We start from the raw sequence: 162,526 nt of genomic DNA on the forward strand, positions 1-162,526 counted from the left end.
AGAACAACACCAGTTGCTCACTTACGGTGGCATCATCGGGATCAGTGGCATTATTATCGGTGTGATCCTGACGCTATTTTTATCTCGTAGAAAGCGTTACGACGGCTGGTAATGGGTTATATACCTATTGAGGTTAGATAACTTCGTCACTAACGGTTGATCTAAACTCTATTGTCAAAATTGATGGGGGGAATTGCTCAATTCGCCCCATTCTAAATATAGTTCTTGAAAATAACCTTTCTCTACTACGAATACCAGAGTATTAAAAATCCCAACCAAGTAACACGGATACATCGTGTAAATTATGTTCATATTGAACTACGCCTGTGTAGTCATATTCTTTTGATTCTTTAATATTCAAAAGAGAGTATTCCAAACCAACATAGAGATTATCTGTTAGTCGATACTCAACACCTATCGAGGTATAAATATCATTACCGCTATCACCTGATCGAGTTTTATCTGTAGGAACCAATTGTGCAGGGATCACATCTTTGTATTGCCAATGTGCCATTCCAACTCTTATATTTGCATTAATATTGGTAGACACCTCAATCTCTCCCTTAATCCCCAACCTCAGAGATTCAGTATCAATAGGAAACCTGACTTTATATGAGTGGTCATATGGGTTTTGATAGCTTCTAGGGAGTGTATTAGAAACGTGAACGGAATATTCAGCTAGTGACTCTCCATGAAAATGCTGTGCGATTTCAAGTGCTAAATGATCTGTAAGCCCAACACCGAGCCTCAGCCCCCATGAATCAGAATTAGCGGATGACACACGCTTATATCCTAAATCAGAATCTTGCTCGGCATAAAATTCATTATTGGCTTTACCAAGAAGTACTTCTGAAAATATGGCAATATCAGCCTTCGCGTACATAGGCAACGATAGTACTGCCAGTCCAAATAATTGTTTTTTCATTATCACATCAGTGTTTAAAGATTAAAAAGGAAGCAATATTTAGTTTGAAATATTGAAGTGAAAAGCGGGCGGAAGTATACACTGAATATAAAAAATTTAAACAAGGTGTATAATTGAAAATTTGGCGATACTTTTTAACTTAAAAATATCAAGAATAAATAAAGGCCGGAAAAATTCGGCCTTTATTTATTCCATCTAAAACATATTAGGCTGAATTCTTCGCATTAATATTACCCCAAATGCCAGACTCAGTAACTCCTTGCACTTTGACCTTATCGACTTCGAATACAGGTTCTTTCCCTTTTGCTCTTTGCAGATGATAATCAGCCGTAACCGCCAAGATAGTGGGAGTAAGACGCACGATGGCAATAACATTCACCACCGTCATTAAACCCAATGCGATGTCGGCAAGATCCCATACCTGTTTTAGCGTTGCCGAAGCGCCCCACAACATCATAGACAAGTAGCATGCGGTGTAAATTGAACGGCCAACTTTATTGTCCAAATGGAATAAGTGTAAGTTACTTTCAGCATAGGCGTAATTAGCCACTACAGAGGTGAAAGCAAATAAAGTGATCGCCGCCGCGACAAAGTAAACGCCCCCAGTTGCTAAATGCGCGGTCATCGCAGATTGCGTTAGCCGTATGCCTTCCATCTCACTGCCAATATCTATATCTGCCAATAAAATGATCACGGCCGTACAACTACACAAAACGATGGTATCAAAGAATACACCTAGCATTTGGATATAACCTTGGGTCACGGGGTGATTGGGAATTGGCGACGCACTTGCCGATGCGTGCGGCACACTACCCGCTCCTGCCTCGTTAGAATAGAGCCCGCGCTGAATACCATTTTTGATAGCTGCGCCAAGTGCGCCAGCGCCCGCTTCTTGCAAGCCAAAAGCCGAAAGCAAAATATCTTTGATCATGGCTGGGACTTGCGAGTAATTCATCACGGTAATAATAATGGCTGCAAGGACAAAGACTAATCCCATTACTGGCACTACCTTTTCAGCAAATCGCGCAATCGCTTTGAAGCCACCAAGAATAATAGAGCCTGCAAGGACTGTGATCACAATACCTGAATATAAGGTTGGAATATCAAACGCATTATTGAGCGCATCGGTGATGGTATTGGTTTGCATCGCGCTAAAGGTAAATCCATATCCCAAAAACAAGCAAAAGGCGAAGCATACTGCAAACGCCCGACTTCCCAATCCCATGTGAATATAATAAGCAGGACCACCTCTAAACTCACCTTGGCTATCTCGCACTTTATAGACTTGCCCAAGCACACTTTCGGCAAAGCCTGCCGCCATCCCCAAAATGGCTATCATCCACATCCAAAATATCGCACCACTGCCACCAAGAGAAATTGCAACCGCAACACCTGCTAGGTTACCGGTTCCAACTCGAGCTGATAACCCAGTACATAACGCTTGAAATGAACTGATTGTATTGTCATCACCCTGACTGCTGCCTCGTAACAGGCTAAACATATGGCGAAACTTTACAACTTGTATCCCTCGCAAAAGAATAGTGAACCAAAACCCTGCAAATAGCAGGATATAAATAAGTATCTGACCTTCTCCCCACAAGAGCCCATTGATACTCTTAACTGCACTTTCAAACATAGGCGGTTCCTGATTTATTATTATTTGCCGTTTATCTAGGGCCTGTTGACCTTCTTAAAAGATAAACAGGCCCTAGTATTATTTAACGGTTATTTAAATGGACTCCAGCAATCATACAACGCACCGAGCCACCTGCGGCTTCAATTGTCGGTATATCGATAGCAACTAGCTTAGCTGACTTTTCAATGACAGCAATTTGCTCGGGCAGCAACGCCTGATAAGCCGTTGTGGAAAGCGCGAGTATGCGTCCCATACTGCCTTGTAGCTCAATCGCGTTGCCGCAAAAATGTTGGGCCTGCTGATAAGATAGCGCAATCAGGGTGTGGCCGCTTCGCGTAAAACGATTAATAAGCTGTGCCCGCTGATATTCTGGCACCATATCTAGGCATATCATGGCGAAATCGGTGGCGACACACATTAAGACATTGGTGTGATAAACAGACACTTCATTCTTATCATAGGCATTAAATATCTCTGCCTGTAGTCCCAACTGCTCGCAAACTTGGTTAACTAACACGGCGTTGGTGCGCTTGGATTCTACCGCATAGGCCACTTTTGCTTGATGATCGATAACCATAGAGCCGGTGCCTTCAAGGAATATTTCTTCAGCAGTTAGATGACTATAATCATTGATGTTTGCCACCCGATAGTGGGCACTCAGAAAATCGATAATATCGCGACGGATCTCCAATCGTCGATTCAAGGCATACATAGGATAAATAGTTAATTGACCATCGCTATGAGTCGAAAACCAATTATTTGGAAAGACCGAGTCTGGCGTGTCTGTGGAGGTATCTTCAAATAAGTGCACTTTCACACCAGCCAATTCTAACGCTTGCACGGCGTTACTGACCTCAACATAGGCTCTGTTGTTAGGATTGTTTTCACTGCAAGCTTGCTGAAACGCGTTATCTTGCATGGTTTGCGGATTCGAAGTGAAATGGTGTGGGCGGATCATCACCACCGCTCGTGGTGCTTGAAATATTGTTGTCATACTGCACTCATTATTTGATTTGGGCGTTGTCTTACACAATATCAGTGTAACCACACCATAAGACGATTTAAATGCCAAAATCTTATACAATTCGTGTAATTTTCTATCAATTTTACCAAGTGAATTACACAAATAGAGCACGCCAAAATCAACCATAACACCTTTCAACACTTAACCTATTTTGCTGCTAAATAATATTGTCCCCTTCTTCTGGGCTTCGAGCGCGCTCTGCTTGTTCTCTGATCTCATCCGCATCGCTACTCACATCGTCAATATCCGCATCTACTGCACTTGTTGTGGTTTTATTCTTTTGTTTCACAGGCGTTCCACTACTACTACTACTCAAATTACTAGTCGCTTCTTTGGTTGTTCCTTGTGTTTCAGTATTTGCAGCTATGATTATCCGCTCTCTAGCATCGTCAGGCATGCTTATACCGTGTTCTGTAAAGCAATTAACGGTTTCTCGCATGAGTTGAGACGCCACTTTTATCGGGCTATGTTGTTCGCTATTGACCCAAAAATAAAAGGTAAGATTGATAGTCGCGGAACCTAATGCTTCAAGTAGAACCTGAGGTGGCGGGTCGTTTAAAACCGCGCTTTGTTCTTTAAGTAAGTCAATTGCAATTTGCTGCGTCAGGCGAATATCGTTGTCATAACCAATACCTATCTTAAAGTGTCCACGTGTTTTTGGATTGGCAGTAAAGTTTTTAATCACATTCTTGTAGACGGTAGCATTGGGTATTTGAATGTGATTGCCATCATAATCAACTAAGGTTGTTGCGCGGGCGGTGACCTTTTTAACGATACCTAAACGGTTATCCACTTCAATAACGTCATCAATTCTAAACGGGCGTTGGACACTAAGTAACATACTCGAAATAAAGTTCTCGGCGATATCACGAAACGCAAACCCAAGAATAAGACCGACAAGTCCGGTGCCACTCATTACTGCGATGGCAAACTCACTCAACCCTGCCAAACGCAAAAAGATATAAATACCAAAGAATATGACTAACACGCTGATAAAACGGCGAGTGACTAAATGCAATAATCGACTTTTACTGACATAACCTATGGGTTTAATCAAAAGATAAGAGATTGGCCGTGCTAAATAATAACAAAGCACAATAACCACAACCCCCAACGCCAGAGCAGGTAATAATTGCCATGCGGTTTGTAAAAAGTGCACAACCTGTGCGCTTAAACTTAGCGTATCTGATGTGCTCACGGCTTCAGTCGCTTCGCGAGAAGCTGCCGTCTGAATCATATTAATCATTTGATTTTTAATAAGATTATTGATTTCCATATTGCACTCTTCAGTTTTTTATTGACAAGATCACGAGTTGATTAGTAGCAAATATAACGCCAAGCAAGATTGGCAGACCTTTTGCTGTATATCACTTTAGCTCAACAGGCTCAGAATTGATTTAGGAAAAACCAATGGCAGCTCATAAACATGGCTTTAATGCAGACAGACCAAGTGATATTCCAGCACTCGGTTGGTGGGATGTCAGTAAACGGCTATATCACAGCTTATCCCAAGATAATTTATCCTTGGTTGCCGCTGGGGTGGCATTTTATGCCCTGTTGGCAATATTTCCCGCGTTAGCGGCCGTTGTTTCTATCTATGCCTATTTTTCTTCTCCTGCAGAAATGGTTGATCAGCTACTGCCGCTCATTGATCTCTTACCACCATCCAGTCAAGAAATTATGTTACAACAACTCAAAGCGCTCACTCAAAAATCGCAGGCAAGCCTAAGTCTAGGTGCTATTTTTACCCTCTTTTTAACAATATGGAGCAGCAGTAAAGGCTGCCAAGCACTTATTACAGCCTGTAACATTACTTATCATGAGCACAATAAAAGGCAGTTTTTGCAAGCGCTAGTGGTACGCTTTTTGTTTTCTATGGGGGCGATTTTCGTCGCGATTGTGGCGTTGTCTATTATCGGAATTTTACCGATTGTGCTTAACCTCGTAGGATTTACCACAGCACTCGATTCGATAATCCAGCTAATCACTTGGTCTATTTTAGCAACGCTATTTCACTTTTCTTTGGCGTTTGTTTATCGTTATGCACCTCACCGCAGAGCCGCAAAATGGCGCTGGATAACACTCGGTTCGTTTACCGCAACCAGTTTATGGATCTTGGCGTCATTGGGATTTTCATATTATGTCGCGCAATTCGCTTCTTACAATGAAACTTATGGCTCATTGGGAGGCGTTGTCATTATGATGATGTGGTTATACTTAAGCGCATACATCATTATTTTTGGTGCCGCACTAAATGCCAGTACTGAACTACAAACTTTAAAAGATAGTACCGTTGGCCCTGAGAAAGAGAGAGGACAACGAGGCGCATTTGTGGCTGATAATTTAACGACAAGACAACGTCAAGAAAAGCAATAACGATGCGTGGAATGGATTGTAGACATAAAAAAGGAAGCAAATTCGCTCCCTTTTAAACACCTATCTAGATAGCTTAGATGCAATACCGAGCAAACAAGCTTGCAACGGTTGCAGCGGTTGGTTTGCCATGCTGCCAGTCGCCACCTTCAACGCCGCTACCTGCAATATCCATATGTACATATGGAATTGGCAATTCTGCATTACAACCGTGCTTGTCTAAACCACCAACAATTGCCAAAAATGCCATTGGGAATTGGTGACCACGAGCGGTAACCGCCGATGGTGCGTTGTTGCTCGATAGCACATCATCCGCAAGGGTGCGTGGTTTTACAAAGTCATAGTCTTCGCGTCGGCTACGCGATACTTCCGCGCAGTCTGCCCATAGGTCGCCTATATCTGCAATCTTGCGAGATACTTGTGCAGCTCGCGCAGGACCATTCTCAACATAGGCACTGTAAGGACCCATGGCGCGCGCCGCATGACCAGTCAGTGTTGCAACCGTAAAGATCTCAGGGTTTTTCTCACCCAGTGCTAAGTCTTTCGCTTCGCTGAGTAAGTCACCCATCGCCAAGCGACCTTCCGCATCGGTGTTACCAATACGAACGCGAACGCCTTCTCTGCTCTCAATGATTTCATCTGGCACGAAACAGTCAGAACCAATCGAGTTACGAACCACTGCAAGGTAAGCAATTACCTTAATACCTTTTGGCTTGTACTTAGCAACCGCTTCCATAAAACCAACCACTGACGCCGCACCGCCTTTATCACGGCTCATGCCCGCCATAAAACCGCCTACTTTGAGGTCTGCACCGCCGGTATCGTATACAAGACCTTTACCAACAAAGATAAGGGTACGTTCAACGTCACCTTCAGGCTCGTATGCCATTTTTACAACACGAGGATGGTGACGCTCAACGGCGTAAGAGGCACGCGCTACCGTGCTTAAGAGTGGATATTGCTCATCCATAACTTTACGATCAGCGATAACCTCAACATTTACCGCTGAACCTTGAAATAGCTCAACACAGTAGTCAGCAAAACGAGGTGGTGCCATACGCTCAGGTTCTGTACCACACAGATCGCGCGCAGCGTATTGGCCTGCAGCGATTGCGCTCAGTTGATCGCAGCATTGTGCTGACGCTTCAAAAACATAAATCGCTTCGATTGGTTCAATCGCTTCGCCACGGTACTCACGTGCTTCTAATGGCTGCCATAAGCCTTGGCAAGCACCTAAAAAGCTGACTGCACGCGCATTTTCGTAACGAGCATCGGCAGGCACATTTACAACAGCAAGCACAGGTTTTACCGCACCAGCCGCTTTCGCTTCTAAAATACCAGCCTTTGCCGCTTCAAAATAACGACGAACGTCATCGTAATCTCTGTCTAGTGGTCCGGTTGGCGCAATCACCAAACGCTTGCCTGGTACTTTTTCTGAAACAAGCAGGCTTGCCTTTTGTGCAATGCGCGCATCCACAGCTAAAAATGGTGCAGCAACGTCGTCAAGCTCTGCACTGCCAAGGTTTTGAATATCATGAGTAACAACAACGATAGCATCTGCATCGCTTTCAAATAGGGTGTTACAAGGTAATGCGATTGGAAAAGACATAAAAACGGCCCTTTTCTATATTAGAATTAGGGCCGACTATAGGTGATTTGTGGTCAAGTTCCAAGGGAACTACGACATATCACGGGCTTCATCTGGTTTCGCTTTGGTTTTGCTGATCACAGACCAAGCTTCTAACATCACCAAAATACTGACCACCAGCACGATAACGTCAAGCACAACCAACAGCCAATTGCCTTTTTGATAGTATTCACCTAGCTTGATCACTCCGGCAAAAAACGCCATCACCAGCACAAATACCATAGGGATCAAGGTGTACTTAGCGGGACGCCCTAGTTTAATAAGATACACAGAGATAACCAACAAGGTTAAGCTTGCCAAGATTTGGTTGGTTGAACCAAACAGCGGCCAAATCACCATACCACCACTACCCGATGCACCACCAGCGCCGAAAGCAAGTAGCAAACAACATGCAACGGCCAATAAAGTCGCGATGATACCGTTGTTCAGGAACTTAATGTTATAGATCTCGCCCCACTCTTGAATAATATAACGCTGAAGTCTAACGCCAGAATCCATAGTAGTACCAGCAAAAAGTACAACCATAACGGCAAGTAGGGTTGATGCGATTTCGACTGGTAATCCCCAACCTGTACTAATCAGATTAGAGCCACCGTTAATAAAGGCTGATACACTGCCAGCACCAAGATGACTATAAATTTCGTGCCACTCTTCAGGTGATACTGCGAGCATCACACCACTGACGGCGACCAAGGTGATAAGTGCAAGAGAGCCTTCACCAACTGCACCTAAGTAGCCGACAAAACGACCGTCTTTTTCTTTGTCTAGTTGTTTTGAACTCGTTCCCGACGAAACAATACCGTGGAAACCAGATACCGCACCACAAGCTATGGTCACGAATAACAGGGGTATGATACTTGGAGTATTCTCCACCGTTTGGGTATTAAACGCAGGCGCGGTGATATCTGGCATCACCACAAATACTGCACCATAAAGCAGGATCAATCCCACTAACAGCTGCATACCATTAATAAAGTCACGAGGTTGTAACAGCATCCAAACCGGTAACAATGACGCCACGGCGGCATAGATAAACAAAATGATGATCCAGTTGGCTTTGTCGCTTAGACCAAACATTTCGGTTGGTAAGGTAATCGGCATACTACTGCCCATATAAATGGTCGCGTAGAGCACAATAACCCCGATAATACAGAGTGGTACTAGTGGCACTTTTCGTTTCAGCAACTGGCCGATGATAAGCGCCACGACGATAGCAGACCAAGCGGGGAATACCGCATTTGGGTTACCTACGAAGGAATTTGCTATCACCACGCCGAACACGGCATTTACCATGAGCAGTACAAGGAAGACCACTATCATAAACAATGAACGCGTGCGCTTGCCAATTACGCTTTCAGACAACGCGCCCATCGACTTGCCTTTATGGCGAGCACTTGCCCACAGCGCGCCCATATCATGGACACCCGCAAAGAATATGGTACCGAATACAACCCAAAGCACTGCAGGCACCCAGCCCCAATAAACAGCGATAGCTGGACCTACAATTGGTGCAGCGCCTGCGACTGAAGTAAAGTGATGCCCCCACAATACCACTTTGTTGGTGGGAACATAATCTACGCCATCCTCAAGCTCATGAGCCGGCGTGACAAAGTTGTCATCCATTTTAAATATTTTTTCAGCAATAAATTTGGAATAGACAAACCATCCAAATAACATCCCTATGATGCCGAAGAGTACGATCATTATGGATTGCATAATGCTTACCTCTTGTTGTTGTTTTAATTACACGCAGTTGGCGTGGTTAGTTTGTTGCACGACAACTTCGAAGCTAGCACAAATTAAACTTATTGCAGTTATCTTTTAGTCTAGGTAGGTCAGAATTAGCCATCAAAAAGTCCCAGTTGAGCTTGTGTGTTAGACTTTTCATTTAGCCCTAAGTGCAAGCCCACGAGGCGCACAGGTTTAAACTTTTGTCGTGACATTGCTTCAATCAATAATTCCTCGAAAATGGGCAAATCAATATGCTGGTATTGGCATTCTTTGGTAGTTTGGGTGAAATCGTAAAACTTCACTTTAACACCAAGCTTATTAAAGCCACGTTGCAAATAAGGCTGTGCTCGGCGAGTCAATTCAGGTAACAACTTTTCTTTTATGACTTGCTTTAAGGTATCAAGGTCAAGCGTGTCTTCTGCAAATGTGGTTTCAACGCCTATCGATTTACGCACTCTGTCGGTCTCAACTCGGCGCTCATCAATACCTTGGCAACGCCGCCATAATACAGCGCCAAACTTGCCAAATGACTGGCGTAACTGAGTTTCAGACAGTGCCTTAATATCTCGGCCATACTCAAGTCCCATGGCTAGCAAACGCTGTTGAGTCACTTTACCTACACCTGGAATTTTTTTAAGGGGTAACGCATCAATAAAAGCGCTCACTTGGTGAGGCGGGATCACACACTGACCATTAGGCTTGTTTTCATCGCTGGCAATTTTGGCTAAAAACTTGATTGGCGCAATTCCCGCTGAAGCCGTAAGGCCCGTTTCTGCAAATATATCCGCTCGTATCTGCTCGGCGATAAGCGTTGCACTGCCATTACATTGCTGACACTCAGTGACATCTAGATAGGCTTCATCCAGAGACAGTGGCTCAATTAGCTCAGTATAGCGGGCAAAAATAGTTCTAATTTGTTGCGATATTGCCTTATAGACCTCCATTCTCCCCGGTACAATCACCAGCTGAGGGCAGAGTTTTTTCGCTTGATAATTCGACATGGCCGAGCGCACCCCATATTGCCGAGCAATATAGTTTGCCGTGGATAGCACCCCGCGATGGCTACGACCACCAATCGCCATCGGCACCTTTGCAAGCTCGGGGTTATCGCGCATTTCTACCGATGCATAGAACGCGTCCATATCAATATGAATAAATTTACGCACGTTAAAACACTGTCTATATAAACAGTGTTTATTATGTGCTAATTTTCCAACTGTTGCAATCTTGAACATAGGCCTTAGTGTTCTGGGCTATACTTGTGTGGATGTCTGTTGCAAGTTGCACTGCAAAACAGAGATAATGCTAACAATATCAATACAGTTCAAAGTACTAAATCCGTTACTTTGGCTATATTTAATCATTCAGCAATCAATCAGGAGCCTGCATGAAGTACTCACGACTTGGTAGTAGCCCATTAGAAGTTTCGCGCATTTGTTTAGGAAGCATGACTTGGGGCGTACAAAACAACCAGCATGATGCCGACGAGCAAATCAATTATGCACTAAGCCGTGGTATTAACTTCATTGATACCGCTGAAATGTACGCGGTCCCTCCCTCACCTGAAACCTATGGTAAAACCGAAGCCATCATTGGCAATTGGCTAAAGCGCCACCAAGAAAAGCGCGAAAAGCTAGTGCTTGCAACCAAGATTGCGGGAAGCGGTTTGCCTTGGATCCGTGAAGGCAGCGCTATTACGGGACAATCAGTGATCCAAGCGGTGGACGATTCTTTAGCGCGCCTGAATACCGACTATATCGACCTCTACCAACTACATTGGCCAAACCGTACTTCACCGCACTTTGGTAAACAATGGCCAGGCATGGTTCCTTTAAGTGCGCTTGACCGCGACGAAGAACGCGCTGGCATGCTAGATATTTTAGAAGGCTTAGCGAGCTGTATTCAAGCAGGTAAAATTCGCCATTGGGGTCTTTCTGATGATACGCCTTGGGGCATTCACACTTACCTTAATTTGGCGATGCAGCACAACCTACCGAAGCCGGTTTCAATTCAAAATGAGTTTAGCTTGCTACATGCCAAAGATTGGCCTTACTTAATTGAGAGCTGCGTAAACGAAGATATTGCCTATTTACCTTGGTCGCCACTGGCTGGTGGGATGCTGAGCGGTAAATATTTAGGGGGCGCAAGACCTGAAGGCAGCCGCTTTACCTTAGTGCAAAGACAAGGCCTATTTAGGGACACACAACTAGCACAAGAAGCCGTTGCAAAATATTTAGAAATCGCCAAAGAATTTAATATGACTGCAGCACAACTGGCGCTAGCTTGGTGCAATCAAGTCGATGGCGTGACTTCAACTATTATCGGCGCGACAACCATGGCACAGCTTAAAGAAAATATTCAAGCGTTTGAACAGCCGCTATGTGCAGAATCTTTAGCCGAGATTGATACTGTATTTAAAGCGTACCCAGCTCCGTTTTAATATCTTCATTCGCGATACGCCGCTTTTATTCAGGCGTATCACCTTGTAAACCCATCTTTGTTACCTAGACTGAAGTTAAAACCCCCATGCAAAGCTTAAATAACACCCCAGTCATTCCGCTTCAAGGCAGCTGCTTTACCAGAAAAACCACTCGCGCCATTGTCCTCAGAGGCAACGACATTCTTATGCTTTACACCAAACGTTATGACGATTACACCTTGCCAGGTGGCGGCGTCGACGAGGGTGAAAGCTTAGAAGCAGCATTGGAGCGAGAGCTAAAAGAAGAAACTGGTGCAGTATCCATCACAGGTTTGACGCCTTTTGGCCGCTATGAAGAGTACCGCCCTTGGTATAAACCCGATCATGACAATGTGCATATTATTTCTTATTGCTACGTTTGTGAGATCTGTGGCGAATTTGATGCGCCAGCTATGGAGGATTATGAACACGCCAATGGTATGAAGCCAGTGTGGATCAACATAAACCAAGCCATCGCGCATAACGAAGCAAAACTCAATGATGCAAATAACAAAGGGATGTCCGTTTTACGTGAACTCACTTTACTAAAACATATTTCCGCGCAATTAGTCACAGATTAATTTGCCTATTGAGGGAACAATTAAGTCTTTATTAAGCTCTAACTCCGCATGACTCAAGGATTTAATAAGAATAATGCGGCTGCTCCAACACAACCTGATTAGTTTCACCATTATCGGCTCTATTGTGCTGCATCTACTGCTTGGTTGGTATCTGCAGCAAAGTATTTATATCCCCTTAAAGCCTTTAGAAATTAAGGCAATGAAAACCTATTTGGTTATTGAGCCCGCCAAGCCCAAGATGGAGCGTAGTGAGACACCGACGATAACTGAAGATAAGCCAGTAAAAGAGTTAAAACCGACGCAGCGGCGGGACGATACGGTTGAAGTAATAAAAACTATGCAAACGGAACCAAAAAAGCCTGCGGTTGAAAGTACAACTAAGCAAATAACCAAAGCTGCAGTCATCACGCAACCTAAAAAGTTAGACCATCGCAAAGCAATCTCTCAATTTCGTCAGCAACTTTTAGAGCGCTCTCCGAGTGACGTTGTACTCAGCCAAGGTCAAGAAAAGCCGCAGCGGCTCACTGTGCCTAAAACGCATCAAACCAGTGCTGCGAGCATGCAAAGAGAGCAACTCGAGTCTACGTCTCAATATACAGTCTACCGTGAAAATGGCCTGTGCTACGCTGAAGTTAGGCCCGATCCGAGTATTCCTACACCGGAGGGATTAAATAAGAATTGGCGTACTGCACCTCGCCCTTGCGATGGCGGTGCCATTAAAAAAGCCTATGATGCCGCGATGAGTAAATGGCTAAACAAACGCTAATCTTGCTATCATAAAGCAAATCTATTGCTAAGAGTCCATTATGGAAAAAGTCACCATTTTAGTTGACGCTCAAAATGTTTATTACACCACCAAGCAAGCCTACCAAACAGGCTTTGACTATAATGCGTTTTGGCGCAAAGCAACGGCTAATCGCGAGGTATATCAAGCCATTGCCTATTCCAGCGAACGGGGCGATGATAAACAAAGGCAGTTCCAAAATATCCTGCGGGCAATTGGCTTTGAAGTGAAGTTAAAGCCTTATATTCAACGTGCCGATGGCTCCGCGAAATGTGATTGGGATGTTGGCATTACCATTGATGCCATGGAATGCGCGTCAGGATCCGATGTGATAATTCTAGTTACTGGCGATGGTGATTTTGATTTACTCGCGAATAAGCTCAGAGATAAATACCATACCCGAGTCGAAGTTTACGGCGTGCCGCAGCTTACCGCCGCTTCACTGATCCGTGCAGCCAGTGAGTTTATACCAATCGAAAACGAGTTGTTGATTAGCAAGAAATAAAAAAGCAAAGCACCTTGATAGAAGATGCTTTGCTTTTTTGACGAATTCGTCACTCGTCACTTTTGATTGCTTGGTCGCGCAATAAACGCGTTTTAATCTGATAAGTAATATTCCACGCTCGTCACAACACGCACGATTTTGATCTGCGGCGTATTACTGTCTCTATCGCGAATACTAAATTGTCCTTGCCTTGCTGATTTTATTTTGCCAAGCACAGAGTCGGAATCTTTAGCAAATTTTACCGCCACTTCTCGTGCTTTTTGTGTGGCTTCTTGCACCATTTCAGGCTTAATATCATTAAGACCAGTAAACAAATATTCAACCCGATTTTGATAGTCGTCTTTGGTGATAGCAATACCTTGTTTGGCCAGCTCACTTAACTGCCCTAGTGCTTGCGATACTTTATCTGGATTATTGGAGTACACAGTCACACCGGCTTTTGCCACATAGCGAAATCCTTGATTGTTTTGACCGTACTCTTGGGCGTATTTATCCGTAATGGAAGGCGCTGATATCGACAGCTCTGAAGCATCAAAGCCATGCAAGGTTAAGAACGCGCGGATCGCCGCATTTTTCTTTTCCGTGCGCTCCACCAAGGCTTCCAGATCGTTATCTGCATCACGATAAAATACGGGCCAAATCACCGTGTCTGCCGTTACTTCCTTTTCCGATAACCCTTTTACACTTACCGTTCGCTCCATTCCTTTCACTTCTAGAATGGTCGATTTTACCATCCAACCGCTCACTACCACCGCTAGTGATAGCAAAGCTGCAGGAGCTAAATATTTACTCATAGTAGACATATCTCTGTCCTCAACGTTACGCCTCAGTCATGGTTTTCAAACAATAATTATGGGGATAGATCAAAGTCTACCTTAATTGCACTCGAAAACCGCGAACAAAATGGTAGAGTGGTGCTTATGAGCTGTGGCTGAACTAGGAAACAGTATGAGCGTAAAGCGTATTAGCCAATTTTTTAACCCCCAATCCATCGCGGTGATTGGCGCTTCTAACAATCCTGATCGCGCCGGCTTTATCGTAATGCGTAACTTGCTACAAGGCGGCTTTAAAGGGCCCATTATGCCCGTCAGTCCAAAGCATACCGCCGTGCATGGGGTGCTTGCCTACAGCACCATCAAACAGCTCCCCAAAGTCCCTGATCTCGCTGTTATTTGTACCAACAAACAAACCCTAGTGCAAATCATCAATGAGCTTGGTGATATTGGCTGTCAACATGCGATCATCATCGCGGCGGGTCTTGATAATCAGCACAAACAACAATTAAAAGAAGCTGCCAAAATAGCGAAGGTCACTTTGCTTGGTCCTAATTGTCTCGGTTTACTCATTCCTCACTTGGGTATTAATGCCAGTTTCTCTCATACGGTTGCCGCGCCCGGTAAGCTTGCTTTTATTTCACAATCGGCGGCGGTATGCTCAACCATACTGGACTGGGCACAACATAAAAAAATCGGCTTTTCTTACTTTGTTTCCGTTGGGGATTGCCTTGATATCGATTTCGACGAGCTACTCGACTTTCTCGGGCGGGATCCAAAAACCCAAGCTATTTTGCTTTACATCGATAATATCGATGATGTTAGGCGCTTTATTTCCGCAGCTCGAGCCGCTGCATTTAGCAAACCCGTCATTGCGATAAAAACCGGAAAAACCAAGGCTGGCGCAATCGCAGCACTGAACCACACCGGTGGCAATACCTCCGATGACGCGGTTTATGATGCCATGTTCCAACGTGCAGGTATGCTGAGGGTAAACGATCTTAGGGAGCTATTTGCTGCCACTCAAACCCTTGCTTTACATCCCAAATTGCTGCAAGTAGAGCAGCTGACCATTTTAACCAATGGCGGGGGTCCTGGGATCATGGCGGTAGATACCTTACTACAGAACTCTGGCAAACTGGCGGTGCTAAGCGAGCAGACCAAACAAGCGCTCAGTGACCTGATCCCGCAAACGGACCATGCTTGTAATCCCATAGATATTTTTGGCGATTCCTCACCAAAGCGTTACCAACAAGCACTAGAGATCTTATTAAAAGCCGATGAAGTCAAAAACCTATTGATAATCCATACTCCATCAGCGCTTGCGCCAAGTACCGCTTATGCGGAGATCATTGCACAGACCTTAGCCAAAATTCCAAAAATGGCACGCCCTTATGTGATGACAAACTTTATGGGTGAAGAAGCGGCCTACGCTGCAAGGCTCGTGTGCGCGAACGCTAAGATCCCAACTTATCGCACACCAGAAGGTGCAGTTGGTGCCTTTATGCACTTAGTTAGCTACCGCCGAAACCAAAAACACCTCACGCAAACACCTGAGTCCTACAGTGATGAAGGTCAGCTGCAACATGTGCAAAGCAAACGTTTAATCAATGACTTTTTAAACTCAGGCGCCAATAAACTCGCGACTCATTTGGCCTCTCAAGTGCTGGCGAATTACGATATAGAATGTATAGAGACGCAAATCGCCCTCACCCCCTCAGAAGCAAAAGAGCAAGCTCAGCAGCTTGGTTTTCCCGTTGCACTCAAACTGATAAGCCATGATATTCCCTCTAAATCGGAAGTGGGTGGGGTTGTACTCAACCTCAACGATGCCGAAGAAGTAGAACAAACTGCATTTTCTATGTTACTACGGATCCGTGAGGCAGCCCCCGATGCTGAAATAGAGGGCTTCTCTTTGCAACGCATGGCAAAACGCGCTGGTGGACAAGAATTACGGATAGCAGTAAAAACCGAACCCGGTGTTGGCCCTGTTATTTTACTGGGTGAAGCGGGCACCGGGCTTAATTTCTCGCAAGCTGCGGTGGCATTGCCGCCACTGAATATGAACCTTGCAAAGTACCTGATTGCAGCCGCCCATGATAAAGGCTTTATCAAAGAACGAGCGCTACCTGAAAAAGTCGATAAATACCGTTTATGCGCCCTACTCACTCGCGTCTCTCAAATGGTAGTCGACCAGCCTGAGATCATTGATATGGAGCTCAATCCCATTTTGGCCTGCTCGGGTCAGTTCCAAGTACTCGACGCCAGTATTACGCTAAGGCGATACGAGCCGGTATCTGGCCGTAAACGCTTGGCCATCCGACCTTACCCTCGAGAGTTGGTAAGAACCGTGACATTAAAAGATGGCCGCCCCGCAACCTTGAGACCTATTCGTCCTGAAGATGAAAGAGCGCACCAAGAGTTTGACCAGTCTTTAAGTAAAGAAGATAGATACCGCCGCTTTTTTGGTGAACTGCCGCAATTTAATCATGAGCAGCTCGCCAAAATGACGCAAATTGACTACGACCGAGAAATGGCGTTTATCGTCACTGTGCCTAATAAATCTAGCTACCAAACGCTTGGGGTATCACGCGTATTGATGGACCCAGATAACCAAGTGGCTGAATTTGCCGTAGTTGTACGCTCAGATTGCCAAGGACTTGGGCTTGGACGCATACTCATGGAAGCGGCAATAAAGCACTGTCGAAAACAAGGCGTGCAATGCATAGAAGGGATCACCCTGCCAGAAAACAGCGGTATGATAGGACTTGCCAAAAAGCTTGGATTTACCGTATCTCGAGATTTTGAGGAAGGCACCATTCAGATGGTGTTACACTTAAACTAAACACAAAAAAGATAACGGATGCTGGCAACTTGATGCAACTTCACATCAGAGAAAAAACGGCTGCGGTGCTCGAGGCTACAGGACAATATCGCCGACTCGGGCGCGCAGTTGATATCTTCCTCATCACCCTGATTTTAACCAATGTCGTTGCTATCGTGTTGGAATCTGAGCGCGACTTAGCAACGCTGTACCATCACTACTTTCTAACTCTAGAGTTAGTCAGTGTGACCATCTTCGCCATCGAATACTTACTGAGATTTTGGTGTTGTGTCGATAAACTTGATTATCGCCATTTGGATATACCAAATTGGAAAAAGCGCCTAAAATATCTGATATCACCGCTGGCGGTGATTGATCTCATCGCTATTTTACCAACCATATTAATGGCATTTATCACCTTTGATCTGCGCTTTTTACGTGTTATTCGATTACTCAGGATCTTTAAGCTGACGCGCTACTCTCGGGCCATGCAGTTGCTACTCGCGGCATTTAAAGAAGAGTCGAGCTCATTACTTGCTGCCTTTTTTATTATGAGTGTGGTGCTTATCATGGCCTCTTGCGGGATTTATCTTATTGAGCACGATGTGCAACCGGATAAGTTTGGCTCCATTCCCAAGGCCATGTGGTGGGCGATGGCCACTCTAACCACCGTGGGTTACGGCGATGTAGTGCCTATCACCCCGCTCGGGCAATTTTTTGGGGGCCTTATCACTTTACTCAGTATGGGCATGGTCGCGATCCCCACCGGCCTTCTGGCTTCAAGCTTTGCGGACCAAATGCGCAAACGTCGAGATGCGTTCAATGAGGCTGTGCTGCATGCATTAGTCGATGGCGACGTCGACAAAAGTGAAAGAGCCCATTTAGAAGCCCTTCGTATTGAACTTGGCTTAAGTCAATTGGAAGCAAACCAAGCGATTAAACTAATGAGCAGTCAACGCGTCCATAACATGTACTGTCGTCACTGTGGTAAAAAGCTGTAGCCAAAGAGGCTACAGTGATGTTTCAGAGAGTAGTTGCGCGACTTGTTCGCCACTAATCGCCGAGCTGAAACGGTAACCTTGATAATAATCGACTTGCTCAGCTTTAATTCGCTGATACTGCAGGTCGTTTTCCACCCCTTCTGCGACACATTTTAATCCCAATCCATGCGCTAAGTTTACACATGAGCGAATGATTAAATAGCTTTCAGGATCCTCAGCAATTTGTTGTACAAAGCTTTTATCTATCTTGATGACGTCAATAGGCAATTGTTGCAGATAGGTCAAAGAGGCGTACCCCGTCCCAAAGTCATCCATGTAGATCTGGCAACCCAGTGCTTTTATTTCTTTCATCACTTTCACCGCGCTATCAACGTTAGAAAGCAAAGCGGTTTCCGTTATCTCAAAAGCCACTGAGTGACCAGACACTTTACTGCGACTCAGAGCTTGTTGAATATTATCGACCAAGCTTGAGGATTCAAAATCAATGGCTGATAGATTAATCGAAATATATAAATCGCGCTCAATGGTTTGCCAATGCCTCAATTCAACCAATGCTCGGGAAAGGGTTTGTAAGGTAAGCTCGGTAACTACGCCAGCATGTTCAGCTGCGAGCGCATACTCCTGAGCGCAAAACTCACTATTTTCAGGCCAACGTAATAGCGCTTCAAAGCCAAGCAAGGTATCGCTTTGTACATCAACAATTGGCTGATAATGATTACTAAATTCACCATTTTTGAGTGCTCGCATAAGCGCTTGTTCGACTTCACGAGAACGCCTGACCTTGCCATTCATCTCTTCGCGGAAAAACTGATAACTAGAAGTTTGTTGTACATTGACATGCTCAAGAGCCGCCTTTGCCGCTCGATTGAGCTCAAAAGCGTCAGACGCATCATTCGGGTACATTGCAATTCCTATCGTAGGTTGCATCTGCACAGTATGTCCAGCAGCCTCCAAAGGTGTGCTAAATGAGTGAACTAAACACTCTACATATTGATGCACCTTTTCAGGGTTATCGAGATGCTCCATCAACACATAAAACGACTTATCATGCCCCGTTGCTAAACTGTCTAATTCTCGGAAGCAACAGCGTAGCTTTGTTGCAAGCAGTGGAAGCAGCTCGGCCACAAAGTCTGCACCATAAATATCGTATAGATTCTGTAAGCGATTAAATTTGATTACCAACAACGCAAAATACGTCTCTTGAGCCTGCGACTGCTTGATTGCATGCTGCACTCTATCCATCAATAACGCTTTATTCGGCAACTTCGTCTGTAAATCGTAGTTAGCGAGCTGATATAGCTCTTTTTCAGTACGCTTTTGTTGGCTAATATCGGTTAGCACCACGACATAACTGTATAGTTCGCCATCACCATTTGCGACGGCACTAATCTTAATCAATACGTCTCTTTCATCACCATTAGGCAGACTAACGACTTCCTCTGAACTTAAGTGCTGATGCACTGCCAACGCCAACGTTTGGCGTAGATACATCATCCGCTTTTGTCTCGACATCCCAAGTTTCACCGCAGTGCTTGATGACGGGATAGAGTCAAGATTAAAGGCATTTTGCATCGCCCGATTACAAGCCTGGATACGTAGTCTTTTGTCTAAGATCATAACCCAGTCACGGGTCTGCTCAAACGCAGCCCCAAATAATGCGGCACGCTCTTCAAATAAACGTTCACGCGTTAAGTTGGTATAGGTGCCTGCCACTTGTGTTGGATTGCCTTCATCCCACTCGAGTACCTTGCCAAAATCCTTATACCAACGCCACTGACCTTTGCTGTCTTTTAATCGATAAGTACAGTCGATAAACCCTTTGTTCGTTGTGACGAACTCAAGCCACTGTAAGCGGAACATGGCTCTATCCGAGGGATGTATCTTTTGCAGGTAATCGTCCAAGCCGACACTCTCAAGCTCGTAATCGAGCTCAGTAACTAATCGAGGCTGATAGATTAACGTACTACCCGCATGCCACTCCCATACACCGGAGTTACTTCCCTCTAGCGCCATTTTCAACCTAGCTTCGCGGTCTTGTGTTTCCTTATGAGCGGCAAGAATAAGTTGCTCAACACGATACTTTCGATAGCTCCAAATAGACAGTAGTAAGAGCGTAAGAAACACATATCCAGCAATCGCAACGGGTGAACGCCACGCGGGATAGTTAACACTAATAGTTAATTTTGCAGGCGGTGTGTAATCTCCCGTTAATGGGTCTTTGGCCCACACTTTTAACGCATATTCACCGGGATTCAGTTTAGGAAATACCACACGATTTTGATTGCGGCTCAAGATCTTCTGACCACCGGATATTTGATACTCATAAATGATCCGATCCTGATAGCTAAATGCCATCGCAGAGAATGACACTTCGAGTCCAATATCGTCATGTTCAAGTTCAATGTGATCAAATTGCTTTAATCCGGCTTTTTGATTTGGGCGAGAAATTAAATCCACGCTGGTGATATTTACATGATCAAGTAAAGGCTTTTTAGGCCGATTGTCATCAGGAGAAAACACCACAAACCCTTTCAACATACCATACGCAATGCGACCGTCCTCCAACATCACTGACGCGCCACCGTTAAACTCGTTAGAAAGTATGCCGTCTTCGGTCGTGAATTGTTGTAAATGCAAATTATCCGGGTCTAGACGCCAAATTCCTTTGTGAGATGACATCCAAATCATTCCTTCTTTGTCTTGGCGCATTTCATACATCAAAGTATCTATTTTGTGGGCTTTTAAATCGATATTATAAATTGGCTCATAACCGTCTAGCGTCAGACCAATCAAACCAAACGATGATAACGACAACCACAAGATATTATTTTTATCTATGGTATAGGTGGTGATATCGACCGCTAAATGCTTATTTGCTTTTGGCGCTTTATAGATCTCAGTTAGCGTTTCTAACTGCGGATCATATTGCAGCAATACTCCTGCGTAGTAGTAAAGAGGTTTCAGCGGTTCGTTTGGAAGTGGTGGGTAGAAGCCATAAGTAAGAAACGGATCGACATTTTCAAATGACTTCGTAAGGTGTGTCAGCTCTGCTGTATTAATATCATAAACAAACATCCCCACGTCACTATTGACGAAATAAAACTTACCGTCAGCTAACAACTCCCCCCCTTTCACAAAGGATGTCAGTATCTCGTGGTCTTCAGGACTATTAGCCTTGGGTCTTGTCACCTCATGAGTAATAGGGTCAAAGACAAACAGTCCTTTTACAGTCGTTAGCCAAAGCTTATTGTTATACTCTGTTATCTTCCAGATAATAAACTCTGAAAGAATTTCGTCACCCAAGTAACCCTTTAGAAACTGTTTGGTCTCTCTGGTTTTTGGATTGTATCGCGTAAGGCCGTCATTCGTTGCCAGCCACAAAAACTGATTAGATTCATGCATCGCCCAGACATTACTGTGAGAAAAACCCTCACCTTCAACGGTAAGGTCGCTAACGTTGTCAAACGCCAGCGTACTGTCTGGTAAGTAAAATGCGCCATCTTCTTTTGTGGCAACCCAAAGTCCGCTATAGTTGTCTTTGACGATATCGATAATACTGGTATTTGATGGCAAAAAGACGCTTGTAGACAAGCGTTTATCGCGAACTGCATTGCCATCTTCAATAGTATAGTAGACGAGACCTTTATCAGTACCAAGCAGCAAAGTCTGCTCATCATGTCTGAGCATTTTCCATATGTTTAGCTCAGGAAGCAGCGTTTTAAATGATACCTCTGCGTCAAAATCTTTTAGTAATTGAGAAATGTCTAGCTCGTACATCCCCTGAACGGCACCCACGAGCAAGGTATCTTGGTCTAAAATAAATAGCGATTTAGTATTTGTTTGGTAAGGATGTTCAATAGCAGCGAGGTGATCGAGCGTTCTTAGTTTTTTCGTTGTTAAATGATATGCAAACAAGCGCTCAGAAGTGGCGATAAACAAGATATCTTGATGCTGATAGACTGCGCGTATAAAACCACTTTCTTCATCTAGCGGCAAAGTCACTTCACTCTCAAGTTTGCCGGTATGGATATTGAGAATAGCAACATCATTGGTGCGTACAACCCACATGTGGTCGTCATCTTTGGTCAAAACAATATTAACCAAATTGGAATAAAACTCGTCCTCTGTGGAAGGTGGCTCTATGTACTTTCTATATTCATCTTTCATGGGATCGTATCGCAACAATCCCGCGATACCTGTCGTGATCCAAATGCCACCAAGGTTATCCTGGTAAATATAATTCACTTGCACTTTATCAAGCACGCCATCAGGCCCATTCACGTCCAGCACTTGATAACCGTCGTAGCGGTTGAGCCCACCTTCGGTAGAAAGCCACAAGTAACCTTGCTCATCTATAAGCAAAGTATTTACGTAACTTTGTGATAATCCTTCCGCAGGTGAGAGTCGGGAAATTTGTGCGGCACTCACCAACCCAGAAAACAGGCAAATGCAAAATATAAAACACAGGCGAAACATAAAAAGCCGAGGTTGTTAACTAGACGTAATACATTGCCACGAGTTGACGATTTTGTCCAAGATAACTAGATAAGCGAGAAGCAAGTTCAGGTGGTAGCTCTCGTGAATTGCTTTGAAACCCAAGTGCGCTGTAAAAGTCATGAAGATGACAGTAAGCAAAAGTATAAATTATCTGCTGTGGCTGCTGACTACGAAATTGTGCAATTACGGTTTCAATTAGTTTCTTCGCAATGCCTTGTTTTCTATGTTGTGATGCAACATAAACGCCCACCAGCAACCAATATCCGTCTACAGGTTGCAAACGACAAGCCGCGATAATTTCATTGCTATTTTTTGCAACCCACACTTTGTCGTGTTTTGCTGCTCGTCCCCGCGCCTTATGTGCAGCATAAAACTTATTTACAAGCGGCGTCATTACGGCTGGGAGCAATCCAATTGTCAGCATCAAGCAAGCATTAGACTCAAGTAATACTCAAACTTTTGTTTTAGCGTGTCCTGTTCAGACAACGGCCTTTGATTGATGGTGTCATAAATCGCTTCTCTACTTTTTTTGCCTCGTTTTATTTGGTAGGCCCAAAACGACGCCTCATACTCAAGTTGAATTTGGTATTTTTCTTGTCTAGATAGCAAACACAGGTTATAGCTCATTACGCATCATTCAATTTTAAGCAAAGGAAAGCTCAAGTGTATCACAAGGCAGTCTGTCTATTGCAGCAAAATCTAGTTTTGATTAAAGCGCGATAGCGTGCCCTTTATTGTAAAAATTATGTATACTTAAATGCATAAAAATCGCTGAATGACCCACCGAAGGAGTTGGATTGAAAGCCTTATTACTGTGTTTACTAATGATTATTTCAACTGTTGCACACGCCGCGAATGAACTGCCGAAAGTTATGCGCTTCAATAAACCACCGCAAACTCCACAAGCGCTCTATGTGATAGAGCTGATGGAAATGGTTTATCAATCTCTCGGAATAGAGTTACGCCTTGAGGAGTTTAATCATAAAGGTTCTTTAATTGCAGCCAACGCAGGAAACTTAGACGGACAGCTAGCTCGAGTTGCCAGTGTGGAGAATGAGTATCCAAACCTGCGCCGTATTGACTATCCCTTATTTCAGTTTAATTTACAGTTATTCACCCTATGTGCTCACTGCGAACTTAACGAAATCAAATCCTTAACGGTCCGCAGCGGCTACCCCGTCGCAACTACTTATTTGGCTGAACACCATACCACAGCCTATGTTATTGGCGTTAAAAGCGCGGTGGCACAGCTTAACTTAGTCATGCAGAAACAGGTTGAAGGCGCATTGATACTCGACTTTCACTTAAAGCCACATCTAAAGAACATAAATGAAGAAACATTGCAGATAAAAAATTTAGCCGTCGTTGAAAGTTTCCACTTTGTACATAAGCGTAACGAACAACTAGTTCCACTTATCAAAGCAAAGTTAGAGGAGTTTGAGCAACAGGGAATAATAAAAATGCTTAAAGCTAAATATCAAATTTGAAGTTTTCCCCTTTTTGATCATCCATATGCTCTGATTTTGACTTTCGTTGCAGGTACCTTTTATAACGTTGCTGGCACAACGAGATAACTTTACGCTTTTGCTCGTTATTCAAATTATTCCACTCAAAGCGCTCCTCGCGACTGCGATAGCAACCTTTACAATAACCGCGATTATTTACCTGACAGATCCCCTTACACGGACTTGGGATCTCGAATATCTCAATTTGTTCCATGTATGCGCTACACCATTAACCCTAACCTAAGCATACTGGCTAGGGTAAACTCTGCCAAGGTGTAATTCTAATTAGCTTACTTGCATTCAACTGCAATCAATCAACGTTTGAAGGCGATTTTTGCAGCTTAATTAAGAATAAAGTTTGCTTGGGAATTGGCGAAATTGAAGCGGGAATTGACTTGTCTTGAAAAAGAGCGATAACCACTCTTTTTATATCTCAAATTAAAAAGGCTAGTCACTCGGTAGCCTAGCCTTTTTAAGTAATGAGATGTAGGCAAACTAATTTAGTTTACCGTTACTTTCGCAAACTTACGCTTACCTACTTGGTAGATTTCGCAAGAACCTTTAGTAACTTCTAATTTGGTATCCGTTACTTTGTCTTCGCCGTTAAGTTTTACTGCACCTTGCTTGATCATGCGCATCGCCTCTGAAGTACTAGCAACTAAACCAGCTTCTTTTAGCAAATTAGTGATAAACGTGCTTTCACCCTCAATAGTTACCGTGACTTCAGGGATCTCATCAGGTAAGGCATTTTTTTGGAAACGCTTGATAAAGTCTTGATGTGCCGCTTCAGCATCAGCTTCACTGTGGAATCGAGCAATCATTTCTTTTGCAAATTCAATCTTAATGTCACGAGGGTTACGGCCGCCCGCAACTTCTTCTTTAAGTGCAGCGATATCATCCAGTGTTTTCGCACTTAGTAATTCGTAGTAACGCCACATTAAATCATCAGAAATCGACATCACTTTACCAAACATATCGTTTGGTGCGTCAGTAATACCGATGTAATTACCTAATGACTTAGACATTTTCTGTACGCCGTCGGTGCCTTCAAGTAACGGCATCATCAGTACTGTTTGCGGCTTTTGCCCTTCGTCTTTTTGTAGCTCACGACCCATTAATAGGTTAAAGCGCTGATCGGTACCACCAAGCTCAACATCCGCCTCTAATGCAACCGAGTCCCAACCTTGAACCAGTGGATATAAGAATTCGTGGATTGCGATTGCTTGTCCATTTGCATAACGCTTTTTAAAGTCGTCGCGCTCAAGCATACGTGCCACGGTTTGACGTGCAGCAAGCTTGATCATACCGGCGGTGCCTAGCTTTTCCATCCACTCAGAATTGAATGCAACTGTGGTTTTGGCAGGATCAAGGATTTTGAAAACCTGTTCTTTGTATGTTTCTGCATTTGCCAGTACATCTTCACGAGTAAGTGGCTTACGAGTTACATTTTTGCCCGTTGGGTCGCCAATCATACCGGTGAAATCACCAATCAAGAAAATCACCTCATGACCTAAGTCTTGAAAGGTTTTCATTTTATTGATTAGCACTGTGTGGCCTAAATGCAAATCAGGTGCTGTTGGATCGAAACCCGCTTTAATACGTAGTTTTTTACCTGACTTCAGCTTTTCTTTTAATTCATCTTGCAACAGAATTTCTTCTGCACCACGGCTAATCTCTGCAAATGCAGTTTCTAAATCCACTATTCTCACTCCAACAGCTATAACTTGTAATCGCTCGATTCTAGCCTATATTTATCCGAGTTTAAATGCACAAAACGCTGGTATTACGGGTTTATTACGTATATCCTGCAATATTATCTACAATAATTCTTGACAGCAGAAAAGGCGCATTATGGTTCATGTGGTTCATAAGCTCCCCAAAAAGCACAAAGTGCTCATCATCGGCTTCCTATCTGCGATGGTCGGAATTGCCCTGATCCCCTCTGAAAAAGCAACCGCTTCAAAAGACAATGACGGAAAAGCTTTAGAAGTTGGGAAACGTTACGAGTTGCCAGTAAAAATATCAGAAAAAACAGAGCAACTTACTGAATTAGATGCAGCGCCAGTCATCACGCCTGAATCTGCCCCTAAACAACCTGTATTTGAATTTAAAGACCACGAAGTGAAGTCTGGCGACAGCCTAGCCGTGATTTTTAAACGCGCAGGTTATTCTGCCAAAACGTTACACAATCTGGTCAATACCAACGCAGAAACCCGCAAGCTGACTAAAATCCACCCGGGAGAAGTGCTTAGCTTTGCTAGCAATGATGGTGGTGAATTAGCTCAATTAAAATACATCTTGTCAAAAACGGATACCTTATTGGTCACCCTAAACGACGAGGGTAGTTACGAAACCAAAATCGAAAGCAAAGAAATCGAAACTCGCGAAAAATCAGCGGGTGGCGAGATCAGTTCCAGCTTCTGGAGTGCTGGTATTTCAGCGGGTCTTAGCGAACGTCAAATAATGAACTTCGCCGATATTTTTGGCTGGGATGTCGACTTTGCAAACGATATTCGTAAGGGCGACTCTTTCGCATTAGTGTTTGAAAAGCACTATGTAGACGGTGAAGAAATCGGTAATGGTAAAATTATTGCCGCAGAATTTATCAATCAGGGCGAGCGTTACAGCGCGGTTCGTCATACTGATGACGAGTTCTATACCCCTGAAGGCCGTAGCATGAAAAAAGCCTTCTTAAGAGCACCGGTTAACTTCAAATATATCAGCTCAAGCTTTAATCCGCGTCGCCTTCACCCTGTGACTGGCCGAGTATCGTCTCACAATGGTATAGACTATGCGGCACGCGTAGGCACGCCGGTGGTTTCCTCTGGTAACGGTAAAGTACTCAAGTCAGGTTACAATAAACTCAATGGTAACTATGTGTTTATTCAGCACGGTAGCAAGTATGTGACTAAGTACTTACACTTGAATAAACGTGCAGTGAAGACAGGTCAAAAAGTGAAGCAAGGACAGAAAATTGGTACTGTCGGCTCAACTGGCCGCGTGACAGGTCCTCACCTTCATTATGAGTTTTTGGTGAACGGTGTACACCGAAATCCTAAAACGGTAAAACTGCCAAAGTCTGAGCCATTACCTCAGTCTGAGCTCGCTAAGTTCAAACCCATTGCTGATGCGATGCTGGTAAAACTAGAGCGCAATAGAGAGTTAATGCTTGCAGCAGCAAATAAAGACTAAAAACTAAAAAGGTAGCCGAGGCTACCTTTTTACTATGTTAGATAAAAATGCTAGATAAAGCTTATTTTTGATTAAACAAAGCAAGTGCACTATTAGTCATCGCTCTTACTCCTGTTGCAATGGCGATAGGATAATCTGGCGCAAATTTACTAGAATGCAATGAAGGTAAAGGCTCACCGCTTTTTTGTGCCGCATCGAATATCGCTTGATTAACACCACCTAGCCAAAAAATTGTAATTGGTACATTGTCATCAGTACGGCCATATAAGCCGAAATCTTCACCAGCCATCACCGGCTGAGATTGTTCAACATTTTCTGCACCAATTTCCTGCTTAATGGCGCTAGTTAAAAACTCAGCCAACTCTGGATTATTATACGTAGATGGAATGCTTTCGCTTTCATGAACGATAACCTCTGGCACAAGACTGTCTTCCAATCCTGCACTTTGTGCTATGCCTGCTGTCAGGCGTTTGATCGCCGCAATTTGTTGCTCACGCACATCCGGATTATAAGAGCGTAGCGTCAATTGTAGCTTCACTTCGTTTGAAATAATGTTGTGCTTAGAACCACCGTGAATGGAGCCTACTGTGATCACAGACGGTTCTAACGGAGAAATCTCTCGTGATGTAATGGTCTGTAGCCCTAGTACAATCCGAGATGCCAGTACCACAGGGTCGATGGTAGTATGTGGATAGGCCCCATGTCCCCCTTTCCCCTTAACTATGATGTCAACTGAATCAACATTAGCCAGTGCATAACCTGGGGCAATCGCCACTTTACCAGCTGGAACGGATGCACTTACATGCAAACCAATAACATGATCGGGTTTAGCAAATTGAGTATACAGCCCTTCCTTTAACATGGCTTTTGCGCCGCCACCCACTTCTTCAGCGGGTTGAGCAACTAACATCAATGTACCTTGCCACTTTTCCTTGTTAGCCATTAGCTGTTTTGCTGTACCGATTAAACTGGTCATATGGATGTCGTGACCACAACCGTGCATCACACCAACCACATTCCCCGCATCATCTTTCACCTTTACTTTTGACGCGTACGACTTTCCTGTTTCTTCAATAATTGGCAAACCATCGGTATCGGCTCGGATCATCACCGTTGGACCATCACCATTTTTCAGCATGCCAACAACACCAAAGCCACCCACATTTTCAGTCACGTCATAACCAAGTCTGCGCATTTCATCCGCCAAACGCCCTGCTGTTTTTTCTTCTTTATAAGAAAGCTCAGGGTTTTGATGTAAATGTAGGTACAAAGATTCAAGTTCAGGCATAGACTCTGCAACTTGTTGTTTCAAATCGGCATTTGCATGCCAAGACAAAGTGGCAATGAGGCCTAATGCCAATGGAGATAAGCGCATAAGATAGACTCCTTTTTGTTTCTTTCAGGATGCGGGTTTATTGGGGGAAAATCAATCATATTTATATTTTAATCCTTTCTATTTTATCAAGCTTTGCTACGCTTAAAGACACAACTAAAGGAATCCTCATGCCAGAGATTAATATTAATATCAGTGATTTAGAGCCAGGTATGTTTGTTGTCGGTGTGACAAAGCAAAGAGGCTCAGTGGCGATTAAAACCAAGGGCTGGGTGAGGACTAAAACAAGCATTACAAAGCTACAAAAGAGTGGTGTTTTAGAGGTAACGGTCGATCCCAGTAAGCGCCTTTCAGAACACGACCCTCACGATGAACCTCCTCATGATGAAAACATAGAAGAGCCGCATAAACCAGAGCATGATCCTTGGCAGACCAAGTGTAGTGTTGAAGCAGAAATGCAACACGCAGTGACACTTTACGACGAAGCAAAAGCAATTCAAAGCAAAGCGTTCGCGGATATTAAAGCGGGTAAAGCGATAGAAATAGAGGCTTTTAAAGCAACAGCAAGCGGCTTTATTGACTCCGTATTTCGCAATCAAGATGCGCTTTCCTGTATTGCTCGGATCAGAGAAAAAGACGCCTATTTATTGGAGCACTCTATTAATGTTTCTATCTTAATGGCCATTTTCTGTAAACATCTTGGTTACTCAAGGGAATTAACTGAAGAGATGACCACAGGAGCGCTGCTTCACGACATTGGTAAGATAGAAATTCCTGACGATATTTTACATAAGCCAGGGAAACTGAGCTTCGATGAGTACCACATCATGAAGTCTCATGCTAAATACAGCTTTGATATTTTGCTCAATGCAGGTCTTGGACGAGTTGCTTGCGAAATAGCAGGCTATCACCACGAGCGTTTAGATGGCACAGGGTATCCTTATGGCAAAACTGCGGATGAACTACCACAGCATGTCAGAATGGCCGCTATTGTGGATGTTTATGACGCATTGACCGCCGAGCGCGTCTATAAAGAAGGCATGACACCAATTAAAGCCTTTAAGTTAATGCGTGAAGGCTGCCCTCACCATTTTGACGAACAACTACTAAGCCGGTTTATTGCTTGCATTGGCGTATACCCTGTGGGCACTTTAGTAAAACTCACTAGTGGTAAGGTCGGTGTTATTGCCCAAAGCAATCCCAAAACGCCGCTAAAACCCGTAGTTAAAGTGTTTTATCACGCTAAGCACATGCATTACATTGAAGTTCAAGATATCGATTTAAGTGCGAAAAAAGCAAACGATGAACTAGAGTCAGCGATCAAGCCTGAAGAATTCAAGCTTGATCTTATCCGGTTTTTTAAACACTCAATGCTGCCTTGAGATTAAGGCAGCCAGTCCTCCATTGCCTCAAGGCTGAATTCAATACCGTCGAAATCAAAACGTGTTTGTTCTGGTGTAATTTCTACAACGGTCAAAGCTCCTAAGCTATCACCCTCGTATAAAGGTCTATTGTTTATTTTTATCCACCGCTCATGAGAGTCGGTAGCATAAATATGCGCTTGATAACGTAAGCTTGGAATACTATTTTGCAATTGGGCGGGCAGCAGCGCGATGGGCGTAGCTGAAGCAGAGTCCTTAGTCGTAGAAAGCACCTCAGGCTCTTCATGCGGTGCCGTTTCTTTTACCGCCTCAGCAAAGGCCTTTTTAAGTTCTTCTGATACCCCGGCAAGTTCATCATTTTGTGGTTTTGGCTTAGCACCAAATACGCGATAACCCGCATATTCACCAGCCGTTTGGATTTCTCCAGGAGATGAGTCTTGAGTAACCTGATTAGGTTGAATGGCATCCGATTTAGGGGCTGGAACAGCAGGTACAGCTTTAACAGAGTCTACCGGTACCAATTGTTGTTGATATAAAGGCTTGCCTTGGTTATCAACACCAATTTGCACAGACACCCACTGGAAATGCTGCTCAGGCTCAGCAGTTTGCGCCACTAGATTAGGATTAACAGTGTTGTTTGTCGCTGAAGTAGTCGCTGGTGTACTCACTTCTTGACTAGCAACATTAGCCTTTTTCACCTGCTGATTATTCTCCACCGCAAGATCTGTAGAAAGCTCAGCTTGCTCTTCTTTTTTCGGCTCCACTATAGACGTTACTGCAGGTTGCACTTCCGCGGGGGTCGTTATCTTACCGATATAATACCCTGCCCCAAGTGAAGACAAAGACAAGAGGCCCGCACCGACATAGGTAACGAGTCTTTTATAGAAAATGAGTTGGGCGTCTTGGCGTTGACTCAAATAATCCTGCTCTGCATCTGCGCCTTGTTGTGACTGTTTCATTGCACTTGTTAAATACGACATGTTTCCCTCTACACCAATTTTGCCAAGCCAAAGCCTGCAACAAATAACACACCAAGCCAAGCCGTAAACAATAAAGGCACGCGATTTTTTTCTTGGCTTGCGACTGGCACTAAATTAGTGGGTAGCGCCTCTTTTGCAGCTTGAACAGCGATTGCTTTCGTTACCTGAGTTTGCGATGCCGAGTAAGCACCTAATAAACATCTGTCGGCCAACAAGTTTATTAATCTTGGGATCCCAGCTGTCACTTGATGTACATAGGCTACCGCATCGTGGTGGAACAACGCTTGCTGACAACCTGCTTTTTGCAGACGATGCTGTATATAAGCAAACACTTGCGATTCGCTAAGTGGTAGCAAGTGATAACGCGCCGTGATCCTTTGTGCCAATTGACGTAGCTCGTTGCGCTGTAACAAATGCTGTAGCTCTGGCTGACCTACCAATACAATTTGTAGCAATTTTTTATGATCTGTTTCCAGATTAGTCAGTAGCCTAAGCTGTTCAAGTACCTCTGGTGCTAAATGCTGAGCTTCATCAATGATCAACATAGTATGACCACCACTATGATGGTTCTCTAACAATCTATGCTTAATCACATCTGTAAGCGATTTTAACGTGGCGTTGTCGCTGTCATAGTTAATTTCCAGCTCATCACAAATCGTCGCAAGCAGTTCAAGTTCTGATAGTGATGGATTAAGTATAAAAGCAACCTTCGTTGATTCAGGTAATTGAGCCAACATGCTGCGTGTTACTGTGGTTTTCCCCGTTCCCACCTCACCTGTCAGTAGCACAAAACCGCCCGCGTCACCCAACCCATAGGTTAAGTGTGCAAGTGCTTCCTTGTGACGTTCGCTAAGGAATAAAAATTCAGGATTTGGAGCAATCGAGAAGGGTTTTTCAGTTAACCCAAAATAGCGTAAATACACGACTTGTCTCTTTATTGTTATGATGCGCTCTATAATGGCAAAATCCGGGTCAAGATAAAACCTCGAATCGCAGAAAATGGAACATAGAAAATGAAAATCTACCTCGTCGGCGGTGCAGTTAGAGACGAACTGCTAGGACGCCCAATAAAAGAAAGAGATTATGTCGTCGTTGGCAGCACACTTGAGCAAATGAGCAAACTTGGTTATCAGCAGGTTGGTAATGATTTTCCCGTGTTTTTACATCCAACGACCAAAGATGAGCACGCACTTGCGCGCACTGAGCGTAAGAGTGGTCAAGGATATACCGGATTTATTTGCGACTTCGGCCCAGAAATCACACTGGAAGAAGATTTACTTCGCCGAGATCTTACCGTTAATGCAATTGCTAAAGATGATGATGGTTCACTTATCGACCCTTATGGCGGTCAAAAAGATTTAGAAAGCAGAATTTTACGCCATGTCAGCAGTGCTTTTAGTGAAGATCCACTCCGGGTGCTGCGAGTAGCTCGGTTTGCAGCTCGTTATAAAGAATACAACTTCACCATTGCTGCTGAAACTTGGCACCTTATGCAAACCATGGTTGCTAACGGTGAATTAAAAAACTTAACCAAAGAGCGTATTTGGCTAGAAATAGAAAAGACAATCCAAGATAAAGGTTTGGGGCATTTTCTACATACCGTTTGGAGGCTCAGTGCGCTTGATGATGTCGCTCCATATATCCCAACATGGGATGAAGCAGCCTATGACAAATTCCAAAATGCACTCTCTAGACTTGAAAAAAATGATGAGTTAGATGGGTTAGCACAATTCAGCCTTGCCTGTTACTTTTCGGGTACTAGCTTGATTCAGTTAGCGCAAGCAAAACGATTCAAAGTACCTAATAGTTACGTAGAAAGCAGCAAAGAGCTCATCACAAACCTCGATTTATTGAGCAAGGAAAATAAAACGCCGGATGATTGGCTTATTATATTACAAAATATTGACGCATGGCGCAGACCTGAGAAATTAGCGCGTTTTTGTTATATTTGTAGCAAGGTAAGTGATAATTTCCGCGTGCTTTGTGACAAACTTACACAGAACTTTTTAGCAACTCGCAACATAGACGTTCAAGAGGTCATTGCAATGGGCTATCAAGGAAAGGCTATTCAAGAACAGCTCAAACTCAGACGCCTAAAAGCTATACAAAACTAGCCATCTACCGTGAAAAGATAGGTTAATTTTCAGCCTATCTTTAAAAGTTCCCACAAAAATGATCTCCAAAACATCAAACGCTCATTTTTAGAACAGCAAACACTACATAAAAATTACAAATATAGCTACAAACACGCTCAAAATTACCGCTAAAACTTATACCATTTCTATCAAATATAAATTTATTGTTTTCAAAACAATAACAGCACTTGTAAACACTCACTAACCGTAAACAAAAGATGACACAAAGGTGCACCATAAACACATGATTAATAAGAGTAAAACCAAAACAGGAACAGTAAAATCACACATTACACCTTTTATAAACATCATACACATTTAGACAAAAGCCATATTTAACAATTGTTTATGGTAAAAACGCTGCACCTATATTGCGATATCTCCTCTTTCAAATGTATGGAAAGAGTTGACCGTCGTTATAAACAAAGTAAATAAGGGTCAAAATGTTGAAGAAGTTAAATCTAGTTACCGCGGGTATCCAAGTTGCTTTAGTGGCCGGTGCCGTAAGTAGTTCAGTAGCTGTTGCAAACGAACAGACAGAAGCAAAATCAGTAGAGCGTATTCAAGTTACAGGTTCTCGAATTAAACGTGTAAACCTAACTTCGCCGACTCCAGTTACCGTTATCGGTGGTGTGGAGCTTGAAAACCAAGGCATCACAAACGTAAATGACCTTTTAGCTGAAATGCCTCAAGCAACAGTTGGCCTATCTCCAGAGAATACTACTAGCTATATCTATGCTTCAGGCTTAAATACAACTGACCTACGTGGTTTAGGTTCAGAGCGTACGTTAGTACTAGTTAATGGTCGTCGTTTTGTGCCTGGTTCTGTTGGTGACACTGCTGTAGATTTAAACAACATCCCTACCTCTATCATTGAGCGCGTAGAAATCGCAACGGGTGGTGCAGCAGCAGTATACGGTGCTGACGCTGTAGCTGGTGTTGTAAACATCATCACTAAAAAGTCATTCGATGGTGTAGAAGTTGATGTGTCTACGGTAAAGCCTGAGCAAAGCGGTGGTGAGGAATATTTCTTCTCTATTACAGGTGGTCAAGAACTAGAAAAGCTCTCTTTCATTACCTCTTTAAACTACACCAAAAATGAAAGCTACGCGAAACTAGACCGTGACTTCTTCAAGCGCGGCATGAGATCAATCTCTAACCCTGCAAATACAGGTGGTAGTGACGGTATTCCTGCTGATATCGAGTTTAATCACCCAACAGCGCTTGGCTATTACTCAGAGCGTGGTGACTTCTTTGCTTGGGAAGGAACAAAGACACGTGAAGCGTTTGAGAACCACCACTTCACTTTCGATGAAGATGGCACAATGCGCCCATTCGATTACGGTCTTGGTCTAATCGACGATCCTAACCCAGCTATTTCAAAGCGTGCTGCTGGCCGTTACACATATGACGAAGCAAACCCTGGTGATGCTATCTTCAGACACGGTTATAAAGATTATTTCCGCACACCACTTGAGCGAATGATCGGTACTCTTTACGGTACATATGAGCTGAATGATGAACATGCGCTAACGTTTGATGCGACTTATTCTAAGACAGAAGCAACGACTGAAAGTAGCCCTGCATTCTTCTCACACACAATCCGTCGCGATAGCGCATTTGTAAATGATGCCATGGGTAAAGTGATGGATGACGCAGGTCTAGGCTCTGTAACACTTTATCAAGCAAATGAAAACTTATGGGGTGACCGTAAGTATAACCAAGAGCGTGAAGTGTTCCGTTCATCAATTGGTGCAGAAGGCATCATTAACGATGACTGGAGCTACAGCACATACTTCCAATTCGGCCGCATCGAACAAGACACGCTGTGGACTGGTGAAGTTTACAAAAACAATCTAGCTAATGCGATTGACTCTGTACTAATCAATGGTCAAGTTGTGTGTGCTACCCGTGATGCGGACGGTAACGTGACTGGTGCACGTGAAGGTTGTGTACCATTCAACCCAATGGGTGCGACAAGCGCAACTCAGGAACAACTAGGTTATATTTCAACGACTGCAACTCGTTTTGCAAGACACGACCAAGCAGTATTTGGTGCAACGGTTGATGGTGTATTATTTGAATTACCTGCAGGTTACGTAAGTGCAGCGTTTACAGCTGAGCATCGCCGTGAAGTTGCTAAGATCCGTCCATCTGAAAACATGGAGCAGGGCCTTATTAAAGGTAACTCAAGCCTACCTATGGATGGCGAAATCGAAGTTAAAGAATTCTCAGCAGAGGTTTCTGTACCGCTACTGATGGATGAGTTCCTAGCTACTGACCTTACTTTTGAAGGTGCATACCGCTACATGGATTACTCTGTAACAGGTGGTGACGATGCTTGGAAACTAGCACTAAACTGGGGCGTGACTGACGAACTACGTGTACGTGTAAACCGTTCTAAATCGGTACGTGCGCCAAACCTAGGTGACCTGTTTACTCCAAACTCTAAAACTTACAGCTCAGGCCGTGCAGACATTTGTCGCGCAGATTCAATTGCAGAATTAAGCAGTGACTACAAGTACAGAGATAACATCATCAACAACTGTCAAGCTGCTGGTCTAGCTGCTGGTTGGATGCCTTCTGATGAATGGTTATCTGGTGGTAGCTTACCTGGTTACATTCAAGGTAATACTGAGCTGAAAAACGAAGTATCTAATGACTACACTATCGGTGTCATTTACACGCCTGAATTTGCTGAAGGCCTAGACTTAACGGTTGACTACTGGTCATTTGAAATTGATGGTGCAATTGAATACTTTGGTCGTGACAGCATTAAGCTATGTTACGAAGCGTCTTCTTTAGACAATCCTTTCTGTGGTAACTTTGTCCGTAATAAAGAAACTGGTGAAATTGAAAACTACTACTCGCGTCCAATTAACGCTGCACAAATCACCAAAAAAGGCATGGACTTTGAATCTGCATACAAATTTGACGCATTAAACGGTGAGTTTGCACTTAAACTAACCGCGACTTATTTGATTGAAGATAACCAAAACTCAACAGGCCGTGCGGAAGACTTCCGTAACTACATGGGTGAAACGGATGACGCACCACGCTGGAAAGGCCGTTTCAGCGCGCTATACACGCATGATGATTCTGCATACGTAGTAACAGTAAACTATCGCCACAGCACTGTTGAAGATAACGAGTGGACACCTGAAGATAACAACTTCAATGAGGTTTCTTCTTACACTACTGTAGATTTCATGTATAAAACTAACTTGGTTGAAGATCTACAACTACGTGTTGGTGTAAATAACGTATTTGATAGAGAGCCGCCTCGTACACCTTATACATACGATGACGGTGAATTCTTCGATGTTAAAGGTCGTCGTCTATCACTAGGTATGAAGTATAACTTCTAATCTGCTGTAAAGTTATGATTCGAAAGCCTCCTTTTTGGAGGCTTTTTTATTTAGTCCCCACCTTTTATCGTATTTTCGACGCAATTGGACAAACTTGAGTATTCACCTCTCCCCGCTTATGATTTAATACCCATGTTAATTTTTTTGTCATCAGTATTTCGTGTAGCAAGGCAGCTAGTTATCCATGAAAACAAGCAAGTTAAGTATTCGACTCCTTTGGTATATCACCCCGCTTGTGATATTACCCTTGCTGTTTCTTGGCGGATTTACGCTCACGAATGTAACTAGCTCAACGCAAAAACAAGCCAAGCTCATTGTTAGTCGTTTCGTTGAACAACAACAGCAGAAGATGTTCAATTATATTGAGATCTACCAGTCAACAACAAAACTGCTCTCAACCTCTCCAGTATTAAGTGACTTTCTTAATTCGGCCAACCTTGAAAGAATGGAAAAAACCAAGCGTTTAGGTGCGCTGATGGATGTTTTTGCCAGCTACAGTGAAGCGTATCCTGATATTATCAGCATCAATCTTTTATCTCCTAATGGCAGAAGCTCCGCATTTTATTCCAGCAACTTAGGTGAAGCACCAAACCTTTATCCCTTTGCCAAACAAATTATGCAAAGTAACTTGCGCCAACATCAATTTATGGTTGCCTCTAGTGCAGGTACACAGCTGTATTTTGTCCAGCAGATCTACAGCGTAGATTACGAGCTCAAGCAACCTAGACAACAAGGTTATATCGTCGTACAAGTCTCTCCTTCTCTTTTAAGTACCAGTATTCTCGAAGCACCATACGATAATACACTAAACCTATTAGTGAGCATTGATGGTGAAGTGTTATTCAGCTCAGATACGAACCTCATTGGCCACTACTTAAGCGCCAGTGAAATAGAAGAAATTGGCTATATTGCTGACCTTGGCCAATTAGACTCTACCGTTATTCACAGTATTGATAATGTGGAAAGGATGACCTACAGCGCGCAACTAAGCGGAGGCTACTTTTATATTTCAACGATCCCTAAGTCGCTACTTTACCGCTCAGGTAAAACCATTAGTCTGATCACAGCATTGATCGTTATTCTATCTGTCGTTACATTGCCAATTTTGATTTTTATCGTGGTCCGCAACCTGTTGCTCAACCCCATAGAATTACTGGGGGAAGCGAGCCATAGAGTTGGAGATGGCGACCTAATGGTGGCGCTACCAGAGCATAACAGTGACGAAGTTGGCATCCTCTTCCGAGATTTCAACCATATGATCGGCCAAATTCGTACCTTTCAGCGAGAGCTTGAGGATTACAAAGAGCACTTGGAAGAAAAAGTTGAAGACAGAACCAAAGAATTAGAAGAGACCAATAGCAAGCTAGAAGTTGCTATTGTAGAAGCCGAGCAGGCAAACCAGCTTAAAAGTCGCTTTTTAGCTAACATGAGTCATGAGATACGTACCCCGCTGACCGCTATTATGGGGTTTACCGAGCAGCTTATACAGCATCCTAATTCTCCAACCTCAAAACAGCACCTAGACACAATTTTAAGAAACTCTAAACACCTTTTAGAACTTATCAATAATATCTTAGACCTCTCTAAAATTGAGGCCGAAAAACTGGATGTTGAGGAATCAGAGGTCTTGGTGATGCCACTCATCAATGATATTGAATCCATCATTGAGCCGATGACGAATGAAAAACTACTGAACTTTTCCACAGAATTTATTCTACCTTTGCCTGACAAGCTTTACACCGACATTACTCGCTTAAAACAAATCTTGCTTAACATCGCAACAAATGCGGTGAAATTTACTGAGTACGGCGGCGTTCATTTAAAGGTGGAGTTTAGGCCTGAATCCGAAAAGTTTATCTTTAGCATTAAAGATACCGGAATTGGCATGTCTCAAAATGAGCTAGAGCGCGCATTTAAGCCTTTTGAGCAAGCTGACACAACAACAACTCGACGATTCGGTGGCACAGGGCTTGGACTCTGTATTTCAAAGAATTTAGCACAACTGCTTGGTGGTGACGTGCATGTTCAAAGCCAACAAGGCACAGGAAGCTTATTTTCTATTGAGGTCTCTGGTAATTTCAAAGAGCGCTCTTACTCTTGGCTAAACGCACTTGAGCGACCAAGACAACCGGATAACAGTAAAACCCATATTGCGGCGGTAAAAGAGCTTGATGCTAAAGTGCTTGTTGCGGAAGACAACCCCGATAACCAAGAGCTTATTACGCTGCTACTGTCTAACTGGGGCATAGTTCCTGATATTGCTAATAACGGTGCTGAAGCGGTTGAGATGGCGCTGGTTGAAGACTATCAACTGATATTAATGGATATGCAAATGCCAGTCATGGGTGGTGAAGAAGCAACGCAAATGCTCAGACATGCCGCCTATGATGGACCAATCATCGCGCTTACCGCCAACGTAATGAAACACGACATAGACAACCATATTAAAGCAGGGTGTGATGCCACTCTAGGCAAGCCGATAGATAAAGAATTGCTAGGTAAATTGCTACTAGAGTACCTTGAACTTCAAAATGACAAGTCCTCTTCATGGGATGCCTTATTAAAAACCGAAAAGTTCTTACAAATAAGTCGTAATTATGTCGAAAAGCTACCGTCACAGCTAGTTGAGCTGCAAAAGCTTTACGATAAACAAGAATGGGAATCTTTGAGGGCACTAGCACATAGTATCAAAGGCAGCGCGGGTTGCTTTGGCTTTATGAATATTCATGAAGCCGCAGGGGAACTAGAAACAAGTTTGCAAAAAACACAAAACAGTAACCGCCATTACTATTTGCTTAAGCTCACTGAGGCTATGCGCTATACCCTATCAATAGACCAGCCAACGGATAATAGTCACTTAGGCTAATGGTAAAGCCATTAGCATTGCATCTTCATGGCCATGAGTGCTCGGGTAGTAGTTTTTTCTCAAGCCCATTTCGACAAAACCATAGCGATGATATAACGCGATTGCTGCAGTGTTTGACGCTCTAACTTCAAGGAAGATATTTTCTGCTTGCAAGCTCTCCGCTTGCGCTAACAAATCTTCCATTAATGGCTTCGCGTAGCCCTTACCTTGATAATTAGGACAAATACAAATATCCATCAAGGTTAAGTCTGGTCCCGCACGCTCTGCAACGTAGAAGCCCACCAGCGTATTACCATCAACAATAGCCGTATTAAAGTAACGACCGTGAAGGCAAGACTGCATGGTTTTCTCACTCCAAGGAAAAGCATGACAGGCTTGTTCTACTTGCATAATCTCATTAAGTGGAAATTGTAGTAAACCACCTTGCTTAACTTGCATCTTGTTGACTCCAGATTAATTGCCACAACTCACGCTTTTGAGCCGTACTTAGTTGAGCACTCGGTAAACTTAATTGATTATTCTCAAGTGCAATCGTGTTGCCCATGACAACCTCAATTTTTTTACCCATGACCAATTCAAAGTCCTGCAACAAAACAGTCGGTAAATCTACTTGCTGAAGCTCATTCGCAGCGGTAGCAACAACAGCGTTAGGGTCAAGATGTGCAAATGTAGAATTTAGCTTTAGAGGTACAATATCAAGAATATCTGCGTAAATCGGATTCATGGCTAAGCAGTTTAATTTTTTAAGGGAGTTTACTTTGAAAAAATGCGAAGTGCAAAATAAGAAGTGGCAGGGGCGGCAGGACTCGAACCCGCAACCATCGGTTTTGGAGACCGCTGTTCTACCAATTGGAACTACGCCCCTGCAATGTCGACGCATTATAAAGCGCTTTTTTGAAAGGTAAAGTGAAAAAATCACTTTTTTGATTCAACTGCTTCTAAAACAAGCAAAATGGCGAATATTTATCATATTCGCCCTTTTCTTAAGCGGATGCTAACTCATTTTAGAGCCATTATTCCCACTCGAAGATCAACAAGAAGAAAATATATCGACATAGCAGCTAGTTAGAAAGCTAGCTATTCTCGATACCATCACCTATACCATGCGCAGAATTTTTTGATTTTTTGCTGATCGTCGGCGTTTTAGTTCAGCTTTGGCCTAGGCCGAAGATTCTTGTATATCACGACGAAGCTCTTGTATCTCTTCGGTAGTAAACATTCTCGGACCCGAGGTAATTCTATCCATCTTGTGCCTCCAACTGGTCACCATACATTTTAAGTGGTTTGTCAAAACGTGAGTTACCAGCAGAGAACTTAGAGGATATTTTCTTATTGTTTTTCATACACACCTTGAAAACCATCAATACTGCTCAAAGATCACACAACGAGGAATAACCTCGTTAAATAAAAGGATCAAATCATGGGTTTGAAACCAGGACCAAAACCAATTGCCAAATCAACAGGCAAGCCAGATCAACGTCGACGTGACAACAAAAAAACTCCTGGAAACACTCCAGGCCTAAAGCCGAGTAAATCCTCGAGCAAGTAACTCTACCTCAATATCGGGTCAGTGTAAGCGGTACTGACTCTTGTTGCTAAAACCCAAAATACGCTTTTGCCCCAAAATGAGTTAGAGTTAAGGTCTCAATCGAGCGAAAAGCAGATCTTCTCCTTATCTATTTTCGGCTGTCCATTTACAAGTTTCTCGTATAGTCAGGAAAACGAGCGATTGGGTTCTTTTCGTCCTCAAGTAACTTTAGCTGCAAAGGCAGAAAGCTATTTGTAGCAATAAGTTATCCATTATGATAAAAATTTCTTAGGTAGAAACTCGAGACGGTTCACGGCAGAAAAACGACCCAATCGCTCGTAGATTAAGATTGTTATGTTCAAAGTCGAGGTTTATAGTGCAGTTTGTAAAAAGATATGAAAAAGATACTGGTTTAGATTTAGGTGGGGCTATCACTTTATTTATCGTGTTTCTTGTATCGTTATTATTACTCGCCTACGTAACTAGCTTTTATGACTTAAAAGAAACGATATTTGGTGCAAGCATAACTAAACATGTTAGTGACATAATGACAGAACATGAAGCTGGTAAGAGTATTTTTTTATTATCATTTGTAGTGCTAGTTTTAGGGTTAATTAAATCAACACAAATAAAAGAAGGGGTAAATCAGTTTTTTGAAAATCGTATCGTGATCCCAACTACGAATTTCTTGATAGGATTGATTTCTGTCATGTTGGCTGTTTCAACCTCTGTATCTGTTAGTTTAGTTGCTACTTATGGGGTTACTGACCAAGTTATAATGATTTTATTCTATGCTTATTTGAAAAATATTTTATTAAGCTTATTTCTTTTGTATCCATTAATTATTTTAAACTTCAATTCCTCAGGAATAATGCCTAATTCTAAAAAATACATTTTAGCTTTAGTCTCTGTTGTTATGTATATAGTTACCCTTTCTTTCTATCACGAAATAGACATATTTTAATAAATTGAACATAACACATATGAACCTTATCCGGTCAAGTAAGCATAACGATTCTTTTTAGCTGCTTTTAAGCAGCTAATTTGTATTGGCAACGCTTAAACCTGTTCAACTTCGTTATGTCGGTTAGCCGTTAAATCGTTTACGGCAAACACATATTGAGGATCTCTTATTGCGACTCATAAAGAAAAATAAGAAGAAAAATAAGTGACATATATGGACGCTTTGCTAGCGCGCGTAAAAAATATAATTGCTTATTAAGGCAGATTTAGGTGTAATGAAGACATAATAAGCGCTGAGCGATGCAGGGAAAGCTTACATAACACTAGCTAAGCTGATTACACTAGCTAGGAAAATGAGAGCCTCCAAAAAGCAAATTCCCTTAGCATAAATAACACCAACTCTGACAACATCGAGCGGGTAGCGGCTCAGTCCAACAAGCGATTATGCAACACAAACTGCGTGTCGCATAAATACTAAATTGTTAGGGAATATGGAAGTTAGACCTGTGGTAAAAATCATCCTTGGTATTTGGTGCGCGTGTTTAATTGTTGGTGGTGCTACACACGTTTTCGATAATGTTTATTTTGGTTTACTACCATACAAATTTGCGCCGTTATGGCTAAATATCTACTGGTCCGCGTTAGGCGTTTTGGATTTACTAGCTGTTTTTTTACTACTCAAGTATCGGTTGCAAGGGATTTTGCTTACGCTAGCAATTATGTTTAGCAATGTCGTGGTTAATTCTATCGCCTATTACTCGCTAGGCGTTATTTTGGATGCTTGGTCATTGCAGCTTCAGACATTGTTTTTCGGTTTTTGTTTAGGCTCAGCATTTTTGCTGTGGCGTACGGGTATTCTTAAGCATGCGTAGTAACATATTCCCTAATCGGGTAGCCGAGGGTATCTAGCCCTCAGCCCCCACAACACCCTGCATGCGGGTCCGCAAAGGGCGTTTCATCTAACAGATTACCCGTTTGGGTAATGCATTTTTATCCATCCGTCTTTGAGTGAATATAGTCCCTCGTTTTTCAGATAATTTAAGCTTAAAGCCTGTTGAAAAGGAAAACAAGAAAAAGGAAAACAAGTGACACCCACTTCTATTAATATCCAAGCTGAGGAAGTACAGTTAAAAAGTTTGAAAACACTTCAATCACTGGGTACAAAAACGTTTTTCGGTAGGCCAATTCTTATCGCCTAGGCATATCTCTACACCAAAACCGAATTATCGCGCACGACAACGCGCTGTAAATACAGCAGTAAGAAATTCTAGCGTTGAGAGTGTGAGTTTTGCTAAGCCAACAAACGCTCGCAGTTTGTTAGGTTTGTCCGTCGTCGTTTTTGCAGTGTTTCACAGTAAACGGTTATTGTTCGCTCTCGACCAACAGCACCATAGAATACCCGTGAAAATTGCGTCGTGAGTTTTATCCAGTTCTCAGGCTCTATATTGAGTCGAGTGAGTATGGGTTGTGACTCAAAGATATAGCTTCGCTTGTCGGCTCGAATACTCTGGCCTGTGAGTTCAACCAACTCAATATAGGATTTGAGTTCAAAAGGTAGGCCTTTTGGCATATGTTTTCGTGGGCTGCCAGCAAAGCGTAGTAGGCTTTTTGGTTGTTTTCCCAGCTTTGCATGGTCGATGCGCTTTTTGATGCTGGTGTAGTCTGAAGTTTCAGGCGTTGCTGTGATTTTGGCTCTAATGGGGTTTAAGTCTACGTAAGCGAGACAAGCAGCCAGTGCTGCTTCATCCAGTAATGCTTGGGATTTAAATCGTCCTTCCCAAAAACGGCCCGTACAATTATCTTCTTTATTTGCTCGACGGGCGATATCTTCGTTGAGTACTCGCATAAACCAGCTAATATCTGCGAGCCTTTCTCTGTACTTATCAACCAGCTCATCGAGTATCAATTACTCCGACTCATTGAGTGGCTCACCTTCAGTAAATTTACGGCTTATCCAATTACCTTTAAACAACTTGTGCCACCGCATCACAATCGCTTCATCCGACAGACGCTTAGCCTTTTTATCATCAACATATAAAACAATATGAGTGTGATTACTCATCACGGCGTAAGTACAGACATCAATACAAAACACAGACCCCAACATCAAGAGCTTTTCTTCAACCCAATCACGGCGGTGTTCATATGATTTACCAGTAAATTTATCTTCACCGCACAGAAACGCGCGCCTTACGCAGCGGGAGATACAGTGATAATATTTGGTGTCGGTTAAACTGATTTGTTTTTTACGGGCAGTAGCCATAGCTTGGTTTCCTCAATCCTTTGAGTTTAGATTTAAAGCTTAGGCGGTATCTTTGGAAGGTGCAAATTAGTGGTGGGTGTCAGCGATTTGTTCAAGCGATTTGTTCAGCGATTTGTTCTTAGGTAGAAACTAGAGACGGTTCACGGCAGAAAAACGACCCAATCGCTCGTAGATTAAGATTGTTAGGCGAAATCTATATTAAGGCATACCTGTGATGATAAAGGTTTTCTATTCTTGGCAAAGTGATATCAATGCAAAATACAATAGGTATTTTCAATTAGATTGCCTTAAAGCGGCAATAAAAAAAATAAACCAAGAGTTCGACCTTAAAGAATCTATACGAGAAGATCACGACACAAAAGGTGTTCCAGGATCTCCCGATATAGCTATAACTATTCTATCTAAAATAGAAAGCAGTGATATTTTTGTTGGTGATATTACTTTCGTGTCATTTTCTGAAAGTGGCAGAGCATTATCCAACCCAAATGTTCTAATAGAGTTAGGCTATGCAATGCACGCTTTAGGCGATGAAAGAGTGATTAACGTAATTAATACTTCTTTTGGTGAGGCAAATGGCAATATTCCTTTCGATTTAGCTCACAAGCGTTGGCCTATTAGCTATGAATTAAGTGATAAAAATATATCTAACAAAGCTGAAGTTAAGAAAAAACTAATTGATTCATTTGTTAGCGCATTAAAGCCCTATGCTAAACAGACTAAAGTTGTAGGTCCTAAATTTTCCAGTAATGGTGAAAAAGTAAAACACCAAGAAGCCGTGAGACAGCAGTTATCTGAATATATTCAAAAAATAAATCACGAGAAGTTAAGGCGTAGAGTTATTCTCCGCGACTTAGATCGCGTTGATAATTACCCAGAAGTATCAGATGATGATGGAATATCTCCTTGGTTTAAGGTTGAGTTAGCTCAACTTTATCATCGTGGAGTTCAAGTTTTTTTACAAGCTGGTGCGCTTTCACTCTGTGAAGATGGAAGCTTTAGATTCAGAGATACCAAAAGTGGAGAACAAGGTGACGAAAGGGTTTTTCTTGTAGGTGAAATCCCCTTTGTTAATATTGAAACTATCAATTTTGACGGAGATGAGTATGACTATTTCCCACATATTTTCTGTCACTTCTCTGAAAAGAACCAAGAACCTTATGAGCGTTTAATCTTCTGTAAAGAAATTGATATGGGGCATGGTTTTAAGCATTACTCAGAAATTGAAACATTAGCTAATGTTCAAGAAAACAGTAAAAAGTATGGGCTACAATATTTCGCCTAACTATTTGCTTAAACGGACAAAAAACAGTTAGCTTTCATCAACCATCGCTCAAGGATTCAGGTAATAAATGTTTATAAAAATAGTTAAGACGTTTTTGATCGCACTGTCTTGCATAATCACACTAGGAGTTGTTAACGCTTATATGTTCGTTCCTGACCTTCAGCGACATGGCGAGATCGTGGCCTATCGAGGAGGCGGAAGTGCAGTTAATTATGAAAAACTAAATAAAACTGGCTGTACCGCACTTTCAATAAAAGCATCAAACATCAATTCTGTTGAAAACACACTAGAAGCTGTGGCTTCTTCCGTTGCAGCCGGAGCTAACGTAATTCATCTAAATGTTCACAGAACTCGTGATGATCAACTGGTTGTTTTTCATGACTGGACGTTAGATTGTGCTACAAACGGGTCTGGGCCGATACATAAAACATCATTTGAGCAGTTGAAAAGTATTGATGCAGGATATGGATATACGTTTGATGATGGTGCGACTTTCCCATTTAGAGGAAAAGGTTTTGGGATTGCCAAGTTAGAGGCGTTTTACAAACGGTATCCAAAGCATGAGTTTTGGTTAAATCTAAAGAATAACGACATACGTTCATTCGAAACTCTATATGAGTATCTAGCTGGAAAAAAATCTAACCACATTGTAATTACTTCTTCAAAAGGTATGGAGTGGTTTCGAAACAAGGATTCGTCTATACGGTTAGCAAGCGTTGGTAGTGTAAAAAGTTGCGGAATAGGTTATCTTTTAGTTGGATGGGCGGGGTTAGTTCCTGAGTCCTGTAGGAACACCATTCTTTTTATACCTCCCTCGATGACAAAGTATTTTTGGGGCTATCCTGAACGCCTCGCATCAAGATTGCAGAGCTATGGTTCGGATGTTTACCTTTGGTCTCGACATGAATCGATTACACAATCCTACGATGACGTTGTCGCATCAGGTATTGGAGTTATAACTAGTGATCTTGATTTTATTCGTGCAACACAAGCTAACAAACGCGTCAATCAGGACGCTCGCTAACTCGCGCTACGCGAGCGTTATACGTATAGGGTGGACTCATAGTATGGGAAAGAGTGAAAGGCTAGAATTATTTAGAATCAAACTACAAGAGAGTGAAGGAGAATCTACTGTAACTCCTCCAAAAAATAGCAGGCCAGCATCACTATAAACATCAGTGCGAAGAAACCAAATACCTCCGCAAGGCTTTTTAAGAAAGTAAAAATTCATAAAAAAGGCCAGTCAGAAATACTGGCTGGCCTTTTATTAATCTAACAAAAGCTAGGTTAGGTTTTTACAACCAAGCCTATTCCCACTCGATTGTCGCTGGCGGCTTACCTGATACATCGTAAACCACGCGAGAAATACCATCGATTTCATTGATGATACGATTTGAAACGTGGCCTAATAGCTCGTATGGTAAGTGTGACCAACGTGCTGTCATAAAGTCGATAGTTTCAACACAACGTAGTGAGATCACCCAGTCGTATTTACGTGCATCGCCCATCACGCCGACAGAGCGTACTGGTAGGAATACGGCGAATGCCTGAGACACTTTGTGATATAGATCCGCTTTATGTAGCTCTTCAATGAAGATAGCGTCAGCACGGCGCAGTAAATCACAGTATTCTTTCTTGATTTCGCCAAGTACACGAACACCAAGACCTGGACCTGGGAACGGGTGACGATAAAGCATGTCATATGGTAGGCCAAGCTCTAGACCAATCTTGCGAACTTCGTCTTTAAATAGTTCACGTAGTGGCTCAACCAGTCCTAGCTCCATATCTTCAGGTAATCCACCCACGTTGTGGTGAGATTTGATCACATGCGCTTTACCGGTTTTTGATGCTGCCGATTCGATAACATCAGGGTAAATTGTACCTTGCGCTAGCCATTTCGCATTCACACGTTGACTTGCTTGCTCATCAAACACATCAATAAAGGTGTGACCGATTGCTTTACGTTTGTCTTCAGGGTCGTTTAAGCCGTTAAGTGCATTAAGGAAACGATCTTCAGCTTCTACTTTGATGATGTTCAGACCAAACTTATCACCGAACATATCCATTACTTGCTGGCCTTCATTCAAGCGCAGCAGGCCATTATCAACAAATACACAGGTTAGCTTGTCGCCAATCGCACGGTGAATAAGCATTGCAACCACTGATGAATCAACACCACCAGATAAGCCAAGGATAACTTCGTCATCCCCTACTTTCTCTTTGATACGCTCAATTGCATCTTCAATGATTTGCTCAGGCGTCCATAGTTTTTCACAACCACAGATATCAATTGCAAAGCGCTCTAGTAAACGCAAACCTTGCTGAGTGTGCGTTACTTCTGGGTGGAACTGTACACCGTAAAAACGCTTTTCTTCCCAAGACATTGCCGCATGAGGGCAAGTATCCGTTTTCGCTGAAGTTTTGAACGTGTCTGGAATTTTAGCAACTTTGTCACCGTGACTCATCCACACGTCTAGGTAACCTGCACCATCTTCGATGTGATCTTCAATCGCTTCAAATAGCTTACAGTCACCTACTTTCTCTACTTTTGCGTAGCCGAATTCTTTTTTATCTGAGCTATGTACCTGACCACCAAGCTGCATTGCCATTGTCTGCATACCGTAACAGATACCCAGTACAGGCACACCGGCTTCGAATACGTAATCTGGTGCTTTTGGGCTACCTTCAAGCGTCGTTGACTCTGGGCCACCTGATAGAATGATACCTTGAGGATTGAACTCACGGATTTGCTCTTCTGTCACATCCCAAGCCCAAAGTTCACAGTAAACACCAATTTCACGTACACGACGTGCAATTAACTGAGTGTATTGCGAACCAAAGTCTAAGATCAAAATTCGGGAATCGTGGATATCTTTGCTCATTGATAATCTCGTTAGTTAGGAACTAAACAGGATAAAGCCGCCTTGCGCCTCTATCAAAAGTAATAAGGGCTAGCAACTTGCTAGCCCAGAAACACGCCTTGAGGCTTAACCCATACGGTAGTTAGGCGCCTCTTTGGTGATCTGCACGTCATGTACGTGAGACTCACCCATACCCGCAGAAGTCACACGTACAAACTGCGGTTTAGTATTTAATTCAGTAATGGTTGCACAACCTGTTAGACCCATTGCACTGCGAATACCACCGATTTGCTGATGGATAATCGTTGCGATTGGTCCTTTGTATGCTACGCGCCCTTCGATACCTTCAGGTACTAGTTTGTCAGCAGCATCGCTCTTCTGGAAGTAACGGTCAGACGAACCTTCTTTTTGGTTCATCGCACCAAGTGAACCCATACCACGGTAAGACTTGTAGTAACGGCCTTGATATAGTTCAACTTCACCAGGAGACTCTTCTGTACCCGCTAGCATTGAACCTACCATTACGCATGAAGCACCAGCAACTAGCGCTTTTACGATATCGCCAGAGAAACGGATACCACCGTCAGCAATCACTGGAATATCACGACCTTTTAGGCCTTCCACTGCGTCTGAAATCGCAGTAATTTGAGGTACACCACAACCCGTAACGATACGAGTAGTACAGATAGAGCCTGGGCCGATACCCACTTTGACGGCGTCTGCACCAGCATCAGCCAATGCAATTGCACCTTCGGCTGTTGCTACGTTACCCGCAACGATTTGTAGTTCTGGATACACTTCACGTGTCGCTTTAACACGGTCAATAACACCTTGAGAATGGCCGTGAGAAGTATCGATTAGTAGTACATCAACACCCGCTTCAACCAAAGCAGCAATACGCTCATCAGTACCAGCACCAACACCAACAGCAGCACCAACACGAAGACGGCCTTGCTCATCTTTACATGCGTTTGGTTTATCTTGCGCTTTTTGGTAATCCTTAACAGTGATCATGCCTTTTAGTGCAAATGCATCATCAACCACTAAGATTTTTTCGATACGATGCTCGTGCATTAGGCCAAGGATCTCTTCACGAGATGCGCCTTCTTTTACTGTCACTAAATCATCTTTCTTGGTCATGACCGTTGAAACTGCTTTTTCTAGCTTAGTTTCGAAACGCATATCACGGCTAGTCACGATCCCTTCAAGTTGGTTGTTTGCACCAACAACCGGGAAACCTGAGAACCCTTTGTCCTGTGCAAGTTCCATTGCTTCTGCAATCGTAAGATCAGAAGTAACCGTCACAGGGAAAGAGATAATACCCGCTTCATACGTCTTAACTTTACGTACGTTGCGAGCTTGCTCTTCGATAGTCATGTTTTTGTGGATAAAACCAATACCACCTTCTTGTGCCAGAGCGATCGCTAAGCGCGCTTCTGTCACTGTATCCATTGAAGCGGAAACAAGCGGTAAGTTTAATTCAATCCCACGAGTCAAACGCGTTTTCAGGTTTGCTGTGTGAGGAAGAACAGTTGAATGAGCTGGTACTAAAAGTACGTCGTCAAAGGTAAGGGCTTCTTTTGCAATTCTTAGCATGTTCGCGGCTTCTCTCAAGTGAACTGAGTATAAGGAATTGCGTGCGAATTTTATCAGCGTTCCTTATGGGAGTAAATAAAATTTAGCAAAAAATGTGATAAAGTGACTGTGAATTTTTTATGGAGGCCAACATGGGATACCCCAATAATAATAAAACCTATTCTGTATCAAGACTTAACAGAGAAATACGCTCGCTCTTAGAACAAGGTTTTGCCTCTGTACAACTCACCGGAGAAATTTCAAACTTTGTTGCTCCGGCCTCAGGGCATTGGTATTTTTCTCTAAAAGATGACAAAGCACAGATAAAAGCGGCCATGTGGCGAGGTAATAATCGTTACTGTAACCATCGGCCTGCCAATGGTCAGCAGGTGATGGTACAAGCTAGAGTGTCAGTGTATGAACCGCGAGGCGACTATCAATTGATAGTCGAGCAAATGGCCCCTGCCGGTGAAGGTTTGCTCAAGCAACAGTTTGACGCCCTTAAAATGCAGCTAGCCGCAGAAGGCCTGTTTTCGGCTAGTCACAAAAAGCCTTTGCCAAGTGTCATCAATCGCGTGGGGGTCGTCACCTCAGCGACAGGCGCTGCCATCAAGGATATTTTGACTGTACTCAAACGCCGTGCCCCACAGTTACAAGTCGTTATTTATCCAGCCCTAGTGCAAGGCGATGAAGCCAAACAGCAGATTTGCAAACAAATCGCTCAGGCGAATGCTAGACGCGAGGTAGACGTATTGATTGTTGGCAGAGGTGGTGGATCATTAGAAGACTTATGGAGCTTTAACGAGGAATCAGTCGCAAGGGCTATTTTTGCCAGTTCAATTCCGGTGATAAGCGCAGTAGGCCATGAAATAGATACTACCATTTCCGACTATGTTGCAGATGTCAGAGCGCCAACCCCATCGGCGGCCGCAGAATTAGTGAGCCCAGACTCAGAAGCGCTAAAATTGCGTACTTCACAGTTACTACAATATCTCCATCAGGCTTTTAAACGTCGCCTTGAAGGTGCATCACAGCGTTTAGTAAACTTTGAAGCCCGACTGCAGTTACAACACCCTAAGAATCAACTTATGCAGCAAACACAGAGAGTTGATGAGTTAGAACAGCGATTAATTCGGGCTCAAGCCCATCATTTACGTCAAAAGCAATCGCAATTCCATCTGCTGCAGCATAGATTTGATCGATTACATCCAGAACAAAAGATCGCTCAGTTCAAGCTATTGGTCGCACAACTCGGTAATAAGTTGCAGTATGCGATGGAGCAAAAGCTTAACACGCAAAGACACCAACTCGCGGTATCAAGCGCAAAACTAGACAGCGTCAGTCCACTGGCGGTATTAGCTCGGGGCTATAGTATCGCAAAGCAAGAAGATAAAGTGATTAAGTCAGTAGCGGATGTCGACCCAGAAAAGCCGATAATTACGCAACTTGCCGATGGTGAGGTGGTGTCTATGGTAAAATCAACCCAATAAGTGGATATAAAAATGGGGAAGTGATTTCCCCATTTTTAATCTAATAACCTTACAACATCGCTGAAGTGATAGACTCATTTTCAAGCTTATCATCATCTTCGAGGAAGTTTTGGTTCATACTCTCTGCAGGGCATGGACAAGACGGCTTACCGACAACCTTAGCAGGGATCCCCACTACCGTAGTGTGCGGTGCAACAGGGCTGAGTACAACGGAACCTGCCCCAATTCGAGCGCCCTCTCCTACTTCAATGTTGCCAAGTACTTTGGCACCAGCACCAATCAATACACCGGCGCGGATTTTCGGGTGACGATCACCCTGCTCGTTACCCGTACCACCAAGTGTAACTGATTGCAGAATAGAAACATTATCTTCAATAACCGCGGTTTCACCAATGACTATACCAGTCGCATGGTCAAACATAATACCATGACCGACTTTACAAGCAGGATGGATGTCAACACCGAATACTTCAGAGGTTCTGCTCTGTATAAAGCGAGCCAGCTCTTTTCTGTCTTGACGCCATAAGCAGTATGCCAATCGATGTGCTTGGATTGCATGAAAACCTTTTAGATTTAAAATTACGTTGAGATAACTATCGGCAGCCGGGTCGCGATCTTTAACGGCTTTTATGTCATGTGCAACATGAGTCAGCATGGTATCGCAGTGCACAAAGGCCTGATCAAACAGTTCGCGAATTGTAAATGCTGACACCACGGCATCCGCCAACTTATTTGCAACGATAAAGCTTAATGCAGAACCAAGACACTCGTGATTTAAAATACTCGAGTAAACGTGACTAGCAAGCAATGGTTCGCGAGCAACCAACTCATTGGCTTCTTCGCGTAACTTATTCCAAATCTCATGTCTCATGTGACGAACTTCCGATAATACTGATACTTCTCATAGTGTAACGCTTAGAGTCATTGAGTGTCATGTATTATAAAAAATCGAGCTTCAAACACTTGGTTATATCTAATAACCAACCAACATATTTTAGTCCGGTGTTAAATCCCCTCTGCTGGACCAAAGATTCTTACAATTTAGCACTGTCGAACTGAGTAGATCTTCGTATAATAACGCCCCATTGAATACTACCAACGCGGGATCGCTAATATGTCGATAAAGATCAAGACAACAGATACCAACAAACCAAATGGCACAGGGCTTGCGCGGATAATCAAAGCAACGCATTGCTCGGCGAAAGGAATGAAAGCGGCTTATAAAGAAGAATCGGCATTTAGACAAGAAACGTGGTTACTGGTGGCAAGTCTTCCTTTATCAATCATATTGGCGCAAAGTATTGCTCAGTGGGCCTTATTGGTCGGTAGTGTACTGTTGATATTGGTCATAGAACTTATCAACTCAGCAATCGAAGCGCTGACAGATCGAGTGAGTACCGAACACCATTTACTATCTGGTCGTGCAAAAGATATGGCGTCAGCGGCCGTTACGCTGACATTATTAATTAGCTCATTAATTTGGATAGCTGCCGCAGTGGAGTGGTTCAACACCATAACCTAAAACTACGCGTGGTTTTGACACAAAAAATGGCGGCTAAATTTTTAGCCGCCATTTTTTATTAAGCTGAATAATAGCTATTCAAACACTTTTTCTACATCTAACGTTTTAATATTCTTACTTGGAATATTGAGCGGGTATGTAGCAATTTCAGCATCTTCTGCCAGTAATACATCAGGCTTTTTCGTGTTATAAGTCATAGGAGATGGCTGCTCAGCACTTAAACGCTGCGCCATATCTTTTGCATCACCAGTGATAAACACATAGTGAATATCTTCGGTCTGCAAATTCTCTTTGATAACACGATTGATGTCTTCAACAGACAGCGAGGCTAGCTGCTTTGTCACATAGGCAACAAATTCCTCGGTGTTGTAGAACTGGCTATCAAGTGCATAACCTAGCTGTCTATCTTGGCTCGCCACCATTTGCGGCACAAAGTTGATTAAGAAGTTACGTGTTGCTTCAAAGTCTGCTTTGCTCATCCCTTCTTTGATCAGCTTATCAAGTTCAAACAACGCGGTACGCGTTGCAAAATGGGCATCGTTATTAGAACGAAGTGGGCGTAACCACACCTGGAAAATTTGCTCACTACGACCTAAGTTTGCATCTGGCTTAGTTTGGAACATACCTCGTGGGAAGTATTCGATATAAGCGTAGTCACCATAGTTCATACCACGTACCTGACGGATACGCTGGTACAAGTGGCTGTTTGAACTACGGTGCTCACCAAAGTATGAACGCACTAACCAAAGCGCGGCCCAGTCTTTGCTGCTACGAACCGTGTCGATTGGGAAACCAAAAGACACCGCTGTTGATTTTGCATTCTTTTCTACGATGGTTGCGTGATGGCCAAATAGCTTAGGGGCATCTGGTACTTGTAAACGCGCTTCTTCACCTTTAGGTAAAGCCGCAAGGTCGTTAAACATCGCTTCTTTTAGCTGTTTATCGAGTGCACCAGTAATACCCACGTTAAGTTTAGCTTGAGTAAATTGCTGAGCGTAAAAAGCCTTAACGTCATCTAAAGTGATTGCTTCTAAGTCTGATAAATCACCAAAGTTATAGCTTTCGTATGGGTGGCCTTTGTACAGCTCGTGATAAAGTACTTCTTTACCTAGCTCTTCATCATTTGACGCTTTCAAACCAGCCTTAATGCCGTCGATTAGCTCTTTTTTCAGACGTTTAAAATCATCTTCTCTGAACCCTGGGTTCAAAAGCTGCTGACTCACAATGCCATACCATTGATCAGCATTGTCTTTATGAATACGACCACGTAAAGAAATCATTTCTTTATCGATTTGATAACCAAAGCTACCAGCAATCGGGTACAGCGCCTTTTGAATTTCTTTGTATGATTGCGACTCACTTCCACCATTGGCAATCATAGCCGCAGTAAGCGCAGCAAGACCTTTTTTATCTGCAGGATCGGCAGCAGCACCTGTGTAAAAAAGAAAGTTCACATCCACCAGCGGTGAGTTATTGGTCTTGTCTAGTACATTGAAATGGCGCGTTACCGGCTTGTCCATTTTTGCCACTAACTTATCTAAGTTAACTTCCTTATCAAAACCAGGCACAGATTCAAGGGCAGACATAGTTACCGTGGTTCTGCTGCTATCAACAAAGTATTTATTGGCAATATCACGAATGTCTTTTGCCGTTACTTTGTCGGCACTTGCATACAAAGCGTTGATCACTTCAGGGTCACGCTCAAAGTGCATGTAGCTTGCAAGTGTCGAAGCAATAGACTGTGATGAGTCAAGGCCGTTAATAAAACTGTACTTTAGATTTGATTTAAGTGCAGCAAGTTTATTTTCATCTACCAGCTCTGTGCGTGCTTTTGCGTAAGTGTTATTGATTGCATCACGCACTGTCGCCAAATCTTTTTCATCTTCAACTTTAACGAAAACATGCAGAAGACCTGGGTCTTTGGTTTCAGGGTTGTAGGTAAACATTTGGCTTGCAAGCTGTTTGTCTACCACCAGCTCTTGATACAGCGCTGAGTTTTCAGAGAAATAAAGCTGTGATATCAGATCAAGTGCCGCTCGGTCTTTTTTCTTCGGCTCCCATGCAGTGCCTTTATATGAAACAAGCAACCAGTGACCAGGTAAGCCATCGTACTTTTCATGGACGTAACGTGCTTTCTCTTGTTTAGGCTCAACTGGAATATCAGCTTGATAGTCACCTTTTTTCCAGTTACCCCAGTGCTTCTTCACCATAGCCATGGTTTCTTTTGGATCTACGTCACCCACAATGACAAGCGATACGTATTCTGGCTTGTAAAAACGTTCAAAGAAGGTTTTACCATAGGCCATTTGATCAGGCATTGCTTCGATGTCTTCAAAAAAGCCCATCGTTGTGTGTTTATAGGTATGCTTATCAAATGCCTCTTTTCTTACCGCAGAAAGCAGTTTTCGAACTGGACTGGCATTATTTTTAAGGTATTCACCTTTCACAGTTAGTGCTTCAGTACGAAACTGCTCTTCACTGTAAGTTAGGTTTTGAAAGATATCCGCTTCGATTTCTAATACTTTATCTAAATGCTGCTTCGAGAAATTTAGGTGGTAGTTAGTGTAGTCATTGGTAGTGTAGGCGCGATTATCAACACCTGAATTTTTCAAAATGTCCGAATAAACGTCTTGTGGATACTTTTCTGAGCCTTTGAACATCATATGCTCAAAGAAGTGAGCAAAGCCGGTTTTACCCGCTTCTACTTCATTACGCGAACCAACAGAAACCGGAATTTGTAGCGATACCACATCAGGATAGTTAGTTTTAACTACCATGACGCGAAGGCCATTTTCTAGCTCTTCCAAAACATAATCTTGGGCGAATACTTTATTGGATTGGGCAGCTTGAGTACTTTCAGCTGACTGTTGAGCTTGGTCTGAATTCGTCGCTGCGCAGCCACTAAGCGCTAAGCTTACGGCAAAGCTGGTTGCTAGTAATTTGAATTTCATGAATTTGGTCCTAATCATATTTTTTATTCTAAGTAAGTCGTGTTCACTTACGTTAGCAAACCTCCTGATTATGCCCCAAAGTCATACTAATTCGCTAATTTCCAAGGTGATTTACCATCCTAATGTGTAAACAAATATGAAATTTTGGTTTGAGCGCTTGAGATAAATTCATAATTATTGAAATTCTTTCATTAAAAAAATCTATCTAGACGTCTAAATGGCTGCTATATTAGTAAAGAGATACAGAAATGCTTTTGTGGAATGAGGATTATGGCTTTAACGCTTCAAGAGAAAATCATTGACCCTAACCAAGGGGTATATTTAATTGGTACCACACCACCAAAGATTGGCACCGACCCAGAGCAGCTAAAATCAATTGCCGCTAAGCTTTTGGGGCGTTTACATGAGATTGAATACGACGGCGTGATCATCTATGACATTCAAGATGAAAGCAGCCGTACTCAAGTACCACGTCCATTTCCTTTTAAGCACACCGTTGATCCGTGTGAATATAGTCAGTTGATCCGCGAATTGTCACACCTTGATGTAATTACGTATAAAAGTGTGGCACAGCGCGATAGTGAAGCTTTTGGCAATTGGTTAAGCAGCACCAAACAGCAATATGGGTTAAACAATCTAGTTTTAGTGGGCAGCCCGTCTTCACAAGGCGATATTAAGTTACCGCTTTCTGAAGCCTATAAGGTACTGAAGCATCATCAAGATGACTTTTTCTTAGGTGGTGTAACGATTGCAGAGCGCCATGCCAGTAAGCGTAATGAACACGAAAGATTAATTGATAAGACAGAGCAAGGCTGCCAATTCTTTGTTTCCCAAGCAGTGTATGACGCTCAAGCAACCATAGATCTTATCACAAGCTATGCTCGCACCTGTAAACAGCAAGGGCAAACACCAAAACGCATTATTCTTACCTTTACTCCATGTGGTGGAGAAAAGACCTTGCAGTTTATGGAGTGGCTGGGGATCTCAGTACCAGAAGCAACCAAATGGCGCATGTTAGATTCAGAAAACACACTAAGTGAGTCAATTCGTATTTGTAGAGAAAATCTAGATCAAATCTTAAAAAGCTGCTCACATCTAGATATCTCTCTTGGCTTAAATATTGAGAGCTTAACAAACCGAAAAGAAGAAATTGATGCGTCGATAAACCTTTATAGGCTATTGAAGGCGACCATGGAATTATGCCTTGCGGAAAAGCAAATTGCTTAATGCAGTCTAGGGCCTGTTGATCTTCCAAGTTTGTTTTTGCAGCAGTTTGATTGGTATTTATACAAGGCAGAGCCTGCGTAGCATAGTCATTCTATGTAAGTCTGGCGATAACACAGTAGAAATGCCAATCAAGCGCTGCCCTTTGGGTTCACCTGAGTGCGCTTTGTTCATTGTTGCTCAACTTTTGCCTAGATTACTAGGCGGCAAGTCGAGCGTCGCGACCAAAACACACTCAGGAGAACAAAAATCAAACAGCGAAGGCCAACAGGTCCTGGTAAATTGAAAAAGCCAGCTTCATCAAGCTGGCTTTTCTGTTTACCTTGCTGAATTATCCAAAGCTCAGATTAACTTAGGCTCAAGAAAGCGATTAACCCCACCCCAAGTAACAAGCGGTAAATGACAAATGGCATCATGCCCATGCGCTCTATGATTTTCAGGAAAAAGAAGATACAGGCATAAGCAGAGATAAACGACAGTGCCGCACCACTTAATAGCGCATTCCAATCAACCACTTCATCGCCCGTAGCAAGCTCTAAACTGTAATACAACCCCATCATAGAAATGACCGGAATAGACATTAAAAACGAAAAGCGCGCCGCACTTTTCTTATCAAGCCCGAGTAATAAACCTGCGGTGATGGTAATACCTGAACGCGATGTGCCGGGAATAACAGCGGTAATTTGCGCAAGCCCCAGTATCAATGCGCTTTTCCAGTTTAAGGCAAATTCGTCTTTGATCTGTTTTGCTTTCACGTCGGCATACCAAAGCAATAAACCAAATACAATCGTCGATGTTGCAATCACCCAAGCGCTACGTAAATAAACTTCTACGATATCTTTAAGTAGTGGAGCTAAGATCACGAATGGTATGGTGGCAACCACAATACACCAAGTCAGCCGGCTTTCTTTCGAGTGCGTACCTGAGAATGACTTGAACCATCCTGCCAGAAGGCTGACAATGTCTTGTCGAAAATAAATAACGACAGCCAGCAAAGTACCAACATGAACAGCAACATCAAAGGCAAGACCCTGATCTTGCCAACCTAGTACCTGAGAAGGTAGCAGTAAGTGGGCTGAACTCGAAATAGGTAAAAATTCAGTGAGACCTTGAATAATTGCAAGGACGACAATCTCAATAAAGCTCATTGCTTGGGAAACTCCACTTTCCATAATTTTTGAGTTGGGTTGTGATACTCCTGCCATAACTGAGCGATGGTTTTACCCTCAACAGGATGGATAAAATCAGGAGCTAGTTCAGCTAATGGCTGAAGCACGAAGGCATTTTTGGTTATTTCATCCCGAGGCAACTGAGCGGGTGATGAACAAATAAGGTGGTCATAAAAGAGAATATCGAGATCTAATGTGCGTGGACTAAACTTCTTTTCACTACAGCGACGACCATGATCGTATTCTATCGATTTGAGCAGCTTATACACTTCCTCTAAAGACAGCTGTGTTTGTGCAGCAAAGACCGAATTATAAAAGTTATTTCCTGCAAACCCGACGGCTTCACTCTCAAACACACTTGAATGTTGAAAATCCGGAAAGTGTTCTATCAATACCCTCAAGCCACTCAGCAAATTTTTTTCTTTTTCTATGTTTGAGCCGAGACTGATAAAAATTTGTGCCATGATAATTCTACTTCTTACGCACAATTTCTACACCAACCGTTTGTGCTTGTGGCACGGCAGCAGGTTTACTCACTTTTATAAGCACTTGTTGTACATTAAATTCATTTAGGATCATCGCAGCAAGTTGTTCGACTAGAGTTTCCAAAAGCTCAACCGGTTTTGCTTGGGTATGCGCAATAATACGCTCACTCACTTTGGCGTAATCAACCGCCAAATTAATATCGTCATGGCGAGCGGCAGCGCTAATATCGGTCAACATCTCAACATCAAAGTAAAGGCTTTGTTTACTTTCTTTTTCAAAGTCGTACACTCCTATTATGGCTTCGACGTGTAGCTGTGAGATATAGACTTTATCCATGTAAACTCCAAACATGTTTATCGCTGTAATTCACCCGCATTTTCTAATCGCAATTCGCGATCTGTGCAGGACTTAAGACCGCCGATCATAGCCCAAAACAACGCAATAAAAAATAAGGAAGACAGTGTTAATCAGTTTAATGTGCGTATGTGCTTATTTATTGGGATCGATTTCCTCAGCGATTCTGGTGTGTCGGTTATTCAACCTGCCAGATCCACGCTTTAATGGTTCTAATAATCCAGGCGCAACCAATGTATTAAGATTGGGAGGAAAGATCCCAGCTGCGCTGGTGCTCGTCTTCGATATTTTAAAGGGAACCATCCCAGTGTGGGGGGCCTACTTTCTGAAAATAGAACCTGTGTGGTTAGGTGCTATAGCCGTAAGCGCATGCCTTGGTCACATTTATCCTATTTTCTTCCACTTTAACGGTGGTAAAGCGGTAGCAACAGCATTTGGTGCGCTATTACCCATTGGCTTGTCATTAGGTGGGCTATTGATTAGTACGTGGCTCGTGGTGCTTGCGCTAACACGCTACTCTTCACTCGCAGCAATTGTCGCGGTCGCAGCTGCTCCACTTTACACATGGTGGATAAAACCGCTTTATACGGTGCCGGTGAGCTTTTTAACTGTGGTGATTATTATTCGTCATAGGGCAAATATTAAAAGGCTCTTAAGTGGTAAAGAGCCTAAGGTGGGGAAAAAGTCTAAAGACTAGACTTTTTCTAGACTATCCAGTGGCCAACGCGGTTTAGTCTTCATATCAAGTGGCGCATGCTGACCTGATTTTAGGCGCTGCATTCCTGCATAAGCTATCATCGCCCCATTGTCTGTACAAAATTCAGTGCGCGGGTAATAAACTCGCCCTTTCATGCCAAGCATCATGCGCTCAAGCTTTTGCCTAAGTTCAGTATTGGCGCTGACGCCACCTGCAATCACAAGGCTTTTAATGCCTGTTTCTTTCAGTGCCCGCTTACATTTAATCGCTAGCGTTTCTACGACCGCAGTTTGAAAGGCATGAGCGATATCTGCTTTCGTTTGCTCATCATCGCCTTCATTACGAATCGTGTTTGCCGCTGCGGTTTTTAATCCACTGAAGCTAAAATCAAGACCAGGTCTGTCTGTCATCGGTTTTGGAAAAGTAAATCGCCCTGCTTGACCCTGTGTCGCCATTTTCGCAAGCATTGGGCCGCCTGGATAATCAAGACCGAGCAGCTTGGCGGTTTTATCAAATGCTTCCCCAGCGGCATCATCCACTGATTCACCAAGTACCTCATATTCACCGATACCTGAGACTTTGACCATCATGGTATGGCCACCAGAGACTAGCAGCGCGACGAATGGGAACTCTGGTTTATCGTCTTCAAGCATAGGAGCAAGCAAATGGCCTTCCATATGATGTACGGCAACGGCTGGGATCCCCCAACCAAACGCTAACGAGCGACCAATTGAGGTGCCTACCAACAAAGCACCGACCAAACCCGGCCCTGCGGTATAAGCAATGCCGTCAAGGTCTTCAGGACCACAACCCGCTTCCGCGAAAGCAGCTTCAATCAGAGGAATTGTTTTGCGTACATGATCACGAGAAGCAAGTTCAGGCACTACCCCACCATAATCGGCGTGTACTTTTACCTGAGAATATAATTGATGTGCCAACAGGCCTTGCTCATCATCATAAATAGCAATACCCGTCTCATCACATGAGGATTCTATACCCAAAATACGCAAGTTACTTTCTCCAAACTCTTGACTGCAGCCACTGATTATACGAAATCAACTACTCAAGTTCCAAACCAATATTTGTTTGGCCGTCAGCTAGTGCCAAGGCTTTCAGCGACTTCACCGATTCGCTGCTAATACGCCCCATATTTTCCACATGTTCAATAAGCTCAGCGAGGATTTCAATTTCATACTGCATCTGCGGATGTTCGCGGACTAGATCATTCGTTGGAGATATATCTTCCGCCATCAACATAAACTCGATGTACTTAGCCACCGTTGCCTGAGAAATTTTGGCAACGCTAACAAACTCATGTTCATCTTTTGTCATTAGACCTTGCAACATGCCTAACAGCGCTGTAGCTACGTCGATTGCGGGATAGGTACCAAACATATCAAAATCACTTAGCTCAGGTACATTTGGTTCTACCTTTTCAACCAGCTTTTCTAAGCTAATTTTGCTCTTTGGCAGTAATATTTTCTCCCAGATTAAATTCAGCGCATTTCTGAGCACTTGCTCGTCGCCAAAACCCGTTGCCTCACTAAATAGTGAATAATTTGGCAACATACGCTCAATAATAGCAGCGCCTAAGACTGCCTTTTGAAGATAATTTAACTCTCTAATTCTTTGAAAGTTATTTGCTTTGCTCATGCTTATTTCCACATTGCCAGCAATATTCAAACGCTGGTCCATTTAATTCTGCACAGTGGTTACATAGCCAATCCGACAGCTCGGCGGCACTGCGATGACGTGATTTGTTATAGTTTACCAATATTTCCTGAGCCTCGGGTAACTTTATTGCATAAACAAAGAGCTTGATGGCAGCTTGCTCTGCTGGAATTTCACCAATTGCGCCTGACAAATGCTCACCTTGTAAGCGAACCTGAATATTCGCTTGCTCTAGTTGACCTTTGAGTAAATGTGCTTCAACAAAGCCACTGATAGCGCACAATTGCACCCAATGAAAAGACTGTTCACTCATTGCATTATCTTCACTATTGAATTAGCACTCAATGTGCTCATTTGTTTCTTGATAAAATCATTCATTATCATCACACTTAAACATCAAGCTATTCCATTAAAATACGACTATGACTCTAACAACACCGGGCTTATTATTCCCAGCAATTTCTTTATTGCTACTCGCTTACACCAATCGCTTTTTGGTACTCGCACAATTGATCCGTGAATTAAACGCCCGAGAAGGCGACACCATAAGATCTTTGGTTAAAGCACAAATCGAAAACTTAAGAAAACGAATTAGATTGATCAGACGAATGCAAGTATGGGGCGTAATCGCTTTTTTACTATGTACTTCTTCAATGTTTGCTTTGTTCCTTGAAATATCCTTACTTGGCGTCACATTGTTTGGTGCTAGCCTCTGTAGCCTAACGTTGTCATTGCTACTTTCACTTTATGAAATCCACATTTCTTGCGATGCAATCGAACTAGAATTGCAAAATATCGAGAAAAAACCTCAACAAGATTAGCGGCCTTGTTACTGCCGACTATACTAACGTTGAGTCAGCATAAAAAGAGGAGCAATCTGTGAGCGGATTTTTGTTCTCAGATGAAGTGCTAGAAAGCCCTACAAATAAAATGGCCGATACCTACTGGGATATTCTGGTTGTAGATGATGAAGAAGATATTCACCAAGTGACTAAATTGGTGTTGTCTGGCTTTAAATTCGAGAATAAAGCACTGAGATTTCATCACGCCTACTCAGCACAAGAAGCAAAAGCCATCTTGGACACGGAGCAGAATATCTCTGTAGGCCTCATTGATGTCGTAATGGAAAGTAATCATGCAGGGCTTGATTTAGTGCGATATATCCGCGATGACTTAGAAAACTTTGATATTCGTCTTGTACTGCGCACAGGGCAGCCTGGTGAAGCTCCAGAAGAATCAGTCATTCGCGATTACGATATTAATGACTATAAGAACAAAACAGAGCTTACAGCCGTCAAGCTAAAAACACTACTCTATTCTGCTTTGCGCGCTCATCGGGATATTCAAACTATCGAAAAGCACAAAATGGGACTTGAACGCATTATTGATGCATCTTCTAATTTTTTGAAGTGTAGCAATATTCAGGATTTTGCATCAACTATATTATCCCATGTATCCGCTGTAATGGGATTATCTGACTCAGAAATATATTGTGCGGCAGCGGTAAATCACCAAGCAAATGAACCGACAAAATTTAAACTCCTTGCGGCCTCAGGAGCTGGCGTAGAACCAAGTAATGTTACTTTGCCAGAGAATGTACAAAAACTGTTCATTGAAACACACAATAAAAAATCATCGATCAAAACCCGTAACGAATATATTGGCTATTTCCCTTCACAAGAAGGGAGTGAAACGATGATTTACGTGAGCAAAGATAGCGAACTTCATAGTATGGACTTCCAGCTACTTGAATTTTTTGCAAACAACATTGCACTAGCCTATGACAACTTGAAGCTACGTGAAACCGTCAAAGATTCTCAAAAAGAGCTTTCTTATATCCTTGGTGAAGCTGTCGAAAAACGCTCAAAAGAGACGGGCTCACACGTAAAACGTGTGGCACATTATAGTATGCTTTTGGCTCAGCTTTATGGACTCTCTCATTACCAAGCAGAAATTATCAAACTCGCCTCACCGCTCCATGACATTGGCAAAATCAGTATTCCAGATCAAATCCTAAATAAGCCTGGAAAACTCACTGATGAAGAATGGATAATTATGCAGACCCATGCGCAGCAAGGGTTTGAAATCTTAAAAAATTCAACAAATGAGATTTTGCAATGTGGCGCATTAATCGCTCATCAACATCACGAAAAGTGGGATGGTTCAGGGTATCCTAGAGGTTTAAAGGGAGAGCAAATAAACATCGTTGGCAGGATCACTGCACTGGCGGATGTCTTTGATGCACTCGGGAGTGAGCGCTGTTACAAGCCCGCTTGGCCACTAGATAAAGTAATAGATTTGCTAAATTCTCAGAGCGGTAAACAGTTTGAACCCAAATTGGTTGACCTTTTTCTAAAAAATCTGGAACAATTTATTGAGATACGTGACAGGTATCCTGACTAACTTTGTAATCAGAATGTAAAAACTTCACTTTCTTTTTCCCGTTTGGTGTATTATTATTGGGAAAAGACGTAATAAATGTGTTTTAGTTGAAATTAAAAGGAATTTCACATGAGATTTGAACAACTCGAGCAGTTCGTAGCATTAGGTAATCTAAGACATTTTAGACAGGCCGCAGAACAAACCCAGATCAGTACTTCAGCGCTTACTCGAAGCATCCAAACCCTTGAAGATGAAATAGGTTGTGAACTCGTTAAACGCTCAACACGTTCAGTAAAACTGACTGAACAAGGTGAGCTGTTCTTAAAGTATTGCAAAACAACCTTATCAGAACTTGATCTAACCAAGAAAACCATTAAGCAAAGTTTGTTTGGCCGTGATAACCAAAAGTTAATTATTGGTTATACGACTCAAGCTAGCAGCATCGTGCCAGTTTCTTGCGGTCAGTTTTTAGCTCAGTACCCGAATGTAAAGATCGAAATGCAGTTGCAAGATGAGTTGGAGCTTACTCGTAAGCTGCAACTTGGTGAGATTGATATCAGCGTATATTTACAAAGTGCAAATAGCATAGTGAGTGATATTCACCTGCCTGATCAGTTAGTTTTATTTGTTTCGAGAAATCATCCTCTAGCAAATCAAGACAGCATCAGAAAAGCCGAATTAACGCAATACCCTATGTATGGCTGCTTCTCACAGTCGAAGCAAGTACAAAGTATGCTTAATGAAGCCGTTGACTCGTTAAACAAATCAACCAGCGTTAAAATTGGTAATATTGAACAAGTAATTGATGGTTTGAAGAATAGCAATAGCTTTGCAATTGCGAGTATCGAACATTCAAAAACTATCGCACAAGATCCTAACTTAGTTTTCTTAAAAACCAATAAGGCATTGGACAGAGAGCAATTGATTGTACAAACTAATCACCAAGTTGGTTCGAATGCGCATATAAATCACTTGCTTGAGCTAATTGAGGATGCAGCATCTTCATCTAGCAAGCAAACAGTAACTTATTAGTTGCTAAAAAACGGGCAAATAATCTGTATTACTTGCCCGTTTTTAATAACCTGCTTTAGAGCGGTACAAACCCCAGCACGACACCGACAAAAATCGCCAAACCAACATAGTTATTGTTTAAAAAAGCCCAAAAACATCTGTCTCTATCTCTGTAGCGTATGGCATATTGTTGCCTAATAAGCAGCGCAGAGGCTGCAAGTAAGCCGCACCAAAAAACGAGATTCAACTCAAACGTTACACCAACTGCCGCCATCATCGCGATAAATGTGATGTTGAGCAACGCAATAATATGGAGATCCCATTTACCGAATAAAATCGCAGTAGACTTTACCCCTATCTTCAAATCATCATCCCTATCTACCATAGCGTACATAGTGTCATAAGCGACCGTCCATATTAAATTCGCAACAAACAATACCCAAGCAAGCACTGGCACATTTTGATTTACTGCCATAAAAGCCATCGGTATTGCCCAGCTAAAGGCAGCCCCAAGTACGATTTGAGGTAAGTTTGTATAACGTTTCATGAAAGGATAAACAGAGGCTAACGCTAGTGCTCCAAAGGATAATGCAATGGTTTGCCAGTTTAAAAAAAGCACCAGAATAAAAGCGATTACAACCAAAAAGGCAAATAGTCCTAGCGCTTCTTTACTCGTCACGGCCCCCCTTGCAAGCGGTCTTGTCGCCGTACGCTTTACAGCCCCATCAACCTTGCGATCGGCAAAATCATTGATAACACAGCCCGCACTGCGCATTACAAACACACCGAGTGCAAAAATAACAATAAGCCAAATACTTGGAACACCTTCAGCTGCAAACCACAGTGACCAAAGCGTTGGCCACAATAATAGTAAAGTCCCGATTGGCTTATCTAATCGCATAAGTTGGCTGTAAGCCTGCCATTTCTGGTGGTCAATCATAAAAGCTTTCCGATATAAAGACTTCACAAACTAAAATCTTTGCTTTGCCGTTTTTAAACCAGCTTCTTCTAGCAAATAAACTCTCTGGGGCGACGCCAGTTGTGGGTGCCATAAGTTCAATCAGCGCCGGATAGTCGGAAGTAGATAAGCGAAGATACTCAAGGGTTCCGCGCTGCCAATTTGAATCAGTAAACAGTAACTCACCCAAAGGTGTCTCACCAATTGCATCCATTCCGACAATACATGCTTCCTCATTGAGCCAACTCTGTCCAAATACAGCCACTTTACCATTACAATTCAACGTTACTTCTCGGCACCAAACCTGTTCAGAAAGCTCCATACGTAACGCATTTGGTACACAGCTAAACCCATTGGCAAGCACAGTCACTGAAAACTTATCACAAGCTTCTTTTAGTTTTGCGGTTAGAGATTGGGTCTCTAGTAAGTAAGGAGAAAGTGCTGGCTCAACATCCACCAACTGTGTGTTCTTCAGCCAAGGGAGCTCTAAGGGTAATTGCAAAGGCAACGTTCTATTTCCGTTTTAAAAATCCGCGGTCATAATAGCAGAGCAGAGGCTTTCTAAAAAGTTTATGTTTGTATTGAAGCTACCTGTAAAATCAACGCAATTATGTATAAACTAAGTAAAAAGTAATTTGTATTAGGATACCTAATTAAACATGAGACTGTTGGCTGTTGTACTCACATTATGCATTGCATTAACCACGGCTTCCCCTGTAAAAGCGGACTCAACTATTGGGTATTACGGATTTGAGCCAGATATCATCACAAACTACATAGGTCAATCCAACAAAAAGCTCGGTTATGTCCGTGTTACCGTTGACCTAATGTTGAATGACGTTGCAAATATTGCCGTAGTTGAACACCATACACCTTTACTAAGAGATGCAATCGTACAGATCCTGAGTAAAGAAAACGAAGAAACCATTAAGTCATTGACTGGCAGAGAAGAAATCAGAAAACGCTGTGCTGAAAAGCTAAAAACACTGTTAAAAGAAGAAACTGGGCAGGAAATTGTTCGAGATGTGCTTTTTACTAAATATTTATATCACTAACTGAATCAACTCACACAAGAACTCGGAAGCGCTTGCTCCCGAGTTAGGATACATAATTAATTGTTTTCTTTGAGCAGCCTGTTGATAGGCCAAAATACCGCAACCAACATACCTGATAGCAATCCGAACAAATGCGCCCAGTTAGCCATGTTGATGAAAAACATATCCGTAAATCCAAACAGCATCCAAAGCAGCATAAAACCAATAACAGGCTTAGAGACCAAAGCGGCTCCCGCAGGATTTCGATGACCAATTACCCAGCAAAAGCCTAGTAGTCCGTAGACCACGCCACTTAGTCCACCAAAATTAGCGTCAACAAATAGGAACTGCATAAAATTACTGGTTAAGCCAGTTACAAAGTAGATGCAAACTAACGCCCAGAGTCCTAGTTTCTCTGAAATCTGCGCTCCAAGGTGAAGCCACCAGCTTAAATTAAAAATCAAATGTATGGCGCTAAAATGTATGAGTGTAGGTGCTATCCAAGTCCAAGGTTTATCTAGGGAGAAGCGTAGTGCAGAAAAGATGCCATTGGCGTCACCAAATAACATGGCGACAAAAATAATAATACTGACACCAAAAACGCTCTGTAATAACCAGTTTAATCCCAAAAAGCGCCGTGCTAAGTTTAAGTTTTGGCCTTGGTAGCTAAATAACCCCTGTGTACTTCCTGTTTGCCAAGAAGCCGCTTGATATAACTCTGCCTCGGGTTGCTCCAAAAACGTTTGCCAAAGACGCATAGCAAGCGCTTCATCACCACGCTCTAGCCAAACTTCAACTTGTTGCCCATCGTGACTTTGCAAAACACAATAAATCCCTTGCGTCTTAAAATAATCGACTGCACCTTGTGCTAGTCGTGCATTGTGATAATGGGCTATTAACTTCACTTTTCAATCTCGTTTGGCAACTCACTTGCCCACTGCGTAAAACCGCCATCCATACTGTAAACATCTTCAAAGCCTTGCTCTACTAGATAGTTGGCCGCGCCTTGTGAAGAGATACCGTGATAACACACCACAACAATGGGTTGGTCAAACTCTTTCTCCTGCATAAAATGCGCAAGATTAGCATTAGATAAATGTTCAGCCCCCGGAATATGCCCTTGTACAAAAGTATTTTCATCACGGATGTCTGCTATCACAACATCATCATTGCCTAAAAGCGCTTGTGTGTCTGCTACTGAAATATGTTTAAAAGACATGTGTTATCCATTTAAAACTAAAAAAATAAAAGACGGCTTAAGCCTTATCGACCTAGCCGTCTTTCTATTATAACTACTCATTCATGCACTAAGCAAAGTTGAGCATTAATCCCAATTCAGAATAACTTTACCTGATTGCCCTGAAATCATCGTATCAAAGCCAGTCTGGAAGTCATCAACATGGAACTGATGTGTAATGATTGGATCAAGATTTAAGCCTGACTGGATCAAACTTGCCATTTTGTACCAAGTTTCAAACATTTCACGGCCGTAAATTCCCTTGATCACTAGACCCTTGAAGATCACTTGGTTCCAATCCACCGCCATATCAGAAGGAGGAATGCCCAGCATTGCAATCTTACCACCATGGTTCATGCTGTTTAACATGCCTTTAAATGCAGAAGGAACACCTGACATTTCAAGTCCAACATCGAACCCTTCTGTCATACCAAGGTCTTTCATGACAGTTTCTAGGCTTTCGCTCGCAACATTTACTGCTCGTGTAGCACCCATTTTAGTGGCAAGTTCAAGGCGATATTCGTTTACATCTGTGATCACCACATGACGCGCACCAACGTGTTTGGCCACCGCCGCAGCCATAATACCAATTGGGCCAGCACCAGTAATGAGTACGTCTTCACCAACTAAGTCAAACGACAATGCGGTGTGCACTGCATTACCGAATGGGTCGAAGATAGAAGCGAGTTCGTCAGAGATGTTATCAGGGATCTTAAACGCATTATAAGCAGGAATAACCAGATATTCTGCAAATGAACCTTCGCGGTTAACGCCTACCCCAATGGTGTTACGGCATAGATGGACACGACCTGCACGACAATTACGACAATGACCACATGTGATATGACCTTCACCAGACACTCGGTCGCCAATGCTAAAACCACGCACTTCTTGGCCCATATCGACCACTTCACCTACGTATTCGTGTCCCACAACCATTGGAGTTGGGATCGTGTTTTGTGCCCACTCATCCCATTTGTAGATGTGTACGTCGGTACCACAAATTGCTGTTTTACGGATTTTGATCAATAGATCGTTGTGCCCTACTTCCGGTTTTGGCACATCCGCCATCCAAATTCCTTCTTCAGCTTTCAACTTGGATAATGCTTTCATAGTATTCGCTCGTTAGCTGCACCAGCTTAATGCCGGTGGCAAAATTAAATGACGCCTAGGTCTTTACCAATACGGGTAAAGGCTTCGATTGCTTTGTCTAGCTGCTCAGTCGTATGCGCAGCTGATATTTGTGTTCTGATCCTAGCTTGACCTTTTGGCACGACAGGATAAGAGAAACCGATCACATAGATCCCTTCAGCTAGCAGTCTGTCAGCCATTTCTGAGGCTACTTTAGCATCGCCTAACATAACCGGAATAATAGCGTGATCTTTACCCGCACAAGTAAAGCCAACAGCTTCCATCTTAGTACGGAAGTACGCTGCGTTATCCCATAGTTTAGCACGTAGGGCATCGCCTTCTTTCATCATGTCTAGTACTTTGATTGAAGCAGTAACAATTGAAGGCGCTAGCGAGTTTGAGAATAAATAAGGGCGTGAACGCTGACGTAACCACTCTACGATTTCTTTCTTACCAGAGGTATAACCGCCCGACGCACCGCCAAGCGCCTTACCAAGCGTTCCTGTAATAATATCCACTCGGTCTAATACACCACAGTATTCCGGTGTTCCGCGGCCATTTTCACCAACAAAGCCCACCGCGTGTGAATCATCAACCATCACTAATGCATCGTACTTATCCGCTAAGTCACAAACCGCTTTTAAGTTACAAATAACGCCATCCATTGAGAATACGCCATCGGTGGCGATAAGCTTGGTTTTCACACCGGCTTCATCAGCTGCTATTAACTGCTGCTCAAGATCAGCCATATCGTTGTTAGCGTAGCGGAAACGCTTAGCTTTACATAAACGCACACCATCAATGATAGAAGCGTGATTTAATGAGTCCGAGATAATTGCATCTTCAGGGCCTAAGATAGTTTCGAATAAACCAGCATTGGCATCAAAGCATGAAGAGTAAAGGATAGTATCTTCTGTTTCTAGAAATTCACTGATCTTTGCTTCAAGCGTTTTGTGAATATCTTGCGTACCACAGATAAAGCGCACTGACGCGACACCAAAACCATGGTCATCAAGGCCGCCCTGCGCCGCTTTAATTAGCTCTGGGTGATTCGCCAAACCTAGATAGTTGTTTGCACAGAAGTTAATTACACTTTCGCCAGTCGATACTGCAATTTCAGCTTGCTGCTGAGAAGTGATAATACGCTCTTTTTTATATAATCCTTCAGCTTTTACTTCTTCAATTTGTTGCTGAAGCTGGCTGTAGAAGGCCGATGCTCTCATCTGGGAGTCTCCATTTTTTGCACGGTGATAGTAAGCTACGTATCGCCATAGGCGGTTGTCATTCTCACTATCAGAAGTTAACGCTTGTGCTAATTAGCTCAAGTTAATTGGAACGTACCAATTCAATCATACCTGGTACATTAAAAGATATCTTTATTTTAAAAGGTTCACACAATAAATGCACGATTTGCGACAACTGGCAGCAAACTTTATTTTACTCAGACACACATAGTACGGCTGGTACCTCCGCCAACGAAGCACATACTTTATCCGCGAGCTGTTGTTGCTCTTGACTAAAACTCTGCCCAGACTCAACTAAAATGGCTGTTTTTACGCCAGCGGCGCGGGCAGCCTTGATGTCTGAGACTTTATCACCAATCATAATACTTTGCGCAGGATCCAAGTCATGCTCAGCTATCGCTTGCAGCAGCATCCCGGGTTTTGGTTTACGACAGTCACACTCTACTTTATATGGGCCTTGTGCCTTTTCAGGGTGGTGAGGACAAAAATAAACACCAGCGATGTCAACACCATGCGCCATAAACTGCGCGCACATCCACTCGCTTAACGCGTGAAATTGTGCTTCATTATAGTAACCTCGGCCAATGCCCGACTGATTCGTCACGACCACAATTTTATAACCGGCTTTGCTAAATGCTTGGCAGGCACTGAATACCCCATCGATAAACTCAAAATCCGCGATTTTATGAACATAGGCGTGATCTTTATTAACAACGCCGTCTCTGTCTAAAAATACAGCCTTATGCATTAGTCACGATCCCCTGCTCTTTTGTTACCCGCTCAAACATCGCAATTACGGCTTCAACGGAAATTTGAGACATGAGTTCGCTACCTTTTACCCGTGTTCCCCAGGGCAATTGCTCAGCAGTTTTACCCTTTTGCGCAATGAGGTTTTGATGATAAACCTCAACTACATAGTCTTGATACAGATATGGCCCTGTGCGAGTTGGGTTGGAGTGAGCATATAAACCGATCACCGGCGTTCCAACTGTCACAGCCATATGAGCAGGCCCGGTATCAGGTGCTAACACCAATTCGGCTTGCTCCAGTACACAAAGTAGAGTTTTCAAATCAGTTTTTCCCACTAAGTTTAATAACTCAGCTTGGCTGTGTTGTTGAATTTCGGCTGCTAAGTTTTGCTCAAGTTCCGTTGGGCCACCCGTTATCACCACCTGAAACCCCAATGCAGCAGCATGATCTGCAACCCTCGCATAACGCTCAGGAAGCCAATTGCGCTCGGCTTTACTTGCCGCAGGCGATATCACAAAAACCTTGCCTTCAGGTAATAGCGATTTTGCCGCAGCTCGATGAGCTGCCGTCACTGGCATCTGCCATGTTGGCTCACCGCACTCAGCACCAATTGCACGGGCAAAGTTTTGGAAACCCTCGAGCACATGTGGCGACTGTTGAGGTGCGATCCGCTTATTAATAAACAAACTGTGTAACTCTTTAGAGCGCCCTTTATCAAAGCCTATTTTTTGCTTTGCAGGAATAACTCGCGCAACAAGGTTGGCTCTTAACGCAACCTGCATATGTAGTAATACGTCAAACTTTTGCCCTTTGAACTTTGCCTTTAACGCCTTGAGCGCGGCTTTACCCTGCTTTTTGTCAAATACGACGAGCTCAACACCGGGTAGGTCAGCCAGCAACATGGCTTCCACTTTACCTATCACCCACGTTATTTTCGCTTGCGGATGTGCGCGTTGGATCGCCTGTACAGCACTCACTGCATGGCACACGTCGCCAATCGCAGAAAGTCGCAAAATACAAATAGAGGTCAAGGATTTGCTCAAAACAATAGTTCTCATGGAAAGTAACAAGCGCTTGATCTTAAATTAATCAAACAAGTTTGCAAGTTTCACTGAGGGTGAAAAATCGTTAGAATGTCACAATTGACTCTTAAGAATCCTATATTGTGCAAATCACCAAACAGCCGCAGTGCTATTTACTAACGCCTTCAACCCTAGATTATGATGTTTCAGAAGAAATGTTTGACCCTGAATATTGGCAGAAAAATAATGCGATTGTCGGCTCGAAAGAAGGCCGAGCAACGGCGTGGTTCGTGCGCTTTAATCAAGGCATCGCGGTACTCAAGCACTATTATCGTGGTGGCTTAATCGGCAAGCTGTTAAGTGATCAGTATATTTTTACCAAACTAGAAAATACTCGCGTATATCAAGAGTTTGCTTTGCTAGAGCAACTACAACTACAAGGTTTACCAGTCCCAACACCACTTGGCGCAAGAATATCGCTTCATTTTGGTATTTATCGTGCAGATATTTTGACCGAAGCAGTGTCTGATGCCACCAGTGTTTGCGAAATTTTGCAAGCAAGAGCGCTTGGTACAAATGAACTAGAAAGTATCGGCCACACCATTGCTCAGTTTCATCAAGCCGGCGCCTATCATGATGATTTGAACATCAACAATATTTTGTTTGATGCCAACGGCAAAGTATTTCTAATTGATTTTGATAAGGGCAAAATCATGCAGCCAAACTCAAGTTGGCAGCACGCAAACATGGAGCGTTTGCAACGTTCATTTAAAAAAGAGGCCGGCAAATGGCCGACCTTTTATTTTGATGAAAATCAGTGGCAAGTATTAATGCAAGCCTATCGCAGCGCACGTTAACTTTTTTGTAGCTGTGCCTTTTTAATCACATTGGAAGTCGAGCAGCCATCCAAAAATGCTAACACCTCGACTTTTCCACCTTGATTAAGCACATGCTCTGCACCTGCAATATCTTCTACTTTATAGTCACCACCTTTGACCAAAATGTCAGGGCTGACCATTTCTATCAGCTTAGCTGGTGTGTCATTTTCTTCAACACTGCCAAACGGAATAACCCAATCCACAGAAGCGAGTGCAGATAACACCATAGCCCGCTCTTTCAATGGATTGATTGGGCGTTCAGGTCCTTTGAGACGCGAGATCGATTCATCATTATTTAACCCAACGACGAGTCTGTCGCCCATCGCTTTAGCTTGCGCTAAATAACGTACATGGCCTGCATGGAGAATATCAAAGCAGCCGTTGGTAAACACAATGGTTTCGCCATTTTGCTTGGCAAAAGTAATGTGCTTAAGCACTTCTTCAAATGGCGTTTGGTAGTGTTCACCCGTTTCTCTAAGATATTGACCCAGCTTGCGACTCAATTCTTCCGGTGACACCGTTGCAGCGCCTAGTTTACTCACTGCAATGCCAGCGGCAATATTTGCTACTTCCACCGCGTCTTTAGCGGACATTCCTGCGCCTAACATCGTCGTAAGTGTGGCGATCACGGTATCGCCCGCCCCCGTAACATCGCTGACTTCCTGTACTTGAGCTGGGAAATCAAACTTTTCAGTACTGGTTATCAAAGACATGCCTTGCTCGGAGCGAGTCAGCAACATAGCCCCGATCCCTGATGTTTTCAGTAGTTCGCGCGCACTAGAGGTGAGTGCTTCTTCGCAGCTTGTATCTCCACCAGCGAGTTTAAATTCGTTTAAGTTAGGCGTGATAAAATCAGCACCTTGATAGAGGCTCAAGTCACTATTTTTAGGGTCAATAAGTACCGTTTTACCAGCGGCTTTAGCAACCGCAATCATTTCTGAAATGGCGCACAGAGCTCCCTTGTTGTAGTCGCTAAATAACACAAAGTCATACTTATCAACTACTTGCTTAAGACGCTCAAGTAGTAGTTGACTGTGAGATAACTGAAAGGGCTCTTCTAAATCGAGTCTGACCACTTGCTGATGACGGCTGATCACACGCATTTTCGCGATAGTCGGCAGCTCAACAACGTTAACTAAGCTAGATTCAATGTTTTCTTTGGTAAGGATAGCCTCAAGCGTTTTACCATTATCATCTTCGCCGATAAGTCCAAGCAAACCCACCTTGCCATCTAGGTGAGCGATGTTTTTGGCAACGTTCGCTGCACCACCAGCCTTATCTTCCAACGCGCTGACTTTAACCACAGGTACAGGAGCCTCTGGAGAAATACGCCCGGTATCTCCATGCCAGTATCTATCCAACATAACATCACCAACTACCAATACTTTGGCTTGATTTAGCTGTTGGAGTGCTGCTAAATTCATGCCTTTTGCTCCGCCGCAACGAGCATATCGACCGCTTCGCATAACCAGTGACCAATAAACATATGCGCTTCTTGAATACGCGCGGTCTCGTCGTTTGCGATAATAATCGGTAATTTAGCAATGTCCTTCACTTTGCCACCGGTTCTACCAGTCAGCGCAACAGTAAACGCGCCAATTTCATTTGCGGCTTGAAGTGCCAAATTGATATTAGGGCTCGTGCCTGATGTGGTTAAACCAATCACCATATCTTCCGGTTTACAAAGTGCCTGAACCTGACGTTCAAATACGGAGTCAAAGTGATAGTCATTGCTGTGCGCGGTCAAAATTGAGGTGTCGGTAGTTAATGCAATCGAAGCCAAAGGACCACGCTCTAATTTGTAACGCACCACAAATTCTGCAGCTAGATGCTGCGCATCTGCCGCGCTGCCACCATTACCAAACCAAATGACCTTACCACCGGCTGCTAATGTGCTTTGGCATGCTTCAAGTAGCTCAACACATTCTTGGTGATAGTTTGCCATTGTTTCAAAAACATCAACATGGCGCTGTAAGCTTGCTAAGTAGCTTTGTGCTACTTGTTCATTCAATGACATATTTGTTCCTAAACTATTCTATGCTTGTCCCGCGTGATACCTACCAGTATACATGGACTGATAACCAAGTGTAATTCTCACCGAAGACATCTTTACCCAAGGTTAATTTAGTTTCTACTTGCTTGCTATAAGCTTCGCCAATATGTGCCAGCTCAAACTCGTAGCCACGTTCGTACTCTGCGCCAAGCTCACCAAGTTCATTCAAATAATTACTTTCATTATCGATAACTGAAAGCTTAGCTCTCCATAATGAACGATAATCTGATTGGTAAGTACCTTCTAAAACGTGAATTTGCGTCGGTGCACCATCATCAAACTGGCGATGGTTTGCAGCAAAATGCCCAACGCCAAATCCGTCGATCGTATTGCCATAAGTATCGTAAATTTCGTTTACATACCATAAGCTTTCCATATCAGTAAACTCATAGCGTAATGAAGTCGTTGAAGTCAATTGAGGGAGAAAAACACCAACATTCACAACCGTATTACCAAACAAATAATTTTTATGGTTATCGCTATCCTCGCCACCATATTCTAAATACCATTGTGCTTGAGTGCCGTAATTTGTGGTAAAGCTGGTCGTGATCGTTGCCCACTGATCGCCTAGTTCATCATCTTGGGTGAGATCACCTATCTTATTATCGTTTCCAACAGGGTCAAAATAAGCCTTAATGAAGTCCTTAAAATCTACTTTTCTGGGCCCGCCTCCGAATTGCATGACTCTGTTTAGACCGATTTTCCATCCAGCTAATGGCTCTACACTAAAATGACTACCCGCTATTTTAGGCGTTCCATCGTGAAGCGTGCCTTGAAAACGAATCCCGTCATGGACTTTCTCAAGTTCAGAGTAAAACAGTTCAAAATCGAAGTTCCACCAATTTCTAATAGGCACAACTAAACCCAAAGAAGCTGATAATGAGGGTCTAGCATTATTGGAATATACTTGAGCCGAATGCTTAAATGGTGAAAACCAATGTTCCTTATATCCTAAATTAAGCTGCAAATTACCGTAGGACATACCATAAAAAGTATTGTATGGAACAAGCTTGTTTGCATCTACTCGATACTCAGCACCGATTTGTAAAATGCTTGATTCGCTTCCACGCCAAACACCACCGAGTCCCAATTCAGCATATTCACCACTGTAATTTCCTCTGTCGTTGGCTATTTGCTTTTCTTCACCGCTATCAACACGTAGTGTTATCGACCTTTGCGTCAACGCATCATTCTGCAGATAAGGCGCTATCCCCTGACTAATACTCTGCTGTAATGTGGCATCAATATGCCTAAGCTTCATCAAATGCATCTTGATTTCACTGATACGGTAAGGCTTTGCCATAGGCATACCAACGGTCAACGCAAACATCTTATCGATTTGATATTCCAACAGCGGATCTTGTCCAATGGGTAAATAAGCTGTGGGGCTCGCAAAAGCGAGATTCGAAGCTAATAAACTACAGCAAGCGAGTACTCGAGCTAAATTCATTTTGTTATTCCATTACTTTTAATGCGCTAAATACTACCAAACCAAAAGCCCATAGGCATCTATTGAACTGTGTAAAATTGTGTTGTTCATTCAATTTCGCCTTGGAACAAGGTAAAATACTGATTTTTGAGCTTAAGCGACTCCTATGGCGCGCCGACTATATTCCTTATTGTTGCTAGTATTAGCACCTATTTTATTGAGTTATCTGTATTTTATTCGAGGTAGGAAAAGCCCTGACTATCGAACTCACTTTACAGAGCGCTTCGGCTTTAGCCTAAACAAGCTGCCACCACATGCTGTTGTGATCCATTGCGCCTCCGTTGGGGAAGTGCTTGCAGCCACCCCCCTCATAAAATCAGTACTTACAGAACAAGCTGCGGCTCCAATCATTGTCACTTGTAACACCCCGACAGGTAGAGAAGAGATAACAAAAGCTTTTCACAACAATGTTCAGGTACATGTCTGTTATTTACCCATAGATTTTGCTTTTGCGGTCAGAAAATTCTTCACTACCTTGAAGCCTAAATTCCTTATTGTGATGGAAACTGAGCTATGGCCTAATCTTTTTCATTACGCCAAACAAAACCAATGTAAAACTTTGGTAGTCAATGCCCGACTCTCTGAAAAATCATACCAAGGTTATAAAAAGCATGCTTGGTTAACGAAAGGCCTGATCAGCAACATAGACCTACTTGCAGCCCATAATGAAGAAGACGGCAATCGCTTCATCAAGCTTGGGCTCGTTCAATCTAAGCTTCACATTACCGGTTCAATCAAGTTTGATATCTCTGTCACTGAAGAAGAAATTGCAAAGGCAAGACAATTCCGAATAGGTTACCCCGAGCGGTTAATTTGGCTTGCAGGATCTACGCATCCTAAGGAGCATGAGCAAATCATTGCTGCACATCAGCGAGTATTAAAGCAAGTAAGTAATGCGTTACTCATTATCGCGCCTCGCCATCCCGAGCAGTTTCAAGCGGTTGCTGACTACCTCAATGAACAAGAGATCGCTTTTACCAGAAAGAGTAGTAACGGTATAAACGCAGAAGCTTCGGTCTTGTTAGCGGATACTTTAGGGGAATTAAAGTGGCTATTTGGCAGTGCCGATATCGCCTATATTGGTGGTAGCTTGATTGAACGCGGCGGTCATAACCCACTAGAAGCGGCGGCTCATGGTGTACCAATTTTAACCGGCCCACATACCTATAATTTTGCGCATATATACCCTCAACTATTAGCGCAACAAGGTGCCATCATCGTCGATAATGCGGACAAGCTTGCCGCTCAAATTGTTACGCTATTTGAAGATAAATCGCTTCGAACGCAAATCGGTGCTAACGCTCAATCGGTACTAGTTGAAAATACCGGAGCTATTGCTAAAACCATGAAACTAATCAATAAGAGCTTGGAATAATTCATGAATACAGTCATCTCTACAATGCAAAACTGGGTTAGCCAAGTCATTGTGAAATACAACTTTTGCCCGTTTGCTCGACAGGAAGTTGAAAATAACAGTATCCATTATTTCGTGTCTCAAGCAATAAGCCACGACGATGCCGTGATGGATATGTTGGAGCAGTGCTCAGAGTTAAACCATGAGTCAGAGCGAGAAACAACACTAGTTATATTTGATAAGGGTTTTAGCAATTTTGACGACTTTTTGGATCTCGTCGACCTAGCAAACGCTTTATTAGTAGCGCAAGGGTTTGAAGGCACTTATCAAATTGCTACTTTTCACCCAGATTATGTTTTCGCTGATAGTGATGAGCATGACGCAGCAAACTACACTAACCGCGCGCCCTACCCAACGCTCCACTTGATCCGCGAAGAAAGTATGGCTCAAGCGTTAGAAGACTATAACGATCCTGAACAGATCCCAGAAAATAATATTCGCCTCGCAAGACGTAAAGGGGAAGCGTTTTGGCAGCATTTGCTTCAGCAGTGCCACAAGCTTAAATAGTCAAAAGGCTGGTTTAGCCAGCCTTTTCTTGTAATATTTTGGAAGTATTACTTTTTCACCCAGCTGCCATTGACTTGAATATAATGGCCTGAATGCGTTTTGTTATACGCTTTTTTAGCAGCTAAGGCTTCCACTTGCTCAAGGGTAATACCGTTCTTTTTCGCTAATTGCTGGTATTTTTCTTTGCGCTTTTCATTCACTTCATCAACTAGCTGCTGTACACCTTGGCCATTTTTAACCACACCAAGATAGCCCGATGTAGTTTCGCCAACTAAACCCTGTGATTTAGCATCGTCAATGGAAATTGCGAATGCGGCGAAACTCATACTGAGCCCAATAATTAGGGTAGAGATTGCTTTTAGCTTCATAAATCCTCCTTAGAATAGCTCGCTGTCTTCGCTGAATAAATTGTCGAGTTCTTTATCCACCTTCACGCGGATCTCATGATCTACTTTTACATTTAAGTTAATCGTAATAGGCTCTTTGGTTTCTACTTGCACCTTATGAGTACAAGCGCTCAATACCAATAAAGCTGATATCACTAGCATCCATTTCATTCACTAACGCTCCTCTTTATTTAACGCATTTTCCACTTCGCGCGTAATCTCGTCGCTCAAGCGTAGGGCTCGTAATAAGGTAAACACATTTTCTGAGTGTGTATAGTTAAAGTTTACTGGTTGTTGTTGGCGTTTGTTAATTCCTGTAATTTTAACATCTAAGTCCAACCAGCCGTCTTCACTTAAATTTACGCCACTACTCAATTGCTCAATGGTCAACTCGTCAAGTACACCGATCACCGTTTGTAAGCTAGGTTGCTGCTCTTTTAGCGCATTAATTGATGCATTGTTTTCAACCTTTAACAGTCCTTCACCAACACTGTGTATTTGACCAGAGTCAATTCGCACACCCGATGAAGAGAGTTGCACTGGTAATATCCCTGAGATTAGCCCTTTCAGCTCAACGCCTGCATCATGCCCAGAGGCGGCAATAAGGTCCAAACTCAGTTTATCTAGCGATACCTGAACGACCTGCGGCGTTGAGACCAAACTAACTTCATCAATCCCCACGTTACCGGCAAAAACCTGTGCGTTAATATCTTTCAGTTTAGCCACGCCTGCTTCGCTGAGTAGTTGGCCTGTTATTGCTTGAACGATAACACCAGCTCTCAACTCTTCAACACTCAGTGTGGTTGGCTTGAGTTGAATATTAGCTGAACTTAATAGACCAAAGACATCAATCGTTGCATTTTGAATAAGCCGTTCATTAAATAACGCAGAGCCGTTTTGAATGCCCCCATCTAAGGTAAATATGCGCGTGGATAAATCCCCTTCGAGTACTGCATAGAAGTTACCATGGGTAATTTTTAAGTTCGGTAAAAGCGCGTCAATATATGGCTGAAGTTGAGTGAGCTGCTGTGTGGGCACATGTAATTGTGCTGGATGTTTTAAGCTTGAATATTGATGCTCAAGCAACGCCTTTACACCATCAATATTAATCACATGTGACGCCATCAATCCGCGGCTTTGCTGCCCTTTGCTGTCAATGCTCACGTTTTTCATACTGAGATCAGCTAAGTTAACTTCTGCTACCTTAGTATTGCCCGACAAGGTTGAAAAGATTTCTCCGGTCGCGACTGAGCCTTGCCAGTGCAGTGTCTGCGCAAACTCATTCAGTTTATAACTCTGCTGTTGTATCTGTGCACTGGTTAAGGTGAGGTTGATATCAAAATCATGTGTAGGCTCAAGCACAACTCGCCCGCTCAATGCACTCTGTTTTGCTGTTACATTCTCAACACTCAGGTTTTGCAGTTTTGAATCAAGCGTTATCGCAAAACTCATTCCTTCAGGTAAGACTCTGTGTAGTAGATGTCCACTTTTGAGTTTTGGCACATCTAGCTGCGCATGTAAATCAAGCGTCAAAGATGGATTATCAATCACTAAGCCTGATGTCGACAACTGGGTTGAGAATATGCTCGGCTGAGCCTCAACTGTAATTAGCTCGGTTGGATCACCCAATATTTTGAAGCGGCTATTGAGCTCGAGATTCTCAGCAATAACATCTTGCAGTGTAAGCTTTTGAAGGTCACTTGTGATTTCCCCGCTCATATTAACAAAATTTGGCCGCGCACTAAGCGCTCCAGCCAGTGTATGCGCGCCCCACTTATCATCGGAAAGTTCAAGGCGAATATCACCATTGACGAAAGGCTCAGTTAAGTCGACTGCCAACTCGTTAACTTCAAGCTGTAACGGTTTATCTTTACCTGTCACTTCAAGTAAATCTGTCGCGATTGAATCCGCAGAAATAGTAATTTCACTCGGTATACGAAGCTGCCAAGTGGTCGGTAACAGTTTGCTATATTCAAAAGTAAGACAATCAAGCGTTGATTTCGCTGAAATCGGCTCGGCAAGTGCTATCTTCCCCTGCTGCGTGGCTAAATCATACCGCCCTGACACAGCGCCTATATACGCAACGGTACCTTTACACTCAGCCTGTTCAAGCGCCACTAAAGTTTCAAGTTCTAGCTCTGTGTCCATAGCTAGACCATCGAATTCAAGTTGGCTAGTTCCTGAAAGGGCTTGGATCTGAGGAGGTAACAAAGCGCTGAGGTACTCGCCACTAAGGTCAATATTTGCAGCAATACGCTCTGGCTGCAACGTGACTTCTGCAGCGATGTCACCTGCTACTACAAATTGATTCAGCTCGGATTCCGAAATCGACACAACTAGAGGTTTTGGTAATGGCTCGCCAGATATGGAAAGCTCGGCAATACGCACTTGGGGTCTGGTGATGTCGAGTGGCAATGCAAGGCGCTGTGGCTTAGTTGCATCTGACTTTTTGGGCGGAAGAAGTTGCATGTCCGCTTTTTCAATATTGACTTGTTGCATGCTTAGTTGCGCATCATAAAGCTGGGCATTAAACGCATCTGTTCGCACACATGCTTTTGTAATATGGATACGATTGAAGCCCGACAAGCGCCAGTCAAGACAACTGACCTGAAGTTCATTAACGGGTATAAAATGTTTAATGGCCCAGAGCGACAAAGGAACTCTGGCAAGGTAAACACCCACTAAAACACTGAGTATCAACACTAAGCTCCAAAGCCATTTTTTCATTCGTATCCCTAAAATATGATTGGTATTTCCCTCTCAGTGTACCCGATAGATAATTATCGAGCCATGAATAAAAAAGGCCACCGAAGTGACCTTTTTCAAATATATGTCGCGTTAGCCTACTAGCTTGCGCGCATTGCGGAACATACGCATCCAAGGGCTATCTTCTTGCCACTCATCTGGGTGCCAAGAGTTTGCTACAGCTCTGAATACACGCTCAGGGTGCGGCATCATCACCGTTGCACGACCGTCTGTTGACGTCATGCCCGTAATACCAGCAGGAGAGCCATTCGGGTTAGCTGGGTACTGAGTGGTTGGATTACCGTAGTTATCAACAAACTTCACAGCAACTGAACCAGAATTCAGTGCCGTTTGTACCGCCGCTTCGCTTGCAAACTCAGCATGGCCTTCACCATGTGATACCGCGATTGGCATACGAGAGCCAGCCATGCCATCAAAGAAGATTGACGGGCTTTGCTGTACTTCAACTAAGCTGAAACGCGCTTCAAAACGCTCTGACTTGTTGGTGACAAAACGTGGCCAGTTTTCCGTGCCAGGGATCAGCTCTTTCAATGTAGAAAGCATCTGACAACCATTACATACACCTAAGCTGAAGGTATCTTGGCGTTGGAAAAAGCCTTGGAATTGCTCGCGTGCTGAGTCATGGAATAGGATTGATTTAGCCCAGCCTTCACCAGCACCTAAAACGTCACCGTATGAGAAGCCACCACATGCCACTAGGCCTTTGAATTGCTCTAGCGTTAAGCGACCTTCAAGGATATCGCTCATGTGTACGTCGATTGCCGCAAAGCCAGCACGGTTAAATGCTGCCGCCATTTCGATATGTGAGTTAACGCCTTGCTCACGCAAGATGGCAACTTGAGGCTTCACCCCTTTTGCAATGTAAGGCGCTGCGATATCTTCGTTTAGATCAAAGCTTAGTTTAACGTTAAGGCCCGGATCTTTGTCATCGAACTTAGCGTCAAACTCTTGCTTCGCGCAATCTGGGTTATCACGTAGTGCTTGCATCTGGTAAGTTGTCTCAGCCCAGATAGTGCGAAGCTCTGTGCGAGTATTTTCAAGTACTGCCTGACCGCCACGAGTAAAGATAACCTTGTCTTCACCGTTTAGCGTACCGATGCGATGTGCAATATCAGCAATACCGTGCTCGGCAAATACCGCTTCAACCGCAGCGATGTCGTCATTGCGAACTTGTAATACTGCGCCAAGCTCTTCATTGAATAGCACTTCTAAGTCTGTACCTTGCAGCGCATCTAATTCAATGCTCACACCCGTGTGGCCTGCGAACGCCATTTCCGCAGCAGTGGTGAATAGACCACCGTCAGAGCGGTCGTGGTAAGCGATAAGCTTGCCTGACTCAACTAATGCTTGTACCGCATTGTAGAAGCCTTTTAACAGCTCTGGGCTGTCAACATCAGGTGTCTTGTCGCCAAGTTGCTTGTACACTTGCGCTAAGCTTGAGGCACCAAGACGGTTTTGACCAGCACCTAAGTCAAGTAGGAATAGGCTGGTTTCACCCTTATCAGTACGAAGCTCAGGCGTTACTGTTTTGCGAATATCCTCAACACGACCAAATGCAGTGATGATAAGTGATAATGGCGCAGTCACAGACTTTTCTTCGCCATTCTCATCCCACTGAGTCTTCATCGACATTGAGTCTTTACCAACTGGGATTGTAAGGCCTAATGCAGGACATAATTCTTCACCAACCGCTTTAACCGCTTCGTAAAGACCCGCATCTTCGCCTGGGTGACCCGCAGCCGCCATCCAGTTTGCCGAAAGCTTAATGTTGTTTAGGCTACCGATATTAGCACCAGCGATATTGGTTAACGCTTCAGCCACCGCTAGACGAGCCGATGCACCATAGTTAAGTAGTGCCGCAGGGGTGCGCTCACCCATCGACATCGCTTCACCGTGGTAAGTATCGTAAGTTGCCGCCGTTACCGCACAGTTAGCGACTGGTACCTGCCAAGGGCCAACCATTTGGTCACGTGCAACCAAACCCGTTACGGTTCTGTCACCAATCGTGATAAGGAATGTTTTCTCAGCAATCGTTGGTAGGCGAAGTAAACGCTTAGCTGCATCTTCAAGCTCAATACCAGCTGTATCTAATGCTGTACCCACTACACGCTTTGACTCAACGTCACGATGCATTTTAGGTGGCTTGCCAAGTAATACGTCTAGTGGCAGGTCCACAGGATTATTATCAAAGTGGCTATCCGCTACTGTTAGATGACGCTCTTCTGTCGCTTCACCAATTACCGCATATTGTGCGCGCTCACGCTTACAAATTGCTTCAAAGCGAGCAAAGTCTTCAGCTGCAACCGCCAATACATAACGCTCTTGCGACTCGTTACACCAGATTTCGTGTGGTGCCATGCCAGGTTCATCGTTCGGGATGTTACGCAACTGGAACTTACCACCACGGCCGCCGTCGTCGACAAGCTCAGGAAATGCATTTGATAAACCACCCGCGCCCACATCGTGAATAAACGCAATTGGGTTATCATCACCAAGCTGCCAACATTTGTCGATCACTTCCTGACAACGGCGTTCCATCTCAGGGTTTTCACGCTGAACAGAAGCAAAGTCTAAATCTTCGTTTGATTGGCCAGATGCCATTGATGAAGCAGCCCCGCCGCCAAGACCAATGTTCATTGCAGGACCACCAAGTGCGATTAGCTTAGCACCTACAGGGATTGAGCCTTTTTGCACGTGATCTTCACGGATGTTACCTAAACCACCAGCGATCATGATTGGCTTGTGATAACCACGTACTTCCGCGCCATTGTGGCTTTCTACTTTTTCTTCGTAAGTACGGAAGTAACCCAATAGGTTTGGACGACCAAATTCGTTGTTAAATGCAGCGCCACCAAGTGGGCCATCAAGCATGATGTCTAATGCATTAACAATGCGTCCTGGTTTACCAAAGTTAGTTTCCCAAGGTTGCTCGAAACCCGGAATACGAAGGTTAGAAACCGTGAAGCCAACTAAACCTGCTTTTGGCTTAGAACCACGACCGGTTGCACCTTCATCGCGGATCTCACCACCAGAACCTGTTGATGCGCCAGAAAATGGTGCAATAGCCGTTGGGTGGTTGTGTGTTTCCACTTTCATCAGAATGTGGATATCTTCCTCGTGGTAAGCATATTCGCCGTCTGTATTTGGAAAGAAACGACCAGCTTTAGAGCCAACCATTACCGCTGCGTTATCTTTATACGCCGACAGTACGTTGTCGCTATTGGTTTCGTAGGTGTTTTTAATCATTTTAAACAGCGACTTAGGCTGCTCTACACCATCGATAGTCCAATCAGCGTTGAAAATTTTGTGACGACAGTGTTCAGAGTTTGCTTGAGCGAACATGAACAGTTCGATGTCATTAGGGTTACGGCCAAGCTTTTCAAAGCTTTCTACTAAGTAGTCAATTTCATCATCGGCAAGTGCAAAGCCTTGCTCAACGTTCGCAACCGCGAGTGCTTCACGGCCGCCGCCAAGAATATCCACTGAAGACATTGGGCGAGGCGTTTCCGTGCGGAATAATTTAGCTGCATCATCAAGCTCTGCATGAACAGATTCGGTCATGCGGTCATGAAGTAACTGTGCAACTTCTTCGAACTGAGCCTGTGTAAGTTCACCCTCAACATAATAAGCAATACCACGCTCAACACGGTGTACTTGCGTAAGACCACAGTTGTTTGCAATATCTGTCGCTTTAGAAGCCCAAGGAGAGATAGTTCCGATCCTTGGTGTTACCAAGATCAGTTTGCCCTCTGGCGTGTGCTCCGTAATAGTCGGTCCATACTTTAACAGGCTGTTTAGCTTAGTTAACTCAGCCTCTGAAAGCTCAGCCGTTAGATCAGCAAAATGCATGTACTCGGCATAAACATTGGTAACTGGTAATTGAGCTGCAGCGCAGGTTTTAAGGATCTTTTGGACTTTGAAATCTGAAAGTGCAGGTGCACCACGTAGGATTAACATAGGTATTTTCATCCGGGGTTAAGGATTGAACGATATCTTTGGGCGCTCATTATAGTGGAAATAGCGCGCGGAATTAACACTAATTTGTCAAAACTAGAAAATATCATGCAAATCTATCATTACCTTAAGTTAATTCGGCTTTTGCAATTATGATTTTGCTGCGGTAAGTTGAGATTTCGAGCACAAAAGAGAGCCTGGTTCATGTTTAAATACGTCTTTATGTGCTTTGTTGCCATCTGTTTAGTTGGGTGCGACAAAGCCCCTCTTAATCAGTTGCAACATATAAAACAAAATAAGGTATTACGTGTTGGCACGCTCGCGGGTCCGGGAAACTACTACCAAGGCACCACTGGAGAACAAGGGTTTGAGTATGAACTGGCCAGTGAATTTGCCAATGAGCTTGGCGTTGAATTACACATCGTTCCTTACTTTAACTTAGATGAGTTATTTGCAAGGCTAGATGCCGGAGACTTAGACATCGTCGCCTCCGCCGTGAGCTTTCATCCATCAAGAACAGCGCAATATCGTTTTGGTCCAACGTATAGAATGATCAGTCAAAAACTCGTGTACAAACAAGGGAGAGAGTGGCCTAGGGACTTTGATGATATTAAAGTGCCAATTACCGTACTTGCGCACAGCAATCATGTTATTGCTCTTGAAGAGGCTAAAACAAGCCATCCTCATTTGAGTTGGGAGGTTGTCTCAGATAAAGGTGAGGAAGAACTGCTTCAGGCCATCATTGATGGAGAGATTGACTACACCATTACAGACTCACATTCACTGGCCCTATTTAGACGCTACCACCCGACGGTCAGTATTGCGTTTTCAGTTACTAAAGATGAACATGTGGCGTGGATGATGCGTAACGAAAAAGACGATTCGTTATATGCGTTGCTGCCTGCATTTTTCGCTCGGGTACAACAAAACAACTTTTTGGCCACGCTCGAAGAGAAGTATTTTGGTCATATCGAAGAGTTTAACTATGTAAACACCTTAGCCTTTGTCGAAGCTGTACATAGTACCTTACCAACCTATCTCAAGTGGTTTAAAAGTTATTCGAAACAGCACAATATCGATTGGCGTTTGCTGGCTGCGGTCAGCTATCAAGAATCGATGTGGGATCCCAGAGCTAAGTCTCCAACTGGGGTTCGTGGCATCATGATGCTAACACAACCTACGGCTAAAAAAGTTGGCGTGACAAACCGCCTCAATGCCCAACAAAATATTGAAGGTGGTGCCAAATATCTACGTATTTTATTTGACCGTATGCCTGAAGAAATACAGCAGCCCGATAGTACCTGGCTTGCCCTTGCTTCTTACAATGTGGGCTGGGGACATGTACGAGATGCGCGTAACATTACTGCAGATCAAGGAGGCGATCCGAATAACTGGGCAGACGTTAAAAAACGACTACCACTACTTACTAAAAAGCGCTACTATCGAAATACAAGATATGGATATGCTCGTGGTGATGTCGCGGTAACGTATGTAGATAATATTCGCCGCTATTATGATGCACTAGTGTGGTTGGAAGACAACGGTGCACTCCTACCTGACAGCAGTAAAGCCTCTTCGCAAACGACTCCGGTTGATAATCCAGACAAAGCCAGTGAAGTCGAGAAGCAACAGTAATTTATATTTACTAAACTGGCTTGATAAATGCCTCAAAAGGTCATAAATCTGTCATAGGCATAGCGTATTTATACTAAATTAATATTTGGGGGCGTTACCCCCACCTAATCTCTCACATTCGGAGGTTCTATGTTGAGAAGACGTCGGAATCATCAATTTAAACGTAACACCAAATACACGTCGCCAAATCGCCGCCGTGTAATGATGAAAAATGCACACCGCAAAATGCTCTTGCGCCATCGTATTTTTGCGCTAATTCAAATGGAAGAGCAAAGGGACGCGAAAACAGCCACAGCGGTAGTACAGCCCTAAGTACTACCGTTTTTCAACTTTTTTGCTGCTTTAATCTCTTGCCGTCTGCGCTTAAAAAATGCAGACAGCTTTTCGCCACATGCCTCACCCAGTACGCCCGATGTAACTTCTAGTTGGTGATTGAGCTTTTCATGCTGTAGCAAATTCATTATCGAACCAGCCGCGCCCGTTTTTGCATCAGAGGCACCAAACACCACTCGGCTCAAGCGGCTATGGACCAGTAAACCGGCACACATTGGACATGGCTCAAGCGTCACATATAAAGTGCAATCAATCAGCCGATAATTTTCAACGACTTTGCCAGCTTCTCTAATAGCCATCATTTCAGCGTGAGCCGAAGGATCATGACAGGTAATTGAACGGTTCCAACCCGCAGCTATCATTTCACCATCTTTCACTACAACAGCACCGACAGGAATTTCGTTTTCGGCTTCAGCTTTGTCAGCAAAGGCTAGCGCCACTTTCATCCAATATTGATCATCTTTTACTTCTGACATGGTAATTTTATTGTCGTCTTCACCTAAAATGGAGTATATCACCTCCAGCAGAGCTCTGGTTAAGCTGCTATTCTTAAATAATCATAGTCACCAATACAGCAGCTTTTATAAGCAAACTCAGGATGTTACCTACATCTTTTTAATATTTTGCGGACATTATTGATAATTTTCGCAATTTTGCCGTGGCTCACAGGGTTGGATTTACGCTATAATTCGCCGCTTTTTTTATTTCGTAAGCTCAAAAACACACGGGTAGAATATGAAATTTCCGGGACGCCGTAGGCATAAACACTATTTTCCGGTGGAAGATAAAGATCCGCTTATTAACCAGTTACACGCTGATGATCGGCTAAAAAGGAGCTATATCTGTGGTATAGATCAAATCGTCGTTGATATCGAAGCGAAAGTGGATCAAGCTTTTCTTGATGAATTCCACTTACAGCGTGGTATGTCACAAGTGATAGACAATGATGTCACCAACGCCCTTTATGATAGGCTAAAACGTGATGACATGATCGACTATGAATTTGCCGGCGGTACCATAGGTAACACCATGCACAACTATTCGGTGCTAGCAGATGACCGTTCAGTTCTGCTTGGGGTGATGAGTGAAAACATAAAAATCGGCAGCTACGCCTATAAATTTTTATGTAACACTTCAAGCCGAGTTGATCTGGACTACTTGCAGCCAGTTGATGGCCCAATAGGTCGTTGCTTTACACTTATTGATGACAGTGGTGAGCGAACTTTTGCTATCAGTGCAGGATTAATGAACCACCTACGTCCTGAGTCTATTTGCCAAACGCTTATCGAAGAATCATCGGCGTTAGTGATCAGTGCTTATTTGATGCGTACGAGTGGCGACGAAACCATGACACAAGCAACGATGCAGGCGGTTGAGTATGCCAATAATGCTGGCATCCCCGTAGTATTAACACTTGGCACTAAGTTCTTAATTGAACAAGATCCAAAATGGTGGGCTGACTTCGTTGCTAAACATGTTGATATCCTGGCGATGAACGAAGAAGAAGGTGAGGCGATCACAGGCTTTAGCGATCCGCTTCTCGCCGCGGATAAAGCGCTGGATTGGGTTGATCTAGTCATTTGTACTGCAGGTCCTAAAGGGCTATTTATGGCGGGTTATGTTGATGACAGCTGCAAGCGTGTTACTGAATACCCGTTGCTACCTGGCGCTATTCCTGAATTTAATCGCTACGAATTCTCACGCGCCATGAAAAAAGCCCAATGTGAGCAGCCGATCAGAGCATACAGCCATACCGCTCCTTATATGGGTGGACCGGATATCATCAAGAATACTAATGGTGCCGGTGACTGCGCCCTTGCCGCTGTTCTGCATGATATTTGCGCCAATGAATACCATAAGCTGAATGTACCAAACTCGGCAAAGCATGAGCAAAGTGCAATTACATACTCATCTTTGGCACAGATAAGCAAATATGCAAACCGTGCAAGCTACGAGGTACTCGTTCAGCACTCTCCAAGGCTATCTCGAGGCCTACCTGAGCGTGAAGACTCACTAGAGCAATCATACTGGGAACAATAACGGTCCTTAGCCTGTTTAGGATTGGTAAAAATAGCGACTACGGTCGCTATTTTTATATTATGTAGTTTGTATATAACGTTGCATCAAAAAATAGCAGTACCAAGTTCATTGGATAGATATTCTAATGCCGCGATCCCAGCCAAAGAGTTACCAACTTTATCAAGCCCTGGCGACCATACCGAAATCGTAAAACGATTCGGCACGATAGCGATTATTGCCCCCCCGACACCCGACTTGCCAGGCATTCCTACTCGATAACCAAAGTCACCTGCAGCATCGTAAAGACCACTCGTAAACAACAGCGAGTTCATTTGCTTGGTTTGTTTTTTGGTAAGTATCCGCTGTTTTGATAAGTTGCAGTAACCTTGACTAGAAAGATACGAAAATGACTTTGCCAACTCAGTGGTATTCATTTCAATTGCGCAAAAATTGAAATATGACCACAACACATCCTCGACTTCATTGTTGAAATTACCAAATGACTTCATCAAATAAGCCATCGCTGCATTTCTATATCTGTGATCATATTCAGACTGTGCCACAACCTTATTGATACACAGCTTGTCGTTACCAGACATCGCTCTATAGCTTTCTAGCATGGTATGAATTGGAGCGGATAAACGAGAGTAAAGCGCATCACAAGTTACAATGGCACCTGCATTTATAAATGGGTTTCTTGGAATACCATTTTCGAACTCAAGCTGAGTTAAGGAGTTAAAAGCAGTGCCCGACGGTTCTTTTCCTACTCTACTCCAAAGTTCGTCACCATATCGCTGCAGCGCTAGCGTCAATGTCATTACTTTGGACACTGATTGAATTGTAAATCTAGCTTCAGTATCTCCGGCACAATAAGTTTCGCCATCTACCGTATGCAATGAAACAGAAAACTGCTCTAATGGCTGCTCAGCTAAAGCGGGAATATAGTTAGCAACTTTGCCTTGGCGTAACAACGGTTGAACTCGCTGCGCAGCCTGTTCTAAAATTTCTTGGTAATTTGGCATATGCTCGTAATTAAGGCTAGCTAGGATGATTGGAGAAGTGTATCAAAAAAGGCCCCGTAGGGCCTGATGTTTATCTGAAACTAAGGTTATTTCAGTTCCATTTCTTGAATAATCTCGTGCGCAATTGGTGGCGTTGTACTCACCGGCTTCTGATGTTTATTAGCTTTTAATTGACCTTTACGATGCTTCAAGGCTGCATCCAGCTTTTTAGACGCTTTAGCAATAGCAGGATACATCACTTCGTCTTCACCTTTTACCGATATTCGACTACCAGCGTAGTTTGTACTTATCTCCGTGTAAAATTGTTTGTGTTCTTTGCTGACGATGATGTCTAGGGATAACAACGACGGAAAATGGTTAGCGATCTTGGCAAACTTTTCATGAACGTGGTTTTTAACAGCATCGGTTACATCTACGTGATGGCCAGATAAATTAATCTTCATATGCAATCCTTCTTTTGCGTTTACCCTTAACAATAGTATTGGCACGATTGCTGGATTTCTCAAGAGCCCTAGCAGAAATTTATTACAAAAATTGGAAAGAAGCTGATTCTAATCAAAAAAACAGTTCTGGAAAAATTACGCGGTAATTAATCTCAAGTTTAGGTTTATTAGAAAATTCAGGCATAAAAAAAGCCCTAGGTAAGGGCTCTTTTCATATTGCGTAAACTTTAGAATTAAAGGCCTGCACGCTCTTTGATTACAGCAATCAATGCTGAACCACCGTGGTTTGACTCTGCCCATGCTAAATCTTTACCGTCTTCTAACGCGCTTTTTGGGATACTTTTAATAATGTATTCACCTGCATCGTTTGCGTTGCTAGCAATTGCATGTCTTAGTAAGTTATTACCGTTGCACTGGATTGCATCGTAAACATTACGCATTTTAAGGCGCGATGTTTTCAAAGCGTTACGAATGCGGTTTTTATCGTCCGCAGCGATATATTCACATATAGAAAGCGCCAACTGATCGTTTGCACTTACTGGTTTGCTGAAAGAAAAAGCTGCAACAGCGATAGAAGCTGACAGTAGCACGGTAGTTAATTTCATTACACAGACCCTTTAATACTTTATTCGTAGCATATAACTGGCTATATTTTAGCAACCTAAACAATTGTTAGCAAGAAACTCATAGTTTTTTGTTCAGAGTTACGAATTTATAACTATGGTTATTTCTTTCATCAGGTTCGTTACACTCAGTTTCAAGCACTTCCCATTCAGCAACTTGCTCGTAGTCAGGAAATTGAGTATCCCCTTCAACTTCTAAATCGATGAAGGTCAAATAGAGCCGCTGAGCATAAGGCAGAAATATGTCATATATATGACCACCACCAATTATCATAATTTCGTCACAACCCCTAACAGCACTAAGTGCGGCTTCAGGTGAAGCGAGGACTTCAATACCTTCTTGAGTATAGTCAAGATTTCTGGATATCACTATGTTTCTACGACCAGGAAGAGGCCTACCAATAGACTCAAATGTCTTTCGGCCCATAATCACAGGTTTACCTAGCGTAACCTTTTTGAAATGTTGAAGATCTGCAGGTAAGTGCCACGGCATATCGTTATCTTTTCCGATAACACGCTTATTTGCCATCGCAGCTATCATTGAAATTACCACAACGCACCTTTATAGTATTTTAGTATTAGTTTATACACACAATTAGCATGCAAGATGTTTGATTAGTATATCATCTTCAACGGAACTACGGCGAGAATACTGAGTTGAAGTGATACACCATTCAATATGCATGAAAAAGGCCCATATAATAGGCCTCTTAGAGTAAACTCAATGTAACTTAACGCTCGTAAATAACTTCAACATCGTAGTCGTCGTCATCCCAGTCATCCCAGTCATCATCGTCGTTCTTATCATTTTTAGTTGCATGTCTGTGGTATGTATCCCACTTAAATTCAACTTCTTCTTGCTGTTCTTCTTCGAACTTATCTTTTGGCATGCTTTCAAGAAGGTTCATGATATCAAAGCAAAGAGGTTGCGTGTTTAGCTTGTTTGCAGCAGAGATCATATAAAAGTTTTCTGCGTCTAGCTCTTCAGCAATACGGGCGCATACTTCTTCTCTTTCTTCTTCAAGCAATAAATCCACTTTATTTAGCACTAGCCAACGAGGCTTTTCCGCTAATTTAGGGCTGTATTGATGCAGTTCGTTAATAATAGCGAAGCCATTCTCAACAGGATCACTACCGTCAACCGGCATCACATCAATAATGTGCAATAACACTCGACAGCGCTCTAAGTGCTTTAAGAAACGAATGCCAAGGCCTGCACCGTCCGCAGCACCTTCAATTAGACCTGGGATATCGGCAATTACAAATGACTTGCTCGCTTCAGGTCTCACAACGCCTAAATTAGGCACTAGCGTGGTAAATGGATAGTCAGCGACTTTTGGTTTGGCAGCGGATACACTGCGGATAAACGTAGATTTACCAGCATTTGGCAGACCTAACAAACCGACGTCTGCAAGCAGCATCAATTCTAAGCGAAGGTTACGAACTTCACCTTGAGTACCTAGCGTTTTCTGTCTTGGTGCGCGATTAGTACTTGACTTAAAACGCGTATTACCAAGACCGTGATACCCACCTTTCGCTACGATCAGCTTTTGTCCGTTTTTGGTCAAATCACCTAAACATTCTTCAGTATCGACATCTGTAACTCTTGTACCAACTGGTACCTTAAGTACTAAGTCCTGACCCTTTTTACCGGTACAATTACGGCCTTGACCATTGGTACCACGCTCAGCCCTGTGAAAGCGTTCAAACTGATAGTCGATAAGCGTATTTAAATTTTCATCAGCCTGCAGGAATACACTACCGCCATCGCCACCATCACCACCGTCTGGGCCACCATCAGGCACAAACTTTTCGCGGCGGAATGAAACGACACCACTGCCCCCATCTCCGGCTTCCGCTCTAATCTCTACTTCATCGACAAACTTCATGGTTTAAACTCTTTAACTCTGTCTGAATTCACTACACCATTATAGCAGCAGCGACAAATCGCTCCTAATACCAATTGTATTAATACGCCTTGATATAGCTAATTTGGTAATTGATGTGCTGAAAACAAAAAACCCCGCCTAAGCGGGGTTTTTTAGTATTTAATACCGATTACTCAGCAACGATGCTAACGTATTTACGGTTTAAAGGACCTTTCTGCTCAAAAACAACTTTACCGTCTGCTTTTGCGAAGATTGTGTGGTCTTTACCGATACCTGCGTTAGAACCAGCGTGGAACTTAGTACCACGTTGACGAACGATGATGCTACCCGCTAAAACTGATTCGCCACCAAAACGTTTAACACCTAAGCGTTTACTTTCTGAATCGCGACCGTTACGAGTACTACCAGCTGCCTTCTTATGTGCCATCTTTCTGTACCTCTAAAAATTAAGCGCTAATGCCAGTGATTTTAACTTCAGTGAACCACTGACGGTGGCCCATCTGCTTACGAGAATGCTTACGACGTCTAAACTTAACAATCTTAATCTTCTCGCCACGACCGTGAGATACAACTTCAGCTGTAATTTTACCACCGTTAACAAACGGTGCACCGATCTCGATCTTTTCACCATCAGCAATTAGAAGTACTGAATCAAATTCAACTGCTGCACCAGTTTCAACGTTTAGCTTTTCTAAACGAATTGTTTGACCTTCAGTCACACGGTGCTGTTTACCACCACTTTGGAAAACCGCGTACATAATTAACTCCGTCTGTGCGCCCTCAAATCGACGCAACTTAATATTCTTCAATAGGGCGCGAAGTTTACGCTAATGCGTATCTTGGCGCAAGAGTAAATTTGAAGAAAGTGAATAAAATTTAGCTCGTAAGAGGGCAATCAAATATTTTCCCCTATTCTAGTCAAAAAAATGTCAAAGCCAAGCTCTTTTTTCTCTCAATTCATCAGACAAAAGGCGAATCTATGGTTTACCTAATACAGTACCAAATGAGATTTCACTGTACCTATTTCACCCATTACGCGACCATTAAAAGCACAAAAAGTAAGCATAAAAACGTTTTTTTATAAGCAACTACGACAATTTATCGAGTCGATGATTTTTTTGTAGTACAATCGCCGAGTTTATTCATTTTCGGTTAATAGATTGGCTCGGAGCGCAATGGATATAAAAACTATCCAAAATTTGGTTGAGCAAGATATGCTTGACGTCAACCAACTTATACATCAACAAATGCAATCTGATGTTGCACTTGTAAAACAGCTAGGTTTATACATTGTAAATAGCGGAGGAAAACGCATCCGCCCGATGTTAGCCCTTTTGGCCGCCCGAGCATTAGGTTACGAAGGTGATAAACACATCACACTAGCGACAATTGTAGAGTTTATTCACACTGCAACTTTACTCCATGATGACGTGGTTGATGAGTCATTACTGCGCCGTGGAGAACCGACTGCAAATGCAGAGTTTGGAAATGCGGCAAGCGTATTGGTTGGTGACTTTATCTACACTCGCTCATTCCAGTTGATGGTTGGCCTTGGCAATATGGAAGTCATGCAGATCTTAGCGGATGCGACTAATATTATCGCTGAGGGCGAAGTGTTACAGCTAATGAACTGTAATGACCCAGATACAACTGAAAAGAGCTATATGCAGGTTATCTACAGCAAAACGGCAAAACTATTTGAAGCTGCAACTTTACTACCTGCTGTAGTGTTAGAGCAATCAGACGAAATTAAAACTGCGCTTAAGCTTTACGGTATGCATTTAGGCACAGCCTTCCAACTTGTAGACGATATTCTTGACTACAGTGCTAACGCAGAATTGCTGGGCAAGAATATTGGCGATGATCTCGCCGAGGGTAAACCTACGCTTCCGCTTATTTATGCAATGCAGCATGCAAATGCTCAGCAAACAGCTCAAATCAGAAAAGCAATAGAAAGTGGTAATGGGCTTGATTATCTTGAAGATATATTAGCAACACTAGCCGAGACTAAAGCACTTGACTTCACGATGGCTAAAGCCCAAGAAGAAGCCCAAAAAGCGATTGCACAATTGAGCGTTTTACCTGACTCAGTGCATAAAGAAGCACTTATAGGACTTGCTAAACTTTCTGTGGATAGAGAGTATTAATCGTCCCCTAGCCAGTTTATGAGCTATAAAAAGGTCGCTGATGCGACCTTTATTTTTCTGGTGGCCTGTAGCCTTCAATTTCGACTTCTTTATCTTCAAACAAAAAGCCGACCATCTGCTCTTCAAGCATTTGCCTATGCTCAGGATCCATCATATTAAGATGCTTTTCGTTAATTAGCATAGTTTGCTTATGCTGCCATTGCTGCCAAGCTTCTTTGGAGATGTTATTAAATATACGTTCACCAACTTCTCCTGGATACAGTTGAAAATCCAGTCCAGGCGCTTCCTTTTGTAACTTTTGACAAAATACCGTACGTGCCATGAGTATCTACCTCTTCAATTTTAATCGTGCACTCAATGAGAGTCAGCACCAGTGATGGTGTCAGTTTACCCTATTGCGGTTAATACTTTAACCAACTTTTTAGTCGGCGCAGCGAGCCCAACCTCTGGCGGGTTATGAGTATCGAACCACAGCAATTGCTGATCATGCACACAATCTGGCATACTTTTTACTTCTACAACCACGGGGGTAATAGTTAACTCAAAATGCGTAAAAATATGCACAAAGGGTTCAAGTGTATTTGTACATTCAAGTTTAAGTTCTTGCTGCTTAATAAACGCGTCTAACTCATCTTGCTCTGCAAACTCAAAAAAGCCGAATAACCCACCCCATATTCCACTCGAAGGGCGCTTCTCCATCAAAACTTTATCATCACATTTAATTATTAAGTGGTGAGTACGCTTTTTTGGTTTCTCTTTTTTGGGTTTAGGGTTTGGAAACTCTTTAACCCGATTATTTTTGAACGCCGAACATTCCTCAACAAGTGGGCAAACATCACAGTTTGGCTTACTTCTGGTACATACGCCTGAACCTAAATCCATCATAGCCTGATTAAACGCTCTTACATCACCGCTTGGCGTGACGGCATCACTCAAAGACCATAACTGATTTTCGACCTTTTTTACTCCGTACCAACCCTCAACCATATAAAACCTAGCTAGGACTCGCTTAACATTACCATCGAGTATTGGATGATGCTGACCAAGCGCAAGAGAGAGTATCGCACCTGCGGTAGAGCGACCAATGCCCGGTAAGTCCATCACCGCTTCTAATGTTTGTGGGAATTCACCTTTATAGCTATCTCTGATCACTTTTGCAGCTTTATGAAGGTTTCTTGCTCTGGCGTAATAACCAAGCCCAGTCCAATGGTGTAACACTTCATCTTCCGGTGCATCGGCCAACGCAATTACTGTTGGGAAGCGCGCCATAAAGCGCTCGAAATAAGGAATAACTGTGGTTACTTGAGTCTGCTGTAACATCACCTCAGAAATCCATACTTTATACGGTGTTTTTCCGAGTTGCCACGGCAGTGTTTTTCTACCATGAAGGTGATACCAAGACACAACTTGCTCACCAAACCACTTAGCTTGTTGCTGGCTAACTTTCATAAACTTGTCTAGTACTTGCTACAAAAGCCGCCAGTGTAATCACAATTGCTTTAATAGTCACCACGTAAAATTTCACTCTATACTTGTTTATTGCCAACTGAATGACGATAATGTGCGACCATTTTCACGAGCATAGAAATGACCATGAACGAATCAAGCAAAAGTGCGCTCGAACAGGCGCAGGAAGAAGGCAAGTACATCAGAAAAGTGCGTAGCTTTGTTAAGCGTGAAGGACGTCTTACTAAAGGCCAAGCAGCATCGCTAGAAAAATGCTGGCCAACAATGGGACTGGAGCACCAACAAGGTTTGCTGGACTTTACAGAAGTATTTGGTAACAGCAATGAAGTCGTTCTTGAGATTGGATTTGGGATGGGTAAGTCTCTCGTTGAGATGGCAAAAAATAACCCTCAACAAAACTTTATTGGCATAGAAGTACACCGTCCAGGTGTAGGTGCTTGCTTGATGGATGCAGATGAACAAGGCATCACTAACTTACGTGTTTTTGAACACGATGCAGTTGAAATCTTAGCGGATTGTATCGCTGATGGCAGCCTTGCTAAATTACAACTATTCTTCCCTGATCCATGGCATAAAAAGCGTCACCACAAACGTCGCATTGTACAACTTGAATTTGCTGAGAAAATACGCCAAAAGCTTAAAGTAGGTGGCGTGCTCCATATGGCAACTGACTGGGAAAACTATGCCGAGCATATGCTTGAAGTGATGAGCGCAGCACCTGGTTATAAAAACCAGTCGCAAAGCAATGACTATGTTCCTCGCCCAGACTTTAGACCGCTTACTAAGTTTGAACAACGAGGCCATCGTTTAGGACATGGCGTTTGGGATTTAATGTTCGAGCGTATTAGCTAAACAGCCCCTCTTTATAATGGAGCGGCTCAACAGGCTGCTTCATCGCCCATCTATTTGAGTACATTCACTAGGAGTTAGCGTTGCAGTTTACCAACCCGAGTTTATTACTACTTCGTAATGAAGAAGAGCTTATTGCCAACAATATTCTGGTTATTAACCATCAGCGCGACGGCTTCCTACGTGAATTAAAAGCGCTCAATCCAAGTTCGGCAATTCATGCATTTAGTTTCGATTTTGCAGACCACCTTCACGCCGATAAAATCGCCGACGTTAAGAGCTATGTAGACCATCAACTACCGCAGTTGCAAAATATTGATTTAGTTATTTATTATTACCCTAAATCAAAACCTGAAGCGCAAATGGTATTTGATAACATCCGCCACTTGAGCACGGCTGAAACTAGGTTACTCGTTGTTGGCGAAAACAAAAGTGGGGTGAAAAGTGCAGAAAAGCAACTTAAAGAGCACGCTGCACACTGTTATAAATTAGAAAGCGCAAAACACTGCATTTTGTATGAGTTTGATCAGCTTACTACCAACCCAAATTTTGATTTAAGCCATTATGTACAGACATTTTCAGTGCGTATCGCCAAGACCGAGTTTACTGCCGCAAGTTTGCCTGGTGTATTTAATCATGGGAAGCTCGACGCAGGTACTCAACTATTACTAGAAAATGTCACCCTTCCCTATAAAGGTAAAGTGTTAGATTTTGGCTGTGGTGCTGGGCTTATTGCCTGCTACGCCTTATTGAACAACCCAACACTTAAATTCACCTGTTTAGATGTCAATGCACTTGCGCTGTTTGCCACGCAGCAGACTTTAGCTTTAAACAACCTCAGTGCAACTTTGTTACTTAGTGACGGTTTAAGTGAATTGAATGGTAAATTCAACCTTATTTTAAGCAATCCACCATTTCATACAGGCCTTTCAACAGACTATGATATCGCTGAGCAATTTCTACATAACATTAAGCGTCATATGGATACCAAGTCTAATATTCAGTTAGTTGCAAATAGCTTCTTAAAATACCCACCTATTTTAGAAGCTCAGTTTGAACAGTTTGAAGTTGTCACTAAAAACACTAAATTCGCCATCTATAAAGCGCAGTAGTTTACTAACTCTAAGGTTTACTTGCTTATATCAAGTAAACCTTAACTCAAACCCACCTTTTATCTTTTCATTTTCAAAGATTTGCTCTACTTTATTATAATGAGTTATTGGATCTCAAAAGCTCTGTAGCCGCAGCTAAGGCTGATCATACAGCTGGAATAAGAATGAGTAAGCAATTAACCAAAACAAGCATAAGAAAAGTATTGATCAGCGCAGTGATGCTTGTAACCGCGCTGTGCCTCTCTTTATCCATATCTATTTCCACTTACCTTGATGTAAAAGAGCAAAAGCAACTGATCATCAACAAAATAGAGATGATAGCCGACATCGTTGCGTTCAATTCTCAGATCACAATTTTATTCGATGATCGAAAAACAGAAGATGCACGTCTAAAGTCTTTTCAACAAGTGGATATCATCAAAAACATCCATATCTATGCCATGGATGACGTAACCAACAGCCCTGTGTTTTTTACCAGCTACAACGCCAGTCGAACACCACCTGTACCACTAAAGGTTAATCAAATTGAAGAGTTAAAAACCCCCAAGGTCTCAGAAGACTACATTGAATTGATTAAACCTGTAATTTATGAGGGGAATATTGAAGGTTATGTTTATGTCCGCGGCGGTTTAGAAAGGCTCTCAAACTATATAAATAAAAAAATCTTGGTAGATATCGCGCTCACCTTATTCGTACTTCTCCTCGTATTGCTAGTTTCAAGGGGGATCCAAAAGCGTATAGCTACGCCAATTGAAGGACTCTCAGCTCTATTGCAGGACGTTTCAAAAAATCATAATTACAGTGCTAGAGCTCCTGGTAGCAATATTGCAGAACTAAACGTACTAGCAAATAACTTAAATATCATGTTAGCTCGCACCGAGAATCAACTAGAGCGTCATAAAGCTGACAAGCAAGAAATAAAACAACTCAACCAGAGCTTGGAGGAAAAAGTTAATCAACGCACAATTGCGCTAAGAGAGGCTAACCAAGAATTGCTGAATGCTTTAGAGCGTATGCATCAATACCAAAACCAAATCATCGAGAACGAAAAAATGGCTTCGCTGGGGCAAATGGTGGCAGGTGTTGCCCACGAGGTAAATACCCCTATCGGTTTGGGGATCACAGGTTCTACGTTGTTAAGAGACAAATTATCCGATATTCGCGAAGCGTTTCAAACAAAGTCTCTGACCTCCAAACAGTTAGAGCGCTTTGTTAACGATGGAATTGAAAATCTTGATCTCATCTACCGCAACCTAAACCGAGCGGCTGAGCTGGTTTCTAGCTTTAAGCGCCTTGCCGTAAGCCAGGATCTAGAAGTGAACTCACGAATAGATTTGTCAAACCTACTTACTGAAGTCGTAGCATCTATGCGAGCTGAACTCTCCACAAAACAACCTGAAGTGACTATTGACTGTGACTCTGGACTTGCAATCGAAAGTAAAGCGGGACCATTACAACAAGTGTTAGAGCAGCTTATATCCAACTCCTTACTCCATGGTTTTAAAGATCAACAAAACAATAGCATTTCAATTACTGTGAAACCATCAATGGGACAACTTGCTATTGAATATGCAGACAACGGAATGGGTGTACCCAAAGCAATTAAAAAGCGCATCTTCGATCCGTTTGTCACAACTCGTAGAGGTGAGGGAGGAAGCGGCCTAGGTATGCATTTGGTTTATAACCTGGTAACCCAAGCACTTGGAGGCTCGATCACTTTAGATGAAGAATTTAGCCAAGGTGCTAAGTTTATTATATCTCTTCCTCTGTCGGGTAATCTAAAATGAGGTTGATTAATCTAGTTGTTTTGCTTTTATTTGTCTCCTTAAATACAACTGCAAAATCACCAGATCAGGTTCGTTCTGCTTTTCTCTATCAGATGGCAAAATTCGTCGAGTTTCCCGACGAAAACACAAAAAACAGTATTCAATTTTGCTTCTATTCACTTGAATCCGGGCCGGCTGCTGAACTAAAAAGTGCAACAAAGCTAAATGTGCGAGGCAAACCCATTGAGCTCGTAGAAGCAAAAAAAACGTGGAGCTATAGGGAACTTTCCAGTGCTTGCGATATCACATACATTGATGAAACTAGCGAAAATGATATACTGTCCGCTTGGACCGATACAATAGAGTCAAACATGTTGACCGTGGGCGAAAGTATTGAGTTTTTAGAAAGAGGCGGGATTGCTTCTTTGGTCCAAGAAGGGAGCAAAATTCGACTGTATATAAATAAGCAAGCACTAGAAAAACAGTACTTCATCGTACGCTCAAGGCTGCTTGCCGTATCCAAGTTTCATCCCAACTGATTTTACTTGTTAACAATTGGATAAGCTCCTATAATCGTAAATATTCGGATTTATTATATAAGTCCGGACACATTGTAAATTATATATTCCGAAAAGGTTAATTAATAATGCAAACGCCAGTCATTCTAATTGTAGAGGATGAAGACGTAACTCGACTGAACCTCGTTAGTTTATTTGAAGCGGAAGGTTACAAAGTAATCGAAGCCATTGATGGCGATGACATGCATGACAAGTTGACATCAAATGATGATGTAAACCTTGTAATCATGGATATCAACCTTCCTGGTAAAAATGGTTTAATTTTGGCGCGTGAATTACGCCAGAAGAAAAATATCGGCCTTATTTTCCTAACAGGTCGTGACAATGATGTTGACCGCATTCTTGGTCTTGAGATTGGTGCTGATGATTACATCACAAAACCATTTAACCCGCGTGAACTAACGATTCGTGCTCGTAACCTAATCTCTCGTACTGGCACGTCTGCAGAAGAGTCAACAATTGATAGCAACGGCGTTATTACTTTTAATGGTTGGGAGTTAGATGAAAACAGTCGCTGTTTAACATCTCCAACAGGCGATTCAAAGCGTCTACCAAAAGGTGAATACCGTGCACTTCGTCTAATGCTAGATTCGCCTGGCCGCATCTTTAGCCGTGAGCAGCTTATCAAGCACATGACTGGTCGTGAACTTCGCGCAAATGACCGTACTGTTGACGTTACTATTCGTCGTATTCGTAAGCATTTCGAAACTGATAACAATACGCCTGAATTAATTAGTACAATTCACGGTGAAGGTTACCGTTTCATTGGTAAACTCGACGCTCAATAATCGTTTTTACTGATCTTCAGCGAGTTTTGCAATTAATGGATGAAGGGCTTCTTGCCCTTCTTCTATTTTTGCCTCTAACTCAGAAACCCAACTCAATAGCGTCTCTTCCTCTTTGCCTTCTGATTCTAATTCCATTTTCTTCGCTTGTAATTGGGCAAGTTGCAGCCCTACCGAGCCAGCAGCACCTTTAACTTTATGTGCAACCGCACCATATTCCTCGATATCATTCTGTGCAACAGCCTCTCTGAGCTCTTGACAGTACTTAGGATTGAGCTTAGTAAATAGGTCACAGCTTCTTTGGAATGCAGCTGCCCCCATAGACTCAACAAAGTCGCAAATGGTCTCTATATCTAAATCTGAGTATTCAGGTTGTGATAATGCTTCTCGAATATCGATACTTTGTTTGTTTTTCTGTGCCTCAATTCCAAATAACTCAGCGAGCATTTTGTCGAGCTTAGTAGTATTTATTGGTTTGGCCAAAGCTCCCTGAACATTAATCCCCTCAAGCTCTTGCTCGGCGCTTCTGACGTTTGCGGTTAAGGCAACAATTGGTAAGTGATCAAAGTGGCTGTCTTCTCTTATTTGACGCGCGACAACATCACCATTGATATCTGGTAGCTGCATATCCAAGAGAATGAGATCTAGGTCATCCTCAGTTTCAACAAACGAGAGAGCGTCCTCGCCAGTTTCAGCCCAAATAACTTCATGCCCTCGCTGTTCTAATAGATTTGTTGCAATTTCAGCGTTTAACGGCACATCCTCAACAAGTAAAATGTACAAGCTCCTACCAGCATAACTCTGTTCTTTCGGTGCATTACATAGCTGTAACGGGATCTCAACATCAAAACGACTACCCTTACCTTCTTGGCTAGTAACCGCTATCGTTCCTTTCATAGCCTGAACTAGGGCTTTAGTAACCGCAAGACCAATGCCCGAGCCAATCGCATTGCTGCCCGATGCATCTGGAGCCTTGTAATACATCTCAAAGATCCGCTCAAGCTGATCTTCGGATATTCCCATACCTGTATCTATAACGCTAATTGTCAGCCATGGCCCATCATCTCGATTCTCGCGGCGGCATTCCAGCGTCACATTACCCTTGTGGGTAAACTTCACTGCATTATTAATTAGATTCCAGAGTACCTGACGTAGACGTGTCGGATCGAGTAACGCATAAACGTCTAAGATTCCAGAACGATTGATAGTAAATTCTAAGCCCTTTTGGTCAGCAATTAGACCTGCAAAGTTGACTACATCGTTTATAAAATCAGAGACATTGATACTGTCCGTTGCTATATCTAGCTGCTCCCTATCAATTTTATCTAAATCAATGATGTCATTAAAAATATTGCCAAGCGTCTCCGCGCTTGAAAACACGGTATTACACCAGCTTTTTTGTTGCGCAGTCAGATCGGTGTCTAACATCATGCGCGTCAGACCAACAATACCATTAAGCGGAGTTCTTAATTCATGACTTAGCGTAGCAATAAACTTACCTTTATCCTTATACGCAGTTTCTAACGCCTGCTCGGCTTCTTTACGACTAGTAATATCACGACCAAAGGCCAACAAGCCTATATATTCGCCTTTATCATTGATAAATGGCAGCTTGCGCATTTCAAACCAACGAGGTTCGCCTTCAACAGGATACTCTACGTCAAGTGTTAATGGTTGCTGTGTTTCTGATACCTGGCTATCTGTTTCAAGTACTTTTGGAAGATATTGCTCTGAATATATTTGTTCGACTGATTTACCAATTAGTTCTTCACTGCTTTTGCCCATCACTAATTCGAACATCTTGTTACAGCCTGCGAATACACCGTTTTCATCGCGGTAATAGAACAGATCAGGAGATGAATCAACAATGCTTCGCAGTAACATACCTTGCTGCGCAAGTTCTTGTTGGGTCTTTTTACGTTCTGCAATTTCTTTTCTTAATTCATCTATCGCGCGGTGTTTAGCATGCAGAGCAATTTTACGCTCGTCAATCTCACTATTTAAACGATTAATATTGTCCTTTAGCGTTTGGTTCAGCATCTTTTCTTGTTGTGTTGCCGACTCCAAATAGGCCTTGGACGAGTGTACCTCCCGCATTGCCGCAACGGACATCATGATGAGAGCGGGCGCAATAACAGCGGTTAAGAAAAAGAGTGCCGATATATCGACAATTTCAACTACACCTAAAGCAACATAGTAAAACATGCAAGATAGAATAACTGCAACGAAGAGCGTAAAAGCATACGCGATGGCAAACGCCCGCTTGTTACCGTATTTTTCTACCAAGTTTGATAAAATTCGAGCCCATGAGCCAAACGAATTTTCTGTCATATTATTACTTCACCATTGTTAAACACTTGTCAGGCAAGTTTATATTCTACCGCTTGAGCCTGACTGAATTGCTTTTCAAGCCCTCAAAGTAAATATTATACAAAAGCCCTAGTAATAAGCGAGTATAGAAATTGCAAGGTCAGATCATTCAGTCAATTTCATGCACACAAAGCAGAATGATAGATAACGGAAATGAGACTCTGTATCACTAAATGCACAAATCATCTAATTTAGTGCGGATAGATTTAAGCTCACCATCCCAACTTAATCTGATTTCGTGTAATATGCCCGTTTTTTAAGTCGTGAGAAAAGAGAGCGTCGATGCAAAATAACATGCCAGACATTGCACACAGTGCTAGTGCGTTACAAACAGGAACTTTAGACTGGGTAGGCATGGGTAACATAGAGTTGCCTTTAGTATTAGAAAGCAAAGGCCTAAATCAAGTTACTGTTACAGCCAAAGCCGATGCCTTTGTTAATTTGCAAAAAGAAAACGCAAAAGGCATTCACATGTCACGCCTCTTTCTTGCCCTTGACACTCTTTCTTGTGAACAAGTACTTACACCGAAAACTCTAAAGCAGTTGTTAGATAACTTTTTGAGTACGCATAGTGACTTAAGTACAGGTGCAAAAGTAACACTGCAGTTTGAGTTGCCTATCAGACGCCCTTCGCTTTTAAGTAAAAAAATGGGATGGAAATCATACCCAATTACCCTTGATGCAACTTTGATAAAAGGTATTTACAAACTAGAGCTGGCGCTTGACGTTACGTACTCGTCGACTTGTCCCTGTTCAGCTGCACTGTCTCGTCAGCTGATCCAAAATGCTTTCCAGCAAGCCTTTGATGGTAAACAATTAGATTTCCATAGTGTACATGATTGGCTAGGCAGCACAGAAGGTATCGTTGCAACGCCTCACTCTCAACGCTCAATTGCAAATATAAAAGTTAAGCTTACGAATAATAGTACTGAGTTTGAAATTTTGGATCTGATCGAGTTGGTTGAAAATGAGTTGAAAACTCCTGTTCAAGCTGCAGTTAAACGAGAAGATGAACAAGAATTTGCGCGCCTCAACGGCCAAAACCTAATGTTTTGTGAAGATGCAGCAAGGAAGTTAAAAGCATTGCTAAACCAGCAAACTTATTTAGATTTCTATGTGAAGATAAACCATTACGAATCTCTTCATGCTCATGACGCAGTGGCATATGCCGTGAAAGGGGCTGAAGACGGTTACAGCATTTAATTTATTCCGCTCCGTTTGCTACTAATCAGAGCTAGTTCATAGCTCTGATTAGTAGCAAACCCATATTCAATCAATTCAGCGCGGTATTACTTTCAGTTACCTACTCAACGGTTAGCACTGTTTAATTTTCGAATAAACTGCTCGACTAACACCTCTTGATTTTCTAAAGCCTTCTCTGTGTTTTTCATCGTTTCATGCGTCTTACGCGCACTTTCCATAGACTCATCCGCAAGACCTGAAATTGTCACAGCATTTGCGTTGAGCTCATTAGAAACACTCGACATTTCTTCTGTCGATGTGGCAATTTGATAGTTCAACCCTGAAATTTCATTCACTATCGTATTGATCGTTTCTAGACTCACTTTTGTGCCTTCAGCCTTTAGTACACACTCCGAAGAGCGCTCTACTCCACTTTGAATTGCAGTAACCGCCCTTTCTGCACGTTGCCTCAGATCGGCAATAATACCATTAATTTCGGCTGTTGAATCTTGAGTCCTTTGCGCAAGCGCCCTTACCTCATCAGCAACAACCGCAAATCCTCTGCCTTGCTCACCAGCCCGTGCAGCCTCAATGGCAGCATTTAAAGCGAGCAAGTTGGTTTGCTCTGAGATCCCACGGATCACATCAACAACCCCTTCAATATTAACCGTTTGCGCATTGAGATCTTCTATATCTTTTTGCGTACGAGATAACTCTTCCGATAAGGCATAATTATTCTCCATATTGTCATCAACGGCTTTGTTACCTTTAACAACGGATTCAAGCGCCGCTTCTGATTGCTGCGCTGCATTATTAGTATTAGAGGCTATTTCACCAATCGACACTGACATCTGATTAATTGCTGTTGCTAAGGAGCCGGTTTGCGCTTGCTGTCGATTTAAAATATCAGAGCTCGTGTTACATTCTTGCATCGTTTTGGTTGCGTACTCTGAAACCGTGGCACTAGCATCTTTAACACGTCCAAGCACGGCTCTTAGCTCGGATTCTCTAGCGAGTAAAGCAAGCTCTATAGATGCGACATCATTGACCTTGTTCAGATATACCTTTTGCATTAATGGGTTATCGTATACTTTTTTAGCTTTTTCGCTGAGCGATCGCACTGGAGCGAGGCGAGAATAAGTAATAAATAAAACAGCAACAGCTAGAACCGTTTCAGCAACAAAAGTCCAAGGTGATGTCGAAAGGCTTGAAATCAGCACGGTTAAAATATAAAAAGCAGCGATTATTGTCATCATTTGCGCCGAGAGCGACCAAGACGCTCTGGTGAATTTATTCGGCGACACACCATTATTTAAATCAGCATAAATACTTTCTGCACGATTAACGACTTCTCTACTTGGTTTTGTCCTAACCGATTGATATTCTACAGTCTTACCGGATGCATCTTTAATAGGAGTGACAAAAGCATTAACCCAATAGTGATCTCCATTCTTGCAACGGTTTTTAACCATTCCCATCCAAGGTTTGCCCGCTTCGATATAATCCCATAAGTTCTTGAAAGCGGCTTTAGGCATTGTTGGGTGCCTAACGATATTATGGGGCTTCCCCTCTAACTCGCTAAGTGAAAACCCAGCAACTTCACAAAACTGTGAATTCGCATACTTTATCTGACCTTTTACATTTGTCGTTGAAAGTAGATTGTAAGAACTTGGATAATCGTTCTCTTTTCCTGTGTAATTGGCTCTACCTTTTGTCATAACTCGCTCTCGATCAAAAAGGGCAATAAGTAATAGATTATTACTTTCTTAGAAGTCGTAAAGAATTTCACCGAAAGACTGATTGAGATCATAGTGAAATATGATTTGATACTAATTTGCTTAATTAAGTGATCTATTTTGAGGCGATAAAATCTTGTCGATAACAAGGCAAAAATTTTGTTATTTAGTTGTTCTAAATAAGAAATTTTTAACGCCGTTAGCGTCAGATTTGCTCCTTCAAATTGAGCAAGTATTAAGACAAATTGGTATGAATACTTAACAAACAACAGAAAGTTAATATAAAAGCTAGCAGAGTTCTGAACTTAAACAACTAAGAATGGCGAATATGATGAGAAATAGAATATTGAAGGTAAGTGGCGTCCCCTAGGGGATTCGAACCCCTGTTACCGCCGTGAAAGGGCGGTGTCCTAGGCCTCTAGACGAAGGGGACGCAGAATTTCTTGCAAATCGCTGATTTGCTATTTCTGTGTCACTAGGACTTTATTTAACTGTTTATCCTCTTGCTAACCGAGTTACTTACCAAAGTAAGTGGCGTCCCCTAGGGGATTCGAACCCCTGTTACCGCCGTGAAAGGGCGGTGTCCTAGGCCTCTAGACGAAGGGGACGCAGAATTTCTTGCAAATCGCTGATTTGCTATTTCTGTGTCACTAGGACTTTATTTAGCTGTTTATTCTCTCGCTAACCGAGTTACTTACCAAAGTAAGTGGCGTCCCCTAGGGGATTCGAACCCCTGTTACCGCCGTGAAAGGGCGGTGTCCTAGGCCTCTAGACGAAGGGGACACAGATGTGTCACTAGGACTTTATTTAGCTGTTTATTCTCTTACTAACCGAGTTACTTACCAAAGTAAGTGGCGTCCCCTAGGGGATTCGAACCCCTGTTACCGCCGTGAAAGGGCGGTGTCCTAGGCCTCTAGACGAAGGGGACGCAGAATCTTTTTGCAAATCGCTGATTTGCTATTTCTGTGTCACTAGGACTTTATTTAGCTGTTTATTCTCTTGCTAACCGAGTTACTTACCAAAGTAAGTGGCGTCCCCTAGGGGATTCGAACCCCTGTTACCGCCGTGAAAGGGCGGTGTCCTAGGCCTCTAGACGAAGGGGACGCAGAATTTCTTGCAAATCGCTGATTTGCTATTTCTGTGTCACTAGGACTTTATTTAGCTGTTTATTCTCTTTGCTAACCGAGTTACTTACCAAAGTAAGTGGCGTCCCCTAGGGGATTCGAACCCCTGTTACCGCCGTGAAAGGGCGGTGTCCTAGGCCTCTAGACGAAGGGGACACAATAACAAACAACTTCGCACTCGAGGCGTTGCCATTTGAATTATGTACTAGGACATATGCACTAACGATAAATTGGTGGAGCTAGACGGGATCGAACCGTCGACCTCTTGCATGCCATGCAAGCGCTCTCCCAGCTGAGCTATAGCCCCATAATAGTCAGACTTGAACTGCTAGCCTGTATCGCTGAGTGCGGGGCGCATTCTATGCAGGAGCAAAAATAAAGTCAACTACTTTTATGAAAGTTTTTTCTAACTGATTCATTTTAAATCAAGAAGCGTAGAATATAACCAAACAACTCCTTTTTGCAAGCCTAACACCTTGAATTGGATTATTTATTACACACTTTAATACGCATATTAAAACGCATAGTTACCGGCATCTTTGTCTTTTTGTTTTAAATCCAATTAGGCCAAAATGCGGCTCTTTTCTTTTTTCGTGTGATATCCAACCCTGCTTAATCCCGCACCATAACATGTTAAGCTCAGAAACTCATTTTACTCAGAATAAGATGATTCTTGGACTAAAAATATAAGCTCCCTCACCTCTTCTATAATGAAGAGCTTAGAGCATTGAGCATAAAATCATCACACAGTATAGTTTTTTAAAGTTAAGTGTTGACTCTTCTCAAACTAAACCTATAATACCGCCCCACAACGGCAGACGTTGTAATACAATTTGGGTTGTTAGCTCAGTTGGGAGAGCATCGCCCTTACAAGGCGAGGGTCACTGGTTCAAGTCCAGTACAACCCACCACTTTATTCTTTAAATAGAGTGGTCGATGCAAAGCATCGCACTAAGCCTGAACAAGGCAAGGGTCACTACTTCAAATGCAGTACAACCCACCATTTCTACTCTTAGATTAGAATTGGACATTGAACTCGATTCAAGAGTATAAATTGAAACACAATTTGGGTTGTTAGCTCAGTTGGGAGAGCATCGCCCTTACAAGGCGAGGGTCACTGGTTCAAGTCCAGTACAACCCACCACTTTATTATTTAAATAGAGTGGTCGATGCAAAGCATCGCACTAAGCCTGAACAAGGCAAGGGTCACCGCTTAAAATGCAGTACAACCCACCATAACTCTATTCAAGAGTATAAATTGAAACACAATTTGGGTTGTTAGCTCAGTTGGGAGAGCATCGCCCTTACAAGGCGAGGGTCACTGGTTCAAGTCCAGTACAACCCACCACTTTATTATTTAAATAGAGTGGTCGATGCAAAGCATCGCACTAAGCCTGAACAAGGCAAGGGTCACCGCTTAAAATGCAGTACAACCCATCATAACTCTATTCAAGAGTATAAATTGAAACACAATTTGGGTTGTTAGCTCAGTTGGGAGAGCATCGCCCTTACAAGGCGAGGGTCACTGGTTCAAGTCCAGTACAACCCACCACTTTATTCTTAAAATAGAGTGGTCGATGCAAAGCATCGCACTAAGCCTGAACAAGGCAAGGGTCACCGCTTAAAACGCAGTACAACCCACCATAACTCTATTCAAGAGTATAAATTGAAACATAATTTGGGTTGTTAGCTCAGTTGGGAGAGCATCGCCCTTACAAGGCGAGGGTCACTGGTTCAAGTCCAGTACAACCCACCACTTTATTCTTTAAATAGAGTGGTCGATGCAAAGCATCGCACTAAGTCTGAACAAGGCTAGGGTCACTGGTTCAAGTCCAGTACAACCCACCATAACTCTATTCAAGAGTATAAATTGAAACACAATTCGGGTTGTTAGCTCAGTTGGGAGAGCATCGCCCTTACAAGGCGAGGGTCACTGGTTCAAGTCCAGTACAACCCACCACTTTATTCTTTAAATAGAGTGGTCGATGCAAAGCATCGCACTAAGCCTGAACAAGGCTAGGGTCACTGGTTCAAGTCCAGTACAACCCACCACTTTATTCTTCAAGTAGAGTGGTCAATGCCTAAACAAGACTACAACTTCAAATTCAGTACAATCCAGCACTCCAGTTTCTGTATAGTCGTCATTACTTTTTACATACTCAAACAGCACATCAAACTGAATAAACTTAAACCTCTTGATTAAGTTCACAGAGAAATCTAGTTTTTCTCATTTATTAACTAATTAGTTACTCTACTAAGCCTCCCAAATTTTTGTTATACCCTTAACTATTTTGCCACTAACCTCAGTAAATAGTTGGGATAAGCTAAATAGACTAACCTACTAAAAATGAGTTAATTTTTGTTTTCAAAACTACACCTGAGTACTAGACTAGAAGCAAAGCCATTGTCTAAAAATTGTTTCTATGTCAGCTCCATCTATTCAAAATGCCAAAATGTTAATCGTTGAAGATCAACCATTAGCATTGAGCTATATGAAACAATCTTTAGAACAGTTAGATTTCAGAAATTTAAAATTTGCAGAAAGTGCAGACAGTGCAAAAGAGCTTTGTACCATCAATAAGTTCGATCTCATCGTATGCTCTTTTGGTTTAGCAAAAAAGCAAAATGGCTATCAATTTTATGAAGAGTTACGCTCCAAACAGTTAATTCGCTCAAGTACAGCTTTTATTTTTATTTCTTCTGAAACTAGCCCCGAGTTAGTCCATAGTATTATCGAACTCCAACCCGATGACTTTTTAGTTAAGCCCTTTTCAATAAAAGAACTACAAAACCGTATAGAACGAGTTTTAAAGCGAAAACAGGCTTTAAGGCATATAAACTTGCTTGTAGACGATAAGAACTACTCAAAGGCCTTGAAAGCGCTAGATCTAGAACTAGACAACAAAGATCATAACTACACTTCCCTACTCCTAAAGCTAAAAGGAGAACTTTTACTCAGGCTCAATCAATTAGAAGAAGCTAAGTCTTTTTATAAGTCAGTTCTGGCTCTGCAAAAGTTTACATGGGCAAAGCTAGGCTTGGTCGAGGCGCTCATTACCAACAATGAAGATGTTATCGCTCAAAAGATGTTGAAAACCTTAATAGAGCGACCGGAAACTCGTCTTCCTGCGCTCGATTTATTGAGCAAACTCGAAATAAAGCTAAACCAATATGAGAATGCCCAACAATTGTTAGAACAAGCAATTGAGATGGCGCCCAGAAATATAAATAGGCAACAGTCACTTGGTCGAGTAGCTCAAATCAATCACGACTATGAAGCCAGCTATAAAGCACATAAAGATATAGCAAGTTTCGCGCGTTACTCGATCCATGACAAACCAGAGGTGTATTTGAATGCCGCACGAGCTGGAATAGACTTTGCCTTGAGTACCGACCAATCAGACCAAGTCACTCGTCTAACAAGGCAAACGCAACAATATCTGAGTGATTTAAAGCAGCAATTTCCAAATGCACAAACCCAAGCACAAATCGATGTTCTCAACGCCCGCGTCCATTATCTAAAAGATGAGCATAAAAAAGCGAAACAACTGCTAGAACAATTAGAAGATGAGCCCGTTATTCGCTCGGTAGATTCCACTTTAGACAAAGCAAAAGCACTACATGAGGTGGGACTAAACCACAAAGCTCAGGAGCTATTTAGTCAAGTTATTGCACACTGTGAGCGCCATAGCTCAAGCGCAGATCCCGTCACAATGCATTATCTTTATCAGCAGCAACAAGAGAAAAAAGAGATCACCATGGGCCCAAGAGAGCTCAATAACCATGCGGTCACACAGTTTAATAAAGGACAATATGAAACCGCTTTGGAGGCATTCACTCAAGCATTTAGAATTATGCCTAAAAACTCAGGAATAGCGCTAAATTTACTGCAATGCATGAGTGATAGTTGTGCTAAGTCAGGAAGTACTTTTAATTCCAATTTAGCAAAGCGTTGTACTACCTTGCTAAATCAGTCTGAGTTGGATAGTGAACAGCAGATCCGCTACGGTAAACTCAAAGCTAAACTAAATGAAATGAAACTCGACTTTGAGTAATTGATTGTATTATCACAATTGAGCTATTTCTTTTCCATTGAAAGAGCATTAACACAATAACGCAGTCCGCTTGGCTCAGGGCCATCAGGGAATACGTGACCTAAGTGGCTATCACACACGTTACAAGTGATTTCGACGCGCGTCATTCCATGGCTCTTATCGCCATGATACGCCACCGCTTCCACTGCTGCAGGCTGTGTAAACGAGGGCCAACCAGAGCCACTATCAAACTTTTCTTCGGCATCGAATAACAACTCACCACAGCATACGCAGTAGTATTTACCAGGTTCAAAAAGCTGACAACTTTGTGAGCTAAACGGTCGCTCAGTCCCCTTTCTCCTGGTGATCATGTAAGTTTCTGGAGCAAGCTCTGATTGCCATTGCTCGTCCGATTTTTCAACTCTGCGAGGAGCAACAGGATTACCATTTCTAGCAAAGTTTAGTATATCTAACCACTTTAACATCTCAATTCTCTCTCTTGTTTACTTCTGTCTTTTGCTCTTCAACAGGAAGGGGCCAGTCGCCAAAAAAGCAACTTAGATAGCGGCTTTTAATTAAATATAATAGTACCCAACTCACCAACACAATTTGTACGGCAATATAAGGAGAAAAACTATAATGAGTTTTCCCAGCTTGCAGGATCAACCACGCTAAATCGAGTACCGCTGTTAATATAAGTGGCAAACGCATATAACGCCAGACGGCAGCAAGCTTTGGAGAACTTGTTGGTCGCCTAAGAGAAAACACAACGGTTGGTATGAGCGCGATACAAGCGATCCCTGTCGCGACAAAAAAGTGAAACTTAGACTCAAAAAATAGCGACATCAAATCCAAGTCTGGGCGTCTCGCAAGTGCAGAAAACACCCAAATAAGCAACGGACGGAGCAACACAACCAGCGCTAAATTAAAAGCGATTGGCGTACGATAAACGCCATATTTATCCCAGTATTCAGGGCCGTATCGTGTTACTGATTTCATTTTACTACTCGTATTTGTTTAACAGTGCGATCAGCGCCTCTTCATCGAACACCTCAACACCTAGCTCTTGTGCCTTCGTGAGCTTAGAGCCTGCTTTTTCGCCGGCATAAACTGCATCCGTATTTTTCGACACACTACCCGCGACCTTAGCGCCAAGCGCTTGCAATCTCGCTTTAGCATCGTTGCGGTTCAGTTGGCTCAAGGTTCCAGTCAACACATAAGTTAGCCCAGCTAAAGGTTGTGCATCCTCTGACGGTGCTGCAACATCTTGCCAAGTTACACCCACTTCAATCAATGCAGTTACCACTTCTTGATTGTGCTGCTCGGCAAAAAAGCTATGAATGTGCTGCGCGACAACAACACCAACATCACTTACTTGCTGTAGAGTATCAATGGAGGCGGCCATCACTTTTTCAAGCGTCAGGAAGTGATTTGCCAAGTTTTGTGCTGTCGCTTCACCAACTTCTCTGATCCCAAGCGAATACAAAAATTTGGCTAACGTTGTTTGCTTTGCTTCTTCAAGCGCCGCAACCAAGTTTTTAGCAGACTTAGGTCCCATACGTTCAAGAGATTCAAAATGCCCTTGCTTTAGGATAAACAGATCAGCAGGGGTTTTGATAAGCTCTCGCTCAACTAACTGCTCAACTATTTTGTCGCCAAGGCCATCTATGTCGAGGGCCTTTCTCGATGCAAAGTGCTTAATTGCTTCTTTACGTTGTGCACGGCACACTAAACCGCCAGTACAACGCGCAACCGCTTCTCCCTCAACACGTTCAACATGAGAATCACACACAGGGCAAGTATCTGGGAACTCAATCTCTTTGGCACCTTCAGGACGCCTATCTAAAACGACCTGAGTCACTTGAGGGATCACATCCCCTGCTCGACGTACAATAACGGTATCACCAATCTTTACACCCAAACGCGCAATTTCATCACCATTATGAAGCGTGGCATTCGATACCGTGACACCACCAACAAAAACAGGTTCTAGGCGCGCGACGGGCGTGATTGCACCAGTACGACCGACCTGAAACTCAACATCAAGCAGCTGAGTGATCTCTTCTTGTGCAGGGAACTTAAATGCAATCGCCCAGCGCGGCGCACGAGCAACAAAGCCAAGCTGCTCTTGCTGCGCTTTATCATTCACTTTGATCACTACGCCATCAATTTCATAGGGAAGCTCAGCACGGCGCGTCATGATATCTTGATAATAAGCCAAAGCTTGTTGTGCATTATCGACAAGTTTTGTCTCAGGGCTCATTGGCAAGCCCCAACCTTGTAATTGCTGTAGCTGCGCATAATGCTCGTTGGCCAGCTCACCGCCTTCAACCAAGCCCATAGAATAAGCATAAAACATCAACGGACGCTTAGCGGTGATTTTTGAGTCTAATTGGCGCAGACTTCCCGCTGCCGCATTTCTTGGGTTTGCAAAGGTCTTATCACCTTTCGCTTGCGCCGTTTCATTTAGCTTAATGAAACCCGCTGTATCCATAAAGACTTCACCACGCACTTCTACTTCATGCGGAATATGTTCTCCACGCAGTTTCAGCGGAATATTGCGAATGGTTTTGACGTTCTCAGTGATGTTTTCCCCTACTTGACCGTCTCCCCTTGTTGCCGCTTGAACGAGCACACCATCACGATACAAAATAGACACCGCCAAGCCATCGAGCTTTGGTTCACAGCAAAAAGTAACATCTTTACTTGTCAGTAGGCGCTCTTTTAAACGGCGATTAAATGCCGTAAATTCACTCTCGTCGAAGGCATTATCGAGCGACAACATAGGTACTCTGTGTGTTACTTGCTCAAACTTGCTAAGCGCTTCCCCCCCCACTTTCTGCGATGGGGAATCAGGACTTTGTAACTCTGGATGCTGCTGCTCAAGCGCCATCAACTGGCGCATTACACGATCATATTCCGCATCAGGCACACTTGGGTTATCTAGAACATAATATTGGTAATTGTAATCTTCGAGTTGCTGCCTAAGGGCAGCAACTTGGCTTTCAATGTTGTCTGACATTTAAACCTCTAAACGTAAAAAGCCACCAGCGGATGCCAGTGGCTTAAAAATGATTCTAAGTAGCGGTTAAGCGGCGAATTCACGCACTTTTTCAACATAACCACGCACGGCTTCAACCGTTAATGGTTCGCGGTCTTTATCAAGTACGGTTGCGCCAAACTCTTCAGCTAGTTTTTTCGATGCACTGTGAAGCATATTAAATGCAGCCAAGTTATCGCCTTCACAAGGTAAGGTCATAAATAGGCTAATGCCAGCGGTGCTAAATTGTTCCATGTTATCGATATCAAACGTACCTGGGTTGTACATGTTTACCAATCTAAATAACACTGGACCGTTTCCGGACGGCTCTAAATGACGATTAAAAAAGCCCTCATCAGAATATTTAAATCCAAGGCTTAACACGGTTGGTAACAACCTTGAACCTGCCATTTTCAGGCCTTCAGGCATGTCAACGTGAAGAATAATAAAGTCTTGTGGCTCTATCGCATTCTTTTCAGACTCAGCCTCTTCAGATCCACTGCTCTCGGTTTGCACCTCAGTTTCAGGCTCTTCCGTCGCTATAATGCCCTCAGTCGCAGGCTCGTCATCCACCGCACTAAAGGTCATCTCTCCAATTTCAGGTTCGTCAGGCTCTTTATCATGATTTGGCGTTTGCTCTTTGAGCTCATTGGGCTCCTTTTTTGAAGCTTTATCGCTGTTCTTCTTACGAACAGACCAAAGTCCATGTATGAGTAACCCGCCTATGACCAACGCACTGATCACGATTAATGCCCATCTTAACTCTGTGGCCATTGCTCACCTTTTTTGTTGTTATGCCTGTGCCATTTGCACCGCTTGTTCTATATCTACGGCAACCATGCGCGACACCCCGGGTTCTGCCATGGTTACCCCCGTCAGTCTACCCGCCATTTCCATAGCGACCTTGTTATGACTGATATAAATAAATTGCACTGTTTGCGACATCTCTTCAACCAAACGACAAAATCGTCCTACGTTTGCGTCATCAAGCGGTGCATCTACTTCATCCAGCATACAGAATGGGGCTGGATTAAGCCTGAATATTGAAAACACCAATGATAATGCGGTCAGCGCTTTTTCTCCACCACTTAACAGATGAATTGTCGAGTTTTTCTTACCTGGCGGCCTTGCCATGATAGAAACACCACTTTCAAGCAAGTCATCGCTAGTCAATTCTAGGTATGCACTCCCCCCACCAAATACTTTAGGAAACAGCTCGGCTAAGTCTTCATTCACTTGATTAAAGGTCGCGCTGAAGCGGGTTTTGGTCTCTTTATCAATTTTTCTGATCACCGCTTCTAACGTTTCTAGCGCATTAGTGAGATCATCCAGCTGTGTATCTAAATAGGTTTTACGTGCCTTCGCTTCTTCAAACTCTTCAATTGCAGCTAAGTTCACAGCACCTAACTTACCAAGATCATTACTGACTCGATTCAAATTGGCTTGATACTGACCCAAATTTGCATCCTCAGGTAATTGCGCCAGCTCTGTTTTTAGCGTCCGACCAAGCTCCTGCAAGGGTTCAAGTGCCGCTTGCGCTTTAATCATCAAGCTTTGCTCTTCAAGTTTCACTTGTTGCAATGACTCATTGAGTTTACTCACTTCACCTTGCGCATCTTTTAATGCCGCTTGTTTTTGGGAGAGGTTTTCCTTAGCTTGGTTGAGCGTATCCAACATCGTTTGCTTTTGCGCCTTGGCTTCTAGATGTTGGGCGAGCAATAATTCAATGTCTTCATGCGCCTCCGCGAGCGGCTCTTCACAAAGCAAAATATCTTCTTGTGTTTGCTCGATGCGCTGGTTTATTTCATCGCGACGATGTTGCAAGTGTTCCAATTTAGAATTGCTGAGCTGTAGTTCACTTTCTGCCTGCTGCGACGCAAGTTTAGTTGTATGAACTAATTGCTGCGCTTCTTGTAATGCAGCGCGTCGAGATTGACTATGTTGTTTAAACTCAGTCAACTTAGCCTCGGCCAGTTGTTGTATTTCTTGTGCTTGCGCTAGCAACTCATCACGTTGTAATTGCTGTTCAGTATAAAGTTCAAGTTGTTCGATGACCTCGCCTCGTTCTTGAGCAATGACATCAAGTTGTTCTTGAATTTTTTGTCCTTGCTCACGCCAAGCGCTCAGATTCTCATCCAGCATTTCAACTTTGGTTTTATGGCTGGCAATTGCTTGTGCTTTTTCGTGAACGCATTGCTGTATTTCTAATAAACCAGCTTGCGTGTCTTCAAGAGCAATACGCTTTTGTGCTACAACCTGTTCAGCCTCTTCAGCGAGTTGTTGCAAATGAGGAAGTTGAGTATGGCATGACTGCAATTGGGCATAGCGTTTTAACGCGCCACTCTCTTCATTGCTTTTCGCCTTGGCCTTAAAGTTATCTCCCACAATAACGCCACTGACCGTCACGCCGAGAAGGAATTGTTCACACGATTTAAAGTCTGTAGGTTCAGCGCATAATTTTATTTTCGTTAAAAAGCTGGGGAACAGCCCTGAGCTTATTTTTGTCGCGACTGAATCAATGGGAACTTCGAGTTCGATGGGCCATAGCGTATTCATTTCGCTTTGCTCAACGACTAAATGCGTCAACCCAAGCAGTGCCGCTTCCACGCATTCTTCATACCCTGACTCAACAACAAGTTGCGATAACATAGTCGCAGCAGAAGTCTCCGACGTTTCCTCTGCCCAGCGTGATAACGCCTTTATTTCAGATTGCACTTCTTGTAACGCCTGAAGCGCTTTTTGAGCATGATTCTGTGCCTGTAAGATTTCCTCTTTATTGGCTTGCTCTTGGCCTTGCAACTTACCAGATTCGCTTTGTAATTTAGCCATCGCTTGAACTAGCTGATGATGTGCATCCTGAGCTTCAGCCAAGTCATTTTCCAACATAGATGCGTGATGCGCTTCAGCCTGTTCCAGCAGCTCAGTCTGACGTTTGTCTATGTGCTGTTTAGCTTGCTGTTGTTGCGCTAATTGGCTTGCCCCTTGCTGTACCTGAGCATGTATTTGTTGGTACTGCTTCTGTGCGCCACTAAACTGCGCTTCTAACTGAGTCTGCTCTGTGTCACTTTGCTCGTTTGTGAGTTGAATTTCTTCCAGTTGCAATAGCGCAACCTCAAGTCGTTCAGAAACTTCATCGACTTTTTCAGCGCTGCTCGCCACATACTTGGCTTGCTCGTCTTGCGCCTCAATCACTTCTTGCTGTTGTGATTTCAGTATTTGAGACTGCTCAATAAGCTGACGCTTTTTATCTGTTAGATTGACTTTCTGTTGTTCAAGCGTTGCCAACTGGGTTTCAATTCGGTGCACGCTATGTTGTGCTTGCTCATAGCCATCATTGAAATGCTTAATTTCATGTTCTAGCGTCGCCAAAATGCTGTCATGGCCACTGTGAGCTTCATTAAAAAATGCTAATTTTTCGTTGAGCTTGGCGATTTCTTTCGCTTTTATCGCCTGCTTTTGCTCAAGGCTTTGCCATTTTAAAATTGCTATCCACGACTTTAAGTCACGCTCTTGCGACTTTAAAGACTTATATTCGCTCGCCTGTTGTGCTTGAAGTGCCAGTTTATCTAGCTGACTCTGTAGCTCTTGCCTAACATCGAGCAAACGCTCCATGTTTTCGCGGGTACTCTTGATCCGGGTTTGGGTTTCTCGTCGACGCTCTTTATATTTTGAAATTCCAGCGGCTTCTTCTAAAAAAACTCTTAACTCTTGCGGCTTACTTTCGATCAAGCGCGAGATCATCCCTTGCTCAATGATTGCGTAACTACGAGGACCTAAGCCAGTACCTAAAAAGATATCCGTGATATCGCGCTTACGGCACTTACTACCATTTAAAAAATAAAGAGATTGGCCGTCTCGCGTTACTAAGCGCTTAATGGCAATTTGGTTACGATCTGCAAAAGTGCCGGGCAACCGGCCTTGAGTATTATCAAAAATCAATTCTACAGAAGCTTGCGAGATAGGTTTACGCTTGGTCGAGCCGTTAAAGATAACATCCGTCATAGCATCGCCACGGAGGTTTTTCGCAGAGCTTTCACCCAGTACCCAGCGAACCGCATCAATGACATTAGACTTACCACAGCCGTTTGGCCCGACCACACATGTCATCTGGTCAGGAAACGGGATCTTGGTTGGCTCTACAAAAGATTTAAAGCCGGCCAGTTTGATGCTACTCAGTCGCATAGCTTATTATTGTTGTTCGCGGTTACTTTTGAGAATAAGGCAATTCATTAGCAAGATCTATGAGTTAGCAATGACAGCGTTTAATATTATCCAAAATGATCCCAGTAGCCATCGCCACATTCAATGACTCAGCACCGCCAAACGCAGGAATAGTCACCTTTTTATTGATGTGAGCCGCTATGGTATTGCTAATACCATGAGACTCGCTGCCCATTACCAACACGGCATTACGACTAAATTGGCACTGATGCACACTTTCACCACCAAGGAATGCTCCATAGCACTCGCCTTGATATTGCTTTAAAAAGGCCTCGAGATCAGTTCTCACCACATTAACACGCACAAATGAGCCCATGGTGGCACTGATCACTTTAGGGTTAAATTGATCCGCGCAGTTCTCGCTCACCACGAGCTGCGTTAATCCATACCAATCTGCAAGACGAATAATGGTACCGAGATTACCCGGGTCTGAGACTCCATCTAATGCCAACACCAGCCCAGCAGTATTAATTTCTTCTGCTGGCGGCATTGCAACGACCGCTATCGCCGCATTATTTGACACTAAAGTGCTCACCTTGCTCAGCACTTCCTCTTCAGCTTCGACACAAGCAATATTAACGAGTTTGGATTTATATTTTGTCATGAACTCATTGGTCGCGAACAACTGTTCAACGGCCAACCCAGCATCAACTAACTCAATCACATTCTTCTCGCCTTGTACTAAATACAGGCCATGTTGTTTGCGATATTTTTTTTGCCCTAAAGCACGAAGTAGTTTTTGTTGATTCTTGGAGATCATGTGCACCTCAAAAGTTGGATTTACCATTATACCTGTTCAGTATCAGATAAAAAGCGTTTCAACGAGGCATTAAGCTAAGAAATTATGTTATCTTGTGCCGAATGACACACAAGGCATAGAGGTAATCATGTCACCTGAGCTAACGCTTATTTTACTCAACTTTATTCTACTTTTTGTGGCCTACGTATTCGTTTACCCAAAGTTAAAAGAGAAAAGCCTCGCCAGTATCAGCAAACAAGATTTATTGGTTACTGCGGTTTCTTTAGTCGTGTCTGGAAGTTTGTACTATGGTAAGGATATCGAATTTTCGTTAGTGTTTTTTAAGAGTAATTGGGTGGTGTTTACGATTGTCGCATTTAGCGTGATTGAAATCCCATTTTTACTGTGGTTTAAACGTCGCTATAATATTAAGTTTGGAGAGTAATAGAGAGGTAGCTACGCCTCTCTATTCGATTATCACTCAGCTCGCTTTTCGCGACCTAGCAACGCCATTGCGGCTTCTTTAACATCTTTTTGCTCATAAAGCACTTGATAGATCTGCTCAGTGATCGGCATTTCAATACCAGTGCGTTTGGCAAGTAGATAAACTTCTTTAGTATTGCGATAGCCTTCTACCACCTGACCTATACTCGACATCGCCTCATCGACCGACTTCCCCGAACCAAGGGCAAGACCAAAGCGGCGATTACGCGACTGGTTATCCGTACAAGTAAGAATGAGATCACCCAGTCCCGCCATACCCATAAAGGTTTCAGAACGCGCGCCTAACGCACATCCTAAACGACAAAGTTCAGCGAGCCCTCGGGTGATAAGCGCCGTTCTGGCATTCGCACCAAAGCCAAAGCCGTCAGACATGCCCGCGCCAATTGCGATAACGTTTTTGACCGCGCCGCCGAGCTGAATACCAATAAAGTCTTCGTTACTATACACCCTAAACGAGCGACCGCAATGTAATAGCTCTGCGAGTTCTTCACTAAACTTTGCACAAATCGAAGACACTGAAATAGCAGTAGGTAATCCTGCAGCCATTTCTTTTGCAAAAGTAGGTCCACTTAGCACCGCCAGCGGCACATCGTCACCTAACACATCCAGTGCAACCTCTTGCAATAGTCGCCCAGTATTTGGTTCGAGCCCTTTGGTTGCCCAAGCTACTTTTGCATTCTCAAGTAACATAGGTTTAATCTTCTTCAAGGTGTCTGCAAACGCATGACTTGGCACAACCACCAAAATACGCTCGCTAGACTTAACAGCCGTTTCTAAATCGGCCTCAAGTTCAAGCGTGTTTGGAAACTGGATGTCAGGAAGATAACGTTGGTTTTTGCGCTCAGCTGCTAGCGCCTCAACGTGTTCGCTATTGCGTCCCCACAGTGTCACTTGGTGACCATTTCGGGCGAAACAAATAGCAAGGGCGGTGCCATAAGACCCCGCCCCCAATACAGTTACAGCTGATTTTGCTGCATTCATCAATTACGCGTCAGCAGTTTGCTCAGGCTGTGCTTGAGCTGCACGTTGCTGCATATACTGAGCGAATAATGCGTCAAAGTTAACTGGCGCAAGGTTTAACTGCGGGAAAGTACCACGGTTAACTAGGCTAGCTACCGCTTCACGCGCATATGGGAATAGGATGTTAGGGCAGAATGCGCCTAGCATGTGTGCCATTTGCATTTCTTCAAGATCTGCAATTGCAAAGATACCAGCTTGTTGGATTTCACATAGGAATGCAGTTTCTTCACCAATAGTTGCCGTTACCGTTAGCGCTAGAACAACTTCAAATACGTTGTCGTCAAGCTTTGCTGAACGCGTGTCCATGTCTAGCTTAACTTCTGGTGTCCACTCTTTTTGGAAGATACCTGGTGAGTTTGGCGTTTCAAACGATACATCTTTAGTGTAGATGCGTTGAATGTTGAACTGAGCGCCTTCTTGTTGTTGTTCTGCTGCTTGGTTTTGTTCTGCCATGATAATTTCCTAAATTCTGTTGTGATCCTGCTAGTTCCTAGCAGTCATTATAAAAAGTAAGCTGAGCTAAAGCTCAATCAGTCTTATGCTTGTAATAACTTATCGAGTTCGCCTTGCGCTTCAAGCGCCATCATATCGTCGCAACCACCAATATGGCGCTCAGCGATAAAGATTTGTGGCACGGTATAGCTACCTTTGGCTTTTTCGATCATCTCGTCACGAAGCTCAGGCTGTGCGCCAATATCATACTCAGTGTATGTGACACCTTTTGCATCTAATAGTGCCTTTGCACGATGACAAAATGGACAATAGTCTTTGGTGTAAATTACGACTTGGCTCATCATAGACCTCAGTTATTTTCCGTTAGAGATTGGTAAACCCGCACTTTGCCATGCGCCAATACCACCTGATAATACGAACACTTGCTCAAATCCAGCCTTGTGCATGTTATCAGCAACAGCGGATGCCGTCATACCTGTGTTACAGACCAATATAATGGGCTTAGATTTATGTTTTTCAAGACCAGCAAAATCTTTTTGCTTGAGTTTTTCCGCGCTCACCTGCTCGGAACCCGCAATATGGCCTTGGTTAAACTCTTTTGCTGCACGCATATCGAATACCTGACCATCTTGGCGGTTAACTAGCATAGTTAACTGCTGAGGATTAATTTGTCTAATTTTAGAAAACTGACTCTTAAACCAACTACTCACTAACATCGCGGCTAACACAACCCAAATGATGCTAAGTACCGGATGGTTACCTAAAAACGCAACGTATTGTTCCATTAATTTATCAACCAAAAATTATTAAACGATAAAGTGGCAGCAAGTATACCTGCTTTATTCTCGACAAAACAGACTTGTTCAACATGAGCAAATATCAATCTCAAAGTTGATAATTCATCGCTGTGGGGCTGAATATTCATACAAAAACAGGTATTCTACTTACCAGCAACCAGAGCAAGCTTATCGAAGCGCTGCAGCCCAAGTTAGTAAATCTAACCTTGTAGCGTTTGCTATAAGACATCAACATCGTGCCTAATTCAGGATTTCAGGAGCGCAAATGACAGCTAAGAAAAAGCCATTGGTATTAATGATTTTAGACGGTTGGGGCTATCGCGAAGAAAGCGAGAGCAATGCTATTTTAGCAGCCAATACCCCAGTATTAGATGAACTATGGCGCTCTGCTCCGCACACCTTGATTTCAGGTTCAGGTCTTGATGTTGGTCTACCTGATGGGCAAATGGGGAATTCCGAAGTTGGCCACGTTAACCTTGGTGCAGGACGTGTGGTTTATCAAGACTTCACGCGGATCACTAAAGCGATTGACGATGGTGAGTTTGAGCACAATCCAGCTCTGGTTGAGAATATCGACAAAGCAGTGGCAAAGGGCAAAGCCGTTCACCTAATGGGATTATTGAGCCCTGGTGGCGTTCACAGCCATGAAGACCACATTGTTGCGGCAATTAAATTAGCAGCTGAGCGCGGTGCAACCGTTTATTTGCACGCATTTTTGGATGGCCGCGATACACCACCTCGTAGCGCACAAGCGTCAATTGAAAAAATGGAAGCCTTGATGCAGTCACTCAATTGTGGCCGCCTAGCGTCTATTATTGGTCGCTACTATGCTATGGACCGTGACAATCGTTGGGACCGCGTCGAGTCTGCTTATAACCTGATGGTAAGTGGCGACGCTGATTTTACTTATAGTAATGGCGTTGAAGCGCTACAAGCAGCTTACGCGCGTGATGAAAATGATGAGTTTGTTAAAGCATCTGTGATCACCGAAGCAGGGCAACCTGCCGCAACTATCAATGATGGTGATACGGTTATCTTTATGAACTTCCGTGCAGACCGAGCGCGCCAGATGACCCGCGCTTTTGTCGATGCCGACTTTAACGGCTTCGAAAAACGCAAAGCACCGGACCTAAGTGCGTTTGTTATGATGACTGAGTACGCCGCCGACATTAACGCCCCTATCGCTTTCGCGCCTGAAGCACTTGTCAATGTGCTAGGTGAATGGCTAGCTAAGCACAACAAAACTCAGCTGCGTATTTCAGAAACAGAAAAATATGCTCATGTCACTTTCTTCTTTAGCGGCGGTCGCGAAGATCTCTTTGAAGGTGAGAAACGTGAACTTATTCCTTCTCCACAAGTTGCCACTTACGACTTACAGCCAGAGATGAACTCAGAAATGCTAACTGATAAGTTAGTTGAAGCCATTCATAGCGGTGAATTCGACGTGATTATTTGTAACTACCCGAATGGTGACATGGTTGGACACTCGGGCGTATTTGAAGCTGCGGTGAAGGCATGTGAAGCAGTTGATAAATGCATTGGTCGCGTAGTTGAGGCACTAAAAGAAACCGGTGGTGAAGCTCTGATCACAGCAGACCACGGCAATGCTGAGCAAATGCAAAACCCGAAAACGGGCCAAGCTCACACAGCACACACCAGTGAGCCAGTACCATTTATTTATGTAGGTCGTGATGCAGAGCCACAAGCAGGAAAAGCACTAAGCGATGTTGCACCAACAATGCTGCATTTACTTGGTATGGAGCAGCCTAGCGAGATGACAGGCACTCCAATTATGCGTTTAAAATAACGGCCTGCCTGTATGCCGTTAAAAACGACATTTCACTATTCCGCACTTCTCGGTGCGGCATTACTCATGGCAACAGCGCCTGCTGTTGCCAACGAATCTAGAACCAAACAAGACTTAAGCGAAGTCCAGCAACAGCTTAAAGCTAGCCAACAAGCGTTAGAAAAGCAGCGCGGTGAAATTAACAGTCACGAAGCAAAGCTCAAAGCCTTCGAACTTGATATTGCTAAAAGTGCCAAAGCTATCTCACTCACAGAAATCGGGATCAAAGAAAACCAAACCGAGCAGGCCGAACTTAAAAAGCAAGAAAGCACGCTGCTAAACGACAAGAAAAAATTTGAAAAGATCCTTGCGGCTCAGCTAAAAAGTGCCTACATGACGGGCTCTCATGATTATTCCAGAATGTTACTTAATCAAGAGCATGCCACAAAGCTAGAGCGCACCATTGCCTATTATGATTACCTAAATAAAGCGCGCATTAAACAACTCGAACAGCTCAAATCTATCGGCCAAGAATTGGCACAGACTCAAGCTGAGTTAGGACGAACACAAGCACGCTTAGAAGCGCTACAAAACCATCAGAATGAACGCTTGGAAGCGCTCAAGGAGGCGCAGCAAGAACGTCAAAGCCAGCTTGCAAACCTAAATAACAAACTCAGTGAGACACGCTCTGCTATCGCATATTTAAAAGAAAATGAGCAAACCTTAATCCAAACGTTAGAAGAGCTTGCCAAGGCGCAAAGAGAAGCCGAAGTACGTTTAGATGGGTTAGCCAAACTCAAAGGCAAAATGAGTTTACCGACCAGAGGTCGAATTAAGCATAAATTTGGCCAAAGCAAGCATGCTGGCATGAATTGGAAGGGCGTCCTCATTGGTGCAAAAGAAGGGGCTGAAATTGCGAGTGTCGCTCCCGGTCAAGTTGTGTATGCAGATTGGTTAAACGGCTTTGGTTGGGTTATTGTGCTCGATCATGGTCATGGTTTTATGAGCCTATACGGTCACGCTCAAACGCTGCTTCGCGATGTTGGCGATCAAGTTCGCAGTGGTGAAGTGATCGCTTTGGTAGGACAAAGCGGCGGACAAAGAGATCCTGGTCTATACTTTGAAATACGGCATAAGGGAAGCGCTGTAGATCCGATAAAATGGTGCAGATCCAGTTAACTGAATAACCCGTGCTGCACCTTGATGAGGAGCAGCACATGAATAAACAAACCCGTTTTTACGCGCTTGCAGCGCGCTATGTTGCATTGTTAAGCTTCCTGCTTTTGTTAAGTTTTAGCGCTTTTAGTCAAGCGTCTACACAAAAGTTTTCGGCTCAAGAAATCGATGAAATCCTGTATCATATTCACACCTATTATGTTGAAGACTTGCCTCTCAGTCGCTATAACGCAGGCAACTTGTCGAGCCTCTTTGACAATTTAGATCCCTACTCTAAATACCTCAACGAGGAAGACTTGGAATCCATCTTCAGTGCAGCAAATGGGCGCTACACTGGGCTTGGTATTGAAGTCGAGGAGCAAGATAATTACGTGGTTATTTTGGATACCCTACCCAATTCACCAGCAGCCCAAGCTGGAATAGAGAGCGGTGATAAACTCCACGCAATCAATGGTGCTAATGTCGCGGGTAAATCGATAGAAGAAGTGTCAGCCCTACTCAAAGCTGCAAATAAAAATCTCATTAATTTAGTGGTATTAAGACAAGGCGAGCTAGTTGCACTTGAGCTTAAACGTCAAGAGATAGTCATCGAGAGTGTCGCCAGTAAACTACTAAACGACGGTACAGGCTTTTTAAGCGTCAACAGTTTTAATCATCACACCTATCATGATGTTGCAAGACACATAAACCGACTGCAAGTACAATTAGGTAGCCCATTGAAAAAGCTGGTTATTGATTTACGTGACAACCCCGGTGGCACACTTAATAGTGCTGTGGCAATCTCAGATCTTTTTTTAGATAGTGGCACAATCGTCACGACCAAAGGCCGCTTCTACGACGCCAATCAGGCTTACATTGCAAAGCGGGGAGATATTCTAAATGGTGCGCCAATTTTGGTGTTAATCAACAATAGTTCCGCTTCAGCGGCCGAGATTTTAGCCGCCGCACTGAAGGATAATAAACGTGCCTTAGTCGTTGGCTTACGTTCCTATGGTAAAGGCTCGGTTCAATCCTTGATCCCAATTGGCAATGGTACTACTGCATTAAAGTTAACGACAGCGAGATACTACACACCAGCAGGTACATCAATTGAAGGTAAAGGCATAGAGCCCGATGTATATTTTACCAAACAAGCGCTTTCCCTGTTGGATAAAAGCGCTATAATCACTGGTGAAGAATCAATCAAAACGACAGGTATTGAACAGCTAGCGTCGCATTGGCCGAAGGCTCTGGCGTTAGTTCAATCACAGTAAATAAAAAACGGTCCTGTAGGGCTGTAAACTATAATAATAATTTGTGTGCTAAAAAAAATAATCGGGATGATACTGGCCTGTATGACCTTTGCAGTGCCAGCAAAACAGTTTGCCATTGTTATAGACGATATTGGCAATCACCAACGTGACTTAGAGTTACTGTCTTTACCGGGTGGGATCACCTTTTCGATCCTGCCCCATACGCCTTTTTCTCAACAATTTGCCTTTGCAGCCAGCCGCCAACAACGAGAGCTCTTATTACATGTACCAATGCAGGCACAAGACTCGGAAAAGGCCCTTGGCCCGGGCGCATTAACTACCGATATGGAAAAGTGGCAGTTGCAAATGACACTTGGCAATGCGCTATCGACATTGCCTCAGGTTAAAGGCGTAAACAATCACATGGGCTCAGCGTTAACCGAACAAATAGAGCCAATGAAATGGACAATGGAAATACTAAAAAAGCGCGGATTATACTTTTTAGATAGCCGTACCACGAGCCACAGCCAAGCCCAATATGCAGCCAACCTCTACGGCGTAAAAAATGTCGCTCGGCAGGTTTTTCTAGACAATGATATATCCACAGAGGCGCTCAACAAGCAGTGGCAACATATGCTTAAGCTACTTGATAATCACGAGCATGTTATTATCATTGCGCACCCATATAAGGAAACTGCTGCCTTTCTTGCAGCCAAGTTAGCTGAGCTTGAAAGTATTGACGCCAAACTTGTTCCCGTATCTCAACTGGTTGAACAAAAATACGTACGACTTGCAGAGATTGCTGAGCAACACGCTATTTCCGGGCAATTAAGACTCCAAGAATAAAGATTAACAATGATTATAATCAGACAGTTTAAAAGCGGCGAAGAAGCCGTGTTACGCAAGCTTATGTTTGACACAATACGATCGGTAAATATACAGCATTACTCCAATAGCCAAGTTAATGCATGGGCACATAGCGACGTTGTCGATAAAGGCTGGCAAGACCGATTAAGGAGCAATCAGCCCCTTGTCGCCGTGCTAAATGGTAAAATTGTTGGCTTTGCCGATATCCAAGCTGACGGTCTTATTGATCACTTTTTTTGCCATGCGGAACATCAAGGCCAAGGCATAGGTAAAGCACTTATGCTCGCGCTTTTAGAACAAAGCAAAACAACCAACACAACGCGCTTATTTTCCCATGTTAGTAAAACGGCTAAACCTTTCTTTGAACATTTTGGTTTCCAAGTGATAAAGGAGCAACAAGTGAATGTCCGTGGCGAAGTGTTAACCAATTACCTGATGGAAAAGGATATACCTGCCCGCTAGCAGGCATACGGACTATCTTCCCTAGTCAATGGGCGCAAACTGCGTTGGTAAGGCACTAAATTGCAATGATGGATTTTGCTTCATCCACTTTTTCTTATTAGGGATTTGGATCTTAAACTCATCATCCGTCACAAACTTTTGGGTTTTACCTTTTCCATCCACAAACTGAATTGATGCGGGCTCGGTAAATGTAAACTCTAGTTCATCAAAGCTTGGAGCAAGCCAAGACAAGCTACCTGCCATCAACTCAACAAAAGCGTCCATATCCTCTAAAAGGATAAACAAATCGCGATACATAACCTGCTGCTTAGTCAACGGCGCTATATCCGTATTGACCATAATCGCAGCGGCATCTTTTTCTTGATTGATCACTAAATTAACTTTATCAGCACGTGACTGCGGGAGAATAGGTAAATCAATATTGCCGTCTTTGTCTATGATACCATTGGCAATGATCTTGCCATCTTGCTCCAGCCAAAGTTTAACATCCTCTAGCGTGATATCAGGCTGCTTCACTTCCACTGTAAATTTAGACAAGATATATTGCGACTGCGCTTTGTTGGCGATTAAATCTAGAATTTGATTAATCTCACCATATTCAACACTTCGCTCAGCGGCGAAAACAGAATTGCAAAGTAAGCTCGCAACAGCACCTAACATCAGTAACTTTTTCATTGGGTTATCCTTTCTTATTGTTATCTTCATAAGAGGAGTACTTCGAGAAATAGTTCAAAACTTGATCTCAATTCCATACATGCCAAATAGATCAGGCTAAACTCAACATAAGCATATGGAGTGAAAAGGAGTAACAGATGACCCAAACCGTAGCTGATTTAATGACCCCAGATCCGTTCGCAGTGATTGCTGAAAATACCTTGCAAGATGCGCATAATTTAATGAAAGAAAAAAATGTTCGTCACATTCCAGTGATTGATGAAGCTGGAGCCTTGGTTGGTATGCTCACGCAAAAAATTATGATCGCCAAGGTAATGGGAATAATGGCAACCTATGGCGCAAATGCGCTTGCAAGAAAAGAGAAGCAAACAAAAGTACAAGATATTATGGCGACAGATTTTGCGAGTGTGCGCCCAAATCAATCACTACAAGATGTGGTGCGCTTTTTTGTCGATAATCGCCATGGCTGTATGCCTGTGGTAGACGAGCAAAACAAATTGGTTGGAATACTAACATCATCAGACTTTGTGCGACTCGCTGCTGCACTCTTGTCTTAAACGTGGTAATAAACCGAGTGTATTCCACGGAATACACTCGGCTATCAGCATGATTACGCTTTTTCTTGGAGCGTTCTCGCTACGGTTCTCATACCTAACGTCGTCGCACCTGCGGCCCATTGACCACCAGCGCTATTTTGGAAAGAAGCTGCAAGGTCGATATGCACCCAACCTTGACCTTCGTTTGGTACAAAGCGAGACAGGAAACCCGCTGCATTCGATGCACCACCAAAGCCGCCACCTTTTTGCGCTCGGCTGTTAGCTGTATCCGCATAAGGCGATGGACAGTTATTTTGATGCCACTTTTCTAGAGGTAACGGCCACGCGGCTTCAAATTCGTCACTCGCGAACTGCTGCACATCTCCAACAAGCGCTTTATCTAAACCAAATAACGCATTGTACTCTTGGCCTACAGCAACGAGCGCAGCACCCGTTAATGTCGCGGCATCAATGATAAGCTCTGCGCCTGTTTCACCGGCAGCCATCAAGCCATCAGCAAGCACTAAGCGACCCTCAGCATCCGTATTCACGATTTCAACTGTGGTACCATTTTTGTAGGTAAGAATATCACCTAACTTATAGGCATGGCCTGAGATGAGGTTCTCAGCACAACATAGGAACAACTTAACACGACGGTCAAAACCACGTTGAATAGCCAGCGCTAAACCAGCCGTTACGGTTGCCGCCCCGCCCATATCACACTTCATCGTAAGCATGCCTTCGCTTGGCTTAATCGAGTAACCACCTGAGTCAAACGTGATCCCTTTACCCACAAGTGCCGCACTAACTGGTGTGTCATCGTTACCTGTTGGGTTGTAGTCAAGCTCAAGCAACACAGGAGGACGCTCACTGCCACGTCCTACTTCATGGATACCAATCCATTGCTGCTCTAACAGCGCGTCGCCTTTAATGATTTGATAGCTAACATGCTCAGGTGCCAATGACTGAATAAACTCAGCCGCTTTTCCAGCAAGGCTTTCAGGATAAATGTCTTCGGCCGTCCCGTTGATCATCTGACGCATCCATGTTGCCGACGCTTTTAATGCATCAAGTTCTTTAAGACTTGACTGGTCATTGTCAACAAACACCACACCATCTAGCGCTTTTGGTGACACAAACCCTTGATAAAAAGCCCATTGAGATTCAGTACACCACAAGTCACCTTCTAGATGAACTTGTTTAATCCCTTGTTGTGCGATGCTACGAGCCGCTTTTTGAATATTCTTCAGCGTTTCGTCTTGTTGTAAATGGATAAAAGCACCGTCCTTTTCAAACGACAATGCAGCACCAGCAGATAAATACTCTGGTTTTGCGTCTTCACTCAGTCGTACAATAAATTTCTCTGACATTCTCTTTTCACTCTTGTGCTTGTAAGTGTGGTTAAGTGTACACTAGCCACTAAATACACCCAACCTAAAGCGACCAATGAAGTTTTCTAGGCAATTACAGCAAGCAACCTTGCTCAAACGATATAAACGCTTTCTTGTCGATTTACGTACCCCAAGTGGTGACGAATTCACCGTACACTGCGCCAATACTGGTAGAATGACCAATTGTGCGGACCCGGGGTTTACAGCCTATTATTCCACCAGCGATAACCCTAAACGAAAGTACATGCATTCGCTGGAGCTGACGCAAGATAATGATGGTCATTTTATTTGTGTAAATACAGCGGTGGCTAATAAAGTGTCTGTTGAGGCCATTGAGCAAGGAAGAATAACGCAACTACAAGGCTACAAAACAGTTCAAACTGAGGTGAAATACGGGGCTGAAAATAGCCGAATTGATATTTTGTTGAGCAACCTCGAAAATGGACAATCCTCGCAATTCTGCTACGTTGAAGTAAAGTCGGTGACTTTGCTAGAGCAACAGCAAGGTTTTTTCCCTGATGCAGAAACCTTAAGAGGTCAGAAACATCTTAGAGAATTAATCCACATTAAACAGCAAGGTCATCGTGCGGTGTTACTGTTTGCCGCGCTCCATACAGGGATCAATTGTGTCAAACCAGCCAGTCATATCGATCAAAAATATGCAGCGTTAGTAAAAGAAGCAATTTCTCATGGAGTAGAAATCATTGCTTACCGAGCGCATATTGACGACAACCAAGTACAATTAATTGAAGAGATTCCTTTTGATTACGCTTGACTTTTTTCATGCTGCCCACATATAGCCGTGATAGTTTTCTCCCCCAAATAGTTAAACATTGAAAAAAGTGGCTGACATTTGCAGCAAAAAAGTGTTTGCTAAGGGGTAAAGATTTTGCTATTTATACCCGCCGGCGAAAGCTGGGGTTATGTATTAAGGATTTAGGAGAATGGTATGCCAGACCAGAAAAAACTAGGGTTATTGGCTCAAGCCGGTGTAGAACCTTATCAAGAAAAGCCAGGCGAAGAATACATGAATGAAGCACAACGTGCTCATTTCAAAGCGATATTAGAAGCATGGCGTGCCGATCTACGTAATGAAGTAGACCGTACTAAGACACACATGCAAGACGAAGCGGCAAACTTTCCTGATCCTGTGGACCGTGCAGCGCAAGAAGAAGAGTTTTCTCTTGAACTGCGTACTCGCGACCGCGAGCGTAAGCTAATCAAGAAAATTGAGAAAACACTTCAACTTATCGAAGACGATGATTTCGGCTATTGTGAGTCGTGCGGTATTGAAATCGGCATTCGCCGTTTAGAAGCACGTCCAACAGCTGATCTGTGTGTTGATTGTAAATCTCTCGCAGAAATCAAAGAAAAACAACAAGGCAGAGGATAATCTCAGCCCTGTGTCCCCAAGCTTAAAGCAAACTGGGAGCTATCGCGGTCGATTTGCTCCCTCGCCTTCCGGACCGCTTCATTTCGGCTCTCTTGTGGCCGCTCTGAGTAGCTATTTAGATGCAAAAGTCAATCAAGGTAAATGGCTCGTTCGCATCGAAGACATAGACACACCGCGTGTAGTTGCTGGTGCTGCCGACAATATATTAACCACTCTTGAAGCATATGGCCTTTACTGGGATGAAGACGTTGTCTATCAATCACAGCGCCATGCTCTATACCAAGCCTATTTGACGACACTAAAATCAGACTCTCTTGTGTATGCGTGTCAATGTACTAGAAAGCAAATTAAAGCAATGGGTGGGTTTTACAACAATCATTGCCGAGCTTTAGCGCTAAGTTGGCAAGATAACGCTTTGCGCCTACAGCAGCGCTGTCCAGTTACTGAATTTAATGATGCAATACAAGGCATGGTTGTCATTCCCTCTGCAATTGCTCATGAAGATTACATCGTTAAACGCCGCGACGGCTTATTTGCTTATCAATTGGTGGTGGTAGTTGACGACATAGAGCAAAAGATTAGTCATATCGTGCGTGGTGCCGACCTGCTAGCGCCCACAGCGAGACAAATTAGTTTATTTCGGCAACTCAATCAGCCATCACCTGAGTACGCTCACGTACCACTGGCTGTCGCAGAGCCCGGATTTAAGTTGTCTAAGCAGAATCATGCTCCAGCTATTGATAACCGCAACCCGTTACCAACCCTTTATGCCGCGCTGCGTTATTTGCATGTGCCGGTTGATTCTCTCCATAATTATCAAGATGTTGAGGCATTACTGACTCACGCTATTGATATTTTTAGTCTTGATCGCGTTCCTAAAGTACAGGAAATTCAACTAGACTCTCTAGAAAATGGCGATTTTGCTTTTCGCCCACTGTTTTCAAGTACTTCAATTTAGTCTCATTTGAGTATATGATAGCGAGCCTTAAATGCGACCTGTTTTAAGACAAAAGCAGTGGTTCACAACGACTAGAATAGAAAACTTGATTGCTCAGGAGACGAGTTATTATTTCCAAGCTTGTAAACTTTTGCCGCCAGTTTGTAACTGGAAAAGGCGATGAGACGGTGAAAATGGCCAGCCCGACACCTGCGATAATTCCTCGCAGCGAGCATGGTATATCTCGTAAACAATTTAGCCCTAATGCCATCAAAGTGCTCTATCGCTTAAAAGATGGTGGCTATGATGCCTACCTTGTTGGTGGTTGTATCCGCGATATCATGCTAGGGATTGAGCCTAAAGACTTTGATGTCGTCACAAATGCAACGCCCGAGCAAATCAAAAAGCTCTTCCGTAATTGTCGCTTAATAGGTCGTCGTTTCCGCCTTGCGCACATTGTTTTTGGACGAGAAATAATTGAAGTCGCCACCATGCGCGGCCACCATCTAAGTGATGATTCTTGTGCCACGACAAGCCAAGCCAGTGAGCACGGACAGCTATTACGCGACAATGTCTACGGCAGTATTGAAGAAGATGCCGAGCGCCGCGATTTTACTATCAATGCGCTATACTATTCGATTAATGACTTTACCCTACGTGACTTTGCTGGTGGTGTTGCTGACATTAAAGCGCGGAAAATTGAGCTGATTGGCGATCCTGAAACTCGCTATCGCGAAGATCCGGTGCGGATGCTCAGAGCTATCCGCTTTGCAACCAAACTGGATATGGAGATTGCTACTCCGACCCGCACCCCGATTAAAGCGCTAGCGCCATTACTTGGACATATCCCCGCAGCACGCTTGTTCGAAGAAACGCTAAAACTGTTTTTAAATGGTAAAGCGGAAGAAAACTTTCTTCAGATGCGTGAATACGGCTTATTTTCGCAGTTATTTCCGGCGCTCGATAAAATCCTAGCACAGCCTGATAATGACTTTGAACGTCGCTTTATTCAGCAAATGTTTGCCAATACGGATAGCCGTATCAACGCGGATAAAAAAGTAACCCCTGCATTTATCTATGCAGCACTTTTATGGTTCCCTATTTTAGCTAAAAGTGAAGCGCTCGCGGCCGAAGGTATGAATGAATATGATGCCTTTATGCAAGCCATTAATCACGTCCTTGCTGAAAATGCTAAACACGTTGCAGTGCCTAAACGCTTTACTTTAGGTGCCCGAGATATCTGGCATATTCAACAACGCCTAGATAAACGTTCAGGCCAACGTGCATACCGCCTAAGCTTGCAGCCGAGATTCAAAGCCGCATATGATTTCCTTTTATTGCGTGTTGAAAGTGGTGAGCAAGAGCAAGAAGAACTTGCAGCTTGGTGGACTGACTACCTCAAGAATGATGTCACCGGCCAAAAAGACATGGTTCGCAACTTAGGTAACCAAAGCAAACCTAAGCGTCGTTACAATAGACGTAAGCCAAAAAGAAAACCAAAAGAAGATTAAATGAATATTGCGTACATTGGATTGGGTGCAAACCTATCCGAACCGATGGCACAAATACAGCGAGCACTCGATGTGCTCGCCGCCCATCCTGACCTCTCGCTTGTCCAGCACTCTAGCCTGTATGGCTCAAAACCTATGGGCCCTCAAGATCAACCTGATTATGTGAATGCCGTAGCAAAATTAGCGACATCATTAACAGCGGAGTCTTTACTCGATGTGTTGCAACAAATAGAGCTCGAACATGGCCGTGTACGCAAAGCTGAGCGCTGGGGACCGCGCACGCTCGATTTAGATATTCTGCTTTTTAATACCGACACCATTAGCAGCGATAGGCTTACGGTGCCACACTACGGCTTGAAAGAAAGAGAATTTGTCGTCTATCCACTATTAGAGATAGCGCCAGAGCTCAAATTACCTGATGGCACTGAGCTTAACTCTTTAACACAAAAGTTACCACTTAACGGATTAGCAATCCTCAAATAAACCAATCCAAGGGGTTTACCATGGCAAAAATTTCCGTCTCAACACTTGCCAAAATGAAGCGTGAAGGAACAAAAATAACAGCCCTCACCGCATACGATGCAAGTTTTGCAAAGTTATTTCACGACAATGGCGTAGATGTCATCTTAGTGGGTGATTCTCTGGGTATGGTTTTACAAGGTGGTGAAGACACTTTAGCCGTTACCACGGATGACATTGCCTATCACACCCGTTGTGTCAGAGCTGGTAGTAAAGAGCTATTCGTTATCGCCGATATGCCTTTTATGAGCTATTCAGATCCACAGTCAGCCTGTCAGAATGCAGCTACCTTGATGCGCTCTGGTGCTAACATGGTTAAGCTTGAAGGTGGTGAATGGCTTTACGACAGCATTGCACTGCTTACTCAGCAAGGGATCCCAGTTTGTGGTCATTTAGGTTTAACACCACAATCAGTGCACGTGTTTGGTGGCTTTAAAATTCAAGGTCGTGAAGAAGCACAGGCACAAAAGATGATAGCCGATGCACAAGCGTTAGAACGTGCTGGTGCACAAATGATTGTGATTGAATGTGTGCCTTCAGCATTGGCTAAACGCATTACCGATGCCGTGGCAATTCCGGTAATTGGTATTGGCGCTGGTAAAGAGACCGATGGCCAAATTTTGGTTATGCATGACTTGGTTGGTATTTCTGCAGGCTATATTCCTAAGTTCTCGAAGAACTTCCTGCTCGAAACTGGCAACATGCCAGATGCGGTGAAAAAGTTTTGTGCAGACGTGCAATCAGGTGACTTTCCAGGGCCTGATCACGAATTTAATTAAATTTACGATGAGCGATGCTTATCGCTGAGTCTGATCCAAGCGTTTTGTTTGGGTTAGTATTGTTATTATTGAGTTAGAGTACAACATGCAATCAGTTACTGAGATTAAATCGTTACGAAGCCAGATTAAAGCTTGGCGCCAACAAGGGTTGAGCATTGCCTTCGTACCAACGATGGGCAACCTTCACCGTGGTCATTTTTCCTTAGTAGAAAAAGCAAAAACCCTAGCGGATAAAGTCGTTGTCAGTATCTTTGTAAACCCAATGCAATTTGGTGCGAACGAAGACCTCGACAGTTACCCACGTACGCTTGAGCAAGACAAGCAAGGCCTTGCAGAACTAGAAACCGATATTGTGTTTACGCCTACCGTTGAGACCATATATCCTAACGGCCTAAATGCGCAGAGTTTTGTTGATGTGCCGGGAGTATCTGAAGGACACTGCGGTGGCACACGCCCAGGGCACTTTCGCGGTGTTGCAACTGTTGTCACAAAACTGTTTAACTTAGTACAACCTGATTTTGCCTGCTTTGGTGAAAAAGACTTTCAACAGTTACAGGTCATCAAAACAATGGTGAAAGACTTATCTATTCCTGTTGAAGTGATTGGTGTTGCGACTCAAAGAGAAGTTTCTGGACTGGCAATGAGTTCACGTAATGGTTACCTCTCTGAATCAGAAAAAGATACTGCTAAAGTACTTTTTCAAGCATTAAAAGCAGCATCTGACGCTTTAGAGAATGGCGAAAAAGATTTTGCGAAGGTAACAAAAAATGCAACAGAAATGCTGCATAATGCGGGTTTAAAGTTGGATTACTTTAACATTTGTCAAAAAGATAGCTTGAAACCTGCTACACTCGAAGATAATCAACTCGTCATTCTTGCCGCAGCTTTTCTCGGCAAAGTCAGACTGATTGATAATATTCAAGTCACAGTCTAAGGAATAATAATGAAAACTGCGTTCACCTTGTTAGTACTTTCTACCACCCTATTGGGGTGTAGTAACTCTATCTCACCTGAGCTAAATCAATGTGCGCAACAGAATTATCAATGCGAACGCAGCTGTGAAATGCAAAACACACCAGAGACAATGTCTTTACAGGTATGCACTGATAAATGTATTGAGCAGTATAATGCCTGCAAAGCACAGGCCGAAAAAATTACCGAGAGCAAACGATAGTTTGCTCTTTTTTAGCGACTAAGCGCCCCAGCTAAAAATAATATTCTTTTAAATACAAATACTTCCCGACTTCCGCCGTTATTTTTTATTCACCTTTTTAGAATATTTTGCGATACAATAAACTGGTCTGATGAGATAGACATACAACACCAACTTAACTTGGCTCAAGACTTGGTTGATTAAACAATCTAGGCAGTGAGCACTAACTTTTCTTAATAACTTGTTATTTCTGGTTTTTATTCTAATCTCTAAGACAAAAGTAACACGACTTTTGTGCTCAGTATCAGCGCTTTTAATGAGTGTTACCGACACGACTCTTTGCAAAGAAAATGGGAATCAATATGAAAAAGTCAGCAATTGCATTAGCGATAGCGCTTGGGACAGTTAGTTTTCACAGCGCCGCTGAAATCAGAATTAATGGTTTTGCTTCCATTATTGGTGGTCAAACGCTAGATAGTGACGACACTCTATATGGCTATGACAATGATTTTGATATGGAGAATCGTAGCTTATTCGCCCTACAACTTTCCGCCGATCTACAAGAAAGTCTAACTGCCACAGCACAGATCGTAGGTCGTGGTCAGAACGACTTTGATGCCGAGTTTGAATGGGCATACTTAACTTATGCGATTTCAGACTCGTCACAGATAAGCGCAGGTAAAATGCGTATTCCATTCTATCGCTACTCTGACTTTTTAGATGTCGGCTATGCATACCGCTGGGTTAAACCACCTCAATCGGTATATAACCTAAGCTTTAGCACCTATAACGGACTAAGTTATATCCATAACTCGACGTTAGGGGAATGGGAAAGCACAGTACAATTGGCTTTAGGTAGCGTAGATGACGACATTGTTGCCATCACCTACTCTGATGAAGCTGAGTTAAACAACACAGTAGGTATTAACTGGACACTAAGCAGAGATTGGTTCAGTGCGCGTGCGGCCTACTTTGCTACCGAAGCGAGCATTAGCGCAGCTAATAGCCCTGAACTATCTGGATTATTAGCGGGGTTGAATGGCTATGGACTAACTCAACAAGCGGATGATATTGCTGTCGATAAAGATGATGCTTACTTTGCCGCGATTGGTGTTTCTATCGACTATAACGATATCTTGTTCGATGCTGAATACACTCAGTTCGACGTGGATAACAGCATACTTGCTAAACAACAACAGTATTACGCTTCCCTTGGTTACCGTATTGATACGTGGACACTCCACCTAACCTACGAACATAATGAAGATAAGAATGAGAACGGAGAGTTTAATTCTGTCCCACTCACCATCAGCGCTCCAAATGGTGTCACTATTCCCGTTACAACCGATCCAACCAATCCAAATGCGCCTTATTTAAGAACACTGGTTAATGGTGCGCTTGCAGGCGCTCGTGCAGAGTCAGAAACGTGGAGTATTGGTGCACGTTATGACTTCCATCCGTCAGCTGCATTCAAAATTGAACTAAACCAATTCGATAACACGCTAACAGATCAAAAAGTTGAGCTGTTGAGCTTCGGTATCGATTTAGTATTCTAACGGAGGCTAATATGATCAAAAAAATAATGACCTTAGGGCTACTGTTAGCCAGTCATGCAGCTTTGGCAGATATTGCTGTTATCGTGAATTCAGCAAATGCATCTACCGTGGATGATGGTACCATCAAAAAGCTATTCCTAGGCAAAAGCAAATCATTTGCCGATGGTAGTAGTGCGACCCCTGTGAATCAGGATGGTAATGCGGTATTTGACGAGTTTAACGACAAAGTGATCGGCAAATCTAGCTCTCAACTAAATGCCCATTGGTCCAAATTAGTATTCACCGGTAAGGGGACACCTCCGAAGAAGCTAGATAGCGACCAAGCGGTAATTGATTTTGTTTCGAGCAATGCAGACGCTATCGGCTATATTGATGCTAGTAAAGTGACCGATGCCGTCAAAGTAATTGGTAAATACTAATTAAAAACAGCCACTTTATGTGGCTGTTTTTATTTATCGTTTATGATTTCTCTTTTATAAAGTATTAGACTCTAAATTTTGAGGTTGCATCTTTCAGGTTGTCGGACAATACATGGAGATTTTCAGCAACGTCTTGTACTTCATTCAACGCTTGCATTGTGTCTTGGAAAGACTGGTGCATAGATGTCACATTGTTTACTACCATAGCTGCTACAGAAGTCTGCTCTTCCGTCGCCGCAGCAATTTGACCGTTCATGCTATTAATAGACAAGATTTGTGCCGCTATCTGCTCAATCGACTGCCCGGTTTGCGCTGCTGCTTCGGCGTTGTTAATTGCCATACTGCTTGCACTTGTCATCGCTTTCACTGCTTGATTTGCCGCTTCTGTAAGCACATTTAAAAGTTCTCTTATCTCGTTGGTCGACTTTGCCGTTCTTGAGGCTAATTCGCGGACTTCATCGGCAACCACCGCAAAGCCTCGACCTTGCTCACCAGCACGAGCCGCCTCAATCGCGGCATTCAAGGCAAGTAAATTGGTTTGCTCTGCAATTGATGTGATCACATTTAAGATTTGCGTCACATTCTGTGTATCATCAGCTAGCTTGTTGATCGTCTCTGCCGCATGATTAATTTCTTCACTTAACGCTTGTGACTCGTTAACCGACACCTGAATTTGACGCTTACTCTGCTCAACTTCTTGTTCGGCCAACTGGGCAGCATCAGACGCTTGTGACGCCGAGTGAGAGATATCACCAACACTCAAACGCATTTCTTCCATTGATTGGCGTACCACTTCCGCGTCATGCGTTTGTTGATTAGTTGCCCCTTCAGCTTTTTCCATCCCCTGAACAAGACGACTTGAGTCTTTCATCAAAGGTTCGACGACACTCATCACCTCGACAACCGCCCCTTTTAGTAACGCAACAAATTCATTGAAGTTTATGGATACTTGGCCAATTTCATCGTGAGAGCGCACATTGAGCGTGGTAGACAAAGACCCCTGCCCCTGCGCTAATAGTTTCAGATTTTGCGCCGCATCCTTAGCAGAGTTACCAATACCTCTTGCAATCACAACCGCTAAGAAAACCAGAACGAGTAAAGAAATAACAGCCACAATCAACATGATTGTTAGCGCGTTTGCTGAGCGCTCTTCGGTGTTTTGTAGTAATTCGATAAAGCGGTCATTCGCGTTCGTTTTAGCCTTGGTAAAATCGGCGACTAGGCCTTCGTAGATTTCAGTTTTCTTTTTGGCATCTTCTTGGATACGGGAAAAGTCAGCTGTACCATCTATCATTCCCCCAGCAATTTGTTGCGCAATTTTGCCGTACTGTACAAGTTCGTCGCTATTATCTGAAGGCATAAAGCCGCTTTGTACCGACTCAATTTTTTGCAGGTTAGCTTGGATTTGCTGTTGATATTCTTTTGCTTTATCTAGTAATTCAGCATCCCCGAAGGTTACAGCTTGAGTGAATAGCTCATCTAAATTCTGCAGCTTATTTGCGTTTTCCGTGGCGAGGTTAAGAATTTTGTATGTCTGCTCCTCTAATTCATTTAAAGCTCTTTGATTAGAGCTAATAGCGTTGTAATTAACAAAAACGATAACCACAAAAGCGACAACCGCAACGAGCGTAATTGCGTGGATCTTTTTGGTGATACTAAGATCAGCAAAAGCAGTACCTAGACTCATATATACACCTTTTGAAGTAAGACGAGTTCATTATCGACTGATTTATTATAAATTTTAACTAAATATAGAATATTTCCAGCTTTTTTGCCGCTTGAGGATGAAGATTTAAACAAATTATTCAATCTGGGAACATGGAAGTGTGAAAATAAAAAATGCCGCTCAATGAGCGGCATCAATAACAACAAGTAATTAGCGGGTTGAGTAATTGATTAGAGTAAACCTAACTTTTTCAATTCGCGTGTCGCCATTTCGCTAGAAAGAGGAACATAACCGTCTTTCTCAACAATCTTTTGACCTTCTTTAGACAGTACCATCTTCAAGAATTCAGCTTCGATAGGTGCTAATTCTTTATTAGGGTGCTTGTTCACATATAAGTATAGGAAGCGAGACAGTGGGTATTTACCCTGTGCCACGTTTTCTAATGTTGCATCAACGTAATTCGTGCCTTTTTTCGCTAGTGGTACTGTACGTACGCCTGACGTTTTATAACCGATACCAGAGTAACCAATCGCATTCACTGAAGACGAGATAGACTGTACTACAGACGCAGAGCCTGGCTGCTCGTTAACATTATTGCGGAAGTCACCTTTACACAGTGCTTTTTTCTTGAAGTAACCATAAGTACCAGATACTGAGTTACGACCATAAAGCTGAATATCTTTCGCCGCCCAATCACCCGTTAGACCTATATCACTCCAGCGATTTGCTTGTGCAGATGCACCACACTTGCGCGTTGAAGAGAAGATTGAATCTACTTGTTCAATTGTTAAGCCTTCAATTGGGTTATCTTTGTGTACAAATACCGCTAGTGCATCAATTGCTACGCGGATTTCTGTTGGCTTATAACCGTAACGCTTTTCAAAAGCTTCGATTTCTTTTGACTTCATCTTACGGCTCATTGGGCCGAAGTTTGCTGTTGCTTCCGTTAGCGCTGGTGGTGCAGTTGAAGAACCAGCAGCTTGGATTTGGATATTTACGTTAGGGTAAATTCTTTTATATTCTTCTGCCCAAAACGTCATCATGTTGGCAAGCGTATCAGAACCTACAGAAGAGAAGTTTCCTGAGATACCGCTGGTTTTATTATACTCTGGTAACTTTTCGTCTAAAGCAGATACTTGAGTAGAAACTAATGTAGTAATAGCCACACCCATTGCGGCAACTAAGCTTTTAAATTTCATTGGGGTCACTCCAGTTGTTGGTCCCAGTTATTTTACGCAGCTCATTGTGCAGCGATAAAATGACAATAAAATTACTCTTAAATTACACTTTTATGACTTTCATCGTTTGTCATAAAAATTCGCTTTTGTTTTGGGAAAGTAAACCAAAAACGAGAGCCTTCACCTACTTTACTTTCAATATGTAGAGCAGAGTCATGGCGAGACAACACATGTTTGGTGATTGCTAAACCAAGGCCTGAGCCGCCTGTTTTTCGACTACGTGCTTTATCCACACGGTAAAAACGTTCTGTTAGGCGGTTAATGTGTTCAGGCGCGATACCATCGCCATTATCGACCACACTAAACGTCGGCAAGTCGTTTTCTAAATACCAACGTACATGAATGTGCCCACCGGGTTTGGTGTAATGAATAGCATTAAAAATTAAATTTGAGTAAGCACTGCGTAACTCATCCCCAGCCCCTTTGATATCCAAAGTCGCATCAATATCAAAAACGAGCTCATGGCCCTTTTCCTGATTAAGTGACTTCGCTTCGGTATGAATAAGATCAAGCATCGCAGGTATATTCACGGCTTTGTCATTGTCTTGCTTTCTCGCCCCTTCGATTCGAGACAAGGAAAGAAGTTGATTTACCAGACTATCCATCCGTTTACACTGATCTATCATAGTGCCGTGTGCTTTAGCCCACATCGCGGGAGGTGGCATATTGTCGCTGTCCATCATCTCTAGATAGCCAGCCATGACGGTTAGCGGCGTTCTTAGCTCATGAGATACGTTTGCGACAAAGTCTTTACGCATCTGCTCTAATTGCTTCAGTCGGCTAACATCACGCGCCACTAGCATAAGCTGCTCGGCATAAGGCATGACCCGTATTTCCAACACTTGCTCATGTGCAAGCCCGGTCTCAAGCTCTAATGCTTCATCAAAGCGATGTTCATGCATGTATTTTACAAATTTAGGATCTCGGATAAGGTTATCCAATCTTTGACCATGATCTGTAGGCCATTGCAAACCTAACACTTTCAAGGCTAATTGGTTACACCACACAATACTGAGGTCTTGTTGCAGTACAACGACCGCGTCAGGGATAGCTTCAGCCCCCTCACGAAAGCGTCGGATCAGTTCAGCGAGTTCATTACGCTTTTTGCGATTACGTTGCTGAAGCTGATAGATCCCTTCGAACACTTGTTCCCAAGCGCCCTTACCTTCAGGTGGATTAAAACTACGTTGGTTGAGCAGCCAGTCGCTCAAACGATAGAGTTGTTTGTAATGCCAAACTAATAAGACGAAAGCACCGATGAAAAGAAACAGAAAAGGTGCACTGACTAAATAGCCAATTAAGGCTAGTGGTAGGAAATACAAAAACAGGCGTCTTGTTAACGCCTGTTTATCAATCACTCGATACATAGACTAAATCCATTTAGGAACCAAAGAATTCAGTTCCTCTTGGAATACTAATTACAGTTTACTCGAAAAGCGGTAACCTGCACCACGTACGGTTTGCACTAAGCGATCGTGACCAAGCGGTGCGATAGCTTTACGTAAGCGACGAATATGAACGTCTACAGTGCGATCTTCAACGTACACGTTAGTGCCCCATACGTGATCTAACAGCTGTTCACGGCTATAAACACGTTCAGGGTGTGTCATGAAGAAATGTAATAAACGAAACTCTGTCGGCCCCATATCTAACTCAGTGCCCGCAGATGTCACTCGGTGAGAAATAGGGTCTAAACGTAATCCGTGAACTTCTATCGCTTCTTCTAGCGACGTCGGTGAAACTCGACGCATTACCGCTTTAATACGAGCCATTAGTTCTTTAGGAGAGAAAGGCTTTGTCACATAATCGTCCGCACCAACCTCTAATCCTTTAACTTTGTCTTCCTCTTCACCTCTTGCCGTTAGCATGATGATTGGGATCTGACGGGTATATTCACTTTGCTTAAACTTTTTAGCAATTTGAATACCACTGCCTCCTGGCAGCATCCAGTCTAGTAGCACCATATCTGGATAAGGTTCTACCATAGCAGCAACTGCTGAATCATAGTCTTCCGCTTCAATTGCTTGAAAACCATTTTGCTCTAGTACGAACACCAACATTTCTCTGATAGGTGCTTCATCATCAACTACAAGTACTTTACGTGACATTCCCAATGTTCTCTCGTTACCGACGTTGTTGATGTCATTATTATGACTAACTGTGACATTTTTATGAAAGTGTAACGTGTAAACGCAAAACAAGCCAAAAAAATCTCTTTTTTGGCTACAAAGGGAATACCTTATTTATTTGTAATCATCTGATTTTAAATCTATTTTATGCTAAAACGTTGGTCTCAAAATAGTGTTTTCGAAATATGGACTGCGACCTCCAAGCCATACTATAAAAGCGACGCCGCAATTAACCGCAAAATCAGCACGCCTTTTGTAAATAGCCAGACGCCTTTGTACATTAAAAGTCATACCTCAATGTGACCGCCATCGTGTTGTGATCTTCGTTGTTATCCAAAGAAAATTTAGAATACCAAAGATACATACGAGCTTGTTTACTTAGACTTTTTTCCACACCTACTGAGGCTGCATTGCCAGAGTCTTTCAGCTTACCTGCTGCACCATCCGAATCTTGATACTGGGCCAGTAAGGTATATGACTCAATCTGGTAAGCAGCACTCACCATGAAACTATCTACTTCCTCATCACTATCTATCGCTTCATTTTGTTGATACATACCGCCGAGTTTAAAGTCCCCCAGTTTTCCTTGTACCGTCACGCGATTAATGTCTTGTCCCGCGACTTTATTGTCATGGGCAACAGCAACATATACATTGGTTTTCTTGAGTTTGCTATCACCGTAACTTGCCGACAAAGATAAGCCATCTTCGCCGTTTTGTTTGCTGTTGTCTTCGGCAATATAACTCACTGTAAACTGCAAATGATTAATAGCCGGAGTCGTATATTGCACGGTGTCACCAAGGCGATTTTCACCAACAAAGAACGAATTAATATCACCAGAAAAGTCATTCATTAGGTCCACTTTGCCTTGCGACTTTTTCATCGGTGTATCATCACGGCCGATCAGGAGCTGACCATAGCTCCCTTTAACCCCAAGATACTGAGAGCGTGCTGTAAGGTTATCACCTGACTTACCATCTTTGTCTTGATCCGTGATCTCAACTTGGAATTCATATTTATAAAAAATCTCAAGTCCTTCTTGCAGCTTTGCCGATCCCTTTAATCCCATGCGAGAGTTATAGCTTTCAATTGAAGTATCGCTGTCACCATCTTTATCAGAATTCTGTACACCGACATGAGCTCTACCGTATAGAGATACAGCTTCGTTTGCATAACTACAGACACTCATAGAGCAAAGGCTTAGAGCAACAAATGGTAGGTATTTCATTTTCATCTTTGATCACCTTGGATAGTATTTGGGCGCAGTACAACAAGGTTTGAGATGCTGAAGCCAGACAGAGAGGAGGTAGCGAACAGATCTCGTATTTTTAAAGTTAGACACTTTTAGCTGGAGATCAAGAAACTGACTCCGGGATCAGTATTTTATTAACTGGTAGGGGTCATCCATTGTCAGGATCAGATTTTTACTAACAAGATCGTCCCCAAGATCATTTTCTTACTAACCTATTGCAGCTTAGCGATGGATCAAGTTGGTATAAAAATGATCTAAGAGAAGCTAACTTATTGATCTGAGATTTTGAAATATATCTACTTAGTTAAACAATGATCTTTGTTAGTAAAGATCTGATCCCTATTTACCCCGCTAGTAAAATAGCGATCCAAGTGTATTCTCCCCCTGCAAGCCCTATTTAACATTGGTTTCCAATCAAGGATCAGATACAAAAAAGCCTCTATTTCAGAGGCTTTTTGAAGTATCTGAGTGCGATGCACAATTTTACTTAGTCAAATTTTGATCCGTAAGTTATTTCACTTTAGGATCTAACTCACCAGTTAGATATCTCAAGTGCATATCATCAAGTGAAATTGGCTTGATCTTAGCTGCTTGACCAGCTGTACCGAACGCTTCGTAGCGCGCAACACAGATCTCAGTCATCGCTTTCGTCGCTTCCGCTAAGAATTTGCGTGGATCGAAATTGCTTGGGTTTTGCGCAAGGTGGCGACGAATAGCACCTGTTGATGCTAAACGTAGATCGGTATCGATATTAACTTTACGAACACCGAATTTAATACCTTCAACAATTTGCTCGACCGGTACACCGTAGGTCTCAGGGATTTCGCCACCAAACTCATTGATAATTGCTAACCAATCCTGCGGCACTGAAGACGAACCATGCATTACTAAGTGGGTATCAGGAATACGAGCGTGGATTTCTTTGATGCGGTTAATTGCTAAGATATCGCCCGTTGGTGGACGAGTAAATTTATAAGCACCGTGTGATGTTCCACACGCAATAGCAAGCGCATCTACATTGGTTTTCTTGACGAAGTCTGCAGCTTCTTCCGGATCTGTCAGTAGCTGATCTTCTGTTAATTTACCTTCAGCGCCAATACCGTCTTCTTCACCAGCTTCGCCGGTTTCAAGAGAACCAAGTACACCTAGCTCGCCCTCAACAGACACGCCACAAGCGTGCGCCATTTCAACAGTACGACGAGTAACGTCCACATTATACTCGTAGCTTGAAGGCGTTTTACCGTCTTCCATTAGAGAGCCGTCCATCATGACTGATGAGAAACCAAGTTGAATTGAGCGCTGACATACAGCAGGTGAAGTACCATGATCTTGGTGCATTACAACTGGAATATGAGGCCATTCTTCTACAGCCGCTAAAATCATGTGGCGGATAAATGGTGCACCAGCATATTTGCGTGCACCAGCAGAACCTTGCACGATAACCGGACTATTTGTCTTGTCCGCAGCTTCCATGATCGCACGCATTTGCTCTTGGTTATTCACGTTAAACGCCGGAACGCCATAACCATGCTCAGCTGCATGATCGAGAAGTTGACGCATACTGATTAAAGCCATATTGCTTTTCTCCAATTGTTGATAGCCACCGCTATCGGTTTGAACGGATAATATGTTTACACCAGCCAACGCTGATGAAGTTAACCACTTTATTTGTTGGCTAACCGGACGCTACGCGTCGTCAAGCAAACATCAAGTATGTGAGAGAGTGATGTTTACCTGATATTAAGAGGCAGCTTAACGCTACCTCAATCAATTTTAGTCTTTAGCTCGCTGCTCAAGCATGGCAACCGCAGGAAGTGTTTTACCCTCAAGGAACTCAAGGAAAGCACCACCACCTGTAGAAATATAAGAGATATCTTGCTCAACACCATACTTATCGATAGCAGCTAACGTATCGCCACCACCAGCAATTGAGAATGCTGACGACTTAGCGATGGCATTGGCAATCGCTTCAGTACCATTACCAAATTGATCAAATTCAAATACGCCTACAGGGCCATTCCAAACCACAGTGCCAGCACTTGCAATGATCTCAGCGAGTTGAGTTGCAGTATCAGGACCGATGTCGAAGATCATGTCTTCGTCTGACACTTCGCTTACATCTTTAATGGTCGCAACCGCAGATTCTGAAAACTCATTACCTACAACCACATCAGTCGGAACAGGAATATCACCGTCATTCGCTCTGGCAGCAGCCACTAGCTTGTTCGCTTCAGGGATCAAATCCGCTTCGTACAGCGACTTACCAACAGGGTTACCCGCTGCAGCAATGAAAGTATTTGCAATACCGCCACCAGTAACGAGTTGGTCGACAACCTTAGACAATGAATCAAGCACGGTTAGTTTGGTTGATACTTTAGAGCCGCCGACGATGGCCACCAAAGGACGAGCTGGATTATCTAGTGCTTTGCCAAGCGCGTCTAGTTCAGCCGCAAGCAATGGACCTGCACAAGCCACCTCAGCATACAAACCAACACCATGTGTTGAAGCCTGTGCGCGGTGCGCTGTACCAAAGGCATCCATCACGTAGACATCACAAAGCGCTGCTAATTTTTTCGCAAGTACTTCATCGTCTTTCTTCTCGCCAACGTTAAAACGCACGTTTTCGAATACGATAACTTCATTGTCTTGTACATCCACGCCGTCAAGATAGTCAGTCACTAAACGTACATCTTGAGATAACGCATCATTAAGATAATCCACAACCGGCTGCATAGAGTATTGTGCATCATACTCTCCCTCGGTTGGACGACCAAGGTGAGACATCACCATCACTTTAGCGCCTTTTTCTAGTGCTAATTTGATACTAGGTAGTGCAGCACGGATCCGCGCGTCCGACGCGACTTTGCCATCTTTAATTGGCACATTTAGGTCTTCGCGGATCAACACACGCTTGCCGTTTAAATCTAAATCCGCCATCTTAATGACTGACATTGGACATCTCCTTAAAGAACGATACATTTTGTTATCTACAAGGCAGCAATCGTTTGCCACCTCGGTTTGAATTATTGTTTTAATTTTGTGCAGACAATTTGATTATAACAGCGTCTGAAACAAATGATTAGCCACGCATCATCACGCAAGCGGTATCAAGCATACGATTAGCAAAACCCCACTCGTTATCACACCAAACTAGCAGCTTAACTAAGCGCTTGTGACTTACTCGAGTTTGCGTACCATCTATAATACAAGAATGTGGATCGTGATTAAAATCAACCGACACTAGCGGCTCTTCAGTGTAGCTCAGCACCCCTTCTAAACGACCACCAGCGGCCTGTTTTAGAACCGAGTTTACCGCATCAATTGTGACATTTTCATTGAGCGTAACGCTCAGATCCATCGCCGTAACATTGATTGTTGGCACCCGCACCGCGATCGCCTCAAAACGACCTTGGAACTTAGGTAAAATACGTTCAATACCGCGAGCAAGCTTAGTATCAACAGGAATGATGGATTGGCTTGCCGCACGCGTACGCCGTAAATCACTGTGATAAGCATCAATCACTTGTTGATCATGCATAGAGGCGTGAATAGTCGTAATAGCACCAGACTCGACACCAAACTTATCGTCTAGCACTTTAATTACCGGAACAATACAGTTTGTTGTACATGAGCCGTTAGACACAATGGTGTGCTCAGGTAACAGTATCTCTTCGTTGATACCATAGATCACCGTCGCATCAACATCAGCATCCGCGGGATGTGAAAATAATACTTTCTTTGCCCCAGCCTGAATATGCGCGAGCGCATGCTGACGAGAATGATAGACGCCAGTGCAATCGAGCACGACATCAACATCCAGCGCGCGCCAAGGCAGGTGACTTGGATCTGGCTCTGAAAATAACTGGATCTTATCCTCAGCTACTTCCAAAAAAGATTCTGTTAACGAAACTGGAAAAGCAAAACGCCCATGTGAGGTATCGTATTTTAGAAGATGCGCGATCCCTTTAGGATCCGCTAACTCATTGATGGCTACAATTTGTATTTCGTGGTGACGACCCGACTCATAGAGTGCTCTTACGATATTACGCCCTATTCGACCAAAGCCATTAATTGCAAGCTTGATTGTCATTAAATTGAAAATCCATGAAGTCGCAAGTACGAAAGTTCCCCTTCGTTTTGATGGCGCTATTGTAATCGACCTGAGTGAAATGTGTAAGGGGCTAGGGCAATTTTTTAACTCAAGTTAAATCCGCAATTTTACATTTACCACCAGCACAAATGGCCTGAGATTGCGCCAACAGTAGCTCCGCTGTCGCTAAAGCATCGCTAAGCGCATCATGCAATTGGTGAGGAGGTAAACCATAACGTATTCTACAAGCGTTTAGTGTTAATGCATCTTGCGCCAACGGATAGCCTTGCTTTAACACACGACGCTTATCTATCTGCATGGTATCTAACAGCAAAGCAGGTCTTACGTTTAGCTCAAAACGCTGAAATGCCGCCTTAAGAAACGCCCAATCCATCTGTACGTTATGACATACCAACACTTTACCGTGGAGCGCGCGCTGAAGCGCCAGCAGTAAAGTTTGTAAGGACTCACCGTCAGCCAATCGACTACTATCAATACCATGAAAAACTGGACTTTGTGCTAGCGTTCGCACCTCACAGTTCAAATGATACTGCGCATCTTTCACTTGGATCCGCATATTTTTAATCGGTAACCAACCAGCCGACACAATTTCATGGCGCTTGGGATCAAGCCCGGTGAGCTCAAGGTCTAGCACCACCAACTCGGCTTGCGCAAACGGCAGATGTTTGTAGCGCCACTTAGCAACTGAGTGAGAAAACCAGTTCATTGCTTACAAACTCCCTCGAGCAAACTTAAACGCACTCGCCTGCTGTGCTTGTTTTACTAAATAAAATGCTTCTTTGAGTTGATGCCGTTCAAGAGAAGAGAGGTTTTCTGGGTTAATACAATTTCCTGGTAATCCTTCACGGTTGATTTGAGTCTTTAACCGCAATTGTGTTAAGAACCGCCAACAGTCTTTTAGATTATCGATATCCGACTTAGCAAGTAATGGGCTTTTAGTCAGTGCCTCTAGGCGCTCTAATGTGTTAGCTCTTGCAACCCCAACCTTTAGCGCATACAACCTAACCACATCGTTGATAATGGCAACCCCACGTTTTTTCAGATCTAAATACTTATGTTTGCTCTTGTCTTTTTCCAGCTTAAATTGTTGAAAGATCCCAATAGGTACCGAATTTGCGTTGATGTCTGTCGCCATTGCCGCATAAAACAGCTCGTTTCGACTGATCTGCTCCAAAGATTGGCGAAGAGTTGCATACAGATCGCTGGCGCCATCAATAAAACGCATATCAAAGTAGATCTTGCAATTGAGCATTGCCTTTGGCGTAGGAGACAAGATCCACTTGCTAAACCTTTCAGTCCATTGGGCAACCGTACCACGACAGTCTGAATTACTGGCCATGATATTCCCCGGGCAAGATTGAATACCGCACTCGTTGAGTTGCTCACAGACAAACGCACCTAAAGCAGCAAAATAGCAGCGCTCATTGTCGCTGATATTGTCTGGTAGCAATAAGCCATTGTCTTGATCTGAATGTAAGGTTTGCTCTTCCCGTGCCTGAGAGCCAAAACAGATCCACGCAAAGCGACATGGCGCGGCGCCATGCTGCTGTTGGTATAGATAGATTAATCTTGATGTGAGTGCATCAGTGAGGCCACTTAGTAGCTTGCCGATCAGTGAAATATCTTCGATATGATAGGAAAATTGACGCAATAGATCCGGGATCTCCTGAGCGCAGTTTTTGATAGCCAGAAGATTTTGTGCTTTATAGATCCTGCCAATAAGTTGCACCGGATCGCTTTTTTGCTGTCTGAGCAGATCGGTACTGGTCAACATGCCTAGTGGTTTGTATGCTTCATTTAACACTGGCAGATGATGAATATTATGCTTAAGCATTAAATGCAGGGCCGAAAACACACGGTTGTTTTCAAAGATATGTTTTGGCTTTTCCGTCATGATCTCAGCAAGTGGGGCATTGGGATCTTTGTCTTGGGCCAGAACTCGATTGCGCAGATCTCTATCCGTCACAACGCCAACCAAGCGCGCTTGCTCCGTGACCATAATTGATGAAACTCGATGCTGGCTCATCAATTTAGCGGCCTCACGAATACTCGCAGTCGGCGCGATAGTAACCGCATCTTTAGTCATTAGCTCAGATATTTTCCGTTCTGACCAAGTTTCGCTTTGCTGTTTATAACGAGAAGAAAGTAATCGGTTAGCGTGTGCTCTAACAAAATATTGCTCAAAAGGTTTGTATTCTCGGCGCAAAAAATCAAAGTTCTGCTCGTTGAGAATATAAACCAAACCATCTTTTTGAACTTCGATGCGATTTTGAATGGCATCACCCGTTAGTAAAGAAGGATAACCAAAGTAGTCTCCCTCACTCATGCGACCAATGACTTCGTCTTTAGCCGAGATAAGATCAATCACACCAGAGCGCAGCAGATATAGATTTGGCTTGCCATCTTGAAGCCAATCTTGTTGATTTGTCTGGCTAAGATAAACAATTTCGATGTGTTTTGAAAAGTAGCTGGCAGCCGCTTCGGGCAATTCAGAAAACGGGGCTTGTTTATAAACAAACTGAAAGACATCTTGAATTTCTGGCGTCATACCTAACTGTCCTTTTAATCGTCTACAATTTTGCACTATCAAAAACAAATTTGCCCAGCACGCTGGCTGGGCAAATTCGAGTAGCATTGCTTAGTGTGCGTGAGCTGCGCTAGAGCCTTTAGGGTTGCGGATCCCATCGACCATCACTTTCACTTCTTCAGGTGTATCTGCGGTCACTTTCATAACCAGTGCAGCTACAACGAAGTTCACTAGCATACCCACAATACCGATCCCTTCAGGAGAAATACCAAACAACCAGTTTGCAGGCGCATTTAGCTCAGGGCTGACAAACTTAAAGTAAATAATATAAGCCGCAGTGAAACCTATGCCCGTTATCATGCCGGCAATCGCACCTTCTTTATTCATTCGCTTAGAGAATATCCCCATGATAATTGCAGGGAAGAAGCTCGCCGCAGCCAAACCAAAGGCAAATGCAACCACCGAGGCGACAAACCCTGGAGGGTTTATACCAAAGTATGCCGAGATTGCGATAGCAACCATCGCCGCTAAGCGCGCAGCCAGCAATTCTTGTTTATCGTTGATATCTGGCTTAATGGTACGCTTCAACAAATCATGTGATACCGATGTTGAAATAACCAGTAGCAAACCAGCGGTTGTCGATAGCGCTGCTGCAATACCACCCGCAGCGACCAATGCAATCACCCACGCAGGCAGATTCGCAATTTCTGGATTCGCCAATACCATGATATCGCGGTCAATATTCACTTCGTTTGCACTTGCAGGATCATCAATCTTGCCCGCAGAGTACTGCATTTTGCCGTCACCGTTTTTATCGTTGAATACGATAAGGCCCGTTCTTTCCCAGTTCTTCACCCACTGTGGCGCTTCTTCATAAACCGTACCACTACCATCTTTACCATTGATAGTGTCGATCATGTTTACACGAGCGAACGATGCAACAGCGGGTGCAGTTGTATATACGATAGCGATAAACACTAAGGTCCAAGCTGCTGAAATGCGGGTATCTTTTACTCTAGGAACGGTAAAGAAGCGAACGATTACATGTGGCAGACCAGCAGTACCAACCATAAGTGCAGCGGTAATCGCAAAGACATCAACCATGCTCTTTGAACCTTCGGTGTACTGCGCAAAACCGAGCTCGGTACTGAGTCCATCTAGCTTGTCGAGTAAATAGGTGCCCGAGCCATCAGCCAGCGTTGCACCAAAACCGGTTTGTGGTAGCAAGTGGCCCGTCATCATCAGTGAGATGAAAATAGCAGGAACCAAATAAGCGAATACGAGTACACAATACTGAGCGACCTGTGTATAAGTGATCCCTTTCATGCCACCAAGTACCGCGTAGAAGAATACAATCACCATACCGATGTAAACACCCGTTTCAATATCCACTTCTAGGAAACGAGAGAACACCACACCAACACCACGCATTTGACCAGCAATATAGGTAAAGCAGATGAAAATAGCACAAAGAATTGCAACCACACGTGCAACCTGAGAATAGTAACGGTCACCGATAAAATCCGGTACCGTGAACTTACCAAATTTACGCAAATAAGGTGCTAAACACAGTGCAAGTAATACATAACCGCCAGTCCACCCCATGAGGTAAACACCGCCGTCGTAGCCCGCGAAGGAAATAATCCCCGCCATTGAAATAAAGGACGCTGCACTCATCCAATCTGCTGCAGTTGCCATACCGTTTGCAACAGGAGGTACACCGCCGCCAGCAACATAGAATTCATTCGTGGACCCAGCTCTCGCCCAGATAGCGATACCGATATAGAGCGCAAAACTAAGGCCGACGATAATAAAAGTTAAAATTTGAACATCCATCGATTAGCTCCTCACTCGTCCACGCCGTATTTTTTGTCTAACGCATTCATTTTTGAAACGTAGACAAAAATTAACGCAACAAAAGTATAAATTGCGCCTTGCTGAGAAAACCAAAATCCGAGTTTAAATCCAAAAAAACGAACTTCGTTGAGCACATCAACTAACAGGATGCCGAATCCAAATGAGACGACAAACCAAATAGTGAGTAGCTTAAACATCAAGGCGAGATTTTCTGACCAATATGCTTTCGCTTGTTCTTCACTTTTAAAAGCCATTTTAAATCTCCTATCACCCGCTCCAACATGGAGCAAGTTGTGTTAATAGACCTTAATGAGAGTAGCAACGGCTTGGTAAGTTGAAATTGAGACCTTAGTCGTAACGGCAAATTAACGTTTACGTAAACTGCAGATGCGTGGTATTTATTAGAATTAAAAAGTCTTTATAAACAAACAGATAAGTCAAAACAGGTTGGATGAATATGTATTTTCAATGAGTGGATACGACAGTAAGACATTAGTCTAACTTGAATGGTGAATGAACCTCTTTACTCACCAAATAAAACTCTAATACTTTGATTTTAAATAAGATATAAATCTCAAATAAAATTATAGAGTAAACTAGACTATGGGTGGCATTTGTTTGCTAAAGTATGACGATATTAATACCAAAAACTATAACAAACATTATGACTGCCATTTTACTCCTTGTTGCCGCTGCTTATATTGGTGTACTTTTTTGGCTCGCCAACTGGGGAGATAAAACCACCCCCCGCGCACTCAAAATTAGTCATCATCCGTTTGTTTATGCCTTCTCTCTAGGGATCTATTGTACCTCTTGGACTTACTACGGCTCGGTAGGTACTGCGGCCACCAGTAGCTGGCATTACTTCCCTATTCTTTTAGGGCCCATTTTACTGTTTTTGTTCGGTCAGGGTTTTTTACGCAAACTAATATTGGTCAGTAAAAAGCAGAATATCACCACAATTGCCGACTTCATTTCGGCGCGATACGGTAAACGCCAAACTACGGCCGTCATGGTAACGATGATAGCCCTATTGGCAACCATTCCGTATATTGCACTCCAGCTCAAAGCCTTGAGTAGTAGCTTCTTGTTATTACAGCAGGATGAGCAAGTGTCTGGCACTGCGCTCGCATTAGCTGGCACCTTGATCATGGCATTATTTGCGATTTTCTTTGGCACCAGAAAGGTGGATGTGACTGAGTATCGCTCAGGGTTGATGTTGGCCGTTGCTTTTGAATCTATCGTTAAACTACTCGCACTCGGTATTGTTGCCGTGCTTGCATGGCAATCCTTGACTAAGGTTCCCGACTCATTTGAAGCATTGAGCGAACATTGGCAATCTTTTGACTTCTTTAACTTCAATTTCGTTGGACAAACGCTCATGGCAGCGGCTGCCATCGTCTGTTTGCCACGACAATTTCATGTTGTAGTGGTAGATAACCACAACACTTCACACTTAAAGACCGCACGCTGGGCATTTACACTTTACCTGTTATTGATAGCCGCCATGATCATCCCAATCGCTACCGCCGCTATCCACCCCGATATTGGCTATGGTGCCGCACCGGATAGTTTCGTACTCGCTTTACCTATCATGATGGAGCATCCGATCCTCGCTACATTTGTATTTATCGGCGGTTTATCAGCGGCAACGGCCATGATAGTCGTTGCGACTCTCACACTTAGCACCATGTTATCAAACGATGTGGTATTGCCTTTGTTGTTCAAGCGTAAATTTAAGAAGAACATTCTAAACAGCAGTTTTAAGAGTCAAATACTCTTAGTTCGACGCTTTGTTATCGCCGCAATCTTATTGCTTTCATATATGTACCAGCAATGGTTTGGTCATGGTGAAGCCCTTGCGAATATGGGATTAGTTGCCTTCTCATTAGTTACTCAGCTATTGCCAGCTATTGTCGGTGGGCTTTATTGGCGCAAAGGCCATGCGTATGGCGTATATGCGGGGCTCATCGCTGGTTTTATCTGCTGGATGCTATTTCTTATGTTTCCAATTCTGGAAGCTGGTGGATTACTTGATTATGAAATGCGCCAGACCCTTATCACCCGAGGAACTTTACTTGCACTGCTCGCCAACATTAGCTGCTATATTAGCTTTTCTATCGGTGCACAGGAGCGCCTAATCGACCGTATTCAGGCCGCGGCATTCGTAAACCCTAAAGATCAGGCTGCACTCTCCAAACGCTTGAATAAACAAGTTCGCGCTACCGTGTATGACTTTAAAGTGCTGCTACAAACCTTCTTGGGGGTTCAGCGCAGTCAGCAACTGCTCGGGCACTATGCTCAAAATAATATTTTAGAAGATAATGATGCGTACCCAGCTCCTGAATTTATCTCATTCTGCGAGCGCGCACTCACGGGCGTGCTCGGTGCTTCATCTGCCCAAGCTCTGATCCGTACCGTGTCATCGGGTCGCCAAATGGCATTTGAAGAGGTGGTTAACTTTTTTGATGAAACCACACAAGCACTACAGTTCAACCAAAACCTACTTTATACCTCATTAGAAAATCTAAGCCATGGGATTTCGGTTGTTGATAAAGATCTAAAACTCGTTGCATGGAACAGGCGTTATCACGAGATGTTCGCCTACCCAGACGGTTTCTTAGAAGTAGGACAACCGATAGAGGAAGTGATCCGCTTTAACGCCGAGCGCGGTGAATGCGGACCTGGTGAAATTGATAAACACGTTGATAAACGAGTTCAACATCTGAAAAATGGCACTCCTCACCACTTTATTCGCCACCGTCGTAATGGCCAAGTATTTGAGATGACGGGAAACCCGCTGCCAGAAGGCGGGTTTGTGACGAGTTTTTCAGATATTACTACGCATATTGCCACGCAAAACGCACTGGAAGAAATCAATATGGATCTAGAGAACCGTATTGAAGCCAGAACCCAAGAGATCCGCACCATTAATATGGATCTTAAAGCTGAAATAGCCAATCGTCACGAAACAGAGCAGGCACTAATGGCCGCTAAAAAAGAAGCAGAACAAGCAAATGAGAGTAAAACCCGCTTCTTAGCGCTTGCCAGTCATGATATTTTGCAGCCACTTAATGCCGCACGCCTGTACTTAGCAGCGATTGATACCCACAATTTAATAAGTAAAGATCAGGGTAACTTTGAAAAACTCACCGATAGCCTAGACTCTACTGTACACCTAATGAGTGCGCTTTTGGATATTGCAAAACTTGAGCAAGGTGCGATGAAGCCAACCCCTAGGCACTTCAACATCGACGATATCTTACTACCGCTGGCAAATGAGTATTCCATTATTTCAAAAGAGAAAGGTCTCAAACTTAAGGTGAGAAGCTCCCATAGCATAGTACACAGCGACACCACCTACCTACGCCGGATCATTCAAAATCTAGTCTCCAACGCCGTTAAGTATACCGATAGTGGCAAAGTGCTTATCGCCTGTCGATGTCGTAAACATAGTTTGAGACTTGAAGTGTGGGATACCGGTCCTGGTATTTCAAACCATGAGCAGAATAAGATCTTTAACGATTTTTATCGTATTCAGGCAGGTGATAATAAAGGGATTGGGCTTGGACTTGGTGTTGTAAAACGTCTATGCGATTTATTGTCTATCACAATTTCAGTGAATTCGGTTGTCAATCAAGGCAGCCGCTTTGCCATAGACATACCCTATGGCAATGTGGATTTACTCCAAGTAAAAGAAGATATTAGTCAAAAGCCACAAAGCAAAACTCAACTTAATGTCATCGCGGTTGATGATGACCCGAAAAATCTAGCAGCGATGGCGAGCCTGCTAGATAAATGGCATTGCCACTATCAGCTGTTTTACAAAGTAGAAGACGCGCTTGCTTACGCAAAACATAATCCAGCACCAGATGTTATTTTGATGGATTACCAACTTAACGATAACTGTGATGGGATCTCTTTGATCAAATCGCTACGCACCAAGTGGCAAGATACGGTTCCAGCTATTTTAATTACTGCCGTGAGGGATGAAGAAGTAAAAGTCGCCGCTAAGAGCGAGCAGATCCATTACCTGTCTAAGCCAGTAAAGCCAGCAAAACTCAAAGCTCTGCTCAACCATGGGCGGTGAGCGCACAGACAGTTACTGAATACGATAACAATCGCAAAGTTTTTTGTTGTTAAGCATTTATCTCACTGCCAATTCGCAGTATTCTGAAAGTTCGCCTAGACGAATTGGAATGAGGAAATGAGTTACATACTAACGACAGAGTGCAAAGATGACATAGGACTGATCGCGAAGATCACTAGTCTTTGCCATGAGCACGACCTAAACATCACGCGCAATAACGAATTTGTAGATAAAGAAGGACAGCGCTTCTTTATGCGTACAGAGCTCACAGGCACACCCAGTGATAACTTTCTGGCACAACTTCGTCAGTCATTACCAACTGGCGCCAAATTAAACCTATACGGGCAAGAACGAACAAAAGTGGTGCTACTTGCGACGAAGGAAGCGCACTGCTTAGGCGGCGTGTTGCTTAAACAATACGAACAAGCATTCAATATTGAAGTACAAGCAGTTATCGCAAACTATGATACGTTGGAACCCCTTGTTAAAGGCTTTGGTATTCCTTTTCATCTGGTATCACATGAAGGGTTGAGTAGAGCTGAACACGACAGTGCAATGGCCGATTTAATCGCACAATATGATCCTGATATTGTTGGCTTGGCAAAGTATATGCGGATCTTAACACCGGAATTTGTATCACGCTTTGACGGGAAAATTATCAATATTCACCACTCATTCTTGCCTGCCTTTATCGGTGCAAAACCCTACCATCAGGCATTTGAGCGTGGCGTGAAAATTATTGGCGCTACCGCTCACTTTGTTAATGATGAATTAGATGAAGGACCTATTATTGCCCAAAATGTCACGCAAGTTAGCCATGCTCAAAATGCTGAAGAGATGGCAAAAATCGGTAGAGACATTGAAAAAACAGTATTTTGTAACGCGTTACAATTAGCCTGCGAGCATAAGCTTTTCATTAACGGCAATAAAACCGTCGTCTTTTCATAATCAAGTCCAAAAGCGCAGTTTAGCAACATAGGAAATAAACGTATGGATGCGTGCACTCCCACAATGCTGTGTATTCGGTGGTAGGAGCGATTTCACCTCGCGAGGTTTTCTGTTTCTCAAACAGCAAAAACCCGCCACATTGCTGAAACGGGTTTTGATGTGCATGGTTCTTTGCCGGAACTTCATTGCAACCTATCGGCGGGTAAACCGCCTCCTACCATGTTGCACTGTGCTGATGCTATGGTGGGAGTGGGAGCGAGTTTACCTCGCGAGGTTTTTAAATCACAAACAGCAAAAAACCCGTCGCATTGCTGCAACGGGTTTCTCTTATTTGGCCCTGGCGATGTTCTACTTTCACATGGGTAATCCACACTATCATCGACGCTGTTTTGTTTCACTTCTGAGTTCGGCATGGGGTCAGGTGGGTCCAAAACGCTATAGTCACCAGGAAATTCTGTTCATCAATGAAGTCTCCTTCATCAATGTAAATCCGGAAAAGCTTATTAAATTCTTTTGTCTACTTTAGTCTATTAACTTCTGTCGCTTAAACCACTTTGGCGTTGTATGGTTAAGCCTCACGGGTAATTAGTACGAGTTAGCTTAATGCCTCACAGCACTTCCACATCTCGCCTATCAACGTTGTAGTCTTCAACGGCCCTTCAGTTGACTCTAAGTCAAAGTGAGAACTCATCTCGAGGCCTGCTTCCCGCTTAGATGCTTTCAGCGGTTATCAGTTCCGAACGTAGCTACCGGGCAATGCAATTGGCATCACAACCCGAACACCAGCGGTTCGTCCACTCCGGTCCTCTCGTACTAGGAGCAGCCCCTCTCAATTCTCAAACGCCCACGGCAGATAGGGACCGAACTGTCTCACGACGTTCTAAACCCAGCTCGCGTACCACTTTAAATGGCGAACAGCCATACCCTTGGGACCGACTTCAGCCCCAGGATGTGATGAGCCGACATCGAGGTGCCAAACACCGCCGTCGATATGAACTCTTGGGCGGTATCAGCCTGTTATCCCCGGAGTACCTTTTATCCGTTGAGCGATGGCCCTTCCATTCAGAACCACCGGATCACTATGACCTACTTTCGTACCTGCTCGACGTGTCTGTCTCGCAGTTAAGCTTGCTTCTACCATTACACTAACCGTACGATGTCCGACCGTACTTAGCAAACCTTCGTGCTCCTCCGTTACTCTTTGGGAGGAGACCGCCCCAGTCAAACTACCCACCAGGCACTGTCCTCAACCCCGATTCAGGGGCCTAAGTTAGAACATCAACACTACAAGGGTGGTATTTCAAGGTCGGCTCCACAGAAACTAGCGTCTCTGCTTCAAAGCCTCCCACCTATCCTACACATGTAGGGTCAATGTTCAGTGCCAAGCTGTAGTAAAGGTTCACGGGGTCTTTCCGTCTAGCCGCGGGTACACAGCATCTTCACTGCGATTTCAATTTCACTGAGTCTCGGGTGGAGACAGCGTGGCCATGGTTACACCATTCGTGCAGGTCGGAACTTACCCGACAAGGAATTTCGCTACCTTAGGACCGTTATAGTTACGGCCGCCGTTTACCGGGGCTTCGATCAAGAGCTTCGCCTAAGCTAACCCCATCAATTAACCTTCCGGCACCGGGCAGGTGTCACACCGTATACGTCATCTTACGATTTTGCACAGTGCTGTGTTTTTAATAAACAGTCCCAGCCACCTGGTCACTGCGGCTCTCGTTTGCTTACAGAGCAAGTCCTTCACAAACAAGAGCGTACCTTCTCCCGAAGTTACGGTACAATTTTGCCTAGTTCCTTCACCCGAGTTCTCTCAAGCGCCTTAGTATTCTCTACCTGACCACCTGTGTCGGTTTAGGGTACGATTCAGTATGAACTGAAGCTTAGAGGCTTTTCCTGGAAGTAGGGCATCAACAACTTCACCACCTTAGTGGCTCGTCTCGACTCTCAGCCTTGGCAACCCGGATTTTCCTAAGTCACCAGCCTACAGCCTTTCACATGGACAACCAACGCCATGCTTGCCTAGCCTGCTCCGTCCCCCCATCGCATTCATACCGAGTACGGGAATATTAACCCGTTTCCCATCGACTACGCTCTTCAGCCTCGCCTTAGGGGTCGACTCACCCTACCCTGATTAACATGGGATAGGAACCCTTGGTCTTCCGGCGGAGGAGTTTTTCACTCCTCTTGTCGTTACTCATGTCAGCATTCGCACTTCTGATATGTCCAGCATGCCTCCCGGCACACCTTCAGCCACTTACAGAACGCTCCCCTACCCCGCGAACTAAGTTCGCAGCCGTAGCTTCGGTGGTATGTTTAGCCCCGTTACATCTTCCGCGCAGGCCGACTCGACTAGTGAGCTATTACGCTTTCTTTAAAGGGTGGCTGCTTCTAAGCCAACCTCCTAGCTGTTTTAGCCTTCCCACATCGTTTCCCACTTAACATACACTTTGGGACCTTAGCTGACGGTCTGGGTTGTTTCCCTCTCCACGACGGACGTTAGCACCCGCCGTGTGTCTCCCGGATATTACTTTACGGTATTCGGAGTTTGCAAAGGGTTGGTAAGTCGGGATGACCCCCTAGCCTTAACAGTGCTCTACCCCCGTAAGTATTCGTCCGAGGCTCTACCTAAATAGATTTCGGGGAGAACCA

General features: G+C 43.4%; 138 protein-coding genes, 14 tRNA genes, 2 rRNA genes and 1 pseudogene (2 of these 155 cut by a window edge). 65 read left to right on the forward strand and 90 right to left on the reverse strand.

The features are described from left to right. Positions 1-112 carry the 3' portion of a TIGR04211 family SH3 domain-containing protein gene (locus JJQ94_RS20130; protein WP_039493911.1) on the forward strand. Its footprint begins 626 nt before the window's first position, so 112 of the gene's 738 nt are visible here — the last part of the coding sequence; its start codon lies off the left edge, out of view; it ends in the stop codon at positions 110-112. 150 nt (positions 113-262) lie between these two features. Here JJQ94_RS20130 and JJQ94_RS20135 read toward each other — a convergent pair whose 3' ends face one another. From JJQ94_RS20135 to JJQ94_RS20150, 4 genes are all read right to left on the reverse strand, one after another. Then, entirely contained in the window at positions 263-925 is a 663-nt protein-coding gene (locus JJQ94_RS20135; protein ID WP_099030500.1) for an outer membrane beta-barrel protein, read from the reverse strand. 205 nt (positions 926-1,130) lie between these two features. Beyond that, positions 1,131-2,561 carry an alanine/glycine:cation symporter family protein gene (locus tag JJQ94_RS20140; protein ID WP_099030499.1) on the reverse strand — a complete coding sequence of 477 codons (1,431 nt, stop codon included), beginning with the start codon at positions 2,559-2,561 and terminating at the stop codon, positions 1,131-1,133. A gap of 82 nt (positions 2,562-2,643) precedes the next feature. Further along, complete coding sequence (gene ctlX / locus JJQ94_RS20145; RefSeq protein ID WP_099030530.1) at positions 2,644-3,555, reverse strand: citrulline utilization hydrolase CtlX; 912 nt, start codon at positions 3,553-3,555, stop codon at positions 2,644-2,646. 187 nt (positions 3,556-3,742) lie between these two features. Further along, positions 3,743-4,861 carry a mechanosensitive ion channel family protein gene (locus JJQ94_RS20150; RefSeq protein ID WP_099030498.1) on the reverse strand — a complete coding sequence of 373 codons (1,119 nt, stop codon included), beginning with the start codon at positions 4,859-4,861 and terminating at the stop codon, positions 3,743-3,745. 134 nt (positions 4,862-4,995) lie between these two features. On the opposite strand from JJQ94_RS20150, the gene JJQ94_RS20155 reads away from it, so the two are divergent. Further along, a complete protein-coding gene (locus tag JJQ94_RS20155) occupies positions 4,996-5,961 on the forward strand; it encodes a YihY/virulence factor BrkB family protein (RefSeq protein WP_099030497.1) in 966 nt (321 codons plus the stop codon). A gap of 73 nt (positions 5,962-6,034) precedes the next feature. Here the strand turns inward: JJQ94_RS20155 and JJQ94_RS20160 are convergent, their stop codons facing one another. The 3 genes from JJQ94_RS20160 to dinB all read right to left on the reverse strand — a co-directional run bounded on the left by JJQ94_RS20160 (position 6,035) and on the right by dinB (position 10,503). Further along, positions 6,035-7,567: a M17 family metallopeptidase gene (locus tag JJQ94_RS20160; RefSeq protein WP_099030496.1), complete on the reverse strand. Its 1,533-nt coding sequence runs from the start codon at positions 7,565-7,567 to the stop codon at positions 6,035-6,037. Positions 7,568-7,636: 69 nt separating this feature from the next. After that, positions 7,637-9,322: a carbon starvation CstA family protein gene (locus JJQ94_RS20165; RefSeq protein WP_010374688.1), complete on the reverse strand. Its 1,686-nt coding sequence runs from the start codon at positions 9,320-9,322 to the stop codon at positions 7,637-7,639. 125 nt (positions 9,323-9,447) lie between these two features. Beyond that, positions 9,448-10,503 (reverse strand): DNA polymerase IV, encoded by a 1,056-nt coding sequence (dinB, locus tag JJQ94_RS20170; protein ID WP_442960329.1) that lies wholly within the window; start codon positions 10,501-10,503, stop codon positions 9,448-9,450. 221 nt (positions 10,504-10,724) lie between these two features. On the opposite strand from dinB, the gene JJQ94_RS20175 reads away from it, so the two are divergent. From JJQ94_RS20175 to JJQ94_RS20190, 4 genes are all read left to right on the forward strand, one after another. After that, on the forward strand, positions 10,725-11,777 hold the full coding sequence (locus JJQ94_RS20175; RefSeq protein WP_099030494.1) for an aldo/keto reductase: 1,053 nt from the start codon (positions 10,725-10,727) through the stop codon (positions 11,775-11,777). An 86-nt stretch (positions 11,778-11,863) separates the two neighbouring features. Next, on the forward strand, positions 11,864-12,376 hold the full coding sequence (locus JJQ94_RS20180; RefSeq protein ID WP_069022598.1) for an NUDIX hydrolase: 513 nt from the start codon (positions 11,864-11,866) through the stop codon (positions 12,374-12,376). 73 nt (positions 12,377-12,449) lie between these two features. Next, positions 12,450-13,142, forward strand: coding sequence for a hypothetical protein (locus JJQ94_RS20185; protein ID WP_099030493.1), 693 nt, complete (start codon positions 12,450-12,452; stop codon positions 13,140-13,142). A gap of 40 nt (positions 13,143-13,182) precedes the next feature. Beyond that, positions 13,183-13,665 carry a LabA-like NYN domain-containing protein gene (locus JJQ94_RS20190; protein WP_099030492.1) on the forward strand — a complete coding sequence of 161 codons (483 nt, stop codon included), beginning with the start codon at positions 13,183-13,185 and terminating at the stop codon, positions 13,663-13,665. 92 nt (positions 13,666-13,757) lie between these two features. On the opposite strand, the gene JJQ94_RS20195 is transcribed toward JJQ94_RS20190, so the two are convergent. Then, positions 13,758-14,468 carry an SIMPL domain-containing protein gene (locus JJQ94_RS20195; protein WP_010374677.1) on the reverse strand — a complete coding sequence of 237 codons (711 nt, stop codon included), beginning with the start codon at positions 14,466-14,468 and terminating at the stop codon, positions 13,758-13,760. 145 nt (positions 14,469-14,613) lie between these two features. Between JJQ94_RS20195 and JJQ94_RS20200 the strand changes: the two genes are divergently transcribed. Both JJQ94_RS20200 and JJQ94_RS20205 read left to right on the forward strand, forming a co-directional pair. Further along, positions 14,614-17,283: a bifunctional acetate--CoA ligase family protein/GNAT family N-acetyltransferase gene (locus tag JJQ94_RS20200; protein WP_099030491.1), complete on the forward strand. Its 2,670-nt coding sequence runs from the start codon at positions 14,614-14,616 to the stop codon at positions 17,281-17,283. 32 nt (positions 17,284-17,315) lie between these two features. Continuing rightward, complete coding sequence (locus tag JJQ94_RS20205; protein ID WP_099030490.1) at positions 17,316-18,263, forward strand: ion transporter; 948 nt, start codon at positions 17,316-17,318, stop codon at positions 18,261-18,263. 9 nt (positions 18,264-18,272) lie between these two features. Here JJQ94_RS20205 and JJQ94_RS20210 read toward each other — a convergent pair whose 3' ends face one another. The 3 genes from JJQ94_RS20210 to JJQ94_RS20220 form a co-directional block, all read right to left on the reverse strand. Beyond that, positions 18,273-22,625, reverse strand: a complete 4,353-nt coding sequence (locus JJQ94_RS20210) for an EAL domain-containing protein (protein ID WP_099030489.1) — start codon at positions 22,623-22,625, stop codon at positions 18,273-18,275. A gap of 133 nt (positions 22,626-22,758) precedes the next feature. Further along, entirely contained in the window at positions 22,759-23,184 is a 426-nt protein-coding gene (locus tag JJQ94_RS20215; protein WP_099030488.1) for a GNAT family N-acetyltransferase, read from the reverse strand. Further along, positions 23,184-23,387 (reverse strand): DUF3283 family protein, encoded by a 204-nt coding sequence (locus JJQ94_RS20220; protein ID WP_099030487.1) that lies wholly within the window; start codon positions 23,385-23,387, stop codon positions 23,184-23,186. Before JJQ94_RS20220 ends, JJQ94_RS20215 begins: the two co-directional genes overlap by 1 nt. A 170-nt stretch (positions 23,388-23,557) precedes the next feature. Between JJQ94_RS20220 and JJQ94_RS20225 the strand changes: the two genes are divergently transcribed. Next, a complete protein-coding gene (locus JJQ94_RS20225; RefSeq protein ID WP_236596527.1) occupies positions 23,558-24,247 on the forward strand; it encodes a transporter substrate-binding domain-containing protein in 690 nt (229 codons plus the stop codon). On the opposite strand, the gene JJQ94_RS20230 is transcribed toward JJQ94_RS20225, so the two are convergent. Together JJQ94_RS20230 and tyrS are read right to left on the reverse strand one after the other, a co-directional pair. Continuing rightward, positions 24,231-24,479: a DUF1289 domain-containing protein gene (locus JJQ94_RS20230; RefSeq protein ID WP_099030485.1), complete on the reverse strand. Its 249-nt coding sequence runs from the start codon at positions 24,477-24,479 to the stop codon at positions 24,231-24,233. The genes JJQ94_RS20225 and JJQ94_RS20230 overlap by 17 nt on opposite strands. 286 nt (positions 24,480-24,765) lie before the next feature. After that, on the reverse strand, positions 24,766-25,965 hold the full coding sequence (tyrS, locus tag JJQ94_RS20235; RefSeq protein ID WP_017216498.1) for a tyrosine--tRNA ligase: 1,200 nt from the start codon (positions 25,963-25,965) through the stop codon (positions 24,766-24,768). Positions 25,966-26,116: 151 nt separating this feature from the next. Between tyrS and JJQ94_RS20240 the strand changes: the two genes are divergently transcribed. Then, a complete protein-coding gene (locus JJQ94_RS20240; protein ID WP_099030484.1) occupies positions 26,117-27,457 on the forward strand; it encodes a peptidoglycan DD-metalloendopeptidase family protein in 1,341 nt (446 codons plus the stop codon). 61 nt (positions 27,458-27,518) lie between these two features. Here the strand turns inward: JJQ94_RS20240 and JJQ94_RS20245 are convergent, their stop codons facing one another. Then, positions 27,519-28,832, reverse strand: a complete 1,314-nt coding sequence (locus JJQ94_RS20245) for a M20 metallopeptidase family protein (RefSeq protein WP_099030483.1) — start codon at positions 28,830-28,832, stop codon at positions 27,519-27,521. A gap of 128 nt (positions 28,833-28,960) precedes the next feature. On the opposite strand from JJQ94_RS20245, the gene JJQ94_RS20250 reads away from it, so the two are divergent. Continuing rightward, entirely contained in the window at positions 28,961-30,172 is a 1,212-nt protein-coding gene (locus JJQ94_RS20250) for an HD-GYP domain-containing protein (protein ID WP_099030482.1), read from the forward strand. A gap of 2 nt (positions 30,173-30,174) precedes the next feature. Here the strand turns inward: JJQ94_RS20250 and JJQ94_RS20255 are convergent, their stop codons facing one another. Both JJQ94_RS20255 and JJQ94_RS20260 read right to left on the reverse strand, forming a co-directional pair. Then, entirely contained in the window at positions 30,175-31,152 is a 978-nt protein-coding gene (locus JJQ94_RS20255) for a general secretion pathway protein GspB (protein WP_099030481.1), read from the reverse strand. An 8-nt stretch (positions 31,153-31,160) separates the two neighbouring features. Further along, positions 31,161-32,075 carry an ExeA family protein gene (locus JJQ94_RS20260; protein WP_099030480.1) on the reverse strand — a complete coding sequence of 305 codons (915 nt, stop codon included), beginning with the start codon at positions 32,073-32,075 and terminating at the stop codon, positions 31,161-31,163. Between the two features lie 90 nt (positions 32,076-32,165). On the opposite strand from JJQ94_RS20260, the gene JJQ94_RS20265 reads away from it, so the two are divergent. The 3 genes from JJQ94_RS20265 (at position 32,166) to JJQ94_RS20275 (ending at position 39,521) form a co-directional block, all read left to right on the forward strand. Next, positions 32,166-33,266, forward strand: coding sequence for a tRNA nucleotidyltransferase (locus JJQ94_RS20265; protein ID WP_099030479.1), 1,101 nt, complete (start codon positions 32,166-32,168; stop codon positions 33,264-33,266). 464 nt (positions 33,267-33,730) lie between these two features. Further along, positions 33,731-36,655, forward strand: a complete 2,925-nt coding sequence (locus JJQ94_RS20270) for a TonB-dependent receptor domain-containing protein (RefSeq protein ID WP_099030478.1) — start codon at positions 33,731-33,733, stop codon at positions 36,653-36,655. 184 nt (positions 36,656-36,839) lie between these two features. Next, entirely contained in the window at positions 36,840-39,521 is a 2,682-nt protein-coding gene (locus JJQ94_RS20275) for an ATP-binding protein (RefSeq protein WP_099030477.1), read from the forward strand. Here the strand turns inward: JJQ94_RS20275 and rimI are convergent. The 3 genes from rimI to JJQ94_RS20290 all read right to left on the reverse strand — a co-directional run bounded on the left by rimI (position 39,513) and on the right by JJQ94_RS20290 (position 40,386). Further along, positions 39,513-39,959, reverse strand: a complete 447-nt coding sequence (gene rimI, locus JJQ94_RS20280) for a ribosomal protein S18-alanine N-acetyltransferase (protein WP_099030476.1) — start codon at positions 39,957-39,959, stop codon at positions 39,513-39,515. The genes JJQ94_RS20275 and rimI overlap by 9 nt on opposite strands. Beyond that, the gene (locus tag JJQ94_RS20285) at positions 39,949-40,245 is read right to left on the reverse strand and encodes a hypothetical protein (protein WP_099030475.1); all 297 of its coding nucleotides are present in this window, start codon (positions 40,243-40,245) and stop codon (positions 39,949-39,951) included. The genes rimI and JJQ94_RS20285 overlap by 11 nt, the downstream gene beginning before the upstream one ends. Before the next feature lie 64 nt (positions 40,246-40,309). Further along, positions 40,310-40,386, reverse strand: a tRNA-Trp gene (locus JJQ94_RS20290). A gap of 1,039 nt (positions 40,387-41,425) precedes the next feature. Between JJQ94_RS20290 and JJQ94_RS20295 the strand changes: the two genes are divergently transcribed. Both JJQ94_RS20295 and JJQ94_RS20300 read left to right on the forward strand, forming a co-directional pair. Further along, entirely contained in the window at positions 41,426-42,013 is a 588-nt protein-coding gene (locus tag JJQ94_RS20295; protein ID WP_099030474.1) for a hypothetical protein, read from the forward strand. A gap of 490 nt (positions 42,014-42,503) precedes the next feature. Further along, positions 42,504-42,884, forward strand: coding sequence for a hypothetical protein (locus JJQ94_RS20300; RefSeq protein ID WP_201435436.1), 381 nt, complete (start codon positions 42,504-42,506; stop codon positions 42,882-42,884). A gap of 419 nt (positions 42,885-43,303) precedes the next feature. Here JJQ94_RS20300 and JJQ94_RS20305 read toward each other — a convergent pair. Further along, positions 43,304-44,275 (reverse strand): annotated as a pseudogene (locus JJQ94_RS20305) (transposase). 211 nt (positions 44,276-44,486) lie between these two features. Here JJQ94_RS20305 and JJQ94_RS20310 point away from each other — a divergent pair. Beyond that, positions 44,487-45,557: a hypothetical protein gene (locus JJQ94_RS20310; RefSeq protein WP_442960330.1), complete on the forward strand. Its 1,071-nt coding sequence runs from the start codon at positions 44,487-44,489 to the stop codon at positions 45,555-45,557. Positions 45,558-45,624: 67 nt separating this feature from the next. Further along, a complete protein-coding gene (locus tag JJQ94_RS20315) occupies positions 45,625-46,581 on the forward strand; it encodes a glycerophosphodiester phosphodiesterase family protein (RefSeq protein WP_099030473.1) in 957 nt (318 codons plus the stop codon). Positions 46,582-46,864: 283 nt separating this feature from the next. On the opposite strand, the gene guaA is transcribed toward JJQ94_RS20315, so the two are convergent. Next, positions 46,865-48,439, reverse strand: coding sequence for a glutamine-hydrolyzing GMP synthase (gene guaA, locus JJQ94_RS20320; protein WP_099030472.1), 1,575 nt, complete (start codon positions 48,437-48,439; stop codon positions 46,865-46,867). A gap of 105 nt (positions 48,440-48,544) precedes the next feature. Next, positions 48,545-50,014: an IMP dehydrogenase gene (gene guaB / locus JJQ94_RS20325; protein WP_010374639.1), complete on the reverse strand. Its 1,470-nt coding sequence runs from the start codon at positions 50,012-50,014 to the stop codon at positions 48,545-48,547. Between the two features lie 131 nt (positions 50,015-50,145). On the opposite strand from guaB, the gene xseA reads away from it, so the two are divergent. Then, positions 50,146-51,483 (forward strand): exodeoxyribonuclease VII large subunit, encoded by a 1,338-nt coding sequence (gene xseA / locus JJQ94_RS20330; RefSeq protein ID WP_099030471.1) that lies wholly within the window; start codon positions 50,146-50,148, stop codon positions 51,481-51,483. A 49-nt stretch (positions 51,484-51,532) separates the two neighbouring features. Here xseA and cysE read toward each other — a convergent pair whose 3' ends face one another. Continuing rightward, positions 51,533-52,354, reverse strand: coding sequence for a serine O-acetyltransferase (cysE, locus tag JJQ94_RS20335; protein WP_045987778.1), 822 nt, complete (start codon positions 52,352-52,354; stop codon positions 51,533-51,535). A 243-nt stretch (positions 52,355-52,597) separates the two neighbouring features. Here cysE and JJQ94_RS20340 point away from each other — a divergent pair, with 243 nt between their 5' ends. Then, positions 52,598-53,005 carry a diacylglycerol kinase gene (locus JJQ94_RS20340; RefSeq protein WP_010374636.1) on the forward strand — a complete coding sequence of 136 codons (408 nt, stop codon included), beginning with the start codon at positions 52,598-52,600 and terminating at the stop codon, positions 53,003-53,005. 74 nt (positions 53,006-53,079) lie between these two features. On the opposite strand, the gene JJQ94_RS20345 is transcribed toward JJQ94_RS20340, so the two are convergent. Then, positions 53,080-55,956, reverse strand: a complete 2,877-nt coding sequence (locus tag JJQ94_RS20345) for a M16 family metallopeptidase (protein ID WP_099030470.1) — start codon at positions 55,954-55,956, stop codon at positions 53,080-53,082. Between the two features lie 270 nt (positions 55,957-56,226). On the opposite strand from JJQ94_RS20345, the gene JJQ94_RS20350 reads away from it, so the two are divergent. After that, a complete protein-coding gene (locus tag JJQ94_RS20350; RefSeq protein WP_039491358.1) occupies positions 56,227-57,183 on the forward strand; it encodes a methylenetetrahydrofolate reductase in 957 nt (318 codons plus the stop codon). A 344-nt stretch (positions 57,184-57,527) separates the two neighbouring features. Here the strand turns inward: JJQ94_RS20350 and JJQ94_RS20355 are convergent, their stop codons facing one another. The 3 genes from JJQ94_RS20355 to folB are packed head-to-tail and all read right to left on the reverse strand — an operon-like array spanning position 57,528 to position 59,171. Further along, positions 57,528-58,328: an undecaprenyl-diphosphate phosphatase gene (locus JJQ94_RS20355; protein WP_010607635.1), complete on the reverse strand. Its 801-nt coding sequence runs from the start codon at positions 58,326-58,328 to the stop codon at positions 57,528-57,530. Beyond that, positions 58,325-58,813: a 2-amino-4-hydroxy-6-hydroxymethyldihydropteridine diphosphokinase gene (gene folK / locus JJQ94_RS20360; protein WP_099030469.1), complete on the reverse strand. Its 489-nt coding sequence runs from the start codon at positions 58,811-58,813 to the stop codon at positions 58,325-58,327. The genes JJQ94_RS20355 and folK (JJQ94_RS20360) overlap by 4 nt, the downstream gene beginning before the upstream one ends. 7 nt (positions 58,814-58,820) lie before the next feature. After that, complete coding sequence (folB, locus tag JJQ94_RS20365; protein ID WP_017216518.1) at positions 58,821-59,171, reverse strand: dihydroneopterin aldolase; 351 nt, start codon at positions 59,169-59,171, stop codon at positions 58,821-58,823. 124 nt (positions 59,172-59,295) lie between these two features. Here folB and plsY point away from each other — a divergent pair, with 124 nt between their 5' ends. Next, entirely contained in the window at positions 59,296-59,886 is a 591-nt protein-coding gene (gene plsY / locus JJQ94_RS20370) for a glycerol-3-phosphate 1-O-acyltransferase PlsY (protein WP_029215929.1), read from the forward strand. Here plsY and tsaD read toward each other — a convergent pair. The 3 genes from tsaD to JJQ94_RS20385 are packed head-to-tail and all read right to left on the reverse strand — an operon-like array spanning position 59,883 to position 61,870. Further along, on the reverse strand, positions 59,883-60,896 hold the full coding sequence (gene tsaD, locus JJQ94_RS20375) for a tRNA (adenosine(37)-N6)-threonylcarbamoyltransferase complex transferase subunit TsaD (protein WP_099030468.1): 1,014 nt from the start codon (positions 60,894-60,896) through the stop codon (positions 59,883-59,885). The two genes, plsY and tsaD, sit on opposite strands and share 4 nt — an antisense overlap. A 49-nt stretch (positions 60,897-60,945) precedes the next feature. Further along, complete coding sequence (locus tag JJQ94_RS20380) at positions 60,946-61,539, reverse strand: YjaG family protein (RefSeq protein ID WP_099030467.1); 594 nt, start codon at positions 61,537-61,539, stop codon at positions 60,946-60,948. Then, positions 61,523-61,870, reverse strand: a complete 348-nt coding sequence (locus JJQ94_RS20385) for a putative signal transducing protein (protein WP_010607629.1) — start codon at positions 61,868-61,870, stop codon at positions 61,523-61,525. Before JJQ94_RS20385 ends, JJQ94_RS20380 begins: the two co-directional genes overlap by 17 nt. A 109-nt stretch (positions 61,871-61,979) precedes the next feature. Here JJQ94_RS20385 and JJQ94_RS20390 point away from each other — a divergent pair, with 109 nt between their 5' ends. From JJQ94_RS20390 to JJQ94_RS20400, 3 genes are all read left to right on the forward strand, one after another. Next, on the forward strand, positions 61,980-62,378 hold the full coding sequence (locus tag JJQ94_RS20390) for a DUF2721 domain-containing protein (protein ID WP_010374626.1): 399 nt from the start codon (positions 61,980-61,982) through the stop codon (positions 62,376-62,378). A gap of 58 nt (positions 62,379-62,436) precedes the next feature. Next, positions 62,437-63,960, forward strand: coding sequence for a DUF3369 domain-containing protein (locus JJQ94_RS20395; RefSeq protein WP_099030466.1), 1,524 nt, complete (start codon positions 62,437-62,439; stop codon positions 63,958-63,960). A 108-nt stretch (positions 63,961-64,068) separates the two neighbouring features. Further along, a complete protein-coding gene (locus JJQ94_RS20400; protein ID WP_017216523.1) occupies positions 64,069-64,971 on the forward strand; it encodes a LysR family transcriptional regulator in 903 nt (300 codons plus the stop codon). A gap of 55 nt (positions 64,972-65,026) precedes the next feature. Here JJQ94_RS20400 and ubiA read toward each other — a convergent pair whose 3' ends face one another. Next, positions 65,027-65,890 carry a 4-hydroxybenzoate octaprenyltransferase gene (gene ubiA, locus JJQ94_RS20405; protein ID WP_099030465.1) on the reverse strand — a complete coding sequence of 288 codons (864 nt, stop codon included), beginning with the start codon at positions 65,888-65,890 and terminating at the stop codon, positions 65,027-65,029. Continuing rightward, positions 65,883-66,410, reverse strand: a complete 528-nt coding sequence (locus JJQ94_RS20410; protein ID WP_236596528.1) for a chorismate--pyruvate lyase family protein — start codon at positions 66,408-66,410, stop codon at positions 65,883-65,885. The genes ubiA and JJQ94_RS20410 overlap by 8 nt, the downstream gene beginning before the upstream one ends. A gap of 157 nt (positions 66,411-66,567) precedes the next feature. Between JJQ94_RS20410 and JJQ94_RS20415 the strand changes: the two genes are divergently transcribed. Beyond that, positions 66,568-66,963: a flagellar basal body-associated protein FliL gene (locus tag JJQ94_RS20415; RefSeq protein ID WP_039491379.1), complete on the forward strand. Its 396-nt coding sequence runs from the start codon at positions 66,568-66,570 to the stop codon at positions 66,961-66,963. Between the two features lie 56 nt (positions 66,964-67,019). Here the strand turns inward: JJQ94_RS20415 and glpG are convergent, their stop codons facing one another. The 6 genes from glpG to JJQ94_RS20445 form a co-directional block, all read right to left on the reverse strand. Continuing rightward, entirely contained in the window at positions 67,020-67,847 is an 828-nt protein-coding gene (gene glpG / locus JJQ94_RS20420) for a rhomboid family intramembrane serine protease GlpG (protein ID WP_099030463.1), read from the reverse strand. Continuing rightward, positions 67,844-68,161 (reverse strand): thiosulfate sulfurtransferase GlpE, encoded by a 318-nt coding sequence (gene glpE / locus JJQ94_RS20425; RefSeq protein WP_099030462.1) that lies wholly within the window; start codon positions 68,159-68,161, stop codon positions 67,844-67,846. The genes glpG and glpE overlap by 4 nt, the downstream gene beginning before the upstream one ends. A 105-nt stretch (positions 68,162-68,266) precedes the next feature. After that, complete coding sequence (tdh, locus tag JJQ94_RS20430; RefSeq protein ID WP_010374618.1) at positions 68,267-69,292, reverse strand: L-threonine 3-dehydrogenase; 1,026 nt, start codon at positions 69,290-69,292, stop codon at positions 68,267-68,269. Positions 69,293-69,336: 44 nt separating this feature from the next. Beyond that, the gene (locus JJQ94_RS20435) at positions 69,337-70,533 is read right to left on the reverse strand and encodes a glycine C-acetyltransferase (RefSeq protein WP_010374617.1); all 1,197 of its coding nucleotides are present in this window, start codon (positions 70,531-70,533) and stop codon (positions 69,337-69,339) included. 214 nt (positions 70,534-70,747) lie between these two features. Continuing rightward, on the reverse strand, positions 70,748-71,302 hold the full coding sequence (gmhB, locus tag JJQ94_RS20440) for a D-glycero-beta-D-manno-heptose 1,7-bisphosphate 7-phosphatase (protein ID WP_099030461.1): 555 nt from the start codon (positions 71,300-71,302) through the stop codon (positions 70,748-70,750). Then, on the reverse strand, positions 71,295-72,362 hold the full coding sequence (locus JJQ94_RS20445; RefSeq protein WP_099030460.1) for a glycosyltransferase family 9 protein: 1,068 nt from the start codon (positions 72,360-72,362) through the stop codon (positions 71,295-71,297). The genes gmhB and JJQ94_RS20445 overlap by 8 nt, the downstream gene beginning before the upstream one ends. Before the next feature lie 107 nt (positions 72,363-72,469). Between JJQ94_RS20445 and JJQ94_RS20450 the strand changes: the two genes are divergently transcribed. Further along, a complete protein-coding gene (locus tag JJQ94_RS20450; RefSeq protein ID WP_099030459.1) occupies positions 72,470-73,183 on the forward strand; it encodes a 3-deoxy-D-manno-octulosonic acid kinase in 714 nt (237 codons plus the stop codon). Here JJQ94_RS20450 and hldE read toward each other — a convergent pair. From hldE to JJQ94_RS20465, 3 genes are read right to left on the reverse strand one after another with little or no spacing between them, the layout of a single operon-like run. Continuing rightward, on the reverse strand, positions 73,180-74,628 hold the full coding sequence (gene hldE / locus JJQ94_RS20455; protein ID WP_099030458.1) for a bifunctional D-glycero-beta-D-manno-heptose-7-phosphate kinase/D-glycero-beta-D-manno-heptose 1-phosphate adenylyltransferase HldE: 1,449 nt from the start codon (positions 74,626-74,628) through the stop codon (positions 73,180-73,182). The genes JJQ94_RS20450 and hldE overlap by 4 nt on opposite strands. Then, complete coding sequence (locus tag JJQ94_RS20460; protein WP_099030457.1) at positions 74,625-75,221, reverse strand: SIS domain-containing protein; 597 nt, start codon at positions 75,219-75,221, stop codon at positions 74,625-74,627. Before JJQ94_RS20460 ends, hldE begins: the two co-directional genes overlap by 4 nt. A gap of 40 nt (positions 75,222-75,261) precedes the next feature. Continuing rightward, the gene (locus JJQ94_RS20465; protein WP_099030456.1) at positions 75,262-76,707 is read right to left on the reverse strand and encodes a capsule assembly Wzi family protein; all 1,446 of its coding nucleotides are present in this window, start codon (positions 76,705-76,707) and stop codon (positions 75,262-75,264) included. Between the two features lie 145 nt (positions 76,708-76,852). On the opposite strand from JJQ94_RS20465, the gene waaA reads away from it, so the two are divergent. Together waaA and JJQ94_RS20475 are read left to right on the forward strand one after the other, a co-directional pair. Further along, complete coding sequence (waaA, locus tag JJQ94_RS20470; RefSeq protein ID WP_099030455.1) at positions 76,853-78,121, forward strand: lipid IV(A) 3-deoxy-D-manno-octulosonic acid transferase; 1,269 nt, start codon at positions 76,853-76,855, stop codon at positions 78,119-78,121. A 3-nt stretch (positions 78,122-78,124) separates the two neighbouring features. Further along, a complete protein-coding gene (locus tag JJQ94_RS20475; protein ID WP_099030454.1) occupies positions 78,125-78,667 on the forward strand; it encodes a DUF1415 domain-containing protein in 543 nt (180 codons plus the stop codon). 47 nt (positions 78,668-78,714) lie between these two features. Here the strand turns inward: JJQ94_RS20475 and JJQ94_RS20480 are convergent, their stop codons facing one another. From JJQ94_RS20480 to purL, 4 genes are all read right to left on the reverse strand, one after another. Then, on the reverse strand, positions 78,715-79,035 hold the full coding sequence (locus JJQ94_RS20480) for a YdbL family protein (RefSeq protein WP_017216535.1): 321 nt from the start codon (positions 79,033-79,035) through the stop codon (positions 78,715-78,717). Positions 79,036-79,044: 9 nt separating this feature from the next. After that, positions 79,045-79,224: a YnbE family lipoprotein gene (locus tag JJQ94_RS20485; RefSeq protein ID WP_010374602.1), complete on the reverse strand. Its 180-nt coding sequence runs from the start codon at positions 79,222-79,224 to the stop codon at positions 79,045-79,047. Positions 79,225-79,227: 3 nt separating this feature from the next. Beyond that, on the reverse strand, positions 79,228-81,780 hold the full coding sequence (locus JJQ94_RS20490) for an intermembrane phospholipid transport protein YdbH family protein (protein WP_099030453.1): 2,553 nt from the start codon (positions 81,778-81,780) through the stop codon (positions 79,228-79,230). A 111-nt stretch (positions 81,781-81,891) separates the two neighbouring features. Beyond that, positions 81,892-85,776: a phosphoribosylformylglycinamidine synthase gene (purL, locus tag JJQ94_RS20495; RefSeq protein ID WP_099030452.1), complete on the reverse strand. Its 3,885-nt coding sequence runs from the start codon at positions 85,774-85,776 to the stop codon at positions 81,892-81,894. A gap of 201 nt (positions 85,777-85,977) precedes the next feature. Between purL and mltF the strand changes: the two genes are divergently transcribed. Together mltF and JJQ94_RS20505 are read left to right on the forward strand one after the other, a co-directional pair. Continuing rightward, positions 85,978-87,408 (forward strand): membrane-bound lytic murein transglycosylase MltF, encoded by a 1,431-nt coding sequence (mltF, locus tag JJQ94_RS20500; protein WP_099030451.1) that lies wholly within the window; start codon positions 85,978-85,980, stop codon positions 87,406-87,408. A 129-nt stretch (positions 87,409-87,537) separates the two neighbouring features. After that, positions 87,538-87,720, forward strand: coding sequence for a hypothetical protein (locus JJQ94_RS20505; RefSeq protein ID WP_010374594.1), 183 nt, complete (start codon positions 87,538-87,540; stop codon positions 87,718-87,720). Here JJQ94_RS20505 and tadA read toward each other — a convergent pair. Beyond that, positions 87,717-88,217, reverse strand: coding sequence for a tRNA adenosine(34) deaminase TadA (gene tadA / locus JJQ94_RS20510; protein WP_099030450.1), 501 nt, complete (start codon positions 88,215-88,217; stop codon positions 87,717-87,719). The two genes, JJQ94_RS20505 and tadA, sit on opposite strands and share 4 nt — an antisense overlap. A 259-nt stretch (positions 88,218-88,476) precedes the next feature. On the opposite strand from tadA, the gene JJQ94_RS20515 reads away from it, so the two are divergent. Further along, complete coding sequence (locus JJQ94_RS20515) at positions 88,477-89,781, forward strand: inosine/guanosine kinase (RefSeq protein WP_010374590.1); 1,305 nt, start codon at positions 88,477-88,479, stop codon at positions 89,779-89,781. 83 nt (positions 89,782-89,864) lie between these two features. On the opposite strand, the gene glsB is transcribed toward JJQ94_RS20515, so the two are convergent. The 7 genes from glsB to rplU all read right to left on the reverse strand — a co-directional run bounded on the left by glsB (position 89,865) and on the right by rplU (position 94,495). Beyond that, positions 89,865-90,782 (reverse strand): glutaminase B, encoded by a 918-nt coding sequence (gene glsB, locus JJQ94_RS20520; protein WP_099030449.1) that lies wholly within the window; start codon positions 90,780-90,782, stop codon positions 89,865-89,867. Positions 90,783-90,868: 86 nt separating this feature from the next. Then, the gene (hpf, locus tag JJQ94_RS20525) at positions 90,869-91,225 is read right to left on the reverse strand and encodes a ribosome hibernation-promoting factor, HPF/YfiA family (RefSeq protein WP_010374586.1); all 357 of its coding nucleotides are present in this window, start codon (positions 91,223-91,225) and stop codon (positions 90,869-90,871) included. Between the two features lie 233 nt (positions 91,226-91,458). Continuing rightward, positions 91,459-91,830 (reverse strand): DUF3718 domain-containing protein, encoded by a 372-nt coding sequence (locus JJQ94_RS20530; RefSeq protein ID WP_010607605.1) that lies wholly within the window; start codon positions 91,828-91,830, stop codon positions 91,459-91,461. Positions 91,831-91,909: 79 nt separating this feature from the next. Beyond that, positions 91,910-92,401, reverse strand: coding sequence for a type 3 dihydrofolate reductase (gene folA / locus JJQ94_RS20535; protein ID WP_367302666.1), 492 nt, complete (start codon positions 92,399-92,401; stop codon positions 91,910-91,912). Positions 92,402-92,579: 178 nt separating this feature from the next. Then, on the reverse strand, positions 92,580-93,737 hold the full coding sequence (gene cgtA, locus JJQ94_RS20540; protein ID WP_069022786.1) for an Obg family GTPase CgtA: 1,158 nt from the start codon (positions 93,735-93,737) through the stop codon (positions 92,580-92,582). Positions 93,738-93,906: 169 nt separating this feature from the next. After that, positions 93,907-94,164, reverse strand: coding sequence for a 50S ribosomal protein L27 (gene rpmA / locus JJQ94_RS20545; RefSeq protein WP_010374578.1), 258 nt, complete (start codon positions 94,162-94,164; stop codon positions 93,907-93,909). 19 nt (positions 94,165-94,183) lie between these two features. Then, positions 94,184-94,495, reverse strand: a complete 312-nt coding sequence (rplU, locus tag JJQ94_RS20550; RefSeq protein WP_010374575.1) for a 50S ribosomal protein L21 — start codon at positions 94,493-94,495, stop codon at positions 94,184-94,186. Positions 94,496-94,912: 417 nt separating this feature from the next. Between rplU and ispB the strand changes: the two genes are divergently transcribed. Further along, positions 94,913-95,884 (forward strand): octaprenyl diphosphate synthase, encoded by a 972-nt coding sequence (gene ispB, locus JJQ94_RS20555; RefSeq protein WP_099030447.1) that lies wholly within the window; start codon positions 94,913-94,915, stop codon positions 95,882-95,884. Positions 95,885-95,933: 49 nt separating this feature from the next. Here ispB and JJQ94_RS20560 read toward each other — a convergent pair whose 3' ends face one another. Both JJQ94_RS20560 and mutY read right to left on the reverse strand, forming a co-directional pair. After that, entirely contained in the window at positions 95,934-96,206 is a 273-nt protein-coding gene (locus tag JJQ94_RS20560; RefSeq protein WP_010379401.1) for an oxidative damage protection protein, read from the reverse strand. A gap of 65 nt (positions 96,207-96,271) precedes the next feature. Further along, on the reverse strand, positions 96,272-97,333 hold the full coding sequence (gene mutY / locus JJQ94_RS20565; protein WP_099030446.1) for an A/G-specific adenine glycosylase: 1,062 nt from the start codon (positions 97,331-97,333) through the stop codon (positions 96,272-96,274). Between the two features lie 144 nt (positions 97,334-97,477). Here mutY and trmB point away from each other — a divergent pair, with 144 nt between their 5' ends. The 5 genes from trmB to arcA all read left to right on the forward strand — a co-directional run bounded on the left by trmB (position 97,478) and on the right by arcA (position 102,444). After that, positions 97,478-98,203, forward strand: coding sequence for a tRNA (guanosine(46)-N7)-methyltransferase TrmB (gene trmB / locus JJQ94_RS20570; RefSeq protein ID WP_099030445.1), 726 nt, complete (start codon positions 97,478-97,480; stop codon positions 98,201-98,203). An 80-nt stretch (positions 98,204-98,283) separates the two neighbouring features. Next, a complete protein-coding gene (locus tag JJQ94_RS20575; protein ID WP_099030444.1) occupies positions 98,284-99,312 on the forward strand; it encodes a methyltransferase in 1,029 nt (342 codons plus the stop codon). A 164-nt stretch (positions 99,313-99,476) separates the two neighbouring features. Then, positions 99,477-101,099, forward strand: a complete 1,623-nt coding sequence (locus tag JJQ94_RS20580; protein WP_099030443.1) for a sensor histidine kinase — start codon at positions 99,477-99,479, stop codon at positions 101,097-101,099. After that, positions 101,096-101,617, forward strand: coding sequence for a YfiR family protein (locus JJQ94_RS20585; RefSeq protein ID WP_099030442.1), 522 nt, complete (start codon positions 101,096-101,098; stop codon positions 101,615-101,617). Before JJQ94_RS20580 ends, JJQ94_RS20585 begins: the two co-directional genes overlap by 4 nt. A 107-nt stretch (positions 101,618-101,724) precedes the next feature. Further along, on the forward strand, positions 101,725-102,444 hold the full coding sequence (gene arcA / locus JJQ94_RS20590) for a two-component system response regulator ArcA (protein ID WP_010379411.1): 720 nt from the start codon (positions 101,725-101,727) through the stop codon (positions 102,442-102,444). A gap of 6 nt (positions 102,445-102,450) precedes the next feature. On the opposite strand, the gene arcB is transcribed toward arcA, so the two are convergent. Beyond that, positions 102,451-104,772 carry an aerobic respiration two-component sensor histidine kinase ArcB gene (gene arcB / locus JJQ94_RS20595; RefSeq protein ID WP_099030441.1) on the reverse strand — a complete coding sequence of 774 codons (2,322 nt, stop codon included), beginning with the start codon at positions 104,770-104,772 and terminating at the stop codon, positions 102,451-102,453. A gap of 321 nt (positions 104,773-105,093) precedes the next feature. Here arcB and folE2 point away from each other — a divergent pair, with 321 nt between their 5' ends. Then, entirely contained in the window at positions 105,094-106,014 is a 921-nt protein-coding gene (folE2, locus tag JJQ94_RS20600) for a GTP cyclohydrolase FolE2 (protein ID WP_099030440.1), read from the forward strand. A gap of 104 nt (positions 106,015-106,118) precedes the next feature. Here folE2 and JJQ94_RS20605 read toward each other — a convergent pair whose 3' ends face one another. The 8 genes from JJQ94_RS20605 to JJQ94_RS20640 all read right to left on the reverse strand — a co-directional run bounded on the left by JJQ94_RS20605 (position 106,119) and on the right by JJQ94_RS20640 (position 109,160). Further along, positions 106,119-107,711, reverse strand: coding sequence for a methyl-accepting chemotaxis protein (locus JJQ94_RS20605; RefSeq protein WP_099030439.1), 1,593 nt, complete (start codon positions 107,709-107,711; stop codon positions 106,119-106,121). Between the two features lie 375 nt (positions 107,712-108,086). After that, positions 108,087-108,162: transfer RNA gene (locus JJQ94_RS20610), tRNA-Glu, on the reverse strand. A 99-nt stretch (positions 108,163-108,261) separates the two neighbouring features. Further along, positions 108,262-108,337, reverse strand: a tRNA-Glu gene (locus JJQ94_RS20615). 99 nt (positions 108,338-108,436) lie between these two features. After that, positions 108,437-108,512: transfer RNA gene (locus JJQ94_RS20620), tRNA-Glu, on the reverse strand. A gap of 69 nt (positions 108,513-108,581) precedes the next feature. Further along, a tRNA-Glu gene (locus JJQ94_RS20625) sits at positions 108,582-108,657 on the reverse strand. A 100-nt stretch (positions 108,658-108,757) separates the two neighbouring features. After that, positions 108,758-108,833, reverse strand: a tRNA-Glu gene (locus JJQ94_RS20630). A 100-nt stretch (positions 108,834-108,933) separates the two neighbouring features. Further along, positions 108,934-109,009 (reverse strand) — tRNA-Glu (locus JJQ94_RS20635). Between the two features lie 75 nt (positions 109,010-109,084). After that, positions 109,085-109,160: transfer RNA gene (locus JJQ94_RS20640), tRNA-Ala, on the reverse strand. A 528-nt stretch (positions 109,161-109,688) separates the two neighbouring features. Between JJQ94_RS20640 and JJQ94_RS20645 the strand changes: the two genes are divergently transcribed. From JJQ94_RS20645 to JJQ94_RS20675, 7 genes are all read left to right on the forward strand, one after another. Next, a tRNA-Val gene (locus tag JJQ94_RS20645) sits at positions 109,689-109,764 on the forward strand. Positions 109,765-109,921: 157 nt separating this feature from the next. Then, positions 109,922-109,997: transfer RNA gene (locus JJQ94_RS20650), tRNA-Val, on the forward strand. A gap of 128 nt (positions 109,998-110,125) precedes the next feature. Beyond that, a tRNA-Val gene (locus JJQ94_RS20655) sits at positions 110,126-110,201 on the forward strand. Between the two features lie 128 nt (positions 110,202-110,329). Then, a tRNA-Val gene (locus JJQ94_RS20660) sits at positions 110,330-110,405 on the forward strand. A 128-nt stretch (positions 110,406-110,533) separates the two neighbouring features. Then, positions 110,534-110,609 (forward strand) — tRNA-Val (locus tag JJQ94_RS20665). A gap of 128 nt (positions 110,610-110,737) precedes the next feature. After that, positions 110,738-110,813 (forward strand) — tRNA-Val (locus JJQ94_RS20670). A gap of 463 nt (positions 110,814-111,276) precedes the next feature. After that, positions 111,277-112,908 (forward strand): response regulator, encoded by a 1,632-nt coding sequence (locus JJQ94_RS20675; protein WP_099031669.1) that lies wholly within the window; start codon positions 111,277-111,279, stop codon positions 112,906-112,908. A gap of 23 nt (positions 112,909-112,931) precedes the next feature. On the opposite strand, the gene msrB is transcribed toward JJQ94_RS20675, so the two are convergent. The 6 genes from msrB to JJQ94_RS20705 form a co-directional block, all read right to left on the reverse strand. Further along, positions 112,932-113,372, reverse strand: a complete 441-nt coding sequence (gene msrB / locus JJQ94_RS20680) for a peptide-methionine (R)-S-oxide reductase MsrB (protein WP_099031668.1) — start codon at positions 113,370-113,372, stop codon at positions 112,932-112,934. Position 113,373: 1 nt separating this feature from the next. After that, on the reverse strand, positions 113,374-113,886 hold the full coding sequence (locus JJQ94_RS20685) for a DUF2919 domain-containing protein (RefSeq protein ID WP_045990300.1): 513 nt from the start codon (positions 113,884-113,886) through the stop codon (positions 113,374-113,376). Between the two features lie 4 nt (positions 113,887-113,890). Continuing rightward, positions 113,891-115,909 (reverse strand): NAD-dependent DNA ligase LigA, encoded by a 2,019-nt coding sequence (gene ligA, locus JJQ94_RS20690; RefSeq protein ID WP_099031667.1) that lies wholly within the window; start codon positions 115,907-115,909, stop codon positions 113,891-113,893. A gap of 66 nt (positions 115,910-115,975) precedes the next feature. After that, a complete protein-coding gene (gene zipA, locus JJQ94_RS20695; RefSeq protein ID WP_099031666.1) occupies positions 115,976-116,701 on the reverse strand; it encodes a cell division protein ZipA in 726 nt (241 codons plus the stop codon). 18 nt (positions 116,702-116,719) lie between these two features. Beyond that, positions 116,720-120,109, reverse strand: coding sequence for an AAA family ATPase (locus tag JJQ94_RS20700; RefSeq protein ID WP_099031665.1), 3,390 nt, complete (start codon positions 120,107-120,109; stop codon positions 116,720-116,722). 64 nt (positions 120,110-120,173) lie between these two features. Continuing rightward, positions 120,174-120,908, reverse strand: a complete 735-nt coding sequence (locus tag JJQ94_RS20705; protein ID WP_172439980.1) for a TrmH family RNA methyltransferase — start codon at positions 120,906-120,908, stop codon at positions 120,174-120,176. A gap of 127 nt (positions 120,909-121,035) precedes the next feature. Here JJQ94_RS20705 and JJQ94_RS20710 point away from each other — a divergent pair, with 127 nt between their 5' ends. Then, on the forward strand, positions 121,036-121,332 hold the full coding sequence (locus tag JJQ94_RS20710; protein WP_010378819.1) for a hypothetical protein: 297 nt from the start codon (positions 121,036-121,038) through the stop codon (positions 121,330-121,332). A gap of 32 nt (positions 121,333-121,364) precedes the next feature. On the opposite strand, the gene gpsA is transcribed toward JJQ94_RS20710, so the two are convergent. The 4 genes from gpsA to JJQ94_RS20730 form a co-directional block, all read right to left on the reverse strand. Continuing rightward, positions 121,365-122,372, reverse strand: a complete 1,008-nt coding sequence (gpsA, locus tag JJQ94_RS20715) for an NAD(P)H-dependent glycerol-3-phosphate dehydrogenase (RefSeq protein WP_099031663.1) — start codon at positions 122,370-122,372, stop codon at positions 121,365-121,367. A 3-nt stretch (positions 122,373-122,375) separates the two neighbouring features. Next, a complete protein-coding gene (gene secB, locus JJQ94_RS20720; RefSeq protein ID WP_010607582.1) occupies positions 122,376-122,864 on the reverse strand; it encodes a protein-export chaperone SecB in 489 nt (162 codons plus the stop codon). A gap of 83 nt (positions 122,865-122,947) precedes the next feature. Further along, positions 122,948-123,205 carry a glutaredoxin 3 gene (grxC, locus tag JJQ94_RS20725; RefSeq protein WP_099031671.1) on the reverse strand — a complete coding sequence of 86 codons (258 nt, stop codon included), beginning with the start codon at positions 123,203-123,205 and terminating at the stop codon, positions 122,948-122,950. A 12-nt stretch (positions 123,206-123,217) separates the two neighbouring features. Next, positions 123,218-123,649, reverse strand: a complete 432-nt coding sequence (locus JJQ94_RS20730) for a rhodanese-like domain-containing protein (RefSeq protein WP_099031662.1) — start codon at positions 123,647-123,649, stop codon at positions 123,218-123,220. Between the two features lie 277 nt (positions 123,650-123,926). Between JJQ94_RS20730 and gpmM the strand changes: the two genes are divergently transcribed. The 5 genes from gpmM (at position 123,927) to JJQ94_RS20755 (ending at position 129,184) form a co-directional block, all read left to right on the forward strand. Beyond that, positions 123,927-125,468: a 2,3-bisphosphoglycerate-independent phosphoglycerate mutase gene (gpmM, locus tag JJQ94_RS20735; protein ID WP_099031661.1), complete on the forward strand. Its 1,542-nt coding sequence runs from the start codon at positions 123,927-123,929 to the stop codon at positions 125,466-125,468. Positions 125,469-125,480: 12 nt separating this feature from the next. Further along, on the forward strand, positions 125,481-126,626 hold the full coding sequence (locus JJQ94_RS20740; RefSeq protein WP_099031660.1) for a murein hydrolase activator EnvC family protein: 1,146 nt from the start codon (positions 125,481-125,483) through the stop codon (positions 126,624-126,626). Between the two features lie 38 nt (positions 126,627-126,664). Next, positions 126,665-127,876, forward strand: coding sequence for a S41 family peptidase (locus tag JJQ94_RS20745; RefSeq protein ID WP_099031659.1), 1,212 nt, complete (start codon positions 126,665-126,667; stop codon positions 127,874-127,876). Positions 127,877-127,957: 81 nt separating this feature from the next. Continuing rightward, a complete protein-coding gene (locus JJQ94_RS20750) occupies positions 127,958-128,701 on the forward strand; it encodes a divergent polysaccharide deacetylase family protein (protein WP_099031658.1) in 744 nt (247 codons plus the stop codon). Positions 128,702-128,710: 9 nt separating this feature from the next. After that, positions 128,711-129,184 (forward strand): GNAT family N-acetyltransferase, encoded by a 474-nt coding sequence (locus JJQ94_RS20755; protein ID WP_099031657.1) that lies wholly within the window; start codon positions 128,711-128,713, stop codon positions 129,182-129,184. 21 nt (positions 129,185-129,205) lie between these two features. On the opposite strand, the gene JJQ94_RS20760 is transcribed toward JJQ94_RS20755, so the two are convergent. Next, positions 129,206-129,859, reverse strand: coding sequence for a DUF2987 domain-containing protein (locus tag JJQ94_RS20760; protein ID WP_099031656.1), 654 nt, complete (start codon positions 129,857-129,859; stop codon positions 129,206-129,208). A 137-nt stretch (positions 129,860-129,996) separates the two neighbouring features. On the opposite strand from JJQ94_RS20760, the gene JJQ94_RS20765 reads away from it, so the two are divergent. Beyond that, complete coding sequence (locus tag JJQ94_RS20765; RefSeq protein ID WP_099031655.1) at positions 129,997-130,416, forward strand: CBS domain-containing protein; 420 nt, start codon at positions 129,997-129,999, stop codon at positions 130,414-130,416. 53 nt (positions 130,417-130,469) lie between these two features. Here JJQ94_RS20765 and pepB read toward each other — a convergent pair whose 3' ends face one another. Next, the gene (pepB, locus tag JJQ94_RS20770; RefSeq protein ID WP_099031654.1) at positions 130,470-131,765 is read right to left on the reverse strand and encodes an aminopeptidase PepB; all 1,296 of its coding nucleotides are present in this window, start codon (positions 131,763-131,765) and stop codon (positions 130,470-130,472) included. Positions 131,766-131,841: 76 nt separating this feature from the next. Between pepB and sfsA the strand changes: the two genes are divergently transcribed. From sfsA to JJQ94_RS20820, 10 genes are all read left to right on the forward strand, one after another. After that, complete coding sequence (gene sfsA, locus JJQ94_RS20775; RefSeq protein ID WP_099031653.1) at positions 131,842-132,561, forward strand: DNA/RNA nuclease SfsA; 720 nt, start codon at positions 131,842-131,844, stop codon at positions 132,559-132,561. Positions 132,562-132,735: 174 nt separating this feature from the next. Next, a complete protein-coding gene (gene dksA, locus JJQ94_RS20780) occupies positions 132,736-133,179 on the forward strand; it encodes an RNA polymerase-binding protein DksA (RefSeq protein WP_039491461.1) in 444 nt (147 codons plus the stop codon). Positions 133,180-133,189: 10 nt separating this feature from the next. Next, complete coding sequence (gene gluQRS / locus JJQ94_RS20785) at positions 133,190-134,137, forward strand: tRNA glutamyl-Q(34) synthetase GluQRS (RefSeq protein ID WP_099031652.1); 948 nt, start codon at positions 133,190-133,192, stop codon at positions 134,135-134,137. A gap of 173 nt (positions 134,138-134,310) precedes the next feature. Beyond that, entirely contained in the window at positions 134,311-135,627 is a 1,317-nt protein-coding gene (gene pcnB, locus JJQ94_RS20790) for a polynucleotide adenylyltransferase PcnB (protein ID WP_099031651.1), read from the forward strand. Continuing rightward, complete coding sequence (folK, locus tag JJQ94_RS20795; RefSeq protein ID WP_099031650.1) at positions 135,628-136,110, forward strand: 2-amino-4-hydroxy-6-hydroxymethyldihydropteridine diphosphokinase; 483 nt, start codon at positions 135,628-135,630, stop codon at positions 136,108-136,110. A gap of 20 nt (positions 136,111-136,130) precedes the next feature. Further along, complete coding sequence (gene panB, locus JJQ94_RS20800; RefSeq protein WP_017216568.1) at positions 136,131-136,925, forward strand: 3-methyl-2-oxobutanoate hydroxymethyltransferase; 795 nt, start codon at positions 136,131-136,133, stop codon at positions 136,923-136,925. An 85-nt stretch (positions 136,926-137,010) separates the two neighbouring features. Continuing rightward, the gene (panC, locus tag JJQ94_RS20805; RefSeq protein ID WP_099031649.1) at positions 137,011-137,859 is read left to right on the forward strand and encodes a pantoate--beta-alanine ligase; all 849 of its coding nucleotides are present in this window, start codon (positions 137,011-137,013) and stop codon (positions 137,857-137,859) included. Between the two features lie 9 nt (positions 137,860-137,868). Next, a complete protein-coding gene (locus JJQ94_RS20810; RefSeq protein ID WP_099031648.1) occupies positions 137,869-138,099 on the forward strand; it encodes a hypothetical protein in 231 nt (76 codons plus the stop codon). 341 nt (positions 138,100-138,440) lie between these two features. Further along, positions 138,441-139,634: a porin gene (locus tag JJQ94_RS20815; protein ID WP_099031647.1), complete on the forward strand. Its 1,194-nt coding sequence runs from the start codon at positions 138,441-138,443 to the stop codon at positions 139,632-139,634. Positions 139,635-139,645: 11 nt separating this feature from the next. After that, positions 139,646-140,053 (forward strand): phosphate ABC transporter substrate-binding protein, encoded by a 408-nt coding sequence (locus JJQ94_RS20820; RefSeq protein ID WP_099031646.1) that lies wholly within the window; start codon positions 139,646-139,648, stop codon positions 140,051-140,053. Positions 140,054-140,117: 64 nt separating this feature from the next. Here the strand turns inward: JJQ94_RS20820 and JJQ94_RS20825 are convergent, their stop codons facing one another. From JJQ94_RS20825 to JJQ94_RS20880, 12 genes are all read right to left on the reverse strand, one after another. Beyond that, a complete protein-coding gene (locus JJQ94_RS20825; protein ID WP_099031645.1) occupies positions 140,118-141,740 on the reverse strand; it encodes a methyl-accepting chemotaxis protein in 1,623 nt (540 codons plus the stop codon). A 209-nt stretch (positions 141,741-141,949) separates the two neighbouring features. Then, positions 141,950-142,918, reverse strand: coding sequence for a PstS family phosphate ABC transporter substrate-binding protein (locus JJQ94_RS20830; RefSeq protein WP_099031644.1), 969 nt, complete (start codon positions 142,916-142,918; stop codon positions 141,950-141,952). Positions 142,919-142,995: 77 nt separating this feature from the next. After that, positions 142,996-144,324 carry a phosphate regulon sensor histidine kinase PhoR gene (gene phoR / locus JJQ94_RS20835; RefSeq protein WP_099031643.1) on the reverse strand — a complete coding sequence of 443 codons (1,329 nt, stop codon included), beginning with the start codon at positions 144,322-144,324 and terminating at the stop codon, positions 142,996-142,998. A gap of 51 nt (positions 144,325-144,375) precedes the next feature. Beyond that, positions 144,376-145,065 (reverse strand): phosphate regulon transcriptional regulator PhoB, encoded by a 690-nt coding sequence (phoB, locus tag JJQ94_RS20840; RefSeq protein ID WP_010378755.1) that lies wholly within the window; start codon positions 145,063-145,065, stop codon positions 144,376-144,378. 301 nt (positions 145,066-145,366) lie between these two features. Then, positions 145,367-146,320, reverse strand: coding sequence for a porin (locus tag JJQ94_RS20845; protein WP_099031642.1), 954 nt, complete (start codon positions 146,318-146,320; stop codon positions 145,367-145,369). 528 nt (positions 146,321-146,848) lie between these two features. Then, positions 146,849-147,913 carry a class II fructose-bisphosphate aldolase gene (gene fba / locus JJQ94_RS20850; protein ID WP_010607559.1) on the reverse strand — a complete coding sequence of 355 codons (1,065 nt, stop codon included), beginning with the start codon at positions 147,911-147,913 and terminating at the stop codon, positions 146,849-146,851. Between the two features lie 198 nt (positions 147,914-148,111). Beyond that, positions 148,112-149,290, reverse strand: coding sequence for a phosphoglycerate kinase (locus tag JJQ94_RS20855; RefSeq protein WP_099031641.1), 1,179 nt, complete (start codon positions 149,288-149,290; stop codon positions 148,112-148,114). Positions 149,291-149,417: 127 nt separating this feature from the next. After that, positions 149,418-150,428 (reverse strand): erythrose-4-phosphate dehydrogenase, encoded by a 1,011-nt coding sequence (epd, locus tag JJQ94_RS20860; protein ID WP_099031640.1) that lies wholly within the window; start codon positions 150,426-150,428, stop codon positions 149,418-149,420. Positions 150,429-150,537: 109 nt separating this feature from the next. Beyond that, positions 150,538-151,155: a 3'-5' exonuclease gene (locus JJQ94_RS20865; RefSeq protein WP_099031639.1), complete on the reverse strand. Its 618-nt coding sequence runs from the start codon at positions 151,153-151,155 to the stop codon at positions 150,538-150,540. 3 nt (positions 151,156-151,158) lie between these two features. After that, positions 151,159-152,997 carry a DUF294 nucleotidyltransferase-like domain-containing protein gene (locus tag JJQ94_RS20870; RefSeq protein ID WP_099031670.1) on the reverse strand — a complete coding sequence of 613 codons (1,839 nt, stop codon included), beginning with the start codon at positions 152,995-152,997 and terminating at the stop codon, positions 151,159-151,161. A 90-nt stretch (positions 152,998-153,087) separates the two neighbouring features. After that, entirely contained in the window at positions 153,088-154,812 is a 1,725-nt protein-coding gene (locus JJQ94_RS20875) for a sodium:solute symporter family protein (RefSeq protein ID WP_099031638.1), read from the reverse strand. Positions 154,813-154,823: 11 nt separating this feature from the next. Next, positions 154,824-155,087, reverse strand: coding sequence for a DUF4212 domain-containing protein (locus tag JJQ94_RS20880; RefSeq protein ID WP_010378736.1), 264 nt, complete (start codon positions 155,085-155,087; stop codon positions 154,824-154,826). Positions 155,088-155,497: 410 nt separating this feature from the next. Between JJQ94_RS20880 and JJQ94_RS20885 the strand changes: the two genes are divergently transcribed. Together JJQ94_RS20885 and purU are read left to right on the forward strand one after the other, a co-directional pair. After that, positions 155,498-158,923, forward strand: coding sequence for a PAS domain-containing hybrid sensor histidine kinase/response regulator (locus JJQ94_RS20885; protein ID WP_099031637.1), 3,426 nt, complete (start codon positions 155,498-155,500; stop codon positions 158,921-158,923). Positions 158,924-159,040: 117 nt separating this feature from the next. Further along, positions 159,041-159,871, forward strand: a complete 831-nt coding sequence (gene purU, locus JJQ94_RS20890; RefSeq protein WP_045989754.1) for a formyltetrahydrofolate deformylase — start codon at positions 159,041-159,043, stop codon at positions 159,869-159,871. Positions 159,872-160,206: 335 nt separating this feature from the next. On the opposite strand, the gene rrf is transcribed toward purU, so the two are convergent. Both rrf and JJQ94_RS20900 read right to left on the reverse strand, forming a co-directional pair. Further along, positions 160,207-160,320 (reverse strand): 5S ribosomal RNA (gene rrf, locus JJQ94_RS20895). Between the two features lie 115 nt (positions 160,321-160,435). Continuing rightward, a 23S ribosomal RNA gene (locus JJQ94_RS20900) occupies positions 160,436-162,526 on the reverse strand; it runs 793 nt beyond the window's last position.

The organism is Pseudoalteromonas sp. GCY, from assembly GCF_016695175.1.
Classification (GTDB): domain Bacteria; phylum Pseudomonadota; class Gammaproteobacteria; order Enterobacterales; family Alteromonadaceae; genus Pseudoalteromonas.

Bases quoted from the DNA above. Each gene is read 5' to 3' on its own strand.
- JJQ94_RS20135 (WP_099030500.1), bottom strand. From the start codon at position 925: ATGAAAAAACAATTATTTGGACTGGCAGTACTATCGTTGCCTATGTAC.
- JJQ94_RS20140 (WP_099030499.1), bottom strand. From the start codon at position 2,561: ATGTTTGAAAGTGCAGTTAAGAGTATCAATGGGCTCTTGTGGGGAGAA.
- ctlX (WP_099030530.1), bottom strand. From the start codon at position 3,555: ATGACAACAATATTTCAAGCACCACGAGCGGTGGTGATGATCCGCCCA.
- JJQ94_RS20150 (WP_099030498.1), bottom strand. From the start codon at position 4,861: ATGGAAATCAATAATCTTATTAAAAATCAAATGATTAATATGATTCAG.
- JJQ94_RS20155 (WP_099030497.1), top strand. From the start codon at position 4,996: ATGGCAGCTCATAAACATGGCTTTAATGCAGACAGACCAAGTGATATT.
- JJQ94_RS20160 (WP_099030496.1), bottom strand. From the start codon at position 7,567: ATGTCTTTTCCAATCGCATTACCTTGTAACACCCTATTTGAAAGCGAT.
- JJQ94_RS20165 (WP_010374688.1), bottom strand. From the start codon at position 9,322: ATGCAATCCATAATGATCGTACTCTTCGGCATCATAGGGATGTTATTT.
- JJQ94_RS20175 (WP_099030494.1), top strand. From the start codon at position 10,725: ATGAAGTACTCACGACTTGGTAGTAGCCCATTAGAAGTTTCGCGCATT.
- JJQ94_RS20180 (WP_069022598.1), top strand. From the start codon at position 11,864: ATGCAAAGCTTAAATAACACCCCAGTCATTCCGCTTCAAGGCAGCTGC.
- JJQ94_RS20185 (WP_099030493.1), top strand. From the start codon at position 12,450: ATGCGGCTGCTCCAACACAACCTGATTAGTTTCACCATTATCGGCTCT.
- JJQ94_RS20190 (WP_099030492.1), top strand. From the start codon at position 13,183: ATGGAAAAAGTCACCATTTTAGTTGACGCTCAAAATGTTTATTACACC.
- JJQ94_RS20195 (WP_010374677.1), bottom strand. From the start codon at position 14,468: ATGTCTACTATGAGTAAATATTTAGCTCCTGCAGCTTTGCTATCACTA.
- JJQ94_RS20200 (WP_099030491.1), top strand. From the start codon at position 14,614: ATGAGCGTAAAGCGTATTAGCCAATTTTTTAACCCCCAATCCATCGCG.
- JJQ94_RS20205 (WP_099030490.1), top strand. From the start codon at position 17,316: ATGCAACTTCACATCAGAGAAAAAACGGCTGCGGTGCTCGAGGCTACA.
- JJQ94_RS20215 (WP_099030488.1), bottom strand. From the start codon at position 23,184: ATGCTGACAATTGGATTGCTCCCAGCCGTAATGACGCCGCTTGTAAAT.
- JJQ94_RS20220 (WP_099030487.1), bottom strand. From the start codon at position 23,387: ATGAGCTATAACCTGTGTTTGCTATCTAGACAAGAAAAATACCAAATT.
- JJQ94_RS20230 (WP_099030485.1), bottom strand. From the start codon at position 24,479: ATGGAACAAATTGAGATATTCGAGATCCCAAGTCCGTGTAAGGGGATC.
- JJQ94_RS20240 (WP_099030484.1), top strand. From the start codon at position 26,117: ATGGTTCATGTGGTTCATAAGCTCCCCAAAAAGCACAAAGTGCTCATC.
- JJQ94_RS20245 (WP_099030483.1), bottom strand. From the start codon at position 28,832: ATGCGCTTATCTCCATTGGCATTAGGCCTCATTGCCACTTTGTCTTGG.
- JJQ94_RS20250 (WP_099030482.1), top strand. From the start codon at position 28,961: ATGCCAGAGATTAATATTAATATCAGTGATTTAGAGCCAGGTATGTTT.
- JJQ94_RS20255 (WP_099030481.1), bottom strand. From the start codon at position 31,152: ATGTCGTATTTAACAAGTGCAATGAAACAGTCACAACAAGGCGCAGAT.
- JJQ94_RS20265 (WP_099030479.1), top strand. From the start codon at position 32,166: ATGAAAATCTACCTCGTCGGCGGTGCAGTTAGAGACGAACTGCTAGGA.
- JJQ94_RS20270 (WP_099030478.1), top strand. From the start codon at position 33,731: ATGTTGAAGAAGTTAAATCTAGTTACCGCGGGTATCCAAGTTGCTTTA.
- JJQ94_RS20275 (WP_099030477.1), top strand. From the start codon at position 36,840: ATGAAAACAAGCAAGTTAAGTATTCGACTCCTTTGGTATATCACCCCG.
- rimI (WP_099030476.1), bottom strand. From the start codon at position 39,959: ATGCAAGTTAAGCAAGGTGGTTTACTACAATTTCCACTTAATGAGATT.
- JJQ94_RS20285 (WP_099030475.1), bottom strand. From the start codon at position 40,245: ATGAATCCGATTTACGCAGATATTCTTGATATTGTACCTCTAAAGCTA.
- JJQ94_RS20300 (WP_201435436.1), top strand. From the start codon at position 42,504: ATGGAAGTTAGACCTGTGGTAAAAATCATCCTTGGTATTTGGTGCGCG.
- JJQ94_RS20315 (WP_099030473.1), top strand. From the start codon at position 45,625: ATGTTTATAAAAATAGTTAAGACGTTTTTGATCGCACTGTCTTGCATA.
- guaA (WP_099030472.1), bottom strand. From the start codon at position 48,439: ATGAGCAAAGATATCCACGATTCCCGAATTTTGATCTTAGACTTTGGT.
- guaB (WP_010374639.1), bottom strand. From the start codon at position 50,014: ATGCTAAGAATTGCAAAAGAAGCCCTTACCTTTGACGACGTACTTTTA.
- xseA (WP_099030471.1), top strand. From the start codon at position 50,146: ATGGGATACCCCAATAATAATAAAACCTATTCTGTATCAAGACTTAAC.
- cysE (WP_045987778.1), bottom strand. From the start codon at position 52,354: ATGAGACATGAGATTTGGAATAAGTTACGCGAAGAAGCCAATGAGTTG.
- JJQ94_RS20340 (WP_010374636.1), top strand. From the start codon at position 52,598: ATGTCGATAAAGATCAAGACAACAGATACCAACAAACCAAATGGCACA.
- JJQ94_RS20345 (WP_099030470.1), bottom strand. From the start codon at position 55,956: ATGAAATTCAAATTACTAGCAACCAGCTTTGCCGTAAGCTTAGCGCTT.
- JJQ94_RS20350 (WP_039491358.1), top strand. From the start codon at position 56,227: ATGGCTTTAACGCTTCAAGAGAAAATCATTGACCCTAACCAAGGGGTA.
- JJQ94_RS20355 (WP_010607635.1), bottom strand. From the start codon at position 58,328: ATGAGCTTTATTGAGATTGTCGTCCTTGCAATTATTCAAGGTCTCACT.
- folK (WP_099030469.1), bottom strand. From the start codon at position 58,813: ATGGCACAAATTTTTATCAGTCTCGGCTCAAACATAGAAAAAGAAAAA.
- folB (WP_017216518.1), bottom strand. From the start codon at position 59,171: ATGGATAAAGTCTATATCTCACAGCTACACGTCGAAGCCATAATAGGA.
- JJQ94_RS20380 (WP_099030467.1), bottom strand. From the start codon at position 61,539: ATGAGCAAAGCAAATAACTTTCAAAGAATTAGAGAGTTAAATTATCTT.
- JJQ94_RS20385 (WP_010607629.1), bottom strand. From the start codon at position 61,870: ATGAGTGAACAGTCTTTTCATTGGGTGCAATTGTGCGCTATCAGTGGC.
- JJQ94_RS20390 (WP_010374626.1), top strand. From the start codon at position 61,980: ATGACTCTAACAACACCGGGCTTATTATTCCCAGCAATTTCTTTATTG.
- JJQ94_RS20400 (WP_017216523.1), top strand. From the start codon at position 64,069: ATGAGATTTGAACAACTCGAGCAGTTCGTAGCATTAGGTAATCTAAGA.
- ubiA (WP_099030465.1), bottom strand. From the start codon at position 65,890: ATGATTGACCACCAGAAATGGCAGGCTTACAGCCAACTTATGCGATTA.
- JJQ94_RS20415 (WP_039491379.1), top strand. From the start codon at position 66,568: ATGAGACTGTTGGCTGTTGTACTCACATTATGCATTGCATTAACCACG.
- glpE (WP_099030462.1), bottom strand. From the start codon at position 68,161: ATGTCTTTTAAACATATTTCAGTAGCAGACACACAAGCGCTTTTAGGC.
- tdh (WP_010374618.1), bottom strand. From the start codon at position 69,292: ATGAAAGCATTATCCAAGTTGAAAGCTGAAGAAGGAATTTGGATGGCG.
- JJQ94_RS20435 (WP_010374617.1), bottom strand. From the start codon at position 70,533: ATGAGAGCATCGGCCTTCTACAGCCAGCTTCAGCAACAAATTGAAGAA.
- gmhB (WP_099030461.1), bottom strand. From the start codon at position 71,302: ATGCATAAGGCTGTATTTTTAGACAGAGACGGCGTTGTTAATAAAGAT.
- JJQ94_RS20445 (WP_099030460.1), bottom strand. From the start codon at position 72,362: ATGAGAACTATTGTTTTGAGCAAATCCTTGACCTCTATTTGTATTTTG.
- hldE (WP_099030458.1), bottom strand. From the start codon at position 74,628: ATGAATTTAGCAGCACTCCAACAGCTAAATCAAGCCAAAGTATTGGTA.
- JJQ94_RS20460 (WP_099030457.1), bottom strand. From the start codon at position 75,221: ATGTCATTGAATGAACAAGTAGCACAAAGCTACTTAGCAAGCTTACAG.
- JJQ94_RS20465 (WP_099030456.1), bottom strand. From the start codon at position 76,707: ATGAATTTAGCTCGAGTACTCGCTTGCTGTAGTTTATTAGCTTCGAAT.
- waaA (WP_099030455.1), top strand. From the start codon at position 76,853: ATGGCGCGCCGACTATATTCCTTATTGTTGCTAGTATTAGCACCTATT.
- JJQ94_RS20475 (WP_099030454.1), top strand. From the start codon at position 78,125: ATGAATACAGTCATCTCTACAATGCAAAACTGGGTTAGCCAAGTCATT.
- JJQ94_RS20480 (WP_017216535.1), bottom strand. From the start codon at position 79,035: ATGAAGCTAAAAGCAATCTCTACCCTAATTATTGGGCTCAGTATGAGT.
- JJQ94_RS20485 (WP_010374602.1), bottom strand. From the start codon at position 79,224: ATGAAATGGATGCTAGTGATATCAGCTTTATTGGTATTGAGCGCTTGT.
- JJQ94_RS20490 (WP_099030453.1), bottom strand. From the start codon at position 81,780: ATGAAAAAATGGCTTTGGAGCTTAGTGTTGATACTCAGTGTTTTAGTG.
- purL (WP_099030452.1), bottom strand. From the start codon at position 85,776: ATGTTAATCCTACGTGGTGCACCTGCACTTTCAGATTTCAAAGTCCAA.
- mltF (WP_099030451.1), top strand. From the start codon at position 85,978: ATGTTTAAATACGTCTTTATGTGCTTTGTTGCCATCTGTTTAGTTGGG.
- JJQ94_RS20505 (WP_010374594.1), top strand. From the start codon at position 87,538: ATGTTGAGAAGACGTCGGAATCATCAATTTAAACGTAACACCAAATAC.
- tadA (WP_099030450.1), bottom strand. From the start codon at position 88,217: ATGTCAGAAGTAAAAGATGATCAATATTGGATGAAAGTGGCGCTAGCC.
- JJQ94_RS20515 (WP_010374590.1), top strand. From the start codon at position 88,477: ATGAAATTTCCGGGACGCCGTAGGCATAAACACTATTTTCCGGTGGAA.
- glsB (WP_099030449.1), bottom strand. From the start codon at position 90,782: ATGCCAAATTACCAAGAAATTTTAGAACAGGCTGCGCAGCGAGTTCAA.
- hpf (WP_010374586.1), bottom strand. From the start codon at position 91,225: ATGAAGATTAATTTATCTGGCCATCACGTAGATGTAACCGATGCTGTT.
- JJQ94_RS20530 (WP_010607605.1), bottom strand. From the start codon at position 91,830: ATGAAATTAACTACCGTGCTACTGTCAGCTTCTATCGCTGTTGCAGCT.
- cgtA (WP_069022786.1), bottom strand. From the start codon at position 93,737: ATGAAGTTTGTCGATGAAGTAGAGATTAGAGCGGAAGCCGGAGATGGG.
- rpmA (WP_010374578.1), bottom strand. From the start codon at position 94,164: ATGGCACATAAGAAGGCAGCTGGTAGTACTCGTAACGGTCGCGATTCA.
- rplU (WP_010374575.1), bottom strand. From the start codon at position 94,495: ATGTACGCGGTTTTCCAAAGTGGTGGTAAACAGCACCGTGTGACTGAA.
- ispB (WP_099030447.1), top strand. From the start codon at position 94,913: ATGGATATAAAAACTATCCAAAATTTGGTTGAGCAAGATATGCTTGAC.
- JJQ94_RS20560 (WP_010379401.1), bottom strand. From the start codon at position 96,206: ATGGCACGTACGGTATTTTGTCAAAAGTTACAAAAGGAAGCGCCTGGA.
- mutY (WP_099030446.1), bottom strand. From the start codon at position 97,333: ATGAAAGTTAGCCAGCAACAAGCTAAGTGGTTTGGTGAGCAAGTTGTG.
- trmB (WP_099030445.1), top strand. From the start codon at position 97,478: ATGAACGAATCAAGCAAAAGTGCGCTCGAACAGGCGCAGGAAGAAGGC.
- JJQ94_RS20580 (WP_099030443.1), top strand. From the start codon at position 99,477: ATGAGTAAGCAATTAACCAAAACAAGCATAAGAAAAGTATTGATCAGC.
- JJQ94_RS20585 (WP_099030442.1), top strand. From the start codon at position 101,096: ATGAGGTTGATTAATCTAGTTGTTTTGCTTTTATTTGTCTCCTTAAAT.
- arcA (WP_010379411.1), top strand. From the start codon at position 101,725: ATGCAAACGCCAGTCATTCTAATTGTAGAGGATGAAGACGTAACTCGA.
- arcB (WP_099030441.1), bottom strand. From the start codon at position 104,772: ATGACAGAAAATTCGTTTGGCTCATGGGCTCGAATTTTATCAAACTTG.
- folE2 (WP_099030440.1), top strand. From the start codon at position 105,094: ATGCAAAATAACATGCCAGACATTGCACACAGTGCTAGTGCGTTACAA.
- JJQ94_RS20605 (WP_099030439.1), bottom strand. From the start codon at position 107,711: ATGACAAAAGGTAGAGCCAATTACACAGGAAAAGAGAACGATTATCCA.
- JJQ94_RS20675 (WP_099031669.1), top strand. From the start codon at position 111,277: ATGTCAGCTCCATCTATTCAAAATGCCAAAATGTTAATCGTTGAAGAT.
- msrB (WP_099031668.1), bottom strand. From the start codon at position 113,372: ATGTTAAAGTGGTTAGATATACTAAACTTTGCTAGAAATGGTAATCCT.
- JJQ94_RS20685 (WP_045990300.1), bottom strand. From the start codon at position 113,886: ATGAAATCAGTAACACGATACGGCCCTGAATACTGGGATAAATATGGC.
- ligA (WP_099031667.1), bottom strand. From the start codon at position 115,909: ATGTCAGACAACATTGAAAGCCAAGTTGCTGCCCTTAGGCAGCAACTC.
- zipA (WP_099031666.1), bottom strand. From the start codon at position 116,701: ATGGCCACAGAGTTAAGATGGGCATTAATCGTGATCAGTGCGTTGGTC.
- JJQ94_RS20700 (WP_099031665.1), bottom strand. From the start codon at position 120,109: ATGCGACTGAGTAGCATCAAACTGGCCGGCTTTAAATCTTTTGTAGAG.
- JJQ94_RS20705 (WP_172439980.1), bottom strand. From the start codon at position 120,908: ATGATCTCCAAGAATCAACAAAAACTACTTCGTGCTTTAGGGCAAAAA.
- JJQ94_RS20710 (WP_010378819.1), top strand. From the start codon at position 121,036: ATGTCACCTGAGCTAACGCTTATTTTACTCAACTTTATTCTACTTTTT.
- gpsA (WP_099031663.1), bottom strand. From the start codon at position 122,372: ATGAATGCAGCAAAATCAGCTGTAACTGTATTGGGGGCGGGGTCTTAT.
- secB (WP_010607582.1), bottom strand. From the start codon at position 122,864: ATGGCAGAACAAAACCAAGCAGCAGAACAACAACAAGAAGGCGCTCAG.
- grxC (WP_099031671.1), bottom strand. From the start codon at position 123,205: ATGAGCCAAGTCGTAATTTACACCAAAGACTATTGTCCATTTTGTCAT.
- JJQ94_RS20730 (WP_099031662.1), bottom strand. From the start codon at position 123,649: ATGGAACAATACGTTGCGTTTTTAGGTAACCATCCGGTACTTAGCATC.
- gpmM (WP_099031661.1), top strand. From the start codon at position 123,927: ATGACAGCTAAGAAAAAGCCATTGGTATTAATGATTTTAGACGGTTGG.
- JJQ94_RS20740 (WP_099031660.1), top strand. From the start codon at position 125,481: ATGCCGTTAAAAACGACATTTCACTATTCCGCACTTCTCGGTGCGGCA.
- JJQ94_RS20745 (WP_099031659.1), top strand. From the start codon at position 126,665: ATGAATAAACAAACCCGTTTTTACGCGCTTGCAGCGCGCTATGTTGCA.
- JJQ94_RS20750 (WP_099031658.1), top strand. From the start codon at position 127,958: ATGACCTTTGCAGTGCCAGCAAAACAGTTTGCCATTGTTATAGACGAT.
- JJQ94_RS20755 (WP_099031657.1), top strand. From the start codon at position 128,711: ATGATTATAATCAGACAGTTTAAAAGCGGCGAAGAAGCCGTGTTACGC.
- JJQ94_RS20760 (WP_099031656.1), bottom strand. From the start codon at position 129,859: ATGAAAAAGTTACTGATGTTAGGTGCTGTTGCGAGCTTACTTTGCAAT.
- JJQ94_RS20765 (WP_099031655.1), top strand. From the start codon at position 129,997: ATGACCCAAACCGTAGCTGATTTAATGACCCCAGATCCGTTCGCAGTG.
- pepB (WP_099031654.1), bottom strand. From the start codon at position 131,765: ATGTCAGAGAAATTTATTGTACGACTGAGTGAAGACGCAAAACCAGAG.
- sfsA (WP_099031653.1), top strand. From the start codon at position 131,842: ATGAAGTTTTCTAGGCAATTACAGCAAGCAACCTTGCTCAAACGATAT.
- dksA (WP_039491461.1), top strand. From the start codon at position 132,736: ATGCCAGACCAGAAAAAACTAGGGTTATTGGCTCAAGCCGGTGTAGAA.
- pcnB (WP_099031651.1), top strand. From the start codon at position 134,311: ATGGCCAGCCCGACACCTGCGATAATTCCTCGCAGCGAGCATGGTATA.
- folK (WP_099031650.1), top strand. From the start codon at position 135,628: ATGAATATTGCGTACATTGGATTGGGTGCAAACCTATCCGAACCGATG.
- panB (WP_017216568.1), top strand. From the start codon at position 136,131: ATGGCAAAAATTTCCGTCTCAACACTTGCCAAAATGAAGCGTGAAGGA.
- panC (WP_099031649.1), top strand. From the start codon at position 137,011: ATGCAATCAGTTACTGAGATTAAATCGTTACGAAGCCAGATTAAAGCT.
- JJQ94_RS20810 (WP_099031648.1), top strand. From the start codon at position 137,869: ATGAAAACTGCGTTCACCTTGTTAGTACTTTCTACCACCCTATTGGGG.
- JJQ94_RS20815 (WP_099031647.1), top strand. From the start codon at position 138,441: ATGAAAAAGTCAGCAATTGCATTAGCGATAGCGCTTGGGACAGTTAGT.
- JJQ94_RS20820 (WP_099031646.1), top strand. From the start codon at position 139,646: ATGATCAAAAAAATAATGACCTTAGGGCTACTGTTAGCCAGTCATGCA.
- JJQ94_RS20825 (WP_099031645.1), bottom strand. From the start codon at position 141,740: ATGAGTCTAGGTACTGCTTTTGCTGATCTTAGTATCACCAAAAAGATC.
- JJQ94_RS20830 (WP_099031644.1), bottom strand. From the start codon at position 142,918: ATGAAATTTAAAAGCTTAGTTGCCGCAATGGGTGTGGCTATTACTACA.
- phoR (WP_099031643.1), bottom strand. From the start codon at position 144,324: ATGTATCGAGTGATTGATAAACAGGCGTTAACAAGACGCCTGTTTTTG.
- phoB (WP_010378755.1), bottom strand. From the start codon at position 145,065: ATGTCACGTAAAGTACTTGTAGTTGATGATGAAGCACCTATCAGAGAA.
- JJQ94_RS20845 (WP_099031642.1), bottom strand. From the start codon at position 146,320: ATGAAAATGAAATACCTACCATTTGTTGCTCTAAGCCTTTGCTCTATG.
- fba (WP_010607559.1), bottom strand. From the start codon at position 147,913: ATGGCTTTAATCAGTATGCGTCAACTTCTCGATCATGCAGCTGAGCAT.
- JJQ94_RS20855 (WP_099031641.1), bottom strand. From the start codon at position 149,290: ATGTCAGTCATTAAGATGGCGGATTTAGATTTAAACGGCAAGCGTGTG.
- epd (WP_099031640.1), bottom strand. From the start codon at position 150,428: ATGACAATCAAGCTTGCAATTAATGGCTTTGGTCGAATAGGGCGTAAT.
- JJQ94_RS20865 (WP_099031639.1), bottom strand. From the start codon at position 151,155: ATGAACTGGTTTTCTCACTCAGTTGCTAAGTGGCGCTACAAACATCTG.
- JJQ94_RS20870 (WP_099031670.1), bottom strand. From the start codon at position 152,997: ATGACGCCAGAAATTCAAGATGTCTTTCAGTTTGTTTATAAACAAGCC.
- JJQ94_RS20875 (WP_099031638.1), bottom strand. From the start codon at position 154,812: ATGGATGTTCAAATTTTAACTTTTATTATCGTCGGCCTTAGTTTTGCG.
- JJQ94_RS20880 (WP_010378736.1), bottom strand. From the start codon at position 155,087: ATGGCTTTTAAAAGTGAAGAACAAGCGAAAGCATATTGGTCAGAAAAT.
- JJQ94_RS20885 (WP_099031637.1), top strand. From the start codon at position 155,498: ATGACTGCCATTTTACTCCTTGTTGCCGCTGCTTATATTGGTGTACTT.
- purU (WP_045989754.1), top strand. From the start codon at position 159,041: ATGAGTTACATACTAACGACAGAGTGCAAAGATGACATAGGACTGATC.